A 227,434-nucleotide genomic window follows, 5' to 3' on the forward strand; every position below is an offset into this window, starting at 1 on the left:
CCGGAAATGAACGGCCAGAAGGTGCCGCACGACCTTTATGTGCACATCGCCGGCATCGACGTGGTGCGCGTGGATTCCGAGACCTTCTACGTGCTGGAGGACAATGCCCGCACGCCCTCCGGCGTCTCCTACATGCTGGAGAACCGCGAGATCATGATGCGGCTCTTCCCGGAGCTGTTCGCGGACAACCGCGTCGCCCCGGTGGAGAACTACACCGACGAATTGCTGGCGACGCTGAAGTCGCTCGCGCCAAGCAGCTCCAACAGCGACCCGGCTGTGGTGGTGCTGACGCCCGGCATCTATAATTCGGCCTATTACGAGCACTCCTTCCTCGCCGACAAGCTGGGCGTGGAACTGGTGGAGGGCCGCGACCTGTTCGTGCGCAACGACGTCGTCTACATGCGTACCACCGAGGGCCCGCGCCGCGTCGACGTCATCTACCGGCGGCTCGACGACGATTTCATCGACCCCCTCACCTTCCGGCCCGACAGCGCGCTCGGCGTGCCGGGGCTGATGAGCGCATATAATGCCGGCAACGTCACGCTGACCAACGCGGTCGGCACCGGCGTCGCCGACGACAAGGCGGTCTACAGCTACATGCCGGACATCATCCGCTTCTATCTCGGCGAAGAGCCGCTGCTGAAGAACGTGCCGACCTGGCGCTGCCGGGAGCCCGACCATCTGAAATACGTGCTCGACCATCTGAATGAGCTGGTGGTGAAGGAGGTGCATGGCTCGGGTGGCTACGGCATGCTGATCGGTCCGCGCGCCGACAAGGCGCAGATCGAGCTGTTCCGCGCCAAGCTGAAGCAGGACCCGAACAATTTCATCGCCCAGCCGACGCTGGCCCTGTCGACCTGCCCGACCTTCGTCGAGGAAGGCATCGCCCCGCGCCATGTCGACCTGCGCCCCTTCGTGCTCACCGGCTCCGACAAGGTGCGCATCGTCCCGGGCGGGCTGACCCGCGTCGCGCTCGAGGCTGGCTCGCTGGTGGTCAACTCCAGCCAGGGCGGCGGAACCAAGGACACCTGGGTGCTGGAGGAAAGCTGAGCGCGGCGCTTTGAGAATGAGTGGAACCACGTCATCCTTCGGTGCCCGGCGCAGCCGGGCCTCGAAGGGCGACCGTCCCAGATGAGCATCCTTCGAGGCTCGCGTCGCTCGCACCTCAGAATGACGGTGCTCTCTGGAATGCATGAGGGGGAGCATCGATGCCGATAGAAACATGGCTGGCCTTCGTCGCCGCCTCGGCGGTCCTGCTGGTCATACCGGGACCGACCATACTGCTCGTCGTCTCCTATGCGCTCGGCCAGGGGCGCAAGGTGGCCTTCCCGGTTGCCCTCGGCGTGGCGCTGGGTGATTTCACCGCCATGACCTTCTCGATGCTCGGCCTCGGCGCCCTGCTCGCCACCTCGGCAACGCTGTTCACCGCGCTGAAATGGGTGGGCGCGGCCTATCTCATCTGGCTTGGCATCAAGCTCTGGCGCGCCGGCGGCAAGGCCAGCTTCGGCGAGGCGCGCCCGGCCGGCTCTGCCTGGTCGATGATGGCGCATGCCTGGGTGGTGACGGCGCTGAACCCCAAGAGCATCACCTTCTTCGTGGCCTTCCTCCCGCAGTTCCTCGATCCGGCACGGGACTTCCTCACCCAGCTCGCGATCTTCGAGGCGACGTTCCTCACTCTCGCCGCCGCCAATGCCTTCGGCTACGCGCTGCTCGCCGGCCGCCTGCGCAGCGCGGTTCAGAGCACGCGCATCGTCGCTATCATCAACCGGGTCGGCGGTTCGCTGCTGATCGCGGCGGGCGTCGCCACGCTCGCCTGGCGCAACGCCAAATAGAACGCGGGTCCCATGCTTTCTCGTACTGCCGACAATCTCTATTGGCTGGCCCGCTACATGGAGCGCGCCGATTGCCTTGCCCGCATCCTCGACGTGACCCAGCGCCTTGCCCAGCTTCCCGCCGCCTATGGCGGCTCGACGAATGAGTGGCGCTCGGCGCTGCTCACCGCCGGCTGCGCCGAGCAGTACAAGGCGGTGCACGGCGACGAGGTCACCGAGCAGAACGTCATCAACTTCCTGGCCTTTGCGCCGGAGAACCCCTCCTCCATCCGCAACTGCTTCGAGATCGCGCGCACCAATGCCCGCTCGGTGCGCACCGCGCTGACCATGGAGATGTGGGAGACCATCAACTCCTCCTGGCTGGAGCTGAAGCGCTATTCCACCAAGAACATGACGCGCGAGGAGCTGGCGCGCTTCATGTCCTTCGTCAAGGAAACCTCGCTGCGCTTCGACGGCGCCGCTTACCGCACCATGTTGCGCAACGACGCTTTCTGGTTCTCGCGGGTGGGCATGTATGTCGAGCGGGCGGACAACACCGCCCGCATTCTCGACGTGAAATACCATGTGCTGCTGCCGGATTCCGAGCATATCGGCGGCCCGCTCGACTACTTCCAGTGGGCCTCCATCCTGCGCTCGGTATCGGCGCTGACCTCGTTCCACTGGGTTTATCGCGAAAGCGTGAAGCCGTGGCTGGTGGCCGACCTGCTGATCCTGAATGCGCAAATGCCGCGCTCGCTGACCAGTTGCTACCAGAACATCACGCGCTATCTCGACGATATCGCCGCCTATTACGGCCGGCAGGGTGGCTCGCAGCGTCTGGCGCGCTCCACCCTCACCCGGCTCGGCAACAGCCGCATGGAGGATATTTTCCAGACCGGACTGCACGAATACATCGATACCTTCGTGACCGAGAACAACCGGCTCGGCTCCACCGTCAACGAGCAGTACCTGCTCTGAACTGGCCTGCGTCATGCGTATCCATGTCAACCACGCGACCATCTACAGCTATGATCCGCCGGCCAATGGCGCGATCCAGACCCTGCGCCTGACGCCGCGCAACCATGACGGCCAGTATGTCGTCTCCTGGCGCATCGACGTCTCGGAGGGGTGCCAGCTGCGCGCCCATCAGGACGCCTTCGGCAACCTCACCCACACTTTCGCGGTGGAGGGGCCGATACGTGAATTGCGGGTTCTGGTGGAGGGCGAGGTCGAGACGCAGGACACCGCCGGCGTCATTCGCGGCATCAGCGAGCGCTTTCCTCCCTCGCTCTTCCTGCGCAACACCGACCTCACAATGCCGGACAACGAGCTCGTCGCCTTCGCGGAGGCCGTCGGCGGCGGCGAGGGCGACCGCATCGCGCGCCTGCACGCGCTGATGGACGCCCTAACCGAGGCGATGGAGTTCGATGCCGACCCCACCCATGTCTCCACCACCGCCACCGAGGCGTTCAAGCTGAAGCGCGGGGTCTGCCAGGACTTCGCGCATATCTTCACCACCTGCGCCCGGCATCTGGGCGTGCCGGCGCGCTATGTCTCCGGCTATCTCGTCGGCGACGGTGCCGTGGCGGAGCAGCGCGCCGGACATCAGGCCGGGCACGCCTGGTCCGAGGCCTATGTCGAAGGGCTGGGCTGGATCGGCTTCGACGCCGCCAACTGCCAGTGCCCGACCGAGGCCTATGTGCGGCTGGCGGTGGGGCTGGACTATCTCGGCGCCGCGCCGGTGCGTGGCAATCGCTATGGCGGCGGCGACGAGAATCTCACCGTGGCCCTCGAAGTCGACCAGTCGAGCCGGCAGGTTCAGGGCTGAGCTTCGGGGCTAAAGGTTGCCCGACAGGAAAGCGCCCCGGTATAAGGGCGCGGGAACGACTGCCGGCCTTCTGGCCCGGCAGGCACAGGGGAAGCGTCTTTCATGACCTATTGTTGCGGTATTCTGGTGCGTGACGGTCTCGTCATGATCGCCGATACGAGGACGAATGCCGGGCTCGACAACGTCTCGACCTTCCGCAAGCTGCATGTATTCGAGGAGCCCGGCCGTCACGTTCTCTCGCTGTCGACAGCCGGCAACCTGTCCATTTCGCAGGCGGTGATCAGCACGCTGCAGGAGGGGCTGGAAAACCCCGAGACCGGACAGAAGGAAACCCTGTCCACCTGCACCAGCATGTTTCGCGCCACCCAGCTTGTCGGGCGGGCGGTGCGGCACGTTTACGATCTCTACGGCGCCGCGTTGAAGGACGCCGATCTGCGCTTCGACGTCTCGTTCCTGTTCGGCGGGCAGGTGAATGGCGGCCGCATGCGGCTCTTCATGATCTATGCCGCCGGCAATTTCATCGAATGCACCAGCGACACGCCCTTCCTGCAGATCGGCGAGCACAAATATGGCAAGCCGGTGCTGGACCGCTCCATCACCTTCGAGACCGATCTCTATGACGCGCTGAAATCCGGGCTGATCTCGATGGATTCGACCATGCGCTCGAATCTCGGCGTCGGCATGCCGATCGACATCCTGGTCGCGCGCCGCGACGCCAGCCCGGCCGAGCTGAACTTCCGCATCGAACCGGGCGAGCCCTATTTCCACGATCTGCGCGAGCGCTGGTCGGCGGCGCTTCGCGCGGCACACACCTCGATTCCTCGCCCGCCCTATGGGCGCTGAGGCGAACCGACCAAAGTAAAACGGGCCGCTCGCGACAGTGCACGAGCAACCCGTTTTATATACCCGGCCCTATGAGCCGAGGACAGGTCTTCACACCTCAAGTGAGAAGCCAGATCAGAAGAATGATCGGAATCGGGATACCGATAAGCCACAAAAGAATGGGCATGAGGATGACCTCCGGTTTCAAAGACGTGGGGTTCGCCTTGACAACGCGGGAAATGCTGCCGGGTTCCTTTCATTAGTGAAAACCGTGGCACGCTAGCCTTCATTATCGGCCACGACATCCACCATCATGCCGGGCCAATAGCGGCCCGCTCGGGCGCCGCAGGGAGAACCACATGAACGCCAACCGCATCGCCCTCGTCACGGGCGCCGGCACCGGCATCGGCAAGGCCGCCGCGCTCGCGCTCGGCGAGGCGGGGTTCACCGTGGTGCTCACCGGCCGCCGGGCCGAGCCGCTGGAGGCCGTTGCCGCCGCCCTGCAGGGCAAGGGGCATGTCGTGACGGCCGACGTGTCGGACCCGTCCTCGGTCGCGGCCCTCTTCGCTGCGGTGGAGCAGCGTTTCGGTCGGCTCGACGTGCTTTTCAACAATGCCGGCGGCTGGTCGCCCGCCACGCCGATCGAGGACATTCCCCTCGCGGATTGGCAGCAGGTGGTGAATGTGAACCTCACCGGCGTGTTCCTGTGCATCCAGCACGCCATGCGGCTGATGAAGGCGCAGGACCCCAAGGGCGGGCGCATCATCAACAATGGCTCCATCTCGGCCCACGCGCCGCGCCCGTTCACCGGGTCCTACACGGCCACGAAGCACGCGGTCACCGGCCTCACCAAGCAGGTTGCGCTGGAAGGGCGGGCCCACAACATCGCCTGCGGCCAGATCGACATCGGCAATGCCGAGACCGACATGACGACGAAGATGAAGACCGGCGTGCTCCAGCCCAGCGGCCAGATGATGGTCGAGCCGACCTTCGACGCCGCCCATGCCGGCCGCGCCGTCGCCCACATGGCCGGCCTGCCGCTCGACGCCAACATTCTCACCATGACCATCATGGCCAGCAGCGCGCCCTTCGTCGGGCGGGGGTGAGGCGCGCCGGGCTTAACGGCGTGCGCCCTGTCCGATCCGCTGCTAGAAGGGCGATTGCGGATCGGGCTCCACCATGCCGCTGGCCCAGCGCTTGGCCAGGAACGCATCGAGCGCCGGATGCATCTGGGCCGGCAGGTGGCCGTAGAAGCTCACCCGGTCTCCTCTCGACGTGTCGGTATTGCGGCCCCACGCGAATGGCTGCCCGCTGAGGTCGACGAAGCCGATCGGCGCGCTGTCGCCGCGCGTCAGCGCTTCCAGCGGCGCGTAGGCATTGGCGGCTATCGGGCGCCCCGCCTTGTCGAACAGCCGCATCAGCACGGTGATGTGCAGATACTCCCCGATCGGGCGCGCGTGCCGGGGCAGGCTGTTCATGCGCTCCCAGCGCGTCGTGGCCGGCCGCTGCTGGGCGATGACACGCAGGCTCGGCTGCAGTTTGTCGCGGAAGAACAGAGGCGTGCGCGACTCATGGATCGGCGCGCGCTGGTCGCACGCCGTAGAGGTGCGGATGTGCTCGGCATCGCGCCGCAGGACGACCTTGATCTGCTTTTCCTCGCCGAGCGTCTGGATGCGCTTCAGCATCCAGTCGAGCACCAGCCGGCCTATGCCGTCCTCCGCGCAGCCCCCACCAATGTCGGAATGCACGCCGGGAAACCAGACCTGCTCGACCACGCCATAGGCCTTGTGCTGCGGCAATTGCCACAGCGCCGGGCCGAAGCTGTGCCGCTTTTCGTCGGCGGCGAGCGCGTGCAGGGCGATCTCCACATTCTGGCCGAGCGTCGCGTCATGGAAGCGGAAGCGGCGTGCCGACATGCCGCGAAAAACGCCCGGAATGCCAAGCGCCCCGACGGTGTCGAAAACCCCGAGCACCGCGATCCGCACCGGGGGAAAACACAGCCCGGCCAGCAACCGCTGCTCCTGCGGAAACCGCTCCTTCGGCGGCGTGCGGTAATGGTCCCACGCCCGCCGCTCATTCGTCTGGTCGCAGTGCTCGGGTCGGAGCAGACCGCTGGCGCCGATATAGCCGGCGAGACTGCGCGCGGTGAAGGCGCCGCGCGAAAAGCCGAAAATGACGATCTGGTCGCCATCCTGATAGTTCGCGGAGAGATAACGATAGGCCTGCCGCACATTCCGGCTCAGGCCGCGCCCTGTCGCGCCGTCCACCAGCTTCTGGAGGAGGCCGCCCGTCCCCACGCCCTCGTCGTAATAGATGTGCTGCTCGATCACCCCGCCGCCATCGAACGGCACCTCACCGGGCTGCACGATGTCGCGCAACCGGACGATGTTGGTGATCTGCTCGCCGTCGGCCGAGTTCCATGTCCCGTCAAGGCAGAGGACAAGACGCCGACGCAGCCGCGCCGGGACTTCTTGGGCCGTCGCCGCCGTCACTGCCTCCGGTGCCATGCCGCTTCCCCCAAACGACGTGAACGGGTCGAGGAGGTAACTTTAGGTTGCGCCCGGTAGAATGCAACCGATCTTCGGGGTTCGGCGCAGCGGGATTTGCGGCGGCTCACATAACCGCCAGCGCGCCCTGGTACAGCATCCAGCTCAGCAGGCCCATGACGCCGAAGCTGATCAGCGTGGCAACGACGCCGGCGAGGATGAACACGCCGTCCCGCTCGACCAGTCCGAGACCGAGGATGACCACGGCGATGCCGGGCGGCAGATTGCCGAAGATCGGAATCGGCAGCAGCAGCAGCAACCCGAGCACCACCACCAATCCGCCGAGCACGAAGCGCGCCGAGGGGGAGGAGAAGTAGGGAAGGCGCGGGCGCGAATAGCCCTCGAAGCGGCGGATCAGCTTCAGCGAGCCATTGACGATTTTTTCCAGCAGCCCGCGCGAGATCGTGCGGTTGGCAAGCCAGCGCGGCAGCCACAACTCGTCGCGCGCCATCACCATCTGCCCGCCGACAAGACAGAGCAGCACGCCGCATATGACCGGCAGTCCCGGCGGCATGGGCAGGCAGTTCGGCAGGCCGAGCAACAGGATCGAAAGGCCGAAGGCGCGATTGCGCAGCGCGTGCACGATTTCGCCCACGCCGATGCGTTCCGCCGAATGGGCGGTGACGATCGCCGAAAGCAATTCGGACGTGCGCGGAGAACGATGATCCAAGGAGCTGACCAGTTGCCTGAATTCCTGCGGGCGCCGGGTCGGCCCCCTGCTGCGCGGACCCTCATAGCACGTCGCACGCGGCAAGAAGAGGGCGGCCGCCTCAAAAGACGGGCAACCTCGCAAGGCTCAGTTCAGATGGAACACGCCCTCGACACTGCGCAGCTCGGCCGGGCCGATCAACCGCGCATGTGCCACCGTCACCGAGTGTAGAGGCCCCTCCAGCTCGCGCTTCCAGAAGGCGAGAAAGCGGTTCAGCTCCGGGAAATGCGGGCAAAGATCGTAATATTGCCAGAGATAGGTCTGGAGAATGCCCGGGTGGTCGGGCATCCGGTAAAGGATATGGGCGGTGGTGAGCCCATAGCCCTCAAGCTGCCTGCGAAAATCCTCCGACACCTGCGGCACCGTGGCGCGCCCTGCCACGCCACGCTTCGATGACCCCTGCTCGCCCATTCGGCACCTCCTCATCGGGACTGAATCAGAGTGTGATGCCGGCTAAGCGCGGCGACAAGGCTAAATTTTCCAATTGATGTTCAATTTCAACGCACTAGCAGCATGTCGAGGCGAGTGCTGACAGAAGCGGGCGGAAACCTCTGGCACTCTCGCGGCGCGACTGCCAATTTTTTGCCACCCACGCCTTGCGCGCCCTTGTCCCGGCGCCTAGATGTCGGTCCGGCAACGCGAATTCCGCCGAGGCCGAAGGCATGGCGGGGCGCGGTTGCAGGATCAGACGATCGTTCACGATTGGAGAGAGCCGATGAAGTTCCGTCCCCTGCATGACCGGGTCGTGGTCAAGCGTATCGATGCGGAAGAGAAGACCGCGGGCGGCATCATCATTCCCGACAGCGCCAAGGAAAAGCCCTCGCAGGGCGAAGTCGTCGCCGTTGGCCCCGGTGCCCGCGACGAGGCCGGCAAGCTCGTCCCGCTCGACGTGAAGGCGGGCGAACGGGTGCTGTTCGGCAAATGGTCGGGCACCGAGGTCAAGATCGACGGCGTCGATTACCTCATCATGAAAGAGTCCGACATTCTCGGCGTGCTGGACGGCGCCTCCGCGGCCAAGAAGGCCGCCTGAGGCAGCCTCACGCTGCTCGCAACGCATCACCGGAGAAATAGATCATGTCAGCCAAAGAAGTTAAGTTCGCTGGCGACGCGCGCGAGAAGATGCTGCGCGGCGTCGACATTCTCGCCAACGCCGTGAAGGTCACGCTCGGCCCCAAGGGCCGCAACGTCGTCATCGAGAAGAGCTTCGGCGCCCCGCGCATCACCAAGGACGGCGTCACCGTCGCCAAGGAAATCGAGCTCGAGGACAAGTTCGAGAACATGGGCGCCCAGATGGTGCGCGAAGTGGCCTCGAAGTCCAATGACCTCGCCGGCGACGGCACCACCACCGCCACCGTGCTCGCCCAGGCCATCGTGAAGGAAGGCGCCAAGTCGGTCGCCGCCGGCATGAACCCGATGGACCTGAAGCGCGGCATCGACCTCGCGGTCGAAGCCATCGTGGCCGATCTCAAGAAGAACGCCCGCAAGGTGACCTCGAACGCCGAGATCGCCCAGGTCGGCACCATCTCCGCCAACGGCGATTCCGATATCGGAAAGTATCTCGCCGAAGCGATGCAGAAGGTCGGCAACGAGGGTGTCATCACCGTCGAGGAAGCCAAGACCGCCGAGACCGAGCTCGACGTGGTCGAGGGCATGCAGTTCGACCGCGGCTATCTCTCGCCCTACTTCATCACCAATGCCGAGAAGATGCGCGTCGAGTTCGAGGACCCCTACATCCTCATCCACGAGAAGAAGCTCTCCGGCCTGCAGGAACTGCTGCCGGTGCTGGAAGCGGTGGTGCAGACCTCCAAGCCGCTGCTCATCATCGCCGAGGACATTGAGGGCGAGGCCCTGGCCACCCTCGTCGTCAACAAGCTGCGCGGCGGCCTCAAGGTCGCGGCCGTCAAGGCGCCGGGCTTCGGTGACCGCCGCAAGGCGATGCTGCAGGACATCGCCATCCTGACCGGCGGCACCGCCATCTCCGACGATCTCGGCATCAAGCTCGACACCGTGACGCTCGCCATGCTCGGCCGCGCCAAGAAGGTCGTGCTCGAGAAGGAGAACACCACGATCGTCGACGGCGCCGGCGCCAAGAAGGACATCGAGGACCGCGTGTCGCAGATCAAGGCGCAGATCGAGGAGACCACCTCGGACTACGACCGCGAGAAGCTGCAGGAGCGTCTGGCCAAGCTCGCCGGCGGCGTCGCGGTCATCCGCGTCGGCGGCGCGACCGAAGTCGAAGTGAAGGAAAAGAAGGACCGCGTCGACGACGCGCTGCACGCGACCCGCGCGGCTGTCGAAGAAGGCATCCTGCCGGGCGGCGGCGTTGCCCTCCTGCGCGCCATCAAGGCGCTGGACGCCGTCGTGACCGCCAATCCCGACCAGAAGACCGGCGTCGACATCGTCCGCAAGGCCGTGCAGTACCCGGCGCGCCAGATCGCCAACAATGCCGGCGAAGACGGCTCGCTGATCGTCGGCCGTATCCTCGAGAAGGATACCTACGCCTACGGCTTCAACGCCCAGACTGGCGAGTATGTCGACATGTACAAGGCGGGCGTCATCGACCCGGCCAAGGTGCTGCGCTCGGCGATCCAGAACGCGGCCTCCGTGGCCTCGCTGCTGATCACCACCGAAGCGATGATCGCCGACATCCCGAAGAAGGGCGGCTCCGCTCCCGCCATGCCGGGCGGCGGCATGGGCGGCATGGGCGGCATGGACTTCTGAGGACGTCCATTCTCCCCTGCGGCTGCTCAGTACCGAAACCGGGCAGTCCCGGTTTCGGTGGCGGCATGGACTTCTGAGGACGTCCATTCGCCCCTGCTTCTCGCTGGGTGCCGAAACCGGGCAGGCCCGGTTTCGGTGGCGACATGGACTTCTGAGGACGTCCATCTCTGCGTTCAGCCGTTCTGGAACCACCATCGAAGGCGCGGCGCGAGCCGCGCCTTTTTTATGGATGCGAAGCCGCAGTCTCCCGGCCGCTACGACCCGCCGCCATCACCCGGCCGAGCCTCGGCGGAAGAAGAGCGGCCAGGCCATGACCCATCATCCACCCGACGGTTTCCATGTTCTGACGCGGGTGCCGAACGCCTGGCTCCTCGTGCAATGCGGCGAAAACGCTAGAAAAGGTATTATGATCCGTTAATTGTTGCATTTCGGCTACACAACCCTGAACATTCATAAGGGTAGCCCGCCACACCCGAACCCTTTCGCGACAATGTCATTATACAGCCAGTGAATTCAGTTGGAGAAACCCCATGAACCGCTCGCTGCTTCTTGGTGCGGCCGCCCTTATCATCAGCGGCTCCGCCAGCCTCGCGGCCGATATGCCCTACCCCGTCAAGGCGCAGGCGACGCAGGTGTTCGTTCCGGCCTTCTCCTGGACCGGCTTCTATCTCGGCGGCAATGCCGGCTACAGCTGGGGCGACTCGAAGGCCACCGACGTGCTGTTCTTCGACAGCACGGGCGGCGTCTTCACCCCCGGCGGCCTCTACTCCGGCAATGACGTGAAGTTCGGCGAGCTTGATGGCTGGGTGGCCGGTGGCCAGATCGGCTACAACTATCAGTTCGAGAACAACGTCGTCGTGGGCGTCGAGGCCGACTTCCAGTGGACCGGCGCGGAACAGGGCCTGGCCTTCTACGCCACCCCGGGCGGCCCGTACTACCAGACCAAGGCCGAGCTCGAATGGTTCGGCACGGTCCGCGCCCGCCTCGGCTACGCCTTCGATCGCCTGCTCGTGTACGGCACCGGCGGTTTCGCCTACGGCAAGGTCAACAACTCCACCACCGTCATGGGCCTCACCGGCGGCGGCGCCCCGGACTTCTCGACGGCGGCCAACGGCTCCTTCGACAATGTCAGCACCGGCTGGACGGTCGGCGGCGGTCTCGAATACGCCCTCACCGACAACTGGATCCTGCGCGGCGAATATCTCTACGTCGACCTCGGCAGCACCGATGTCACGACCTATCTCTCCGGCACGCCGGGCAGCTTCATCAGCTCGAAGGCCGACCTGACCAGCAACATCGTCCGCGCCGCGGTCAGCTACAAGTTCTGATCTCCACCTGAACGACCTAATGAAAAGGCCCGGCGCAAGCCGGGCCTTTTTTCTTGAGCTGCCGTGTCCGAAATGGGCGGGGTTCCTCGTCGCGCCGAAGCGCCGCCAGGCCTCAGAACCGGCTCGACGCCCAGCGCACGATCTGCAGGAAAACCTCGTCCGACGCCCGGTCGAGCGCCTGCGTGGCGTCCGGGCCGCTGGTGGAAGCGGCCGGGGCGCGGGCGGTGAACACCTGCGCCGCCACGATACGCCCCGAGCTCGCGCCGACGATCTTGACCGACACCTCGACCACAGCCTCGGGACCGGCCTGATAGGTGCGCAGGCCGAAGGCGCGCAGGTCCGACAGCAGCGTGTAGTCGGCGCTGAGCCCCTCGCCGGCCCGGCCCACCGAGCGCGCGCGATTGCCGTTCTCGAAGGATTCGATCAGCCGCGCCTGGAACAGCGCCGGCAGGCGGTCGCTCCACTGCGCTTTGTCGAGATAGGTTATCTGCCCGGGCTGTGGTTCGACGACAATCCGCTCGGTGTCGAGCACCGCCAGCGCGGTGGGCGGGCCGACGACGATGAGGCCGGTGCCGCGGCGCGGCGCCGTGAAGTCCGAGGGCGCGCTAAGGTCGAAGGTCGGCACGGCCTTGTCGCCGCCCGACAGCAGCGTGCCGCAGCCGCCGAGCATCAGGGCAAGCGCAACCACGCTCGCCGCGCCGGCGACGCGACGGGTCGCCCGGCCATACCCGGCAAATGAACGCCCGGCAGGCTCAGCCCCCGCAAGCCTGTGGCATGTCTCGTCAAAGGTCACGCGAACGCCCCTGCCCCCGTCGGTTTCCCGAAAACACATCAGATGGCGCCCCATCGCCTAGCGGCCATTGTAGCTGGGAACATTGGACCCGCCAAAGATGAACTGACGCGGATTGCGCTCCAGATTTCGGAAAACGCGCTCGATTTCGGCGAGCGTGCGCCGGCCATCCACCGCCAGCGCCTCGTACTGGCGCAGGCCGGGCCCGGTGAATTTGTTGAGATTGGCCGAGAGTTCCGCCGTGCGGGTGTCGAGATTGGCGGCGAGCTTGCGCACTTCGGCCGCCGCGCTCGAAATCTCGTTGAACATCCCCTTGCCTTCCTCGCTCGTGGTCATCGCGTTGACGTTGTCGAGGATGCCGTCGACCTTGGTCGCCATGGTCCCGAGTTGGGCGGTGAAGGCGCTGATGTCGTTGATCGTGCTGCCGACCTTGGCGGGGTCGATGGCGGTGACCACACGGTCCAGATTGTCGGCGAGCGAGGAGATGCGCTGCGCGGCGCTGCCCATTTCCTTCAGGAAGCTGTCGATGTTGCCGGCATTATCGCCCAGTGCCGCCGTGAACTTGTCGACATTGTCGATCACCGAGGACACCTTGGCATCGTTCGCCTTGATGAGGTCGTCGACGCGGATGGCGATGTCGTTGACGCGTCCCAGCACGTCGCGGGCGGTGCGCATCAGGTCCTGCACGGCCGAGGTATCGGCATTGATGGTCGGCAGTTCCCCCTCGGGCGGTGCGGGCAGCGGCGCCGCCTGCTCCGAGCCACCGACAAGCCCAACCGAGGCGAGGCCGGTGAGAAGCTGCGAGTCGAGCGTGGCCCTCGTGTCCGACTTGACCGGGGTGTTCGGCTGCACCGCGATACGCGCGATCACCTTGCGCGGGTCCTGCGCGTCGATACGCAGCGCCGTCACCTCGCCGACCGGAATGCCGTTGAAGGTGACTGCGGAGCCCGTCTGCAGCCCGCTGACCACGCCGCTGAACACGACGTCATAGGCGGTGCGCGGCCCGCGATTGGCCGAGCCGGTGAACCACCACACAAAGGCGAAGCCCGCCGCGACGATAGCGAGGGTGAAAAGCCCGATGATCGTATAGTTGGCGCGTGTCTCCATGATCTCCTCAGCGCGCCCCTTCAGCCCCGAAGCCGGCGGCGCGCGCCCGCTTCCCGTGGAAATAGGCCGAAACCCAAGGATGTTTCGACGCCAGCATGGTTTCGATCGGCCCGACGGCAATAACCTTGCCATCGGCGAGAGCCGCGATGCGATCGCACACCGTGTGAAGGCTGTCCAGATCGTGGGTTACCATGAATACCGTCAGCCCCAAAGTCTGCTGGAGAGTGGCGATCAATTCGTCGAATTCGCCGGCGCCGATCGGGTCGAGGCCCGAGGTCGGCTCGTCGAGGAACAGGATTTCCGGGTCGAGCGCCAGCGCGCGGGCCAGCGCCACGCGCTTGATCATGCCGCCGGAGAGCTCCGAAGGTGCTTTCTCCGACACATCCGGCGACAGGCCGACCATCTCCAGCTTGGCGATGGTCAATTCGTCCATCAGCCCCTGCGACAAATCGAGATATTCGCGCATCGGGAACTGGATGTTCTGCCGCACGCTGAGCGAGGAGAACAGCGCGCCCTGCTGAAACAGTACGCCCCAGCGCTGCTCTAGTTCCCGACGCCCGGCATAGGTGAGCCCGTCGAGATTCTGGCCGAACACTTCCACCGTGCCGGCGCGCTTGGGCACGAGGCCGAGAATGGTGCGGGTCAGCACCGACTTGCCGCCGCCCGAGGCGCCGACAAAGCCGAGGATTTCGCCGCGCGCGACGTCGAGCGAGAGGCCGTTGAGGATGGTGCGCTCGCCGAACGTCACGACAAGGTCACGCACCTGGATGATCGGCTCGCCGGGCGCCACGTCGGGCACGGCCGGCTTGTTGGTGTGGGGGGCGTCGGTCTCCATATGCACCGGCGCCTCACATATTGATCGCGGCGAAGAACATGGCGAACAGCCCGTCCACCACGATCACCAGGAAGATCGCCTTCACCACCGACGCGGTGGTGTGGGCGCCGAGCGACTCGGCACTGCCGCCGACCCGCATGCCTTCCATGCAGGCGATGAGGCCGATGATCGCCGCCATGAATGGCGCCTTGATCATGCCGACCTCGAAGGTGTTGAGGGCGATCGCCTCCTGCAGCCGGGCAATGAAGATGGTCGGCGAGATGTCGCCATAGAGCCACGCCACCAGCCCGCCGCCGAACAGCGCGCACATATTGCCAATGAAGGTGAGCAGCGGTACGGCGATGATCAGCGCCACCAGGCGCGGCAGCACCAGCACCTCGTTCGGATCAAAGCCCATCACCCGCAGCGCGTCGACTTCCTCGCGCATGCGCATGGAGCCGAGTTCCGCCGTGAAGGCGCTGCCCGAGCGGCCCGCCACCATGATCGAGACGATGAGCACGCCGAGTTCGCGCAGGGTCAGGATGCCGACCATGTCGACGACATAGGTCGTCGCGCCGAACTTGCGGAAATGGAAGATGCCCTGCTGCGCGATGATGCAGCCGATCAGGAAGGTGATCAGCGCGACGATCGGCACCGCCCGCAGGCCCGCCCGCTCCAGATGATAGACCATCGAGGTGAAGCGGAACGTGTGGGGACGCACCAGCACGCGCAGGAACGCCAGCACCAGCGCGCCGATGAAGGACAGCAGCGCCAGCCCGTCCTCCGCCATCGACACCGTCGTCTTGCCGACCAGCTGGACGCCGCCGATGACGGGGTTCACATGGCGCAGGCGCGGCGGATTCTCGTGGCTGCCCTTGACGATATCGTCCAGCAGGGGGCGGAAGCGGCGCTCGAGCCCGACGATCTGGAAGCGGATGCCGGCCTTGTCGAGCGCCTGCAGCAGCCGGTCGAGCACCACGGCGCCGAGCGTGTCGAAGCTGCGCACGCCGGAAAGGTCGATCCGCGCGGTCTCGCCGGCGCCGGCGCCCAGTTCGGCAAGCGCAGCATCCACGCTACCTTCAAGCGCGCGGCCCTGCCCGGCCACCCAGCGGCCATTGCCCACGAACACGAGTTCGCGGCCATTGCGGGCAGTGGCCAGAAGCGGCGCTTCAGCAGCTCCCAAGATGACCTCTCCTGCGGGCACGACCGCCCTCCGGCCGCGACACCGCTACCAAATTCGCAATGTGTTACTTAGCGTCGGGTCCGTTGGCCGTCGAGGGAGCGCCTCTCCGATTCCCGCCCCTGGCCGCCCGCGGACGACGTAATCGCGGCGACTGTGCTTTCGGAGCGACGCCCCTCCGGGAGCGATCGGGATTATGCTTTCGCCTGCGCGACGATTCCCGCCGCCCCGGCCTCTGCCCGATGACCCTTCTGACCGTCACCCCCGAACGCTTTCCGATCCGTGGCAGCTTCACCATTGCCCGTGGTTCGAAGACCGAGGCCGCCGTGGTCACCGTGGAATTGCGCGACGGGGACCACGTAGGGCGCGGCGAATGCGTGCCCTATGGCCGCTATGGCGAGACCGTCGCCGGCGTGGTCGAGCAGCTCACCGCCCTGGAAAAGCTGGTCGCGGAGGGCGTGCGGCGCACGGATCTCATGGCGCTGATGCGGCCGGGGGCGGCGCGCAACGCCCTCGACTGCGCCATGTGGGACCTCGAGGCCCGGCGCGCCCGCATGCGCGTCTATGAGATGGCCGGCCTGCCGGCGCCGCTGCCGGTCGTCACCGCCTATACGCTCAGCCTGGACACGCCGAAGGCGATGGCGGAGGCGGCGCGCCTGTCGGGCCATGAGTTGCTCAAGCTCAAGCTCGGCGCCGAGGGCGATCTGGCGCGGCTGAAGGCCATTCGCGCCGCGGTGCCGCAGGCGCGGCTCATCGTCGATGCCAATGAGGGCTGGTCGCCGGACATTCTGGAGGCCCATCTCGACGCCTGCGCCGCCGCCGGCGTCGAACTGGTCGAGCAGCCCCTGCCGGCGGCAGACGACGCGCTGCTGGCCCGCATCGCACGCCCGGTGCTGGTCTGCGCCGATGAGAGCGCACACGGGCTCGACAGCCTCGACGCGCTGGCCGGGCGCTATGACGCCATCAACATCAAGCTCGACAAGACCGGCGGGCTTACCGAGGCGATCGAGCTGACGCGCGCGGCGCGGGCGGCCGGGCTCGACATCATGGTCGGCTGCATGGTCGGCACCTCGCTCGCCATGGCGCCGGCGCTGCTGCTCGCGCCGCTGGCGCGCTTCGTCGATCTGGACGGGCCGCTGCTGCTGGCCGCCGACCGCACGCCGGCCCTGCGCTATGAGGGAAGCGTGGTCTACCCGCCCGAGCCCGATCTCTGGGGGTGACCGACCTGCCCGGCGGCGAGCGCGAGCAGCGTGCCGAGCGCCGCCAGCCCGGCCGAAGCGACGAAGGCCCCCGGACCGAACGCCTGCCAGAGCGGCCCCGCCGCGAGCGTCGCCACGGCCATGGCGATGGCCGTCGCCCATGCCGCCAGCGCCTGCACGCTGGCCCCGCGCCCCGGCGGTGCGTGCCGGGCGACAAGTTCCACCGTGCCGAGATAGGTGCAGCCGAAGGTGAGCGCATGCAGCGGCTGTAGCAGCAGCAGAAGCAGCAGCGTCGGGTCGAGCGCCATCACGCCGAAGCGCAGCACCCCGGCCAGCCCGCCGATCAGCAGCAGCCGCTCCGGCCCCGCCCATGCCGTCACCCGCGTGGCGTAGCGGAACAGCACCACCTCGGCCAGCACGCCGAGCGCCCACAGCAGGCCGATCACCATGTCGGGCAGGCCTCTGCCGTGCCACATGATAGAGCCGAAGGCGTAGAGCACCGCGTGCGACCCCTGCACCAGCGCCGCCGCCGCCATGCCGACCAGCAGCACCGGCGCGACGCCCGCGAGCACGAAACGACGGCGCTCCACGGTGGCGTGCGGCGCCGGCCGGACGTCGCGCAGCGTCGCCGCCGCCAGAGCCGCCGCCACGCTCGCCCCGGCAATCAGCCAGATCACCGTATCGGCCGGCACCTTGGCGAAGAACACCCCGCCCAGCAGGGCCCCCGCTACCAGATTGCCGCCGATGAAGGCCATCGATCCCCATAGCCGCACGCGGCCATAATCGATCAGACCCTCGCTGCGGCGCGCCACGGCATAGGCGTCGAGCACCGGCAGGCTGGGCTGCCAGAAAATCGCGGCGAGCCCCAGCCCGATCAGGATGAAGGTGGCGTTGGGCGCCATCGCGATGCCGGCAAAACACAGCGCCGTCGCGGCGGCGTAGACGATCAGCGTCGCACGCGGGCGCCCGCTGCGGTCGGCGAGCAGGCCGCCCAGCGGCATGGTGACGAGGCGCACCGTCTGCGGCACGGCGAGCGCCAGCGCGATCATCGCCGCGTCGAAGCCACGCCCTTCCAGCCAGACCGGGAAGAACGGCATGAACACGCCGATGCCGAAGAACAACCCGGCATAGACGGCGGCGATGGCGTGGCGCGGGGCGATGAGGGGCACGAGACGGCTCGCGAGGGATGCCGCCTCGATAGCAGGCCGCGGCGGACGAAGCGAGCCCGCCGCGCCCGGCCCGCTGTCACCACCAGGCGTGGAAGTGGTGCACCGGGCCGTGGCCCTGGCCGATGGCAAGTTCTTCGGAACGCGCCAGCGCCTTGGTGAGATAGTCCTTGGCCGCCGCCACCGACGCGCGCAGGGACAACCCCTTGGCCAGCCCGGCGGCAATGGCGGAGGAGAGCGTGCAGCCGGTGCCGTGGGTGTTCCGGGTGACGATGCGCGGCGCGGAAAGCTCCAGGAATCCGTCCGCGTCGAGCAGCACGTCGACGCTGTCCGGGCCCTCGCCATGCCCACCCTTGATGAGGACGGCGCGCGGCCCCATCGCCAGCAGCCGCTCCGCCTGCGCGCGCACCGTGGCGAGGTCAGCGGCGGGCGCCTCGTCGAGCAGCGCGGCGGCTTCGGGCAGGTTGGGCGTAATGAGCAGCGCGCGCGGCAGCAGGTCGCGGCGCAGCGTTTCGATCGCCTCCGGCACCAGCAGCCTGTCGCCTGAGGCGGCGATCATCACAGGATCGAGCACCACCGCCGACACGCCGTGGCGCTGAAGGCCGGCGGCGACTTCCTGGATCGCCTCGGGACGCGACAGCATGCCGATCTTCACCGCATCCACGGCGAGATCGGACAGCACGGCGTCGATCTGCGCGGCGATGAAGGCGGGCGGCACGTCGTGAATGCCGGTGACGCCCCGCGTGTTCTGTGCGGTCAGCGCGGTGATGACGCTGGCCCCGTAGACGCCGAGCGCCGAGAAGGTTTTGAGATCGGCCTGGATACCGGCACCGCCGCCGGAATCCGAACCCGCCATCGTCACCGCAATCGGTGTGGAGCCTGCCATGCTACGCCTCCCTCGCCGTCGAGAGCCGGAAGCGTCGCCCCTCGGACGAAAGCTCGCCCGAATGCGCGCGATCCGTTCCCTCCGCCGGCATGACCCGGATCAGGTTCGTGGGTTGGCGGCAACCGTGCGGTTCGCCCTGCCTCTCAGCCCGTCGGCTTGTCGCCTGGGGCACCCCAACGTGATCGTCCCTGCGAGATAGGCGAAGCGGAAGGCGGGTGCAAGACGCGCGTCGCCCGGCGGCCGGGGGTTGCGCGCGCAAGCCGCTTCGTTCCATATCCCGCCTCTGTCCCAAGCTCTCGCCACAAGCCGGAATGCCGCCATGGTCCCCTTCTTCATGCAGATCAAATGTCAGCTCGGCCGCGCCTATGAGGTGGCGAACGCCATAGCCGACGCCGAGATCGCGTCGGAAATCTATTCGACCGCCGGCGAGTTCGACCTGCTGGTCAAGTTCTACGTGCCCGAGGGCACCGACATCGGCCATTTCGTGAACGAGAAGGTGCAGCTCTTCCCGGGCATCCAGGACACCCGCACCCTCATCACCTTCAAGGCATTCTGAGACGTCAGGGCGCCGGTGCGGCGGGCGGCGTCGAGGCCGCCTCCTCCTGTGTCCGGTCGATGCCCAGCCGGCGCTCGCGCCAGATGACGGAAAGCCCCGCGCCGATCACGATGGCGCCGCCGAGCAGCACCAGCAGCGGCGGCACCTCGGCGAACAGGATGAAGCCGAGCAGCAGCGACCACAGCATTGCCGAATAAGCGAAGGGCGCCACCACCGAGGCCGGCGCATAGCGGTAGCTCTCAGTGAGCAGGATCTGCCCGACACCACCGATCATACCGATCGTCACCAGCAGCAGCGCCTCGCGCCCGCTCGGCAGCACCCAGCCCCAGCCGGCGGTGGCAAGGCCGGCAATGGCCGCCAGCGCCTGGAAGTAGAACACGATGGCGGCGGTGGTCTCGGTCTGGGTGAGACGGCGCACCTGCACCATCGCGCCGGCGGTGAAGGCTGCGGCCAGCAAGGCGAACAGCGCGCCGTAGAGGTGCCGGGGCGTATCGAAGGAGCCGTGCATGTGCGGCCACAGCATCACCACCACGCCGCCAAGCCCCACCACCACGGCCGCCCAGCGATAGATCTGCACCCGCTCGCGCAGCACCAGCGCCGCCAGCGCCACGGTGAGCAGCGGCGCGGCGAAGCCGATGGCTGTGGCGTCCGCCAACGGGATGCGCGCCAGCGCCCCAAAGCTGAGCCCCATGGCGCAGACGCCGATGGTGCCCCGCGCGATATGCCCGAGCGGATGGGCGGTGCGCACCGCCGCACTGATCTCGCCGCGCCACGCCAGCAGGGCGAGCAGCGGAAACAGCGCGAAGAACGAGCGCGAGAACACCACTTCGCCGGTCGGAACATGATCCGAGACGATACGGACGAGGGCGGACATGATGGTGAAAAGGAACGTCGCGCCGATCTGCAGCGCGATGCCCTTGAGCGCGTTCATGGGGCCGGCATGGAGCATGGTTCGAGAGCGCCCGCAAGGAAATCCGGGACGTTATTTCACGGGAAGGGATTGCCGCCCGCCAGCGCGATGCCACCGAACACCACTAGCGCCGCCAGCACGAGGCAGACCGCCGCCAGGCCGATGGCACCCGGCGTTGCCGGGGCGCGGTCGGCATAGGCCGCCGCCGGCTTGGTGCCGGTGATCATGGCGCGGATCAAATTGTCGCGGCCGAACAGCGAGTAGGCGATGTTGATCGTGACGTGCAGGGCGATCAGCCCCAGCAGGAACGGGTAGATGCGTTGGTGCCAGCCGGAAGCGCTGCGGATCGTCTCGTCGCTGACCACATTGGTCATCGGGCCGTAGACGACGATGTCGTCGCTGGTGAAGAGCCCTGTCAGCCCCTGCGCCGCCACCATCGCCAGCAGCGCGACGATGACCCAGCCGCCCAGCGGATTATGGCCGAGAAAATGCTGCGGGCGGCCCTTGAGCAGGCTCGCGGCATAGCGCACCCCCGCCGCCGGGCCGCGTAGGAAGCCGGCGAAGCGCGCCGTCGAACCGCCCACCACGCCCCACAGCAGCCGGAAGACGATCACCACCAGAATGGCGAGGCCGTTCCACTGGTGCCAGACCAGGCCCACATCGCCGTAATAGCGGCTGACGAAGGCAAGCCCCACCAGCGCGGCGAGGCCCCATTTGGCCAGCCGCGTCGGCAGGTCCCACGCCAGCATGTGCGCCGGCGCGGGAGACGGGGTGAGAAGGCTCGTCACTTTTTCTGGCGGAAGCTGTCGTGGCAGGTGCCGCAGGTGCGGATCACGCCGGGGAAATTGGCCTTGAAGCTCGCCTCGTCGGTGATCGCCACCCGCGCTGCCGCCGCGTCGGTGCCGAGCTTGCCGAACAGGCCGTCGAACTTCGCCTTGTCCTGCCAGATCGCCGGCAGCGCCTCGGTGTCGCCCGTGCCGGAGCCTTCCGGGAACAGGGTCGGCAGCACCTTGGCGTTCTTGGCATAGGCGTCGAGCGCCGCCTGCACGGTGGCAAGGTCGAACGCGGTATTGCCGCGCAGCATGCCCCCGACCGGCTTGGTCACATCGCCGAACTGCTTCAGAAGCGTCTGGCGCTCCTTGATGACATCGGCCTGGGCCACAACCGCCGTCGCGGAAATGGTAGTTATCATGCCGGCTGCAAGCGCAACCGTCAGTCGGCGAACCATGAGATGCTCCCTCATCTACGCGCCGGGTCCGGCACGCACTGCGAGCCTATTGAGCGCCCCTGCGATGGCAATGGTCCGCAGGCCGAGGTCGCGCGCTCGTGATGACGGGAGCGTACCTAAGGTCAGCTCAATCGGTGTTTTTGCTGCGATGGACCGTGTTTTCCCGCATTCTCAGCTGCCCTCAATAACCTTACGTCAGGACAACAGCCGCCAGGAGAAAGCGCCATGTCGATCCGTACCGTTCTGCTTCACGCCGCTCCCGATTCGGGTTTCGGCGACCGTCTCGCCTTCGCGGTGGCCTTTGCGCGCCAGGCCGGCGCCCAGCTACGGGCGGTCTACACGCTGTATCCCGCCGGTGTGCCGCGCGTCGGCCGCGCTCTGTCGATCTATGTGAACGAGCTGGTGCACGAGGCACGGGAGAAGGAAGCCCTTCTCCAGGGCCAGTTCGAGGCCGCCGTCGCGGCGGCCGGCGTCCCCGGCAACTGGCAGACTGTGGAAGGCGAGGTCGCCGCCGCGCTGCGCGACGAGGTCACTTTCGCCGATCTCACCGTCGTCAGCGAGACGCCCTATGGCACGGTCGACGACCAGCTCGCCGCCACCCTGCCGGAACATCTGGCGCTCGCCTGCAATGGCCCGGTGGTGGTGGTGCCAACGGGCAAGCCGGTGCCGAACCGCATCGGCCGCGTGCTGGTGGCATGGAAGCCCTCGCGCGAGGCCGGCCACGCGGTGCGCTTCGCGCTGCCCATCCTCGCCCTTGCGCACCAGGTGGAAGTGCTGACGGTGGAGGAGAGCAAGCAGGACGTCGCTGCCTCCGGCGCCAGGCTCACCGCCTATCTCGGCACTCATGGCGTGAATGCCACGCACCACCACGTGTCCGAAGGTTCGGCCGGAGCGGTGATCGCCCGCGAGGCGCGGACCTACGGCGCGGATCTACTGGTGATGGGCATCTACAGCCGCTCCCGCCTCGCCGAGATGATCCTCGGCGGCGTCACCGCCTCGCTGATGGTCGATCCGCCGGTGCCGCTCTTCGTCGCCCATTGAGCGCCGCAGATCTCCAAGCCCTCGACCCCGAAAGGGCCGGCGGCTTCCGCCTTGCGCGGTCAGCAGCACTTGCGGGTTGCACGTGGGCGGGCGCAGGCCTAGCTCTCGCCCGCCGCCGAAGGCGTGCGGCGCTGCGAGGAGTTGACGGTGCCGCTGTCGTCCCAGTTCCTGCCGATGTTCCTGTTCGCGCTGGCCGGTGCGCTGACGCCGGGGCCGAACAACATGATCTCGGCGGGCTCGGGCGCCGCCTTCGGCTTCCGCCGCACCCTGCCGCAGATCTGGGGCGTGACCTTCGGCTTTGCGCTGATGATCGTCGCCATCGGCATGGGGCTCGGCACGCTGTTCCTTGCCATCCCCTACATGCACCAGACGCTGAAGATCGTCGGGTCGCTCTATCTGCTCTACCTCGCCTGGAAGATCGCCCATGCCGGCACTACGGGGAGCGGCACCGCCGTCGAGCGGCCGATGACGCTGCTGCAATCGGCGCTGTTCCAGTGGGTGAACCCGAAGGCGTGGACCATCGCGCTTTCCATCGTCCCAGCCTTCACCACGGTGGGCGGCGACAATCTGTTCGGCGAGGTGGCGATGATCGCGCTGGTCTCCGGCGCCGTCAGCTTTCCCAGCCTGTGCCTGTGGGCCGGCTTCGGCGCCCTGCTTGCCCGGCTCCTGTCGACGCCGCGCCAGCAGCGCATCGTCAATTATGCGATGGCGGCGCTGGTCGCGGCGAGCGTGGTGATGCTCTTCCTCTGAGCGGGGCCTCGCGATGTGCAGCGCAGCACGCGTCATAAAAACGTGATGCGACTCGGGCTTATGGGCCCTCATGGAGACATTGCGCAGCTCGTTTTCGGGCATGATCGAGGAAGCTGTCGAGATGAACGACGCACCCGAGGCGCGCCGCTACCGCAGCCTGTTCCTCTCCGACGTCCATCTCGGCACCAAGGGCTGTCAGGCCGATCTTCTGCTGGATTTCCTGCGCTACCACGACGCGGACACCATCTATCTCGTCGGCGACATCGTCGATGGCTGGCGGCTGCGTTCGGGCTGGTACTGGCCGCAGTCGCATAATGACGTGGTGCAGAAGCTGCTGCGCAAGGGCCGCAAGGGCAGCCGCATGGTCTATCTGCCGGGGAACCACGATGAATTCCTCCGCGACTATTACGGCAATCATTTCGGCGGCATCGAGGTGGTCGAGACGGCGATCCACGAAGCCGCCGACGGCAAGCGCTACCTCGTCATCCATGGCGACGTGTTCGACGTCGTCGTGCGCCACGCCCGCTGGCTCGCCTTCCTCGGCGACGGCGCCTACACCGCAGCGCTCGGCCTCAATACCTATCTCAACTGGGCCCGTCGCAAGCTCGGCTTTCCCTATTGGTCTCTGAGCCAATGGGCCAAGCTGAAGGTCAAGAACGCGGTCAACTTCATCGGCCGCTTCGAGGAGGCGGTCGCCACCGAGGCGCGCCGCCACAAGGTGGACGGGGTGGTCTGCGGCCATATCCACCACGCCGTCATTCACGACAGCTTCGGCGTCCAGTACATTAATTGCGGCGACTGGGTGGAAAGCTGCACGGCGATCGTCGAACATGCTGACGGGCGCCTGGAGCTGATCGACTGGGCGCGCCAGACCCGGGCGCGGGTGGGCGCGCCGCTGCTGCTAGAGCCGCCGAAAGTCGCCGCCTGATGCACATTCTCATCGCGACGGATGCCTGGCTGCCGCAGGTCAACGGCGTCGTGCGCTCATTGCAGAACACCGCACGTGAAGCCGCCACGCTCGGCGCGCGGATCGACTTCCTCACCCCCGCCGATTTCCGCACCGTGCCGATGCCGACCTACCCGGAAATAAGGCTGGCGCTCGCCACACCCGGGCGGGTGCGCCGCGCGATGGACGAGGTCGGCGCCGGCTATGTGCACATCGCCACCGAAGGCCCGATCGGCATCATGACGCGCCGCGCCTGCCTCGCGCGCGGGCAGAGCTTCACCACCAGCTACCACACGCGCTTTCCCGAATATCTCGCCGCCCGCGCCCCGGTGCCGGAAGTGCTCTCCTATGCCTGGCTGCGGCGCTTCCACAATGCCGGCGCCGGCATCATGGTTTCCACCCCGACACTGGAGGCGGAACTGCACGGGCGCGGCTTCCGCAACATCATGCGCTGGTCGCGGGGAGTGGATTCCGAGCTGTTCCATCCGCGCCCCGAGGCGGAGATGGACGCGCTTGTCGCCACCCTGCCCCGCCCAATCTTCCTTTCGGTCGGCCGCGTGGCGGTGGAGAAGAACATCTCCGCCTTCCTCGACCTCGATCTGCCCGGCTCGAAGGTCGTGGTCGGCGAAGGCCCGGCCCGCGCCGAGCTCCAGGCACGCCACCCCGAGGTGCATTTCCTTGGGCTGAGGGAAGGCGACGCGCTGGCGCGCATCTATGCGGCGGCGGACGTCTTCGTGTTTCCCAGCCTCACCGACACCTTCGGCATCGTGCTGCTGGAAGCGCTGGCGAGCGGGCTACCCGTCGCCGCCTTCCCCGTCACCGGGCCGAAGGACGTGATCGGCGAGGCGGATGTCCGCGTGGGCGTGCTGAATGAGGACCTGCGTCAAGCGGCGCTGGCGGCGCTCGCCATCGACCGGGAGACCGCTCGGGCTTACGCTTTGCGCTATTCCTGGCGCGCCTGCACCGAGCAGTTCCTGCACAACATCGAACTCGCCCACGCCCGTGCCGTACCCGCGAAGGCCGGCTGACATCAGGCCGCCGCGAGGCACCGCGCGAAGGTCGACGCGTCGACATTGCCGCCGGACAGCACAAGAACGGCGACCTTGCCCTTGAGGTCGAGCTTTCCGGCCAGCACCGCCGCGAGCGACACCGCCCCGCCTGGCTCGACGACGATCTTCAGCTCCTCGAAGGCAAAAGCCACCGCCCGTGCCACTTCCTCATCGGTGGCGGAAACGCCCTCACCGACAAGGCGTGAGGAAATCTCGAAGGTCATGCGCCCCGGAGTCGCCGCCAGCAATGCGTCGCAGATCGAGCCGGTGACGCGGTTGTTGCGCTCGCGCCCGCCGGAGCGGAAGGAGCGGGCGTGATCGTCGAAGCCGGCGGGCTCCGCCGTCATCACCCGCGCTTCCGGGAAATGGTGTTTCACCGCCAGCGAGATACCCGATACCAGGCCGCCGCCGGACGCATTCGCCACCACCACATCCGGGGCGAAGCCGCGCGCGAGCATGTCTTCGGCGATTTCCAGACCCACCGTGCCCTGCCCGGCGATGATGTGAAAATCGTCATAGGGCGGCACGAAGATGGCCCCGCGCGCCCGCGCGATCTCGCCGGCGATAGCGTCGCGGTCATCGGTCTCGCGATCATACCCCACCACCTCGCCGCCGAAGGCGATGGTGCGTGCCCGCTTCATGGCCGGGGCGTCGTTCGGCATGACAATCACCGAAGCCATGCCCATCAGCGTCGCCGCCGCCGCCACGCCTTGCGCGTGGTTGCCGGAGGAGCAAGCGACCACGCCGCCTTCCCGCTCGTTCTCGGGGATTCGCGAGATGCGGTTATAGGCGCCGCGAAACTTGAACGAGCCGGTGCGCTGGAGCGGTTCCGGCTTCAGGAAAACGCGACCGCCGGTGATCTCGTCAAGGCGGGCGCAGGCGATCAGCGGCGTGCGCACCGCCACGCCCGAAAGGCGTTCCGCGGCGGAGACGACGTCATCGAAGGTGGGAAGGGCGTTGCTCTGCATCATGCGCCCAGCTTAATGCGGCGGCGGGGGACGCGCATGCAAATTCACCGGCACATACCCGGCCTTTTTCGCCGCCGCCGGCACCACCGGCCGCCCGGCGCTTGCGTGCGCTTGTCGGGCCGACCTAGATACAACTCCCTTGAAGCCGAACAGGAGATGGCATGTCGGGCCGAACGCGCAGTCTGGATCGGGGCGACATGGATGCCGGCGCGCAGGCGATCACCGGGCAATTGGGCCGCACCATCCAGCGCCTGCGCAAGGCCTATAACCTGTCGCTTTCCGAGCTCTCCGAGCAATCCGGCGTCGCCAAGTCGATCATCAGCCAGATCGAGCGTAACGAGACCAACCCGACGCTCGCCACCGTCTGGCGGCTGTCGCAGGCGCTCGACATGTCGATCGACCGCTTCATGGCGGCGACCGATGACGAGCCGTTCGTCGAGCACCTCACCCGCGCCGACACGCCCATCCTCGTCTCCGAGGACGGCAAGTGCCGGCTCACCATCACCGGCTGGATCAAGACGGTGGAATGGCTGCAATGGTTCGACTTCGTCGCCGGGCCGGGCGGCGAGCTGATCTCCGACGGCCACCAGCGTGGTTCGGTGGAGTGCCTCTCCGTGCTGTCCGGCGAGTTGCAGGTGGAGTGCGGCGACGTGATCGAGACCGCCCGCGCCGGCGAGACGCTCCGCTACCGCTGCGACCGCCGCCACGTCATCCGCAACACCGGCCTCGAGCCCGCCCACGCCACCATGGTGTGCCTGCTCAAGGCCGCCGTGCTGGACTGAGACGGCGGGGGAAGCGGGCACGGCCGACCATCCTTCGAGGCTCGCTGCGCTCGCCCCTCAGCATGACGGTGCTCTTTCCCAGCATAAGGCGTCGTCATGCTGAGGTGCGCTGCGCAGCGAGCCTCGAAGCACGCAGCACCTTGCGAGCCCTGGCTCATCGCGCCGCAGCACACGCGCTCCGTCCCCAGGACCGGGCGTGACCCGGCCACCCCGGCTTCAGCCGGCAGGCTGATCCCCGGGTCGCGCCCGGGGATGAAGTGTCAGAGGCCGATGCGCCAGCCGCCTTCCCTCAGTTCATCTTGCCGAGCGGGATGAACTGCGTTTCGCCGGAGGAGCCGTCCACGCCGTCATTGTCGGTGACGATGAAGCCGTTGCCGGCCGCGTCGATGGCGAAGCTCTCGACCTTGTCGAGCACATAGCCGTGCGGCGCCTTCAGCAGCGGCAGCAGGTCCTTTACTTCGCTCTTGGTCACAACAGCCGGCTCCGCCTCGCTGCCGAGCGGCACCGGCGTCACGCCCTTGAGCGAGACATAGACCAGCTTCTTGATGGCGGCGTCCGAACCGACGAGGTTGTCGCGCTCGACAACCATCAGCCCGTCCTTGTAGCGCGTCAGCTCGGACAGGCCGACCCAGCCCTTGGCGGTCTCTTGCAGGGGATAGCGCACATAGGCCCAGCTCTTGGCGGCGGGCTTGTAGGCGATCAGCTTGGCGAAGCCCTTCGGGTCATCCTTCCACGCGCGCTGGACGGCGATCCACACCGTCTCGTCCGCACCCGAACCGACCACGGCGACGCCCTCGAAGCCGAAGCGGCCGGCCTGCGCGGCCACCGCCTCGGGAAGCGCGATTTCCTCGGCGATGGCGCCATCCGCGCCGACACGCAGCAGCAGGTTCTGCGTGGCCTTTTCCTTCTTCTCGGGATTGCCTTCGGATACCGCCCAGAAGCCACCCTCGGCCCGCACCGCGATGCCCTCGAGATCCAGCCCCTTGGCCGGCGTGCCGTCCTTTGTCAGGACCGTCGCGGCAGTGATGCGGGCGGGCAGCGTGCTTGCGTCGATGGTGAGGATTCGCGCCTGCGCATAGGCGCTGTCGGTCACGGCGTAGAGCGTGCCGGGCTGCTTGGCGTCGGCGGCGAAGCCGGAAAGCGCGCCCCACGCGATCGGCAGGCCGTCCGGGCCGTCCACGGACAGGATCGTCGGATAGGCCGGCGTCGCGCCGGGCTGGCGCTGATAGAGCGTGACGACCGAGCCGATCCCGCCATCCTCGCGCAGGTCGGTCTCGGCGGCGGTAACGAACAGGTCGCGCTTGGGCAGGGCGATCAGACCTTCCGGCCCGATGCCGCCCGGTAGCACCTGCAGGAATTCCGGCGCCACGGCGGCCCCCTTGTCGCGATAGACGAAGACCACCGAGCCGCGTTCCGAGGCGACGAAGATCAGGCGCTCGTCGCCGAAGCTTGCGACTTCCGCGCCCTCCATCTCGATGCCCTTCTTGTTGCGCTTCTCGGGGTAATGGCCGAGGCGCACCGCCAGGTGCTCCGGCGCCGTGCCGCTCTCGAACAGCAGCTTTCCGGTCTTGTCGAAGATGGAGAAGCCGCGCGTGCCGCCCTTCCAGTCGCCCTCATTGGCGATGACGAAGCGATCCTCGTCGATCCACTGCACGGTGTCCGGCTCGCGCGGCACCGCCTTCATGGAACCGGAGAGGTCGATGACGCCGTCTTTCTTGGTGTCGATCTTGTCGAGATCGACCGTGCCGGCGGAGAAGTGCGCCGTCACCTTGCCGGTGGGCAGGTCCACCACCACGATGTGGTTGTTCTCCTGCAGGGTGACGACCACCTCGTTGCGGGTGTTGATGTCGACATATTCCGGCTCCGGGTCCTCCGGCGCGATGGCGGCGAGGCCGGTGAGGTCGACCACCCTCTTCGAGGCATCGACCACGCGGCCGTCCTTTACCTCGAAGGTGGTGAGATTGCCGGCCGGCATCTGCGGCAGAGCCCCGTCGTTCAGTTCCTCGTCGCGCTCATTCTCGATGGCGATGGCGAGGTAGCTGCCGTCCGGGCTCTTGGTGATCGAATCCGGCTGGCCGCCGAGATCGATCCTGTCCTCGACCTTGCGGGTGGCGAGATCGACCACCGCGAGATGACCCGAGGGCCTGGCCTTCGATTCGGAGGTGTTCACCCCGACATAGGCCTTGCCGCCGATCACCACCGTCGTCGTCGGCTCGCCGTCGAGGGCGACGACGCCAGCAGCTTTCGGCGCGGCGGGGTCGGTGATGTCGATGAAGCCGATGCGCTGGCCGGGGCTGTCGCTATAGATCAGCGTGTTGCCGTCCTCGGTGAAGGTGATGATCTCCGCAGCCGTCGATTTCGACGCGTCGGCGCCAGCCGGCAGATTGTCGACAACATTGAAGGTGCCGATGCGATTGAACACCGCGTCGGCCGCCAGCGAAGGCGACGACAGGGCGACGAGGGCGAGCACGGCGGCGGAAGCACTGGCGAGCAGCATCGGGCGCATGGCGGGGAACTCCGATCAGGAAGCGGGCCACGCCCGCGCTGATGCGGTTCAAGTCCCTGCCGATGACAGAGGCATGACGGATCGGCAGGCCGGGCTGAACTGCGCTCTCGTCCCGGCCCGACGTTTCGCCCTGTCGCTGAGGAACGTAGCCGTCTTGCCGCAGAGAAACGGCAGACCTCTCCTGCAAGCGGGCGCCGTCATGCAAGCATTCGACTTTCGGACGAGGTGATTACAGTAAAAATCCTCAATTAGGGCTTGCACTCGCTTCTCCGGCATCGTCTCCTTGCGTCATCGGGACAAGGCGATCAATCGCCGCCCGGCGGGCACGACCCGCGAGGAAACGCCATAGGAGGAACCGCCCATGACCGAAACGTCAGGGAAGAGCACGGACGCGCGTCCGGACGTCCGTACCAACCGCCGCCGCTTCATCGCCACGGCCGCTGCAGCCGCCGCCGGTGCCACCATCGCGGCACCCGCCGTGCATGCGCAGGCGCCGATCAAGCTGAAATTCCAGTCGACCTGGCCGAACAAGGACATCTTCCACGAGTTCGCCGGGGACTATGTGAAGCGCGTCAATGCCATGACGGGCGGGCGCGTGGAGCTGGAAATCCTGCCGGCGGGCTCGGTGGTTCCTGCGTTCCAGATGCTTGACGCGGTATCCTCCGGCATTCTCGACGGTGGTCACGGTGTCGCGGCCTATTGGTACGGCAAGAGCAAGGCCTTCTCGCTCTTCGGCACCGCCCCCGCCTTCGGCTGGGACGCGGACGAACTGCTGGGCTGGGTGCGCTATGGCGGCGGACAGGAGCTCTATAACGACCTGGTGCAGAACACGCTGAAGCTGAACGTCGTCGGCATGCTGACCGGGCCGATGCCGGGCCAGCCGCTGGGCTGGTTCAAGAAGGAAATCACCAGCGCCGACGACATGAAGGGCATGAAGTACCGCACCGTCGGGCTCGGCGCCGACCTCTTCAAGGAGTTCGGCGCGGCGGTAACGATCGTGCCGGGCGGCGAAATCGTGCCGGCCATCGACCGCGGCCTGCTCGACGGCGCCGAGTTCAACAACCCGTCCTCCGATCTCATCCTCGGCTTCCCGGACGTCGCCAAGGTCTACATGCTCGGCAGCTACCACCAGGCGCTCGAATGCTTCGAGATCCTGTTCAATAAGACCAAGTTCGACAGCCTGCCGCCGGACGTGCAGGAAATCCTCAAGGGCGCTTCCGACGCCACCTCCTCCACCATGATGTGGAAGGCGCAGGACCGCTATTCCAAGGATCTCGCGGCCATCAAGGCCCGCGGCGTGAAGGTGCTGCGCACGCCGCAGCCGGTGCTGGAAGCCCAGCTCAAGGCCTGGGACACCGTCATCGCCAACCTCTCGGCGGACCCGGTCTTCAAGAAGGTCGTGGACAGCCAGAAGGAATGGGCCAAGCGCATCGTCGGCTTCCGCCTCGAATACGAGCCGGACTCCAAGTTCGCCTACGACCACTTCTTCAAGTCGGCCTGATCTGCCGTCGCGTGCACCCCTCTCCGGCAACGGAGAGGGGTTTTTGGTTTCGGCGGTCGCTGGCGTTGTCCGAACCGTGCCGCAGCCTGCGGTCTTGCGGGATGTCGCCGATGTTCGGCCGCGCGACCGCGCCGGAACCCAAGACCACCCGATGACGTGCCACAAGAGGCCCCTACCCCATGCAATCCATCCTTCTCGGCGTTGACCGACTGAACGGCATCATCGGCAAGATATTCGCCTGGTGCATCGTCATCCTGATGGTGGCCATCTGCTACGAGGTGTTCTGCCGCTACGTTCTGCGCGATCCCACCACCTGGGCCTACGACGTCAGCCTGATGCTGTATGGCGCCCTGTTCATGATGGCCGGCGCCTACACGCTCTCGCGCAACGGCCATGTGCGCGCGGACTTCCTGTACCGGAAATGGCACCCGCGCACCCAGGCCAAGAGCGACCTGGTGCTTTACTTCCTGTTCTATTTCCCCGGCATCCTGGCGCTGATCTATTCAGGCTGGGGCTATTTCCACCTGTCCTACCTGCTGAACGAGCACTCCTCCTTCAGCCCGGACGGACCGGTGATCTGGCCGTTCAAGGCGCTCATTCCCATCACCGGCGTGATGATGCTGCTGCAGGGCATCGTCGAGGTCGTGCGCTGCTGGATCTGCATCCGCGAGGGAGACTGGCCGCAGCGACTGCACGACGTGGAGGAGATGGAGAAGATCATCCTGGATGAAGCGGCCGCCAAGGCCGCCGAGGACGAGGCGAGGCTCAACGCCGTCGAGCGCGAATCCACCACGCGGGGGACCCTGTGATGTTTCTTTCCGATCCCGCGCTCGGCATCCTGATGCTGGTCGTCTTCCTGTTCCTGCTGATGCTCGGCTTTCCCATCGCCTTCACCCTGATGGCGCTCGGCGTGGCCTTCGGCTACCTCTCGATCGGCGACGGCATCTTCCAGCTCTTCGTGCAGCGCACCTATTCGGTGATGGCGAACGACGTGCTGATCTCGATCCCGCTGTTCCTGTTCATGGGCTATGTGATCGAGCGGGCGAACATCCTCGACCGGCTGTTTCGCTCCATCCAGCTGGCGGCCGGCTGGATTCCCGGCTCGCTCGCCGTCGCCACGCTCATCACCTGCGCGCTGTTCGCTACCGCCACCGGCATTGTCGGCGCCGTGGTGACGCTGATGGGCCTGCTGGCCTTCCCGGCCATGCTGCGGGCCGGTTACGACACCAAGATCGCCTCGGGCGTGGTCTGCGCCGGCGGCTGTCTCGGCATCCTCATCCCGCCCAGCGTCATGCTCATCCTCTATGGCGCAACGGCTGGCGTGTCGGTGGTGAAGCTCTATGCCGCCGCGTTCTTCCCCGGTATCGCGCTGGCCGGCATGTACATGGCCTATGTCATTATTCGCGCGATGATTAATCCCTCGCTGGCGCCGAAGCTGCCGCCGGAGGAGCGCAACGTTCCGGTGCTCACCGTGATCTGGGCGCTGGCGACCTCGTTCTTCCCGCTGGTGCTGCTCATCGTATCCGTGCTCGGCTGCATCATCCTCGGCCTTGCGACGCCCTCCGAGGCGGCGGCCATCGGCGCGGCGGGCGCCATCCTGCTGGCGCTGGCCTACCGCACCTTCAGCATCGAGAAGCTCAAGGATTCAGTGTTCCTCACCGCCCGCGCCTCGGCGATGGTGTGCTGGCTGTTCGTCGGCTCGGCGGTGTTTTCCGCCGTCTTCGCCCTGCTCGGCGGCCAGCGGGTGGTCGAAGAGTTCATCATGGGGCTGGACATCGGGCCGATCGGCTTCCTGATCCTCACCCAGGTGATCATCTTCGTGCTGGGCTGGCCGCTGGAGTGGACGGAGATCATCGTGATCTTCCTGCCCATCTTCCTGCCCCTGCTCGACCATTTCGGCATCGACCCGATCTTCTTCGGGGTGCTGGTGGCGCTGAACCTGCAGACCTCGTTCCTGTCGCCGCCGGTCGCCATGGCGCCCTTCTATCTCAAGGGCGTGGCACCCAAGCATGTCACCATCGAAGAGATCTTCTCCGGCGTGATGCCTTTCATCGCGATCGTCATCTTCGCGATGATACTGCTCTACACCTTCCCGGGCTTCGCGCTCTGGCTGCCGAGCTATCTCTACGGCGGCTGAGGCGGAGACGCGCCGCGCCAAACGGAAACGGGCCCGCAGACGGGCCCGTTTTCATGTCGCGACATCGGCACTCAGGCGGTCGGCGCCTTCGGATCGCCCGGCGCGGTCTTCCAGCCGAGCGTGGGAAAGCGCACCACCCGCCGGCCACGGAAATCCGCCTCGCAGACCAGGTGGCCGCGCTCTTCCATATAGGTCAGCAGCCAGCGCCCGCGCGAGGGCGAGCGGCTGCCATAGGCCCGCGCCAGCGCCTCGTCGGCCGGGGACGGCGCCCCGTCCATGCCCGCGCGCGCCAGCAGCAGGAACACGCCCTGCATCTCCTCCGGCAGCCCGGCCGCCTGGTCGATGGCGCGGGCCCAGCCCTCGTCGCCGGTGCGGGAATCGAGCCCGGCGCGCGCAATGGCCAGCCGGCGCGTGAAGGCCGCAAGGTCCGGCACCTTCGAGCCCACCCGCCGCACCCGGCAATGCACGAGAAAATCCGGATAGAGCGCGGCGGCGGAGCGGAACGGCGCCTCGGGATCGGAGACGAACTGGCGCACGATCTCGTCGACCAACGCCTCGTGCTCGGCCGCGAAGGCGGCGGCCGCCTCGGGATCGACCGGCACCGGCTCCGGCGCGGGGGCAACCTCCAGCGTCTCCAGTATCGCCTCGGTGGCCGGCGGCGCGGCGCGGGACGGCGGCGCGGGAAGCGGCTCGGTGCCGAGATCGTCAAAGATCAGGTCCTGCATGTCGGCCACGGCGAGCTCCGGCGGCGGAAGCAGCGCGGGCCGGCCATTGCGGCTGGCGGTCTCGACATGGCCGATCTTCACCGACAGCGGCCGGCGCGACAAAGCCGGGCCAAGCGCCACGAACGAGCCGGTGTTGAGGTCGCGGAAGCTCTCCGCCTGGCGCTTCTCCATGCCCAGAAGGTCGGCAGCCCGCGCCATGTCGATGTCGAGGAAGGTGCGGCCCATCAGGAAATTGGAGGCTTCCGCCGCCACGTTCTTGGCGAGCTTGGCGAGGCGCTGGGTGGCGATGACGCCGGCGAGGCCACGCTTGCGGCCTCGGCACATCAGATTGGTCATTGCCGAAAGCGAGATGCGCCGTGCCTCGTCGGAAATCTCGCCGCCGCCCGAGGGGGCGAAAAGCTGCGCCTCGTCGACCACCACGAGCATGGGGAACCAGTATTCCCGGTCGGCCTCGAACAGCCCGTTGAGGAAGGCGGCGGCCGAGCGCATCTGCGCGTCCGCGTCCAGTCCTTCGAGGTTGAACACCACAGAGGCGCGGTGCCGTCGGATGCGCGCGGCGATGCGCTGGATCTCGCCGGCGGTCCGCTCGGCGTCGATCACCACATGGCCGAAGCGCTCGGCGAGGCCGACAAAGTCGCCTTCCGGGTCGATGATGGCCTGCTGCACATGGCCGGCGCTCTGCTCCAGCAGCCGGCGCAGCAGGTGCGATTTACCGGAGCCGGAATTGCCCTGCACCAGCAGGCGCGTGGACAGCAGCTCTTCCAGATCGAGCCGAACCGGCTGTCCGGCGTTGCTGCTTCCGAGCTCGATACCGATCTTCATCTGCGATGACGCATCCCTGGAACGTTTCACCCCACATGGTGAAGGGCCGCACTCTGCGATGTCCGGCGCCCCTCGGCCGGGACGCCCAACGGGAAGGGCAGGCCTCGGCCGCCCCGCACGGCCCTGCCTTTAGCACGCAGCAGGAGCCAGCGCCGCCGGGCCGGAAGAACTCCACAGATTCGGACCCGCTCGACAAGGCCTTTCATTATGTCCATCCTCGCCGCATGTCGCCTCCGCCCTTCTTCACCATCGGCTATGAGCAAGTGTCCTCCGCCGCCGTGCTCGACACGCTCAGCGGGGCCGGTGTCGAACTGCTGGTCGATGTGCGTGCCGTCGCGGCCTCGCGCCGGGCCGGCTTCTCCAAAAGCCACCTTGCCGCCGGCGTGAGCGAGCGCGGCATGGGCTACCTGCACCTGCGCGGCCTCGGCACCCCGGCGGAAGGGCGGCAGGCGGCGCGCAGCGGGCATTATGACGAGCTGCGGCGCATTTACGACGCCCATCTCGCCACCCCGGCGGCGATCGAGCAACTCGACGAACTCGCGGCGCTGGTGGCGGCCGGGCGGCGCGTGTGCGTGCTGTGCTTCGAGCGCCATCCCGAGCATTGCCACCGTCAGATCGTGGCAGACCTCATCTGCGAGCGGGTGGGGGTCGACGTCGAGCACCTGATGGCATCGCCCATCTGACCCCCTGCGACAAAATGCGCCATACCGGTGCGTGTCTCCACGCACACGCACATTCCACGGTTGATTGATGGTGTCTCGATGCAGTGCTCGGATGAGGGGTACTGCCTGACCCTCTACAACTGTGAGCGCGGCGATGTTCTCTTCGCCGGCGCGAGCTCTCGCGCCTCTCGTCGCGGCGTTGTCCGCCACGTGCCTGGCTCCCGGCGCGGCGGCCGAGGAGGCGGCGGAAGCATCGCTGCGCCGTCGCCTCTATTTCTATACCGGCGTCGATATCGCCCGCGACAATGGCTATGGCTGGGGCGGCATGGCATGGGCGCCCTTCGCGCCGATGGACCGGGAAGGCTTGCGCGTGCGCACCCAGACCGGCGGCGGGCGCTACGAATACCGCACGCAGGCGGTGGCAGGCGGCTGGAACACCGTCAACAAGACGGACGGCGAGGTTCTCCTCGGCTGGCAGTTCCTGCGCGGCGCACACGCGCTGGCCCTTTATGGCGGCGTCAACGTGGTCGACAACGCGCTCGACCAGCCCGACCCCGGCAATCGCGACCAGGGCACGCAGTGGGGCGCCAAATTTGTCGCCGAATGGTTCTACCGCCTCGACGAGCGCTGGACGCTGACCGCCGCCCTCAGTGCCTCCACGGCGGACGGCACATTCAATGCCCGCGCCACCGCCGCATGGCAGGCCTTTGACTGGTTGAATGTCGGCATGGAGACGGGCGCGACAACCGACTGGCTGGATGAGAGCGCCCGGGTCGGGCTGTTCGTCGCTTCCCCGCTGCAAAGCTGGGAGCTGCGGGCCGCCGCCGGCTGGCGCTGGAGCAGCGACAGCGACGACAGCCCCTATGGCACGCTCTCGCTTTTCATGCCGTTCTGACCCCGCGCCTGCGGCGGTCCGCCCCTCAGGCGTCTTCCGCCTTCATCGCCTCCAGCGCCGCGCCCGCATCGACATCCGTCCCGGCCGCGATCGCGTGGATTTCCAGCGCTTCCAGCTCCTCGCGCGTGTCGATGTCGAGGAAGGCGCCCTCACCCTCCACCGGCACCTCGACCACGAAGTCGGGGTTCTGCGCCAGGATCTGCCGCGCGCCGACATCGCCATGGAGCGTCATCAGCGCCGGAAACAGCGGACGCGCCAGCGCCACCGGGTTGCCGTGCCGCCCGCCCGCCACCGGCACCGCCGCCAGCCGGCTGCGCGCGGGATCGAGCGCATCGGCCACGCGGTCGATCAGGGCGGGCTCGACCATCGGCATGTCGCCGAGCAGCACGACCACCCGCTCCACCTCCTTCGGCAGGGCGGCGACACCCGTCCTCAGCGAGGTTGAAAGGCCCTGCGCGAAGTCCTGATTGGTCGCGAAGGTCACGTCGAGCCCCGCAAGCGCCGCGCGCACCGCCTCCCCTTCATGCCCGATCACCACGATAACGGGGCGAGCCCGCGCCGCGAGCGCCGTCTCCACCACGCGGCGCACCAGCGGCACGCCGCCGACGGGCACGGTCAGCTTGTGCGCATGCGGCATGCGCGTGCCCTGCCCGGCCGCCAGCACCAGCGCAGCGGCCGGACGCGCCGGGCGGCGGCGCAGCTCGCCGACGAGTTGGGCCAGGATGGAGACGGCGATCTCCGCCGGGTTGGCGGCACCGATATCCAGCCCGATCGGCGCACGGATACGCGCCAGCGACCCGCGCGGCACGCCCTTCGCCGCCAGCCGCTCCACCCGGCCCGCATGGGATTTGCGCGAGCCGAGCGCGCCCACATAGAAGCAGCCGGCCTCCAGCGCTGCCGTCAGCGCGGGGTCGTCGATCTTCGGGTCATGCGCCAGTACCGCGACGGCGGTGAAGGGATCCAGCGTCAGGCTGGCAAGCGCATCCTGCGGCCACTCCGCCCGCACGTCGAAGCCGGGGAAGCGCTCCGGCGTGGCGAAGGCCGTGCGGGGATCGAGAATCGTCACCTCGAAGCCGATGGCCGCCGCCATGGGCGCCAGCGACTGGGAAATATGCACCGCCCCGGTGATGACCAGCCGCGGGGACGGCAGTTGCACGGTCAGGAACAGCTGCCGCCCCTCGGCCTCCACCCGCCCGCTGCGTCCGCTGCGCAGCGCCTCCGCGAGAGGCTCCGCCAGCGGATCAGCCCCCGCGTCGGCGGCACGCACCAGCCGCTGGGCACCACCGTCGAGATCGGTGACCAGCACGGCGGCACGGCGGGCCGTGCGCTCCGCATTGAGCGCTTCGAGCAACGACAGGTCCATCAGGCGACCTTCTCGACAAAGACGGCGATGCGCCCGCCGCAGGACAGCCCGACCTGCCACGCGGTTTCGTCGGCCACGCCGAATTCCAGCAGCCGCGCGCGGCCATCGGCGATCACCTCCGCCGCCTCGGCCACCACCGCTCCTTCAACGCAGCCGCCGGAGACCGAGCCGAGAAAATTGCCGTCCTCGTCGATCGCCAGATGGCTTCCCACCGGGCGCGGCGCCGAGCCCCAGGTCTCGATCACCGTCGCCACAGCAACGCCCCGGCCGGCCCGCCGCCAGCCAGCGGCAGCCTGCAGCACATCTTCCTCGCGCGTGAGCATCGGCTCCTCCTTCGCGTTCAACCATTGCGTCCACTATAACGCGGCGAAGCGCCTCCGCCTTGCCGGAGCGCGCGGAAACGATCACAAGACCGCGCATGAGTTCCGCCCGCCCCTCGCTCTTTCCCTTGCATCCCTTCCCCGCCCTGCCCGAGCGGACCCTTCGGCGCGTCGGCGAACTTGCCGACGCCGGTCTGGTCGCGGCCGACCCGGCGCTGGAGGCGGTCGCCGCCCGCTACGCCGTCGCGGTGACACCGGCGCTCGCCGGCCTGATCGATCCTGCCGACCCCGCCGACCCCATCGCCCGCCAGTTCCTCCCCGATGCGCGCGAGCTGGAGGCGCACCCGCAGGAGAGCGAAGATCCCATCGGCGACGCCGCGCACAGCCCGGTGCCGGGTATCGTCCACCGCTACCCCGACCGGGTGCTCTTGAAGCTGGTCGGGGTCTGCGCCGTCTATTGCCGCTTCTGCTTCCGCCGCGAAATGGTCGGGCCCGGGGCGGAAACGAGCCTCACCGAGGAAGCGCTGGACGGCGCCCTCGCCTATATCGCCGCGCGCCCGGAGATCTGGGAAGTGGTGCTGACGGGCGGCGACCCGCTGGTGGCGTCGCCGCGCCGGCTGGCGGAGCTGATGGCTCGCCTCGCCGCCATCCCGCATGTGAAGGTCGTGCGCTTCCACACCCGCGTGCCCATTGCCGCGCCGGAGCGCGTGACGGGCGCGCTGGTGGTGGCGCTGCGGGCGCCCGGCGTGACCACCTATGTCGCCATCCACGCCAACCATGCCCGCGAACTCGGGACCGAGGCGCGCGCCGCCCTTGCCCAGCTGGCGGATGCCGGCATCGCGCTGGTCGGCCAGAGCGTGCTGCTCGCCGGCGTCAATGACTCGGCAGAGACGCTGGCCGCCCTGTTCCGCGCGCTCGTCGAGTGCCGGGTGAAGCCCTATTATCTGCACCATCCCGACCTTGCTCCCGGCACCGCGCATTTCCGCCTGACCATACAGCGTGGGCAGGAATTGATGGCGGCGCTGCGTGGGCGGGTCTCCGGCCTTGCCTTGCCGACCTATGTGCTCGACATCCCCGGCGGCCACGGCAAGGTGCCGATCGGGCCGGGCTATCTCGAAGCCGCGCCCGAGGGCTGGCGCGTCACCGATTATTGCGGCGACGTGCATGATTATGGAGAAGGCGTGTGAGCCACCCCGCGCCCGTCGACGTGGTGGTGATCGGCGCCGGCGCCGCCGGGCTGATGTGTGCCATCGAGGCCGGCCGTCGCGGCCGCCGCGTCGTGGTGCTCGACCATGCCCGTGCGCCGGGCGAGAAGATCCGCATTTCCGGCGGCGGCCGCTGCAACTTCACCAATCGCGACGCCGGCCCGCGCCACTATCTCTCGGCCAATCCCGGCTTCGCCATCTCGGCATTGAAGCGCTTCTCGGCGCGGGATTTCATCGCCCGTATCGACCGGCGCGGCATCGCCTGGCACGAGAAGACGCTGGGCCAGCTGTTCTGCGACGGCTCGGCCCGGCAGGTCGTCGACATGCTGACCGACGATCTCCGGGAGGCGGGCGGCGAGTTGCGCCTCTCCACCGCCATCACGGCGGTCAACCGCATCCCGGAGGGCTTCAGCGTGACGACCGCAAACGGCACGTTTGCCTGCGCGTCGCTGGTCGTCGCCTCGGGGGGCAAGTCGATCCCGAAGATGGGCGCCACGGGCTTCGGCTACGAGATCGCCGAGCGCTTCGGCCTTGCGCTCCAGCCCACCCGCCCCGGCCTTGTGCCGCTCACGCTCGATCCCGCACTGCTGGAGCGCCTCGCGCCGCTCGCCGGCATCGCGGTGGAGGGACGGGTGACCCATGGCAAAACCCGGTTCGAGGAAGGGCTGCTGTTCACCCATCGCGGCGTCTCCGGGCCGGCGATCCTGCAGATTTCGTCCTATTGGCGCGAGGGCGACGCGATCACCCTTGCGCTGGCACCCGGCACGGATGTCTTCGCGCGGCTGCGCGAGGCCCGTGCCACGCATGGAAGGCAGTCGCCTGCCACCGCACTGGCGAGCATTCTGCCCAAGCGCCTCGCCCAGCTCATTGCCGAGCGCGAGGCGGGTGCCGTCAATCTCGCCGACCTCTCCGACAAGGCGTTGCGGCGCCTCGACGAGGCGGTGAATGGCTGGCAACTCAAGCCGACCGGCTCTGAGGGCTACCGCACCGCCGAGGTGACGCTGGGCGGCGTCGACACCGCCGGCCTCGATTCGCGGACCCTGCAGGCGCGCGAGGTACCGGGCCTCTATTTCATCGGCGAGGTGGTGGACGTCACCGGCTGGCTCGGCGGCTATAATTTCCAATGGGCATGGTCGTCCGGCTGGGTCGCCGGGCAGTTTGCCTGAGCGACCTCAGACCGACAGGAAACCCCGCCCGAGATAAGCGAGCCTCGCCTTGTCCGGGCCCAGCGTCACCGCCTCGACCCGGCCGACCAGCACGTCATGGGTGGCGATGGTGCGCACCTCCACCATGCGGCACTGGAAGACCGCGATGGCCCCGGTGAGGCAGGGAACGTCCAGCGCGCCGTCATGCCAGTGGCCGACGCCGAATCGGTGCTCGCCCTCCAGCCCGCCGCGTCCGCCGAAACTCTCGGCCACCGCCTGCTGCTCGGCCCCAAGCATGTTCACCGCGAACCGTCCGGACTGCCGGAAGGCAGCGGCGGAACGGATGCGGCGGTTGAGGCAGACCAGCAGGGTCGGCGGGCTGTCGGAAACCGAGGCCACCGCGGTGGCGGTGAAGCCGGCGCGCCCATCCGGACCGCGTGTGGTGATCACGTGCACGGCGGCGACGAGCCGGCTCATTGCCTCCCGATAGAGGCCGGCCTCGACCCCGTGCTCCGCGCCATGCGCCTTATGATCGTCCACGCCGTCTCGCCTCCCGGGGCCGCCCGCGGCGCGAACGGTCCACACCACATGGCAGAGCTGTGCATAACCCTGTCGGCGCCAATTTGAAAATCGCTGTGGCAACGCGCTGTACACATGACATTGCGGCGACGGGATTAATACTTTCGGACACATGCCCGACCAGCCTTCGCCACAATAACCGCTTGAGTTGCAAAGACTTTCGTCATTTAGGTATTATAATACTTAACTATCACGCATTCCGATCGATTGCATTTCGCCTTTCGATCGAATTGTATCGGAGCTCGGCGCGGGCTAAGAGTCAGAGGCGCACATCGTACGGGCACGGTCATAAACTGTGCAAAAGCCCGACGGTCGTGCCTTGCGCGAATGCGGCTGAGGGGAGCCGGCGAAAATCATGGAAATCTTTGTTCAGCAGCTCATCAACGGGCTGACTCTCGGCTCCATCTACGGGCTGATCGCGATCGGCTATACGATGGTGTTCGGCATCATCGGCATGGTGAACTTCGCCCATGGCGACGTGTTCATGGTCTCCGCCTTCATCGCGCTGATCTGCTTCCTTCTGGTCACCACGGTCCTGGGCATCACCTCCATCTTCCTGGCGCTGGCCATCGTGCTGGTGGTGGCGATGGTCTTCACCTCGCTGCTCAACTGGGCCATCGAGCGTGTCGCCTACCGGCCGTTGCGCGGCTCGTTCCGGCTGGCGCCGATGATCTCGGCCATCGGCATGTCGATCTTCCTCGCCAATTTCGTTCAGGTGACGCAGGGCCCGCGCAACAAGCCGATCCCGCCGATGATCACCGACGTGATCGTGCTGATGGATAACGGCTCCTATCAGGTCACGCTCGCCTGGAAGCAGGTCATCATCATGGTGATCACCGCCGCCCTGCTGGGAGGCTTCTGGTATCTCGTGCAGAAGACCTCGCTCGGCCGCGCCCAGCGCGCCTGCGAGCAGGACCGCAAGATGGCGGCGCTGCTCGGCATCAATGTCGACCACACCATCTCGCTGACCTTCGTCATCGGCGCGGCCCTCGCCGCCGTCGCCGGCACGCTGTACCTCATGTATTACGGCGTCGCGAACTTCGCGGATGGCTTCGTGCCGGGCGTGAAGGCCTTCACCGCCGCGGTGCTCGGCGGCATCGGCTCGCTGCCCGGCGCCGTGCTCGGCGGGCTGCTGATCGGCCTGATCGAGACGTTCTGGTCCGCCTATTTCTCCATCGAGTACAAGGATGTGGCGGCGTTCTCCATTCTCGCCATCACGCTGATCTTCATGCCGCAGGGCCTGCTGGGGCGGCCCGAGGTCGAGAAGGTCTGAGGTCGCGCATCATGGCTGTCCAGACCGCCGACACCGCCCCGCCTGCGGCCACGGCCGCCTCCCCGTCCATCCTGGGCCACGCCTTCAAGGATGCGCTGATCACCGGGCTGATCGCCCTCGGCCTGTTCGGCCCGCTGATCGGGTTCCAGACCGTCATCATCGATGGCGCGCTGGGGCTGGCCTACAGGCCCTCGCTGCTGGCCATCATGGTCAGCATCATCTTCGTCGGCCGGCTGCTGCTCAACCTCACCATCTGGTCGCCGAACCGCAAGCCGTCTTCCCATAGCGGGCCGACGCTGTTCGACCGCGCCGGCACGGTGATGGGCCCCGGCGTCAAGCCGGCGCTGCTGGCCTTCGCGGTGCTCTTCCCGTTCCTCGCCACCTTCACCATGGGCGGGCTGAACGAGAGCCGCTATCTGATCGACCTCGGCATCCTCATCCTCACCTATGTGATGCTGGGCTGGGGCCTCAACATCGTGGTCGGCCTCGCCGGCCTGCTGGATCTCGGCTACGTCGCCTTCTATGCGGTGGGTGCCTACACCTATGCGCTGCTGGCCACTTCGGCACCGATCAACGACTTCTTCGCCGGGCTGTTCGGCGCCACCTTCTGGGCCAACTGGGCGTTCTGGATCTGCCTGCCCATGGCCGGCATCTTCGCCGGCGTCTGGGGCATGATCCTCGGCTTCCCGGTGCTGCGGCTGCGTGGCGACTATCTCGCCATCGTGACGCTGGCCTTCGGGGAGATCATCCGCCTGGTGCTCATCAACTGGGTGGACTTCACCAATGGCGGGGCGGGCATCGCCTCCATCCCGCGCGCCACCTTCTTCGGCATCCCCTTCAATGCCGGGCCGGATGGTTTTGCGGCGTTGTTCGGGCTGCCGTTCAACCCGATGCACCGCATCGTCTTCCTGTATTTCGTCATCCTGGCGCTGGCGCTGGTTACGGCCTTCGTCACCGTGCGCCTGCGCCGGCTGCCGGTGGGCCGCGCCTGGGAAGCCCTGCGCGAGGACGAGATCGCCTGCCGCTCGCTCGGCATCAACACCACGACGACAAAGCTCTCCGCCTTCGCCACCGGCGCCATGTTCGGCGGCTTCGCCGGCTGCTTCTTCGCCGTGCGCGCCGGCTTCGTCAGCCCGGAGAGCTTCACCTTCGACGTCTCGGCGATGATCCTCGCCATCGTCGTGCTCGGCGGCATGGGCTCGCAGATCGGCGTCGCGGTGGCGGCGGCGGTGATGATGGGCGGCATGGAGATGCTGCGCAATCTCGGCTTCCTGAAGCAGGTCTTCGGCAATGATTTCGACCCCAGCCTCTACCGCATGCTGATCTTCGGCTTTGCGATGGTCGCCATCATGGTGTGGAAGCCGCGCGGCCTGGTCTCCACCCGCGACCCGACCATCTTCCTGAAGGAGCGCAAGGCGGTTTCCGGCGATCTCGTGAAGGAGGGCCACGGCTGATGTCGACCTCTCCCGCAAACGGCCTCCCGCGCTGGGAAGCCGACACCATCCTCTCGGTCGAACACCTGTTCATGCGCTTCGGCGGCCTGATCGCGGTGAACGACCTCAGCTTCAAGGTCGGGCGCGGCGACATCACCGCCCTCATCGGCCCCAACGGCGCCGGCAAGACCACGGTGTTCAACTGCATCACCGGCTTCTACAAGCCGAGCGAGGGGCGCCTCGTGCTGGCCCATGGCCGGGCGCCGACGCCGGACGAGGTCACCGAGGTGACGCGGATCGGCGAGCGTTCGCTGGTCGGTCGCGACGCTGGCGTGTTCCTGCTGGAACGGATGCCCGACTATCAGGTCTCCGGCGTCGCCAAAGTGGCGCGGACCTTCCAAAACATCCGGCTGTTCACCGGCATGACGGTGCTGGAGAACCTCATGGTTGCCCAGCACAACGCGCTGATGGCCGCCTCGGGCTATTCGCTCAAGGGGCTGTTCGGGCTGCCCGGCTGGGCCCGCGCGCAGCGTGCCGCCACCGAGAAGGCGACGTACTGGCTCGAAAAGGTCGGCCTCACCGACCGCGCCGACGACCCGGCCGGTGACCTGCCCTATGGCGCGCAACGGCGCCTGGAGATCGCCCGCGCCATGTGCTCGGAGCCGATCCTGCTCTGCCTCGACGAGCCTGCAGCCGGCCTCAACCCGCGCGAGAGCCTCGAACTCAACACGCTGCTGCGCGCCATCCGCGCCGAACACGGCACCTCGATCCTGCTGATCGAGCACGATATGAGCGTGGTGATGGAAATCTCCGACCACGTGGTCGTGCTGGATTACGGCACCAAGATTTCCGACGGCTCGCCGGAAGCGGTGAAGAACGACCCGCGCGTCATCGCCGCCTATCTCGGTGTCGACGAGGATGCGGTGGAAGAGGTCGAGGCCGAACTCCACATCGAACATTCCGCGACGGGGGCCCTCTCGTGAGCGATACTCTCACCGCCGCCACGCCGACGCTCGCCACGCCCGGCCGCACGGATGAGCCGATGCTCGCGGTGCGCGGCGTCAAGACCTTCTACGGCAACATCATGGCCCTGCGCGGCGTCGACGTGGACGTCTACAAGGGCGAGATCGTCACGCTGATCGGCTCCAACGGCGCCGGCAAGTCGACGCTGATGATGACCATTTTCGGCCAGCCGCGGCCGCGCGAGGGCACCATCACCTTCGAGGGCCGCGACATCACCAAGGTGCCGACCCACGAAATCGCGCATCTCAAGATCGCCCAGTCTCCCGAAGGGCGGCGCATCTTTCCGCGCATGACCGTGTTCGAAAACCTGCAGATGGGCGCGGCCGTCGACGGCTTCGCCCATTTCGACGCCGACCTCGAAAAGGTCTTCGTGCTGTTCCCGCGCCTGAAGGAGCGCATCAACCAGCGCGGTGGCACGCTGTCGGGCGGCGAGCAGCAGATGCTCGCCATCGGCCGGGCGCTGATGAGCCGGCCGCGCCTGCTGATGCTGGACGAGCCCTCGCTCGGCCTCGCGCCGCTGGTCGTGCGGCAGATCTTCGACGCCATCCGCGAGCTCAACCGCACCGAGGGGCTCACCGTCTTCCTGGTCGAGCAGAACGCCTTCCACGCGCTCCGGCTGGCGCATCGCGGCTATGTCCTCGTCAACGGCAGCATCACCCTTTCGGGCGCCGGACGCGAGCTGCTGGAGCGTCCGGAAGTGCGGGCCGCCTATCTCGAAGGAGGGGCGCACTGATGGCTCCCGTTTCCGGAACGCTCGTCTCCAAGGGCAGCTCGGCCAGCCTGGCCGTCGTACTGCCCGCGCTGATCGTGGCGCTCGTTATCGCCTCGGCCATCATCATGCCGATCCTGGTGGTCGAAGTGTCGCGCGCCGATTTCCTGCTCGTCACGCTGTTTCTCGGCGGCGGCGCGGCCTGGCTCACCGGGCGCTCCATCGCCACCACCTGGCGGCCCTACCGGCAGGCGGTGCTCTATGCGCTGCTGCTGGGTTGCGTGGTGCGCTTCTTCCATTTCGCCCTGTTCGAGGGCACGCTGCTCTCGCTGCAGTACTTCCTCACCGATACGGCCTTCCTGGTCGCCGTTGCAACGCTCGGCTTCCGCGCCGAGCGTGCCAAGCAGATGGCCACCCGCTATGGTTGGATCTATCGCCAGTCCGGGTTTTTCGGCTGGCTCGAAGGCGATGCCGGCAACCGTTCCGGCGAGCCCTGACAGGCACCTTCACCATGTTTCGCATGCTCGTCGACAAGAGCACCGAAAAAGGCATGATATCGGCCCGGGGCGACAGCCGCCGAGCCATAGAGGCCGCGCTTTCCACCTTCCAGAACCAGGAGAGACGTTCATGAAGAAGCTTCTGATTGCCGGCATCGCGCTCGGCGCCATGGCGGCGCTGGCCGCTCCGGCGTCGGCGCAGATCAAGGTCGGCGTGGGCGGTCCGATGACCGGCGCGAACGCCACCTTCGGTGCGCAGCTGAAGAACGGTGCCGAACAGTGGGCCGCCGACGTCAACGCCAAGGGCGGCATCCTCGGCGAGAAGGTCGAGCTGATCATCGGCGACGACGCCTCCAAGCCCGAGCAGGGCGTCTCGGTGGCCAACAAGTTCATCTCGGACGGCGTCAAGGTCGTCCTCGGTCACTTCAACTCGGGCGTCTCGATCCCGGCCTCCGAGCAGTATGCCGAAGCCGGCATCCTGCAGCTCACCCCGGCCTCGACCAACCCGGTCTTCACCGAGCGCGGCCTGACCACCGTGTTCCGCGTCTGCGGCCGTGACGACCAGCAGGGCGCCGTCGCCGGCGACTACATTGCCAAGAACCTGAAGGGCAAGAAGATCGGCATCGTCCACGACAAGACCCCCTACGGTAAGGGTCTGGCGGACGAGACGCAGAAGTCCATGAATGCCGCCGGCATCAAGGAAGTCGTCTATGAAGGCATCAACCCGGGCGAGAAGGATTATTCCGCGCTCGTTTCGAAGCTGAAGGCGGCCAACGTCGACGTGCTCTATTACGGCGGCCTGCACACCGAAGCCGGCCTGCTGGTGCGCCAGATGCGCGACCAAGGCATGCAGACCGTGCTGTTCTCGGGCGACGGCATCACCGACAAGGAGTTCTGGACCATCGCCGGTCCGGGCGCCGCCGGCACCCTGATGACCTTCGGTCCCGATCCGCGCAACAGCCCCTCGGCCACCGAGGTTGTCGCCGAGTTCAAGAAGAAGGGCATCGATCCGGAAGGCTACGTGCTCTACACCTACGCCGCTGGCCAGGTGTTCCAGCAGGCTGCCGAGGCGACCAAGTCGCTCGATAACGCCAAGCTGGCCGAGTACATCCACTCGGGCAAGACCTTCAAGACCGTGCTGGGCGACCTGATCTTCGACAAGAAGGGCGACCGCACCACCCTCGACTACGTGCTGTACGTCTGGAAGGACGGCGGCTACTCGCAGATGTGAGCCGCACCGCCGCGCCTACCCGGCGCGGCCCGGTCACCACCATCGACAAACGAAACCCGCCGGAGCGATCCGGCGGGTTTTGCTTCTGCGGGGCACGAAGCCGCCAACGGTTCAGCCGAAGGCGGACAGCGCCGGAAAGGTTTCCAGCAGCCAGTAGCTCATCTGCGCCATCCAGCCGGAGAGGAAGCCGATGCCGGTGAGCACCAGCAGCGCGCCCATCACCTTCTCGATGATCGGCAGATAGCGCCGCGCGCGGCCGAGCAGCCCGAGCGCCGGCCGCGCCATGGCCGCCACTGCGAGGAAAGGCACGCCGAGCCCGGCCGAATACACCGCCAGCAGGCCAGCGCCATGGGTCAGCGTCTGCTCGCTCGCCGCCACCGCCAGAATCGCCGCCAGCACCGGCCCGATGCAGGGCGTCCAGCCGAAGGCGAAGGCGAGTCCCATCACATAGGCGCCGAAGAAGGTGGTGGGCGCGTCGACATGCACGCGCTTGGTGCGGGTCAGCCAGCTGAAGCGCAGGATGCCGAGAAAATGCAGGCCCATCAGCAGGATGGCGACGCCTGCCACCATGGCGAGTTCCTGCGAATAGAGGCGCAGATAGGCGCCCGCCACCGAAGCCCCGGCCCCCAGCGCCACGAACACCGTCGAAAAGCCGGCCACGAACAGCGCCGCCGCGCCGAGCGTGCGCCGCGCCGCCGCGTCGGTCGGGGCCTTGTGGGTGATCTGGTCGAGGCTGGTGCCGGCGAGATAGCAGAGATAGGGCGGCACCAGCGGCAGAACGCAGGGCGAAGCGAAGCTGGCGATGCCGGCCAGGAACGCGGCCGGAAGAGTGACGTCGGCCATGAAATGAGCAACCCTAGCCTTATCCGAAGCCTCCCAATGCACCGACATACCGGCTTGCGCAATGCGGCGGCTTGGCCTCTACCCGTGATGTGATGCGCCGAGACCTGACGCGCTGTGAAGGAGGATCATATGCGGAGCCTGATCACCGATGTCGCCGGTCTTCGCGTCGGCAACGCCACAGACCTCGCCCTCGCCTCCGGCGTCACCGTCGTGCTGTTCGACGAGCCGACCGTCGCCTCCGTCGACGTGCGCGGCGGCGGACCCGGCACCCGCGAGACCGACCTGTTGGCTCCCGACGAGACGGTCGGCGCCATCCACGCCCTCACCCTTTCCGGCGGCTCCGCCTTCGGCCTCGATGCCGCCGGCGGCGTGGCGGCGGCGCTGGCCGAAAGGGGCATCGGCTTTCCCGTCGGCGATGCGCGCGTGCCGATCGTTCCCGGCGCCGTGCTGTTCGATCTCATCAATGGCGGCGACAAGAACTGGGGCCGCTTTCCGCCCTATCGCGATCTCGGCTATGCCGCCGCCAACGCGGCGGGGCTCGATTTTCCCCTGGGGACGGTGGGGGCCGGAACCGGGGCGACAACGGTGGACGTCAAGGGCGGCCTCGGCTCCGCCTCGATGGTCGCGGCCACCGGCCACACGGTTGGGGCCCTCGTGGCAGTGAACGCCTGCGGCGCCACCAACTTCCCCGGCGGCCCGCATTTCTGGGCGGCGCCCTTCGAGCAGGAGGGCGAATTCGGCGGGCTCGGCCTGCCGCACCCTTTGCCGCCTTTGCCCGCGCGCCCGGCGCTGAAGGGGCTGCCGCCCGGCGCCAACACCACCATCGCCGTGGTGGCCACCGATGCCGTGCTGACCAAGGCGCAGTGCAAGCGGCTGGCGGTGATGGCACATGACGGCTACGCCCATGCGATCTGGCCGGTGCATACCCCGCTGGACGGCGACACCATCTTCGCCGCCGCCACCGGCAAGCGCCCGCTAGAAGACCCGATCTTCGACCTCGCGCTCATCGGCGACGCGGTGGTGCGCACGCTGGCGAGGGCCTGCGCCCGCGCGGTTTTCGAGGCGACGACGCTGCCGCAACCGGGCGCCCTGCCCGCGTGGAAGGACCGTTTCGGGCGCTAGACGGTCCTTGTTGCGCCGTCGGCAATAAGGCAACCCGTCTGTCGGCTTTGCAGCCCCGCTTGTCGCATATGTCCAATCGGCATGGCTGCCATGCGTCTGACACTACCCTCACTAATGAGGGGAGCGCATGAGCGACAAGCAGCCACGCATCCGGGTCCGGGGCCTCACCAAGATTTTCGGCGACGAGGCGGGAACCGCGCTGCCGCTGCTGCGGTCGGGAAGCACCCGTGCCGAGGTGCAGCAGGCCACCGGCGCCGTGATCGGCCTGCAGGACGTCACCTTCGATGTCGACGAGGGCGAGATTCTCGTCGTCATGGGGCTTTCCGGCTCCGGCAAATCCACCTGCCTGCGCTGCATCAACCGGCTGATCGAGCCCACGGCCGGCACCGTGCACATCGACGACACCGACGTCACCGCGCTGGGCGAGCGCGACCTGATGGAACTGCGCCGCACCCGCTTCGGCATGGTGTTCCAGCAATTCGCGCTGTTCCCCCACCGCTCCATCCTGCGCAATGTCGAATATGGTCTCGAAGTGCAGGGCGTGCCCGCCGCCGCCCGTCGCGACAAGGCGATGGCGGCGATCGAGACCGTGGGGCTGAAGGGCTGGGACCAGCACTTTCCCTCGCAGCTTTCCGGCGGCATGCAGCAGCGCGCCGGCCTCGCCCGCGCCTTGGCGCTCGACCCAGACGTGCTGTTGATGGACGAGGCCTTCAGCGCGCTCGACCCGCTGATCCGCCGCGACATGCAGCAGGAACTCGTGGCGCTGCAGAAGCGGCTGAAGAAGACCATCGTCTTCGTCAGCCACGACCTTGACGAGGCCATCGCGCTCGGCGGGCGGATCGTGCTGATGAAGGACGGGCGCGTGGTGCAGCAGGGCACCGCCGCCGACTTCCTCGCCAACCCGGCGGACGAGTATGTGCGCCGCTTCGTCGAGCATATTGACGTGCTCGGCGTCGTCACCGCCGGCGACGCCATGCGCCCGCCAGTGGCGGTCCGCCCCTGGCAGAGCACCGCGGACGAGGCGCTGGCCATCCTCACCCAGTCCGGCGAGCCCGTTGTCACGGTGGTCTGCGAGCAGGGCCGCTTCCAGGGAACGGTGGATGCCGACACGCTCAGCCGCGCCGGCACCACCGAGCTCCGCCTGCTGCTCAGCGACCGCGACGCCTGCGTCGCCCGCACCGCCACGCTCAACGAGGCCGTCGCCCGGCTCGCTTCCGGCCGTGGCGAAATCGCCGTGACCGGCCCGGATGGCGAATTGTTCGGCGTTATCGCCAATGCCGACCTCATCGCCGCCCTGGCGCGGCGGCGGTTCGAGACAGCGCACTGACGGGAGCGAATAATGGCCTTCGAGATCCCGCGCATTCCCCTTGCCGAATGGTGCGACATCGCGCTCGACTGGGCGACGGAGCATTTCTCCGGCGTCACCCGCGCCATGAGCGCGGTGATCGGCACCGCCATCGAGACGACCACCGACTTCCTCGTCGGCCTGCCGCCCTGGCTGGTGATCATCGCCTGCGGGCTGCTGGTGTGGCGGCTGACGACGTGGCGCATCGCCCTCGGCACGGTGATCGGCTTCGCGTTCCTGTGGAACCTCGAATTGTGGCGGGCGACGTTGCAGTCGCTGGTGCTGGTGCTGGTGTCGACGCTGTTCGCGCTCGCCATCGGCATTCCGATCGGCGTATCGGCGGCGCTCAGCAAGCGGTTCTGGCGCATTGTCGGGCCGGCGCTCGACATGATGCAGACCATGCCGAGCTTCGTCTATCTGATCCCCGCCATCCCGTTCTTCGGGCTGGGGGCGGTCTCCGCCTGCTTCGCCACCATCGTCTTCGCCATGCCGCCCACCATCCGGCTCACTGCGCTCGGCATCCTGCAGACCCCGCCGGAACTGGTGGAGGCGGCAGACGCCTTCGGCTCCAGCCGCTGGCAGAAGCTGTTCAAGATCCAGCTGCCGCTCGCTATTCCCACCATCATGGCCGGCGTCAACCAGACCATCATGCTGGCGCTCTCCATGGTCGTCATCGCCGCCATGATCGGCGCCGGCGGGCTTGGCGGCGAGGTGTGGCGGGCGATCCAGCGGCTGGAGGCGGGCCAGGGCTTCCAGGCCGGCATCGCCATCGTGGTGCTGGCCGTCATCCTCGACCGCATCACCCAGCACATCGCCCGGCACATGCGGCGCGACCGCCAGCAGGGCTGAACCCTTTCAACGGAAGCAGCGCAACGACTTCCGATCCCAACAGACCGTTCTCAGTGTGGAGCCTCGCCCAATGTCGATCCTCGGAAACGCCCTCAAGACCGCGGCCCTCGCCGCCACCGCGCTCGGCCTCGCCGTCGGCGCCGCGCAGGCGGAAAAGAAGGACCTCACCCTCGCCTATGTGGAATGGTCCGACACCGTCGTCGCCACCAACATCGTCAAGACGGCGCTGGAATATGCGGGCTACAAGGTCAAGATCATCCCGCTCTCCGGCGCCGCCATGTGGCAGGCCGTGGCAACCGGCGAGGCCGATGCGATGGTCGCCGGCTGGCTGCCGGCCACGCACGAGGCCTATAACGCCAAGCTGAAGGACAAGGTGGTCAATCTCGGCCCCAACCTCTCCGGCGCCAAGATCGGCTGGGCCGTGCCGACCTATGTCGACATCACCTCCATCGAGGACATCAAGAAAGACCCGGCCAAGTTCGGCGGCAAGGTGATCGGCATCGATCCCGGCGCCGGCCTGATGAAGGCATCGGAAAAGGCCGTCAAGGAATACGACCTGCCGGTGAAGCTGGTCGAGGGCTCGGATGCCACGATGGTGGCGGCGCTCAAGGACGCCTACGCCAAGAAGGAGCCGATCGTCATCACCACCTGGACGCCGCACTGGATGTTCGCCGAGTGGGACCTGAAATACCTCGCAGACCCGAAGAACGTGTTCGGCGGCGAGGAGACGGTCAACACCATCGTCTCCACCAAGCTGAAGACGGAAGCGCCCGAGGCTTACAAGATCCTCGACAATTTCAGCCTTTCGCTCGACGACGAGCAGAAGGTGATGGTCGAGAACAACAAGCCCGGCGCCGATCCCGCCGCCACCGCCAAGGCCTGGGTCGCCGCCAACAAGGCCAAGGTCGACGCCTGGAGCAAGTGAGTTCGCCTTCGTCGGTGCGGCCGTCGGGCCGCGCCGACATGAGGGACGGACGTCGGACGGGCGAGCGGGCTTCCGGCCCGCCCTTCCCTGAATGCCTCCCCTTGAGCGGCCGGACGTTCCGGCCGCTCTTTCTTATGTTCAGGGGCACGGCTCCCAGAAGCCCTGCGTGCGCTGCGGGTTGGTGTAGAACCAGCAATAATTCGGCTGCGGCGGCGGGCCGGCAATGTTGGCGGCCGCGACCCCGGTCAGGAAGCCGACCGCCGCGCCCGCGGCCACCGCGCCGCCGGGCGGCCAATAGGGGCGCGGATTCACCACCACCACGCCGCCACCGCGCGGCACCGGGCCGTAATAACGGCCGGGCCCGTAATAATGCCCCGGTCCCGGCCCCCAGGCGGCGGCACAGCCGCGCCCGCCGCAACCGGCGGCGCGCCAGGCGCTCGCGTCCTGCACCGTGCCGATCCACCCGGCGGTCGACAGCACCGCCAGTGCGGCAAGCATGCTCTTTTTGATCATCTGGTCCCCTCCTCGAAATGACGGCTCCGGCCTCGCCTCGCGCGCAGCGGATTCGCTGAGGTAATGGGACGCCTTTTCCGCTTCCGCGGCAACATGCCTCTTCCGCTAGGTCCGCTGCCGGGCGCACGCCCGCAAGCAAGGCGGCGCGCCCGCTGTGCCGGGCCGCTGCTTAGAGTGCGACCAATTCGAAATTACTTTTTATGACAATAGGTTAGAGTCGTTCTTCGTTCTTTCCCGAGCGGAACGATGCTATCGCACGGCCTTGGGTCGAGGTTCGGAAACCCTCCGACACATTTCCCAGGAGAGTGCACATGAGACGCGCCGTATTTCCCATCATGCTCGCGGCGACGGTCAGCCTGCCGGCGATGGCCGGCCCGCGCGGCGTTTCCCCGGCCTCGGTGGAAGCCACGCTGGGCAGCGTCGGGGACGAGGCGTTCGGCAGTTTCGACCTGTTCCTCCCCTTGCTGGGTGACACTGACAGCCTGCTGTTCCTCGACACCCGCGCCAGTTTCGGCAGCGAGCAGGAAATCGAGCAGGGCAGCCTGGGCTTCGGCTACCGGTTCCGGCACGAGAATGGCTGGGTCTACGGCATCAACGGCTATTTCGACTATCTCAACAGCCAGTACGACAACGGCTTCACCCAGCTCGGCCTGGGGGTGGAAGCCCTGAGCCAGGATTGGGAGCTGCGCGCCAATGCCTATCTCCCCGTCGGCGACATCGAGGCCGCGCTGGCGAGCGCCAATGCCGCGCTCATCGAGACCGGCCGCCTGATCTTCCGGGCCGGCGAGGAAACCGTCATGGACGGCTTCGACGCCGAAATCGGCTACCGCCTGCCCTTCCTCACCCCGGATGACCTCACCCAGATCAAGCTGTTCGCCGGCGGCTACTGGTACACGGGCGAGGATGTCGAGGACGTGCCGGGCGTCGCTGCGCGGGTGGAGCTGTCGCGCGCCGGGCTTCCCGCCTTCGGCAATGGCTCGCGGCTGACCCTCATCGCCGGGCTGACCCATGACGAGCAGCGCGACACGCAGGGCGTCTTCCTCGCCCGCCTCCGCGTGCCGCTCGGCGACACCTCGACACAGGCGCCCTATGACCCGCTCTATCGCCGTGTCGAGCGTGCCGATGCGATCCGCACCAATGTCGGCGCCACCGGCAAGGCGGAAGCGGCGGTCTATACGGAAACCGGCCAGGTCGCCGGCAGGGTGGTCGGCATCGGCGCCGGCGACGACGCCGGCACCATCAATGCCAAGCTGGCGACGGCCGGCAATGGCGCGCTCGTGCTCGCCGGCGGCACTATCGAGGTCGATTCGGCGGTCTCGCTGCGCACCGGCCAGTTCCTGCTCGGCGGCGGCGGCGCCCTCACCGTGCGCGGCGCGACAAGCGGCGGCACCGCCGTGTTCCGCAATGCCCGACCGGCGGCGACGCTCTCCGGCACTGATGCGCTGGACGACGTCGTCTCGCTCGAGGGCGATCGCAGCGCCGTGGCGGCCCTGTCCATACGTGGTGGACGTTCCGGCATCGTTGCCGAGGGCGTGAACGGCATCGTGATGCGCGATCTCGACATCTCCGAGACCGACGAGCACGGCATCTCGCTGGCGAATGTAACCGGCGCCACCATCCGCTCGACCCGCATCCACGACCTCGCCACCTGCGAGAACAACACGGAATGCGAATGGTCGATCTTCAACCCCAATGTCGTCCACAATGCCGGCATCGCCGCGCTGGCGGTGGAGGATCTGACCATTCGCAACGTGGCGATGGAAAACGTCACCTATGGCCTGTTCGTCGGCAGCCAGTATGAGGAGATCGACTGGGAGAACGTCGTCACCGGCCAGAGCGGCAACCTCGTCGTCGACAACCTCTCCATCGTCAACAGCCGCCGCGAAGGCATCCTGCTGGTCGGCGTCGATGGCGCCGCGCTGCGCTCCATCAATATCGACAATTCCGCCATGGAACGCTCGATGGACCTGATCGTGCTGCAGAAGACCGCGCACGCGGTGCTCGATGACCTCACCTTGAAGGGCGGCATCAACGGGCTGATGTTCGCCTCGTCGTTCAACCTGCCGGGCGAGACCACCGACATCGCGGTCTCCAACGCCTTCATCGAGGACACCTACCGCGCCGGCATCTTCCTCAACCCGTCGAGCGACATCAGCTTCACCAACGTGACGATCGTCAACCCCGGCAGCTATGGCGTGTATTTCTATGGCGATGCCTATGGCTTCGCCGGCGGCCCGGTCACGGGCGTCAGCTTCACCGATGTGGCGGTGAGCGGCAGCGGCAGCTCCGCCGTCTATGTCTCCGGCCCGATCCAGGACATCTCCGGCAACATCGCAACAACGAACGTGCCCGCCCCGTGCAGCGCCGATGCCGGCGCGTGGTCCGGCACCGAGCTGATCCAGACCGCCGGGCAGGTGTTTGCCATCGGCGGCGCGACGGTGCCGGCGGGCTCGCTCTCCGCCAGTTGCGGGCTCTGAACGGAGAGAACGCCGGGACGGCATTGCCGCCCCGGCGCCTTGATGCTACGCCCCGGCAAACAGCCGGAGCCCCGCGCCATGACCACCCGCCCGCTGATCATTTCCCCCTCCATCCTCGCCTGCGACTTCGCACGCTTCGGCGAGGAAGTACGCGCGGTCGACGCCGCCGGCGCGGACTGGATCCATATCGACGTGATGGACGGGCATTTCGTGCCCAACATCTCCTTCGGCCCGGACGTGGTGAAGGCGGTTCGCCCGTTTTCCGCCAAGCCGTTCGATGTGCACCTGATGATCGCCCCGGCCGATCCTTATCTCGAAGCCTTCGCCAAGGCCGGCGCCGACCACATCACCGTCCATGCCGAGGCCGGCCCGCATCTGCACCGCTCGCTGCAGGCGATCCGCGCGCTGGGCAAGAAGGCGGGCGTCGCCATCAATCCCGGCACGCCGGCCAGCGCGGTGGAGAATGTGCTCGACCTGATCGACGTGATCATCGTCATGACGGTCAACCCCGGCTTCGGCGGCCAGGCCTTCATTCCCTCGGTGATGGAGAAGGTGCGCCAGCTCGTCGCCCTGATCGGCGACCGGCCGATCCATATCGAGATCGATGGCGGAGTCACCAAGGACACGGCGGCCGCCTGCATAAAGGCCGGCGCCAATGCGCTGGTGGCCGGCTCGGCAGTGTTCAAGGGCGGGGCGGAGGCCTATGCCGGCAACATCGACGCCATCCGCGACGCCGCCCTGCGCGAGCGCGGCGAGCTGGTGTGAGCATCGGCGCCGCCCGGTGAGCGGCGTCAGCAGCCCCGCCAGCGCCCCGATCGCCGCCGAACCGAGCGCGATCAGCCCGTCCGGCACCGCAATGGTGATGGTGCCCCGGACCGGCGTGCCCATCAGGGTGAGCTGGTAGAGCGCGAGAATCGCAATGGCCAGCACGACCAACACCAGCGAAGCGCCGACGCAGCCGACCACCATCAAATAGAGCTTTCCGTTGCTCTTGATGATCTCAAGGTCGTACTGGCGAAGGATCGCCGCATCGGCGGTGAGCTTGGCGACATCGGCGAATTCGCGGACCAGTTCGGGCGAGCGCTCCAGCTTGTTTCCCAGTTGCGGATCGCTCGACAGATCGTCGATCAGCCTGTCGGCCATACGGTCGGCCGAACGGCCCCCGGCGCCCTCTTCCGCGTCGCGCGCAATCCGCGACAGGATTTCCGCATTGGTCGGCGACGCCTCCCTCGGCCCCGATGACGCGCTCGCTGACGTGCCCTGATCGGTCACCGTCGCCGCCTCGGTCTCTGGAATGCCGGCTCCCGGCGCGGTCGGCACTTTTTTGTCGTCGTCCTCAGCCATATTCGCCCCCACGAAATACAACCTTAACGTATATACACTACCTTAAATTGTATCGACGTCCAGCGGAATTGCGCGGCTCGGTTTGCGACGTTGTCGCATGCCTGATAGAGCGCTGGGCAAACGATCCTGCACAAAGGTGCCGCTGATGATCCCGCGCTATTCCCGCCCCGAAATGGCTGCCATCTGGGAGCCGCAGACCCGCTTCCGCATCTGGTTCGAGATCGAGGCGCACGCGACCGACGCGCTGGCCGAGCTCGGCGTGGTGCCAAAGGAGGCCGCCGCGAAAATCTGGGAGATGGCCAAGGACGCCACCTTCGATGTCGCGCGGATCGACGAGATCGAGGCCGTCACCAAGCACGACGTCATCGCCTTCCTCACCCATCTCGCGGAGATCGTCGGACCGGAGGCGCGCTTCGTCCATCAGGGCATGACCTCGTCGGACGTGCTGGACACCTGCCTGTCGGTGCAACTGGTGCGTGCCGCCGACATCCTGATTTCCGATGTCGACCGGCTTCTCGCCGCGCTGGAAGCCCGGGCCTTCGAGCACAAGCTCACCCCCACCATTGGCCGCTCGCACGGCATCCATGCTGAGCCGACCACCTTCGGGCTCAAGCTGGCGCAGGCGCATGCCGAGTTCCAGCGCAACCGCGCCCGGCTGGTCGCGGCGCGCGAGGAAGTGGCCACCTGCGCCATCTCCGGGGCTGTGGGCACCTTCGCGCAGATCGACCCGCGCGTGGAGGAATATGTCGCGGCGAAGCTGGGGTTGAAGGTCGAGCCGGTCTCCACGCAGGTCATCCCGCGCGACCGGCATGCCGCCTATTTCGCCGCGCTCGGCGTCGTCGCCTCCTCCATGGAGCGGGTGGCGATCGAGATCCGGCATTTGCAGCGTACCGAGGTGCTGGAAGCGGAAGAGTTCTTCTCCGAAGGGCAGAAGGGTTCCTCGGCCATGCCGCACAAGCGCAACCCGGTGCTGACGGAAAACATCACCGGCCTCGCCCGCCTCGTGCGCGGCATGGTCACGCCGGCGCTGGAGAATGTCGCGCTCTGGCACGAACGCGACATCTCGCACTCCTCGGTAGAACGCATGATCGGGCCGGACGCGACGGTGACGCTCGATTTCGCGCTGAACCGGCTGGCGGGCGTGGTGGAGAAGCTGCTGGTTTATCCCGAGACCATGCAGAAGAACCTCGACCGCCTCGGTGGGCTGGTGCATTCGCAGCGCGTGCTGCTGGCGCTGACCCAGAAGGGCGCCAGCCGCGAGGACGCCTATCGCCTCGTGCAGCGCAACGCCATGCCGGTCTGGCGCGGCGAGGGGGATTTCCAGACGCTGCTGACGGCCGACCCGGATGTGCGGCAGTATCTGTCGGAAGAGGAAATCGCCGAGAAGTTCGATCTCGGCTACCACCTCAAGCATGTTGATACGATCTTCACGCGGGTTTTCGGACGTAGCTGACCGCCCCGAAAGAAAAAGGCCGGAGCGGGGCTCCGGCCTTCAACCCTAAGCGCTAGCGCCAGCCGCCTCGGCCACCGCCGCCGAATCCGCCAAAGCCCCGTCCGCCGCCGCCAAAGCCGCCGCGCACATACATCGGACGCGGGCCCATACCGGGACGACCGCCACCCCAGCCGGGGCGACCGGGGCCACCCCATCCGGGACGACCGGGCCCGCCCCAACCGGGACGACCGGGCCCGCCCCAACCGGGACGACCGGGCCCGCCCCATCCGGGACGACCAGGACCCCAACCGGGACGGCCAGGGCCCCAACCGGGACGGCCGGGACCCCAGCCGGGTCGGCCCCACCAGATGGGACGCGGACCCCAGCCCCAGCCGGGACCGTAATAGCCACCGCCCCAACCCGGGCCCCACGCAGAACCCGCCACCGCGCCAAGCGCGAAGGCGCCGACGCCGAGCGCGACATCGTCCGCGACATAATTGGGATTAACCATCACGGTCTGGTTACCGCCGGCGAGATAGCTGGCGCTCACCCAGCCGCCGGCGACCTGGCACCAATTGCCCTGGCAGCCGCCGACATCCACCCGCGAACCGCCCGGCAGCGCGCCGATGATGCGGAAATTCGTGCCCGGCCCGGCGCGCACGTTGAGGTCGCGCGTCACCACGGCCGCCGAGGCGGCAGCGACGCCGCCGACGAGAAGACTGGCCGCCAGTGCCAGCGTTTTCATCATTTTCATTTGAACCTCCCTGCGGGAGCGCCTTGGGTGCCATTTTCCCGGCGTACCCGAACGTCTGTTTATCCTCGCTACCAATCGAATCGGGCGAAATTGGTTGCATCACGTAGCGTGCGAGAATCGACAACGTGCTCCGGCGCACATGAAATAGCGACAGCCGGCGGGGTTCCGCGTCCGAGAGAAAGCGCTCCGCAAGGCCATTGACGGGCCTGAAGGAGGCTAGGGATGTCCGGCGGCCGACTGTCGCCGCGCCGGCCGGGCGCCGCCCCTTGGGAAGGGCGGCGCGAGGGCATCAGCCCTCGGTCTTCAGCGTCTCGATGGCAGCGGCCAGGAGCTCGTCCATGGTGCGGCGAATGCGGTGCTCGGAGACGTCGATGCCCTTGGCGTCGAAATCCGTCTTCAGCTTGCGGTAGACGTCTTCATCGCCGGCCTCTTCCAGATCCGCCGCGACGACGGAGCCGGCATAGGCGTTTGCCTCTTCGCCAGCCAGGCCGAGCTTCTCGGCCGCCCAGAGGCCGAGCGCCTTGTTGCGGCGGGCCATCGCCTTGAAACGCAGGTTCTGGTCGTGGGCGTACTTGGACTCGAACGCATCTTTGCGTTCGTCGAAGGTGCTCATGTGGTCGCCCCGTGTCTCGAGAAAAGCGCCGGCTTGATTATCGCGCCGCCGCCCCCAAATCAACGCCTCGACGCTCGGCAGGCGGCCCCTACGTCAATGTGACGCTCGTCGGCGCGGCTGCCGATGGATGCCATGAACGCCCGGGGGCCATGCGACGCGATGCTGCGCGGCGACGTTTGTATCCGCCCCCCCAATGCGATAGTGTCGGCGCGTGGGTGCAAGCGCCATGCGAGACGAATCGTTAGAGCGCGGAACGTTCGAGCTGACGTGCAGCGCCCCAGCCGTGAACCCGGAACCGGAGCCCCGGCATCCTAATGGACTTCCTCAACCGACGGTACCCACCCATGAGCCGCCGCCGCCGCATTTATGAAGGTAAGGCGAAGGTCCTCTATGAAGGCCCTGAGCCCGGAACCCTCATCCAGCACTTCAAGGATGACGCCACTGCCTTCAACAACAAGAAGCACGACGTCATTGACGGCAAAGGCGTGCTGAACAACCGAATCTCGGAATTCGTTTTCCAGAAGCTGAACGAGATCGGTGTCCCCACGCATTTCATCAAGCGGCTGAACATGCGCGAGCAGCTCATCCGCGAGGTCGAGATCATCCCGCTCGAAGTCGTCGTGCGCAACGTCGCCGCCGGCTCGCTGTCGACACGCCTCGGCATCGAAGAGGGCACGCAGCTTCCGCGCTCGATCATCGAGTTCTATTACAAGAACGACGCGCTCAACGACCCTCTGGTCTCGGAAGAGCACATCACGGCGTTCGGCTGGGCCACCACCCAGGAAATCGACGACATCATCGCCCTGGCGATCCGCGTCAACGACTTCCTGTCCGGCCTCTTCCTCGGCGTCGGCATCCGTCTTGTGGACTTCAAGATGGAATGCGGTCGGCTGTGGGAAAACGACATGATGCGCATCGTCGTCGCCGACGAAATCAGCCCGGATTCCTGCCGGCTGTGGGACATCAAGTCGAACGACAAGCTCGACAAGGACCGCTTCCGTCGTGACATGGGCGGCCTGGTCGAAGCCTATTCGGAAGTCGCGCGCCGTCTCGGCATCATGTCCGAGAACGAGCGCGTCCAGACCGGCGGGCCGGTTCTGGTGAAGTCCGAACCCGAAGAGTGACGACGCCGGATGCGCAATGCGCTGCCCTCGGGTCAGCCATTCCGCATTCGAGCATTGAGCCGTTCGCGGCCAAATGGTAGGCGGGGGCCTCAAAGCCCCCGTTTCTGTTTTTTCCGCAGCTTCCGTCGCACGAACGTCCCCGAGAGTGATTCCATGAAGGCGCGCGTCCTCGTCACCCTGAAATCCGCCGTGCTCGATCCGCAGGGCAAGGCCATCGAGGGTGCCCTGCGCTCGCTCGGCGTGCCCGGCGTCTCCAGCGTCCGCCAGGGCAAGGTCTTCGACGTCGAGATGGAGACCAGCGATCCGGCCAAGGCCGAGGCGACGCTCAAGGACGCCTGCGAGAAGCTGCTCGCCAATACGGTGATCGAATCCTACCGCATCGAGTTCGTGGGCTGAGACGATGAAATCCGCCGTCCTCGTCTTTCCCGGCTCCAATCGCGAGGGCGACGCCGCGCGCGCGCTCGAAATGGTCTCGGGCGTCAAGCCGGCCATGGTCTGGCACGCCGACACCGCGCTCCCCGCCGGCACCGACCTCGTCGTGCTGCCGGGCGGCTTCTCCTATGGCGACTATCTGCGCTGCGGCGCCATCGCCGCCCGCGCGCCGATCATGGACGCGGTGCGCGCCCATGCCGCGCGCGGCGGGCTGGTGCTCGGCATCTGCAACGGCTTCCAGATCCTCTGCGAGAGCGGCCTGCTGCCTGGCGTGCTGGTGCGCAATGCGCGCCTGCGTTTCATCTGCCGCGAAGCCCTGCTGAAGGTCGAGCGCACCGACACCCCCTTCACCCGCCGCTACGGGCGCGGCGCCATCGTGCGCTTTCCCGTGGCGCATGGCGAGGGCAACTACACCGCCGATGCCGCGACGCTGAAGCGGCTGGAGGATGAAGGCCGCGTGCTGTTCCGCTACGTGATGCCGGACGGGCGCCGCGACGACGCGCAGGTGCTGAACGGCGCCGCCAATTCGATCGCCGGCATCGTCTCGGAAAAGCTGAACGTCCTCGGCCTCATGCCCCACCCCGAGAACCACATCGACCCGCTGGTCGGCCCGACCGACGGACGCGCTTTGTTCGAGAGCATCGTCGGCGCGCTGGAGAAGGCGTGACACCCGCCCTCGCTCGCCCTGCCCGCCCGCGCAACGGAATGACGGCCTTCGCATGACCTCCTCCGAACCCAAGATCACTCCCGAACTCGTCGCCAGCCACGGCCTCAAGCCGGACGAGTATGAGCGCCTGTTGAAGCTGATCGGCCGCGAGCCCAGCTTCACCGAACTGGGCATCTTCTCGGCGATGTGGAACGAGCACTGCTCGTACAAATCCTCGCGACTGCACCTGCGCGGCCTGCCGACCAAGGCGCCGTGGGTCATTCAGGGCCCGGGCGAGAATGCCGGCGTCATCGATATTGGCGACGGCAAGGCGGCCGTCTTCAAGATGGAAAGCCACAACCACCCCTCCTATATCGAACCCCACCAGGGCGCGGCGACCGGCGTCGGCGGCATTCTGCGCGACGTGTTCACCATGGGCGCGCGGCCCATCGCCTCGCTCAACGCGCTGCGCTTCGGCGACCCCAAGCACCCCCGCACCCGGCACCTCGTGGCCGGCGTCGTCGGCGGCATCGGCTCCTATGGCAATTCCTTCGGCGTGCCCACGGTGGGCGGCCAGGTGGGCTTCCACACCCGCTATGACGGCAATTGCCTGGTCAATGCCATGGCGGTCGGCCTCGCCGACGCCGACAAGATCTTCTACGCCAAGGCGACCGGCATCGGCCTGCCGGTGGTCTATCTCGGCTCGAAGACCGGTCGCGATGGCATCCACGGCGCCACCATGGCCTCGGCCTCGTTCGGCGAGGACGCGGAGGAGAAGCGCCCGACCGTGCAGGTCGGCGACCCCTTCGCCGAGAAGCTGCTGCTGGAAGCCTGCCTCGAAATCATGGAAGCCGGCTGCGTCGTCGCGATCCAGGACATGGGGGCCGCCGGCCTCACCTCCTCGGCGGTCGAGATGGGCGCCAAGGGCGGCCTCGGCATCGAGCTCGATCTCGACAATGTGCCCTGCCGCGAAGAAGGCATGAGCGCCTATGAGATGATGCTGTCCGAGAGCCAGGAGCGCATGCTCATGGTGCTCGCGCCCGGCAAGGAAGAGCAGGCCGAGGCGATTTTCCGCAAATGGGGGCTCGACTTCGCCATTGTCGGCCACACCACCGACACGCTGCGCTTCGTCGTCAAGCACAAGGGCGAGATCAAGGCCGACCTGCCGATCAAGGAACTGGGCGACGAGGCCCCGCTCTATGATCGGCCCTGGAACGAGACGCCCAAGCAGGCGCCCATCGATCCCGCCACTCTGGACATCGCCTCCACGCTTCCCGGCGCTCTCGAAAGGCTGATCGGCTCGCCCGATTTCACCTCGAAGCGCTGGGTGTGGGAACAGTACGACCACCTCATCCTCAACAACACCGTGCAGCGCCCCGGCGGCGACGCGGCGGTGGTGCGGGTCGAGAACGGCCCGAAGGGTCTCGCCCTGACCTGCGATGTCACGCCGCGCTATTGCGAGGCGGACCCGTTCGAGGGCGGCAAGCAGGCGGTGGCCGAAGCCTGGCGCAACATCACCGCCGTCGGCGCCCGTCCGCTGGCGCTGACCGACAACCTCAATTTCGGCAATCCCGAGAAGCCCGAGATCATGGGCCAGCTCGTGGGCTGCCTGCGCGGCATCGGCGCGGCCGCTAAGGAGCTGGATTTCCCCGTCGTCTCCGGCAATGTCAGCCTCTACAACGAGACCAACGGGCGCGGCATCCTGCCGACCCCGACCATTGGCGGCGTCGGCGTGCTCGACGACATCGAGAAAATGGCCACGCTCGACTTCAAGGCTGGCGGCGAGACGATCCTCGTGCTCGGGGTGACCACCGGATGGCTTGGCCAGTCGGCCTTCCTGTCGGAAATCCTCGATCGCGAAGAGGGCGCGCCCCCTCCGGTCGACCTCGCTCTGGAGCGCAAGACCGGCGATCTTGTGCGCACCCTGATCACCGACGGCCTCGTTACCGCCGTGCACGACGTGTCGGATGGCGGCCTTCTCGTGGCTCTCGCCGAAATGGCGATGGCGTCCGGCATCGGCGCCAGCCTCGCCGCCCCGCCGCCTGACATGAACCCCTTCGCCTTCTGGTTCGGCGAAGACCAGGCCCGCTACATCGTCACGGTGGAGAGCAGCACCAAGGCGCTGGTGCTGCGCCGGGCGGAACTCGCCGGCGTGAGCATCGCCAAGCTCGGCGCCACGGGTGGCGACCGATTGAATATTCCGGGCGAGCGCCCAATTGTAATCGACGCGCTGCGCGAGCGGCACGAGGCCTGGCTGCCCATCTACATGGGCGCAGGACTGATGTGAGGGAGCCTGTCTGATGGCGATGGAAGCAGCCGAGATCGAGAGGCTGATTAAGGAAGGACTGCCGGACGCATCGGTCGAGATCCGCGATCTCGCCGGCGACGGCAATCACTATGCCGCGACCGTCATTGCCGAGAGCTTCCGCGGCAAGAGCCGGGTGCAGCAGCATCAGATGGTCTATGCGACGCTGAAGGGCCAGATGGGTGGCATATTGCACGCCCTGGCGCTTCAGACCAATGTACCCGACTGAAGGCGGCCGGCCCTGGGCCCTGCGCTGCCACGACCCCTCTCGCGAGGCCCGCAAGGGCGAAAGGCACTGCCATGAGCGTTCATGATTTCATCGACAGCCAGGTCAAGAGCAACGACGTCGTCGTGTTCATGAAGGGCACGCCGCAATTCCCGATGTGCGGCTTCTCCGGCCAGGTGGCGCAGGTCTTCACGCTGCTGGGTGTCGACTACAAGGGCATCAACGTGCTCGATTCCGACGAGATGCGCACCGGCATAAAGGAATACACCAACTGGCCGACCATCCCGCAGATCTTCGTCAAGGGAGAGTTCATCGGCGGCTGCGACATCGTCCGCGAGATGTACCAGTCCGGCGAGTTGCAGACGCTGTTGGAAGAAAAGGGCGTCGTCGTCATGGGCAAGGCAACCGCCTGAGCCTGAGGGTCAGCCCGCGCTTCCCAAGCCGCCCTTCGGGGCGGCTTTTTATTGCCGTGGCGCGAGGCGGCCCGCTAACCTGCGTCGGAACACCCTGGAGACGTTCGACACCTTGAGCATCGACATACTGATTGTCCTGACATGCCTCACCGTTCTCGCCGGCATGTCCCTGTTCGCCAATGGCCGATTGCGCGATCACGCGCGATTGCCAATGCAATGGTCGCTGTCGGGCACGGTCAACTGGTCGGCGCCGCGCCCTTTGGCGCTGGCCATTACGCCCCTGCTCGCGGCGGTGAGCCTTGTCGGGCTGGCGGTACTGCTGCGCGGCAGCGCCGATGCCTCATGGGCGCTCATGGTCGCGGCGCTGTCCTTTGTCGGCGCCCATCTTCTGCATCTTGCCCTGCTGCTGCGCCGCGCGCAGCCTTGAGCACCGGCCCCCTCCCTCAACCCAACAAAAAAGCCGCCCTCCCGGGCGGCTTTTCGTTTCGTGCGATCCCGAGAAGGATCAGCGCGAATAGAACTCGACGACGAGGTTGGGCTCCATCACCACCGGATAGGGCACCTCGTTAAGCTCCGGGATGCGGACGAACTTGGCCGTCATCTTGGAGTGGTCGACTTCGAGATAGTCCGGAGTGTCGCGCTCGCCGGAGGCGACGGCTTCCAGCACCAGAACGAGCTGGCGGGAGGCTTCCTTGACCTCGATCACATCGCCGACCTTCACCTGGTAGGACGGGATGTTGACGCGGCGGCCGTTCACCTTGATGTGGCCGTGGCTCACGAACTGGCGGGCGGCGAACACGGTGGGGACGAACTTGGCGCGGTAGATCACCGCGTCGAGACGGCGCTCGAGCAGGCCGATCAGGTTGGCGCCGGTGTCGCCCTTGAGGCGCGAGGCCTCAACATACACCGAATAGAACTGCTTCTCGCCGATCGAGGCGTAGTAGCCCTTGAGCTTCTGCTTGGCGCGCAGCTGCACGCCGAAGTCGGAGAGCTTGCCCTTGCGGCGCTGGCCATGCTGGCCGGGGCCGTATTCACGCTTGTTGATGGGGCTCTTCGGGCGGCCCCAGATGTTTTCGCCCATACGGCGGTCAAGCTTGTGCTTGGCCGAAACGCGCTTGCTCATGCGCAGGTCCTCTCGCATATCGTTGCGGGTTGGATCGCGCCCCCTCCTCTACCCCCATTTCGAGAGCCGACAGGATCGTCCGAACGCGCCGGACCGACCCACGGGTGCGTGAAACACGACGCGGGACCGTTTCCAGCCCCGCGCTTGGTCGCGTGCATAGGCACAAAAGGCCCGAAGGTCAAGGGCGGCGGCCAGCTTGTCCGCTTGAGCACGACCACTTCCGCCTGTCCGGCGATGAGGTGCTCCTTTTCGCGTAAAGCCCGCGCGAACGTCAGCATGTCACCACCATGGCGCTCATGCCGTTAATACGCATCCCTCAGCGCCAGCCATTTCGGTAAGCCTGAGGCCGAGCGGTGGCGCAGTATGGGGCCAACTTTTGTTGTTGGTCGGGCAGCTGAAATATGGGCACGATCGGCCCTCACCCAACGTTATGTTGTGGCGACGACAGACATCGAGCCAACGCTCTGAGGAGATAAAATGCGCAGTTCTATTGCCGTCGCACTAACAGTCATGGGGTGTGTAATGACCCTTCCGGCCGCCGCCCAAGACGCAACATCGCTGAACGGCACGTGGAAGGGCCCGCGTGACCGGATACACTCCACCCAAGGCAACCGCTCCGACACTATCACCTATGTCATATCCGAACAAAACGGCATGACCTTCCGCGCGAAGGCTATCTACCAGACGGTAGAAGGGGAAAAGTCCGAGACGTTCGTTGGCGCTTTTCCGAGGTCGGGCAGCTTTGGGGTCGGCGCCGGCAAGAACGGCACCCACTTGTTCGAAATCGTGGACGCACAAACAATCAATTTTTGCTATACGGAAGTAGGCGAGCAACACCTCACTTCCTGCGGGACACTGACCAAGCAGCCTTGACCTCTTTATTTCGAGGGCTGTTCGCCGGCCGACGAGACCGGCAAAGCAGGTCTCTCTGGCCAGGCAGCGCTGGGAGGGTTTCTAGGGCGCGGCGCCCGATGGCGTTACAGCTTTCACCGTCCCCCCCGCAGTGCCGCCAGCACGTCGAGGCCGGCATAGCCGTCCGGCTCGACGCCCATCCGGCGCTGGAAATCGGCCACCGCGCGCATCGTCATGTTGCCGACCCGGCCGTCCACGCCGCCCGTGTCGAATCCCGCCTTGGTCAGCCGGCGCTGCACGTCCTGGATCTCCGCCAGGGTGAGCGGGCGCTCGCCGCCGGGAAACGGCGTGATGAAGGGATCGCCGCCCAGTACCCGGTCGCCGAGATGGCAGACGGCCAGCGCGTAGTTCATCGAGGGGTTGTAGCTGCGCACGGCATAGAAGTTCTGCGTCAGCAGGAAGCAAGGCCCTTCCGGCCCCACCGGAGCCCATAGCCGGGTGCGCGCCTTGGGAAAGGCGAAGCGCCCTCCCCCGGCCGGCTTTACGCCGAGCCTGCCCCATTCCTCTACAGTGCGCCATGCCGAGGCGTCGGCAGCTTTGTCCGGGACGCCGTCCATCCGCACCTCGAAGCCCCAGGGCACGCCGCGCTGATATTTGCCGCGCTTGATGAGGTAGAGCGACGAGCCCGCCAGTGCGTCCGCCACGCTGTAGGGCGAGGGCGAGCCATCGCCGTCATAATCGACGCCGAGATTGAGCCAGACCTCCGGCATCCACTGCGTATGCCCCATCGCGCCGGCCCAGGAGCCGAGCATCTCGTCCGGCTCACCCCAACCGCGCTGCACCACAGCCAGTGCGTTGAGGAACTCGGTCTCCCAATAGGTCCGCCGGCGCGGCTCGCCCCAGGCCAGCGCGGCGAGCGAGGGGAAGACCGGCTTCATGTGGTCGGGATCGGTCACCAGTTCGCCGAAGGCGCTCTCCATGCCCCACAGGCCGAGCAGCACGTCCGGCTCGACGCCGAAATCCTTCTGCAGGCGCTTCATCAGCGCGGCGTTCTGCTTCACCGCCGCCCGGCCAGTCATGAGCCGCCAGTCGGAAATGCGGCGGTTGAGATATTGCCAGAGTTGCTCGCGAAATTCCGGCTGTGCGCTGTCCTTCACATAAACCGAGGTGTCGGGCCGCAGCCCGCCGGTCACCCGGTCATAGACGACATCGGAAATTCCCTTGGCACGCGCGCGCCCGCGAAATTCGACGATCCACGCCTCGAATCGCTGCTTGGCCTGCTGGGCCGAGCCCTCGCCTGCGCCGAGAGCGAGCGCGCCAAGGCTCGCCCCGGCCCCGAGCAGAAAGGTTCTGCGGGTTGCGGGCACCGTGCGGGGGATGCCGTCGGAAAGGTCGCGGGACACGTCGATTCTCCTGCCGTAGCGGCATGTTGGGCAGGGATTCACGGCACGGGCAAGGCGTCCCCTCAACGGGAGTGGATCACGCGGGCGCGGGCGCGTCCATCGCCACGATCTCGCTGGCGCGGGTGCGACGCCCGCCGATTCGCTCGATCAAGGCGGGATCGAGCGGCCGTCCGGTGGAGAACAGCCGCATCGGCGCCGGGCTCGCCGCAAAGGCGACGGGGCCGATGAGCGAGGAAAGCCGCCGGGCGATCGCCGGGGCCGGGTCGAGCCAGCGCACCGGCCACGGTGCCACCTTCTGCAGGCGGTCCAGAAGCAGTGGGTAATGCGTGCAGGCGAGCACCACCGTGTCGGTGCGCGCCCGGCCCTCGCGGACGAAAGCCGGCGCGATTTCGGCGGCGATGTCCGCATCGCTGACCTCCTCGCCCCGCATCGCCGCCTCGGCCAGCGGTGCGAGGCGGGTGGAGCCGACCAGCGTAACACGGCAGTCGCCGGCGAAATCCTGGATCAGCTTCTGCGTGTAGTCGCGCTTCACCGTGCCGGGGGTGGCCAGCACGCTCACCTGCCGCGTCAGCGAACTCTCGCAGGCCGGCTTGATGGCCGGCACCGTACCGACAAAGGGAATCGGAAAGCGCGCCCGCAGCGGCGGCAGCACCAGCGTCGAGGCGGTGTTGCAGGAAATGACCACGGCATCCGGCGCGGTGCGGGCGATCAGGTGCTCCATCACCGCCATCACCCGGGCGACGAGAGCCTCCTCGCTGAGCGCGCCATAGGGAAAGGCGGCGTCGTCGGCGGCGTAGATGAAGCGTGCATCCGGCCGGGCGCGCGCCAGTTCCCGGAACACGGAGAGCCCGCCGAGGCCGGAATCGAACACCAATATGGTCGGCGCACGCAGGGCGGTGGCAGGCGGCAGAGACGACACGGCGACAGCCCCGGTGGACGAAGCAGGTGGCGACACGCCGCGCAGGCCGGCAGCGGTTACGGGAGAAGCCTCGATACGCATCTGATGTCCTCCATCCCCGGCATCATTGTGGCGCATCTTGGTGAACGCTTCGTTGCAGTCGAATTAATCGCCCGTCTCGCCGGTTTCCGGGTCGTTGCGGCCTTCCAGCCGGGCGGCGGTTCGTGCCTCGCGCAGGCGACGGCCCTCGACCAGCGCCGTCACCATGCCGTGCAGGGTGGCGATGTCCTGTCGGGTGAGGCCGACGCGGTGGAAGATGTTGCGGATGTTGCGGATGGTGACCGGCTTCTTCTGCGGCGAGCGGAAGAACAGCGCGTCTTCGAGCTCGTGCTCGACATGGTCGAAAAAAGCCAGGAGGTCCGCCTTGTCGGCGATGGGGTAGCGGTCCGGCTGCTGGAAGGGCAGCGCGCCGCCCGAGGCGAGCTTGAACCATTCATAGGCGACGACCGCCACCGCCATGCCGAGATTGAGCGAGGCAAAGCCAGGGTTCACCGGCAAGGTGAGGATGACATCGGCGAGCGACACTTCTTCCGTGTAGAGCCCCGTGCGCTCGCGCCCGAACACCAGGCCCACATTCTCGCCCGCCCCGATGCGCGCGACTGCCTCGACGGCGACGGCGTCCGCGCCCATCACCGATTTCTGCATGCCGCGTTCGCGCGCGGTGGCGGCGGCAACGAAATTGAGGTCGGCCAGCGCCGCCCGCAGATCGGGAAAGATCTCGGCATTGTCGAGAATGATGTCGGCACCGGAGGCGAAGGTCACCGCCTTCGGGTTCGGCCAGCCCTCGCGCGGATTGACGATGCGCAGGCGCGACAGGCCGAAATTGCCCATGGCGCGCACCGCCGAGCCGATGTTCTCGCCGAGCTGCGGCTCGACCAGAATCACCACCGGTCCACCGGTCGGCCAGGGTTTTGTGCTGTCGGTGCCGGCACCGGACATCGCGCTTCCTCGTTCAATCGCTTCTCGGGGATGGCGCTTCTATACAAGGGCAGACGGGACTTGCGAAGCGGCGGCGTGACTCCGCCTCGGCGTATCCGCCCCACGGCATACCAAATGCCAACGCCGGATTGGTGGAGAATTGGCTCGCGCGCCCGCTTTCGCCGAAAATTGGCCTGCTATCTGCTTTCCCTGTGCGGCACAGCGCGGTATCACCCGCGCATCCGGCGTCTGCCCGCGCGGACATGCGCTGCGACCCCTCCGAAAACGATTTCCGTGCGAGGTGACATTTCATGGCGAAGATCAAGGTTGCGAACCCGGTCGTCGAGCTCGACGGCGACGAGATGACCCGGATCATCTGGCAGTACATCAAGGACAAGCTGATCCATCCCTATCTCGACGTGCCGCTCGAGTATTACGACCTCGGCGTCGAGAACCGTGACGCGACCGCCGACCAGGTCACCATCGACGCCGCCGAGGCCATCAAGCGCGTGGGCGTCGGCGTGAAATGCGCCACCATCACCCCCGATGCCGGCCGCATGACCGAATACAACCTCAAGAAGATGTGGCGCTCGCCCAACGGCACGATCCGCAACATCCTCGGCGGCGTCATCTTCCGCGAGCCGATCATCTGCAAGAACGTGCCGCGCCTCGTGCCGGGCTGGACCCAGCCGATCATCGTCGGCCGCCACGCCTTTGGCGACCAGTACCGCGCCACCGATTTCCTGGTCCCCGGCAAGGGCACGCTCACCATCAAGTTCGTCGGCGACGACGGCCAGGTGATCGAGCACGAAGTCTACAAATACCCCGGCGCCGGCGTGGCGCTGTCGATGTACAATATCGACGAGTCGATCGCCGAGTTCGCCCGCGCCTCGCTGAATTACGGCCTGATGCGCAAATACCCGGTCTACCTCTCCACCAAGGACACCATCCTCAAGCAGTACGATGGCCGCTTCCGCCAGATCTTCCAGGAGATCTACGAAGCCGAGTTCAAGGCCGAATTTGAGAAGAACAAAATCTGGTACGAGCACCGGCTGATCGACGACATGGTGGCCTCGGCGCTGAAATGGTCCGGCGGCTATGTCTGGGCCTGCAAGAACTATGATGGCGACGTGCAGTCCGACATCGTGGCGCAGGGCTTCGGCTCGCTCGGCCTGATGACCTCGGTGCTGATGACGCCGGACGGCAAGACCGTGGAGGCCGAAGCCGCCCATGGTACGGTGACGCGCCATTATCGCGAGCACCAGAAGGGCAAGGAGACCTCGACCAACTCCATCGCCTCGATCTTCGCCTGGACTCGCGGCCTCGCCCATCGCGCCAAGCTGGACGACAATGCCGAGCTCGCCGCCTTCTGCGCCACGCTGGAAAAGGTGTGCGTCGACACCGTCGAGAGCGGCTACATGACCAAGGACCTCGCCCTGCTCGTCGGCGCCGACCAGAAGTGGCTCTCCACAACCGGCTTCCTCGACAAGGTGTCGGAGAACCTCAGCAAAGCGCTGGCCTGATCGGTCCGGCCTCTTAACGCCAAAAATGCTTCGGGGCGCGTCCGCGCGCCCCGAACGCCGGCTTCTTCTCGATCCAATTCGCGCGCCGGAGGCAAGCCTTCCTGCCCGGCGGCTCTACGCCCCACGCCTTTCCGCCTGCCCTGCACGGCTGCCGTAGCTACGACGCGGCGTCGTCCGGCTTGCTACGCAGCTCGTCCCCGGCAATGTCACCGCTGCGCCGCATGGCCTGCGGCCCCTCCTCGTCAGGCGCCATGGCGCGCACGCGCTCGCCTATCGACGGGTGGCGCCGGATCACGTCCGCCAGGTCGTCGGCCGCCAGCATCAGCAGCATGCAGCGCGTGCGCGCCCGCGCCGTCGCCGCCCGGCGGGCCGACTGCAGCAGCGCCATTTCGCCGAAGAACTGCCCCTCGCCCAGCATATGCAGGCCGTCGGCGAATTCGAGCTCGACCTCGCCCGAGGCGATGAAATACATCGAACGCGCCACGTCGCCGCGACGGGTGATCACGTCGCCGGCCTGCGCCGTATGGGCCGACAGCATCTTGTGGATCTCGCCGATACCGGTCGCGTCAAGGTCCGCAAAAAGCGGCACGCGCGCCACCATGCCCCAGGTGATGACGAAATCACGCCGCTTGATCACGTCGACAAAGGAGGTGGCGATGATGCCCACCGGCAGCGCGATCATCACGATGCCGGTGATCATGGTCAGGCTGGCGATCACCCGCCCGGCCACCGTCAGGGGATAGACGTCGCCGTAGCCGACCGTGGTGATCGTCGCCATGGCCCACCACATGGCGGCGGGTATCGAGCCGAGATGCTCGGGCTGGATGTGCCCTTCCGCGACATACATCGCCGAGGCGGCAATCAAAACCGCGGCGGCCAGCAGCCAGAAGCAGGCCATGAGCGACTGCTGCTCGCGGTGCAGCACTTCGATCAGCGACTGCATCCCCGGCGAGTACCGCACCAGCTTGATGAAACGCAGCAGCCGCAGGATCGCCAGCGTTACCAGATTGACGCCGAACAGCGCCGATATCACGAAGGGCAGCCAGGCGATGAGGTCGATGATCGCCACCGGCGTGCGGGCATAGCGCAGCCGCGCCCTTAAAGGCGACAGGCCGCGATAGCGCGGATTTTCCCGCGCGACCCAGACACGCAGCGCGTATTCCACGGCGAAGACGACGAGCGACAGCCTCTCGAAGGCAAGGAAGGCGACGTAGTCGCGCAGATAGAGGCTGGGCACCGTCTCCAGTACGGCGGCGATCACATTGAGCACGATCAGAACGATCAGGGCGAGATCGACCCGTTCGGAGATCCGATCATGCGCCGCGTCACGCTCTAATATCTCATAGCAGCGCCGACGCCGGCGACGCCATGCGGACGCCGCCAGCCAGCTGATCTCGCGCTTGTGCGCTGCCATGCGCGGCCACTCCCTCGTCCCTCGGGACGTTCAGCCGGCCAGCGCGCTCTCAATGGCCGCCAGCGCCTCGCCCGCCCGCGACCCGTCCGGGCCGCCGGCCTGCGCCATGTCCGGCCGGCCGCCGCCGCCCTTGCCGCCGAGCGCCTCCGCCCCACGCCGCACCAGCGCCACCGCGTCGAAGCGCCCGGTGAGATCCTCGGTCACCCCGACGACGAGCCCCGCGCGCCCTTCCTCGGTGACGCCGACAATGGCGACCACGCCCGAGACGATGCGCTTCTTGCCCTCGTCGACCAGGCTCTTGAGGTCCTTGAGGTCGATGCCCGCCACTTCGCGTGCCAGCAGCTTCACGTCACCGACCGTACGGGTGGGCTCCTCGACCCCGGCACCGCCGCCAATCGCCAGCTTGCGCCTGGCGTCGCCGAGTTCGCGCTCCAGCTTGCGCCGCTCCTCGACAAGCTGGGCGATGCGCGTCTCCACCTCGCCAACCGGTGCCTTGAGCAGACCGGCCGCCGCCTGCAAGGCGTGGCGATCCGCGGTCAGCGCGTGGCGGGCCACATCGCCCGTCATCGCCTCGAGTCGACGCACACCCGCGCCGACCGCGCTCTCGCCGACCAGGCTGATCAGCCCGATGTCGCCCGTGCGCTCCACATGCGTGCCGCCGCACAGCTCGACCGAATAGGGCGCGCAATTGCCGGGGTCGGTGCCCATGGTGACGACGCGAACCTCCTCGCCGTATTTCTCGCCGAACAGGGCGCGCGCGCCCGAAGCAATCGCGTCGTCCACCGCCATCAGCCGGGTGACGACCGGCTCGTTGCGCAGCACGATGCGGTTGGCAAGGTCCTCCACCTCACGCAGTTCCGCCTCGGACACCGGCTTGGGGTGGGAGAAGTCGAAGCGCAGGCGGTCGGGCGCGACCAGCGAGCCCTTCTGCGCGACATGGTCGCCGAGCACGCGGCGCAGCGCCTCGTGCAAAAGGTGCGTGGCCGAATGATTGGCGCCGATCGCCTGGCGCCGGTCGGCATCCACGGTCAGCGCAAGCGCCGTGCCGACGGAAAGCGTGCCGCTCTCGACCTCCACTTCATGCACAAGCAGATCGCCGAGCTTCTTCTGCGTGCCGATGACACGGGCGCGCAGGCCGTCCTCCCCCGTCAGCACGCCGGTATCGCCGACCTGGCCGCCGGATTCGCCATAGAACGGCGTCTGGTTGAGCACCACCAGACCGGTGGCGCCGGCGGGCAATGCGGAAATCCGCCGGCCATCGGCCACCAGCGCGGTCACTGTGCCTTCGGCGCTCTGCGTCCCGTAGCCGAGGAACTCGCTCGCCCCGGCCTCTTCGCGCACCGAAAACCACACCGCATCCGTCGCGGCCTCGCCGGAGCCCGACCAGGAGGCGCGGGCGTCTGCGCGCTGGCGCTCCATTGCCGTGTTGAACGCATCGACATCGACGCCGACGCCGCGCGCCCGCAGCGCGTCCTCGGTGAGGTCGAGCGGAAAGCCATAGGTGTCGTAGAGCTTGAAGGCGGTCTCGCCGGAGAATTTGGAGCCCGCGCCGAGGCCCTCGCTCTCGGTCTCGAGGATGGATAGCCCCCGCTCCAGCGTCTTGCGGAACCGGCTCTCTTCCAGCCGCAGCGTCTCCGACACCAGCGCCTCGGCGCGCACGATCTCGGGATAGGCGCGGCCCATCTCCCGCACCAGGATCGGCACGAGGCGGTGCATCAGCGGGTCGCGGGCACCGAGCAGCTGAGCATGGCGCATCGCGCGGCGCATGATGCGGCGCAGCACATAGCCCCGCCCCTCATTCGACGGCAGCACGCCGTCCGCCACAAGGAAGGTGGCGGCGCGCAAATGGTCGGCAATGACCCGATGGCTCGCCTTCTGCGGACCGTTGGCCGGGACGTCGGTGAGTTCCTCGACGGCGCCGGTCAGCGCCCGCATGAGGTCAATTTCGTAATTGTCGTGCGTGCCCTGGAGCACGGCGGAAATGCGCTCGAGGCCCATGCCGGTGTCGATGGACGGGCGCGGCAGGTGAACGCGCTCGCCGCCTGGCAGCTGCTCGAACTGCATGAAGACGAGATTCCAGATCTCGATGAAGCGGTCGCCATCCTCGTCGGCGGAACCGGGGGGGCCGCCGGCGATGTGCGGACCGTGGTCGAAGAAGATTTCCGAGCAGGGGCCGCAGGGGCCGGTATCGCCCATCTGCCAGAAATTGTCGGAGGTCGCGATGCGGATGATCCGGGAATCATGCAGCCCGGCGATGCGCTTCCACAGCCCGAAGGCCTCGTCATCCTCGTGGTAGACAGTGACCAGCAGCTTGTCGACCGGCAACTCGAACTCGCGGGTAATCAGATTCCACGCGAACTCGATGGCGTTCTCCTTGAAATAGTCGCCGAAGGAGAAATTGCCGAGCATCTCGAAGAAGGTGTGATGCCGCGCCGTGTAGCCGACATTGTCGAGATCATTGTGCTTCCCGCCGGCGCGCACGCACTTCTGCGAGGTGGCCGCCCGCGAATAGGGCCGCTTCTCGATTCCGGTGAAGACGTTCTTGAACTGCACCATCCCGGCATTGGTAAACATCAATGTCGGGTCATTGCGCGGGACGAGCGGGGAGGATTCGACCACCTGATGCCCGTTGCGGGCAAAATAGTCGAGGAAAGTCGCACGTATCTCGTTAACGCCGCTCATGAACCCGGATCCGCCGATGAAGATGCCGGCGCCACAGGAGCGCCGGCCCGCACCATCCGGCGCGGGCGCAACGGTTCTAACGACGCGTCAACACCTTGTCCAGAAAGCACCCGGATGCCGTCTTCACCGACACACGCCCCGCAGGGCAGAGTCTTCGCCGCGCCGCCCGGCACAGCGCGCCAGCGCCTCCACCCGAGCGAAGACGGCTCGGCGAACGCCGGTCCTTGCGGGGACCGGCGGACCTAGAACGAAGAACGAAGAACGACCGGCGCTCACTCCTCGCCGTCGCCGTCTTCGCCGCCATCGCCGCCGGCGAGGATCTGCTCGGCGATGAGACCGGCATTCTGGCGGATCGTCGCCTCGATGCGGCCGGCGATCTCCGGATGCTGGCGCAGGAACGACTTGGCGTTCTCGCGTCCCTGCCCGAGCCGCTGGCTGTCATAGGAGAACCAGGCGCCCGACTTCTCCACCACGCCGGCCTTCACGCCGAGGTCGATGAGCTCGCCTATCTTGGAGACGCCCTCGCCATACATGATGTCGAACTCGACCTGCTTGAAGGGCGGTGCCAGCTTGTTCTTCACCACCTTCACGCGGGTCTGGTTGCCCACGACCTCTTCGCGCTCCTTGATGGCGCCGATGCGGCGGATGTCGAGCCGGACCGACGCATAGAACTTCAGCGCGTTGCCGCCCGTCGTGGTTTCGGGGCTGCCATACATCACGCCGATCTTCATGCGGATCTGGTTGATGAAGATCACCATGGTGTGCGAGCGGTTGATCGAGGCGGTGAGCTTGCGCAGCGCCTGGCTCATCAGGCGCGCCTGCATGCCGGGCTGGTTGTCGCCCATCTCGCCATCGAGTTCGGCGCGCGGCGTGAGGGCCGCCACCGAATCCACCACCAGCACGTCCACCGCGCCGGAACGCACCAGCGTGTCGGCAATCTCCAGCGCCTGCTCGCCGGCATCCGGCTGAGAGATGAGGAGATTGTCGAGGTCGACGCCCAGCTTGCGGGCATAGATCGGGTCCAGCGCGTGCTCGGCGTCGATGAAGGCGCACACGCCGCCCTTCTTCTGCGCCTCGGCGATGGTGTGCAGGGCCAGGGTGGTCTTGCCCGAGGATTCCGGCCCGAAGATTTCCACCACGCGGCCGCGCGGCAGGCCGCCGATGCCGAGCGCGATATCGAGCCCGAGCGAGCCCGTGGAGACCGTCTCGATCTCCATGATCTTGTCGTTCTTACCCAGGCGCATGATCGAGCCCTTGCCGAAATGGCGCTCGATCTGGGTAAGGGCGGCGTCAAGCGCCTTGGACTTGTCCATGGAAGATCCTTCAACGAGTCGCAGTGTCGACTGAGTCATTGCCGGGCTCCGGGCTGTACGCAAGGGAAAAGGGGGATGTGGCTAAGGTTGCCGCACTTGTACCCCGTTTGTTCGATGTTCGCAATATGTTCTCATCGCTTCAACCCCGAATTACGTGGGTTTCGCTGCGTTCTCGGGCGGCTCCTGCAGGGTCGGACCCTCCGTGGCGCGCAATGGCGGCCCGAGGAACTCAACCTGCCACTTTTGTCCGAAGGCATTCAGCGCGGCCGTGTCGGGAAGGCCGCCCTGCATCACGCCAGCGAGCTCGGTGAAGAAGGCCACCGCGTCCAGCGCCGGGGACATGAGGATGTACTGGCGCGCCGGCGCGTCGGTGACGTTGACGAAGCCATGCGCCGCGCCGCCGGGAATGCTCACCACGTCGCCGGCCTGCGCGTAGAAGCGTCGCCCGTCCACTTCGTAGAGGTAGCGCCCCTCGATCACGCGAAAAATCTCCGCCTCGCGGTGGCGGTGGCGCGGCGGGCCGGCGCCGGGGGCGTTGATCGTCTCGATGAAGCAGAACGCCCCGCCACTCGCGGACGGCGGCAGGCGGACCATGAGCTCGAGGCCGATGGCGGGAATGCCGATTGGCGGCTCATCGCCACGCGAATGCAGGAAAGACACGCTCATCGGATCCCCCGTGATCACGCGGCTACAAGGCGCCTGAGATAGTCGGCGATGCGCTCCCACTCTCCCCCGGCCACCGCCATGGCGAGATAGCCGTCCGGCCGGATCAGCTCGATGCCGCCCGCCACCTTGTTGGGCCGCACCACCGCATCGACCAGCCTGCCCGGCAGGTCCGCCGGCGGCGGGCCGGCCGTGGCACCCGCGCGCAGCGTGAAGCGCGGCGTGTCGCCCGCGCCATAGGCGGGCTCGCCCTCAACCGGCAGCATGCGCGCGCCGGCCCGTGGACCGGCCTCCCAGGAGACGCCGTTGAGCGGGCTGTCGGCATAATGGATCGCCGTCTCGGTCAGCGCTCCTTCCAGCGCATGCTGCACCGGCGCGAGCCCGAGCACGAAATGCATCACGGCGTTGCGGATGTGCCGGGCGACCGGGTTTTTCAACGTGGCCATGCGGGTCAGTCGCCCGGAGGTGGCGATCACCTCCGCCCCCACGGCCCGGCGCTCCCGGTCGTAGCTGTCGAGCAGAAACGGCGAGGTCGCCAGACCGCGCAGCACCAGAGTGAGCTTCCAGGCGAGGTTGATCGCGTCCTGCATGCCGGTGTTCATGCCCTGCCCGCCCGCCGGGCTGTGGACATGGGCGGCATCGCCGGCGAGGAAGACGCGCCCCACCCGGTAGCGCTCCACCTGCCGTTCATTGATGCGGAACGAGGTGGTCCAGATCGTGTCCTGCAGCACGATGCCGCCGGGGCCGCGCCGGTCCAGCAGCGCCTGGAACTCCGCCATGGTGGGCACAGAGGGCGCCTCGGCGGTGGAGGGCCCAAGGCCGACGATGACGCGGTAGCGCCCCGGGGCGAGCGGAAACAGCACGGCCGGGCCGTCCTCGTGCAGGCAGGTGGCGAACTCGTTCACCGGAAACGGCATGCCGGAGAGGTGAAAGTCACCCTGCGCCCAGTCGCTGGCCAGCGTGTCGCCTTCGAAGGAAAGGCCGAGCCGGTGGCGCACCGGGCTGTGGGCGCCGTCGCAGGCCACCAGTGCGCCATAGCGCGCCGTCTCCTCGCGGCCGTCGGCATGGCGCAGCGTGACGGCGACGTCCTCGCCGTCCTCCACGAAATCATCCAGCGCCACGCCCAGTTCCGGGCGGACGCCACGTGCGTCCAGGTGCTCCAGAAGGACCGTTTCGGTCTCGCTTTGCGGCAGCATGAGCACGAAGGGATAAGGCGTTTCGACATCGCTCAGCGCAACCCGCGCCAGCGGCGAGCGGCCGGCGAGGATATTGCCGAACGTCACCTTATTGCCGCGGGAGACGAGTTCGGCGGAAAGCCCGCCGCCGGCGCGCTCCAGCAGTTCCAGCGTGCGCGGCCAGATTGCCACCGCGCGCGACGTGGTCGCCCGCTCGGTCATCGCGTCGACCACCCGCACCGGCACCCCGTAGCGGGAAAGTTCGAGAGCCGCCGTCAGCCCGACCGGGCCGGCCCCGACAACAAGCACAGGATCCGTCATGCGCGTGCCCCCTGATGGGGACGCGGACGCCAGGCGCGGCCGTCCCCTCCCAAGGGTTTAGAGCCCGCGACGGATTAGGCAACGGGCTTGTCACGGTGCCGCAAATACGAAAACGCCCCGCCACCTTTCGGCAGCGGGGCGCTTGGATGTGGATATCGGCCTCAGTCGACGAGGTCGAAGCGGTCGGCGTTCATCACCTTGGTCCAGGCGGCGACGAAATCGCGGAGGAACTTCTCCTGCGCGTCGTCCTGGGCATAGACCTCGGCATAGGCGCGCAGCACCGAGTTGGAGCCGAAGACGAGGTCGGCGCGGGTGGCGGTCCACTTCGCCACGCCGGTCTTGCGGTCGCGCAGCTCGTAGACCCCCTCACCCACCGACTTCCAGCTATTGGCCATGTCGGTCAGGTTGACGAAGAAGTCATTGGTCAGCGCGCCTTCGCGGGCGGTGAACACGCCATGCTTGCTGCCACCATGATTGGTGCCCAACACGCGCAGGCCGCCGACCAGCACGGTCATCTCCGGCGCGGTGAGGCCCATGAGCTGGGTGCGATCGAGCAGCATCTCCTCGGGGGTGACGACATAGTCCTTCTTCACCCAGTTGCGGTAGCCGTCATGCAGCGGCTCCAGCACGCCGAACGAATCCGCGTCGGTCTGCGCGTCGGTGGCATCGCCCCGGCCCGGCGCAAACGGCACGGTCACATCATGGCCGGCCGCCTTGGCCGCCAGTTCGATGCCGACATTGCCACCAAGCACGATGACATCGGCGAGGCTGGCGCCAGTCTGGGCGGCGATGCCCTCCAGCACGCCCAGCACCTTGGCGAGACGGGCCGGCTCATTGCCTTCCCAGTCCTTCTGCGGGGCAAGGCGAATGCGCGCGCCATTGGCGCCGCCGCGCATGTCGGAGCCGCGATAGGTGCGGGCGCTGTCCCAGGCGGTGCTGACCAGCTCGCTGATGGTGAGGCCGCTGTTGATGAGCTTGGCCTTCACCGCCGTCACGTCGTAATCGGTGGCGCCGGCGGGCACCGGGTCCTGCCAGATCAGGTCCTCGGCCGGCACGTCCGGGCCGATGTAGCGAACCTTCGGGCCCATGTCGCGGTGGGTCAGCTTGAACCAGGCGCGGGCGAAGGTGTCCTTGAAGTACTCGGGATCGGCCATGAACTTCTGGCAGATCGCGTTGTAGATCGGGTCCACCTTCATCGCCATGTCGGCGTCGGTCATCATCGGGTTGTGGCGGACAGAGGGGTCGCTGGCGTCGAGCGGCTTGTCCTCTTCCTTGATGTCGATCGGCTCCCACTGGAAGGCGCCGGCCGGGCTCTTGCGCAGTTCCCATTCATGGCCGAACAGCATGTCGAAGAAGCCCATGTCGAACTGCGTCGGATGGGTGGTCCAGGCGCCCTCGAGCCCGGAGGTGACGGCTCGGCTGGCGAGGCCATTCTGGTTCGGGTTGGACCAGCCCATGCCCTGGTCTTCCAGCGCGGCGGCTTCGGGGTTGGGGCCCAGCGCCTTGGCGTCGCCATTGCCGTGGGTCTTGCCCACCGTGTGGCCGCCGGCGGTCAGCGCCGCCGTCTCTTCATCGTTCATCGCCATGCGGGCGAAGGTCTCGCGCACCTGCGCGGCTGTCTTCAGCGGGTCCGGGTGGCCGTTCACGCCTTCCGGGTTGACATAGATGAGGCCCATCTGCACGGCGGCGAGCGGGTTTTCCATCGTCGAGGGCACGTTGACGTCGGTGTAGCGGTTGTCGCTCGGCGCCAGCCACTCGCGCTCGGAACCCCAATAGGTGTCCTTTGACGGGTGCCACACATCCGCGCGGCCGAAGCCGAAGCCGAAGGTCTTCAGGCCCATCGTCTCATAGGCGATGGTGCCGGCGAGCACGATGAGATCGGCCCAGCTGACCTTGTTGCCGTACTTCTTCTTGATCGGCCACAACAGGCGGCGGGCCTTGTCGAGGCTCACATTGTCCGGCCAGGAATTGAGCGGGGCGAAGCGCTGGTCGCCGGTGCCGCCGCCGCCGCGCCCGTCAGCCAAGCGGTAGGAGCCGGCCGCGTGCCAGGACAGGCGGATCATCAGCCCGCCATAGTGACCCCAGTCCGCCGGCCACCACTCCTGGCTCTCGGTCATCAGGGCCCGCATGTCGGCCTTGAGCGCCTCGAAATCCAGCGTCTTCACCTGCTCGCGATAGCTGAAATCCTCGCCGAGCGGGTTGGTCTTGGTATCGTGCTGGCTGAGAATGTCGAGATTGAGGGCCTTCGGCCACCAATCCATGTTCGACGTCCCGACTTCCGTGATGGCGCCATGCATGACCGGGCATTTGCCGGCCGGCCTGTTCGTGATGTCGTCCATTGCAGTCTCCAATCGTGATGGCATGCCGGCAGTGAAGATTCGCCGGCGCTCCCCCCGGGCACTGGCCGGCACGAGAGGCGTTTGGAATTGGAAGAGGTCTTATCGTACGCTAGGCATAATGAAAATTTGCATTTTCTAATTGGTCCGATATGAAATTCTAATGATAAGCATCTCCATGCGGCATCTGCGCTATTTCGAGGCGCTCGCGCATCACGGACATTTCGGCCGGGCCGCCGAGGCCTGTTCGATCTCCCAGCCTGCCCTCTCGCTCCAGATCAAGGAGCTGGAGGAAACGCTTGGCGCCCCACTGGTGGAGCGCGGCACGCGGCAGATCCGGCTCACCCGGCTCGGCGAGGAATTCGCCGCAAGGGCGCGCGGCATCCTGCAGGCGGTCGATGAACTGGAAGACCTCGCCCGGGCATCGCACAGCCCCCTCGCCGGCCGGCTGCGCATCGGCGTCATCCCCACCGTCGCGCCCTATCTGCTGCCCGCGGTGATGCAGCGTCTGGTCGAGCGCTTTCCGGATCTCGACCTGCGCCCACGCGAGGCGGTGACGCAACGGCTGGTGGACGACCTGGTCGAGGGTCGGCTCGACACCGCCATTGTCGCCCTGCCGGTGTCGGAACCCTCGCTGACCGAGCATGCCCTGTTCGAGGAGGAGTTCGTCCTGGTGCGTCCGCTGCACGAGGCGGCGCTGCCGGTGCCCAATTCGGAGACACTGCGCACCATGCGGCTGCTTCTGCTGCAGGAAGGCCACTGCTTTCGCGAACAGGCCCTCTCCTTCTGCAATCTCTCGCTGCCCCTGTCGCGCGACATGATGGAGGGCAGTTCGCTGACCACGCTGGTGCAGATGGTCGGCGCCGGCATCGGCGTCACGCTCATCCCGCAGATGGCGGTGGCCATCGAGACCCGCTCCGCCGCCGTCTCGGTGGCGCGGCTGGCGGCGCCGCGCCCCTCGCGAACCATCGGCATGGTCTGGCGCCGAACCAACCCGCTCGCCGGCTCCTTCGAGCAGATGGCGATCATCGTGGGCGCGGTGGGGCTTGCGGGCGCCGTGGCCGGCGCCAGCGCTGTTCCGCCCGATTGGCACCTCAGCTAGAAGAGGCTGGAGAGCGGCACCGCCGTCACCCGCCGGAGACTTCCCATGTCCGCCTATGCCTCCCTCGCCGCCCATTTCGGCCGCATCGCCGCGATGTCCAACGCCATCGGCATCCTGCAATGGGACAGCGACACGATGATGCCCAAGGGCGCCGCCGCCAGTCGTGCCGAGAGCCTCGCGCTGCTGCGGGTGCTGCAGCATGAGATGGCAGCCGATGCGCGCATCGGCGACTGGCTGGATTCCTCCGACGCCGATGCCACCCTCGGCATGTGGGAGCGGGCGAATCTGCGAGAGATCAGAAGGGTCTGGACCGCCCAGACCGCCCTGCCCGCCGATCTGGTCGAAGCCTCCAGCAAGGCCGTCTCCGCCTGCGAGATGGCATGGCGGCAGGCGCGGGAAGATTCAGATTTTCGCGGCCTGCAGCCTTATCTTGCCGAGGTGCTGCATCTGCAGCGCGAGGCCGGCACCGCCAAGGGCGAGCGGCTCGGCCTCTCGCCCTATGACGCGCTGCTGAACGACTATGAGCCCGGCGGCCGCTCGGCGCGGATCGACGCGCTGTTCGACGACCTCGCCGCCTTCCTGCCCGGCTTCACCGAAGAGGCGCTGGCCGCGCAAGCCCGCCGCCCCGCCCCCGAGTCGCTGCAAGGACCTTTCCCTATCGAGGCCCAGCGCCGGCTCGGCCAGACCATCATGGGCGCGCTCGGCTATGATTTTTCGCGCGGGCGGCTCGATGTCTCCACCCACCCTTTCTGCGGCGGGGCCGACAACGACGTGCGCATCACCACCCGCTATGACGAGGCGGATTTCGGCAAGGCGCTGATGGGGGTGATCCACGAGACCGGCCACGCCCTCTACGAACAGGGACGCCCCGCCGCCTATATGAACCAGCCGGTGGGGCAGGCGCGCGGCATGGTGCTGCACGAAAGCCAATCGCTGCTGATGGAGATGCAGGCCTGCCGCTCGCGCGAATTCCTCAGCTATGCGGCGCCGCTGATGCGCGAGACCTTCGGCGCCGACGGCCCGGACTGGGAGGCGCAGGCGCTGTGGCGCCGCTACACCCGCGTCGAGCGCGGCTTCATCCGCGTCGATGCCGACGAGGTGACCTATCCCGCCCACGTCATCCTGCGCTACCGGCTGGAAAAGGCGCTCATCGCCGACACGATGCCGCTGGGCGAACTCCCCGCCGCGTGGAATGCCGGCATGAAGGAGCTTCTCGGCACCATGCCGCCCAATGACCGGCTGGGCTGCCTGCAGGACATTCACTGGCCGAGCGGCGGCTGGGGTTATTTCCCCACCTACACGCTCGGCGCCATCGCCGCCGCCCAGCTCTTCGACGCCGCCTGCCGGGCCGAACCGGACACCCTGCCCGGCATCGCGCGCGGGGATTTCGCGCCGCTGGTCGGCTGGCTGCGGCTGCATGTGCATGGGCAGGGCGCGCTGCTCGACACGGACGAGCTGCTGACCCGCGCCACCGGCCGCCCGCTCGACGCCGGCGTGTTCAAGGCCCATCTCGCCCGGCGCTATCTCGGCTGAGCCGAGCTAGCGAGCGGAGAAGCGGTAGACCGAGACGTGCCGGTAGGTCTCCCCGGGATCGAGCCGGGCGGAGGGATAATCCGGCCGGTGCGGCGCGTCCGGCCAAGTCTGCGGTTCGAGGCAGAACGCGTCGGACTGCCGGTAGAGCCGGCCATGTTTGCCGACCGCCGTGCCGTCGAGAAAATTACCGGAATAGAATTGCAGCCCCGGCTGGTCGGTGAGCAGCTCCATCACCCGGCCGGAGCGCGGGTGCTCGACGCGCGCGGCAAGGCGTGGACGCGCGGTGCGGCCGCCGTCGAGACAGTAATTATGGTCGTAGCCGCGCCCGCGCCGAAGCTGCTCATGCGCCTGCCGGATGCGGGCGCCGATGGCGCGGGGCGTGCAGAAATCGAACGGCGTGCCATCGACGCTCGCGGGCCCGCCAAGCGGAATCGCCTGCGCGTTCACCGGCAGATAGTCGTCGGCGTGGATGGTCAGCAGATGGTCCAGCACGTCGCCGCCCTGCTCAACCCCGCCGAGGTTGAAATAGCCGTGATGCGTCAGGTTGACGAGCGTCGCCCGGTCGGTCGTGGCCTCGAAGGCGATGGCGAGCTCGCTCTCTCCGCTCACGGTGTAGGTCACGCGCGCGGAAAGCGTACCAGGGAAGCCCTGGTCGCCGTCCGGGCTGACGAGGGCGAGCTGCAGCGAGGGCGCCACGCCGTCCGTCGCCTCCACTACGCTCCACACCCGCCGGTCGAAGCCCTCCGGCCCGCCATGCAAGGCGTGGTCGCCATCATTGGCAGGCACGCGATACGTGACGCCGTCGAGCACGAACTCCCCGCCCGCGATGCGGTTGGCGTAGCGCCCGACCGTCGCGCCGAAGAAGCGCGGCTCGCTCACATAGGGGGCCGGCGTGTCGTGGCCCAGCACGATGTCGGCGGCATGCCCGTGGCGGTCCGGCACGCGCAGCGTCTGCACCGTCGCGCCGAGGGTGAGCACCGCCACCTCGAAGCCTCCCCCGCCCAGCAGCCGGAACCGTTCGATCGTCGTTCCGTCGGCCAGCCGGCCGAAAGGCTCGCGCAGGAGGCGGGGGGCGGAGGGGCTATGATTCATGCTGGTCACTCGACGTTCGGCCGGCCGTGCGCGGTTGGGCCGTGCGGAAGCACGGCCGTGGAGGTTGCGACATTGTCGGCCTGTCCGCTGCCGAATTCCAGCCCGGGGGCACCGAAGGCGAGGTGCGGCGGCGAACCGTGTTGACGCCTCGCCCGCCGCCGGTCGAATGTCCCCGCACGCTTTGCCCAGCCGAGGAGACCAGACCCATGGCACAGTTCCACATGATCACCGGCGCCCCGACGCCGGTTGCCCCGTTCAGCCATGCGGTGGAGGCGGATGGCTGGGTGTTCATCACCGGCCAGATGCCGACCTGGCCGGACGATGATTCGCGCCCGCTTCCCGAGGGCGTGGAGGCGCAGACGCGCCGCGTCATGGACAATCTCGTGCTGGTGCTGCGCGGCATCGGCCTTGATCTGTCGCATGTGGTGCAGGCGCGGGTGTACCTCACCGACTTCAAGGGCGACTACCCCGCGATGAACGCGGTCTATGCCTCCTATTTCCCCGCCGAGAAGCGCCCGGCCCGCACCTGTGTCGGTGTCACCGGGCTCGCCCGCGAGGCATTGGTGGAAATCGACCTCGTCGCCCACCGTCCGGGCTAGGGGTCGACGCCGAACGCGGCGACGCTTTCCGGCCACCGCCAGTGGCGGTGGCCCCATTGTTCGGGTTGCATCGTTGTGCCGTCACAGCGACGGTGACACGTCGCGACAGACCGCCGAGGCTGCGGCGAAGGGAGTGTCGAGCAGATGGACACGGCTACCCAGCCCAGCCCACTTCGTGGCCACGGCAATTACGAGCATCTGATGCTCCTTGCCAGCGGGCTCGCGCCCATGGCAACCGCCGTGGCCCACCCCTGCGACGCCGCCTCGCTTGCCGGCGCGCTCGACGCGGCGAAGGCGGGGTTCATCGTTCCGCTGCTGGTCGGGCCCCGTCCCCGCATCCTCGCCGTAGCGCAGGCCGAGGGGCTGGACCTCTCGGGCATCGAGATCGTCGACACGCCGCACAGCGTCGCCTCGGCCGCACGGGCGGTGGAACTCGTGCGGGAGGGCCGTGCCGCCCTGCTGATGAAGGGCAGCCTGCACAGCGACGAAGTGCTCGCTGCCATCACCGCCCGCGACACCGGCCTGCGCACCGGGCGGCGCGTCAGCCATGTCTTCATCATGGACGTGCCGCGCTATGCCGAGCCGCTCTTCATCACCGACGCCGCCGTGAACATCTTTCCCGACCTCGATGCCAAGCGCGATATCGTCCAGAACGCCATCGACCTGCATGTCGGCCTCGGGCTGGGGCGGCCGCGCGTTGCCATCCTCTCGGCGGTCGAGACGGTCACCACCTCGATTCCCAGCACCATCGAGGCTGCCGCCCTGTGCAAGATGGCCGATCGCGGCCAGATCACCGGCGGTGACCTCGACGGGCCGCTGGCGCTGGACAACGCCATTTCGCCGGAAGCCGCGCGCATCAAGGGCATCGTCTCGCCCGTCGCCGGCCGGGCGCAGATCCTGGTGGCGCCGGACCTTGAGGCCGGCAACATGCTGGCCAAGAACCTCACCTTCATGGCCGGTGCCGATGCGGCCGGCATCGTGCTGGGGGCGCGCGTGCCGGTCATCCTGACCAGCCGCGCCGACACGCTGAAAACCCGCCTCGCCTCCTGTGCGGTGGCGGTGCTCTACGCGCAGGCGCGCCTGCGCCAGCCGGGATTGGGAGGCTGATCGAATGACCGAGGCGATCTTCGTCATCAATGCCGGCTCGTCCAGCATCAAGTTCAAGCTGTACCGGCTGGCCGGGCGGGACGTCGCCCTGCTGCTCGGCGGCGCGGTGGACGGCATCGGCACGCGCCCGCGCCTCCACGCCACGGACGAGGCCGGCGCGGTGCTTGTCGACCGCAGCTTCCCGCCGGACGAGATCGCCAGGCCCTCGCAGGCCCAGCATGCGATCAGCGAATGGGTGGCCCCGCATATGGCCGATGTCGAGCTGATCGGCGTCGGCCACCGGGTCGTGCATGGAGGACCGCATTACGACCACCCCGAGCGGGTCACCGACGAGGTGCTGCGCACGCTGGAGAGCTTCATTCCGCTGGCGCCCCTGCACCAGCTCACCAATCTCGACCCGATCCGCGTGATACGCGAACGCCGGCCGGACCTGCCGCAGGTCGCCTGCTTCGACACTGCCTTCCATCGCGGCCACCCGGAGGTGGCCGACCGCTTCGCCCTGCCGAATGCCCTCTATGATGACGGCGTGCGCCGCTACGGCTTTCACGGCCTGTCCTATGAATATGTCTCGGGCGCGCTACGCGAATTGGCGCCGAAACTGGCGCGCGGGCGCGTGGTCATCTGCCATCTCGGCTCGGGGGCCTCGGCCTGCGGCCTGCTGGACGGGCGCAGCCTGGATTCGACCATGAGCTTCACCGCGCTGGACGGGCTGCCCATGGGCACGCGCTGCGGCGCGCTCGACCCCGGCGTGGTGCTGCATCTCATCGAGCAGAAGGGCATGAGCGCGGCCGAGGTCGGCCGGATGCTCTACCATGACAGCGGGCTCAAGGGGCTTTCCGGCCTCAGCAGCGACATGCGCGAATTGCTGGCGAGCGACCAACCCGCGGCCGCGCTGGCGGTGGACTATTTCGCCCTGCATGTCGCGCAGGAAGTCGCCCGGCTGGCGGTGACGCTGGGCGGGCTCGACGCGCTCGTCTTCACCGCCGGCATAGGCGAGCATGCGCCGGAAATCCGCGCCCGCATCTGCGCGCGCCTCGGTTTGTTGGGAGTGACGCTCGACGCGGCCGCCAATGACGCCAGCGAGACCTGGATCGACGCCGACGGCCCCGGCCCGCACGTTCTGGTCATTCCGACCGATGAGGAGCGGATGATCGCCCTCGCCACGCTGAACCTGCTGCGCCCGGCGGCGTGACGCGGCGGGTCAGTCCGCCAGCAGGGTGAAGAAACGCGCGGCGGCCTCGAAGTCGCGGTAGCGCGTCACCCGGCGCTCCAGCGCTTCGCCGTCGATGCCCCAGAGGTGCTCCTGCACCTCCTCGTCCGCATGCGCCGCGCGCCACGCCTCTTCCGGCGACAGGCGGCCATGCGCCACGGCGAGCGCGAGAAGGGCGGAACCGCTGAGCGTGGTCATGAGGTTCAGCGCCGCCATGCGCAGCGGATCGTCCGGCAAGGCAGCGGCGATGAGTTCCAGCGTGCGGGGCGGCTGTGCCACATGCACCACGCCTTCGCTCAGCATGAAGGTGGCACCGAAGCGCCCGCGCGCCCATTCCAGCAACGGGTCCCAGAGTTCCGCATGCAGGGCCACGAGTTGGGCGGGCGTATCGACCCGGTAGCAGAGCAGATCGCTGCCGGCGTAGCGCACGATCTCGTCGCCGACCTCGGCCATGGCCGGCGCCACGCCGTCGATGGCGGAATTGGCGAGGCGGGTCATCGGCATCGCCATGGGATCGATGAAGTCGGCCTGTGCGCGCCACTCCTGCGCCAGCGCCTCGGCCAGCGTGGCGCTCGCCACGGCGACGAGGTTGCGCCCGGGCGTGCGCACCGGGCGTCCGTCCAACTCGATGCGGAACAGGCCGCCCTCGCCCGGCGCGGCGGCGGCCTCCTTGTAGAAGCGCTTGGGCAGCGGCTTGCGCTCGGTGAAGCCGGGCCGCAGGGGCGGCGCGGGCGGGGTCTCGGGTGTCGGGTCACTCACGATACCTGCTCCCACATCGCGTCGATCGCCCGCAGCAAATCGTCCGCATCCGATACCAATCGTTCGGCGCCGGACTGCTGCAGCAGGTCCCGCGCATGGTAGCCCCAGGTCACGCCAATGGCGCGGGCGCCGGCGGCGCGGGCCATCACCATGTCGAAGCTGGTGTCGCCGATGAGGACCGTGTCCATCGGTTCGGCGCCGGTCGCCGCCATGGCCTGCAGCACCATCGCCGGGTGCGGCTTGGAGGGCGCGTCGTCCGCCGTCTGGATGGTGGCGAAGCGCCCTTGCAGCCCGTGATGGCCGAGCACCGCCGCCACGCCGCGCTGCGACTTGCCGGTGGCGATGCCGAGCAGCACGTCGTCGCGCGCAGAAAGCGTGTCGATCAGCGGACGCATGCCGGGATACATCGGCTCATGGAAGTCCGGCTCGGTGCGCAGCTCGCGGAACGCCTCGCGATAGAGATCGGCCAGCCGCTCCGCCGGAAAGCCCGGCGCGCCCTCGCCGAGCTGCTGCATCGCCTCGACCAGCGACAGGCCGACGATGCCCAACACCGCCTCGCGCGGCGGCATGGGAAGAGCCGCGCGGGCAAAGGCGCGGCCCATGGCGGCGACGATGACGTGCTGGCTGTCCACCAGCGTGCCGTCACAATCGAAAAGGATGAGTTTCACAGGCAGATGCCCTCGCCACATGCCCGACCCCAGCCTTTGCCGGCCGTTGGCTGCGGCGCGACGGCGGGTGCGTAATCCAGTGGGCTGCCGCTGGTGGGCGGTGACGGGCTCGAACCGCCGACCCTCTCGGTGTAAACGAGATGCTCTACCAACTGAGCTAACCGCCCGCCCGGCATCCACGCCGGCCGCTTTTAAGCATTGACGGCACGCAGCGGCAAGGTCCGGCGACTGCGTTTCTTGCCCACCGCCGCGTCGTCCCGAGGTTTCGGTTCTGCCGGCTGGGCGGTGCGGGTGCCGCAGCACCCGACAAGACCGGAACGCGTATCTGCCGAAGGCGGCAGCGCGGCACGGCATCCGAAAGTCCCGGGCGCCCTGCCCCCGGGACTGCAGCGGTTCGCCGGTCGCGATGACCGGCGAACCCGCACTGCTGGCGCCGCGCCACATCCCGTACCCTTGGGCACGAGGGCGCGGCGACACAGCACGAAGGATCAACCGTTGACGGTTTCCTTCAGGCCCTTGCCGGGCGTGAACTTCGGGGCCTTGGAGGCCTCGATCTTGACCGGATTGCCGGTGCGCGGGTTGCGGCCTTCGCGCGCGGCGCGGGTCACGACGGAGAAGCTGCCGAAGCCGATCAGCTTCACTTCCTCGCCGGCCTTCAGCGAAGCGGCAATGGCGTCGAAGGTCGCGTCGACCGCGGCCGCAGCAGCGGCCTTCGTCAGCTTGGCCTGCTCGGCCACGGCGGCGACGAGTTCGTTCTTCGTGGTCATTTGACCGGTCCTTCCCTTGATTGCACAAGAATCGTCGGTCGCATGCACCGACGACGGGCGGGCACACTTTCCCCAAAATGCGGCGATTGCAAGCGCTAGCACCCCAAACCCCGCACAAATACACGATTTCGACAAGATTGCAGGTAACAAAATACCTCAAAACGAGGCAAGATTACCAGCCTTGAATTTGGGCGGTTGCGGTCTTTTCACCCGCCCGCGCGCGCCCCATGAGCGGCATGCGCGGGGCCAGACATGAAAACGGCGGCACCCGGGGGGTGCCGCCGTTTCGATCCGTATCGACGAAGGTCGCTCAGTGCGCGGCGAGGCCGCCCACTTCGTCGCGCGCGATCACCGGTTCGACTTCGGTGGTCGGCGCCAGCACCTTCTCTTCCCAGACGATCGCCTCCGGCTGGCGGATGAGGGCGTGCTGCAGCACTTCGTCCATCCGCGACACCGGCACGATTTCCAGCGCGTTCTTCACATTGTCGGGGATTTCCGCCAGATCCTTGGCGTTCTCCTCGGGGATCAGAACCTTCTTGATGCCGGCCCGCAGGGCCGCCAGCAGCTTCTCCTTTAGGCCGCCGATCGGCAGCACCCGGCCGCGCAGCGTGATCTCGCCGGTCATGGCGACATCACGACGGATCGGGATGCCGGTCAGCACCGAGGTCAGCACCGTGGCCATGGCGACGCCGGCGGACGGTCCGTCCTTGGGGGTCGCCCCCTCGGGAACATGGACGTGGATGTCGCGGCGGTCGAACAGCGGCGGCTCGATGCCGAAATCGAGCGCGCGCGAGCGGACATAGGACGCCGCCGCCGAGATCGATTCCTTCATCACGTCGCGCAGGTTGCCGGTGACCGTCATCTTGCCCTTGCCGGGCATCATGACGCCTTCGATCGTCAGGATCTCGCCGCCGACCTCGGTCCAGGCAAGGCCTGTCACGACGCCGACCTGGTCCTCGCTCTCGGCCTCGCCATAACGGTATTTCGGCGCGCCGAGATAGTCCTCCAGCTGCTTGAGCGTGACCTTGACCGTCTTCTTCTTGGTCAGCATCAGATCCTTCACCGCCTTGCGGGCGAGGTTGGAAATCTCACGCTCCAGGTTACGCACGCCGGCTTCCCGCGTGTAGCGGCGCACCAGCGTCAGCAGAGCCTCATCGTCGATCGACCATTCCTTAGGCTGCAGGCCATGCTTGGTCAGCGCCTGGGGAATGAGGTGGCGGCGGGCGATCTCGACCTTCTCGTCTTCGGTGTAGCCGGCGATGCGGATCACCTCCATCCGGTCCAGAAGGGCCGGCGGGATGTTCAGCGTGTTCGCCGTCGTCACGAACATCACACTCGAGAGGTCATAGTCGACCTCCAGATAGTGATCGGCGAAGGTGTGGTTCTGCTCGGGGTCGAGAACCTCGAGCAGCGCCGAGGACGGGTCGCCGCGGAAATCCGCGCCCATCTTGTCGATCTCGTCCAGCAGGAACAGCGGGTTGGCCTTCTTGGCCTTGCGCATGGACTGGATGATCTTGCCCGGCATGGAGCCGATATAGGTCCGGCGGTGGCCGCGGATCTCCGCCTCGTCACGCACGCCGCCCAACGCGACGCGCACATATTCGCGCCCCGTCGCCTTGGCGATGGACTTGGCGAGCGAGGTCTTGCCGACGCCCGGCGGACCGACGAGGCACAGGATCGGACCCGTCAGCTTGTTCTGCCGGCTCTGCACGGCCAGATACTCGACGATGCGGTCCTTGACCTTGTCGAGGCCGAAATGATCGGTGTCGAGCACGTTCTGGGCGAAGGGCAGATCCTTCTTCACCTTGGTGCGGTTGCCCCATGGGATCGACAGCAGCCAGTCGAGATAGTTGCGCACCACCGTCGCCTCGGCCGACATCGGCGACATCTGCCGCAGCTTCTTCAGCTCGTGCGTCGCCTTTTCGCGGGCTTCCTTGCTGAGCTTGACGGTCTTGATGCGCTCTTCCAGCTCGGCCAGCTCGTCACGCCCGTCCTCGCCGTCGCCCAGCTCCTTCTGGATCGCCTTCATCTGCTCGTTGAGATAGTACTCGCGTTGCGTCTTCTCCATCTGGCGCTTGACGCGCGTGCGGATGCGCTTCTCGACCTGAAGGACCGAGATTTCGCTTTCCATCAGCGACAGCACCTTCTCAAGGCGCGTGGTGACCTTGAGGATCTCCAGAACCGCCTGCTTCTCGGGGATCTTCACCGCGAGATGCGACGCGACGGTATCGGCCAGCTTCGAGTGATCCTCGATCTGGGTGACGACGCCGACGACTTCCGGGGACACCTTCTTGTTCAGCTTCACATAGCTGTCGAACTCGGCCAGCACGGAACGGCCGAGCGCCTCGGCCTCCACCTTGGCACCGAGGTCTTCCTCCAGCGCCGACGCTTCGGCCTCATAGAGATCGGTGCGGTCGGTGTAGTGGTTGACCTTGGCGCGCGAAATCCCCTCCACCAGCACCTTCACCGTGCCGTCCGGCAGCTTCAGCAGCTGCAGCACCGAGGCCAGCGTGCCGATCTTGTAGATGGCGCTGGTCTCCGGATCGTCGTCGGAGGCGTTCTCCTGGGTCGCCAGCAGGATGAAGGTGTCGTTGCGCATCACCTCTTCGAGGGCGCGGATCGACTTCTCGCGGCCGACGAACAGCGGCACGATCATGTGCGGGAAGACGACGATGTCGCGCAGCGGCAGAACCGGGAAGGTCTGCGGGACGCCCGGGGTGAGCGCGGTGCGAGGCTTGGGGCTCGTCATGGCTCTTTCCTTTCTGTGAAGGGCAGGCGCCTTGTCCCGACGAAGGGCATCGTCGGGCGGTACCGTGCCGCAATGCGGCCGGAACGCGAACGTTTATCTCTGTGCGGGGATCGCGTGGAACGCGCGGAGCACGTCGATGTGGTCGAGGACCGGTGGTTGAGGCTGAGATGGCGACGCCCCCGCTCCCCGTCAAGGGAGCGGGCCGTGCCGCTGGCCGGGCATGGCTGCCCGGCCCTGCCCACCACCGGTTCCTCAGGCACTCGCACCCGCATCGCCGGCGGCACGGTCCGCATAGATGTAGAGCGGGCGTGCATTCTGCTCGACGACCTCCTTGCTGATGACGACCTCCTCGACCCCTTCGAGGCCGGGCAGATCGAACATCGTGTCGAGCAGGATGCCTTCCATGATCGAGCGCAGGCCGCGGGCGCCGGTCTTGCGCTCGATGGCCTTGCGGGCGATGGCGCCCAGCGCTTCCTCGTGGATCGACAGCTCGACATTCTCCATCTCGAACAGGCGCTGGTACTGCTTGACCAGCGCGTTCTTCGGTTCGGAGAGGATCTGCTTCAACGCCACCTCATCGAGATCGCCCAGCGTGGCGATGACCGGCAGACGGCCGATGAATTCCGGGATCAGCCCGTATTTCAGCAGATCTTCCGGCTCGACCTCGCGGAACACCTCGCCCGGCTTGCGGTCCTCAGGGGCGGAGACGACGGCGCCGAAGCCGATCGAGGTGCCCTTGCCGCGCGAGGAGATGATCTTGTCCAGCCCGGCGAAGGCGCCGCCGCAGATGAACAGGATGTTGGTCGTGTCCACCTGCAGGAATTCCTGCTGGGGATGCTTGCGCCCGCCCTGCGGCGGCACGGAAGCGACCGTGCCTTCCATGATCTTAAGCAGCGCCTGCTGCACGCCCTCGCCCGACACGTCGCGGGTGATGGAGGGGTTGTCGGACTTGCGGCTGATCTTGTCGATCTCGTCGATGTAGACGATGCCGCGCTGCGCCCGCTCGACATTGTAGTCGGCCGACTGCAGCAGCTTGAGGATGATGTTCTCGACATCCTCGCCGACATAGCCCGCTTCGGTCAGCGTGGTCGCGTCCGCCATGGTGAAGGGCACGTCGAGGATGCGGGCGAGCGTCTGCGCGAGCAGCGTCTTGCCCGAGCCCGTCGGCCCGATCAGCATGATGTTGGACTTGGCCAGCTCGACGTCGCCGGCATGCTTCGTTGCGTGGTTCAGGCGCTTGTAGTGGTTATGCACCGCCACCGAGAGGACGCGCTTGGCATGGAACTGGCCGATGACATAATCGTCCAGGACCTTGCAGATTTCCTTCGGGGTCGGGATGCCGTCGCGTGACTTCACCAGCGAGGATTTGTTCTCCTCTCGGATGATGTCCATGCACAGCTCGACGCATTCATCGCAGATGAACACGGTAGGTCCCGCAATCAGCTTGCGGACCTCGTGCTGGCTCTTGCCGCAGAACGAGCAGTAAAGAGTATTCTTGCTGTCGCCGCCGCCAACCTTGCTCATGCGTCTCTCCGTCCGCTCGGCGGTCCAGGCATTGCCCGGAGCCGCCCCAGTCCCGCGGCCGCCGCGGGCCTCCAAGGGGGGAGAAACGCGACGGCTCGAAAAGGCCGTCTAAAGGAAGCGACTTAAGGGTCCCTGTTCGATGTCACAGCCAAGCACGCTAGCAGCGACACGATCAAGAAGGCATTCGAACCATCCCCGACTTCGCGGATGGGGCGCCTGCCCCTTCGTACCCCGTCACACCTCCCGGCGACACTTCATGCTGATGTCATGCAAGCGCGATACCGCGATGCATGCAAGTCCGCGCTTCATATCGGCGCGGACCCGCATCTAATATAGGAAGCCGGCGTGGCTTCGGAAACACGGCGCAAACGCCCGTCAGGGCTTCGCCGGCGCCTCGTCGGGACGCTTGTCGATCACATTGTCGATAAGCCCGAAGGACTTGGCCACCTCGGAGGTCATGAAGTTGTCGCGCTCCAGCGCATCCTCCACCGCCTTGAGGTCCTGACCGGTGTGCTTCACGTAGATTTCGTTGAGCCTCTGCTTGAGGCTCATGATTTCCTTGGCGTGCAGCATGATGTCGGTCACCTGGCCCTGGAAACCGCCGGAGGGCTGGTGCACCATGATTCGGGCGTTGGGCAGGGCAAAGCGCATGCCCTTCTCGCCGGCGGTCAGCAGCAGCGAGCCCATCGAGGCGGCCTGGCCGATGCACAGCGTCGACACGGCCGGCTTGATGAACTGCATCGTGTCGTAGATGGCGAGGCCCGACGTCACCACTCCCCCGGGGGAGTTGATGTACATCGAGATCTCTTTTTTCGGGTTCTCGGCTTCCAGGAACAGCAGCTGCGCGACCATGAGGGTCGCCATGCCGTCCTCGACACCACCGGTCAGGAAGATGATGCGCTCCTTCAGGAGGCGGGAATAAATGTCGTAGGACCGCTCGCCCCGGTTGGTCTGTTCGACCACCATCGGGACCAGGTAATTCATGTAAGTATCAATCGGGTCACGCATATTTCGATCCTCGGCGGTCCGGCGCGCCCGCGCCGCCCGCGAATCCAACTACCCCACAATAAAGGGAAAGCGCGTCCCTACCAGCCCGCCGGCCATTAAGCCGCGGGCGGCGGAGCCGCGCGTGAAGCACGACTCCGCGATCGCCGTCGGCCTCAGGCCGCCTTGTCGTCCTCGTCCTCGGCGTAGAGTTCCTCGCGGGTGACGGGGACTTCATTGACCTTGGCGAGTTCGAGCAGGAAGTCGACGACCTTCTCCTCGAAGATCGGCGCGCGAAGGCTCGCGAGCGCCTGGGCGTTCTTGCTATAGAACTCCCAAACCTGCTGCTCCTGCCCGGGGAACTGGCGGGCACGCTCGACGACGGCGCGGGTCACTTCGTCGTCGGTGACCTGAATGTTGTTCTTCTCACCGATTTCCGCAAGCACCAGCCCGAGGCGCACGCGACGCTCGGCGATCTTCTGGTAATCGGCGCGGGCCGCCTCTTCCGTGGTGTCCTCGTCGGCGAAGGTCTTCTTCTGGGCGTCCATCTCGGACGTCACCGAGCCCCAGATGCCGTCGAATTCCTGCTGGGCGAGGGTCGGGGGCACGTCGAACTGGTGCAGCTTGTCGAGCGCGTCGAGCAGCCGGCGCTTTGCCTTGTTGCGGCTCTGCGCGTTGTGCTCCTGGGCGATGCGGGTCTTCACCTGCTCCTTGAGCGCCTCGAGGCTGTCCATGCCGAGCGTCTTGGCGAAGTCGTCGCCGATTTCCATCTCGGTGGGCGATTCGATCATCTTCGCCGTCACCTCGAACGAGGCTTCCTTGCCGGCGAGATGGGCGGCCTGGTAGGCCTCCGGGAAGGTGACGGTGACCGTGCGGCTCTCGTCTTCCTTGATGCCGACAAGCTGTTCCTCGAAGCCGGGGATGAAGCTGTTGGAGCCGAGCACCAGCGGAACGTCCTCGCCCGCGCCGCCCTCGAACTTCTCGCCGTCGATCGAGCCGACGAAGGAGATGGTGACGCGGTCGCCGTTCTCGGCAGTGCCGTCCGGCTTGGCGGCATAGGGACGGTTGGCGTCGGCGATCCGCTTGACGGTCTCCTCGACCTCTTCGTCGCCCACCGCCAGCACCGGCTTGTCGAGCGCGATGCTCTTGAAATCGCCGAGTTCGATCGCCGGCAGCACTTCGAGGTTCACGGTGAAGGACAGGTCGGCCTTGCCCTCGATCACCTCGTTGACCGCCGCCTCGTCCTGCGGCAGGTCGACCTTCGGCTGCATGGCGAGCTTGAAGCCGTTATCCTCGATGATCTTGGTGTTGGCCTCGTTCACGGCCTGGTCGATCACCTCGGCCAGCACGGACTTGCCGTACATGCGCTTGAGATGGGCGACCGGCACCTTGCCGGGACGGAAGCCGTTGAGACGGACCTTGTCCTTGAGCTCGCTGAGGCGCGCATTGGCCTTGGCGTCAAGTTCGGCGGCCGGCAGCACCACGCGATATTCGCGCTTGAGACCTTCGGCGAGGAGTTCGGTGACCTGCATTTTCAATCGGCCTTCGTCTTGTTTGCCGCTTGCGCGAGCTCTCGAATGTCTGTGTGCGAGCACGCCGCGTAAACGCCGTGAGCCTCGCTCGGTGCAAATGGGTCGGAAGGCGGCACCGGACAAGGCAGGCGCTGGTGCGGGCGGAGGGACTCGAACCCCCACGACTCTCGCCACTGGAACCTAAATCCAGCGCGTCTACCAGTTCCGCCACGCCCGCGGTTACGCCTGCCACCCGCCGCATCGTCCCGAAGGACGCGCAAGGGCACACGGGCGCGCACCCGAGAAGGTGCCGCCAGCCGGGTGCGGGCTTATAACACGGCCATGACGCTGCGCCAGCGCAAAATGCGCCCGGGCGTCGGCCCGGCGGAAATCGGCATGCCCCTCCAAATCAAGCGCGAAAGGGCGTGCGGACAGCTCCGCAGACGCTGCCCTAGACGCGCGCAATGAAGATTCTCTCGCCCAGAACAAGACCATAGGTGGCGGCGACATCGCCGTCCGTCACGAACTCGGAGAGAGAGAGAAGAAATGTTTTCTTCGCAAGCCCCCCTGATCCTCGCAATAAATAGTTTCCCCGCGACGATGAGTATTCATCGATACGATGATCATCTTCGCTTTTCATGCCGTGTAAATAGACACTGATCGCACCATCGGCCCCGTTCCGCTCTTTACCTTGCGGCCAGCCGGTCGAACAGCTGCCGATAGACCGGCCGCAGCGCGTCGATAAGGTCGTCCGCCACCAGCCCCGGCCCGGCCTGCCGCGCCGCCTCGCCATGCAGCCAGACGGCAGCCGCCGCAGCCTCGAAGGGCGGCATGCCCTGGGCCAGCAGGCCACCGATGATGCCTGCCAGCACATCACCGGCCCCCGCCGTCGCCAGCCAGGGCGGCGCGTTGGCGGCGATGGCGGCGCGGCCGTCCGGGCTGGCCACCACCGTGTCGGGGCCCTTGAGCAGCAACGTCGCGCCCAGCCGCACAGCCCCTGCCCGCGCACGCTCCAGCCGCGAGGGCGCCTCCAGGACCTCGGCATCCCCCTCGAACAGCCGCGCGAACTCCCCGTCATGCGGCGTCGCGACGGCGGCGGGCGACGCGGCGATAAGCCGTGCCAGCGTCCCGGCATCGGCCTTGAACGAGGTGAGGAGATCAGCGTCGAGCACCAGCCGGCGGTCGCGGCACACCTCCAGCCGGTCGCGGGCCCCCTGCCCCACGCCGAGCCCCGGCCCGAGCACCAGCGTCGCCAATCGGCGGTCGTCCAGCAGATGCGCGAGCCCGGCCGCATCCTCCACCGGGCGCACCATGACGGCCGAGAGATTCGCGGCGTGGATCGGCAAGGCCTGCGCCGGGCACGCCACCGTCACCAGCCCTGCCCCGGCGCGCAGGGCGGCGCGGGCCGCCAGACGGGTGGCGCCGGTCGCCTGCGCCGGGCCGGAGACAGCGACGAGATGGCCGCGCGTATATTTATGCCCGTCCACCGCCGGCACCGGAAAAAGCCCGGCCCACAACGCCGGCACGTTCTCGCAGGTTTGCGGGCGGATTTCGGCGAGCACCTCGGCGCGAATGCCGATATCGGCCACGCTCACCTCGCCGGCGTGAAGCCGGCCGGGCAGCAGCACATGGCCGGGCTTGGGCCGGAAGAAGGTAACGCTCCAGCGCGCCGTGATCGCGGCCCCGCGCACCGCGCCGGTGGCGCCGTCGATGCCGGAGGGCAGGTCGACGGCCAGCACCGGCAGGCGAGCGGCGTTGACCCGCTCTACCAACGCCTGTGCCGCGCCATCGAGATCACGCGCCAGTCCGGCACCGAACAGGGCATCGATGATGAGATCGACCCCCTCCAGAGACGCATCGATCCCCTCAACCGCCCCGGACCACCGGCCGGCCATGAGCGCGGCGTCGCCGCGCAGGGCGTCCCGCCCGCCGAGCCGCGCCAGCCGCACGCGGTAGCCGGCGGCGGCCAACAGCCGCGCCGCGACGAAGCCATCGCCGCCATTATTGCCCGGCCCGCACAGCACCAGCAGGCGTCCGCCGGCGATCGTCACCCGCGCCGCCGCCCGCGCGACCGCTTCTCCCGCCCTTTCCATGAGCACCGCCCCCGGCACGCCGGCGGCAATGGTGAGGGCGTCGGCGCGCGTCATCTCGGCAGGGGTGAGAAGCTCCATGAGACGGTTCCTGCGAGGCCCCGGCGGGCCGGATGGCAAGGGTAGCAAAGGTCGGCGGGGTTGGCCTCGAAATCGGCATGTCGGGCGCACATTCACCGGTGTCGCAGAAAACGGCGGCATCTGCCCAACTTCCGCGCAGCGACTGACAGTGCAGCGCCGCGTTGACCGCTTATTTTCTCATCAATCTGCACATAAATTCGACATTACTGACACCAAAGCGCGTTTGGCCCGGCCGGTGGCCTCGTGCGATGATGCGATATTAACGGATTTGGGCGACGCTGAATTGCTTGGCATGGGTTCTGCTTCTTCGCGACCCGACTCGGCCGGGCGTCGCGGATCGACGGGTCAGGGAGACGAGGTCATATGAAGAAGATTGAGGCCATCATTAAGCCCTTCAAGCTGGACGAGGTGAAGGAGGCGCTGCAGGAAGTCGGATTGCAGGGCATCACCGTCACGGAAGCCAAGGGCTTCGGCCGGCAGAAGGGTCACACCGAACTCTATCGCGGCGCGGAATACGTCGTCGATTTCCTTCCCAAGGTGAAGATCGAGATCGTGGTCGCCGACGAGACGGTGGAAACCGCGATCGACGCGATCCGCCGCGCCGCCCAGACGGGCCGGATCGGCGACGGCAAGATCTTCGTGTCCAACATCGAAGAGGCCATTCGCATCCGTACCGGCGAGTCGGGCGTCGACGCCATCTGAGAGCCAGCGTAGTATGGTCGCGCCTATCGAGCGCGCCGTACCCTGACGGGTGCGGCGCGTATCGTCGTTGACCATCCGCTTGGGACTCATCTGCCCCGCAAAAGACGGCAGTATCAGAAGAGGTACGAAGAATATGACGACGGCCAAGGATGTACTGAAGCTAATAAAGGACAACGACGTCAAATACGTCGACCTGCGCTTCACCGATCCGCGCGGCAAGTGGCAGCATGTAACCTTCGACATCTCGATGGTCGACGAAGATTTCTTCGCCGAAGGTCAGGCGTTCGACGGTTCGTCCATTGCGGGCTGGAAGGCCATCAACGAGTCGGACATGCATTTGCAGCCCGATCTCGATTCCGTTTCCATCGACCCGTTCTTCGCCGAAACCACCATGGTCGTGGTGTGCGACGTGCTCGAGCCGACGACGGGCGAGCCCTATGGCCGCGACCCGCGCGGCATGGCGAAGAAGGCCGAGGCCTATCTCAAGTCCACCGGCATCGGCGACACCATCTATATCGGCCCCGAGGCCGAATTCTTCATCTTCGACGACGTGCGCTTCAAGGCCGACCCCTACAATACCGGCTTCAAGCTGGATTCGGTCGAGCTGCCGACCAATGGCGACACCGATTATGAAGGCGGCAATCTCGGCCACCGCGTGCGCACCAAGGGCGGCTACTTCCCGGTTCCCCCGGTGGACAGCTGCCAGGACCTGCGCGGCGAGATGCTCGCGGCCATGGCCCGCATGGGCGCCAAGGTCGAGAAGCACCATCACGAAGTGGCGTCTGCCCAGCACGAACTCGGCCTGAAGTTCGACACGCTGGTGACGATGGCCGACCAGCTGCAGATCTACAAGTACTGCATCCACCAAGTCGCCAATGTCTACGGCAAGACGGCCACCTTCATGCCGAAGCCGATCTTCGGCGACAACGGCTCGGGAATGCATGTGCACCAGTCGATCTGGAAGGGCGGCAAGCCGCTGTTCGCCGGCAACAAATATGCCGACCTCAGCCAGGAATGCCTCTGGTACATTGGCGGCATCATCAAGCACGCCAAGGCGCTGAACGCCTTCACCAACCCGCTGACCAACTCCTACAAGCGTCTGGTCCCCGGCTATGAGGCCCCCGTTCTGCTCGCCTATTCCGCGCGCAACCGCTCGGCGTCCTGCCGCATCCCCTACACCACCTCGCCCAAGGCCAAGCGCGTCGAGACCCGCTTCCCGGACCCCGGCGCGAACCCCTATCTCGCCTTCGCCGCACTGCTGATGGCAGGCCTCGATGGCATCCTGAACAAGATCGATCCGGGTCCGGCCATGGACAAGGACCTCTACGATCTGCCGCCGAAGGAACTGAAGAAGATCCCGACCGTCTGCGGCTCGCTGCGCGAGGCGCTGTCCTCGCTCGACAAGGATCGTGAGTTCCTCAAGAAGGGCGGCGTGTTCGAGGACGACTTCATCAACGCCTATATCGAGCTGAAGATGGCCGAAGTGATGCGGTTCGAAATGACCCCGCACCCGGTCGAGTTCGAGATGTACTACTCGGTCTGACCGGCACGCCGGTCTGCCAACGAAAAGGGGCGCCCCACGGCGCCCCTTTTTTGTGCCCGTGCCGGCATGTCACGGTGGCCATGCCGGCAAACAAAAAGGGCGGGTCCAAGACCCGCCCTTTCGTCTGTAGACCAAGGCGCCGATCAGCGCTTCGAGAACTGGAAGCTGCGGCGGGCCTTCGCCTTGCCGTACTTCTTGCGCTCGACGACGCGCGAGTCGCGGGTCAGGAAGCCGCCCTTCTTCAGCGGGCCACGCAGCTCGGGCTCGTAATAGGTGAGCGCGCGGGAAATGCCGTGGCGCAGCGCGCCGGCCTGGCCGGAAAGGCCGCCGCCGGAAACCGTGCACACCACGTCATACTGGCCGGTACGGGCCGCCGTGGTGAAAGGCTGCTGGATGATCAGGCGGAGCACCGGACGGGCGAAGTAGACTTCGATGTCGCGCTCGTTGATCAGGATCTTGCCGGTGCCGGGGCGAACCCAGACGCGGGCGACCGCGTTCTTGCGCTTGCCGGTGGCATAGGCACGGCCCTGGCGGTCCAGCTTCTGGACGCGCACGGGGGCCTCGGGGGCCTGGGACTTGAGGGCTTCGAGCCCGTCGAGCGACTGGATGAGCTCAGCCATGATCAGTTCCCCACATTCTTGCGGTTGAGCGCGGCGACATCGAGCGTCTCCGGCTGCTGGGCTTCATGCGGATGGGTGCCGCCCTTGTAGACGCGCAGATTGCCCATCAACTTGCGGCCCAGCGGACCGCGCGCCAGCATGCGCTCAACAGCCTTCTCGACGATGCGTTCGGGGAAACGGCCTTCGAGGATGAACTTGGCCGTCCGCTCCTTGATGCCGCCGGGGAAGCCCGTGTGGTGGTAGTACACCTTGTCGTCGCGCTTGCGGCCGGTCAGCACCACCTTGTCGGCATTGATGACGACGATGTTGTCGCCGCAATCGACATGCGGGGTATAGATCGGCTTGTGCTTGCCCTTCAGGCGGGTAGCGATGATGGTCGCGAGACGACCGACCACGAGGCCGGAAGCGTCGATCACGACCCACTTCTTCTGAATATCGGCGGGTTTTGCCGAAAAGGTCTTCATGGGAAAATCCATATGCAAGGGTGCGGAGTGCCCGCGCCTCTCTCGTGGCGGGTTTCTAGACGAGCCCTCGCACAACGTCAATGTGACGAGAGCTGAAATTACCCATGTGTATCAGGGGTTTAGAATTTAGGTATTTTATTACCTCGTTCTAAGCCCTTGAAATCGGCGTTTCGCGTCGCTGCGAAAGTCCCTGGACGCGCAACGCCGGCGGCCGTGCACGAAAAACCTCGCGCCACGCCGCGCAGAGCCCCATATCTGCAACCCGTACCCTTTGCCGAATCCTTCCACGCGTCGGGCCCGCCCGCAGGCCCCCAGGAATCTCCATGAATCACGACAGCTATGACGACGCCTTCCTGGCCGACTGGCTCGGCGGCATCCGCACCATCGCCGTCGTCGGCGCCAGCCCGAAGCCCGATCGCCCCAGCCACGGCGTCGCCCGTTTCCTCGCCCAGCGCGGCTACAAGGTGTTCGCCATCAATCCCGGCCATGCCGGGCGCGACATTGCCGGCCTGCCGACCTACGCCCACCTCGCCGACGTGCCGGAGCCGATCGACATGGTCGACGTGTTCCGGGCCCCGGAGCATCTCGAATCCGTCGTGGGCGAATCGCTCGCCCTGTCGCCCCGGCCCAAGCTCATCTGGGGCCAGCTCGGCGTGCGCGACGATGCGGCGGCGGCGCGTGCCGAGGCGGGCGGCATCGCGGTCGTCATGGATCGCTGCCCGGCAATCGAGATCCCGCGCCTGCGCCTCGCGCCTGTACGCTGAGCCGCGTCAGAACCTGTAGCCGACCAGCAGCATCACCGAGGGCTGGAACGCCTCCTGCACCACCGGGCTGTCGGCGACATCGCCCAGCAGGTAGCCAAGGCCGAGTTCGCCGCGCACCAGCCAGTGCTCGGTGAACGCATAGGTGGCCGCCAGTTCGAGGTCGACGCGCTTGAAGCCGGCGCCGATGTCGTAGCGCCGCAGCCCCGACAGGGCGGACTGCACCGCCGTCACGCCGAAATAGGCCTGCATGTAGTCCTCATCCGCCCAGGTCGTCGACACGCCAAGCGAAAAGCGGAACTGGTCCACATTGTGGGCGAGCTTGAATCCGAGCGTTGCCTGCGTGCCGTCGCTGCCGCCGATGATCCGCTCGAGCGAGCCGTAGATTTCAGCCCCGCCCCGCTCATAGGTCAGCGTGGCGCCGACCACGCCGCCCATGTCGATGTCGCCCAGGCCCCTGAGATGATCGGAATCACTCTGCTTGCGGCCGGTGTCGTAGCCGAACTGGCCGCTGAGGGTGAGATCGCCCAGGCTGTGGATGTTCACCGACACCCCGCGTGGGTCGATCGTCACATGCTCGCCCAGGCTGGCGGTGATGAAGGGAACGGGCTGGAAATCGACCTCGTCCGATCCCTCATATTTCGGCGCGACCAGCACCCCGCCTCCCAGCACGACGTTCCACTCCGCCAGCTTCTGCGCCACGAAGAACAGGCTGTCGGAGCCGGGCGTGGCGGCGGGCGCCCTCTGGCTGTCATCGGCGGGCTGGGTCTGGTCGGCGCCGAAGGCGCAGGCCGGCAGAAGCGAAAGGGCGACGGGCAGTCCAAGGCGGAGGGTGGTGCAAAGGCTCATCTAACGTCTCTTGGGTGAGCGGGAGAATGTTCGCGGGAACATCCTCGGATGGCTCACCCAATCGGCGACGGTGCCGGCCAGGGCCATGGCGCTTTCGCCGTTGCGCCGAACGTTTCGCAAGCGTGTTGCGGCGCACTCGCGAAAAGCGACGATCCTGCGTGAATTCGCGAACGGGATTTGCGTGCCCGATGAGGGAACGGTTCACGATCCACCGGAAGACGAAGGCGCCTCGCCTTCAGCTTCCGGTGTAGCCGAGCCAGGGCTCCAGCCGCTCGAAGGTTTCATCCATCGCGTAGAACGGCGCGAAGGGCAGGCCGATATGGCCGAACAGCGGCGAGAGCTGCAGCTCGGCGCTCATCTCGCTCGCCTTCTTGATGCCCGCGAGATACAGCGCGGCGGCAAGGCCCGTCCGGTCGGCGCCGGAGAGGCAGTGGATGAGGATCGGGCGCGGCGCGTTCTCCAGCGCCTTGAAAAAGGTCGCGACTTCCTCGTCGGTCAGTTCGCGCCGGGCCGACCAGCGCAGATCGATCAGCTGCACCTTCGCCTCGCCGGCGATCCGCACTTCGTCGCGATACCAGCCGCTGTTCTCCGCACGTCCCCGCAAATTTATGATGGTGCGGATGCCCCGGCTGTCGATCACGTCCTTCAGCCGCCCCGGCGACAGGGTGGCGGAGCGGTAGAGTTCGCCCTCCACGACCGTGTGCACATTGCCGGTCGCATAGGCCCAGCCGGCATAGCTACCCGCGAGAAGCAGCAGCGCGCCGCAGGCACCCAGGCTCCAGCGCACCCATGCCGCCCAGCCTCGCTGCGGTTGGTGCCGCGCCCCGTTTTCGTCCACACCCGCCCCCGCCAGAAAATCCTCGGCAGGATGAAGCTAGACGCGCAAGCTGACAGGGCGCTGACAGCAACCCGCTACAGTTCAACAGAAATTAACTGCTGATTATTTCTTTTGCCAATCCGGTTGCGTTTTTTAGCCGAGGCGCGAAACTGCCCACCAAGACGCCCGCAGTGCCCGCCCACCGCACGGACCCTCAGCGCGTCGACAGGAGAACGCCCATGACCGACGCCCCCCCGCCCTCCCCGGGCTTTGCCACCCTCGCCGTCCATGCCGGCGCGCAGCCGGACCCGACCACGAAGGCCCGCGCCACGCCGATTTACCAGACCACGTCCTTCGTGTTCGACGATGTCGACCACGCGGCCTCGCTGTTCGGGCTCAAGGCGTTCGGCAATATCTATACCCGCATCGGCAACCCGACCAACGCCGTGCTGGAAGAGCGCGTGGCCGCGCTGGAAGGCGGCACCGCCGCCCTCGCCGTCGCCTCCGGCCACGCCGCGCAGTTGCTGACGTTCCAGACGCTGCTCACCCCCGGCGACGAGTTCATCGCCGCCCGCAAGCTCTATGGCGGGTCGATCAACCAGTTCAACCACGCCTTCAAGAGCTTCGGCTGGAACGTCGTCTGGGCGGATTCGGACGACGTCGCCTCCTTCGAGCGCGCCATCTCGCCCCGTACCAAGGCCATTTTCGTCGAGTCGATCGCCAATCCCGGCGGAATCGTCACCGACATCGCCGCCATTTCGAAGATCGCCAAGCGCGCCGGCGTGCCGTTGATCGTCGACAACACGCTCGCCACCCCCTACCTCATCCGCCCCTTCGAGCACGGCGCCGACATCATCATCCATTCGGCCACCAAGTTCCTCGGCGGCCATGGCAATTCCATCGGCGGGGTGATTGTCGATGGCGGCTCGTTTGATTGGCTGCGCGAGGGGCGCTATCCCTTCCTGTCGCAGCCGCGCCCGGAATATGAGGGCATCGTCATCGGCGAGGCCTTCGGCAATTTCGCCTTCGCCATCGCCGCCCGCGTGCTCGGCCTGCGCGATCTCGGCCCGGCGCTGTCGCCCTTCAACGCCTTTCTTCTCCTCACCGGTATCGAGACGCTGCCGCTGCGCATCCAGCGGCACTGCGACAACGCGCTGGCTGTGGCCACCTTCCTCGCCGACCACCCCAAAGTGTCCTGGGTCAGCTATCCCGGCCTGCCGGGCGACCGCTATTACAACCTCGCCCAGCAATACTCCCCAAAGGGCGCCGGCGCGGTGTTCACCTTCGGGCTGAAGGGCGGTTTCGAGGCGGGCGTGGCATTGGTGTCGGGGGTCAAGCTGTTCTCGCATCTCGCTAATATCGGCGACACCCGCTCGCTCATCATCCACCCCGCCTCCACCACCCACCGCCAGCTCGCCGACGACCAGAAGACCCTGGCCGGCGCAGGACCGGACGTGGTGCGGCTGTCGGTCGGCATAGAGGACGCGGCCGACATTATCGCCGACCTCGATCAGGCGCTCAAAGGCGCCTGATTCTGCCCACATTCCGGTCATGCTTACAGATCGTGAATGAATTATGAGCCTGTCATGCGCGGCCCGCAGGTCTGGGATGCGGTATAATTCCTACCAAATGTGCAGGGTGTCGAATATATAGGCATCGGAATGATTAACGGACGTGCAGCTCCCGGGGATGCCTGGAGGCCGCGATCCGGTTAACCGCAACCGATGGAGACTGACATGCTGCTTTGGGGCCTCGTTGCCAAGCAGATCCGCCGCTGGCAGGCGTATCGCCGCACTCTGGTTGAGCTTTCGCAGCTCGACGACCGGACTCTCGCCGACATCAACGTGTCGCGCGGCGAGATCACCAACGTCGCTCGGCGGGCCGCTGCTGCGGCCTGACGCGCGACCGGACCCTGCGTCCAACGCATAGCTTTACAAGAACGGCTCCGGATATCTCCGGGGCCGTTCTTTTTTGGCCCGGTTCCGTGCTAAGCCGCGCACGGGTTTGACGAGCAGCGGCAGGATATGAGCATCACCGATACGCGCCCCGTCCACATCATCGGCGGCGGCCTCGCCGGCTGCGAAGCCTCCTGGCAGCTTGCCCGTCGCGGCGTGCCGGTCGTGTTGCACGAGATGCGCCCGACACGCGGCACCGACGCCCACAAGACCGACAGCCTGGCCGAGCTCGTCTGCTCCAACTCCTTCCGCTCCGACGATTCGCAGAACAATGCCGTCGGCGTGCTGCACGCCGAGATGCGCCGGCTCGGCTCGCTCATCATGGCCTGCGCCGACAGCCATCAGATTCCGGCCGGCGGCGCGCTGGCGGTGGACCGCGAGGGCTTTGCACAGGCCGTCACCGCCGCCATCGCCGGCCATCCCGGCATCACGGTGGCGCGCGGCGAGGTCGAGGGCCTGCCGCCGGAAGACTGGGATTCGGTGATTGTCGCTACCGGCCCCCTCACCTCGCCCTCCCTCGCCGAGGCGATCCGCGCGCGCGCCGACGAGCAGGCGCTGGCCTTCTTCGACGCCATCGCGCCCATCGTGCATTTCGATTCCATCGACATGAACGTGTGCTGGTTCCAGTCGCGCTACGACAAGGTCGGCCCCGGTGGCACCGGCGCCGACTACATCAACTGCCCGATGGACAAGGAGCAATACGAGGCCTTCGTCGCCGCCCTCGTCGCGTCCGACACCGTGCCGTTCCGCGAATTCGAGAATACGCCCTATTTCGACGGCTGCCTGCCCATCGAGGTGATGGCCGTGCGCGGTCCCGAGACGCTGCGCCACGGGCCGATGAAGCCGATGGGGCTCACCAACGCGCACAACCCGACGGTGAAGGCCTATGCCGTCGTCCAGCTGCGGCAGGACAATGCGCTGGGCACGCTCTACAACATGGTCGGTTTCCAGACCAAGGCGCGCCATGCCGAGCAGGTGCGCCTGTTCCGCATGATTCCCGGGCTGCAAAACGCCGAGTTCGCCCGGCTCGGCGGCCTCCACCGCAACACCTATCTCAATTCGCCCCGCGTGCTCGACCCCAGTTTGCGGCTGAAGGCGGAGCCCCGCCTGCGCTTTGCCGGGCAGATCACCGGCTGCGAGGGCTATGTGGAAAGTTCCGCCATGGGGCTGCTGGCCGGGCTATTCGTCGCCGCCGAACGGCGCGGGCTGGAGCCGGTTCTGCCGCCGCCGACCACCGCGCATGGCGCGCTGCTCAACCACATCACCGGCGGCCACATCGAGAGCGTCGAGCCCGGCCCGCGCTCCTTCCAGCCGATGAACATCAATTTCGGCCTGTTCCCGCCGCTCGACGCCGCCCCGACGCGCGACGCCGACGGCAACCGCCTGCGCGGCACGCAGAAGACCGTCGCCAAGAAGCAGGTCCTCGCCGCCCGTGCCCTCGCCGACATGGACGCCTGGGCGAAGACCCATGCCGACGAAACCGACGAGGCGGCGGCGTGAGGCTCGATCTTCCCGCCAGAGGCGGCGTCTTCGAGCTCGACACGGTGCTCAAGCGCGACACCTTCTCCACCATCGAGCGCGGCTTCTGGCGCGATGCCGCCGGCAACCGCTTCCCGGCGGTACGACGCAACTATGCCGGGGTGAAGTGGTGGGTGAAACCGCTCGCCCGCCACTTCGCCCGGCGCGAGGCGCGCGCGCTGGTCCGCGCCGAGGGCAGCGGCCACACCGTGCCGGTCTATGCGCTGGAGGAAGGCCATCTGGTGCGTGGCTTCGTCGACGGCATCCCGCTGCAGATCGCCAAGCCGCGCGGCGACCTCGCCTATTTCGCCTCGGCCCGCAAGGGCCTGCGCGAGGTGCACCGGCGCAACATCGCCCATAACGACCTCGCCAAGCCGCAGAACTGGCTCTACGCCGCCGATGGCCGCGCGGTGCTGATGGATTTCCAACTCGCCATGGTGTTCACCCGGCGCAGCAAGGCGTTCCGCGTCGCCGCCTATGAGGATATCCGCCACTTCCTCAAGCAGAAGCGCAGCTACTGCCCGGAGGCGCTGACCGCGCGGGAAAAGAAGATACTCGCCCGCAAGAGCCTGTTCACCCGCGTGTGGATGAAGACCGGCAAGAGGGTCTATAATTTCGTCACCCGCCGCCTGCTGAACTACCACGACACCGAAGGACGCGGGCCGCGCGCCATGGAGCAGGGCCCCCGCATCGCCAGCACCCTTTCCGAAGTGGCTGGTGTGCGCGCGGTGCACATTTGCGACTTCCCCACCGCCGGCCACAGCTTCGGCCTCTATGCCTTCGTCGAGGCCCGGGAGGGGGTGAGCGAGGACGCCATGCGCGCCCATCTCGCCGCCCATCTGCCGGACGTCCTGCCGCCGGAGCATTTGCAGGCGGTCCGCATGCTGCCGCGCGATGGCACCGGCGCGGTGCGTGATGACTTGCTGCGCCTCGTCGCCCTCAACCAGCTCGACCAACTGTCGCTACTGCCGCGCGGCCCGCAGGAGGAAGAGGCGCTGGCGGCGATCGTCCGCGACCGCCGCAACCTCAGCGATCGGGTGCGCGGCGGCATCTAGCCGGGCTCGGCGGCACCGGAGTGGACCTGCGCCTGCGCCTTCAGCTCGCGCACGAAGGCATCGACCAGCGGCTGCTCTCCCTTCAGCCGGCGGGTGGCGGCGAAATGGGTGGTCTCGAAGCCATAGGCCTCCGGCTTCAGCACCCGCATCTGGCCGCGCCCGACCCAATCCTCGCCGATATGGCGGGGGAGATAGCCGATGAAGCGCCCGGAAAGGATCATCATCACCTGCGCCTCCATCTGCACGATGGCGCCGCTCGCGCGGGGATGGTTGACCCGGTAGAGGTCGTCGAGGTGGCGATAACGCCGCACCGAGAACAACGCTTCCTCGATCCGCGCATGGGTGATCTCCACCCCGGCAACGTCGAACAGCGCATGCCCGCGCCCGCAATAGAGCGCCTGCGCTTCCCGGTTCAGCGGCACATAGGTGATGCCCGGCACCTTCTGCGAGAACGGCCCGACGACGAGATCGCGCGCGCCGTCCATCAGCGCCCGCTCCAGCACCAGCGGCGTGCCCAGCTCCAGATCGACGAACACCTCGGCGGCATAGGCCATGTAGCGCGACAGCGCGGTCTGCAGGCCCAGCTGCGGGTTGGTGACGACGCCGTCGACGATGCCGACCCGCAGCCGCCCGACAAGGCGCTGCTGGTCGCGGCCGATGCGGCCATGGAAGGCGTCGATATCCTCGAACAGCCGCTTGGCGGCGGCGAGCGTCGCCTCGCCGAAGGGAGTCAGCCGGAAGCCCGCCCGGCCGCGCTCGCACAGCTGCCCGCCGAGCTTGCGCTCCAGCGCCGCCAGATGGGTGGAGAGCGTCGACTGCGACAGGTTGAGCGCGATCTGCGCGTCCTGAAACCCGCCCTCCTGCGCCAGCACGAGGAACACCCGCAGCAGCCGCAGGTCGATATTGTCGAGGCGGCGCATGCAGCGCTCCGGTTCACATCGGCATTTGTCGATACATCCTTCCACTAAATCCACTTCTTCCTGAAGTGAAGATGGCGGACGATGGCTCTCCCGCATGGAGATACCCGTGTCCCGCCCTCGCCTCCTCTCCGCCCTGCCCCGCCCATGACGCTCGACGGCATCTCCGGCCGCACCGTGCTGGTCACCGGCGCCAGCCGTGGCATCGGCCTCGGCATCGCCCGGGCCTTCGCCGCCGCCGGGGCGGAACTGCACATGCTGGCGGATGACGAGGCGATCCATGAGGCCGCCGGGCGGCTCGGCGCGCGCGGCCACCGCGCCGACATCACCTCGGCCGCCGAGATGGCCGCCGTGGCGAGCGCCATCCCCCATCTCGACGTGCTGGTGAACAATGCCGGGCTGGAGCGCGTCACCCCGCTCGACGATGCCGGCGCCGAAAACGAGGCGATCTTCCGCCGCGTGGTCGAGATCAACGTGGTCGGCACGTTCCTGGTCACCCGCGCCCTGCTGCCGCGCCTGCGCCATGGCGGGCGCGTCATCAACACCGCCTCCATCTGGTCGCGCAGCGCCGAATCGCTGTTCGGCGCCTATGTCGCCTCCAAGCATGCGGTGATCGGGCTCACCAAGACCTGGGCCAAGGAACTTGGCCCGCGCGGCATCACCGTGAACGCCGTCTGCCCCGGCTGGGTGCGCACGGAAGCCTCGCTGCGCTCGCTCCACGCCATGGCGGAGCGCACCGGCATCGCGCCGGAAGTGCTGCTGGAAGAGATCGTGGCGGCGCAGATCCTGCCCGGCTTCATGGACCCGGAGGACGTTGCGGGCACTTATCTCTTCCTCGCCTCCGATCTTGCCGCCAACATCACCGGCCAGAGCCTCGGAGTCGATCGCGGAGAACTGCCATGGTAGCCCCCCACAAGGATGTGCGCGTCATTGTCACCGGCGCGGCGAGCGGCATAGGGCGGGCGAGCGCCGATGCCCTGAGCGCCGCCGGTGCCAAGGTCATCGGCTTCGACCTGCACCCGCCGCCGGATGAGACGCGCTGGCCCACCATCCTCGTCAACGTGTCTGATGAGACCTCGGTCATCGGCGGCATGGAGGCGGCAGAGGCGGAACTGCGCGGGCTCGACGTCATCATCAACTGCGCCGGCATCTGCGAGGAGACGCCGCTGGCGAGCTTCGATGTCGCCACCTATGAGCGCATGGCGGCGGTGAATGTGCGCGGGCCCATCCTCATGGCGCGCGAGGCGCTCAAGCGCTTCAGCGGCGAGGGACCGGTGCGCGGGCGCATCATCAACATCGCCTCGGAGCTTGCCTATCTCGGCCGCGCCGGCTTCTCCGGCTATGCCGGCACCAAGGGCGCCATCCTCAGCCTCACCCGCTCCTGGGCGCGCGAGCTGGGGCCGGACATCCTGGTCAATGCCATAGCGCCGGGGCCGGTGGATACGCCGCTGCTCGGCTTCGACACGCTCAGCGACGAACTGAAGCGGCTGGAGACGGGCAACCCCTTCGGCCGCGTCGGACGCCCGGAGGAAGTGGCGCAGGCCGTGCTGTTCCTGGCGAGCCGCTCGACGAGTTTCATCACCGGCCAGTGCATCAGCGTCGATGGCGGCGCGGCGATGCACTGAACGGATCAGCATCAGCACACTCAGGGGGACCGGATGGTCGACAGCGTACGTCTCGACGAACTCAGCTGGCCGGAATTCGCGGCGAAGATCGCCGCCGGCGCGCCGGTCCTGCTGCCGCTCGGCTCCACCGAGCAGCACGGGCCGCATCTGCCGCTCAATGTCGACGTGGTGCTGCCCACCGGCGTGTGCGAGCGCATCGCCCGCGAGGTCGGCGGCATCGTCGCCCCCACCGTGGCCTATGGCTGCAAGTCCATGCCGCGCTCGGGCGGCGGCGAGCAGTTTCCCGGCACGCTGAGCGTCGACGCCCACACGTTCGCGCTGGTGCTGCGCGACATCATCCGCAACCTCGCCCGGCAGGGCGTGCGCCGCCTCGTGCTGGTGAACGGCCATTACGAGAACTGCTGGCCGTCGGTGGAGGGCCTCGACCTCGCCCGCCGCGAGATCGCGCGCGACGGCATCACCGACTTCACCGTCATGCGCCTGGAATATTGGGACTTCGCCCAGCGCCCGACGCTCGACAGCATCTTCCCGGACGGCTTCCCCGGCATCGAGCTGGAACATGCCAGCCTGCTGGAAACCTCGCTGATGCTGGTGCTGCGGCCGGACCTCGTGGAGATGGACAAGGTGCCGAGCGACGGCCCGGCGACCTTCCCGCCCTATGACCGTTTCCCGGTGCCGGACGATTTCGGCCTGCCGCCTTCGGGCGTGCTGGCGGTGGCCACCGGCTCGACGGTGGAGAAGGGCGAGGTGCTGATGGCCGATTACGTCACCCACATCTCCGCCGCCATCCGCAAGGAATTCGGGTTGTGAGGACCCTGTTTCCCGGCCCAGCGACGCCGCAGGCGGAGCGCCGAGCCGGGACCCGGGGAAAATGCGCGAAGCGCTGCTTTGCTTCTGCCTTTGCCGCCTATGGCGACGTCTTGCGCTGGGTCCCGGATCGGCGCGGCTTGTCCGGGAAACAGGGAAAACCGGGCAGCATCCCAATGAGGTTTATATGACCGCCCCCTTCGAACCGCTCGATTCCGGCACCGTCCCGCGCTTTGCCGGGCTGCCCACCTTCATGCGGCTGCCGGTGGCCACGCCGGCCGACGTCGACATCGCCATCATCGGCGTGCCGTTCGATCTCGGCACCACCAACCGTGCCGGCACCCGCCACGGCCCGCGCGAACTGCGCAACCAGTCCAGCCTGATGCGGCGCGTGCATCACGTCACCGGTCTGTCGCCCTATGACCGCGCTCGCGTCGCCGATTGCGGCGATGTCATCATCGACCCGTTCGACCTGATGCGCTCGCTCGACATCATCGCCGCGCACTATGAAGGCGTCCGCGCGGCCGGCGCCCTGCCGCTCACCGCCGGCGGCGACCATCTCATCAGCCTGCCGATCCTGCGCGGTCTGGCGAAGGGCGGCCCGGTCGGGCTGATCCAGTTCGACGCCCATTCCGACACCTACGACACCTTCTTCAACGGCTCGAAATACACCCATGGCACGCCCTTCCGCCGCGCCATCGAGGAAGGGCTGGTCGACCCGAAGCGCTTCGTGCAGATCGGCCTGCGCGGCGCCATCTCCGATGCCGGCAATTACGACTATGCCCGCGACATGGGCGTGCGCATCATCTTCATCGAGGAGTTCATGGCGCGTGGCGTCGCCGACGTGATGGCGGAAGCGCGCGCCATTGTCGGCGAGGCGCCGACCTATGTGACCTTCGACATTGACGGCATCGACCCCTCGCAGGCGCCGGGCACCGGAACGCCGGAAATCGGCGGCTTTTCCACCCGCGAGGCTCAAGCAATGGTGCGCCTGCTCGACGGGCTCGACATCATCGGCGCCGACCTCGTCGAGGTCGCCCCGCCCTTCGACCCGTCCGGCCTCACCGCACTGACCGGCGCGACAATCATGTTCGAACTGCTCTGCATTCTCGCAGGCGCCGTGGAAAAGAAGGGGGCACGCTGATGGCGCATGGTTATGAGGGCGGCAGGCTCGATCTTCCCTTCGTCGGCATCTGCACCTTCGGCAAATACCCGCTCCAGCTCGACTGGGACAGGATCGACGCCGATGTCGCCATCGTCGGCGCGCCGTTCGATCTCGGGACGCAGTGGCGCTCGGGCGCCCGCTCCGGCCCGCGCGCCATACGCGAGGCCTCGACGCTGTTCTCCTTCGGCCATGCCGGCGCCTATGACCATGAGGACGACGTCACCTATCTGGCGGCCGGCAAGACGCGCATCGTCGATATCGGCGATGCCGACATGATCCACACCGACACCAACGGCAGCCACGCCAACATCGAATTCGCTGTCCGCAAGATCCTCGCGGCCGGCGCGCTCCCCGTCGTGCTCGGCGGCGACCATTCCATCAACATCCCCTGCATCGAGGCGTTCTCCGAGCAGGAGCCGATCCATATCGTGCAGTTCGATGCCCATCTCGATTTCGTCGACGAGCGCCACGGCGTACGGCGCGGCCATGGCAACCCGCTGCGCCGTGCGGCGGAGAAGCCCTATGTCGCCGGCCTCACCCAGCTCGGCATCCGCAACGTCTCCTCCACCGCGCGCGAGGGCTATGAAGCCGCCCGCGCCATGGGATCGGACATCCTGTCGGTGCGCCAGATCCGCAAGCTCGGCACTGAGGCGGTGCTGGCACGCATCCCGGAGGGCAAGCGCTACTACGTCACCATCGACATTGACGGGTTCGACCCCTCCATCGCCCCGGGCACCGGCACGCCCAGCCATGGCGGCTTCACGTATTACGAGGTGCTGGAACTGCTCGACGGCCTGACCAAACGCGGCACGGTGGTGGGTATCGATCTCGTGGAAGTGGCGCGGGAGTATGATCCTTCGGGCGTCACGTCCATCCTCGCCGCCCAGGTGCTGCTCAATTTCATCGGCCGCATTCTCCACAACCGCAGCTCTTGAATACCGTCATGTGCGGCCAATCTTTTCGGCGTCGGCGCGAATCCGCTCCCCGCGGCCGCCCGGAAGGCCTAATGCTGGGCCGTCACAGGAAGAGGACCTGCCATGCCCGCCCACAAGACTGCCAATGACGTGCCCTCCAACGCCAAGAAGGTCGCCATCGAGCTGCTCAACGCCAATCTCGCCTCGGGCCTCGATCTGTCGCTGGCGATCAAGCAGGCGCACTGGAACCTGAAGGGACCGCAGTTCATCGCGGTGCATGAGATGCTCGACGGCTTCCGCGCCGAGATGGACGGCCACACCGACACCATGGCCGAGCGCGTCGTGCAGCTGGGCGGCACCGCCCTGGGCACCACCCAGACCGTAGCCGAGGGCACCACGCTGGCGCCCTATCCCACCGACATCTACGCGATTCCGGACCACCTCAAGGCGCTGGTCGAACGATTCGGCGTGGTCGCCAACAGCGTGCGCAAGGCGATCAACGAATCCGACGACGCCGGCGATCCGACCACGGCGGATATCTTCACCGCCGCCTCGCGTTCTCTCGATAAGGCGTTGTGGTTTCTCGAATCCCACCTCGAAGATCCGCGCTGACCTCGTCCGGCGGCACGCCCTTTAAATATCCCGGCATGGCCGGCATGCTTCTTCTTAACTAAGAAGCACTTGGCCATGCCTTTTACGTGGAGGGACGTACGTTTCTCATAAATCCATTGGCCATTGCCTAATTTTCTCAATATTCTCCTGCCATAGCGTCACAACCCGTTCTGGCGAGGACATGCCACAGCAGAATCGGGCGCCGTCGGATTGGCTGTGGGTGTCGTTATTGGGATGGAAAGGGCAGGAATGGGGTCAATGGCAAACCACACCGCCAACGGTATTCCGCTGGATGGGCTCCCCGAGGGGGAACGGGCCTCCTACGTGTCGACCTTCACCGATTCGTCGGGGATCGAGACGCCGATCACCCATCTGGAGATCGCGCGGCTCATCGAGCGGACGCAGCGTCGGTTCCTGGACCTGCTGCGGGTCGAACTGGCCCGTCTGGGCACCGACGACATCAGCCCGTCCCAGGTGATGGTGCTGTTCACCATTGGCAATGACGAGCTATCGGTTCGGGATCTCCTTGAACGCGGCCACTATCTCGGTTCCAACGCCTCCTACAATCTCAAGCAATTGGTCGACGCCGGCTATGTGCATCGCACGGCTTCGCAGCGCGACCGCCGTTCCGCACGCCTGCGCCTCACCGAAAAGGCGCACGCCCTGTGCGAAGGCATCCGATCGATGCATGACAGCCGGCAGAGCGGCAATGACGACGCCGAGGCGCATGAGCTCTGCATCGCCCATGGCGTGCTGCTGCGCCTCGAGCTGCTCTGGACCGGCTCGTTGCGCTGAAGGCGCCGGTGGGACCGGCTCGTTGCGCTAAAGGCCACGGTGCGCGGCCGGTTGCCAGGCCCCGATCCGGGGCCCGGCGCCGGCAAGGCGCGCCCGACGCTCAGGTAATGACGGTCGGCTCGGCCCGGCCGGTGCGGCCCTCGATATCGGGAAGGGTGCGGGCGATCGCGATGAGGTCCGCCAGCGCCTCCTGCGTATCGAGGTCGTGGCGGGCAGGATCGGGCTCATAGCGTTCGAGATAAATGCGCAGGGTCGCTCCCGCCGTGCCGGTGCCGGACAGGCGATAGACGATGCGGGAGCCATCGGTGAAGAACACGCGGATTCCCTGCTTCGACGTCACGGAGCCGTCGACCGGGTCGTGATAGGCGAAGTCGTCCGCCTTCTCCACGGTCAGCCCGCTGAGGACGGCGCCCGGCAGGTCGGCGAGCCGCGCGCGCAGCTCCGCGACCAGCGCATCGGCGGCGGCGCTGTCGACCTCTTCATAATCGTGCCGGGTGTAGTAGTTGCGCCCGTAGGTCTTCCAGTGCTCGGCGACGATCTCCGCCACGCTCTGGCGGCGAACGGCGACGATGTTGAGCCACATCAGCACGGCCCAGAGCCCGTCCTTCTCGCGCACATGATTCGAGCCGGTGCCGAAGCTCTCCTCGCCGCACACCGTGGCGAGCCCGGCATCGAGCAGATTGCCGAAGAACTTCCATCCCGTCGGGGTCTCGAAGCACGGAACGCCGAGCTTCTCCGCCACCCGGTCGGCCGCGCCGCTGGTCGGCATGGAGCGGGCGATGCCGGTGATCCCCGCCTTGTAGCCCGGCGCCAGCTTGGCGTTGGCGGCGATGATCGCCAGCGAATCCGACGGCGTGACGAAGCGCCCGCGGCCGATGATCATGTTGCGGTCGCCGTCGCCATCGGAGGCGGCGCCGATGTCGGGGCCATCCTCCGACATCAACAGGTCGTTCAGTTCCTTGGCGTGGACGAGGTTCGGATCGGGATGGTGGCCGCCGAAATCCGGCAGCGGCGCGCCATTCATCACCGTGCCGGGCGCCGCGCCCAGCGTCTCCTCCAGAATCGCCGCGGCATAGGGGCCGGTCACCGCGCTCATCGCGTCGAAGCGCATGGTGAAGCCGGAGGCGAACAGATCGCGGATCGCGTCGAAGTCGAACAGCGCGCCCATCAGCTCGGCATAGTCTTCCACCGGGTCGATGACATCGACCACCATGTCGCCGATCCGACTGATGCCGAGCGCGTCGAGATCGATGTCGTCGGCATCCATGATGCGGTATTCGCGGATCGTCCTGGTCCGCTCGAAGATCGCGTCGGTCACATGCTCGGGCGCCGGCCCACCATTGCCGATATTGTACTTGATACCGAAATCGCCGTCCGCGCCACCGGGATTGTGGCTTGCGGAGAGAATGATGCCGCCGAACGCCTCATGCTTGCGGATGACGCAGGAGGCGGCCGGCGTCGAGAGGATGCCGCCCTTGCCGACCAGCACCCGGCCGAAGCCGGCGGCGGCAGCCATCTTGAGCACCGTCTGGATCGCCTCGCGATTGTAGAAGCGCCCATCGCCGCCGATCACGAGGGTTTCGCCCTCGAAGGCCTCCAGGCTGTCGAACAGGGCCTGGACGAAATTCGCGACGTAATGCGGCTGCTGGAAGACCGTGACCTTCTTGCGCAGGCCGGACGTTCCCGGCTTCTGGCCCTCGAACGGCGTGGTGGCGACGACGCGGATCATGTTTCCCCTCGAACTTCGTGGATCGCCACGGGCGGGCGCAGGCCCCGCTCGAGGCGGCGCTGCGGCCGGCGATGACGGCGTGGGACTATTTCTTCACGAGATGATGTAGGAGCCCGGCCGCCGAGGTCGAGAGCGATTCCGGGGCGACACCGCTTTCCACCGCCGGAAGCAGCGTGTTGGCCAGCTCCTTGCCGAGCTCCACGCCCCACTGGTCGAAGCTGTTGATGTTCCAGATCGCCCCTTCGACGAACACCCGGTGCTCGTACAGCGCGATGATGCGCCCGAGCGTATAGGGGTCGAGCGTCTCATAGGCGATGGTCACCGAGGGCCGGCTGCCGGTGAAGACGCGGTGCGGGGCGATCCTGTCGGCGGTAACCTCGTCGCGGCCGGCGGCCAGCAACTGCGCCTTGGCCTCCTCCAGCGTGCGCCCGCGCATCAGCGCCTCGGACTGGGCGAGGCAATTGGCGATCAGCATGGCGTGCTGGCGCTTCAGGCCGGGCTCCTTCTCTTCCGCATGGCCCCGGGCGGCGATGAGGAACTCGACCGGGATCGGGCTGGTGCCTTGGTGGATGAGCTGGAAAAAGGCGTGCTGCCCGTTGGTGCCGGGCTCACCCCACACCACCGGCCCGGTGTCATGCGCCACCGTCTTGCCGTCGAGCGTCACGTGCTTGCCGTTGCTCTCCATGTCGAGCTGCTGGAGATAGGCCGGCAGCCGCGCCAGATGCTGGTCATAGGGAATGACCGCACGGGTGGCGTAGCCGCACACGTCGCGATGCCAGATGCCGACGAGAGCGAGCAGCACCGGCAGGCTCTTTTCCAGCGGCGCGGTGCGGAAATGCGCGTCCATCGCGTGGCCGCCGGCGAGGAAGCGGCGGAAATGCGCCTCGCCCACCGCGATCATGACCGGCAGGCCGATGGCCGACCACACGGAATAGCGCCCGCCGACCCAGTCCCAGAAGCCGAACACCCGGTCCGGCGCGATGCCGAAAGCGGCGACCTTGTCCAGCGCGGTGGAAACCGCGGCGAAGTGGTTCGCCACCGCCGCCTCGCCCAGCGCCTCGACGATCCAGTGCCGCGCGCTGGCGGCGTTCGACATCGTCTCCTGGGTGGTGAAGGTCTTGGACGCCACGATGAACAAGGTGGAGGCCGGATCGAGGTCCTTCACCGTGTCGTAGAGATGCGCGCCGTCGACATTGGAGACGTAATGGGCGCGCGGGCCGTCGTGATAGGGCGTGAGGGCGATGGTCGCCATGACAGGACCGAGATCCGAACCGCCGATGCCGATATTCACCACATCGGTGATCGGCTTGCCGGTCCAGCCCTTCAGCGCGCCGGAGCGGATGCCCTCGGCGAAGGTCGCCATGGCGGCAAGCACGGTGGCGACATCCGCCCGCACATCCTGTCCGTCGACGGTCAGCGGGGTGTCGCCGGGGTCGCGCAGTGCCGTGTGCAGCACGGCGCGGTCCTCGGTGAGGTTGATGTGCTGGCCCTCGAACATCGCCGCGCGCTTGGCCTCGACGCCCGCCGCGCGGGTGAGGTCCAGCAGCAAAGCGAGCGTGTTCGCGGTGAGCGAGCATTTGGAAAAGTCGAGCAGCATGTCCTCGAAGGAGGCGGAGAAATGGCCGAAGCGCGCGCTGTCGGCGGCGAACAGGCTCGCCACCTTCTCGTCGGCGCGCGACGCGTGGTCGGCGGCAAGAGCCTTGAAGACGTCCTCGGTCGCTGCGGTCATCTTGTCCTCCAGACGGTCCCCGTGCGGGACATTACTCACTGCGGCCAGGCTCGCCACCGCCGCGCGGGCTGCGGTCCTGTTCGCTCCGGCCCATGCTCGCCTTCACCGCCTCGATCAGCTGCTTGAGCGTGAAAGGCTTCGGCAGGAAGCCGAAATCCGCGCCCTCCGGCAGGTTCTTGGCGAAGGCCTCCTCGGCATAACCCGACATGAATATCACCTTGATGTCGGGATGGGTCGGGCGCAACTCCTTCAACAGGGTCGGGCCGTCCATTTCCGGCATCACCACGTCGGAGAGGATCAGGTCGACCTCGCCGGGGTGCTCGGCCATGACCTCCAGCGCCTCGACACCGGAGCCGGCCTCCAGCACCTGGTAACCGCGCGAGATCAGCGCGCGTGCGGCGAAGGCGCGTACCGCCTCCTCGTCCTCGACCAGCAGCAGCGTGCCGCGGCCGGTGAGATCGGTGGCCTTGGCCGGCACCTCCGGCTCCGGCGCGCGCGGCGCCAGCTCCGCCGCATCAGGCACATGGCGCGGCAGGAACACCCGGAACACCGAGCCCTGCCCCATCTCGCTGTCCACCTGCAGCGTGCCGCCGGTCTGCTTGACGATGCCGTAGACGGTGGAAAGCCCCAGCCCGGTGCCCTTGCCCACCTCCTTGGTAGAGAAGAACGGCTCGAAGATCTTGTCGAGGATATCGGGCGGAATGCCGGTGCCGGTATCGGCCACCTCCACCAGCACGTGGTCCGCCTCCGGCAGCCCGGCCTCGGCATAGGCCGCGCTCTGCGCCGCGTTCACATTGGCGGTGCGGATGGAGAGCGTGCCGCCCGCCGGCATGGCGTCGCGTGCGTTCACGGCGAGATTGACGATCACCTGCTCGAACTGGTTGAGGTCCGCCTTCACCGGCCACAGGTCGCGCTCTTCCTTGACCTCGAGCTTGACGGTCTCGCCCAGCAGCCGGCGCAGCAGCATGGTGAGGTCGCTCATCACGTCGCCCAGCCGCAGCACCTGCGGGCGCAGCGTCTGGCGGCGCGAGAAGGCGAGAAGCTGGCGCACCAGCCCCGCCGCGCGGTTGGCGTTCTGCTTGATCTGCATCACGTCCTGGAAGGACGGATCGGTCGGGCGGGCATTGGCCAGCAATAGGTCGGAATAGCCGATGATGGCGGTCAGCACATTGTTGAAATCATGCGCCACGCCGCCGGCGAGCTGGCCCACCGCCTGCATCTTCTGCGACTGCGCGAACTGCGCTTCCAGCGCCCGCTGCTCGGTGGTCTCGATGACATAGACGATCGCCGCTTCGCGCGCGGCAACGCCGTCCTCGACCGAGGCGAAATAGAACCGCGCCGAGCGCCCGCCCTCGCGTTCCAGCACGATGTCCACCGGCGCCGCAGGCGCCTGCCCGTGCACCGCCGCCGCCAGCGCCAGCTGCAGCGGGTTGCGGGCGGCCTCCGGCACGATGTCGACAAGGCGCCGCCGCTCGTTCTCATGGCCGCCGAACAGCCGGGCGAACATCGCATTGGCGCGCACCACCCGGCCTTCCGCGTCGGCCTCGGCGATAGCGATTGGTGAATTGTGGAAGAAGCGGGCAAACCGCACCTCGGCCGCGCGGGCCGGGTCGGCGGCATTGTCCTCGCGCGAGCGGTTGACGACGAGCGTGCGGGAGGCGCCCGGCGTACCGTCCGAGGCGAAGGCGACGCGGTGCCAGATGCGCACCGGCAGCTTCTGGCCGTTCTTGCGCTTCAGGTCGAGGTCGAGCACCTCGGTGCGCACGCCGCCGGGCAGCGGCGCCATGCCGGTGAGCAGCGCCGCCGCCGCGCCCGGCACGATGTCGCCCACCGTCAGGCCGCCCGGGCCGAATTCCGCGAGATCGTAGCCCAGCCAGTCGACCAGCGTGGCGTTGATGTAGTGGATGGCGCCGCCGGCGGCCGAGAAGAACCCGGCGGGCGCGTGGTCGAGATAGTCGATGGCGTGCTGCAGTTCCAGAAAGGCGCTTTCCTGACGCTCGCGTTCGCGCGTCAGGTCACTCACCGTCCACACGGTGGTGCGCACGCCCTTGCTGGACAGAATCGCCGGCCGGGCGCCGAGGCGGAGCCAGCGCACCGGCTGGCCGGGGCCCGCGAGGCGCACCTCCTCGATGGCGGCCCGCCCCTCGCGCACCCCTTGCGCCAGGCGGTACACCGCCTCCGAGGCGTCGGGATCGCTGGTGAACAGGCGCTCCACCGGCCGCGCCTCCTGCGGCGTCGCGGCGCCGGTTATGTCGCAATAGCGGGGATTGGCGTAGAGCACCCGCCCCAGCGTGTCGACGATGCTTACCCCCTCCGGAGCGCTGTCGACGATCCGGCGGGCGAGTTCGTCGCGCTGGTCGGGCGCGCCGAAGCGCAGCAGGCCGGCCGCATAGGCAAACAGCGCGAAGACCCCGATGACGGCCAGAACGGTCAGCAGGCCGATGATCCAAGGGTCGGCCCGATCACGCCCCAGCAGCAGCAGCGAGACGACCGCGCCCACGAGCGCCAGCGCGACCAGCAGCACCAGCCGGATGCTTCCGCCCATCTCGGTCCGGTCGATGGTGGGATCGTCGCGTCCGCCGTCCGCCATGTTCAAGCCAGAAGCCTTCCGCTACCGCCGCCGACGCAGCTCAGCGAGGCGATTCAACCTGTCCTTCTTGGTGCCCGACCCGCCCCCCCGGGGCAAGGCCCGATTCGGCTTATCCGCCGCCGGCATCCACGCCAGGGGTCCCGGTGCCAGCTGGGCATGCCGGCACCCCATACCGTCACCGGCGCCAAATCGGGGCAGGACTTGCCCGCCGCGCCCTTACACGACACAAAGGCACACTGTAATCGGCCTCGCGTAAACCGGCCGGCGTTTCGGGAGAGATGGCTCATGATGGATGTCCTGTCCGATTTCGGATCGTTGGCCGTGCCGATCCTGGTGTTTCTTGGTCTCATCGTGCTGGCGGGCATCGTCGTCTGGCTCGGCCGCCGGGCGCGGCGCCATCGCAGCCACGGGCTTGTTGCCGGGCACCGGCTGGCGGTCGTCGACCAGGTGCAGATCGACGAGCACCGCCGCCTCGTGCTGATCCAGCGCGACGATGTCCAGCATCTCGTCGTTCTCGGCGGCGGCAGCGATTTTCTGGTGGAAAGCGGCATCGGCGACGTGCGCGCCCGCGATGCCCAGCATTCGCCCGCCATGGCCCACGCGGTGGAACCGCCCCGCGTGCCCGAAGCGCCCCGCCCGGCGGCGCCCGCGCCCGCCCCGGACAGCTTCCGCGCGGCCGAGCCTCCCCGGGAGCCGATGCGCAGCGCCCGCGACCTCGTTCCGCCCGCTCCCGCCGTCCCGCCCCGGCCGGCGCGTCCCATCCCTCTGCCGTCGGAAGCGCGCGTGCCAGTCGATCCCCGGCCGACCACCTACTCCCGTGGCCCCGCGCGCGATCTCACCGTGGAGCCGATGCCGATTGCGCCCGGGGCGGCCGGCCCCTTCCCGACCCGTCGTTCGGCCGAGGCCCGCCCGGCCGAGCCCGAGTCGCCGGTGCGGCCCGCGCCCACCCCACCCGCGGTGGCGCATAGGGCCGAGCCGGTAATCGAGGCTCCCATGACGCCGGACACCGGCGCGCGGGTGAGCGTGAAGGTCGACCCGCTCTTCGCCGACATGGCGGACCAGCTGGAAGAAACCCTGCGCCGCCCGACGACGCCCGAAAGCGACCCGGCACGCCGCCCGGTGCCGGCCGCCCCCCAGAGCTTCGAGCGGCCGGTTGAGCGGCCAGCTGCGACCCCGCTCCGTGGCGGGGAAGGCTGGGCGGCCGACGAGCCCCGGGTCGCGCCCGCTGCGCCCATCATGCCCGTCCCACCCGTTGCCGCTCCGGTCGTATCGGCGCCGGCATCCATCCTTCCCGCTGCCGGGCCCGCCGCCGTCGCGCCGGCCTCGCGCGCGCCCATCCGGGAGACCGATCGTCCGGACATGCGGGCGGCAGACCTGCCGGTGCTGGACATCCGGCCGGAGCCACGCCCGACTGAAACCCGCATCGCCGAGACCCCGGCGCCGGAAATTCGCGCCATCGACCTGTTCGCGCCGAGCATTCGCGCCCCCGAAGCCCGCGCGCCGGAGATCGACATCACCGAGGAGCGCCCATCGGCCAGCGCGGAGCCGGGTGACCCCTTCGAGGAAGAGATGGCCAGCCTGCTGGGCCGTTCGCGCCGTCCCTGACGACGGCCCGATCGACCAATAACGAAAAGGGCGGCCCGTCATCCGGGCCGCCCTTTTGTATGTTCCTGCCTCTGCGCCGGAAATCAGCCGCGATACAGCGTCCTAGTCGTCGCGATACACGCGCTCGCGGCGCTCATGGCGCTCCTGCGCCTCGATCGACAGCGTGGCGATCGGCCGGGCTTCCAGGCGCTTGAGCGAGATGGGCTCGCCCGTCTCTTCGCAATAGCCGTAGGAACCATCGTCGATTCGGTCGAGCGCGGCGTCGATCTTGGCGATCAGCTTGCGCTGGCGGTCGCGCGCCCTGAGTTCGATCGCGCGATCCGTCTCCGAAGACGCCCGGTCGGCGATGTCAGGGTGATTCTGGTTTTCGTCCTGAAGGTGCTGCAGCGTCTCTTTCGCCTCGCGCAGGATGTCGTCCTTCCACTGCAGCAGCTTCAGGCGGAAATACTCCCGCTGCCGCTCGTTCATGAAAGGCTCGTCCTCGCGGGGACGGTACTCTTGGTCGATCTCAACCGACATCGGCCTTCGTCCTCGTTTTCCGGGGGCACCCCTATCGGGCGCAGCTTATATCGCCACGTTCGCGCCCGCACAACACCTCACAGCGTCATGGGAACGACACGAAATGCCGGATTTTTCAGCAGCTTGCGCGCCGAAACAAGGCATCGTGAAAATTTGCGTGGGAGCGATGGAAAAGCCGCGACGGCGCCGGCTGCAGTGCCGGCGCGCGAACCCGCGAAACTATTCGAAACCGAGGAAGAAGGTGTAGGAGAGCGAGACGCCGGCCTGGAACTGGTTGCGGTCGCCGTTCTGCACAACGAGCGGGCTGTCCGCGGCGTCGTCCATCAGATATTTGTATTCGGCGAACACCGAGCCGGTGATGTTTTCGGTGAACCGCTTGACCACTTGGCCGCCGAAGCCGACCGAATAGATGCCGCCGCCGGCCTGGTAGGGCGTCAGCGGGTTGCCGAGGGCCTGGGCGAAGGCGGCCTCGGCCGGCGAGATGCCATAATAGGTGTCGATATAGCCCGAGCTCGCCAGCGTCATGCGCGGACCGGCCGACAGCGTGACGCCCCACAGTTCCGGGCTGAAATGGATCGCGTCGACCGCGAGGTCCGCCACGACGCCATCAAAGCCGCCGAAGCCGTAGCGCAGTTCGCCGCGCAGGCGCAGCCACTCGGCCGGGAACCACTGGGCGTAGCCGCCGACCTCGAAGGCATAGTCGATGTTCGACATGCCGCGCAGAGCGTTGGAACTGGAGGCATCGCGCTTCCAGTCCAGCTTGCCGACGATACCGACCTCGAACACGCCATTGTCGAACAGCGCGAGGTTGGGGTTGTCGTTGAAGCTGGTGAAGCGGCTGAGCTGGTCGGCGCGGGTGATGCTGATGATCGGCTTGAAGCCGAACTGGTAATCGTCCGAACCCGCCCAGACGGGCTCCGCCATCACATAGCCGCCGAGGGTCAGCGTCCACTGGCGATCCGTGGCTTCCGCCTTGGCGTAGGTGGGATCACCCTTATAGGCCATGTCGGCGGCCTGGGCCATCGAGGCCGAGAGACCGATCGTCCCCGCGACAACCACTACACTAGCGAAGCCGACTGACCGCATTGCAAACATCCTGTGAAACGTACCCTGCCTTCATTACAGCAGCTTGGCACGGTTGTGGTTGCCGAAAAGTCACTTAACGCGCGTCAATCATTTGCCCCTTTGTCAGCCGGGGTGCTCGCACCGGGCGCGGGCATGCCTATATGGACGCTGCGCCCCTTCCCTTTTGGTTAAGACGGACGTCATGCTGCGCCTCATCCTGCTTCGTCACGCCAAGTCCGCCTGGCCGGACGGCGTCGCCGATATCGACCGGCCGCTCGCCGGACGCGGCGAGCGCGCCGCCGCCGCCATCGGCACCTATATGGCGCAGGAGGCGCTTCTGCCCGTGCGGGCTCTGGTCTCGCCGGCCCGGCGCACCATCGAGACATGGGAGATCGTCACCAGGGCCTGGCCGCCTCACCCGCTCCCCGCCTATGAGCGCGGCATCTACGAGGCGCCCGCCGCCGGCCTGACGCGGCTGGTGCAGGCCCAGGACCACGCGTCTCCCCTCATGCTGGTCGGGCACAATCCCGGCATGGAGGATTTCACCACCCTGCTGCTGAAACGCGCACCGCGCGCCAAGGTGCTGCCGAAATTCCCGACCGGCGCGCTGGCGGTGATCGACGTACCGGTGGCGCGCTGGGAAGACCTTGCGCCCGGCATCGGCACGCTGGAGCGCTTCGTCACCCCGCGTGCGCTGGGCGTCCAGAAAGAGACCGGCGTGCAGAAGGACAAGGAGTAGCCGTGCCCTCCCGCTTCGAATGGCTGCTCGACGAGGCGCGCCTCACCGCGCAGACCCTCATCGACCGCGCCGAAGACCTGACGAGCCCGACCCTCCGCCTCGGCATCACCGGCCTTTCCCGTGCGGGCAAGACGGTTTTCACCACCGCGCTCATCCACTCTCTGGTGCGCGGCGGACGGTTGCCGGTGTTCCGCGCCATGCATGAAGGGCGCATCGCCACCGCCCGGCTGGAGCCGCAGCCCGACGATGGCGTGCCGCGCTTCGACTATGAGGGGCATCTGGCGACCCTGGTGGATGAGCGTCGCTGGCCCGAATCGACCCGGCGCATCAGCGAATTGCGGCTCGCCATCGACTACGCCCCGGCGCGCGGCGGCCGGCGCACCCTCACGCTCGACATTGTCGACTATCCCGGCGAGTGGCTGCTCGACCTGCCGCTGCTCGACCAGTCCTTCGCCCAATTCTCCGCCAACAGCCTGGCGCTCGCCCGCGCCCCGGCCCGGCGGCCCCTCGCCGCCCCCTTCCTTGCCGCTCTGGAGGCGGTGGACCCTGGCGCCGCCGCCGAGGAGAGCGACGCGCGCAGGCTTGCCGCGCTGTTCACCGATTATCTCGCCGCCTGCCGCGCCGAAACGGTGTCGATGAGCCTGCTGCCGCCCGGCCGCTTCCTCATGCCCGGCGATCTCGAAGGCTCGCCCGCCCTCACCTTCGCGCCGCTCGACCTCGCGGAAGGCGCCGAGGCCGGCGCCGGCTCGCTCCACGCCATGATGGAGCGCCGCTTCGAGGCGTATAAGGAGCGAATCGTCCGCCCGTTCTTCCGCGACCACTTCGCCCGGCTCGACCGGCAGATCGTGCTGATCGACGTGCTGTCCGCCCTCAATGCCGGCCCGGCGGCGCTCGCCGATCTCGAATCGGCGCTGGACGGCATTCTCACCGCCTTCCGCATCGGCCGGAATTCGTGGCTGTCCTCGCTGTTCCGCCACCGCATCGGCAAGGTACTGTTCGCCGCGACCAAGGCCGACCACCTCCACCACACGAGCCATGATCCGCTGGAGGCGATCCTGCGCCGCCTGGTCGAGCGTGCGCTGGCGCGGGCAGAGGGCGCGGGTGCCGACATCGACGTGGTGGCGATCGCCGCGGTGCGGGCGACCCGCGAGGCGATGGTGAAGCGCGGGCGCGCGCATCTGCCGGCGATTGTCGGCGTGCCGGAGGCCGGCCAGCACGGTGCCGATGACTTTGACGGGCTGGCGGAGGCGGCGGTCTTTCCCGGCGATCTGCCGGAAAGCCCGTCGGCCCTGTTCGACCCCGCCCTCGGCTTCAACGGCCTGTCCGACGCGGCGGGCGGCGATTTCCGCTTCCTGCGCTTCCGGCCGCCGCCGGTGGAGCGCAATGCGGAGGGGCTCGCACTCCCGCTGCCGCACATACGGCTCGATCGCGCGCTGGAATTCCTCCTCGGCGACAGATTGAAATAGAACCGGCTGAACGCACCATGAGCGACCGAATCCCGCGCCGCCCGCAGGCTTTCCGGCTGGACGACCCCGGCGTCGTCCTCGGCGAAGAGGGCCGCGCCGCCCCGCGCGGCGCCGTCGTCGTGACCCCCGGACCGGTGGAAATCGTGCAGGAGGTCGCCCCGCTCCCCCTGCCGCCGGCGAAGACGTCGCGCTGGGGCAAGCTGTTCTGGACCGGGCTCGGCGGCCTCGTCAGCCTCGGCATCGGCCTCGCGGTGACCAAGCTGATCGAGGACCTGTTCGCCCGCGCCGACTGGCTCGGCTATGTCGGGCTCGGCTTCGCGGCGGCGCTGCTGCTCGCTACCTTCGCCATCATCGGGCGCGAGGCGTTCGGGCTGATGCGGCTGCGCACTCTGAACCATCTGCGGGAGCAGGCTGCGGAAGCGCTGGCGAAGGACGACCGGCGCCTCGCCGAATCGGTGACGTCGGAGCTGCTGGTCCTCGCCGCCGCCTCGCCACGCCTGTTCCGCGCCCGCACCGAACTCTCCGGCCATCTCGGGGCGATCATCGACGGTGCCGACCTCATCCGGCTGACGGAGCGCCAGCTGATGGCCCCGCTCGATGCCGAAGCCACCCGTCTGGTCTCGAATGCTGCCAAGCGCGTCTCGGTCGTCACCGCCGTCTCGCCGCGCGCGGCGGTGGACCTCATTTTCGTGCTGCTGACGGCGGTGGGTCTGGTGCGCCAGCTCGCGCTGCTCTATGGCGGCCGGCCCGGCGCGCTCGGCATGCTGCGGCTGTTCCGGCAGGTCGTTGCGCATCTTGCCGTCACCGGCGGCATGGCGGCGGGTGATTCGCTGATCCAGCAGGTGGTCGGCCACGGCATCGCGGCGAAGCTGTCCGCCAGACTGGGGGAAGGCGTGGTCAACGGCCTGCTCACCGCCCGGCTCGGCATCGCGGCGATCGAGGTGACGCGCCCGCTGCCCTTCGCCGCCCTGCCGGCGCCGGCGCTCAAGGATGTCGCCGCAGGCCTTATCAGCCGCGACGAGGCGAAGGAGAGCGCCCGGGACAGCCTTAAGGCGCCGCCGGCAGAGCCTCAGCCCTGATTTTCAGGCGTGCGTACCACCAACCCGTCCAGCGCGTCCGTGACCTTGATCTGGCAGGAAAGCCGCGAGGTAGGCCGCACGTCGGAGGCGAAGTCGAGCATGTCCTCCTCCATCGGCCCCGGCTCGCCCGTGGCCGCCTGCCACGCTTCGTCCACATAGACGTGACACGTCGCACAGGCACAGGCGCCGCCGCATTCAGCGTCGATTCCCGGGACGCCGTTGCGGATCGCCGCCTCCATCACGGTGGCGCCGATCGCGGCTTCCACGGTGCGCTCTGTGCCGGCGGTGTCGATGAAGGTGATTTTGGGCATGGGGCAGCGCTTCAGCGATTTTCGAATGACTACAGGAAAGCCCGCCCTAGATAGCTGTCGGAGCCGGCGAATGCCAGTCGGTCACGCGCCCTCGTTGAGATTGGACGGAGTCCGTGCGATTCGTTTGCCCGCCTTGCCGAAGGGGCTTTTTTCGGCGAGCGTGAATCAGAGGTTTCGGAACGTGGTGAACAGGCCGTTAACGATAACTGAAATCGCCTTGTTAACCCCCGTTCCATTTCTGATGGTCAAGAGCGTAAGATAAAGGTGCGGGGGACTGGAATTCCTCTCGTCAAGTGCGGAACTTCTGCAGATGACGGGAATACCACAACTCCGCAGAACCCCGGCCCGACGGCGCAAGCCGGTCGGAGTAGCGTACGGACCGGAGGCAGGCGCCGATGTCGACGAATACGAAGAAGATTCAGCAGGACCCCGCAGAGGCCGCCTTGTCGGCCATTGAAGAGGCGCTGAGTCTCGACCTTGCGTCCGATGACGGGTCCCACCCGTCGCAGGCGCATGACGACTTCGAGCTTCCCCCTGCCCGCGAGCCGGAAGGCCCACGCATCGAGACGCGCGGCGGATCGGAGGACGAAGCCAGTTCGTCCAGCTTCCTCGACGATATCGACCTGTTCGGCGACACCCCGGCGCCGCAGGAGTTCGAAGCCTCGTCGCTCGGCGAGGACGAATTTGCGTTTTCCCACGAGGATCTCGCCGATACCGGCGATTTCGATCGCGCCAACGAGCCCAATTTCGATTTCGACGCCAATGGCGAGGCGCCTCAGCTGGCATCGGTCGCTCCGGCCGTTGCCGCCGGCGCCGCGCTTGCCGGTGCGGCGGCGGCCCTGCCGCGCGGCGAAGCCCGTACCGAGAGCGAGCCTGCCGACGCCGCACGCTCCACCTCGCAGGGACGTCGCGCCGCCAATGACGACCGCGAGAGCATCGGCCAGCTTCTGTCCTCGCTGCAGCGCCGCCCCTCCTCCGCGCCCTATATTCTGGCCGCTGTCGCCTCGCTTGCGTGGCTCGGGGCCGGCGGCGCCCTGCTCTACACGCAGTTCGGCGGGATTTCCGGCACGCTGACCTCGATGGTGAACGCCCCCGGCTTCCTGGCCGGCGTGGCGGCGACCATCGTTCCGCCGATCTTCTTCTTCGTGCTCGCCGCCATGGTGCGGCGCATGCAGGAGATGCGGATCGTCGCCTATTCCATGGCCCAGGTCGCCATCCGCCTGGCCGAGCCCGCCCGGACTCCGGCCCCCGCGATCGCTCCCGCCGCGACCGCCATCAGCCTGCCGCCCATCGCGATGCCGGCCGGTGTCTCGGAAGAGACGCTCGCCCAATATGCCGGGCTGGAGCAGTCCGTCACCCGCGCCAGCGAGGCGGAAGCCTTCGTGCGCGGCGAAGTCGCCGCCCTGGCCCAGGCCTATGACGACAATAACCGCCGCATGCACCAGCTGGTCGAGCGCCTGCAGCTCGAACGCGACGCCATCCTGACGCAGACCGAGCACATCCGCGAAACCATCGCCTCGTCGCACTACGCCTTCGTCGAGGAAGTCGGCACCGTCAGCGAGCGCATCAACGACACGGTGATGCTGGCCGCCGACCGGGTGGCCAACACGCTGTCCGACCGTGGCGAGCACATCACCCTGGCCCTCGGCCGGGTCGGCGACACCATCATCGAGGCGCTGTCCGACAAGGGCGGCGACCTCATCGACCGCCTGCAGGCGACCGGCTCGGAGGTCAACACCAACCTGTCGGACGCCAGCGAGCACCTCATCTCCACGCTCGCGGCGCAAAGCGACGAGATCAGCACCCGCCTCGCCGGCGTCACTACCCACCTCACCGATACGCTGGCGACCCGCACCGACGACATGAGCCGCCAGCTTTCCGGTGCCACCGACAGCCTGTCGAAAACCCTCACCGCCCGCTCCGACGAAATCGGCCTCCGCCTCACCGGCGTCGCCGAGAATCTCACCGAGACGCTCGCCGCGCGTACCGAGGCGATCAGCCGCCAGCTTTCCGGCGTCACCGAGAACCTCACCGACACGCTGGCCAACCGCACCGACGAGATCAGCCGCCAGCTCTCCGGCGTTACCGAAAACCTCACCGACACGCTGGCCAACCGCACCGACGAGATCGGCGACCGTCTGCTGCGCACCGCGTCCGAGCTTTCGCACGTGGTGAACCTGCGCACGGAGGAAATGGGCGACAAGCTGGCCGCCACCACCCTCAAGCTCACCAGCACGCTCTCCAGCCGCTCCGACGAGATCACCGACGCGCTGGTCAGCACCGGCACCCGCCTCGCTGATGAGATCGCCATCCGCGCCAACGAGGTCAACCACACTCTTAAGAGCACCGGCGACGCGCTGGTGCTCGACCTCTCGGTGCGCGGCGGCGAAGTCGTCCGCAAGCTGGAGGAGACCGGCAACCGCGTCGCCGACACCATCACCGTGCGCGGCGACGACCTCGCCGACCGGATCGCCGATACCGGCAACCGCATCTATGACGCCGTCGCCGTGCGTGGCGCCGAGCTGGAGCGGCTGCTGGGCGAGACCGGGCAGCGTGTGGTGCATCAGCTCTCGCAGGCCGGCACCGGCATCCACGACGCTCTTGCCGAGGCCGCGAGCCGCGTCTCGCAGGACATCGACTATCGCGGCCAGGCGCTGACCCAGCAGCTGGCCCATGTCGGCGCCGAGGCGGCGCAGACCCTCGCCGACAACGGTGCCCGCGTGACCGACCAGTTCCGCGAGGCCGCCGACTATCTCGCCTCTGACCTCACCACGCGCAGCGACAACATGCGCGACCATCTGGAGCAGCAGTTCCGCAACATCGAGGATCTGGTGAGCGTGCGCGGCGGCGAGATCGCCGAGCGCATTTCCTCCGACACCTCGACCCTCGGCCGCCAGATCGTCGACGGCCTGCGCGACTTCGACACCGTGCTGCACACCCATGGCGGCGACATGGTCCAGCGTATTTCGGACCGCGTCGAAGCCGTGACCCGCGCCATCGACGTCAACCTGTCCGGCTTCGACAACCAGGTCTCCAGCAAGGCCGAACAGGTCGCGGCGGCGCTCGACATGCGCATCGCCAACATCGAAAGCGTGCTCGACCGTGGCGTGGAAGGCCTCAACCAGACCCTCAGCAGCCGCACGGTGGAATTCGCGCAGACGCTCTCCGAGGGCACCCGCCAGGCCAATGAGGCGATGAGCGGCTCGCTTGATATGCTCAGCGGCTTCTTCGACGAGCGCGCCAGCGCCATCACCGACCAGCTCTCCCAGCACATTGATCAGGCTGACCGCACCCTGGCCGCCCGCGCCCAGGACATCGCCACCTCGCTCGATGACCGTGTCGGCCGTTTCGAGGAGACGGTGGTCAGCCGCATCGACAATGTCGCCACCTCGGTCGAGGTTCGCGGCGCCGCCATGGCCGATCTGCTCGGGCAGCGCATCGGGGCGGTCGCCGGCCAGCTCCGCAGCCAGGCCAGCGAAATCGAGAACAGCCTCACCTCCCTGGTCGACAATGTCGGCCGCACGCTGGTCGACCGCGCCGGCGAGGTGACCACGCTGTTCGATTCCCGTACGGACGAGATCGCCCGCATCGTCGAGGAGCGCGGCAACGGCCTGCTTACGGCGCTGGAAGATCGCAGCATCTCGATCACCAGCGAGATCGCCCGCGCCAGCACCGAGCTGCTGACGGCCATCGACGACCATCGCGAGAGCCTCGTCGCGGCGCTCGACACCACCCGCAGCGGCGCGGTGTCGGACATCATGCGCGCCAGCGACGAATTGCTGACCACGCTTGAGACGCGCTCCGACGCCATCATCTCCGCCTTCGAGACGGCGACGTCCGGCCGCGCCGATCAGCTGATGCAGATCAGCGGCGATGTCGTCTCCTCGCTGCAGCAGATCACCGGCGAAGTGGCCGCCTCGCTCCAGGCCGCCGGCGGCGAGGTCACCACCTCGCTGCAGTCGGTCGGCAGCGACGTCAACAACTCGCTCCAGCAGATCACCGGCGAGGTCTCGAACTCGCTGCAGCAGATCGGCGGCCAGGTCACCCAGGAAATCGCCCGCGCCGGCGATTCGCTTCTCAGCGAATTCGACGGCCGCGGCGCGCAATTGGTCGAGAGCGCCCGTCAGGCCACCGAGATCGCTTCCGGCGAGTTCTCCCGCCTCGTCGACGAATTCGACGGCCGCGGTGCCCAGCTCGTCGAAAGCGTGCGTGAAGCCAGCGGCGGCGCCTCAAACGAATTCTCCCGCCTCATCGAGGAGTTCGGCGGACACGGTTCGCAGTTCGTCGACAGCGCCCGCCAGGCGACCAGCGTCGCCTCCGAGGAATTCGCCCGGCTTGCCGAGGAATTCGCGGCGTCTCTCGAAGGTCGCGGCAGCGGCCTGATCGCGGCGATCGCCGCCAGCGGCCGCTCGGCCGTCGCCGAGATCTCGGCGACCAACGAGGCGCTTCAGGGCGATGTCACCGGCCTGCTGGAGCGGCTCGGCGACGTCAATGTCCAGTTGCAGGACGTGCTCGCCAACTCGGTCGGCAGCCTCGCGGACATCGAGAAGACCATCACCGGCCGCCTCGAGGATTTCCGCGCCACGGTCACCAATGTCGAGGAAGCGAGCACCCTCGCCTCCTCCCGCATGGACGAGCAGATCCGCGACCTGCGCACTGTCTCCACCGACGTGCTCAAGGACGTCGCCCGGCTCAGCCACTCCTTCGGCGAGCAGGCCAGCCTCATCACAAGCGTGGCCAACGCGCTGGGCAGCGCGCATGAGAATCTCGACGATACGCTTGGCGGCCGGCACGAGGCACTTCTCTCGCTTGCCGAGCAGCTCTCCGAGCGTACCGCCGAGCTCGACGGGCGTCTCTCGACCTACACCAGCACGCTGGAGACCACCTTCGGCCGCGCTGAGGAGCGCGTGACCGCCATCTCCAAGTCCATCCTCTCTGCCGCCAGCGCTTCGACCGATACGCTGGTGCGGCAGCAGCAGGAGGCACGCGAGGCCACCGAGGCCGAGCGTGAGCGCACGGTTGCCTCGCTGCACGAGACCTATGAGCAGACGGTCCGCGAGGTCGACACGCTGATGCGCCAGGCCAACCAGGGCTTCTCGGGCGCCGCCCAGGCCCTGCGCGCTTCGGTGCTCGACATTCAGCGCCTGCTTGAGACCACCCGCGAGGAACTCAAGCGCGGCATCCTCGAACTGCCGGAAGAGACGGAAGCCAACGCTTCGGCGATGCGTCGCACCGTTGCCGAGCAGATCAAGGCACTGGCGGAACTCAACGAGATCGTCTCGCGGCATGGCCGCACGCTCGATGTCGATGCCGGGCCGCGCACGCGCCTTCCCGGCCCGCTCGCGCCATCCGCATCGGCTCCCGCCACGCCGATCGCCGCGCCTTCCCGCGCGCCGATCTCCCGCGCTCAGCCGCCGGCGCCGCGCACCGAGCCCGCCCGTCCCGAGACGCCGTCTTATTTCGAGCCGCCTCGCGTCAACGGCCTCGGCGGGACCACGCCGCCACGCCGAGCCAATATCGGCCCGCAGCCGCTGGAGCGTAGCGGCCCGGACAAGGGCGGCTGGCTGTCCGAACTCCTGGCACGCGCCTCGGATGGCGAAGGCCCGGCCCCTGTCGGCCCCGCGCCGCGCAGCGCTCCCCCGCTCCCCCCGCGCAATTTCGACCCGCGCCAGGGGCAGCCGGAGAGGCCCGTCCATCACACCATCGAGTCGCTCGACTCGCTCTCGGTGGACATCGCTCGGATGATAGACCACGAAGCCGCAGTCGATTTGTGGGAGCGCTACAAGAAGGGCGAGCGGAACGTCTTCACCCGCCGGCTCTACACCATGCAGGGCCAGCAGACCTTCGAGGAAATCCGTCGCAAGTACCGCCGCGAGGTCGAGTTCCGCGACACGGTCGACCGCTATATCGGCGAGTTCGAGCGGCTGCTGGAGCAGGTCTCGCGCGACGAGCGCGGGCAGGAGCTGACGAAGACCTATCTCACCTCCGATACGGGCAAGGTCTACACGCTGCTGGCCCACGCCGCCGGCCGCTTCGACTGAACCACCGGCGCCTAGGGCGCCGGCCGATCCAACGCCTAAGAGAACCCCCGCCTTCGCGCGGGGGTTTTTGTTTGGGCCGGTGCCTGCGTGGGAATCATCTGTCGGGCCGTGACCGCGCTCGGTGCACGGCGCAGCGCCGACAGGGCACCAGTCCGTCACCGGACATGGCGGCTCGCTTCGAGGACAGCCCCTTCGACATGCTGTCGGGACATCGGGGTGAGACGCGGCGTGGAAATACGGCGCGAGCATTACCTGATAGGTGGGATCCAGACCTGATAGGTGGGATCCAGCGGCCAGCCAGGGTGACGCCTCGCCAGAGGTGACGGGCACCTCCACCAGCGACCGCTACGCCTGACCGCCCCTCGCCGCGACAGCGCGCATCTGCTTCCGGGCAAAGGTCGAAGACCCCGCGCCGGCAGCGCCCACATCCCGCGTGACTGTGCCACTCCCCGCGTCTGCCGCCAGCCACGCAACGAAAAACCCCGCCGCTCGGGAGAGCGGCGGGGTTGATTTCTATCCCTGGACCTGTCCGAAGGCGGCGGCGCGGCCGGTCAGTGCGGAGCGGCGGCGGCTTCCTGCTTGCGGGCGCGGCGGCGTTCGCCGAAGCCGGCGAGCCAGCGGGCGACCACGTAGAAGGTCGGGGTGAACAGCAGCCCGAAGATGGTCACGCCGATCATCCCCGAGAACACCGCCGTGCCCAGCGCCTGCCGCAGCTCGGCGCCGGCGCCGGTGGCGATGACCAGCGGCACCACGCCGAAGATGAAGGCCAGCGAAGTCATGATGATCGGCCGCAGGCGCAGCTGGGCGGCATGCGTCGCCGCCGCGAAGCGGTCCTCGCCACGATCCTCCAGCTGCTTGGCAAATTCCACGATCAGGATCGCGTTCTTCGCCGCCAAGCCTATGAGCACGATGAAGCCGACCTGACTGAGGATGTTGTTGTCCTGCCCTCGTATTAGGATGCCCACCACCGCGGCGATCAGGCACATGGGCACGATGAGAATGACCGCCAGTGGCAATGTCAGGCTCTCATACTGCGCCGCCAGCACCAGGAACACGAACACCACGCCGAGCCCGAAGGCGAAGATGGCGGTGTTGCCCGCCCTCACCTGCTGGTAGGCGAGCGTCGTCCACTCGAAGGCGAAGCCTTCCGGCAGCGTCTGCGCCGCGATGGCCTGCATCTTCTGGATCGCCTGTCCCTGCGAGGTTCCCGGCATGACGTCGCCGTCGAGTTCCGCCGCCGGGTACAGGTTGTAGCGCGGCACGCGATAGGGGCCGGAAATGTCCCGCACGGTGGTGAAGGAGCCGAGCGGCACCAGCTGCCCCGAGGCATTCTTGACCCTGAGCCGCAGAAGGTCGTCGGGCGTCAGGCGGAAGGGGGCATCCGCCTGCGCCTGCACCCGGTAGGTACGGCCGAACAGGTTGAAGTCGTTCACATAGGACGAGCCGATATAGGTCTGCAGCGTCGAGAACACGTCGGCGATGTTGACGCCCAGCAACTGCGCCTTGGTGCGGTCGATGTCGAGGAAGAGCTGCGGCGTCGAGGTCTCGAACAGCGAATAGACCTGCTTCAGCCCGGGCGTCTGGTTGGCCGCGCCCATCATGGCATAGACCGCGCCCTGCAGCGCCTCATAGCCACGCCCGCCGCGATCCTCGATCATCATGCGGTAGCCGCCGGCATTGCCGATGCCCGACACGGGCGGCGGCATGACGACGATCATCTGCGCTTCCTCCACCGAGGCGAGCTTGCCGAACAGCGTGCCCTGGATGGCGGCGGCGGATTGCCCGGCATGCTGCGCACGCTCGGCCGCCGGGCCGAGGATGACGAACATGGCGCCGGCATTGGGGGCGTTGGTGAAGGTGGCGCCGGAGAAGCCGACAATGTTCACGACGTGCGCGACACCGGGCGTCGCCAGCACTTCCTTGGCAGCCTCGGTCATCACCTCATTGGTACGCGAGAGCGCCGCGCCGCCCGGAAGCTGGGCGGCCACGATGAGATAGCCGCGGTCCTGCGCGGGGATGAACCCTTGCGGTGTCGAGCGGAAGAGCTGGAAGCCGCCGGCGAGGATGGCCACGTAGACCAGCAGCACCACCACGGCGAAGCGCACGAGCTTGCCGGTGAGCCAGCCATAACCGCGCGAGACGCCGTCGAAGCCCTTGTTGAAATAGTGGAAGAAGCCGGTAAGCGGCCGCATGTACCAGGCCGGCTTGTGGTCGCTTCCCTTGTGTGCCTTCAACAGCAGCGCGCACATGGCCGGCGACAGCGTCAGCGACACCATCAACGAGATCAGCGTCGAGCCGGCGATGGTGAGCGCGAACTGGCGGTAGAATTCACCGGAGATACCGGTGATGAAGGCCGAGGGGATGAACACCGAGGCCAGCACCAGCGAGATCGCCACCAGCGCGCCGCCCACCTCGTCCATGGTCTTGTAGGCGGCGTCGCGCGGGCTGAGGCCGGTGGAGATGTTGTGCTCGACGCTTTCCACCACCACGATCGCGTCGTCCACCACGATGCCGATCGCCAGCACGAGGCCGAACAGCGACAAATTGTTCAGCGAGAAGCCGAACAGGCTCATGATGAAGAAGGTACCGATCAGCGAGACCGGAATGGCGAGGATCGGAATGATCGCCGCCCGCCAGCTCTGCAGGAACAGCACCACCACAATCACCACCAGGACGATGGCTTCCATGATGGTGTGTTCGACCGCGCTAACGGATTCGGCGATGAACTGCGTCGGGTTGTAGGCGGTGGAATAGGCCACGCCGGGCGGGAAGCCCTTGGCGATCTCGGCGATGGCGGCCTCGATCGCCTTGCCCGTCGCCAGTGCGTTGGAGCCCGGCAGCTGGAAAATGCCGAGCGCGACGGAAGGCTTTGAATCGAAGTACGAGATCGAGGAATTGTCCTGCGCCTCGATGCCGATCCGCGCCACGTCGCGCAGCCGCACCACGGCCTTGCCGGTCTCGCGCACGACGATGTTGCCGAACTCCTCCGGCGTCGACAGGCGCCCGAGCGTGCGCACCGCCACCTGGAAGCCCATCTGGTTGGGCACCGGCGGGGCGTTCAGCACGCCGGAGGCAACTTGCAGATTCTGCGCCTGCAGCGCCGCCGTCACGTCGCCGGCGGTCAGGTTGAGCGCCTGCAGCTTCAGCGGGTCGAGCCAAACCTGCATCGCATAGTCGCGCGAGCCGAACACGGTGATCGAGCCGACGCCCGTCACGCGCTGGAGCTGATCCTTGATCTGCAGGTTGGCGTAGTTGGAGATGAACAGCGAGTCGCGCGAATCGTCGGGCGAGTACAGGCTCACCACCATCAGGATGTCCGGCGAAGACTTGGCCACCGTCACGCCGATCTGCTGCACGTCCTGCGGCAGGCGCGGGGTGGCGGTCGCCACGCGGTTCTGCACCTGCACCTGCGCGATATCGAGATCCGTGCCGATGTCGAACGTCACCGCGATGGAAAAACGGCCATCCGCCGTCGAGTTGGAGGAGATGTAGAGCATCCCCTCGACACCGTTGATCTGCTGCTCGATAGGCGCGACCACCGTGTCGGCCACGGTCTCGGCGCTGGCGCCGGGGTATTGGCCGGTCACGTTGACGACCGGCGGCGCGATGTCGGGATATTGCGCCACGGGAAGCGAGACATAGGCGACGACGCCCAGGATCATCACGACGATGGAGACCACCGAGGCGAAGATCGGGCGATCGATGAAGAAGTGAGAGAAACGCATGGGACCGCCTCCGCGCTCAGTTCGCGGGCGGGGCGGTGGGGGACTTGGCGTCGCCGCCCGTTCCCGCGCCGGCAGCCGGCGTCGCCGCCGGGGCAGCCGATGGCGTGGCGGCAGCCGGCGTGGCGGGCGATGCCGCCGGCGTGGCCGGGCTAGCCGCCGCGGCTGCGGGCGCAGCCTCCATCTTGCCGACCACCTTGGCGCCGGGACGGATGCGCATCAGCCCGTTGACCACGACGAGGTCGTCCTTGCCGAGCCCGCTATTGATGACGCGGTGGCCCTCATAGGCGCGGCCCAGCGTGACGTATTTCATCTGCGGCGCCTGCGGCTCGTCGCCGGGCTGCATCACATAGACGAATTTGCGCGTCTGCTCGGTGCCGATGGCGACGTCCGGCACCAGCAGCGTCTCGTGCGGTGCCGAAGACGGCACCTCGATGCGGCCGAACATGCCCGGGGTGAAGGTGACATCCGGGTTAGCGAAGGTGGCGCGGCCACGGATCGTGCCGGTCTCTTCGCTGATCTGGTTGTCGACGAAGTCGAGCGTACCCTGGTGGGTGAAGTCCTTCTCGTCGATCAGCGCCAGTTTGACCGGGATCGACTGCCCCGCATCGCCGAGCTGCTTCGACATGCGCTGGTAGCGCAGATAGGAGGCCTCGTCATAGGTGAACTCGAAATAGATCGGGTCCATCGAGACGATGGTGGCGAGCAGCGTGTTGGTATTGGTGCCGCCGGAGCCGCCGGTAACGAGGTTGCCGACGGACACCTTGCGGTCGCCGATCCGGCCGGTCACTGGCGAGCTGAGATCGGTGAAGTCGACATCGAGCTGCGCCGCCTGCATCGCGGCCGTGGCGGCCGCCACGTCGGCGCGGGCCGTGCGCTCGCTCTGCTGGCGCTGGTCGTAGGCCTGCTTGGAAATGGCATTCGAGGTCTTGTCGTCGATCAGCGTCTGGGCGCGCTGCAGGTCGGACTGCGCGAAATCCAGCTGCGCCTGCGAGCGCTGGAGGTTCGCCTTCGCCTGGTCGAGCGCCACCTGGAAGGGCCGCTTGTCGATGGTGAAGAGCAGGTCGCCCTGCTTCACCAGCTGACCATCGGTGAAGGCGACCTTTTCGAGATAGCCGGAGACGCGCGCATAGACGTTGACCAGATCGATGGCGGCGAAGCGGCCGACATATTCGTCATAGTCGGTGATGGTGCGCGTGGTCGGCTTGGCGACCGTGACGGTCGGGGGCGGCGGTGCCGCCTGCTGGCCCTGATTCTGCTCGGAGCACCCCGCCAGAGCGAGGCCTGCGAGGGTGAGGGCAGCCAGGGAAAGACGCGGCAGCGCGGTCATCATATCCGTCTCCGAGAACGCTCTTCGGGCATTTCGGGACAAAATCCCGAGCTGGCATGTCATGGGCCAACCCCGCCCGGAACCCCATGATGCCGCTGCGAACTACCACAATTATGCTGCACTGCGTAAGCAATAAATCGTCAGGCATGCCCCGCCGTCGGGCGTCCCCGCAGAAGGCCGATCAGGTAGCGGCGGCCGAACAAGGCGAGCACCAATAGAACATAAACCACGCCGCCCGCGGCAACGCACAGGGCCAGGCGGGCTTCATCGCGGCCATGGTCCAGACCCGCCAGCCAGGGGCCGGCGACATACGCCGTGCCGAAGAGCGTCGCAGCCAGCGCCACGCCGATCAGCACGAGGCGCGGAAGACTGCGCAGCAATTGCGCGTCGCCGCATTCATACCCCCGCCAGCGGGCGAGAACCGCCAGCGCCAGCACGGTAATCCAGCCGCCGACGGAGGTGGCAAAGGCCAGCCCGACCTGCGCCAGGCTGCCCATCAGCAGGATCTTCAGTCCGATATTGACCACCGCCGCGCCGAGCGTCGCCAGAACCGGGGTCCGTGTGTCACCCCGTGCATAGAAGGGCGACATGAAGGCGCGGACCACCACGAAGGGCGCAAGACCGACGCCATAGGCGGCGAGCGTCGCCCCGGCCTCGGCCGCCGCCTCGGCGGTGAATGCCCCGCGCATGAACAGCCCGCGCATGATGATTTCGGGAATGGTCAGAGCTGCAGCTAGGAATGGCAGCACCAGCAGCAGCGTCAGCTCGATGGCGCGCGACTGGGCGAAGCGCGCGCCGGCGAGGTCGTCGGCGGCAATCCGCCGGGACATTTCCGGCAGCAGCACGATGCCCGCCGCAATGCCGACCACGCCGATCGGCAGTTGGTTGATGCGGTCGGCATAGAACAGCGCGGCAACGGCCCCCTCCGGCAGGAATGAGGCGATGATGGTGTCGGCGAACAAGGCGAGTTGCACGCCGGCCGAGCCGATGATCGCCGGCCCCAGCGCGATCAGGAAGGCGCGCATGTCGGCATCGAGCCGCGGCCGGCCGAAACGAAGGCCGAGGCCGTGGCGCTCGCCGTCGAACACCAGCAGACCGAGTTGCAGGAAGCCGGAGATCAGCACGCCCCAGGCCGCCGCGTGACCGGCGGTGGGAAACCACCCGGCCACGCTCAGCGTGCCGACCATCGCGACGTTGAGCAGGATCGAGGCGGCTGCAGCGGCCCAGAACCGGTCATTGGCATTCAGCACCCCGCCGACCAGCGTCACCACCGCAATCAGCCCGAGATAGGGAAAGGTAATGCGGGTGAAGTCGACCGTCAGCGCGAAGCGAGCGGGATCGTCGGAAAGGCCAGGCGCCAGCAGCGCCACCACCCAGTCCGTCGCCAGCAGCGCGACGGCAAGGAGCGCCAGTTGCACCAGAACGACGCCCGTCAGTATGCCGTCGGCGAATCGGCGCGCCTTCGCTTCGCCCTCCACCGTCTTCACCCGGGCATAAGCGGGGATGAAGGCGGTGTTGAACGCCCCCTCGGCGAAGATGGAGCGGAAATGGTTCGGCAGCCGGAAGGCGATGTAGAAGGCATCCGCCAGCGGGCCGGCGCCGAGCACCGCTGCCATCATGATGTCGCGCACGAACCCCGTCAGCCGCGAGAGAAGCGTCCAGCCGCCGACGGTGAAGATGCTGCGGATCATGGGATGCCGATGGAACGGGGCTGCCGGAAGCCGGAATCGGGCGAGGACGGAAAGCTAGCCTTCCCGCCCTCACCTTGCCAGTCGTCGCCCCTCGGCGTCAGGCGAGGAGCGCGCGGCGCACCGCCGTGATGACGCGGTCTTGCGCGGCTTCGTCGAGATAGGGGTGCATCGGCAGGCTGATCACCTCGCCGGCGAGCTTTTCGCACACAGGCAGGCCGTTGCCCGCCGCAGGGTACTGGGCATAGGCCGGCTGGCGGTGCATCGGGAGACGATAATAGACGGCGGTCGGCACGCCTTCCTTCTGCAGTGCCGCCGCGAGCCCGTCGCGCACGCCGTGCGGCAGCCGGATCGTGTACTGCGCCCAGATCGAGGTGGCGCGCGGGTCCACCGCCGGCACCACGCACACATCCGCGAGCGCCGCGTTGTAGCGCGCCGCCACGCGCTGGCGCGCCGCGATCTCATCCTCGAAAATGGCGAGCTTCTCCAGCAGGATCGCCGCCTGGATCGTGTCGAGCCGGCCGGTCATGCCGAGACGGACGTTCTCGTATTTGTCGACGCCCTGCCCGTGCTCGCGCACGCTCCTCAGCACCGGCACGAGGTCGTCGTCGTCGGTGAACACCGCACCGCCGTCGCCATAGCAGCCAAGCGGCTTGGCGGGGAAGAAGCTGGTGGCCGTGGCATCGCCGAAGGAGCCCGTGCGGCGGCCGTTCCAGGTGGCGCCGAAGCCCTGCGCCGTGTCGCACAGAACCTTCAGTCCATGCGCCTTGGCGACGGCCTCGATGGCATCCATGTCGGCGGGTTGGCCGAACAGGTCGACCGGCACCACGACCTTCGGCGTCAGCCCCTTCTGCTTCGCGACGAGAATCGCGGCTTCAAGGCTCGCCGGGTCCATGTTGAACGTGTCTTCGAGGATATCGACGAAGACCGGCGTCGCCCCGACCCACGGCACCACTTCGGCCGTGGCGCAGAAGGTGAAGGCCGGGCAGAACACCGCATCGCCCGGCTTCACACCCCACGCCATCAGGATCATGGCCAGCGCGTCGGTGCCGCTGGAGCAGGCCACCGCATGTTTGGCACCGGCGAAGGCAGCGAGCTGCTGTTCAAGCTCGGTGACTTCCGGCCCGTTGATGAACCTGCAATGGGTCAGCACCCGCGCCACGGCGTCATCCACGCGGGAGCCGAGCCGTGCCCGCTGCGCCGCGATGTCGACGAAAGGAATTGGCGCCAGATCGGTCTTCACATGCGAATTCATCGGTCTTCCTCTCAGCCGGCCGCGCGCGCACGCAGCAGCACCGGGTCGGCAGGCGGCTCAAGGGGTTCGAGGCAGCGCATGGCGGTGGCGATGGCGGCCACGCCATCCTCCCCCGTCACCGCAGGCGCGCGCTCGCCGCGCACCGCTTCGAGGAACCGCTGCAATTCAAGCCGCAAGGGCTCGGCATACGCCACTGGCAGGTGCCGCATGGAGTAGCTGCCGTCCGGCTTGTAGTCGAAATACTCGGTGACCTGGCGGGTGAGCAGGTCGCCGATCACATACTTCTTGCGGGTGGCCACATGCACGGTGCGCGCCTTGAAAGGCGTCAGCCAGTTGGTGTTTATGTGCGCCAGCACGCCGTTGGCGGTGCGGAACTGCAGCAGAGCGATGTCCTCGCGCTCGGCCACCGCCGCCTTCACCTGCGGCTGCACGTCGACGATATGCGAGCCGGTAAAGTGGCAAATCAGGTCGATGTCGTGCACAGCGAGATCGATGACCACGCCGACATTCGACATGCGCGGCGGAAACGGCCCGACGCGGGTAATGCCGATGGAGAGGATTTCCTCATCGCGAATGGCGTTCTTCACCGCCTCGACGGCCGGATTGAAACGCTCGACGTGGCCGACCACCAGCGCCACATCCCGGGCCTTGGCGGCGGCGACGATCGCTTCGGCCTCGGCGACGGTCGGCGCGATGGGCTTCTCCACCAGCACATGCATGCCAGCATTGATGGCGGCGAGCGCGATGTCGTGGTGCAGATGTGTGGGGGCGGCGATGACTAGCGCGTCGGCGCCCTCGGCCACGAGTTCCTCAAGGCTGGCAAAAGCGCGGCAGCCGAGCAGCGCCGCCACCTTCTCGCGCTGGCCCGCATCCGGGTCGGCAATGCCCACCATCTCGGCGCCGGGAAGGTCGATCAGCACGCGGGCATGGTTGTAACCCATGATGCCGACGCCGACGACGCCGACGCGAACGGGCATCGAAGCCCCGCCCGGGTCCTTCACCATTCGCGATCTTCCTTCCGTATGAATATGTCGTCGGCGGTCTAACACGCGCCTCGGGGTGTGGCGAGAGAGGCCGAATCCCAAAGCAGGGTCAAAGGCTTCACTATTTGCTTCAGCCTGTTACCGACAAGATCACTGGGGAGTGGCGGCCTCGGACGCCTCTTCGCCGGCCGTGGCGGCCTGCGCGTTCGCCACGCCGGTGGTGTCGACGAAGCTCTTGTAGACGAAGGCGCGCTTGCCCTCGACGATGATTTCGCACCATTGCTGGCAGGTCACGAACTGCACCTTTTGCCCACCCGGCAGATTGCCGATGGCGGCAGCGCCCTTCCGAGGTGCGGCGCGCATGGTGACGGCGCGGCGTGTCACTGCCGTGCCCACGGGCTCGCCCCCGTAGCCGGCAGGCAGGCCGGCCTCGTCGGCGCCCTCGCCCGCCGCCTCCTCAGGTTCGGCAGGTGCCACGGCGGTCGGTGTGCGCTCGGCAAGGCGCTCCGGCGCCCGCGCGGGCGGCAGCGGAGCCGCCTTCGGCAGCGACGCCTGTGTGGGCGCCGGCGCCGCCCGCGGAATTTCCGCCGAAACGGCACCCGGCTCGTCGATGTCGCCCCCCTCTTCGGTCATGTCCGCCAGGGCGCCCGCAGGCTCCGGCGCGGCGAAGGCCGTTACGGCGACCGGGGCGGCAAGCGATTCACCGGCCATGTCGGACGGCGTGGAGGTGTTGCGCAGGGCCGGCGGCAGGCTGTTCGACGACGGACTGTTGGCGAGCACGGACGAGGCCGCCGGTGTCGGCCCAGAGGATGCGACAGCTGACGCGGCAGTGTCCGTCTCAGCCACGGCGACGCTGCGCGCTTCCGGCATGGGGGCCGAGGGAGCGACGCTTGCCACGGCTGCGTTGCCGATGACCTCGGGCGCTACCTTTGCCTCCTCCCGCGCGGCGAGCGATTGCAGGAAGACCGCGCCGCCGCCCACCACAACCATGAACACAGCAAGCGCGCCGAGCCGCTGCCAGGTGATGATGTCCTTGGAGGCGTTGCGCTTGCGCCGTGCCTCGGCCTCGCCCGGCTGACGCGCCGAGCTACCGAAGCTGCGCCGGCGGGCTCCCTGGCACGTATCGGCTTGCGGTACGGCCGCCGGCTTGGTCTCTGTGGGCGCGGCGGCGCGGCTTTTCAGGAGGTCGCTCACATCCCCCAGCGCCGCGATCCGGCTGCGCACGTCCCCGAGGGTGCGCGGCGAGGGAGCCCCGGCCGGACGTGCGGCCCAGGCGGCGGAGGAAGAAAGGGCCGCGATCGAGGCGGCTGCGGCAATGGGGGTGGCAGAGGGCGGTGCCTCACCCTCCGCAGCGTCCGGGCGGCCGGACTTTTCCTGCTCAAGGGAACTGAGGATCGTCCGAAAATCGGTGACGAGCGAAGAGGAGAGCCCGGTTCCGCGCGGCTCGTGCGATGAGGTCGGCATGGCGCGGGAACTCTACGCTACGGGAAAAAGGCGGGGGGACGCGGAGGGGTCGGCCAGAACGCAGATAGCAGCGCTGCGGCGCAGGTGCCGACAGCATTCCCGGACGTGGATAGCCAGGTCGTTAGCGCGGCGCTGACCACTTCGCATGCGTTCTTCCAGTCCGTTCGGGCCGGCGCCCGAGGGCCCCCGACCGAGTTCCGTAAGCCGTCTTCGAATGCGACGGGTGACAACTTACCGGCATTTGGCATCTTGATGCAAGAATGTCACATGCCGGAAATTTCCTTATGAACAAAGATTGCGGCAACTCTTGGCCTCCGCCGGGAGCGAGGCGTCAAATTATGCCAATGACCGCAACAAGTTGTGGGAAATTTGTCGCAGCCCTACACCAGCACCGCGCGCGAAGGCTCATTGATCGCACCGAAGATTCGCTGGTAGCGCGCGATCTCGTCCGGCGGCCCCATCGCCTTGGTAGGATTGTCTGAGAGCTTCACCGTCGGGCGCCCGTCGGCCGAGATAACCTTGCAGACGATGGAAATGGGATCGAGTCGGCCGTCGGGGGCAAAGCCGCGGAAATCGTTGGTCAGCAACGTTCCCCAGCCGAAACCCATGCGCATGCGGCCGCGGAAATGCCGGTAGATCCGCTCGATGTCGCCTATATCCAGCGCGTCGGAGAAGATGGCCAGCTTCTGCGCCGGGTCCTGTCCGCGCGCGCGCCACCAGCGCAGCGCCTCTTCGCCGCCCTCGATCGGGTCCTTGCTGTCGATTCGGATTCCGGTCCACTCCGCCACCCAATCCGGGGCGCCTTCCAGGAAATGGCTGGTGCCGAACGTATCGGGCAGGATGACCAGCAGGTTGCCCTCATAGTCCTGCTGCCAGTCGGCCAGTACCTTGTAGGGGGCCTGCGCGAGTTCGGCGTCCGTCTCGGCCAGCGCGGCGTAGACCATGGGAAGTTCATGCGCGTTGGTGCCGGTGGCCTCCACTTCGCGGCGAAGCGCGATCAGGCAGTTCGACGTGCCGAGAAAGCGCTCGCCCAACCCCTCCAGCATCGCCTGTACGCACCAGTCCTGCCACAGGAAGCCGTGCCGGCGGCGGGTGCCGAAATCCGCGACGCCGGCGCCCCCCAGCGCCTGGATCCGCTCCACTTTCTCCCACACCCGCGTCATGGCGCGGGCATAGAGCACCTGCAGCTCGAAGCGCCCCATGCTGCGCAGCACCGCGCGCGAGCGCAACTCGTTGATGATGGCCAGCGCCGGGATTTCCCACATGGTGGTCTCGATCCACGGGCCTTCGAAGGTCAGCTCGAACTGTCCGTCGCGCTTTTCCAGGTGATAGGCGGGAAAGCGGAACGTCTCCAGCCAGGCGATGAAGTCCGGCGAGAACATCTGCCGCTTGCCGTAGAACATGTTGCCCCGCAGCCAGGTGGATTCCCCGCGCGTCAGCGACAGGGTCCGCACATGGTCGAGTTGTTCGCGCAGTTCGGTCTCGTCGACGAAATCGGCGATCCGGACCGTCTTGGTGCGGTTGATGATGCCGAACGTGACCCGCGTGTGGAAATGCCGCCGGTAGATCGTCTGCGCCATCAGCAGCTTGTAGAAATCCGTGTCGAGCACGGAGCGGACGATCGGATCGATCTTCCAGGTGTGGTTATAGACGCGAGACGCGATGTCGATCATGCGGAAGGCCCCGTTTGCCCGGCCATCCCTTCTAGAGCATGCCGCTCGAAATTGCAGGCCGGGAAGGAGCGCGGGCGTCGGCGCGGCGAACATCGTGCGTTCCCGCTCTTGGATCTAACGCCCCAATGCTTAAGTGCGCACCAACGCCCGTACTCGCATACGGGATCCCCTTGGACAGGAGCACACCGTGGCTGCCACGAAGTCCCTTTTCGACACCTATCGCCTCGGCGACGTCATCCTCGCCAACCGCGTCGTCATGGCGCCGCTGACGCGCAACCGCGCCGGCGAGGGCCTCGTACCCTCCCCGATCGCGGTCGAATATTATCGCCAGCGCGCGACCGCCGGCCTCATCATTACCGAGGCGACGCAGATCTCCGCCACCGCCCAGGGCTATCAGGACACGCCCGGCCTGTTTACCGAGGCGCAGATCGAGGGCTGGAAGAAGATCACCGATGCCGTCCATGCCGGCGGCGGCCACATCTTCGTCCAGCTCTGGCACGTCGGCCGCGTTTCACACCGGTCGCTGCAGCCGGGCGGCGGCGCGCCCCTCGCCCCCTCCGCAGTGCGCGCCGAGACCAAGACCTATGTGAACAACGGCTTTGCCGAGGTCGACGAGCCCCGCGCCCTGACGCTGGAGGAGATTCCCGGCATCGTCGACGATTTCCGCACGGCATCGGCCAATGCCATCCGTGCCGGCTTCGACGGCGTCGAGATTCACGGCGCCAATGGCTACCTCGTCGACCAGTTCCTTCGCGACGGCGCCAACAAGCGCACGGACGCCTATGGCGGCTCGATCGAGAACCGCACCCGCTTCCTCAAGGAGGTTCTGGAGGCGGTGATCGGTGAGATCGGCGCCGCGCGCACCGGGCTGCGCCTCTCGCCGGTCACACCGGCCAACGGCATGACGGACAGCGACCCGCAGGCGCTGTTCAACCACGTTCTCGACGTGGTCGAGAGCCTGCACCCGGTCTATGTCCACATGATCGAAGGCGCCACGGGCGGGCCACGCGACATCGTGCCGGACTTCGACTTCGACGCCCTGCGCGCCCGGTTCACCGGCACCTGGATGGTGAATAACGGCTACGACAAGCAGCTGGCCGAGGAGGCGGTGGCGAGCGGCAAGGCGGACCTCGTGGCGTTCGGCAAGCCGTTCGTCTCCTCGCCCGATGCGGTGGAGCGCCTGCGGCTGGGCGCCGCCTTCAACGAGGTCGACCGCGACCATCTCTATGGCGGCGGCGCGAAGGGCTACACCGACTATCCGACCCTGGAAGCGGCCAGCGCCTGAGCCATCGCGCGCACGTTGAAACAAAAAGGCCCGCCGATCGGCGGGCCTTTCCTATTCCTTGCCGAACAGGCTCACGCGGCCAGGGGCTCCTCCGGACGCACGGAGCGCACCGCAACCTCCACGTTCATGCCGAGATAATCGCCGGTCAGGCCGGTGAAGCCGCCCGCCACCGGCACCGCCTGGCTGGGGTCCCGCGTCACCGCCACGCGGATGAGGTTGTCGGCCGCGATGGTACCATTTGTGGGATCGAATTCCACCCATCCCGCCCCCGGCAAATAGATGTCCGCCCACGCATGGGTGGCGCCAGCGCCGACCACCGCGGAATCATCCCCGTCCAGCGCCGGATCGTAGAGATAGCCCGTCACGAAGCGTGCCCCGAAGCCGAGCGCGCGGGCGGTCTCTATCAGCAGCAGCGCGAAGTCGCGGCAGGAGCCTGTGCCGAGCCGGAGCGTTTCGAGGGGCGGTTGCGTGCCCTCCTCGATCCGCAGATTATAGCTGAAGTTCTGATGGATGCTGTTGTTGATGTCGGTCAGCAGCGCCATCGTGTCGGTCGAGCGCGCGGCGATGAAGCCCTTCGCCCAGTTCGCGAGTTCGCCGTTCGGGTCGGGATAGTGCGGGTCCAGCATGCGACCGAGGTCGATGCGGTCATCCGGCGAATAGACGAATGGATAGGTCTTCGCCCCGTCGTCGATATCGAACACGAGTCCGCCGAGACCGTAGCGCTCCAGCTTGAGCACGCTCTCGATCTTCAGCTCGTTCGACGGCTCCAGAAAATCGACGATCGCGACGGAATTGCCGAACACGTCGTGGATCCAGCGCATGGTGCCATGCGGCGACAAGGTTATCTCCGCGCCCACCAGCCGCAAATCGTGGCTGTCGCGCGGGCGCAGCATCAACCGGTGCGAATGGAAGATGACGGAGTTGGCGTAATGATAGTGCGTGACGTGTCGTACGGTCAGGGTCTGCATGACAAGGTCCAAAGAAGTACGGTGGGCAGCGCGTCCACCGCTGGCATGACGCCGAAGGCGATAGGGCTCACCGGGAGAAGAGACGACCGACCGTGAAGCCGAGCAGTCCGACGGCGACCAGCGCGCGGAACGAATAAAGCTGTTCCGGCTGCACGCTAGCCGAAGGCTCGGCAGACAGGCGGGATCCGCCGCGGTCGCGGTTGCCGGAGAACGTCGACGCCCCCGGCGTGCCCGGCGCAGCGCCGCCGCCGAGCGGCCGCGAAGAGGCGTGGTCGCCGGACCCCTGGCCAGCGGAACCGCTGACGCCGGACTGTCCAGTGGACCCGTATTGATTGTTCGAATTTTCCATCACGATGCCTCGCCAGCTGTGCCTGTTGCGAGGCATAACGCGCGAGTTGCGGTTTCGTTCGCCTATACGGACGCGGCGTGGCGGGTATCGCGCGGACGGTTCACATCCGTCCGTTGAGGAACGCCAGCATCTCAACCGGACCGCTGGCGTTGAACAGCTTTACCTGCCGCCCCCCGCACATGTCGCATCGCAGGCGCGGCGGGGCCTCTCCATTGGCCGGCGCAGCCAGGGCCGACGCATCGGCACGCCCCAGCGCCGAACGGCGCCCGCAACGCTGGCAATGGGCGCAGAGCACAGATGTGTTGTCGATGATGTCGCCCTCCCGAGATTGTCCGGTGCCGCAGCTTACCAGTTCGGGGCACCCGGTGTCGCATCACTTACAGAGCACCGGGAAGGCGCGCCACGGGCCTAATCCTCCGGGCCGTAGCCGAACGCTTCCATCAGCTCCCGGGCGCGCCCGGTGCTGAACACTTCCAGCTCCTTGTCGGAGAGCTTTCCGACCCACTTGCGGCGGCCATCGAAAATCGGCTGGTTGACCTGCCAGCTGCGGAGCGCCGCATGCTCGGCGCCCTGTTCGCCACTGCCTTTCTCCAAGGCGGTCTTGCCGAACCAGCCGCGCGGCGATTCATGGTAGCGCAGCATCGCCTCGTCGAAGGGAAGCCCGGCAAAAGCACATACTTCCTCAAGCTTCTGCTGCGGCGCCGCGATCAGGTCCTCGTAGCGCAGGACAATGACGTCGGGACGGTCGGCTTGCGAGAGAATGATCTCGCCGGCCTCGATCCACCGGCTTATCCCCTCGTCGGAGCTGCCGAACCTCTTGATGAAGGACGCGGCGACGTCCCGGCCACAGCGCACCATCAGAACGAATCTGGGCGCGCGCATCATCGCGCGGATGCGGTCGAGATTGGCAATGTGGCGTGGGGTCTTCTCGGCGAGAAACTCTTTCCCGGAAAGGCGGAACTCCGCGAGAAGCTCACGGCGCCGACGCCTCGCTTCTCTTTCCCAGCGGAACGCGTCGGTCTCACGCAGAGGAATAAACACCTCGGGATGCGCGGCAAACATATTGGCCATCAGCGTGGTTCCGCTGTGGCCGCAACCGCAGATGAAAACCGAGGCGCTTGGGCGTGTCCACGCCACAGGCACCACCCAATTGAGGTGTTTTGATACGTTATTGAGCAATTTGAACCTCGGAAAGCGTCATGTCGACACTTGAACAACATTCGATCACATATCGCCTGCTGCGGTCGAGGTCGGTTCACATATTTTTCCGGTGTGGAGCGGGATTCTTCCGCCACGGCAGGCCAAGCCATGGCAAGCGAACCCCGACGCGGTATCGTGGTGTATTGAGATAGCGAATGGCCAGAAGCCTGGCCGACCGTGACGCGGAAAAACGGCTATCGGCGATTCACCGCCGGAAAGGGCAAGGACAACCCTGCTCCCCTTTCCACCAAACTCCGAACTTCTGGAGTTTGGTGGGCGCACTAGGGCTCGAACCTAGGACCCGCTGATTAAGAGTCAGCTGCTCTACCAACTGAGCTATGCGCCCCCGCCGAAGGCCAAGGCCTTGCGGACGGGGGTCGTGTAGCAGAGGCCTATGGGCCTGTCCATAGTGTCAGCCCTGCTACCTGATCTTTCCCCAGCCCATCGCTGTACGGGCGGCATTTTACTCCTGGAACGCCTCTTCGCGCTTCTTGCGCACCGAGGGCAGCAGCACGACCAGCAGCGCCAGCGCCGCCAGCCCCAGCATGGTGGCGGAGATCGGCCGGGTGAAGAACACGGTGGGGTCGCCGCGCGAGATCAGCATGGCGCGGCGCAGATATTCCTCCAGCATCGGCCCGATGATGAAGCCCAGCAGCAGCGGCGCCGGCTCGCAGTCCAGCTTCACCAGCACGTAGCCGACCACTCCGAACAGCGCCATGGTGAACACGTCGATGGCGTTGTTGTTCACGCTGTAGACGCCGATGCAGCAGAAGCCGACGATGAGCGGGAAAAGGATGTGGTAGGGCACGGTGAGCAGCCGCACCCAGATGCCGATCAGCGGCAGGTTCAGCACCACCAGCATCAGGTTGCCGATCCACATCGAGGCGATGATGCCCCAGAACAGGTTCGGCTGTTCGTTCACCACATTCGGCCCGGGTACGATGCCCTGAATGATCAGCGCGCCGATCATCAGCGCCATGACCGGGTTGGACGGGATGCCCAGGGTCAGCATCGGGATGAACGAGGTCTGCGCGCCGGCATTATTGGCGCTCTCCGGCCCCGCCACGCCCTCGATGGCGCCCTTGCCGAACTCTTCCGGGTGGCGTGAGATCTTCTTCTCAATCGAATAGGCGGCGAAGGAGGAGAGAATCGCGCCGCCGCCCGGCAGGATGCCGAGGAACGAGCCGAGGAAGGTGCCGCGCAGGATGGGGCCGATGATGCGCTTGATGTCGTTCTTCGAGAGCAGCAGGCCCTTCACCTTCTGCACCGTGACCGTGCGGGTGTGCTCGTCTTCAAGGTTGCGGACGATCTCGCCGATGCCGAACACGCCCATGGCCAGCGCCACGAACTCGATGCCGTCGGCCAGTTCCAGCATGTCGAAGGTGAAGCGGGGGGTGCCGGTGTAGACGTCCTGGCCGGAGAGGCCGAGCAGGATGCCCAGCACCACCATCGCCAGCGCCTTGACCACCGAGCCGGAGGCCAGCGCCACCGACGCGACGAGGCCCAGCACCATCAGGGCGAAATATTCCGGCGGGCCGAATTTCAGTGCCAGGTCCGCCAGCGGCGGGGCGAAGACGGCGAGCAGGAAAGTCGCCACCGAGCCAGCGAAGAACGAGCCGAGCGCTGCGGTGGCGAGCGCCGCGCCGGCCCGTCCCTTGCGCGCCATCTGGTAGCCGTCGATGGCGGTGACGACCGAGGAACTCTCGCCCGGCAGGTTGATCAGGATGGCGGTGGTCGAGCCACCATATTGCGCGCCGTAATAGATGCCCGACAGCATGATGAGCGCGGAAACCGGCGGCAGGCCGAAGGTGATCGGCAGCAGCATGGCGATGGTCGGCACGGGGCCAAGCCCAGGCAGCACACCGATCAGCGTGCCCAGCAGCACGCCGATGAAGCAGTAGAAGATGTTCTGGAAAGTGACGGCGACGGAGAAGCCGAGGGCGAGATTGTCAAAGATTTCCATGTGGCCCGCTCCCGCTCAATAACCGCCGAGCCACGGGCCCAGCATGGGCAGCGGCAGGCCGAGGCCCTTGATGAATACGGCCCAGGAGAACGCGACCATGATGAAGGAGGAGAGCAGCGCCGTCGTCAGCTTGAAACGCCGGCTCGCCAGCGTGGAAAGGAACACCGCCAGCCCCATGGACGGGCCCAGCCCCAGCGGGCGTATGCCGAGGCCGAACACCACCACCGCCAGCGTGACCAGCCCCAGCGGCACCCACGGCCACTGCGCGAAGCCGATCTTTTGCGTCTCGTCTTCCTCCTCGACCTTGTGGAGGGTGAGTCCAGTGAGAAGGACGATGAGACCGAGGAGACCGAGGAGACCGGCGAGGATCATCGGGAAATAGCCCGGCCCCATGCGGATGGCGCGCCCCATGGGCAGCCCCATGGCCTGCCATGCGAAGAACGCCGCAAGGAAAACGAGCAGGAGGCCGCTCGCGACCTCCTTCGGACTTTTGACGTAGCGCGTCATGGGATCTTCCCGCCGGCGGGTAAATTGGTCGCCGGCCCGCCGCACCACGGCGGCAGGCCGGCGGGAAAAGGTCGCGTCAGTCGGCGAAGACGCCGGCCTGCTCGATCACCGGCTTCCACTTGGCGACTTCCGCCTCGAGGAATTTCTGGTGCACGTCCGGCGTGGCACGCTCCAGCGCCACCGGCTCGGTGCCGAGGTCGGCGAAGCGGGAAATCACCTTCGGGTCCTGCAGCGCGGTGACGAGGGCGGCGTTGAGCTTGTCAATCTCGGCCTTCGGCGTGCCCTTTGGCGCGTACATGCCGTGCCACACCGCGATCTCGAAGCCGGGCAGCCCGGCGGAATCGAGCGTGGGAACGTCGGGCAGTGACTTCACCTTCTGCTTGGTGGTGACGCCATAGGCCTTCACCTTGCCGGCCTTGATCTGCCCGGTGGTGTTGGTGGTCTGGTCGCACATGAGGTCGATCTGGCCGCCGACGAGGTCGTTCATCGCCGGGCCGGTGCCCTGATACGGAACGGTGGTCACCTGGGTGCCGAGCGCCGACATGAACAGCATGCCGCACAGATGCGAGGCCGAGCCGACGCCGGCATTGCCATAGATCACCGCGTCCTTGTTCGCCTTGACGTAGGCGATGAGCTCGGCCGCGTCCTTAGGCTCGAGCGTCGACTTGCCGATCATCGTCATCGGCACGTCGGTCACGAGGCCCACCTCTTCAAAGTCGGTCAGCACATTGTAGGGCAGCTTGCGATACAGGGTGGCGGAGGTCGCCTGGCCGATATGGTGCAGCAGCACCGTGTAGCCATCCGGCGTGGCCTTCGCCACCTGCCCGGCGCCGCGCGTGCCGCCGGCACCGCCGACATTCTCGACCACGACCTGCTGGCCCAGCGAGCGCGACATCGATTCGGCGATCAGCCGCGCCACCGTGTCCGTCGGGCCGCCGGCCGCGAACGGCACGACCATGGTCACCGGCCGGTTCGGGAAATCCTGGGCCTCCGCCGCCGTGAAGGGCAAAGCCGCGAGCGTCAGCGCCGCCAGACCGGCAGCGACCCCCATCAATTTTGTCATGCGTCCCTCCCGAGACTTTGTTCAGATCTGTCGTCAGGGGCGCCCAGTACCGGACGCCCGATTTTCTTGGGACGTAAGGCCATCACCCGCGCCCCGCAGCGTCAAGTCTGTCTTTGGGCTATGAGGCACGGCAAATGGCCGATTTTCGCTACGGCACATGCTCGCATGGTTACCGCTCTAGGAAGCCGCGCCGCGACGTTCCATATTCCGTGCATGATTCAACAGCCGCCCCCCCTCGTCGTCGAAATTGCCTGGCAAGACCCGTGGCAGGCCGCGCGCCGCCTCGGCCGCCGCGACGACGGGTCCATTGCCGGCCTCACCTTCCTCGACAGCGCGATGCGCCACCCGCTCCTCGGGCGCTGGTCCTACGCCATGGCCGAGCCCTTCGGCCGCTTCCGCGTCGAGGCCGGCGTCGCCCGCTGGAACGGCGAGCGCGAGGACGGCGCCCCGCTGGAGGCGCTGCGCGGGCGCCTTGCCGCCTATGCCCAGCCGCGCCTGCCGGGCGAGGCCGCCTTCCAGGCCGGGGCAGCGGGCTATTTCGCCTATGAGGCGGGCCGCCTGTTTGATCGTTTCCCGACCCTTCAGCCGGAGCCCGGCGAGGGGCCGGAGGTGGATCTCGGTTTCTACGACGTCGTCGCCGCCTTCGATGTCGTCGCCGAGCGCGCTTTCCTCATCTCCACCGGCTGGCCCGAGCGCGACCCCACCCGCCGCGCCCGCCGGGCCCGCGAGCGTCTGGCGCAAGCGAGCGAGCGCCTCGCCGTCCCCGCCGCCTCGCTCGGCCCGCCGGCGGCGGTGGAGGGATGGCGCTCCAATTTCGACGCCGAAGACTACCGCAGCGCCGTGGCGCGCGTGATCGACTACATCCGCGCCGGCGACATCTTCCAGGCCAATTTCACCCAGCGTTTCGAGGCCGAAGTCGGAAAAATCGACCCGCTGGCCCTCTACCACCAGCTCCGCCGCGCCAACCCGGCGACCTTCGCCGCGCTGATCGTCAACGAGGACCGCACCATCGCCTCTTCCTCGCCGGAGCGCTTCGTGAAGCTCGACGGCGGCGAGGTCGAAACCCGCCCGATCAAGGGCACCGTGCCGCGCTCGGTGGAACCGACGCTGGACGCCTTCCGCGGCCGCGAACTCACCGCCAGCGAGAAGGACCGCGCCGAGAACGTGATGATCGTCGACCTGCTGCGCAACGATCTCTCGCGGGTGTGCCGCCCCGGCACGGTGAAGGTGCCGCGCCTGTGCGGGCTGGAGACCTATGCCAATGTCCACCACCTCGTCTCGGTGGTGACGGGGACGCTCGCCGAGGGCCGCGACGGGCTCGACCTCATGGCCGCGTCTTTCCCCGGTGGCTCGATCACCGGGGCGCCGAAGATCCGCGCCATGGAGATCATCCGCGAGCTGGAGGGCCGCCCGCGCGGCGTCTATTGCGGCTCCATCGGCTATATCGGCTTCGACGGAACGATGGATTTCAACATCGCCATCCGCACCGTGACGGTGGAAGACGGACGGGCCAGCTTCGGTGTCGGCGGCGGCATCACCACCCTCTCCGACCCGGCCGCCGAGCATGCCGAAAGCCTGACCAAGGCCGAGCGGCTCTTTCGCGCCTTCACGCCGGAGGCGCTGCCGTGATCCTGCTGATCGACAATTACGACAGCTTCGTCTTCAACGTAGCGCGCTATCTCGTCGAACTCGGCGAGGAGGTCGAGGTCGCCCGCAACGACGCGCTCGATATCGACGCCATCACACGGCTGGCGCCCGAGGCGCTGGTGATCTCGCCCGGCCCCTGCTCGCCCAATGAGGCCGGCATTTCGCTGGAGGCGGTGCGCGCCCTCTCGGGACGTCTGCCCATTCTCGGCATATGCCTCGGCCACCAGTGCATCGGACAGGCCTTTGGCGGGCGCGTGGTGCGGGCAAAGGAGCCGATGCACGGGCGAGCCTCGCAGGTGCGCCATACGGGCTCGGACGTGTTCGCCGGCCTGCCCTCGCCCTTTCCCGCCGGGCGTTACCATTCGCTGGCCGTGGAACTCGACGAGGGCGCCCCGCTCCACGCCACGGCCTGGAGCGGCGATGGCGAGATCATGGGCCTCGCCCATCGCGACCACCCGACCTATGGCGTGCAGTTCCATCCCGAATCCGTGCTGACGGGCCATGGCTATGACCTGATGGCGAACTTCCTGAAGCTCGCACGCCGACGGGAGAGCGCTGCGTGAGCCCAACGATCAGCATCGATGACCGGGGATTCACCCTTGGCGACGGCGTTTTCGACACCGCGCTGGCGCTGGGCGGCGAGGTCTTCGCCCGCGCCCGCCATGTCGCCCGGCTGGTCGCTGCCGCCCAGCGGATCGGCATCGCGATCGAGGCCGCCGCCATCGAGGCGGCGCTGGACGCCGCGCTCACGCCCGCGCCGACGATCCTGCGCACCACGCTGACCCGCGGCACGGCGGCGCGCGGCCTGTGGCCGGCCAGCGCAGGGGCGCCGACGCTTGTCGTCTCCGCCACGCCCTGGAGCCCTGCCCTGCTCGGCCAGCCGGCGCGGCTGGTCACGGCCAATGGCCGGCGCAATGAATTCTCGCCCACCGCCAACCTGAAGACGCTCGGCTATCTCGACCACATTCTCGCCGCGCGCGAGGCGGCGCTGGCGGGGGTGGATGACGCGCTCATCCTGAACACGCAGGGCCGGATCGCCTGCACCACCATCGCCAATCTGTTCGCGCTCATCGGCGGGCGGCTCATCACCCCCTCGCTCAAGGAGGGCTGCCTGCCCGGCATCATGCGGGCGCTGGTGATCGAGGCGGCGCCGGCCCTCGGCCTCAGCGTCGAGGAGCGCCCGCTGGCACCGCAGGCGCTGGCCGGGGCGGATGCGGTGTTCCTCACCAATTCGGTGCGTTTCGTGCGGCCGGTGCGCTCGCTGGACGGCGCGTTGCTGGGCGACGGCGCCGCACTCGTCAACATGTTGCAGGACAACCTGCTGCGCCACGCCAAATTAGACAGGTAATTCCAACGCTTGACTTGCGTTCGACATGACTTCGGGAAAGTAAGCCCGGCCCTGTTGCCATCATATTTTTGACGCGATTGACGGGCCCCCGAGTTCCCGCCGAAAAAAGCGCCGGGTCGACCCACGAATAGTTGAACCATCGCGCATCGACGGCGTTATAGAGCACTGCAAAGCCGCCAGAGGTGCCCCATGCTTCGCTTGAAACGCCCCATCCTCGTTGCCGGACTCGGAGCGAGCCTTCTTGCCGGCGTCGCGACGATCCCCGCCTATGCCCAGAACGCGCCCTTCCAGCTCGCCCAGGCCGGGCCGCAGGGCGGCGGCGCCACGATGGACGTCAACCTGTTCTACGACCAGCTCGGCCAGTACGGCACCTGGGTGCAGCACCCCGACTATCAGTATGTGTTCATCCCGTCCGATGTCGGCGCGGGCTGGCGGCCTTATCAGGAAGGGCGCTGGGTCTGGACCGATGCCTATGGCTGGTATTGGGAATCCTATGAGCCATTCGGCTGGGCGACCTATCATTACGGGCGCTGGGGCTATGATCCCGCCTATGGCTGGTTCTGGGTTCCGGGCGACACCTGGGCGCCGGCCTGGGTGACCTGGCGGCGCGGCGGCGGGAAGACCGGCTGGGCGCCGGTCGCGCCGGACCGCCCCGGCTATGCCGTCGGCCGCCCCGCCCATTATGCCCCGCCGGTGGCGGAGAGCTGGGTGTTCGTCGAGGACCGCTACATCGCCGAGGAGAACCTCGCCGTCCACGTGGCGCCGATCCCGCAGATCAACATCTTCCTGCAGGCCGCGCCGGACTATTACGAGCCGAGCTGGGACGACGGATTCTATGTGAATCGCGGCTTCGGCTACAGCGTCTATGACGCGCCGATCCGCGAGCGGCTGGTGAGCCGCGAGGTGTACTATGTCGACCGCCGCGACGACGTCTTCTACGACGGCCGCAGCAACAGCCTCGGCATCTTCGCCCCGCGCCTCGACTTCGGCGACCGCCGCGGCCCGCCGCCGCGCTATGTGCGCGAGGTCGAGCCGGACCGGCGCGCGCTGATCCGCCAATATGTGCGCGAGGATCGCGACGTGCCGGGCGTCTTCGCCCCCTCCGTCGCCCTCCTGAACCTGCTCCAGCCCGATCGCCGCCGCGAACTTCGCGACCAGCGCTTCAACGATCCCGACCGCTACCGCCGCGAGGTCCGCGACCTCCAGCGCGAGCGCGCGGATGGCTTGCGCGACGAGCGCCGCCAGGCCGATGCCCGTGCCGACGCCATGCAGCGCGCCCAGCGCGAGGCACTGGAAAAGCGCCGGGCGACCTTCGAACGCATGCAGGTCGAGCAGCGCGCCCGCGCCGAACGGGCGATCAAGGCACGTCCCGCCGGCCTGCCGCCGGGTGGTACCGGCGCGGGACGTCCCGGCGGACCCGATCCGCGCCCCGGCGCACCGAACGGACGGCCGGGAATGCCCGACCAGCGGCCCGCAGGCCCGGATGGCCGTCCCGGCATGACCGATCAGCGCCCCGGCACGCCCGGCCAGCGCCCGGATGCACCGGCCAACACGCCGGCGCGGCCGGGCCCGGCGCAGGGTCAGGCGGGTGATGGTCCCGCCGGGCCGGGCGCTCCCGACGCCGCCCGCCCCAGCGCGAAGGAGCGCGAGCGGGCGCAGCAGGAGCAGCGGCAGCAGGAGCGTGCCCAGCAGCGCGACCTCAAGCTTCAGCAGAATCAGCAGAAGCAGGAAGCGCAGAAGGAACAGCAGCGCGCCCGCCAGCAGCAGAACCAGCAGAAGCAGGAAGAGGTTCAGAAGCAGCGCGAGGTTCAGCGCCAGCAGAATCTTGAAAAGCAGGGTGCGCAGCAGGAGCAGCAGCGCGCCAAACAGCAGGAACGCCAGCAGCAGAACCAGCAGAAGCGGGACGCTCAGGAGCAGCAGCAGCGTGCCCGGCAGCAGGAGCGCCAGCAGAAGCAGGGCGCCCAGCAGGAGCAGCAGCGCGCCCGCCAGCAGCAGCGCCAAGAACAGCGCCAAGAGCAGGTTCAGCAGCAGCGCCAGCAGAAGCCTGCGGCCGAACCGCGCCAGCAGCGTCCTCCCCAGCAGGGCAATCCGCAGCAGCGGCCTCCCCGTCCTCAGGGCGGCGCCCCTGGCCAGCCCCCGCTTCCGCCCGGCGCCGAGTGACACGACGACAAAAGCCCCGGCCATTGGCCGGGGCTTTCTTTTTTTGGTGGCGACCGGATTTTGAGGCGCTACGCGCCCCGCGGCATCAATGCAGGGTCGGAAGATTGTAGGACGCCCAATCGTCGCGCGGGATCGCCGCGCCAACACGGAAGGCGAAACCGACCACCTTGCGCAACGCTTCATCGAGTTCGCATCGGTACGACACGTCGTACCATGTGCGCTGGCTGCGAAATGCGCCGCCCTTCGCGATGAAAACCGACCCTTCCAGAGCCGCATCGCCGGAGGCGTAATCGACCAGTCGGTCGGGCTGGAACTCCTGATGCCAGGCGTGGATCTGCTCCATCGCCTCCAGATTGCAGAGCTGGGCGAGGCGATCCTCCTCGCCAAGGCGGCCAAGTTCGCGGCGCAGGCCCCGGCTGCGGGGATTGCCGAGCGCCTGCTCGGAGAGCATCCGCGACGGGCGCACCATCTCCGGCAAGCCGGCCGGCTTTGCCGGAATTACGCGTGAGAGAGACGGCGCAGCTGCGGTGCCGGCGGGCCGCAATGCCTCCACCGACGGTGACGGCGGCTGCGGTGGAGGCGCCGCGCGCAGGGCGGCGAAGTCACGGGAGCTGATGATCTCCGTTTCCAGCGCCGGCACCTCGGCCGGTTCCGGAAAGCTCCGGGCAGACGCCAGAAAGATCGCCGCCAATACACCGAGATGCAGCAGCGCCGACCCGGCCAGCCGCGCCGCATAAGCCCCCGACCGCCGGCAAGGCGGCCGGTGCTGCCTCATCCCGCCTTCGGCGTACGGCGTGGACGGGACGAGCGTCATACAGGACAGGCCGGCATGGGAAGCCTCCGGTGGCCCCATAGCCATCCGCGACGGTCCCGGCAGCATTATGGCCGCCGCCACGTGACGCAGGCTTCAGCGGAAAGCGACGCCGCCGCGCCGGGAACCGACGCGGCGGATGTTTATGATCGGCCGAGCGATGCGGTCAGCGCCTTCCGGCGCCCATCACTCCGCCGCCGGCTGCGCCTGCGCATTCATGCTGCCGCGCTTGGTCGCCAGCTTGTTGAGCGCGATGATGTAGGCCTGCGCCGAGGCGACCAGCGTGTCGGGGTCGGAACCGCGCCCGGTCACCGCCTTGTCGCCATCCTCCAGCCGCACCGACACCTCGGCCTGCGCATCGGTGCCCTCGGTCACGGCGTGTACCTGGTAGAGCGCCAGCTTGGCGGCATGGGGGACGATGGCCTGGATGCAGTTGAACACCGCATCCACCGGCCCGTTGCCCTCGCACTCCTCGGTGGCGACGACGCCGTCGACCGCCATCTTCATGGTGGCGCGCTGCGGGCCATGGCTGCCCGCGATGACGCTGAGCGAGACCAGCTTCATGCGGTCATGCGCGGCGGCGATCTCGTGATCGACCAGCGCCTCGATGTCCTCGTCATAGACCACCTTCTTGCGGTCGGCGAGTTCCTTGAAGCGGCTGAACGCATCGTTCAGCGCGTTCTCGCCCAGCTCGTAGCCCAGCGCCTTCAGCTTGTCGCGGAAGGCGGCGCGGCCGGAATGCTTGCCCATCACCAGCGAGGTCTTCGACACGCCGACGCTGTCGGGGGTCATGATCTCGTAGGTGGTGTTGTTCTTCAGCATGCCGTCCTGGTGGATGCCGCTCTCATGGGCGAAGGCGTTCCGGCCGACGATGGCCTTGTTGTACTGCACCGGGAAGGAGGTGACCGCCGAGACCAGCTTGGAGGCGCGGGTCAGCATGGTCGCCTCGATGCCGGTGGCGAAGGGCAGCACGTCGCCGCGTGTCTTGATCGCCATCACCACCTCTTCCAGTGCAGCGTTACCCGCGCGCTCGCCGAGTCCGTTGATGGTGCATTCGATCTGCCGCGCGCCGCCGGCCAGCGCCGCCAGCGAATTGGCGACCGCGAGGCCCAGATCGTCGTGGCAATGGGCCGAGAACACGATCTGCTCGCCGTTGGGCACCCGGTCGAGGATATAGGCGCGCACCTGGCGGAACATCGCCTCATATTCGGACGGGGTGGCATAGCCCACCGTGTCGGGCAGGTTGATTGTGGTGGCGCCGGCCTTCACCGCCGTTTCCACGCAGCGCTGGAGATAGTCGATCGGCGTGCGGGTGGCGTCCATCGCCGACCATTCGACATTGTCGACCAGGTTGCGCGCCTGCGCCACCGTGCCGGCGATGATGTCGATCACCTGGTCCTGCGTCTTGCGCATCTGGTGTTCCAGATGGATCGGCGAGGTCGAGACGAAGGTGTGGATGCGCGGACGGCGGGCAGATTTCACCGCCTCGCCGGCGCGGGCGATATCGACCGGAATGGCGCGGGCGAGGCCGGCGACGACGGCGTTGCGGGTGCGGCGGGCAATCTCGGCGACGCTCTCGAAATCGCCGTTAGAAGCGATGGGAAAGCCGGCCTCGATGACGTCGACACCCATCGTGTCGAGCAGATCGGCAACCTGCAGCTTCTCTTCCAGCGTCATCGAGGCGCCGGGGCACTGCTCGCCGTCGCGCAGGGTGGTGTCGAAGATGACGACGCGATCAGCGGAGGCGTGATCCTGGGTGCGACCCTGGGCGGGATCTTGAGCGTTCGACATGGGCGGCTTCCTTCTTACTTCCGGCGCCGGGAGCCATGGGGACCTTGGTCCCTCGCGGCATCGTCCGGCGTATATGGGGCGGTTGGGCGGATGTGGGAGGCGTCATCCCCTGAGCGCCCAGGCGCGAAGCCCGGCCGGCCCTCAGGGGCGGCTAAGAAGAAGGAGCCCGGACGCAATGAGAGCCGTCCCCGGAAACCGCTGGGCGGTCGGGGTCGCGGAAGAACGGCGGGCGGACGAATTCGTCACGGCTCGGCTCTCGCGAGGTTGCTCTGGAGGACGGTCATAGCCGAGAGCCGGTAAAACGGCAAGGGCGGGGCTAAACCCGCACGCGTGAGGGCACCCGCGAACGGGCTCGCGCGGAGCCCGGAGGGCCGTCATGCCCGGGCCTGGGCCCGGGCATCCACGCTTTCGGGTCGGGGGGGCAACCTCCCCGAAGGCGTGGATGGCCGGGACATGCCCGGCCATGACGTTCCTCCCGGCCACGCCCGGCCATGGCGGTTTTACCGACCCGGCCCGGATGTGGCGGGAGAGAGAAATTCAGTGCCCGCCTTCCACCTTGTGCGTCGGGCGGCGCAGCAGCGGGGCGGCGAAGAACAGCGCCACGAACAGCACGGTGAGCACGAGGAAGACGTCGGAGAACGCCATCACCTCCGCCTGGATGCGCACCTGCGCCGCCAGCCGCTTGAGCGCCGCCGTGCCGGCATCCGAACCCAGGCCGGACAGCGCCCGCGTCATCGCGTCGAGCCGCTCGACCGCCGCCTCGTTGGCCCATTGCACATTCTCGTGCAGCCGCGCGAGATGCAGGTCCCAGCGGTTGTTGAGCACGGTGTTGATCAAAGCGAGCCCCACCGCGCCGCCGAGATTGCGCATCAGGTTGAACAGGCCCGAGGCGTTCTTCAGCTGGTCCGGCGGCAGGGTGCCGAGCGAGATGTTGTTGATCGGGATCATCGCCATCATGATGCCGACGCCGCGCAGAATCTGCGGCACCAGCAGCTCCCAGAAATCCCAGTCCTTGGTCAGCCCGGTGACCTGCCAGGTGCCGACGGCGAAGGCGCCGAAGCCGAAGGCGATCATCAGGCGCGGGTCGACCTTGCCCATCAGCCGTCCGGCAATGGGCGCGCAGAGGAACATGGCGAGGCCGGAGACGAACATGGTCTCGCCGATCATCAGCGCCGAATAGCCCCGCACCCGCGCCAGATAGAGCGGGTAGAGATAGGTCAGCCCGTAGAGGCCGATGCCGACCACGAAGCTGAAGGCGGAGCCGACGGCGAAGTTGCGGTTGGCGAAGGCGCGCAGGTCCACCACCGGCTCGCGGGCCATGAACACGCGGGCGAAGAACGCCACCGCCGACACGCCGCACAGCAGGGCGAAGAGGACGATCCACCGATCCTCGAACCAGTCATTGGTCGGCCCCTCCTCCAGCACGAATTCGAGGCTGCCGAGGAAGCCGGCCATGAACAGCAGGCCCCACCAGTCGAAGCGGTCGAGCAGCGCGAGGTCGGGCTCGTCGAAATCCACCAGCGTCACCGTGGTGACGACGACGAAGATGCCGGGGATGATGTTGACGAGAAACAGCCAGTGCCAGGAGAACAGGTCGGTGAGGTAGCCGCCGATGGTCGGGCCGATGGTCGGCGCCAGCGTCGCCACCAGGCCGATCAGCGGCGCCACGACGCCCTGCTTCTCGCGCGGGAACACCGAATAGGCCGCCGCGAACACGGTGGGGATCATGCCGCCGCCGAGAAAGCCCTGCAGCGCGCGATAAACGATCATCTGGTTGATCGAGGTCGCCGTCGCGCACATGAAGCTCATCACGGTGAAGCCCACCGCCGAGGCGGCGAACAGCCAGCGCGTCGACAGCGCCCGCGACAGGAAGCCGGAGAGCGGGATCATCACCACTTCGGCGATGAGATAGCTGGTCTGCACCCAGGAAATCTCGTCCGACGAGGCGGCAAGGCCCGCCTGGATCTCCGAGAGCGAGGCCGAGACGATCTGGATGTCCAGGATCGCCATGAACATGCCGAAGACCATGCACAGGAAGGCGAACATCCGCCTTCCCTCGGAAGACGCCGCGCGCGGTGCGGCGCCCGATGGGGCCGTTATGTCCGCCATGGATGCCTCCCGGGGCTCAGCTGCGCGTGTCGACGGTGGCGACCACCGACATGCCCGGGCGCAGCTCCGCCTTGTCGCGGGCGGCTTCGTCGAGCTCGATACGCACCGGCACGCGCTGCACGATCTTGGTGAAATTGCCGGTGGCGTTCTCCGGCGGCAGCATGCTGAACACCGAACCGGACGCCGGCGCGACGCTCACCACCCGGCCATGGAAGGTCTCGTCGGGAAAGGCGTCGACCTCGACATCGACCTTCTGGCCGGTATGAAGCTCGCCGAGCTGGGTCTCCTTGAAGTTCGCGTCGATATAGACCTGTGAGATCGGGACCAGGGCGGCGATCCGCGTGCCCGACTGCACCAGCTGCCCCACCTGCACCGCGCGATTGCCGATGACGCCGTCAAAGGGCGCCCGCACGAGGGTGAAATCGAGATCGCGCTGCGCCTGGTCGCGCGCCGTCTTCAGCTCGTCGAGGGTGCGCGTCGCCTCGGTCCGCTGCGCGCCGAGGACGGTGATGCTCGCCTCGGCCGAGGTCACGGAGGCCTTGGCGGCATCCACCGCCGCCTTCGCCTTGTCGCGGTCGGCGCGGGCGTTCTCCATCGTGGCACGGCTGGAGAACTGGTCTTTCATGAGTTCAGTCTGGCGGGAGAGCTCCAGTTCGGCCCGGTTGAGCTCCGCCTCGCCGGAGACGAGCTGCGCCTTCGCCTGGTCGACCTCCGCCCGCCCGGCAGCCATCTGCTCGCCATAGCGCTCGATGGTGGCCTGCTGGGTGGCGATCTTGTCCTCGGCGGCCTGCACGGCGAGCCGATAGTCGCCATCGTCGATGCGGGCGATGACGTCACCGGCCTTCACACTCTGGTTGGTGTCGGCATCGAGGGCGATGATATGCCCGCCCACCCGGGCGGCGAGTATGGAGGTGTCGGCGCCCACATAGGCGTCGTCCGTGGAGACGAGGAACCGCCCCACCTGCCACCAGCCGAGCCCGTAATAGGCGCCACCCGCCAGCGCGGCGACGAGGATCGCGGCGAAGACCAGCTTCTTGCGCGAGCGCGGCGGCTTCTGTGCCACCCCCACCTCAGCAGCGGGCGCCGGCTCCTGCGCGGGCTTGCGCGCCTTCAGGGGAATAGGCTCGTTGCCCGTCGGGCGCTCGGCCCCGGCGCTCGGCAACGCCTTACTATCTGCTTGAGCCATGACGGCCTCCGACCCACAACTAAACCGTTCAGTTCACCTTGTGCTTTACATATCAAACTAAACAGTTTAGTCAAGGGCTTTGACAAGCCCGTCCCGCGCGCCCTATCAGGAAGCCGAGGGTAGCCATGACCATGATCGACACAGAGAATCCCGCCACGACGCCGCGCACCGAGCCGGAATCGTCCAAGCGCCGCGACATCATCGATGGCGCGCGGAAGGTCTTTTTCGAAAAGGGCTTCGACGGCGCCAGCATGGACGAGGTGGCCAAGGCCGCCGGCGTCTCCAAGGCGACGATCTATGTCTACTTCTCCAGCAAGGACGAACTGTTCGAGGCGCTGGTGCTCAATGATCGCGCCCGCTCGGCCGAGCACCTCTTCGTCGTCGATCCGTCGATCGAGGATGTGGCGAGCCTGCTCCATCGCATCGGCATCTCCTTCATGACGATGATGGTCCAGCCCGACCATATTCGGCTGGTCCGCATGGTCATCGCCATCGCCGAGAAGTTTCCGCGCGTCGGTCGCGCCTTCTTCGACGCCGGCCCCTGTCACGGTGGCCAGCGTCTGGCCGACCTGCTGCGCCAGCAGGCGGAACTTGGCCGGCTCCGCATCGATGACGATCTCGCCGCCGCCTTTGAATTCCTGAACCTTTGCCAGAGCAACAGCGTCAAGGGCCTGCTGTTTGGTGTCGGCGGCCAGCCGACCGCAGCGCAGATCGAGGAGACCGTCGATCGCGCCGTGCGGGTGTTCCTGTCCTATTACGGCACGCAGCCCGCGCAGGGAGCGCCGGCAGTCTAGCGCGTGCCCCCTGCCCGCGCTTCCAGAAGCTCGCGCAGCGCCTTGAGCAGCGGTTCGCTCTCATAGGGCTTGGGCAGAACCGGCACGCCCTCGCAGCCCTTGGGGATCATCGAGCGGTCGCCATAGCCGGTCGCGAAGATGAATGGCACGCCGAGCCGTTGAAGTTCCTCGGCCACCGGCGCCGAGGTGCCCGCGCCCAGATTGACGTCGAGCACTGCGAGGTCCGGCGTGAATTCCTGCAGCCGGCGCATCGCCTCGGCCACGGAAGGCGCCGTCACCACATTCTCGATGCCCGCATCGTTAAGCATCATCTCGACATCCATCGCGATGAGCATCTGGTCCTCGACCAGCAGCACGCCGAATTCGGCGAGCGAGGGCGGCGTCGAATCGTTGCCGCCGAGGAAATCGACGTCCGCCCCCTGCGCTTCGTCCGCGGCGGAGGTCGAGACATGGCGCGCAGGCAGGCGGAAATGCGCCAACAGTCCGCCGGCGGCGAATTCCATCCGGCTGCTGCCGCCGAGGTCATAGGGCACGCTGCGCTCGATGAGCGCCATGCCGAAGCCGCGCCGGCCGGTGGAAATGACCTCCGGTCCGCCAAGCTCGCGCCACACCACCTCGCAGTCGCCGCCCGGAAGCACGGACCATTTCACCTCGAGCCTCCCGTCCGGACGCGAGAGCGCGCCGTATTTGGCCGCGTTGGTGGAGAGTTCGTGCAGCACCAGCGCCATCACCGAGAAGGCGCGGGCATCGAGCGAGACCATCGGCCCGGTCAATGTCAGGCGCTTGGCATCGCCGCCATAGGGCGAGAGTTCGGCGCGCAGCAGGTCACTGAGCGAGCCGCCCCCCGCGCCGCGCACCACCTGGTCATGGGCGATGGCCAGCGCCTGCACGCGGCCGCGCAGGCTGTCCACATAGTCCTGCGTGCTGCGCCCGTCCTGCAGCGAGTGCTCCACCAGCGACTTGATCACCGCGAGGATGTTCTTGACCCGGTGATTGAGCTCCTCATTGAGAAGGCGCTGGCGCGTATCGGCCTTGTCGCGCTCGTCCGCCATCAGCTCGTTGTGGCGCAGCACGATCTCGACCAGCGTGGAGCGGGCCGCCTCGGCGATCTCCCGGTCGGCGTCGGTCCACGGGCTGGCCTTGCCGCGCACCGTCTCCTTCCAGATCGCGAAGCTCTTGCGCGGCGTCAGGCGGTCACCGAGCGGGCCGGTCTCGTAGACCTTCTCCGGCCGACCCGCCCAGTCGAGCGTGTGAACGATCTCCTTGCGGAAGAAGAACAGATAGTCGCGCGGCAGCTGCGACAGCGGCAGTGCCAGCACGCCCGAGGCGGCCGCGCTGAAGTCGGCGGCGCGCGGCCACTCTTCGGAGAGTTCGCCGGTCGCCCATACCTTGCCGCTGGCCCGTTCGCCGACGAAATTGGCGAGCCCGGGAATCTCCGCCGCCGGCGGCACCGAGCCTTCAAAGCTCCATTGTCCCGCGAGCCACAAGCCGATGCCGTCGCAGGGCATCAGCTTGGCGAATTCGGCAAGATTGCCGCGCAGCAGGTCGCCGACCTCCTCATCCTGCGAAGCGAGCCGAAGCACCCGGTCGAGCGCCCGGCGGGCATTGGTCGCCAGTTCCAGCGAGCGCTTCTGCTTCAGCGCCTGCAGATGCAGCGCGAAAAACGCGCCGAACATCTCCGCCGCCACGCGCTCGGCCATGGGCAGGACGCGCGGCGCGTAATGATGGCAGGCAACCAGACCCCAGAGCTGGCCGTCGGCAATCACCGAGATCGACATGGACGCCGCGACCCCCATGTTGCGGAGGTACTCCAGATGGATCGGCGATACCGAGCGCAGATGCGCATAGGACAGGTCCAGCGGGTCGCCGAGCGGGCTCTCCTCCGGCACCAGCGGGCAGCGCTCGCCATCCACGTCGCCGATCACCCGGACGATGTTGCGCACATAGAGCTCGCGCGCCTGATGGGGAATGTCGCTGGCGGGAAACCACTGGTGCAGGAAGCTCTCCAGATCCTCCCGCTTGTCCTCGCTGACCACCTGCCCGGCGCCGTCCTGCGCGAACTGGTAGATCATCACCCGGTCATAGCCGAGCAGATTGCGCATCAGCCGCGCGGAATGATGCAGGAGCTTGTCGAGATCCCGCTCGCCGCGCACCCGCGCGAACATGGACCGCGCCAGATCCAGCGCCGGCCCGTCCTCGGCCGAGGCGATCTCGAACTCCACTATGCCGACGCCCTTGAAGACATGCACAGACACGTCGAAACGCTTGCCGGACGCCAGCTCGATGCCGAACAGCAGCGCTGGCGACGACGGCTCGGAGCCGCGCGCGAGCGACTCGCGGATACGCAGGGCGGCCTCAGCGCCGAGAATCGCGGCGAGGTCCCGGCCGATCAACGAGCCGGACACTTCCAGCATGGAAGCGGCATTGCTGGAATGGCGCTGCACCACCTCGCCCTGCGGATCGCAGGCAATCAGGCAGCCATGGCACTGCACGCTGCCCGGCACATGGATCGGTTCGCGATCGCAATTGCTGAGGTCGACGCGTTCAGCCGGCGACATGGGCGCCCCCGCCAATTGCCGGCGGGTTACAGCACGGGCCGTAAGGCTGGGACAGGGCTACGAGCCGGGCGGAACCCGACGGTCTGCAGTCGCGCATGCGGAGAACTTCTGGACCAGGTGCAAAAACTCGTTGAAAAACCGAACGCCCGAGCCTTGGGAAGGTTCCGCCTCTCACCCGCGCGCCGCCAGCGCCCTTTCCTCGTCGACGATGAAATCGCGAATCACCGGCACGTCGTCGCGCTGGTTGGACAGCAGCAGCTGGAAAACCATGTTCGAGCCGTTGAGAAATCCGAGCTCGACGGCGACAAGGTAGAACTCCCACATGCGGGCGAAGCGCTCGCCCATCATCGCCACCACCTCGGGCCGCTTGGCCTCGAAGTTCAGCCGCCAATGGCGGATGGTCCAGTAATAGTGCAGTCGCAGGATCTCGCAGTCGGCCGTCCACAGCCCGACGCGCTCCAGCGAGGTGAACACCTCCGACATCGCCGGCACATAGCCGCCGGGGAAGATGTATTTGCGGATGAACGGCGCCGTGGTGCCGGGCGGCGACATGCGGCCGATGGCGTGGATCATGGCGAAGCCGCCCGGCGCCAGCAACCGCTTGATGGTGTTGAAATAATCGTCAAAATGATTGACGCCGACATGCTCCATCATGCCCACCGAGACGATGCGGTCATAGCTGCCGGTGAGCTCGCGATAGTCGCGCTCGAAGAAGGTGATGCGATCCGCCACGCCCGCCGCCTCGGCGCGCTTCTTCGATTCCGCCAGCTGCTCGGTGGCGACGTTGATGGCGGTGACGTGCACGCCGAGCTTGGCGAGATAGATGGCGAGCGCCCCCCATCCAGAACCGATCTCCGCCACCCGCATGCCGGGCTCCAGCTTCAGCTTGGCGGCGATGTGGCGCAGCTTGGCTTCCTGCGCCTCTTCCAGCGAGGCGTCGGGCGTGGGGAAATAGGCGCAGGAATAGATCATCCGCGAATCCAGCCAGAGCCGGTAGAAGTCGGGCGGATGGTCGTAATGGCTCTGCGCGTTGGACGCCGCCTTGCCGAGCGGGTTGGACTGGTGCCAGCGCTTCAGCGCCCGCCAGCTGCGGCGCAGCGCCTGCTGCACCGGGTGGGAGGCGAGGCCGCCCCGGTTCACCGAGAAGAGCGAGAGGAAATCATAGACGGTCGAGCCGTCCTCGAAGGTCAGGCGGCCATCCATATAGGCCTCGGCCGAGACCAGCTCCGGGTTGAAGAACAGCTCGCGGTCGAGCTTGTCGTCGTGGAGGCGGATGACGACGTCGGGCCCATCCTGGCCGGTGCCGAACACGGTGCGCGTGCCGTTCGGCTCGATAACGGTCAACCGGCCCTTATGGATGAACCGCTTGAGAAGATGGGGTAGAAACCGCATGGAACGCTCCGCCTGCCCGCGAGACACTGCCGGGCATCGGGCATAAGCCCGCCTGCACTGTCAAGCACGGGCGCCCGCCCGGCGGGGCCGCCCTACCCCGCCGCCTCCTGCAGCGCCGGCAGCTTGGCATGCTCGTCGACCCGCGCGAGCTTGCGCACCTGCGAGCTCGCCACGATGGTGCCGCGATCGAAGAACGCCTCGTGGTTCTTCTCGATCTCGTCGATCATGTAGCGGTAGTTCACCATCAGCCCGCATGCCTGCGCCATGCCGCGCGCCGAGAGATCGCCGAACGGGTTGATTCGCTCCAACCTCGCGCCATTGCCGAGGTGGAAGCGCGCCACGGGGTCGATCGGCTTGCCCTTCTTTGTGCGTGCGATCAGGAAATAATGCGCGGCCAGCGCCGCGATGACAGGCCGGAGCGAGGCCTGCGTCGCCTCGTCCGGGGCGCCGTCGCCGGACAGCGCCGCCAGCGCCGCGCGGTCGGCTTGCGTCAGGGCGGCGGAGGCCGGGTCGGCCCGCTCCCCCTCCAGCCAGGCGCGGAACCCCGGCACCGGCGAGAGCGTCACGAACTCCCGCAGATTGGGGAATTCACGCGAGATTTCCGCCACCACCTGCTTGATCAGGAAATTGCCGAAGCTGACCCCGCCGAGCCCGGTCTGGCAGTTGGAGATGGAATAGAACACGGCGGTGCGCGCCGCCTCCGGCGCCAGGGGGGTGCGCGCGGTATCGAGGATAGGGGCGATGGCCGCCGGCGCCTCGCGGGTGAGTGCCACCTCCACGAAGATCAGCGGCTCATCCACCAGCGCCGGGTGGAAGAAGGCGTAGCAGCGCCGGTCCGGGCTATCGACCCGCGCGCGCAGGTCGTTCCAGTCGCGGATTTCATGCACCGCCTCGTAGCGGATGATCTTTTCCAGCACGTTGGCGGGGGTCGACCAGTCGATCCGGCGCAGCACGAGGAACCCCCGATTGAACCAGGAAGCAAAGAGATGGGTGAAGTCGCGATCGACATCGGCGAGATCGCGGCGGCGCGGCAGGAATTTGAGCAGGTCCGCCCGCATCGCCACCAGTTGCGCGGTGGCGCCGGGCGCGAGGTTGAAGCGGCGGATCAGCTCCTGCCGGCGCGGCTCGCTGGCGGCATGGATCTCCGCGACGCTGCGTCCGCTCGGGGCGGCTTCATGGGCAGCCAGCGCCCTTTCCAGCCGCCCGGCATCCGGCCCGAAGGAGGTTGCCAGCGTCTCGAAAAAGGCGATGCGCTCGCCACTGCGCAGCCCGGCATAGGCGGCAAGGATGTCCTGCGCCAGCGCGACGCCCGAGGCCTCGCCCTGCCCGGAAAGCAGGCGCTCGCAGAGCTGCGTCACACTCGCCGCCCGTGCCTCGCCGGCGGGGCGCCGCTCCCGCCCGATATCGAGCAGCGCGCGGCCGCGCTCGGCAATGGAGCCGAGCAGGTCGCCGAAGAAGCTCGTGCCGCCGTCCATTCCGCCCCTCCGCTCGCTCCGGCCGTTCGCCGCGTCATCTGACGCCGGGGCGACGATACACGCAAGACGCCGCGCGGCGGAACCGGCCCGACGCCGCTCACGCACCGGTGACCACCGGGCGCCGCCGGCGGACACGTTTTCGCGCGCAGCCGGGCCCGGCCCTTTAAATGCAAGGCGCGCATAGGCATGTTGGCGCTCACATGCACTATTCCCTCCGCCTGATGCTCCTCGCATTCCTGCTGCTCTTTGCCCTGCCGCTCGGCGCCCATGCGCTCGTGCAGTGGCGCACGTCCGACTGGAGCCGTAGCTGGAACACCGCCGACTGGTCGAGCACCGGCACGCTGCCGGCGGCGGCCAGCCATCCCGCGGCGATGGTGCGGATCTACGCCGCCCGTGTCGGGCGCTGGCGCGGCATTTTCGCCGTGCATAGCTGGATCGTGTTCAAGCCGCCGGGCGCCGGCGCTTATGAGCGCTATGACAAGGTCGGCTGGGGCCGCCCCATCCGCCACAACAGTTATGCGCCGGACGGGCGCTGGTACGGCAACGACCCGGAGATCGTTTTCGAGGCGACCGGGGCCGAGGCCGAGCGGCTGATCCCGAAGCTGCGCGCCGCCATCGCTTCCTATCCCTATGGCGAGGCCGGCGACTATCATGTGTGGCCGGGGCCGAACTCGAACAGCTTCGTCGCCCATGTCATCGGCCAGGTTCCCGAGATGAGCGTCACCCTGCCGCCCACCGCTATCGGCAAGGATTACCCGGTGGATGGCGGCTGGTTCGGCTATGCCCCCTCGCGCACCGGGCTGCGGCTCTCGCTGGACGGCTATGCCGGCCTCACCATCGCCTGGGTGGAGGGAATCGAGTTCAACCTGCTCGGCGCCGTCGCCGGTCTCGATCTGCGCCGGCCGGGCATCAAGCTGCCGGGCTTCGGGCGGATCGGCATCTGAAACTCGGCCGTTGACGCGAAGGTGAAACCGCCCGTTCATCTGCCTCCGTCATGCTAGTCCTAACGACAGCGCAGGGGGCGAAGATGATCGCAGGCACATTCAGGCACATTCGCGGGCTTATCCGGCGCAGCGGCATCGCCGTCGCCTGCCTGCTTCCATTGACGCTGACGCCCGCGCTCGCCGCGACCTGCGGCAACGATGCCTCGGGCTTTGCCGCCTGGCTGCCGTCCTTCAAGCGCGAGGCGCAGGCGCAGGGCATTTCGCCCTCGGCTCTGCGGGCGCTGGACGGCGTGACCTATGACACGACGGTGATCCGGCTCGACCGCAACCAGAAGCACTTCAAGATGAGCTTCGAGCAGTTCGCGGCCAACCGCATCAGCGGCGGGCGCATCGCCCAGGGAAAGCAGAAGCTCAAGCAATATGCCTCGACGCTGGCCCGCATCGAGCAGCGCTACGGCGTGCCGGGCGAGGTGCTGGTCGCGATCTGGGGGCTGGAGACCGATTACGGCGCCAACCAGGGCAAGATGCCGATCATGCGCTCGCTCGCGACGCTGTCCTATGATTGCCGGCGCACCGGCTTCTTTACCGCGCAGCTGCTCGACGCGCTGCGCATCTACCAGCATGGCGACCTCACCCTTGCCGAAATGCGTGGCGCCTGGGCGGGCGAGATCGGCCAGACCCAGTTCATGGCCTCGTCCTATGTGAAGTTCGCCGTCGATTTCGATGGCGACGGCCGCGCCGACCTCGTGCGCAGCGCACCGGACGTGCTGGCTTCCACCGCCAATTATCTGCGCGGCTATGGCTGGCGCGCCGGCGCCGGCTGGGGACCGGGCGAGCCGAACTACCAGGCGCTGCTGGGCTGGAACAAGGCCGAGGTCTACGCCAAGACCATCGGCGTGTTCGCCAGCAAGCTGCGGCAGTAGCTGCGTTAAGGGGGCGTCGTGCCGGCGCGGGAGGGGCGCACTACCGCCCATAAGCGAACAGCCCTTGCGCGGGATTTCGGCTTGCCGCGCGGGAAGGCCGGCGGCTTTATCGCACTCCCGTGACGACCCGCAGGTGCCTGACGTGACCGAAGCCCCGACCGATTCCGCCGAGACCTATGACTACATCGTGGTCGGCGCCGGGTCGGCCGGCTGCGTGCTGGCGAACCGGCTGTCGGCCGACCCGAAGAACCGGGTTCTGGTGCTGGAGGCCGGCGGGCGCGACAACTGGATCTGGTTCCACATCCCGGTCGGCTACCTCTTCGCCATCGGCAATCCCCGCGCCGACTGGTGCTTCAAGACGCAGGCGGAAGCGGGGCTCAACGGGCGGGCGCTGAACTATCCGCGCGGCAAGACCATTGGCGGCTCCTCCGCCATCAACGCCATGATCTACATGCGCGGACAGGCCGCCGATTACGACCATTGGCGCCAGCTCGGGCTTGAAGGCTGGGGCTGGGACGACGTGCTGCCGGTGTTCAAGCGCCATGAGGACCATTATCTCGGCAGCGGCGAATTCCACGGGGGCGGCGGTGAATGGCGGGTCGAGGCGCCGCGCCTCACCTGGAAGCTGCTGGACACCGTGCGCGAGGCCGCAAGGCAGGCCGGCATCCCGCCAATTCCCGATTTCAACACCGGCGACAATGAGGGCTCGTCCTATTTCCAGGTGAACCAGAAGCGCGGCTTTCGCTGGAGCGCCGCGCGGGGCTTCCTCAAGCCGGTGCTGTCGCGGCAAAACCTCCGGCTCGAGACCTCCTGCCATACCCAGCGCGTGCTGATCGAGGATGGCCGCGCCACCGGCGTCGTCTACCGGCAGAATGGCGTGACGCGCACCGCCCGGGCACGGGCTGAGGTCATCCTCGCCGCCGGCGCCATCGGCTCGCCGCACCTGCTGAAGCTCTCGGGCATCGGCCCGGGCGAGGAACTGGCGCGGCACGGCCTCAAGGTGACGCTGGACCGCCCCGGCGTCGGCGCCAATCTGCAGGACCATCTGCAATTGCGGATGATCTACAAGGTCGCCGGCGTGCCGACGCTGAACGAGCAGTACCATTCGCTGTTCGGCCGGGCGAAGATGGGACTCGACTTCGCGCTGTTCCAGCGTGGGCCGCTAACCATGGCGCCCTCGCAGGTCGGCATCTTCACCCGCTCGCGCGCGGAGATCGAGCGGGCCGACCTCGAATTCCACGTCCAGCCGCTCTCGCTCGGCAAGTTCGGCGAGCCGCTGCACGCCTTCCCCGCCTTCACGATGAGCGTGTGCAATCTGCGCCCGACCAGCCGTGGCCATGTGGCGCTGGCGAGTGCCGACAGCGCCGCCGCGCCGCTCATCAAGCCTAACTATATCGCCACCGACGAGGACCGCCGCGTCGCCGCCGACAGCATCCGCGTCGCCCGCCGCATCGTCGGCCAGCCGGCGCTGGCGCCCTTCGCGCCGGACGAGTTCCTGCCCGGCAAGGGGGTCGACGACAGCGAGGAGGCGTTGGCCCGCGCCGCCGGCGATATCGGCACGACGATCTTCCACCCGGTCGGCACGGCGAAGATGGGCCTGCCCTCGGACCCGATGGCGGTGGTCGATCAGCGGTTGCGGGTGCTCGGCATTCGCGGCCTGCGCGTGGCGGACGCCTCGATCATGCCGAGCATCGTCTCGGGCAACACCAACTCGCCGACCATCATGATCGCCGAGAAGGCGGCCGGGATGATTCTGGAGGACGGGCGGGGTTAGCCGAGGCGTGCGCCCGACTCTAGGCCCCGGATCGGCGCCGCGCAGGCGCGACTCCTCCGGGGAACGGGTCGCTGAGCGTGTCCCGGTCCAGCGCAGCCGAAGGCGGAGCGCCGCACCGGGACCCAGGGGCAAGCGACGCGCCGTCGGCGCCCCGCCCTCTCACGGCGCCAGCACCACCTGGCGGCAGGCCTCGGGCAGGTCCTTCACCAGCATGGGCGGCTTGGGCTTGGGCGGCACGGCGGGCGGCCTGGGGTTGATGTTGCCCTCCGAGAACCACCAGTCCAGCTCCTTGCCGCAGCCCTCGCCCGGCGTCACCGGGTCCTGCGGGCGGCAGTCCCTCGCCCCGGCGGGACAGGAGAGCCTGACATGCATGTGGTAGTCGTGGCCCCAATAGGGCCGTACCTTCTGCAGCCAGGCGCGGTCGCCCTTCGCGTCGCGGCACAGCGCCTTCTTGATGGCGGCGTTGACCAGCACGCGCTCGACCTCGGGGTCCTGCGCGGCGGCCTTGATCACCGCGATATGCGACGGCGTCCACACGGCGGCGTCGACGTCGAGCCGGTCCTTGCGCACGATCACGGTCGCGGAAATCTTCTCGCGCTCCTCGGCGGAGAATTCGCGGCGCGGCATGGGGGTCAGCCAGATGTCGGCGTCGAGGCCGATCTGGTGCGAGGCGTGGCCGGTGAGCATCGGCCCGCCGCGCGGCTGCGAGAGATCGCCGACCAGTATGCCCGGCCATTGCGAAATGCGCGGTACAGTGGCGGAAAAACGTTCGAGGAAGGCGATAAGCTCGGGATGGCCCCAATTGCGGTTGCGCGACAGGCGCATCGCCTGCCACGTCGCCCCGTTCACCGGCAGCGCCTGCGCCCCGGCGAGGCATCCCTTGGAATAGAAGCCGATCGAGCGGGCCTCCAGCGGCGCCGGCCGCTTCTGCTCGCCGAACACCTGCTTGGCCGGCAGGCTGCCCAGCCGGTCGGCCGCCGCCGTCTGGGCGGAGGCGGCACCGGCCGCCATCAGCATCAATCCCGCAAGGCCGGCGAGGCTCCACATCCGGCGCATCATCGCCCTCTCCTCAACTCGTCGCCTGCGACAGGATGACGAAGTCCTTTTCCGAGCGCGTGTCCGGCTTGGCGGAAAGCTCGGTGACGAACAGTGTCGAGCCCGGCACCAGCAGCTTGGAGAGCTGCTGGTTGGCGCTCGCCGCCACCGTAACGCGGTCAATGGCGCCGGCCGCCTTGCCGGCCGTCGCGCCATAGCCCTCGAAGGAAAGCGCGGTCCACGACACCTCGCCGCCCACGCTTTTCAGCACATAGACCACATTGCCGATCGGCGTCTGCGGGTCGCGGATCGTCACCGGCGCGGTGAACGCCACCGCACCGTCCTTGATGACGGTGAGCGCCATGTCGGCCTGGCTGACGATCATCGCCACCGCATCCGCCGCCGGGTCGGGCGCGGCCGCCTTGTCGGGCGTGCCATTGGCGTTCTTCGGGTCGTCCTTGGCGATCGCCACCGTGGCGTCCGCCGGTAGCACGAGGCCGGGATGCAGCACGTCCACCGGCTGGGAATGCGCGTCGGCGATGATGACGGGCGTGCCGTAATGGGTGACGGCAAACAGCAGCTTGGAAAATTCCAGCGGAAGGTGAACGCAGCCATGCGAGGAAGGGTAGCCCGGCAGGCCGCCCGCATGCAGCGCCACGCCCGACCAGGTGAGCATCTCCGTATAGGGCATGGAGGCGTCGTTATAGAGCGAGGAATGGTGGTCGACATCCTTCTGCAGGATAACGAACACGCCGGTCGGCGTCTGGTGCCCGGCCTTGCCTGTGGAGACCGTCGAGGCACCGATGCGCACCCCGTTGCGGTAGACATAGCAGCGCTGGTCGGGCAGCGAGACGATGACGGCGACGAAGCCTTCCGGCGCGCGGTCGGGATACCAGACATACTGGCCCGGCTTCAGCGCCTCCGCATCCACGGGCACCGGCTGCGCCCGCGCCGGCAGCAACCCGCCGGCCGCCAGCGCCAGTGCGGTTCCGCCCGCGCGCAGCAGCGTACGCCGATCCGCACGAAATCCGCTCGCCCTGTCCGGCATGTGGTGATTCTCCTCTGGCCGCCCGGCGCGACGATATCGGGACGCGGCAGCCCTCGCCAGCCGCCGCCTTGCGGCCGGATCGATCGGCGGCCGGCACGCGCAGGTGACGTTTCGGGAACCCCCGCCGGCTCAGCACGTTGCCTGTGTGAAGTTGTCAGAAACGGGAGGCCAGAATGCAGACGACGCAACAGAATGTCGACGCGCGCGAAACCCGCACGCTGATCGGAAGCGACAAGGTTGAAGGCACGGCGGTCTATCGCCCGGATGGCGAGCGTATCGGTGGCATCGAACGGGTGATGATCGACAAGCTCACCGGACAGACCGCCTATGCGGTAATGAGCTTCGGCGGCTTCCTCGGCTTCGGCGAGGACTATTACCCCCTCCCCTGGTCGCTCCTGAAGTACGACGAGACGCTCGACGGCTATGTCGTCGACATCACCGAGGAGCAGCTCCAGGGCGCGCCCCACCACGCAAGTTCGGATGACCGGGCGTGGAAGGACCGCGACTGGGACCGCAAGGTGAACGACTATTATCACGTGCCCCCTTACGTGATCTGACGCGGCGGGCATGAAACGCAACGGCCGGGCGTGAGCCCGGCCGTTCTCATGTGTGCGGCGGGCAAAGCGGCCCGTTCAGGTTTCGGCATCTTTCGTCGTGTCGACGATGTCCGCGCCAGGGGCGTTCTTCTTGATGGATTCGATCGCGCCAAGCGCCGACGCTTTGGCCTTGTAGCCTTCCGACGAGACCATCGCCTCGCCGTTAGAGGCCCGGAAGCGGAAGCGGAACTCGCCCGCCTTGTCCTTGTAGACTTCGAATTTATACATGGCCCAACCTCCCATTCAGTGACGCAGGGAGGCAGATGTCACCACGAAACGCCCGGCTTGGGTAGCCGGCGCCTCAGTCGTCGACTTTCAGGGCAGCGATGAAGGCTTCCTGGGGGATTTCGACGCGGCCGAACTGGCGCATCTTCTTCTTGCCCTCTTTCTGCTTGTCCAGCAGCTTGCGCTTGCGGGAGATGTCGCCGCCATAGCATTTGGCGGTCACGTCCTTGCGCAGGGCCTTGATGGTTTCGCGGGCAATGATCTTGGCGCCTATCGAGGCCTGGATCGGGATCTGGAACAGATGCTGCGGAATGAGGTCCTTCAGCTTCTCGCACATCGCCCGGCCGCGATATTCGGCGCGGGTGCGGTGCACCAGCATGGACAGCGCGTCCACCGGCTCGGCATTGACCAGGATCGACATCTTCACGAGGTCGCCCGGCCGGTAGTCGGTGATCTGGTAGTCGAAGGAGGCGTAGCCCTTCGAGATCGACTTCAGCCGGTCGTAGAAATCGAACACCACCTCGTTGAGCGGCAGGTCATAGGTGAGCATGGCGCGCGCGCCGACATAGGTCAGCTCGATCTGGCTGCCGCGCCGGTCCTGGCACAGCTTGATCACCGAGCCGAGATACTCGTCCGGCGTCAGGATGGTGGCGCGGATCCACGGCTCGCGGATTTCCTTGATCTTGATGACGTCCGGCATGTCGGCCGGGTTATGCATGTCGATCACGCTGCCATCGTTCATCTCGATCTCGTAGATGACCGAGGGAGCGGTGGCGATGAGGTCGAGGTTGAACTCGCGCTCCAGCCGCTCCTGGATGATTTCCAGATGCAGCAGGCCGAGGAACCCGCAGCGGAAGCCGAAGCCGAGCGCGGCGCTCGTCTCCATCTCGAAGGAGAAGCTGGCATCGTTGAGGCGCAGCTTGCCCATGGCGGCCCGCAGGTCCTCGAAATCGGCCGCGTCGACCGGGAACAGGCCGCAGAACACCACCGGCTGCGCCGGCTTGAAGCCGGGCAGCGCTTCGGACGTGGGACGCTTCTCGTCGGTAATGGTGTCGCCGACGCGGGTATCGGCGACTTCCTTGATCGAGCCGGTGAGGAAGCCGATCTCGCCGGTGCCGAGTTCCGCCATCACGGTGAGCTTGGGCGTGAACACGCCGACCCGGTCCACCTCATAGACGGCGCCGGTCTGCATCATCTTGATGCGCATGCCCTTCTTCATCGTGCCGTCGACGATGCGCACCAGCACGACGACGCCGAGATAGACGTCGTACCAGCTGTCGACCAGCAGCGCCTTCAGCGGCGCGGTGCGGTCTCCCCTGGGCGGCGGCAGGCGGGTGACGATGGCTTCCAGCACATCCGGGATGCCGATGCCGGTCTTGGCCGAGATGAGGATGGCCTGCGAGGCATCGAGCCCGATCACGTCCTCGATCTGCGCCTTCACCTTTTCCGGCTCGGCGGCCGGCAGGTCGACCTTGTTGAGGACCGGGACGATCTCGTGATTATTGTCGATGGCCTGGTAGACATTGGCCAGCGTCTGAGCCTCGACGCCCTGGCTGGCGTCGACCACCAGCAGCGAGCCCTCGACGGCGGCGAGGGAGCGGTTCACCTCATAGGCGAAGTCGACATGGCCGGGCGTGTCGATGAGGTTGAGGACATAGTCCTTGCCGTCCTTGGCCGTGTAGGACAGCCGCACGGTCTGCGCCTTGATGGTGATGCCGCGCTCGCGCTCGATATCCATGCTGTCGAGCACCTGCTCGGACATCTCGCGCTCCGACAGCCCGCCGGTGATCTGGATCAGGCGGTCGGCGAGGGTCGACTTCCCATGGTCGATATGGGCGACGATGGAGAAGTTGCGGATGTTGTCGATCGGCTCGGTGCTCATGCCGGGCGGGATAGCATTGGCGCCGTTACGCCACAAGGCGGCGCCTTGCGCACTGGCATGTGTTCGACCACATTCCGGCGGCTTGTTTCCAAGGAGCCCCCATGCCCGAACTCAAGGTCGCCCTCGTTCCCGTCACCCCGTTCCAGCAGAACTGCTCGATCGTCTGGGACGAAACCACCAAGCGGGGCGCGGTGATCGACCCGGGCGGCGACCTGCCCCGCATCCTTGCGGCGCTGGAGGAACTGGAGGTCACGGCCGAGAAGATCGTGCTCACCCACGGCCATGTCGACCATGCGGCGGGCGCGGCGGAACTGGCGGAAACGCTGAAGATTCCGGTGGAAGGCCCGCATCTCGGCGACAAGTTCCTGCTCGACAACCTGCCCGCCGACGGCGAGCGCACCGGCATTCCGGGCCGCGCGGTCACCCCGGGCCGCTGGCTGGACGAGGGCGACACGGTCGATATTGGCGGCCTCTCCTTCGACGTGCTGCACGTGCCCGGCCACACCCCGGGCCATATCGTGCTGGTAAACCGCGACAACCGGCTCGCCATCGTTGGCGACACGCTGTTCCAGCGCTCGGTCGGGCGCACCGATTTTCCCTATGGCGACGGGCCGCTGCTCATCAAGGGCATCAAGGAGAAGATTCTCCCGCTCGGCGACGCCTTCACCGTGCTGCCGGGCCATGGCAACGCCACCAATATCGCGCTGGAGAAGCGCACCAACCCGTTCCTGCGCTGAGTGGGGGACTGCGGGGCAAGACCGTCCGGGCCGCCCCCCTGTCGTCATCCCGGCCGGAGCTTAGCGGAGAGCCGGGATCGATCGCCGGCCCGCTCGACACCGGTACGCGATCCCGGATCGGCCGGGGGCCGTCCGGGATGACGGGCCAGGCGCAGGGGTGACGGCCGGCGCGGAAACGCCGCCCCCGCCACGAAACTGTTACTCGCGCTGACGCAAGGGAGCGCGGATGATGCCGGGAACGCCAGCCCGGAGCCTCGCCCATGCAGTGCCCCCTGCCGCGCATCGCCCAACCCTGGTTGCCCCGATTCTGGTCCGCCCTCCTCCTCGGCCTCATGCTGGTCTCGGGCGCCACGCCCGCCGCCGCCCAGGCGGAGCGCTGCCCGAAGCTGGTGGCGGAGAACCCGTTCCTCAAGCATCTGGGGTCCCGCGCCCTGCCCGCCGCCTATGTGGCGCCGCGCCAGGTGGGGCTTACCTATATCGGCCACTCGACCTTCCTGATCGAGACCGCCGGCGGCGTCACCGTGGCGACCGACTATAATGACTATGTCCGCCCCTCTGTGGTGCCGCGCGTCGCCACCATGAACCGGGCGCATTCGACGCATTATTCGCTCAACCCCGATCCGGGCATCGAGCATGTGCTGAAGGGCTGGCGCGAGGACCGCGACCCGGTTCACTACAACCTCGACATCGACGATCTGTGGGTCGGCAATCTGCAGACAAATATCCGCGACTGGCGCGGCGACACGATCCGCAACGGCAATTCGATCTTCGTCTTTCGCGCCGCCGACCTCTGCATCGGCCATCTCGGCCACCTGCACCACACGCTGACCCATGACGATATCGGCGCGCTGGGGCGGCTCGACGTGGTGCTGGCGCCGGTGGATGGCAGCTATACGCTGGACATGGACGGCATGATCGAGGTGCTGAAAGCCCTGGAGGCCCCCGTCATCATCCCGATGCACTATTTCAACGAGAGCACGCTGGAGAACTTCCTCACCCGCTTCGCCGGCCAGGACTATGTGATCGAGCGGCGCGAGAGCCCCGAACTTGTCCTCTCGCGCGAGACCCTGCCGACGAAACCCACGGTCATCGTGCTGCCGGGCAGCCAGTACTGAAGCGGCGCCGCAACCCGCACGACGTCATCCCCGGGCTTGACCCGGGGATCCACGCCTTAGCATCAACGCCTTGGCGTCCGCCTTCCCCAAGACGTGGATGGCCGGGTCAAGCCCGGCCATGACGCGGGCATGGATGTCTGTCAGCTACCAGCCCCCGGCGCGTAGGCCGACGGGTCGACCAGCCCCGGCCGGCCGGGCAAATCCAGCACCGAGACGCGCGGCGCGCCCTCGGCGACAACCCGTCCGCGCCGCACCACAAAGAGCCTTGCGGCCTTCAGCCGGATCGCCTCGATCGGGTCCGCCGCCTGCAGCACCACGAAATCGGCGTTGCAGCCGGGCGCCACGCCATAGCCTTCCAGCCCCATGATCTTGGCGGGATTGGCGGTCACCGCCTCGAAGCACCAGCCCATGGCCTCGCGCGAGGTCATCTGGCCGACATGCAGCGCCATATGCGCCACCTCCAGCATGTCGCCGGAGCCGAGCGAGTACCAGGGGTCCATCACGCAGTCATGGCCGAAGGCGACATTGACGCCCGCCGCCCGCAGTTCCGGCACCCGCGTCATGCCGCGCCGCTTGGGGTAGCTGTCGTGCCGGCCCTGCAGGGTGATGTTGATCAGCGGGTTGGCGATGGCGTGCACGCCGGCTTCCGCGATCAGCGGGATGAGCTTGGAGACGTAGTAGCTGTCCATGGAGTGCATGGAGGTGAGGTGCGAGCCGGTCACCCGCCCCTGCAGGCCGAGCCGCTGCGTCTCATAGGCCAGCGCCTCGATATGGCGCGAAAGCGGATCGTCGCTCTCGTCGCAATGGATGTCGACGCGCAGGCCGCGTGCCGCCGCGATCTCGCACAGGGCTTTCAGCGAGGCGGCGCCGTCCGCCATGGTCCGCTCGAAATGCGGGATGCCGCCGACCACGTCGAGGCCCATGTCGAGCGCGCGCGTCAGGTTCGCCGCCGCATGGGGCGAGCGGTAAAAGCCATCCTGCGGGAAAGCGACGAGCTGGAGGTCGATATAGTCCTTCACCTTCTCGCGCACATCGAGCAGCGCCTCTGCCGCCAGCAGGCGGTCGTCGCAAATGTCGACATGGCTGCGGATGGCGAGCAGGCCCTGGCTCACCGCGAGGTCGCAATAGCGCAGCGCGCGCTCGATCACCGCCTCATGCGTCAGCGTCGGCTTCAGCTCGCCCCACAGCGCGATGCCTTCCAGCAGCGTGCCGGATTCGTTCAGGCGCGGCAGGCCGAGCGAGAGCGTCGCGTCCATGTGGAAATGCGCGTCGACGAAGGGTGGCGCCACCAGCTTGCCATCCGCCTCGATGACGCGCCCGGCCTCCAGCTCGATGCCCGGCTCGACGGCGAGGATGCGTCCGCCCTCGCAGGCAATGTCCATTCCCGTGCGCCCGTCGGGCAGGCGCGCATTCTTCACCAGAAGTTCGACACTCATCGCGGATCCAGACTTACCGTTGGCCCTTGAAGTAAGGCTTCATCAAAGCGCGGGGATAGTCCGCGCGGCGGGCGACCAGCACAAGCGCGGCAATGGAGAAGATATAGGGCAGCATCAGGAAAATCTGGCTCGGCACCACACCGCCGGCAATGGTCTGGATGCGCAGCTGGTAGGCGTCGAGCGCGCCGAACAGCAGCGCCCCGAGCAGCGCCTTGCCCGGCCGCCACGAGGCGAAGACGGTGAGCGCGATACACACCCAGCCGCGCCCGTTGATCATGCCGAAATAGAAGGCGTTGAACGCCGAGAGGGTGAGGAACGCCCCGCCCAGCGCCATCAGCGCCGAGCCGGCCATGACCGCGCCGATGCGCAGCGCCACCACGGAGAGCCCCTGCGCCTCCACCGCCTCCGGGTTATCGCCCACCGCCCGTAGCGCGAGGCCCAGCGGCGTGCGCCCCAGCACGAAGGCGAGAACCCCGACACAGGCGAAGGCCAGCACGGTGAAGCCGGTCTGCTGGGCGAGGATCGGCCCGATGAAGGGCAGGTCTCCCAGCAGCGGCACGTCGAGCGGCGGGAACGCCTCGATGCGCGGCGGCGTCGCCACGTTGGGGAAGGCCACGCGGTAGCCGAAATAGGCCACCGAGGTCGCCAGCAGCGTCACCCCGATGCCGGTGACATGCTGCGACAGGCCGAGCGGCACGGTGAGCACGCCGTGAATGAGGCCGAACAGCGCTCCCACCATTGCCGCCACCAGCACCCCGCCCCACAGCGGCAGGCCGAGATAGACCGCCAGCCAGCCGGACATGGCGCCGGCGACGAAAATGCCCTCGATGCCGAGATTGAGCACCCCGGCCCGCTCGCACAGGAGCGCGCCGAGCACGCCGAAGATCAGCGGCGTGGCGATGCGGATGGTTGCCGCCCAGAAGTTCGCCTGGGTGAGGATGTCGAGCGCCTCCCACATCAGGCGGTCCCCCGGCGCACGAAGACGATGCGGAAGCGTGTCAGCAGGCCGCCGACCAGCACGCTGAGCAGAGCGAACGCGACGACGAGGTCGGCGAGATAGTTCGAGACGCCGATGGCCCGGCTCATCGAATCCGCCCCGACAAACACGCCCGCGACGAAAATCGCGGCGGGGATAACGCCGAGCGGCGAGAGGTTCGCCAGCGTCGCCACCACGATGCCGGCATAGCCGAAGCCGGGCGAGAGATCGGCGGTGAGATAGCCCTTCAGCCCCGCCACCTCGCTCGCTCCGGCGAGCCCGGCGAGCCCGCCGGAAAGGATGCCGACCAGCGCCATCGCCTTGCCCACCGGCAGCCCGGCATAGCGGGCGGCGCGGGCATTCTCGCCGACGGCGCGGATGCGGAAGCCCCAGACGGTGCGGGTGATGAAGACGTGCAGCACCACGGCGGCGAGAATGGCGAGCACCAGCCCCCCGTGCAGCCGCCACCCCGCCACCAGCTTGGGCAGCGTCGCCTCGTCCAGCATCGGCGCCGATTGCGGCCAGCCCAGCGCCATCTCGTCCTTCATCGGCCCTTCCAGCATCATCTGCACGAAGAGCAGGACGATGAAGTTCAGCAGCAGCGTGACCACCACCTCGTCGGCGCCGAAGCGGGTCTTGAACAGCACCGGCACCAGCAACAGCGCCGCCCCTGCCGCTGCCGCGCCCACCAGAACCAGCGGCACCAGCACATAGGACGGCGCCTCGATCATTCCCGCGCCCAGCGCCACGGCGGCGAGCGCACCGGCATAGAGCTGCCCCTCGGCGCCGATGTTCCAGAGCTTGGCACGGAAGGCGACGGCGGCGGCGAGGCCGGTGAAGATCAGCGGCGTCGCCCGCGTCAGCGTCTCGGCCAGCGCGAAACCGTTGCCGGCCGCCCCCTGCGCCATCAGCGCAAGGGCGGTGAAGACAGGCGCACCGGCCAGCGCCAGCGGAATGGCGGTGAGCGCCAGCGCCACCAGCCCGGCGCCGATCGACACGGCGAGCGTGAGCCAGACTGGCGTGCGCTCGCGGGGCACGAAGCGGATCATGCGCGGTCTCCGGTCACGGCGCCGGTTAGATCGGTCGTCATCCCCGGGCCTGGCCCGGGGATCCATGCCTGTTGCCGGGAAGACGTGGATGACCGGGCCACGCCCGGCCATGACGGGGGAAAGCATGCCATCACGCCGCCTCCCCCGCGCCATGGCCGGCCATCATCAGGCCGACGGTGCGCACATCGAGGCCCTCGGCCTGCATCGCCGGCGACAAATGCCCGGCATGCACCACGGCGATGCGGTCGGAGAGGGCGAACAGCTCGTCGAGGTCCTCGGAGATCAGCAGCACCGCCGCCCCGCGGCCGCGCGCGGCGATCAGCCGCCGGTGCACATCGGTGGTGGCGCCGATGTCGAGCCCGCGCGTCGGCTGGTGCGCCAGCACCAGCCTTGGCTCGCGCTCCAGCACCCGGGCCAGCACCACCTTCTGCATATTGCCGCCCGACAGCGCGCGGATGGCCGCGTCCGGGCCGGGGCAGCGCACGTCATAGGCCTTGATCGCTGCCGCCGCGCGGGCGCGGATGGCGGCCCGGCGGATCATGCCGCCGCGCTGGTTGGCCGGCTCGGAAATGGTCTCCAGCACGAAATTCTCCGCCACGCTCAGCGCGCCGATGGTGCCGTCGCGGTGGCGGTCCTCCGGGATGCGGCCGACATGGGCGGCGACGCGCGCCGCCGGGTTGGCGCCGGCCAGGCGCACGCCCTCCAGCAGCGCCTCGCCGGCGCGGGCACTGGCGAGGCCGGCCACCAGCGCGGCAAGCGCTCCCTGCCCATTGCCGGAAACCCCGGCGATGCCGACGATCTCGCCGGCGCGCACCTCGAGGTCGGCACCCTCCAGCCGGTCGCGCTGGCCGGGCATGCCGACGCTCACCCCCTTCAGGCTCAGCACCGGCGCGCCGGGCGTGGCGGACGGGCGATCGCGGGCGGGAATGGCCCGGCCCACCATCAACTCGGCGAGCATGGCGCGGTCGGCGCCTGCGGTGGGCCGGTCGGCGACCTTGGCGCCGCCGCGCAGCACCACGACCCGCTCGCACAGCGCCAGCACCTCGTGCAGCTTGTGGCTGATGAAGATCACCGCCAGCCCCTTGGCCGCCAGCGCGCGCACCGTGGCGGCGAGGCCGTCCGCCTCCTGCGGGGTGAGCACGGCGGTGGGCTCGTCGAGGATGAGCACCCGCACGTCGCGGTAGAGAGCTTTCAGGATTTCGATGCGCTGCTGCTCGCCCACCGAAAGCCGCGCCACCGGCACGTCGAGATCGACGCCGAGGCCGCTCTCGGCAATGAGCCGCTCGATCTTGGCTCGCGCCGCGCGCTGCTTCAGCTTGAGGCCCCACAGCGACTGCGTGCCGAGCACGATGTTCTCGAAGCCGGTGAGGTTCTCGGCAAGGGCGAAATGCTGGTGCACCATGCCGATGCCGGCCGCCAGCGCCGCCTCGGCCGAACCGCCCGGAAGCGGGCTGAGCTGCCCCTGCGCATCGGCGATGAAGACGCTGCCCTCGTCGGCGACGTAATGGCCGAACAGGATGCTCATCAGCGTCGTCTTGCCGGCACCGTTCTCGCCCAGCAGCGCCACGATCTCGCCGGCCCGAACGTCGAGATCGATGGCGTCGTTCGCCGTCAGCGGCCCGAACCGCTTGGTGATGCCGGCGAGCGAAAGGACGAGCGGGCGGGGGTCGGGGTGCATGGGTGCCTGTCCATGAAGGCGTGATCGCGGGAGAGACGTCATCCCGGATGCCCCTGCACGGCGATCCGGATCAACGCGGATGGGGCGTCACGGCCGGACTTGGCCCGGCCATCCACGACGTGACGGCGCGACGAAGGCTATGGATCCCCGGGTCAAGCCCGGGGATGACAACCGTCGGGCGAGGCCTCACAGCGTCGATTTGGGCTCGGCGTCGTTCACGTTGACCCGGAACAGGCCGTCCTTGATCTCCTTCTCCTTCGCCAGCACCATCTCGATCACCTCGGGCGGCACCAGCTTGGGGTCGAGCGGGGCGAGGCCGGCGCCGCCTTCGGCCATGTAGCTGTAGGGGCCGTAATCGGCGGCGGTGAAGGTGCCGTCCATGACTTCCTTGATCGCCTTGTCGATGGTCGGCTCCATCTGCCACAGGGCGGAGGCGATGATCGTGCCGGGGTACTGGCCGGAGGTGTCGATCACGTTGCCGATCGCCTTCACGCCGCGCTCCTTGGCGGCGTCCGAGACGCCGAAGCGCTCGGCGTAGAGCACGTCCGCGCCCTTGTCGATCTGGGCGAAGGCGGCTTCCTTGGCCTTGGGCGGGTCGTACCAGGAGTTGATGAAGGTGACGATGAACTTGACGTTCGGGTTCACCGACAGCGCGCCTTCCATGAAGGCCTGCATCAGCCGGTTGACCTCGGGAATGGCATAGCCGCCGACAAGGCCGATGACGTTCGACTTGGTGGCCTTGCCCGCCACCATGCCGGTGAGGAACGAGGGCTCATGGATGAAATTGTCGAACACCGAGAAGTTCGGCTTGGTGGGGCCGAAGGACGAGCCCATGAGATAGGCCGTTTTCGGGTAGTCGGCGGCGACCTTGCGGGCGGGGCGCTCCACGGCGAACACCTCGCCGACGACGAGGTCTGCCCCCTCCTCCGAATATTGGCGCATCACGCGCTCATAATCGGTGTTGGCGACGTTCTCGGAGAATTTGTAGGTGATGTCGCCGCGCGCCTCGGCGGCCTTCAGCGCCTTGTGGATGCGCGACACCCATTGCTGCTCCACCGGAACGGTGTAGATGGCGGCCACCTTGATCGGCTTGGCCTTGCCCGCCGCAAAGGCATCGCGACCCGCCACGGTCAGGGCGAGAGCGCCCGCGCCGAGGGCAAGCAACTGCCGCCGATCAAGCACGCCTGACGAAAAAAGCGGCAGGCTCCCAGACGACTTGCGCAGCATTTTCTGAACTCCTCGAAAAAGGACCCGTCGTCCGCCCCATCGCGGCGCCGCGACCCGCCCGGCTCATGCGAGCGTCATGCCATTTTCGAACTGTCCGGTCCGAAAAGTCACGGCCCCAGTGTAGCCTGTCCCCAACCCTCTTCCCACGCCTTGGCGAGATAGAGGCGAACGAGCGGCGGCATCTCCGCGCGGATGTCCTGCGGGCCGCGCACCACCAGCACCTCGTCGAACTCCGGCCGCACCTCCCCGGCAGCGAACCGGCGCAGCCGCGCGGCGACCGCCCCGGCCTCTTCGCCGATGCGCACCTCGCGCATCAGCGCGACCCGCCGCGTATCGTGGATGGCGGTCCAGCCCGGCGCGAGGGTGAGTTCACCGGCGGCAATTCCGGTTTCCTCGCCGATTTCGCGCAGCACGCTGCCTTCGAGATCGACCCGCCCATCGGCGGCGACATCGGAGAGGTCGGGCGTGCCGGCGGCGAAATAGATGCGCCCGGCATTGGCGGTCCATGCCGCCATGCGGATCAGCACGAAGCCGCCATCCGCCCCGCGCAACGCGCCCATGGCGAAGGAGGCGCGGATCCGGGGGTGGGCCCCCTCCTGCGCCAGCAGCCACAGCAGCGAGGCATAATCGCTCTCGCCATAGCGCGCGGTGAGCGTGCGCCCCTCGAAGCGATGCTCCGCCAGAAGCAGCACGCGGCCGTTCCACAGTGCCGGATTGGCCGCGAGGCGCGCGGCGAAATGCGCATCGATCGCCACGCGCTCCTCGGCGGAGAACGCGCGGGGCGCCGGCGCCAGCCGCGCGTCCACATGGTCGAGAGCGACAAGCCGCAGCGGGTCTGCCGGCGCGGACATCACCGGCCCGCCGGGCGCTCAGACATGGAGCACGCCTTCCGAGACGATGACCGCGCCGCCGCCGATGGTGACGGCGATCAGCTCGCCGCCCTCCACCTTGAGGCCCAGCCGCACCAGGCTCGGCCGCCCCATCTCGACGCCCTGCAGGATGTCGAAGGCGTGGAAGCCATCGCCCGGCCGCTCGCCGGCCATGAGCACCGCCGCCAGCGACGCGGCGGCCGAGCCGGTCGCCGGGTCTTCGTCGATGCCCATATTGGCGGCGAACATGCGGGCGCGGAAATCGCCCTCGCCGTCCTCGTCGCGGCAGAAGACATAGACCGAATCGGCGCCGCCGCCGAAGGTGGAGATCAGCCGAGCCGCGCTGGGGCTGATGCGCGCCAGCGCCGAGCGCGAGGCCAGCGGCACGCAGACGAAGGGCACGCCGGCCGAGGCGATCACCGGGCCATAGGCGTCGAAGCCGATATCGGACGTGTCGAGGCCCAGCGCCTGCGCGCAGGCTTCCCGGCTCATCGGCGCAGCGTCGACGATCTCGGGAATGCGCGGAACGGTGAAGGTGGCGCTGCCGGAATGCTCGCCCCGCACGTTCACATGGCAGGCGACCGGGCCGACATTCTCCTCCAGCACGAAATCGGTGGAGGTCGTCACCCCGTCGCGCAGGGCGAGCAGCACCGCCGCCCCCACCGTCGGATGCCCGGCGAAGGGCAGTTCATGGCTGTTGGTGAAGATGCGCAGCCGCGCCCGATTCTCGTCTTCCTGCGGCGGCAGGATGAACACCGTCTCCGACAGGTTGAACTCGCGGGTGATGGCCTGCATGTGGTTGCCGTCGAGCCCTTCCGTATCGAGCACGACAGCCAGCGGGTTGCCGGACAGGGTCCGGTCGGTGAAGACGTCGAGCACAACGAAGCGGCGGGCCATGGCGGTCAGATCTTCTCCGGCGTGAAGAGGCGGGACGGGGTGACGAACTCATCCTGGGCGGCAACGGTGAGAATCTCGCGCGAGCCCGCCGCCGCCGTGCGGGCGAGCAGGCCATAGGCCGAGGATGCGGCCTTCGCGAGCGCCTCGGCGGTCGAATGCGTCGCCTTCCAGTGAACGAAGAACAGCGCCGCGATGGCGTCGCCCGCCCCGTTCACGGAGATGTCGAGCTTGGGCGTGCGCAGCCGGAAGCGCCCGTCCGGGCCGGACGCCATCAGGTCGATGGAATCGTCCGGCGTGTCTTCCGTGTGCAGGCTGGTGACCATGATGACGCGCGGCCCGGTGGCGTGCACCGCATCGCAGGCGGCGATCGCCCCGCTCAGCGTCGAGGAGGTGCGCCCGGAGAGATAATCCAGCTCGAACTGGTTCGGCGTGATGAGGTCTGCCGCCGGCACCGCCCGCTCGCGCATGAATTCGGGAATGCCCGGCCGCACGAAGACGCCGCGCCCGACATCGCCGATCACCGGGTCGCAGCAATAATGCGCCTCGGCATTGGCGGCCTTCACCCGGCCGACCGTGTCGAGGATGGCGTCACCAATCTCGGCCGCGCCCATATAGCCGGACAGCACGCCGTCGCAGCGCGGCAGCACGTTGCGGTCTTCCAGGCCCCCGACCAGTTCGCGGATCAGCTCGGCGCCGAACACCTCGCCGCGCCAGGCGCCGTAGCCGGTGTGGTTGGAGAACTGCACCGTGTGCAGGCCCCACACCTCGTGGCCGAGGCGCTGCATCGGGAACATGGCCGAGGCATTGCCGACATGCCCATAGGCCACCCAGGACTGGATCGACAGAATATTCATGCGTGCATGCGCCCCGACCGTTTGCAGACGATCCGCGCTTACCGCCCTAAACGCAAGCGTTCAAACGAAATTCCGTGCGGCACACATGAGCGGAATCGATGCAGCGTCACCCGAATGCCACCTGCGCGGCACGCCAGGCGCGCAGCCCTGCGGCGCACCGGCGAACCTTCGCCCCGCGAGCACTCGGCGGCGGCGCCGGGGCCGCGTCTCAGATATCGTGCTCGATCAGCCCGCAGCGCCACTTCATCACCCGCCAGGCAGGATGCTGGGTTGCCCATTCGGCCATGGCAGCGGTGCATTCGAGGGGGAGCGCGGCGCGGGCCTGCGTCGCCACGCGCTCCTCGCGACAGGCTCCGGGATTGGCGAGGAGACAGATGGTGAGAACGAGATGGCTCATTTCGCGCCCCCCAGGCTCGGGCCGTCCGTCCTGTGGCGCGGACCGGGAGCGCCCATCCCGGTCATCTCGTCGGTCTCGGCCACGCGCGGCCAGTGATAGACGCCGGCGGCGGGGTCATGGGCCTTGATCAGGATGGCGTGGAGACTGCCCCAGTAGCTGGGACGCGGCGATGTCATCAGCTTGCGGGCGAGGTCGGCGGAGCAGTTGAGAACGATCGGCATGATGCAAACCCCTCAAAAGAGCGACAGGCCGAGTTTATTGCATACTGCATGCCAAGTTTTTCGATCCCCACGTCCCTGTCGCGTCCGCACGCACCGAACCCGCCGCCCTGCCCTCCCGTCCCTCCGTCATCGTTGAAAAAGCCGGTCGCGCCGGGCGGCCATCCCCTTGCCGGGCGACGTGCCGCGTGCGAGAGGCATTGACCCATGACAGAGATGCTTTCCGCCGCTGCCCTCGCCCAGGCTGTCCATGCCGGACGCCTCACCCCGGTCGATGTCGCCGAACGCTGCGCCGAGGCGATCCGCGCGCAGGAGGACGAGGTGCGGGCCTTCGCCAGCCTCGATCTCGACGCGCTGCTGGCGGCCGCCGCCGCGCCGGGACTCGCGGCGACGCCGCTCGCCGGCCTGCCGGTGGGCGTGAAGGATATTCTCGACACGGTCGACTTCCCGACCGAGCGCGGTTCCAAGCTCTTCGCCGGCTACCGCCCGACCACGGATGCGGCCATCGTGCGCATGGCGGCGCGGGCGGGCGGGCTCATCGCCGGCAAGCTGGTGACGACGGAATTCGCCTTCATGCAGCCGAGCGTGACGCGCAACCCGCGCCGGCTCACCCATTCGCCAGGCGGGTCCTCCGCCGGTTCCGCCGCGGCGGTGGCCGCCGGCATGCTGCCGATCACGCTCGGCACCCAGACCGGCGGGTCGGTCATCCGGCCCGCCTCCTTCTGCGGCGTCACCGGCTACAAGCCGTCCTTCAAGCTGCTGCCGGTGCTCGGGCTGAAGCCCTTCGCCTGGTCGCTCGACACGATCGGCCTGTTCGGCGCCCATGTCGCCGACGTCGCCTTCGCGACGGGAGCGCTGACCGGCCGCGACTTCTCCTTCGATGACGACATGCCCACCCCGCGCATCGCCGTGGTGAAGACGGCCCGCGCTCATCTCGCCGCCGCCGATGCCCATGCCGCGCTCGATGCCGCCGCCCGGGCCGCCGACAAGGCCGGCGCGCGGGTCACGGCGCTCGATCTGCCCGACGCCGTCGAGGCCGCCGACGAGGCCACCGGCGCGGTGCAGGGCTTCGAGGCCAGCCTCGCCTTCGCCGATGAATGGGACCGCCACCGCGAGGCGCTCTCGCCGACGCTGGCGACCTATCTCGACACCGCGTCTTCCATCACGCCCGAGCAGTATGACGCGGCGCGCCGCACCGCCCGGCGCGCCCGCCATGCGCTCTCCGACCTGTTCGCCGACCATGACGTGCTGCTGAGCTTCTCGGTCGCCGGCGAGGCGCCGGAAGGCTTTGCCACCACCGGCTCGCCGGCCTTCAACCGCCTGTGGACGCTCACCGGCGGCCCGTGCCTCAACATCACCGGCCTCACCGGCGCCACCGGCCTGCCGATCGGCGTCCAACTGATCGGCCGCTTCGGCCGCGACCGGGAACTGATGCAGGTCGGGCGGTATCTGGAGCGGGCCATCACCGCCGCCTGACGCGCCCGGATCGCGCCAAGCGTCTCCCCGCTTACGAAAATTTTCTGCCCGTTGCGCCCCAGAAGCGATTTGTTAAGCACGCCGGATGAGGGTTTGTTAAATACGCGGCGCTAGGTTGGCCTCCTTCCATTTTCCTTCGGGGGCGTATCATGCGTATCAAGTCTCTTCTCCTCGGCAGCCTTGCCGGCGCGGCTCTTGCCGTTCCCGCCTTCGCGGCTGACATGGCCTACCCGGTCAAGGCGGCACCCATCGCCTATGTTCCGGTCTTCACCTGGACCGGCGTCTATATCGGCGGCAATGTCGGCTATGGCTGGGGTGAGGGTTCGGCCCCCTGGGGCAACTACCTCGCCTATTACTATGGCGGCTGGGACTCGGCGGCCGCCACCGGCGGTTCGGATCCCACCGGCTGGTTCGGCGGCGCGCAGATCGGCTACAACTACCAGTTCAGCAACAATGTCGTTCTCGGCGCCGAAGCCGACTTCAACTTTGGCGCGCTGGAAGACAAGCTGAGCTACTCGGCCTTCGACTTCGGCGACCCGACGCTGCAGGATATCGGCAGCATCACCACCAAGATCGAATCGTTCGGCACGGTCCGCGCTCGCCTCGGCTACGCGATGGACCGCTTCCTTCCCTACGTCACCGGCGGTCTCGCCTGGGGCAATGTGAAGGTTGACGAGAGCTGGGCCTCTTATGTCGACGGCGCCTATTCTCCCGGCCTGTCCGGCACCGCCTCCCGCAGCGACACGCTGTGGGGCTGGACGCTGGGCGGCGGCGTCGAATACGCCGTCACCGACAACTGGACCGTCAAGGCCGAGTACCTCTATGCCGATCTCGGCGACATCAACTGGGATGGCGCTTCGAACACCAAGGTCGACGTTACCCTGCAGACCATCAAGGCCGGCGTGAACTACAAGTTCTGATCGCCGCCTCGCTTCGGCACAGTTTAAGAGAAACCCCGGGCGGCAACGCCCGGGGTTTTTTGCGTGTGACAACCGCTCCGCCAGCCGCCACGGCTAGACGCGCGCTCTATTATTATATTAAATCGATATACTAATGGAGAAATCGCAATGGCCACCGTCTCACGTCGAACCCTCATCCGCGCCGCCGGCGGCGCGGCCGCTGCCGCCGCGCTGCTGGGCAGCCTCCCCCTGCGCGCCCAGTCTCCCGATACCGTCCGGATCGGCTATCAGCGCTCATCCACCCTCACGGCACTGCTCAAGGTGGATGGCGAGCTCGAGAAGGCGCTGGCGCCGCTCGGCATCAAGGTAAGCTGGCACGAATTCACCAGCGGCCTGCCGCTCTTGGAGGCGCTGAACCTCGGCAAGATCGACGTTACCGCCGACGTCGCCGATACCGTGCCTGTGTTCGCCCAGGCGGCGGGTGCCAAGCTGGTGTTCTACGCCGAGGAAGCGCCCTCCCCGTCCGCGCAGGCGATCCTCGTGCCGGACGGCTCGCCGGTCGCCACCGTGGCGGAGCTGAAGGGCAAGAAGGTCGCCGTCACCAAAGGGGCGGGCAGCCACTATCTGCTCCTCGCCGCCCTCGCCAAGGCCGGCCTCGCCTTCAAGGACATCGATCCCGCCTATCTAACCCCGGCCGATGGCCGTGCGGCCTTCGTCGGCGGCAATGTCGACGCGTGGGTGGCGTGGGACCCCTTCCTCGCGACGACGCAGGCGCAGTCCAAGGCCCGCATCCTCATCGACGGCAGCGACGGTCTGACCAGCTACAAGCGCTATTACCTCGCCTCGGAAGAGTTCGTCGGCACAGGCGGCAAGGTGGTCGCCATCCTGTTCGACCAGCTCAAGGCCAAGGGCGACTGGGTGAAGGCCAACCCGAAGGAAGCCGCCGCTGCGCTTGCCACTTTGTGGAACATCGATGCGGCGGCCATCGAGGTGGCCAATGGACGGCGCAGCTACAAGGTCGGCGCCGTGACGCGGGGCGGTCTTTCCGAGCAGCAGAAGATCGCCGACGCGTTCTTTGCCGAGAAGCTGCTGCCGCGCGCGGTGGACGCCGGTGCCGTCAGCCTCTGGCAGCCGGACAGCCAGTAAGCTCCGGGCGGGCGGCCTTGCGCCGCCGGCCCTTCAGTTCACCCCAAGCAGCGACGCCGCCGCGCTCCACACCGCATCCTTCACCCCCACCGCTGGCGGCGAGGCGACGATGGTCGGGGGGTTGGGGTTCTTCGCGCCATTGGTCGTGAGTTTGGCGAAGCCGATCTCGCCATCGGTGTAGTAGCGGTCGCCGCCGCCATTGCGGCCGAACAGGGTCGGGCCGAGGCCGGTCACCTGATAGACCATCTGCACCATGCCGGCGGTCTTGAGATCGCCGATCAGCAGGTCGCGCACCTTGTCGACATTGGCGTCGATGTGATGGGTGACGGCGCCGGTATAGTGGCTGAGCCCGACGCCTCGGTCATAGGTTGCCGAGCCGAGCCAGACCGGCCCGCCATCCTTGCCATTGTCGAGCACCCTCCACAAACGCACATGGTCGCGCTTGTCGGCACTGCGCCCGACCTCCTTCTCGAAGGCGAGATCCTCCACCCGGCCGTCATAAAAGAGCGGGCTCACCGGCGCCTGCGGGTCCGGCCGGCGCAGCAGCACCGAGCCGACAATGGCGATGCTGGACTTCAGCGTCACCGGGTTGGCCGGCATCCAGCCCGCCGCGTTCATGGCGTGGATGATGTCGTCCTGGCTGCCGACCAGCCCGACATTGATCGGGTCGCCGGGAATGCCCTGCTTGGTCTGGGTCACCATCGGCATGCGCTTGATGCCGGGCTGGTGCTCGTGATGCGTCCACAGGCGCGGCAGCATCACATAGGCCGCCGCGGCCCACACCACGAACGCCACCAGCGCCCAGAACAGCACCCGGCGCGTATCGTCGTCGATCGCGCTCATCTTCGTTACTCGGCCGCGAGGGAAGCGGCGCTCACCGGGTTGTAATTGAGCACCGGCGCCAGCCAGCGCTCGGCCTCCTCGACGCTCATTCCCTTGCGGGCGGCATAATCCTCGACCTGGTCGCGCTCAATGCGGCCAACGCCGAAATAGGACGCCTCGGGATGGGCGAAGTACAGCCCCGACACCGCCGCTCCCGGCCACATGGCGAAGCTCTCGGTCAACTCGACTCCGATCTTAGAAGTGGCGTCGAGCAGCTTGAAAAGAATCGCTTTTTCCGTGTGGTCCGGCTGCGCCGGATAGCCCGGCGCCGGGCGAATGCCGCGATAGGCCTCTTGAATCAGATTCTCATTCTTAAGTTCTTCATCCGGCGCATAAGCCCAGAATTCCTTGCGCACCCGCTCATGCATGCGTTCCGCAAACGCTTCTGCAAGACGATCCGCCAAGGCCTTGAGAAGAATCGAGGAATAGTCGTCATTCCCCGCCTTGAAGGCGTCCGAGCGCTCGGGCTCGCCGAACCCCGTCGTCACGCAGAATCCGCCGATATAATCGGGCACGCCGGTGGAGGTCGGGGCGATGAAGTCGGCTAGAGCGAGGTTGGTGCGCCCTTCGCGCTTGGCCATTTGCTGGCGCAGCGTGTGGAGCGTGGCGAGTTCCCGCGCCCGGCTGTCATCCTCGAACAGCACGATGTCGTCGCCCACCGCGCCGGCCGGCCAGAAACCGACCACCGCGCGGGCTGTGAGCCATTTCTCGGCGACAATGCGGTCCAGCATCTTGCGGGCATCGTCATAGAGGGCGCGCGCCGCCACCCCGACCTTCTCGTCGTCGAGAATGCGCGGGTACTGGCCGATCAGTTCCCAGGACTGGAAGAACGGCGTCCAGTCGATATAGGGCACCAGCTCGCCGAGATCGTAATCGTCGAACACCCGCGTGCCGAGAAAGGTCGGCACCGGCGCCGCATAGGCGTCGAAGTCCAGCGCCAGCCTGTTGGCGCGGGCATCCTCGAGCTTCACCCGCACCTTGTTGCGGTCGGACTTGGCGTGAGCGTCGGCGACCTTGGCGTATTCGGCGCGCAGGCTGGCGACATAGTCCGCCCGCGTATTGTCGTTCAGCAGGTTGGAGACCACGCCCACCGCCCGGCTGGCATCGGTGACATAGACGGCCTGCCCCCGCACATATTGCGGGGCGATCTTCACCGCCGTGTGGACGCGCGAGGTCGTCGCCCCGCCGATCAGCAGCGGCACGGTGAAGCCTTCGCGCTCCATCTCGGCGGCGACATGCACCATCTCGTCGAGCGAGGGGGTGATGAGGCCGGACAGGCCGATCACATCCACCTTGTGCGTGCGCGCCGCCTCCAGGATCTTCGCCGTCGGCACCATCACGCCGAGGTCGATCACCTCGTAATTGTTGCACTGGAGCACGACGCCGACGATGTTCTTGCCGATGTCGTGCACATCGCCCTTCACGGTTGCCATCAGCACCTTACCGGCCGAGGAATCCTCTGTAGACCCGTTGTCCAGCTTCTCCTGTTCCATGAAGGGCATGAGATAGGCCACCGCCTGCTTCATCACCCGGGCGGACTTCACCACCTGCGGCAGGAACATCTTGCCGGCGCCGAACAGGTCGCCGACCACGTTCATGCCGGCCATCAGCGGCCCCTCGATGACGTGGAGCGGCCGGGCGACCGACTGGCGCGCTTCCTCGGTGTCGACCTCGACAAAATCGGTGATGCCGTTGACCAGCGCGTGGGCGATGCGCTTCTCCACCGGCCAGGTGCGCCAAGTAAGGTCAGCCTCCTTCTTCTCGCGACCGCCCCCTCGGAAACGCTCCGCCAGCGCCAGCAGGCGCTCGGTGGCATCGTCGCGGCGGTTGAGCACCACGTCCTCGCAGGCCTCCCGCAGTTCCGGCTCGATCTCGCTATAGGGCGCGAGCTGGCCGGCATTGACGATGCCCATGTCCATGCCCGCCGAGATGGCGTGATACAGGAACACCGCGTGCATCGCCTCGCGCACCTGTTCGTTGCCGCGGAACGAGAAGGACAGGTTCGACACGCCGCCGGAGATATGGGCGTGCGGCAGCTGCTGGCGGATGGCACGGGTCGCCTCGATGAAGGCAACGCCATAGCCGGCATGCTCCTCGATGCCCGTCGCCACTGCGAAGACATTGGGGTCGAAGATGATGTCCTCGGGCGGGAAGCCGACCTCGTCCACGAGGATGCGGTAGGCCCGCGCACAGATTTCCACCTTGCGCTCATAGGTGTCGGCCTGGCCCTGCTCGTCGAAGGCCATCACCACCACGGCGGCGCCATAGGCACGCACCAGCCGGGCATGGTGGCGGAACGCCTCCTCGCCTTCCTTCATAGAGATGGAGTTGACGATGCCCTTGCCCTGGATGCACTTCAGCCCGGCCTCGATGACGCTCCACTTGGAGCTGTCGACCATGACGGGCACGCGGGCGATGTCCGGCTCAGCGGCGAGCAGGTTGAGGAAGGTCACCATCGCCTTCTCGGAATCGAGCAGGCCCTCATCCATGTTGATGTCGATGATCTGCGCGCCGTTCTCCACCTGGTCGCGTGCCACCGCCAGCGCGGCGGTGTAGTCGCCATTGGTGATGAGCTTGCGGAAGCGCGCCGAGCCGGTGACGTTGGTGCGCTCGCCCACATTGACGAAGGGGATGATGGGGGTGAGCTCGAACGGCTCCAGCCCCGACAGCCGCAGGCGCGGCTCGATCTCGGGAATGACGCGCGGCGCGTGCGGCGCCACCGCCTCGGCAATGGCGCGGATATGGTCCGGCGTCGTGCCGCAGCAGCCGCCGACGACGTTCACCAGGCCCGAGGCGGCGAATTCCCCGACGAGGCGCGCCATCGCCTCCGGGCTCTCGTCATACAGGCCGAACTCGTTGGGCAGGCCGGCATTGGGATAGGCGCAGACCAGCGTGTCGGCGAGGCGCGAAAGCTCGTCGATATGGGCGCGCATCTCCTTGGCACCCAGCGCGCAGTTCAGCCCGATGGAGAAGGGCTGGGCGTGGCGCAGCGAATTCCAGAACGCCGCCGGGGTCTGGCCCGACAAGGTGCGGCCGGAAAGGTCGGTGATGGTGCCGGAGATCATCACCGGCACGCGGATGCCGCGCTCTTCGAACAGCCGCTCGATGGCGAACACCGCCGCCTTGGCGTTCAGCGTGTCGAAGATGGTCTCGATCAGCAGCAGGTCGGCACCGCCATCCAGCAGCGCCGCCGCCTGCGCGCCATAGGCGGTGGCCAGCTCGTCGAAGGAGGTGGCGCGGAAGCCGGGGTCGTTCACATCGGGCGAGATCGACGCGGTGCGGTTGGTTGGCCCGATGGCGCCCGCGACGAAGCGGCGGCGGCCGTCCTTGGCCTCGGCGAGCTTCGCAGCTTCCTTGGCGAGGCGGGCGCCCTCGAAATTGATCTCGCGGACCAGGCTCTCCATGCCGTAATCGGCCATGGCGATGGTGGTGCCGGAAAAGGTGTTGGTCTCGACGATGTCCGCCCCCGCCAGGAAATAGGCGAGGTGGATGTCGCGCACGGCGTCCGGCGCGGTGATGTTGAGCAGGTCGTTATTGCCCTTCACGTCCTGCGGCCAGTCGGTGAACCGCGTGCCGCGATAGCCGGCCTCGTCCAGCTTCAGCTGCTGGATCATCGTGCCCATGGCCCCGTCGAGCACAAGGATGCGCTCGCGCGCGGCCTGATGCAGGGCGGAAAGGGTGTCGGAGGCGGCCAGGGTCATGAGAGTCACCGTCGCTCTTGCTCCCTCTCCCCGTCGGGGAGAGGGTTGGGGTGAGGGGCCGCTGCACGCAAGGCTTCGAGAATGCGCACAAGAACCCCGTCCATGTTCATCAGCACGTCGTTATTCCAGAAACGGATGACCAGATAGCCACAAGCTTCGATCGTCCGCGTCCTTTGCATGTCTCGCTCGACGGCGTGCTGCCCGCCGTCGAGCTCAACGACCAGCCTTGCATCGACGCAGAGGAAATCGACGATGTATCTATCGACCGGCGCCTGCCGGCGAAACTTCCATCCGTCGAGGCGGCGGTCGCGCAACCGCGACCAGAGGAAAGCTTCGGCGTCCGTCTGATCGGTCTCAGCCGCCGCGCTCGCTCGATTCGACCGTCATATCCCCTCACCCGGCGCTCCGCGCCGACCTCTCCCCCACGGGGAGAGGTTAAGTGGCATCAATTGCGCGGGCCTTTCGAAACGTATCTTGACGCTTCTTGGCGTCAGCGATCGCTGCGTCAAGTTTCTGAGCGAGCCCATCAAGGCGAGCCTCTGAGGCGTCAAATCTGCGTTCAAGCGCCATGAAGCCAGCCTGAATGTCGTGCAGGATTTCCGTCAATTCGGCGACGATCTCGTCCTCCGGCTCGCTCATCGACCGTCTCCGTGGAACGCCCCTACTATATGGCATCCCACCGCGAAATTCTCATGCCGCCGCCTGTCCCTTGCCTTCGCCCTGCCCTGCCTCCAGCGGCGGGCGGATGCCCAGCAGGTGGCACACCGCATAGACGAGGTCGGCGCGGTTGAGCGTGTAGAAGTGGAACTCGGTGACCCCGCGATCCACGAGGTCGAACACCTGCTCGGCGGCCACGGCGGCGGCGATCAGCTTGCGGGTCTCGGGGTCATTGTCCAATCCCTCGAAGCGCGCGGCCAGCCAGTCCGGCATGTAGGTGCCGGTCTTGGTCGAGAAGTTCTTCGCCTGCTTGAAGTTGGACACCGGCAGGATGCCCGGCACGATGGGCACATCGATGCCGCGCGCCCGCGCCTTGTCGAGAAACGCGAAATACAGGTCGTTGTCGAAGAAGCACTGGGTGATGGCGCGCGTCGCCCCGGCATCGACCTTGGCGGCGAGGATATCGAGATCGGTGTCGAAGCTCGGGCTCTCCGGGTGCTTCTCGGGATAGGCCGAGACCGACACCTCGAAATTGGCGATGCGGCGAATGCCGGCAACGAGGTCGGCCGTCGTGCGGTAGCCGTCGGCATGCGGCTCATACGCCTGGCCGACACCGCCCGGCGGATCGCCGCGCAGCGCCACGATGTGGCGGACCCCGGCGTCCCAATAGCCGCGCACCACCTCGTCCACCTCGTCCCGGGTAGCGGAGACGCAGGTGAGATGCGCGGCGGGCGCGAGCCGCGTTTCCTTCACGATGCGCTCCACCGTCGCGTGGGTGCGCTCGCGGGTGGAGCCGCCGGCGCCATAGGTCACCGAGACGAATTTCGGCGCCAGCGGCGCGAGGCGGGTGATGGAGTTCCACAGCGTGGCTTCCATCTCCGGCGTCTTCGGCGGGAAGAACTCGAACGAGACCGAAATGGGCCGCCCGCCGGCGCGGCGGCTGCGGCGCTCGACATCCGACGACATCAGGCGACCTCCTGCTTTTGTGGGGCATCGGCCATCACGACACGCGGGTCGCTGGCGAGCCAGAGCGAAACGGTGAGCCGTCCCTCCCCGGACCTTCCATGGTCCTTGGGGGCGAGCAGGCGGTGGGACTGCGGCACGAGGCCGGCCTGGGCGAGCCAGCTCTCCATGATTTCGGGCGCGAAGCCGAGCCGGCGATGGGCGTGCTGCTCGCGCAGGAATTCGAGGTCGTGCGGATCGAAATCCACCACCAGCAGCCGCCCGCCGGGGCGCAGCACACGCGCCGCCTCCTTCAGGGCACGCGGCGCGTCTTCGAGGAAGTGCAGCACCTGGTGGACGATGACGACATCGAAGGCATCGCGCGGCAGCGCGAGATTATAGATGTCGCCCTGCCGCACCGTGGCGTTGCGCACGCCGGCGCGGTCGAGATTGGCACGGGCGACCGCCAGCATCTCGGCCGAGAGGTCGATGCCGACGCCGCGCTCCATCTCGTCGGCGAACAGCTCCAATATGCGGCCGGTGCCGGTGCCGAGATCCAGCAGGCTGCCGACACGCGCCCCGGACAGCGCCTGCCGGATCGCCGCCTCCACCTGCTCCTCGGGCGCGTGCAGGCGGCGCAGCGCGTCCCATTCATGAGCGTGGGTGCGGAAATAGGCCTGTGCGTGGGCGGCGCGGGCGGCGCGCACCGCTTCCAGCCGCTCGCGGTCGCGCAGGAGCGTGTCGTCCTCCGGCGCGACCAGCTCCAGCAGCGCGTCGGTCAGCGCGGCGCCGGGCGCGTCGACGGCGCGGCGGTAGAACACCCAGCTCGCCTCGCGGAACCGTTCCACCAGCCCCGCCTCGGCCAGCAGCTTGAGATGACGCGAGATTCGCGGCTGCGACTGGCCCAGAATCTCGGTAAGCTCGGAAACGGTCAGCTCGCCCTCGCCGATCAGCGCCAGCAGGCGCAGCCGCGTGTCCTCGCCGGCCGCCTTGAGGCCTTCGAGCAGCAACGCGAAACCGAGCGGGGAACCGGACAACGAGGCCTCCAAGAAAGATATAAAGATATGTTTATGTCTTATTTCGACAAGACGCAAGAGGCTGCGTTCAGCCCTCTCCACACCACCGTTGATGGAGGTCGCCGGTGAGCGGCCGCGAGGACGCACCGGATGACGACGGCAGTCGGGAAGCCGGCCATGGCGATTTCGGCGTGCGGCCCGGCGAGATCACCGTGGACCTGCCCGAGACACCGGACGCCGGGCTCTATTTCATCGGCCGCATCCGCACGCCGTGGACCCGCCGGGCCGACTGCCCGAAGAACGCCCATGAGGCGAAGGAGGTCTGCACGGTGGAGATCGACCTGCCCTTCCGGCCGGCGCTGCAGGGGCTGGAAGGTACCACCCATCTCTGGCTGCTCTATTTCATGGACCGGGCACCGCGGAACCTCGTCGTGCAGGTCCCCCGGCGCTATGGCAGCGGGCGCGGCACCTTCGCCCTGCGCAGCCCGGCCCGGCCCAACCCCATCGCCATGAGCGCGGTGCGGCTGCTGGGCATCGAGGACGGGCGGCTGTCGGTTATCGGCGCCGACTGCCTCGACGGCACGCCGCTGCTCGACATCAAGCCCTATTTCGCGTCCACCGACTGCCACGCCGATGCGGTGGTCGGCTGGCACCGGGATCGGGCGCGTGGCGATGAACCGCTGCCGCAGGGTGAACTGTGACATGAAAACATCGGCGCCGCGTTGCGCGCATGCCCTGCGGGAACGCTCTATTTCGTGACGGGTTATGGTCTTGAACCTGCCTTGATCCTGCGTCATTCCCCACGGCAGAAAATATTCGCGCATTTCCGCGCCAACAGATTCGAATAAGGCTTGATGATGGTCGTTCGCCTCGGTTTCGTTCCCGCTGTCGCCTTCACGGTACTGGCATCGGTCGGCACCGCCGGAGCCCAGTACTATCCGGCCGAGCAGCAGGACCCTGCGGCTCAAGAAGGTTCGGCCTATGAGGCCGCAACCGGCAGTCGTGCGGTTGAAAATGTCCAGGTCCCCGCCGCCTATGATCCCTATGGCGCACCGGCCGGCGCGGCTCCCGCACAGGTCTACCAGCAGCCGCAGGCCGCCTATGGCGCGCCCCCTCCGGGCGTGAATGATCCCTATGCGGCGCAGCAGGCACCTGTGGCCAACGCCCCCTATTCCGACCCCTCGCGCCAGCCCACCGGCTACCCGCCGGGCGCCTTTTCCGGCCAGCAGCCGGCCGGCATGGCCTCGCCCTATGGTAACAACGCTGCGGCGCCGCAGCAGACCTATGCGCAGCCCGCCTATGGCCAGCCGCCAGCCGCCGTGAACAACGGCGCCAACACCAATGGTGCCAACGGCACCAGCGTCGCCATGCTGCCGCCCGAGGACCAGCCGGAGACCGGCCCGGCCAAGGAACTGCCGGCCAATCTGAAGCGCCAGATCGTCGACTACGTGACCAAGGAATCCCCGGGCACGCTCGTCATCGACACGCCCAACACCTACCTCTATTACGTGCTGCCCGGCGGCAAGGCTGAGCGCTACGGCATCGGCGTCGGCCGCGAAGGATTCACCTGGGCCGGCACGGAAAAGATCAGCCGCAAAGCGGAATGGGCCGATTGGCGCCCGCCGGCGGAAATGATCGAGCGCCAGCCCTATCTGCCGCGCTTCATGGCCGGTGGCCCGGGCAACCCGCTCGGCGCCCGCACCATGTATCTGGGTGGCACCATCTACCGCATTCACGGCACCAACCAGCCCTCCACCATCGGCCAGTTCATGTCGTCGGGCTGCATCCGCATGCTGAACGAGGATGTCGAGAACCTGTACGAGCGCGTCAAGGTCGGGACCAAGGTCGTGGTTCTCCCCGGCAACGCGCCGGTCGCCGCGGACGCCTCCGGCTCGGTGTCGCCGACCGCGGCCATGCCGGTAGCCGATACGGGCTTCGCCGTCCGCTGAGCCTGCGGGGAGGCACGCCTTCCCCCTCATACCTGTTCCAGCCGGCCGGATCGCTCTGCGCTCCGGCCGGTTTTGTTTCAGGGGGTCCAGATCGTCTGTTCCGGCACCCGCACCTCCAGCTTGGAGCCGGCGGTGAGCGTGCCGGCCCGTTCGACCCAGGCGACCAGTCCGCGCAAGCCTTTCGCCACCTTGGCAAAGCCGAGTTCGGCGCTCGCCTGCCCGGTCTGTGCCGCGACCGACGCGCCGGCATGGCGGCAGGGCGCGTTCGGACCCTCCACGACAAGCGCCGCGCCGTCCGGAAAATGCAGCCTCGTGCCCGGCGGCAGGCCCGTCAGGCGCGCCACGCCCTCGATCACGAGATTGGCGCCGATCCACTCCGGCCGTATCTGCGCCAGCCCCAGCCGCCGCGCGATTTCGGCAAGCTCGTCCGGCGCGACGAGCGAGACCTGCCGCGCATTGCGTATCGGCGTGCCGCGCGGATACCACGGCACGCGTGAATCCGCCGCGCGGGCGAAACCCGCATGGCGGTCGCCCGGCAGCCCCTCCAGCGTGACCGCGAGTTCAACCACCTCGCGGGTGACGAATCCCTCGCCATCGGCGATGAGCGTATGCGCCAGCTTGGCAGTGAAGCGCCGCGCCGGCACCGGCACCGGCTCGCCGAACAGATCGCGTGCGGGAGGAACCTCACCGGCGGTCATCGGCCACCTCCATATCGGTTGGACATCCGTCTATTCCATGACTACAGGTCCGGCGACCCTGTCTGTACGATGGGACGCTCGTCTCGGGACGAGTCGCTGGAACTCCGGAGGCGGGACGTCGTTACCGCGCAGCCGGCGTGGCGAGCAAGGATGAGGATCGACCACATGTCTTTGCAAACGGATTCGATGACGCCGACGCCGGGCGGCATGGTTGCCGGGCATCTTACCGAACTGCGCGCCAAATGGGGCTGGTTTGTCGCTCTCGGCCTGCTCATGGTCATCGCCGGGGCGATCGCGCTGGGCAACCTCGTGCTGAGCACGGTGGTGTCGGTGCTCTATATCGGCGTCATGATGGCGGTCTCCGGCGGCGCGCAGGTCATCCACGCCTTCCAGGTCAAGACATGGGGCGCCTTCGCCTTCTGGATGCTCGACGGCCTGCTCTTCCTTGCCGCCGGCTTGGTCTGCATCTTCGTGCCGATGGTCGCCGCCGAATTCCTGACGCTGTTCCTCGGCGTCTCGCTCATCGTCGGCGGCGCGTTCCGCCTGATGGCGGCGCTGAAGCTGCGCCCGGCCGAAGGCTGGGGCTGGATCGCCTTCTCGGCCGCCATCGCCATCCTGCTCGGCATCGAGATCATCGCCGGTTGGCCGGTCAGCGGCCTGTGGGTGCTCGGCCTGCTGCTCGGCATCGACCTGATCTTCAATGGCATCGCCGTGCTGTTCCTCGGCTTCGGCCTGAAGAAATAGCGCCGGCCGGTGGCAGCGCCCCTCGCCGCAACGGCGGAAACTCCCGCGGAGCCGGTCGAAAGGCCGGCCCCGCAAGCCGCCTCGGGGCGCGACCTGCGGCTCGACCTGTTTCGCGGGCTGGCGCTGTGGTTCATCTTCCTGAACCACGTGCCCAACAATGTCGCGAACTGGATCACCAACCGCAATTTCGGCTTCTCGGACGCCACCGAGATCTTCGTCTTCATCTCCGGCTACACCGCCGCCATGGTCTATGGGCGCCAGCTCGATTCCAGCGGCGTGATGGTGACCTCGGCCCGCATCCTGCGCCGGGCCTGGCAGCTCTATGTCGCCTTCATCTTCCTGTTCGTCATCTATCTCGCCGAAATCTCCTATGTCGTCGGCAGCTTCTCCAACCCGCTCTATGCGGAGGAGATGGGCGCGCTGCAGTTTCTCGCCGAGCCCGACGTGGCGCTGGTTCAGGCGCTGCTGCTGAAGTTCCGCCCCGCCAACATGGACGTGCTGCCGCTCTACATCGTGCTGCTGGCGACCTTCCCACCGATATTGTGGGCGCTGAAGCGGAAGGCGGACGCGACGCTCGCCGCCTCCTTCCTGCTCTGGCTCGCCGTGCAGGTGTGGGGCTTCAACCTGCCGGGCTATCCCGATGACAGGATGTGGTTCTTCAACCCCTTCGCCTGGCAGTTCATGTTCGTGTTCGGCGGCTGGTGCGGCCTTGGCGGCAGCGACCGGCTGGCCGGGCTGGTGCATTCGCGGTTCATCCTGGCGCTGTCCGTGATCTATCTCCTCGTGTCGCTCGCCGTGGTGACGAGCTGGTACTGGCCGCCGATGGAAGGGCTGGTGCCGGAGGCGGTCGGCAACATCATCTACCCGATCAGCAAGACCGACCTCTCGGTGCTGCGCTTCATCCATTTCCTGGCGCTCGGCGTGGTGGTGGTACGATCGATACCGGTGGACGCGCCGTTCCTGCGCTGGCGATTGCTGAAGCCGATGATTTTGTGCGGCCAGCACTCGCTGGAAGTGTTTTGCTTCGGCGTCTTCCTTTCTTTCGCCGCACATTTCGTGCTGAACGAGGTCTCCGGCACGCTGTTCATGCAGTTGAGCATGAGCGTGACCGGCATCGCCTTAATGGTAGGTCTCTCGGCATTGCTGTCGTGGTATGCTCGCGCCGAGCGCGACAGAACGGCGCGCAAGATGGCTGGTCAACGCGGTTCGACGTGAAACGCTGGGTCTTGGGTATTCTTTTCGCAGGTCTTCTCTCCTTGGGCGGCGCACACAGTGCCGGCGCCGAGGCGGCGAAGGTGTGCGCGGCGCCCTCCGCCCTCACCAAGGCCGGCTTCGCCCTGCCGCGCCTGGCGCGTTCGCTGGACAAGAAGGAGCCGACGACCATTCTCGTCGTGAACAGTTCCGCCTCGACCAAGCGTCTCGCGGCCGGCGAAAAAGCCGGCGACGGCAAGGCCGACGGCAAGCCTGCCGGCCCGCGCAATTTCCCGAGCTATATCGAGGAAACGCTGCGCGCCCGCTACCCCGATGGCGGCATCGTGGTGACCACCCGCCACGAGCCCCGCGCCACCGCCGAGAGCATTCTCGAGCAGTTGCCCGCCATGCTGGACGAAACACGTCCGGCGCTGATGATCTGGCAGACCGGCACCTATGACGCCATCCTCGGCGCCGACACCTCGGCATTCTCGGACGCCGTCGACACCGGCATCGGCTACGCCCACCGGGCCGGCGCCGATGTCCTGTTGGTGAGCCCGCAATACAGCCCGCGCACTGCCTTCGCGTTTGACGCCGCCGCCTACAACACGTCGCTGCGCTGGGCGGCTCGCCTCGGCGGGGTGCCGTTCTTCGACCGCTACAGCGTCATGCGGTTCTGGGAAGACGAAGGCATCTTCGACTTCGACACCGCCCGCCCCTCCCCCTCGCTGTTCGACGATGTGCATAGCTGCATCGGCCGCCTTCTGGTCGGCATGATCGTCGACGGCGTCGAACTGCGAACACTCGGTTCCCGCTAGATGCACCTGCGCCTTCTCGCCCCCCTCGCCCTGTCCGCCGTGCTCCTCGCCGCCGCCGCGCCGCCGGTGCTTGGCCAGACGGTGATCCCGGCCGGCTGCCCGGCCTCGAAGACGCTGGCCAAGCTCAACGCGCCGCTCGCCCGCACCGCCGCGAAGCTGCGTGCCGGGGAGCCCGTGGTGATCGTCGCCATCGGCTCGTCCTCCACCGCCGGGGCCGGCGCCAGCGTGCCGGGCGCCGCCTATCCCAGCCGCCTGGAGGCCATGCTGCGCGAGCGTTTTCCCGCTGCCGACATCACCGTGGTCAATCGCGGCGTGAACGGCCAGGACGCGCCGGAGATGCTGGCGCGCTTCGACACCGATGTCGCCGCGCTCAAGCCGACGCTGGTGATTTGGCAGTCGGGCGTCAACGCCCTGTTCCGCGACAACGGCCTCGCCGCCGCCGCCGGCCTGCTGCACGAGGCGATCGCGCGGGTGAAGGCGATCAATGCGGATCTGGTGCTGGTCGATCCGCAATACGCCCCGCGCGTACTGGCCGACGCCGATAGCGGGCCGATGGTGAACCTCATTGCCAGCATCGGCGCCGAGGAAGGCGTCGCCGTCTATCACCGCTTCGCGCTGATGCGCGACTGGCACGAGACCTCCGCCATGGGCTTCGATTCCTTCCTCTGGAAGGACAAGTTCCACATGAACGACTGGGGCTATAACTGCTTCGCCCGCGATCTCGGGCGGGCGGTGGTCGCCAATGTCGAATCGCTGCAGCGTTCCGCCGATGTGAGCCCGGCCGCGACCGCCGCGAAGCCGGGCCTGGCGCCGGCCAGTGCCGCGGTTCGGCCCGCCGCCACGGCGGTGTCGGCCAGCGTCACCCCCTGACGGCGTTTCGTCCGGGTCTCAGTCGCCGCCCTTGCCCGAGAACGCCCCGCCGAAGCGCTTCATCACGGCGTCGCGGGCCTTGAGCACGCGGCGCTCGTAATCCTCGGCCATCGGCTCGGTAAGGACGCTTTCCAGGCCGGCGAGCAGCGCCCACAGGGCGGGAACCTCCGCCTCGTCCTCGATGAAGTCGGCCATCGCCTCGCCATCGGCATCGTCCACCGTGCGCGACAGGAACTCGAACAGCACGACGGCAACCGAGCGGTCGATGACAAGCGTGATTTCGTCGTCCGGCGCGTCGGCCATGAAGCTACCCCGTGCAAAAGATGCTCCCCATCCTATCGTCCGGCCACGGCCGCCTGACAAGCCCGGCTTTGGCGACAGGCGCGGCGGGACGGGACGGGGTCCGGCTTGCATTCGCCGCCCCTTCATGCTGACGGTGGGCAAAACGGGAGAGCCATGATGACGGCAGCGGACGATCTGGTAACGGTCAGGGATTTCGTGCGCCACGCGGTGAGCCGCTTCACCGAGGCGCGGCTGGCCTTCGGCCACGGCACCACGGAAGCGCTGGATGAAGCCGCCTTCATGGTGCTGGAGGCGCTGCACCTGCCGGTGGACGACCTCTCGCCCTGGCTTGATGCCCGGCTGACTCGCGAGGAGCGCACGCGCCTCGCCGACCTCATCGAGCAGCGCTGCACCACCCGCCAGCCGGCCGCCTATCTGCTGGGCAAGACCTACATTGGCGGCGTGCCGTTCCGTTCCGATGCGCGCGCCATCGTGCCACGCTCCTTCATCGGCGAGTTGATGGCGGGCGACCTGTTCGTCGGTGGCGACTTCTCGCTGGTGCCGCAGCCGGAAACCGTGGGGCGCGTGCTCGATTTGTGCACCGGCTCGGGCTGCCTCGCCATCCTCGCCGCCATGACCTTCGAGAACGCACAGGTCGACGCCGTGGACCTCTGCCCCGACGCGCTCTCCCTGGCAACCGAGAACGTCGCCGAGCACGATCTGGGTGATCGCGTGCGGCTGGTGCAGGGCGACCTGTTCGGCCCGCTCAAGGGCGAGGTCTATGACCTGATCATCACCAACCCGCCTTATGTCGACGCGCCGACCATGGCGGCCCTGCCTGCCGAATACCGCCATGAGCCGAGCCTCGCCTTCGACGGCGGGCCGGACGGTCTCGACATCGTGCGCCGCATCCTCGCCGCCGCCCCGGCACATCTGTCGTCCGGCGGCGGCATGATCTGCGAGATCGGCACCGGCAAGGAGATACTGGAGGCGGAATATCCCAACCTGCCCTTCCTGTGGCTCGACACCGAGGACAGCGAGGGCGAGGTGTTCTGGCTCTCCGCAGCCGATCTCTCGGTAACCACCGACCTGCGCGTCATCAACCGCATGCCGCGCTGATCAGGCGCCCTCACCCGCCGCGCTTCATGTGCTCCAGCACGGCGGCGTCCGGCCAGCAGTCCAGCGGCAGGCCGTTGGCCTTCTGGTAGGCGCCGAGCGCGGCGCGGGTCTTCATGCCGGCCTTGCCGTCGACCTTGTCGGCGTAGAAACCTTTGCTCCTCAGAACCTTCTGCATGAATTCGAGGTCACGCGTCTTCACCAGCGCGATGTTTGACCAGTCGCGGGCGAAGGGCCGATCGTCCTCGATGCGGTCGGCGAGATGGCCGACATAGAGCACGTAGAGGTCGGCGAAATTGTAGCTCTTCAGCACGAAATAATTGGCCGGCGTCAGGAACGCCGGCCCATAGGGCCCGGCCGGCATGATGATCGAGGCCGCATCCTTCAGCGCCGCCGGCGACACGCGGCGCCCATCTGCGATCTTCACCCCGCGCTTCAGCCATTCGCCGATGGTGAGCGTCGTCTCGGGCTCCGCCAGCGTGCAGTCCAAGCCGGCCGGCACCGTGATCTCATAGGCCCAGCTTTTGCCGCTCTGCCAGCCCTTCTCCTTCAGCAGGCTGGCGGTGGTGGCCAGCGCCTCCGGCACCGAACTCCAGATGTTGGCGGTGCCGTCGCCATCGAGGTCGACGCCATAGGCGAGGTAGCCGGTGGGCAGGAACTGGGTCAGCCCCATCGCCCCGGCCCAGGAGCTCTTCATCCCGGCGCGGGTGACGTGCCCCTCGTCGAGGATCTTCAGCGCGGCCAGAAACTCGGCGCGGAACTCCTCCTTGCGGCGACCGACATAGGCCTGCGTCGCCAGCACGCGCAGCGCGTCATGGCTGAGCTTGGCGCCGCCATAGGAGGTCTCGCGGGCCCAGATCGCCAGCAGAACAGGCCCCGGCACGCCGAAGCGCCGCTCGATCGCCTTGAGGTCGGCGTCATATTGCCGGGCGAGCTTGCGCCCCTGAATGGCGAGATTGCCGATCGCCTTGTCGGAGAGATAGGCGGCCGGGGTCTGCACGAATTCCGCCTGCCGGTCCGGCGCCTTCGGCTTGCCCGGAAGCGCGAGGTCGGGCAGCGAGAAGTCCGGTTCCAGCCCGGCGGTCTCGCGCTCGAAGGTGGCGCGGGAGATGCCCATCGCCTGCGCCGCCGGCCATTGCGCGGCGAGCCAGCGCTCAAAGCCGGCATCGGCGAAGGCGGGGAGCGGGGCGAGAAGGGAAAAAGCGAGGATGGCAAGGCGGATCATGGAGCGCATACGCCCTATGTAGCGCGGCAGAGCGCGATGGGAAAATCACGCCGCTCCGGAACGGTGCCTGTCGGATTGGCGGCGCCCCGCACGTCCTTGGATTGCCGGCGCGCAGGCCGGCGGCAGCAGGAGGCCCGACATGGGACTGAGGCAGAGCATCACCCCCTATCTCTGGTTCGACGGCACGGCGAAGGAGGCAGCCGATTTCTACGTCTCGGTATTCCCGAATTCGCGCATCGTGACTGTCGGCACCAACAGCGAGGAGACACCGGGCCCGACGGGCAGCGTGCTGGTGGTCCTGTTCGAACTCGACGGCGTGCGGTTCGGCGCCATCAATGGCGGCAGCACCTACACGCTGAGCGAGGCGACGTCGTTCATGATCGACTGCGCCACGCAGGAGGAGATCGACTACTACTGGGAAAGGCTCGGCGCCGGCGGCCAGTACCAGGCCTGCGGCTGGCTGAAGGACCGCTTCGGCCTTTCCTGGCAGGTGAACAGCAGCGCGCTGGTGGAACAGGCGCATGCCGACCCCGCAGCTGGCGCGCGGGTGATGAAGGCGATGATGGACATGGTCAAGATCGACCTTGCCCGGCTCCGGCAGGCGCTCGACGGGGCGTGAGCCTCACCGCACCGCGACGATGAACAGCCGGGGAAAGCGCAGCAGCACCCGGCCGTCGACGCGGGCCGGATAGGCCTGCGCGAGCCGCGCCGTATAGTCCTCAAGGAACGCCGCGCGCTCAGCCTCGTCCAGCGGGGCGAGAAAGCGCCGCAGGCCGGTGGAGCGGAACCAGTCGGCGATGGCCGATGGCCCTTCCAGCGGATGGTTGTAGAGCGTGTGCCACACGTCGACATGGCGGGCCAGCGGCGCCAGCCGGTCGTAATAGGCGCCGACGCCGAGCAGCGCCTCGCGCCCCGCCCCCGCTACGCGCCCGGCCCACGGGCCGGCGGCGGCCGTCTCTTCCATCAGCAGGTGCGAGGGCTCGCCCACATTGTCCGGCATCTGCACCGCGAGCACGCCGCCCTCGGGCAGCCCCTCCACCAGCCGCGCCAGCACGTCGAGATGGTCCGGCACCCACTGCATCACCGCATTGGCGAAGAGGAGATCGGTTGCCTCGGGAAGCTCCCAGGTCGAGATGTCGCCGATGTCGAAACGCGCGCCCGGCACGCGCAGGCGCGCCTGCTCGATCATCGCCGGCGAGGTGTCGATACCCGTCACCTCGGCCTGCGGCCAGCGCTGCGCCAGCAGTTCGGTGGAATTGCCCGGCCCGCAGCCGAGATCGACGATACGGCGCGGCTGGCTGAGCGGCACCCGCGCCAGCAGGTCGCGCGGCGGCCGGGTGCGCTCGTCCTCGAAGGAGAGATAGAGGGCGGGGTTCCAGTCTTCAGCCATCGCCCTCACCCTTCTGCCGCCGGCCGTCATGGCAGGCGGACCGTCCCACCTCATCCGCCCGGCATCACCCCGGAAGGGCCGTCCGGCCCTGTCCGGCATCGTATGCCGCATCATACGGCGCGCGATCCCGGCCCCCGCTGCCGCCGGCCAGGATGGCGCAGCCGCTCAGCGCGTCAGCTTCTTGTGCTTCATGCGGTGCGGGACGATCTCGTCCACGCCGAGGCGGCGCTTCTTGTCTTCCTCGTAATCGTGGAAGTTGCCCTCGAACCACTCGACATGGCCATCGCCCTCAAAGGCCAGCATGTGGGTGGCGATACGGTCGAGGAAGAAGCGGTCATGCGAGATGATGACCGCGCAGCCGGCGAAGTCCTCCAGCGCCTCTTCCAGCGCGCGCAGCGTCTCGACGTCGAGATCGTTGGTCGGCTCGTCCAGCAGCAGGACGTTGGCGCCCTGCTGGAGAATACGGGCGAGATGCACGCGGTTGCGCTCGCCGCCCGAGAGCATGCCGACCTTCTTCTGCTGGTCGCCGCCCTTGAAGTTGAAGGCGCCGCAATAGGCGCGCGAGTTGATCTCGCGCTTGCCGAGATAGAGGATCTCGTTGCCGCCGGAGATTTCCTCCCACACGGTCTTCTTGTCGTTCAACGCGTCGCGGTTCTGGTCGACATAGCCGAGCTGCACGCTCTCGCCGATGGTGATCGAGCCGGAATCGGGCTTTTCCAGCTCGTTGATCATGCGGAACAGCGTGGTCTTGCCGGCGCCGTTCGGGCCGATGACGCCGACAATGCCGCCCGGCGGCAGCTTGAAGGAGAGGTCGTCGATCAGCAGCTTGTCGCCGAAGGATTTGGTGAGGCCATTGAACTCGATGACGTTGTTGCCGAGCCGCTCGGACACCGGGATGACGATCTGCGCGGTGGTCGGGCCCTTCTCGGACGCCTTCTTCACCAGGTCGTCATAGCGCTGGATACGCGCCTTGTTCTTGGCCTGGCGGGCCTTCGGGGAGGCCCCCATCCACTCCGCCTCGGAGGCGATCGCGCGCTGGCGGGCCTCGTCCTCGCGATTTTCCTGCGCCATGCGCTTGGCCTTCTGCGACAGCCACGAGGAATAGTTGCCCTCATAGGGAATGCCGCGGCCGCGATCGAGCTCGAGGATCCAGCCGGTCACGTTGTCGAGGAAGTAGCGGTCATGGGTGACGATCAGGATCGCGCCCGGATAGGCGCGCAGATGGCCTTCCAGCCAGTTGGTGGTCTCGGCGTCGAGATGGTTGGTCGGCTCGTCCAGCAGCAGCAGTTCCGGCTGCGAGAGCAGCAGCTGGCACAGCGCCACGCGGCGCCGCTCGCCGCCGGAGAGCTTGGCGACGTCCGAGCCCTCCTCCGGGCAGCCGAGCGCGTCCATCGCCTGGTCGACCTTGCTGTCGAGGTCCCACAGGCCCTGGCCTTCGATCTCGTCCTGCAGCGCGGTCATCTCGTCCGCGGTCTCGTCGGAATAGTTCATGGCGAGTTCGTTGTAGCGGTCGAGGATCGCCTTCTGCTTGGCCACGCCGAGCATGACGTTCTCGCGCACCGACAAGGCGGGATCGAGCAGCGGCTCCTGCGGCAGGTAGCCGACGCGCGCGCCTTCCGCGACCCAGGCCTCGCCGGAGAAATCCTTGTCGAGGCCGGCCATGATCTTCAGCAGCGTCGACTTGCCCGAGCCGTTGGCGCCGAGAATGCCGATCTTGGCCGTCGGGTAGAAGGAGAGGTGCACATTGTCGAGCACCTTCTTGCCGCCCGGATAGGCCTTGGACATGCCATGCATGTGGTAGACATACTGATACGAAGCCATGTGCCAAATCCTGCGCGTTCGGGCCGGACCGAGACCGGGCCGCGTTTCCACGGCGTGAACGGGTGTGGGGTCGGGCGCTATGTAAACCGCTCCCCCGTGAGCGGCAAGGCCGGAGGCGAATCCCGGCGGCACCCCAGCACGGCTTTTCGCTCCGCTGACCACCGCTCCGACCCGGCCCGGAGGGCCCAATCTGCCGGGCGACGGCATTTTACGCGCGGGTATCGGAACGCCTCCGCACCTTGGACGTTGTCAGCAGGCCGGCGAGAGGCCGCGCGCACGGACTATCTCGCTACCTCACTGACCCCGAACCGGGCGGGTATACCGACAGCATGGCGATAGCACGAACCGCATCCGACGACGTCACACAGCTGCTGCCCCAACCCGACTGGGCCCTTTTCCTCGACATTGACGGCACGCTCATCGAGCATGCCGACCATCCCGAGGGCGTGAGCATTCCCGACGACCTGCCCGACCTTCTCGCGCGCCTCCAGGTCGCGCTCGACGGCGCGGTGGCGCTGGTCTCGGGCCGTACCATCGAATGGATGGACCGCCGTTTCGCACCCACCCGGCTCGCCGCCTCCGGCCAGCATGGCGCCGAGGTGCGCCTTGCGCCCGACGCCCCTTCCGTGCCGATCCCGCTGCCGAAATGGCGCAAGCCGCTGGAGCAGGCGCTGGGCGCCGTGCTCGCGACCTGGCCGGGCGTCTATATCGAACACAAGCCGCTGTCGCTGGCGGTGCATTTCCGCGCCGTCCCGCACTTTGGCGAGGCGATCATGGACGAGGTGATCGCGCTCGGCACCGGCATCGATGGCGGCGTCGAATTCCTCAAGGGCAAATACGTCATCGAGGTGCGCCAGGCCGGCCGCAACAAGGGCACGGCAGTGGCGGAGCTGATGAACTCGGCGCTGTTCGTCGGCCGCCGCCCGCTCTTCGTGGGCGACGACGTGACCGATGAGGACGGCTTCCGCGCCGTCCGCGCCGCCGGCGGCCTTGCCCTCGCGGTCGGCGCCCGGCCGACCGAGCAGGCCGACTTCAAGCTGGCCTCGCCTGGCGATGTCCGGCGCTGGCTGACCGACCTTCCCACCGCACTGGAGCGCGTGAATTCGTGAGCACCAATCTCGATCTGGCCGCTATCGGCAACGGCACCATCGCGGCGTTGATCGACCCCAATGGCCGCATCGCTTGGTGTTGCTGGCCGCGCATCGACGGCGACCCGATCTTCTCCTCGCTGCTCGGCGGCACGGAGCCGGAGGCCGGCTTCTGCGACGTCGTGCTGGAGGGGCAGGTCAAGGCGACGCGGCGCTACCAGACCAACACGGCGATCATCGAGACCATCCTGGAGAACGATCAGGGTGCCAAGCTGCGGATCACCGACTTCGCCCCGCGCTTCAAGCTCTATGACCGCATCTATCGCCCGGCGACGCTGGTGCGCCGCATCGAGCCGATCAACGGCATGTGCCGCGTCACGCTGCGCCTGCGCCCGCATTTCAACTGGGGCGAGGAGCGCCCGACGCCGGTGCGCGGCTCCAACCATCTGCGCTTTTCCGGCGACCACGTCACCCTGCGCGCCACCACCGACCTGCCCATCGTCTATGTGATGGAGGAGCGCCCCTTCGTGCTCAGCCGGCCGGCGACGCTGGTGCTGGGGCCGGACGAGCCCTTCCCCGCCAGCATCGCCGACACCACCCGCGGCTTCGAGGAAAAGACGCGCGAGTACTGGCACGAGTGGGTGCGCTACCTCTCCATTCCGTATGAATGGCAGGACGCCGTCATCCGTGCGGCCATCTCCCTCAAGCTCTGCGCCTTCGAGGAAACCGGCGGCATCGTCGCCGCGCTGACCACCTCGATTCCCGAGGCGCCGCACTCCATCCGCAACTGGGACTACCGCCACTGCTGGCTGCGCGATTCCTACTTCACCGTGCGGGCGCTGAACCTTCTCGGCGCCACCCGCACGATGGAAGACTATATCCGCTACCTCACCACGGTGATCGCCTCCGAGCCGTCAGGACGGCTGGCCCCGGTCTATTCCATCGTGCCGGGCACGCCGCTGGAGGAGCGCTTCGCCTCCGCCCTTCCCGGCTTCCAGGGCATGGGCCCGGTGCGGGTGGGCAACCAGGCCGGCGAACAGGTTCAGAACGATGGCTACGGCCATGTCGTGCTGGCGGCGGCGCAGATGTTCTTCGACGAGCGCCTGCCCAATCGCGGCGACAAGGCGCTGTTCGAGCTGCTGGAAAAGGTCGGCGCCCGCGCCGTGGAATTCGCCTTCGAGCCGGATGCCGGCCTGTGGGAGCTGCGCGGCAGGCGCCGCGTCCACACCTTCTCGGCGGTGATGAGCTGGGCGGCCTGCGACCGGCTGGGGCGCATCGCCCGGGTGCTGGAACTGCCCGATCGCGCGCAGTTCTGGTCGGAGCACGCCAATGAGATCCGCACCCGCATCATGGCCTTCGCCTGGGACGAGACGCGCGGCAGCTTCGTCGACGCGCAGGAAGACGGCCAGCTCGACGCCAGCCTGCTGCTGCTCGCCGAACTCGGCTTCGTGCGGCCCGACGACCCGCGCTACGTCGCCACCGTCGAGACCATCGGCCGCGAGCTCAAGCGCAATGGCTACCTCATGCGCTATGCCGGCGAAGATGATTTCGGCCTGCCCGAGACATCCTTCACCATCTGCTCGTTCTGGTACGCCGGCGCGCTCGACCTGATCGGCCGCCGCGACGAGGCGCGCGAGATGTTCACCAGCCTGCTGGCGCGGCGCAACCCGGCGGGGCTGCTGTCGGAGGACATCGACAACCAGACGCTGGAGCTGTGGGGCAACATCCCGCAGACCTATTCCATGGTGGGCCTGATCGACACCGCCATGCGGCTGTCGAAGACATGGGAGGAAGCCTTTTGGCGCGGCTCGTAATCGTCTCGAACCGGGTCGCGTCTCCCAAGGAGCGCGCGGCGAAGGCGGGCGGATTGGCGGTCGCACTGCGCGAGGCCCTCGGCCAGCGGGGCGGGCTGTGGTTCGGCTGGAGCGGCGAGACGCAGGTCGACCCGCCCGACGAGCCGAAGATCTTCCGCTCCGGGCGCGTCACCTACGCGCTGCTCGACCTCGATCCCGAGGACCAACGCGCCCATTATGCCGGCTACGCCAATGGCACGCTGTGGCCGCTGTGCCATTACCGGCTCGGCCTGCTCACCTTCCGCAAGGCGGACTGGGAGGGCTATCGGCGGGTGAACGAGCATTTTGCCCGGGCGCTGCTGCCGCTTCTCAAGCCCGACGACATCATCTGGGTGCACGACTACCACTTCATCCCGCTCGCCGCCGAACTGCGCAAGCTCGGCTTCGAGGGGCGGATCGGCTATTTCCATCACATTCCGTGGCCGACGCCGGAGGTCTATCTCAGCCTGCCCTCGCACGCCGCCCTCGTGCAGGACCTGTCGCATTACGACCTCGTCGGCCTGCAGACCGAGAACGACGTGCGGGCGCTGCTGACCTATATCTCGTCCGAGGTGCGCGGCTGGATCGCGCCGGGCGGCACGGTGGGCCTGAAGGACCGGCGCTTCCGCGTCGCCGCCTACCCGATCGGCATCGATGCCGAGGCTTTCGTCAAGGATGCGAAAAAATCGGTCGGCAGCGAGGAGGAGCGGCGGCTCAACGAGAGCCTTGCCGGCCGCACCCTTGCAGTGGGCGTCGACCGGCTGGACTATTCCAAGGGCCTGCCCGGCAAGTTCGCCGCCTTCGGTGAGTTGCTGCGCGGCTACCCCGAGCACCGCTCCAAGGTGACGATGATGCAGGTGGCGCCGCTCTCGCGCAGCGAGGTGGCCGAATATCAGGCGCTGCGCCGCGAGCTGGAGGAGCTTGCCGGCGCGATCAATGGCGAGTTCGCCGAGTTCGACTGGGTGCCGCTGCGCTATCTCAACCGCCCCTTCCAGCGCGCCACGCTGGCCGCCATCTACCGGCGCTCGCGCATCGGCGTGGTGACTCCGCTGCGCGACGGCATGAACCTCGTCGCCAAGGAATATGTTGCGGCGCAGAACCCGGAGGATCCCGGCGTGCTCGTGCTCTCCCGCTTTGCCGGGGCGGCGGATGAGCTCAAAGGCTCGCTGCTGGTCAACCCTTACGACATCGAGGGCATGGCGGACGCGATGAACCGCGCGCTGACCATGCCCATCAATGAGCGGCGGGAGCGCTGGCGCGCCAATATGGACAAGGTGGAAAACAACACCATCCACCATTGGTGCCAGCGCTTCATCGACGAACTGACCCACGTCACGGAGCATTTCGGCCCGCCCCCGGAGCCGCGCGCCGGCGCAAGGCCGCTCTAGGTCACAGACCCATAAACGGGATTCCCTTTTGGGTCGGAGGCTGATTCATTTCTCCTGATGGAGGATGAGATGGCCCGCTTTGATCTAACGGATTTCGAGTGGTCGGTGATCCAGCCGCTTTTGCCGAACAAGCCGAGGGGCGTGCCTCGGGTGGACGACCGGCGCGTGCTGAACGGGATTTTCTGGCGACTTCGGACCGGGGCGCCGTGGGCCGACATTCCCGAGCGCTACGGCCCGCACACGACCTGCGTGAACCGCTTCAACCGCTGGCGCAAGGCGGGGGTCTGGGATCGGCTTCTGGAAGCGGTGTCAAAGGCTTACGATGGCGACATCCAGATGATCGATTCCTCCAGCATCCGCGTGCACCAGCACGCCGCCAACGCCCAAAAAAAGACGACCGATCCGGTTGCATGGTCGCTCGCGGGGCGGCCTGACAACGAAGATCCATGCTCTGGTGGATGCCGAAGGCCTGCCGATCGCCCTGAAATTGACCGAGGGCCAGGCTCATGACGGACGCAGCGCCCGCGACATGCTCGGCGCGCTTGTCGATGGCCAGACCCTCCTGGCCGACCGCGCCTATGACAGCGACGAACTCCGGCAAAGCCTGCGCGAGCGAGGCGCATGGGCCAACATCAAGCCCATGCCGAACCGCAAGAACGTGCCAGCCTTCAGCCCCTTCTTGTATCGCTATCGCAACCTCGTCGAGCGCTTCTTCAACAAGATCAAGCACTACCGCGCCGTTGCGACCCGATACGACAAGCGACCTGACAATTTCCTCGCCGGCGTAAAACTCGCATCACTCAGAATATGGATGCGGTTTAATGAGTCGGTCGCCTAGGCGCCCTTCCACATCCGTTGGCCATCGTCATCCCGGCCACCGCCGTAGGCGGAGAGCCGGGATCGCCTACGTTATCCGTGTCGATCCCAATGGGGCCTGCGGTCCGTCCGGGATGACGCCGGTGGAACCGCCGCCCGACCGGCTTCAGCTGCGGCCGGCAGGCCTCCCCGGTGTTAAACGGCCGCCTCGTGCGGCCCGATCAGCCGTCCGACATCGGGCAGCCAGCGGATCGCCATGGCGAAGCGCTTGGCGGCGCCGGGGGCGATCAGCGACAGGCCGGGCTTCTCCGTGAATTCGGACGGGCCGCCTTCGGGCGAGGCGTAACCGGCCCACGGCTCGATGCACAGGAACGGCGCGCCGGGCTTCGACCACAGCCCGAGATCCGGCATGTCGGGGAAGGCGATCTCCAGCCCTGGCTCTCCGGGCACGCCGAAGCGCACATGGTGCGAGCGCAGGCCGAGGAAGATCAGCGCGTCGCGCTCGAACAGCGCGTCGCTCGGCTCCAGGATCGCGTCGATCGCCGGATTGGCCTCGGTCTCGCGCGAGAGCAGCCCGCCGATCGGCCGATGGATCGCCTCCACCTCGGCCTTCTCGAACACCAGCCGGTGGTCGGCCCGGGTGCCGCCATACGGCAGCGGCCAGCGGACGGCCGGGTGGAAGCCGACGCTCGCTGGCAGTTCCACATCCCCGGTGTTGGCGACCTCGACCGCGACCGTGAGGGTCGCCTCCACCAGCGTGTAGGTGACGGTGAGCGAGAACTGGAACGGGTACTGCTTCAGCGTCTCATCGTCCGCATGCAGCGCCAATCGCGCCTCGCGCTCCGTCGCCTCCTCGATGGTGAAGGCGCGGCGGCGGGCAAAGCCGTGCTGCGCCATGGGGTAGACCGCGCCTTCATGCAGAAGCTGGTCGTTCGGCAGCCGGCCGACGATGGGGAACAGCAGCGGCGCGCGGCCGGTCCAGAAGGCCGGGTCGCCGTTCCACAGAAGGTCCCGCCCCTCGCGATCCCGCAGGGCGACCATCTCCGCCCCCTGCGCGGAAATCTCCACGTCCAGAAAATCCGATTTCAGCTTCACCGGCCCGTCGCCCATACCAATCCCCGTCTCGACATCGCCAAAGATCAGGTCTAACCGGACCTTGCGGAATAACGATTCCGCGCGCCCGTCACCCTCATCGTCCGGTTTCCATCATGGCCCAGACTCTCGGCCCTGTCGCCGCGCTCCTGCTCGGCGTGTTCTTTCTGGTAACCGGAAGCGGCCTGCAGAATACCCTGCTGCCTCTGCGCGGTGCCTTCGAGGGTTTCAGCGCCATCAATCTCGGCATATTGGGGTCGAGCTATTATCTCGGTTTCGTGGTCGGCTGCCTTGCCGTGCCGCATCTGGTGCGCCGCACCGGCCACATCCGCGCCTTCGCCGCCCTCACCTCCGGGGTTGTGGCGATGATGATGGCGCACCCGCTGTTCGTCGATCCGCTGTTCTGGTTCGTGCTGCGCGCCATCACCGGCTTCTGCTTCGCCGGGCTCTATCTGGTGATCGAGAGCTGGCTGAACGATCGCGCCACCAACCAGACGCGCGGCTTCGTCATGAGCGCCTATGTCATCGTCGACTATGCCGCGCTCACCGCCGGCCAGATGATGATCACGCTGTACCCGGTGCGCAGCTTCGACCTGTTCGCCATCGCCGCCATCCTGTTCTCGCTCGCCACGCTGCCCGTGGCCATTGCCTCCAGCAGCCAGCCGGCGCCCATCGAAACGGCGCGCATCCGCCTGCCAAGGCTTTTCAAGGCAGCGCCGGTGGCGATGGTGGGCTGCTTCGTCATCGGCCTCACCAACGGCTCGCTCTGGTCGCTGGGGCCGATCTTCGGCATTGGCCGCGGCATGACCGCCGACGGCGCGGCGACCTTCATGAGTGCGGTAGTGGTGGCCGGCGCGCTGGCGCAATGGCCGATCGGCTATTTCTCCGACCGCATGGACCGGCGGCGCATTCTCGCCGCGCTACTGGTGGGTGCCATGCTGGCGGGGCTGGCGCTGGGCGCCCTGCCCTTCGGCCTGCTCGGTCTTGCCGTGATCGGCATGTTCTACGGCGCCCTGTCGCTGCCGGCGTATTCGCTGGCCGCCGCCCACGCCTATGACCGCACCGCCCCTTCGGAGGCGGTGGAGACGGCGGCAGGGCTGCTGCTGCTCTACGGCATCGGGTCGGTGATCGGCCCGGCGCTCGCCTCGCTGGGCATGCAGCACTACGGGCCGGGCGCGCTGTTCTTCTTTACGGCGGGCGCCTACCTGCTGCTGCTGGTGTTCGTGCTGTGGCGCATCTTCGTGCGCGAGAGGCGCCGGCAGATCGACATCAAGAGCGAGCCGATCGCCTCGGCCGCGACCGGCACCGTGCCGCGCCCGGAGAAGGAGCGCCGGGACAAGGCCCGGCCCGAGCCGACGCTCTCGCGGCTGCGCCGCTGGCGCCGCGCCTCCACGCCCGCCGCCCCGGCAGCCCCGGCGCGGCCCGCCGCTTCCTCGCCAGCATCGCCCGCGCTGCAGTCGGGTGATGCCAAGCCTGCTGATGAAAGGCCGGCTGATGAAAAGCTGGACGATGCAAAACCCCGCGACAGCTTCCCCACCGCGCAGGACGGACGTTCCGACGGCGCGTAAGTACCCTGGAACCTAGGGCCACATCGCCCGTTAAAGCCGCGCATAGGGGCAGCGCCGCATGATCAAATACGCCGTCATCTTCCTCGTGATCTCCATCATCGCCGGCGCCATCGGCTTCACCGGCGTGTCGGCGCTGGCCCGCAAGATCTCGCTGCTGCTGTTCGGGCTGTTCTTCATCGGCTTCCTGCTGCTGATCGGCTTCGCGGTTCTGGTCGACCATGCGGTAACGCCCTGAGAACAGGCGCGCCGCGCCGAGAGGACGGCACCCGATTGATATAGCGCAAGGCGCCGCCCCCTCGCGACGCTAGCCTCCGGGATAACAACGGAGGATGCCATGCCAATCGAAACTGTGCCGCTCGCGACCATCATCTTTGTCGCCGGAATCGTGATCGCCTTCGGCGGCTTCGCCGTCACCCTCGCCTGGGTGGAAGCCTCCACCCGGTCGGTGCGCCGCAGCCATCATCCGATTCCGGGCGAATGACCGGCGACGCGGCGGGCGTCAGGCCGCCAGCCGTTGCGTGCCGGCCATGCCGAGCGCGAGTTGCTCGACCTTGTTGGCGCGGTTGATCCAGCCCTTCTCGAAGCGCGCCTTGTCCAGCCCTTCGTAGAAATCGCGCCGCGCCTGCGAGAAGCGCCGGACGATCTCCGCCGCCTCGCGCCGGCGCGTCGCCTCCAGCGTCACCGGGCCGATGGAGCCATCGGGGGCGGTGCCGACGATGGACTGCAGCATCTTCACCGCGCGGGCCGGGCCGGCATTGACGCCGTGGTCGAACACCACGAGATCGACCCCCGGCGGAAGCTGCTCGCATTTCATCACGTTCCAGTACAGCGAGCGGTAAATGTCCTTGGCCTCGTCCTTCGTGAGCTTGGCGACATCATCGACGGAGGCCTCGTCGCCGCGATAGGCCGAGAGGGTGCGGATGGTGATGCCGAACTTGGTCGCCCCGCCGGGATCGAACTTGTCGTTTGAAAAGCCGCCCTCGCCGCCGAACACGATTTCAAGGCAGGCTTGGAACCGCGCGGCGGCCGCGTCAGTCCGCTCCGCCTCGCTCGCAGGGGTCGGGCCGGCCTTGCGCCCGGCGATCTCCTCCGCCTGACGCGTCTGGGCGCGGATCACGGTGCTGGTCTGGTCGGCAAAACGCTCCTGAAGCTGGAAGGACGCGGTGTCCTTGGCGCGCGAGGAGGCGGACGAGCCGAGGTGGTAGCTCACCACGGTGGCGAAGGCCGAGACCAGCCCGCCGATCACGATGTTGATGAGCTGGAGCAGCGGCGCATTGTCGGTGAAGGGCGACTTGTTCTCGGGCGTGACGGGCTGGAGCAGCACCCAGAGGATCCAGAAAAAGCCCACCACGATGATGATCGAGATGACGATCGGCGCCCAGGCGAGCGGGTTGCGCGCGCTGGCCAGTGCCAGGAACGTGCCGCGGGCGTCGTGACGGTCCTGGTCGTCGCGCTCGCGATGCGCCAGGTTGTTCGCTGCGGCGCGGCTTTCGCGCTCGATGAGAAGGCGCAGTTCCTCCAGATCGGCCTGCCGCTGCGCGGCCTCGCCCTCGGCGGCGATGCGGGCCAGTTCCAGCTTCAGTTCATTGGCGAGCTTGGGATCGGCGGCGATCTTGTCCTCGGCCTTCTGGGCGTCCTTCGTGCCGGTGGCTTTCTCGATCGCCTTGGTGACGGCATCGATGACCGACGCCGATTTCGGCCCCAGGGCCAGCTTGAGAATCTCGGGAAGTATCGAGCCGGCAAGCACGACAAACGGGTTCATGGACGCCTCCCCCTGCACAATCTAAGATTGAATTAGGCGGAGGTATAATGTCAAGGTTGTCATCACTGCGCGGCGGCCGCGCCGGCATGGCGGCAGGCTTGTGTCCCCGGCGGCAACGTTCATCGGCGCCTCTGGCGCGTCGGCGGCCGGTCGGCTATAAGCGGAGCCGCTGGCGTTCGCGCCGGCCGTAAGCGTCCGACGTCAGGCAACGCATCCAACCCGGTTCCGGCCGGCCGGATGCGCATGGCGGTCCGGGCCTGCCGGGACCATCCGAACGAGGATGGCCCATGCCAACTCCTGCCTTCCCTTCCCGCAAGCTGCCGGCGCGTTACGCCGCCATTCTGCTGCCGCTCGTGCTGTCGGTGCTGATGACCTTCGTGGTCTCGGCGATTGCAACGTTGCGCAGCCTCGGGGCCGGCCCCGACTTCCTCGCCACCTGGCCGGTCGCCTGGGGCCTGTCGTGGCTGGTCGCCTTTCCCACGCTGCTGCTGGTGCTGCCGGTGGTCCGGCGCATCGTCGCGCTGCTGGTGGAGCCGCCCGGACGCTAGGCCCTTCTCCGATCAAGCGAAAACCTGGTCGGCGCCGTCTGCGGCCGGGCGAGTTCTAGCTTTTGCCGCCATCATCCATCACGTGGAACACATGCAGCACGTGGTGGATGATCGGCGCCAGCACGACGCCGGTCGCCAGCACGATGATGAGGCCGCAGAAGATGGCATAGGTGCCGGCAAAGGCCTTGCCGGCGGCGCTGTGCAACTCGCTTACCGGCCCCATGCCCGACAGGATCATCGCAGCGTTCACATAGGCATCGATGAGGCTCATGCCCTCGAAGCCCATATAGCCGAGAATGCCGATGGCCAGCCCGAACAGCATGATGGCCAGCCACACGCAGACCGACAACGCCATGCGGGTGATGAAGACGCGCCGCGTGGCCAGGGGCTGGCCGAGGCGCTCGAAGAACGCGCGCGCACGTCCGGAACGGCCCGGCGGGGATTGCCGCGCCGGGCCTGTCGTCGGGGATGTGCGGCCGGTCATGTCCTTGCGCGCGGCAACCTTGCGCGCCATGACCGCCGGCGCCTCAATTGTCGAGGAAGCTGCGCAGCTTGCGCGAGCGGCTCGGGTGCTTGAGCTTGCGCAGCGCCTTCGCCTCGATCTGGCGGATACGCTCGCGCGTCACCGAGAACTGCTGGCCGACCTCTTCCAGCGTGTGGTCGGTGTTCATGCCGATGCCGAAGCGCATGCGCAGCACCCGCTCCTCACGCGGCGTAAGCGAGGCCAGAACGCGGGTGGTGGTTTCGCGCAGATTGCTCTGGATCGCCGCGTCGATCGGCAGGATGGCATTCTTGTCCTCGATGAAGTCGCCGAGATGGCTGTCTTCCTCGTCGCCGATCGGCGTCTCCAGCGAGATCGGCTCCTTGGCGATCTTGAGGACCTTGCGCACCTTCTCCAGCGGCATGCCGAGCTTCTCGGCCAGCTCTTCCGGGGTCGGCTCGCGGCCGATTTCGTGCAGCATCTGGCGCGAGGTGCGCACGATCTTGTTGATCGTCTCGATCATGTGAACCGGGATGCGGATGGTGCGGGCCTGGTCGGCGATCGAACGGGTGATCGCCTGCCGGATCCACCATGTAGCGTACGTCGAAAACTTGTAACCCCGCCGGTACTCGAACTTGTCGACCGCCTTCATCAGGCCGATATTGCCTTCCTGGATCAGGTCGAGGAACTGCAGGCCGCGGTTGGTGTATTTCTTGGCGATGGAGATGACGAGGCGCAGGTTGGCCTCCACCATTTCCTTCTTGGCTTGCCGGGCTTCCTTCTCGCCCTTCTGCACCATCTGGACGATCTTGCGGAATTCCAGGATTTCCAGCCCGGTCTCGGTGGCGAGGGCGTGGATTTCCGAGCGCAGATCCTTGATGCCGTCGAGCTCCTGCCCGACAAAGCCCTTCCAGCCGCGCGAGGTCAGGTTCTTCACCCGGGCGACCCATTTCGGGTCGAGCTCGGAACCCTGGTACTGGCGCAGGAAGTCCTCGCGCGAGACGCCGAAGCTCTCGGCCAGGCGCATCAGCCGGCCTTCCAGCGAGACGAGGCGCTTGTTGATGTCGTAGAGCTGCTCGACGAGGTTGTCGATGCGCGCCTGGTTCAGCGACAGCGACTTCACGTCGATGATCAGCGCGTCCTTCAGGGTCTTGTACTTGCGGTCCTGGGACGGCGAAAGGCTCTCGTTCTTGAGCTTGGACTCGACGTTCTGGTCCTGCAGGCGGCGCAGCTTCTTGTAGGCGTCGGCGATACGGTCGAAGGTTTCCAGCACCTTCGGCTTGATCTCGGCTTCCATCGCCGCCAGCGACAGGGAGTTCTCCATGTCGTCGTCGTCATCGCCGGCGATAGTCTCGCCGATGGTGGGCTCGCGCTCCTCCTCGGCCTCGGGCGCCAGCGTGCCGCCCTCGACGATGGGGGCATTCTTGGCCTCGGGGCCGGCATAGGTCGCTTCAAGGTCGATGATGTCGCGGAGGAGTACCTTGCCCTCCACCAGTTCATCGCGCCAGATGATGATGGCCTGGAAGGTCAGCGGGCTCTCGCACAGCCCGGCGATCATCGCCTCGCGGCCGGCCTCGATGCGCTTGGCGATGGCGATTTCGCCCTCGCGGGAAAGCAGCTCGACCGAGCCCATTTCGCGCAGATACATGCGCACGGGATCGTCGGTGCGCTCGCCCGGCTCGGACTTGGTCTCGGAGCGGATGACGGTACGCGAGCCGGTCTCGGCCAGCTCGCCGCCACTACCCTCTTCCTCTTCCTCGGCCGCTTCGGCGGGGGCTTCCTCGCCTTCCGCCTCGGCCTCGGCTTCCTCCGCCTCGACGACATTGATGCCCATCTCGTTGAGCATCGCGTAGATGTCCTCGATCTGGTCGGAGGTGTTCTGTTCGGAGGGGAGAACCTCGTTCAGCTCGTCATACGTCACATAGCCGCGCTTCTTGGCGAGCTTGATCATCTTCCGGACGCCAGCATCCGAAAGGTCCAGCAACGGGCTGTCCGGGGTGTCGCCGTCCTTCTCGGGGGCTTCCGTAGCTTCCGCTGCCTGCTTCGCCATGCGTTTGTGCTCCTCAAGCGCCGGCGGCCTGCGCCCCGGCGTGCGACGGCGGCCCTTGCGGCGCCGCCCTTCGATCGTTCAACTCGGCGCCCCGCGCACTGGCTGGCGAGAGACGCAAACAGGGCTACACGCACCACGCGGCTGGAGACGCGCAGGCGAGCAGCCCGGAGGGATCCTACATCGTCCGCGCCGGTCGACCCGATGCGGCGCCGAACCCCTCTACCAAAGCCTCGGTTCCGTCAAGTGCCGCGAGCTGACTTTGTACGTCGAGAAAACGCGCCCAGTTGATATCGGTGGGCTCTTCCGCAAGGCGTTTCTCGGCTTCTTTCAGCTCCTTAGATAGGGCGTGGCCCCGCCGGTGCAAGACCAGCCTCTGGTTCCACCACAGTTCGACATCGACCCGCCCGGCA

General features: G+C 67.4%; 202 protein-coding genes and 3 tRNA genes (2 of these 205 cut by a window edge). 100 read left to right on the plus strand and 105 right to left on the minus strand.

What is annotated here, in order from left to right:
- From ACQY76_RS20105 to ACQY76_RS20130, 6 genes are all read left to right on the plus strand, one after another.
- Positions 1-1,050 carry the 3' portion of a circularly permuted type 2 ATP-grasp protein gene (locus tag ACQY76_RS20105; RefSeq protein WP_428030456.1) on the plus strand. 372 nt of this gene lie to the left of the window's left edge, so only the last 1,050 of its 1,422 coding nucleotides appear in the window; its start codon lies off the left edge, out of view; its stop codon occupies positions 1,048-1,050.
- A gap of 158 nt (positions 1,051-1,208) precedes the next feature.
- The gene (locus ACQY76_RS20110; protein WP_428030457.1) at positions 1,209-1,832 is read left to right on the plus strand and encodes a LysE family translocator; all 624 of its coding nucleotides are present in this window, start codon (positions 1,209-1,211) and stop codon (positions 1,830-1,832) included.
- 12 nt (positions 1,833-1,844) lie between these two features.
- On the plus strand, positions 1,845-2,789 hold the full coding sequence (locus ACQY76_RS20115; RefSeq protein WP_428030458.1) for an alpha-E domain-containing protein: 945 nt from the start codon (positions 1,845-1,847) through the stop codon (positions 2,787-2,789).
- A gap of 13 nt (positions 2,790-2,802) precedes the next feature.
- The gene (locus ACQY76_RS20120; protein WP_428030459.1) at positions 2,803-3,639 is read left to right on the plus strand and encodes a transglutaminase family protein; all 837 of its coding nucleotides are present in this window, start codon (positions 2,803-2,805) and stop codon (positions 3,637-3,639) included.
- Positions 3,640-3,741: 102 nt separating this feature from the next.
- Complete coding sequence (locus ACQY76_RS20125) at positions 3,742-4,482, plus strand: peptidase (RefSeq protein ID WP_428030460.1); 741 nt, start codon at positions 3,742-3,744, stop codon at positions 4,480-4,482.
- A 338-nt stretch (positions 4,483-4,820) separates the two neighbouring features.
- Positions 4,821-5,567: an SDR family oxidoreductase gene (locus tag ACQY76_RS20130; protein WP_428030461.1), complete on the plus strand. Its 747-nt coding sequence runs from the start codon at positions 4,821-4,823 to the stop codon at positions 5,565-5,567.
- Positions 5,568-5,609: 42 nt separating this feature from the next.
- Here ACQY76_RS20130 and ACQY76_RS20135 read toward each other — a convergent pair whose 3' ends face one another.
- From ACQY76_RS20135 to ACQY76_RS20145, 3 genes are all read right to left on the minus strand, one after another.
- Positions 5,610-6,968, minus strand: coding sequence for a DUF2235 domain-containing protein (locus ACQY76_RS20135; protein ID WP_428030462.1), 1,359 nt, complete (start codon positions 6,966-6,968; stop codon positions 5,610-5,612).
- Between the two features lie 106 nt (positions 6,969-7,074).
- Positions 7,075-7,677, minus strand: a complete 603-nt coding sequence (locus tag ACQY76_RS20140; RefSeq protein WP_428030463.1) for an exopolysaccharide biosynthesis protein — start codon at positions 7,675-7,677, stop codon at positions 7,075-7,077.
- A gap of 126 nt (positions 7,678-7,803) precedes the next feature.
- On the minus strand, positions 7,804-8,127 hold the full coding sequence (locus ACQY76_RS20145; RefSeq protein ID WP_428030464.1) for an usg protein: 324 nt from the start codon (positions 8,125-8,127) through the stop codon (positions 7,804-7,806).
- Positions 8,128-8,431: 304 nt separating this feature from the next.
- Between ACQY76_RS20145 and groES the strand changes: the two genes are divergently transcribed.
- From groES to ACQY76_RS20160, 3 genes are all read left to right on the plus strand, one after another.
- Complete coding sequence (groES, locus tag ACQY76_RS20150) at positions 8,432-8,746, plus strand: co-chaperone GroES (RefSeq protein ID WP_428030465.1); 315 nt, start codon at positions 8,432-8,434, stop codon at positions 8,744-8,746.
- Between the two features lie 44 nt (positions 8,747-8,790).
- Positions 8,791-10,437, plus strand: a complete 1,647-nt coding sequence (gene groL / locus ACQY76_RS20155) for a chaperonin GroEL (protein WP_428030466.1) — start codon at positions 8,791-8,793, stop codon at positions 10,435-10,437.
- A 530-nt stretch (positions 10,438-10,967) separates the two neighbouring features.
- Complete coding sequence (locus tag ACQY76_RS20160) at positions 10,968-11,765, plus strand: outer membrane protein (protein ID WP_428030467.1); 798 nt, start codon at positions 10,968-10,970, stop codon at positions 11,763-11,765.
- Positions 11,766-11,877: 112 nt separating this feature from the next.
- Here the strand turns inward: ACQY76_RS20160 and ACQY76_RS20165 are convergent, their stop codons facing one another.
- The 4 genes from ACQY76_RS20165 to ACQY76_RS20180 all read right to left on the minus strand — a co-directional run bounded on the left by ACQY76_RS20165 (position 11,878) and on the right by ACQY76_RS20180 (position 15,659).
- A complete protein-coding gene (locus ACQY76_RS20165) occupies positions 11,878-12,453 on the minus strand; it encodes an ABC-type transport auxiliary lipoprotein family protein (protein WP_428030468.1) in 576 nt (191 codons plus the stop codon).
- Between the two features lie 162 nt (positions 12,454-12,615).
- A complete protein-coding gene (locus ACQY76_RS20170; RefSeq protein WP_428030469.1) occupies positions 12,616-13,662 on the minus strand; it encodes an MlaD family protein in 1,047 nt (348 codons plus the stop codon).
- Positions 13,663-13,669: 7 nt separating this feature from the next.
- Positions 13,670-14,497 carry an ABC transporter ATP-binding protein gene (locus ACQY76_RS20175; protein ID WP_428030470.1) on the minus strand — a complete coding sequence of 276 codons (828 nt, stop codon included), beginning with the start codon at positions 14,495-14,497 and terminating at the stop codon, positions 13,670-13,672.
- 13 nt (positions 14,498-14,510) lie between these two features.
- Positions 14,511-15,659, minus strand: coding sequence for an ABC transporter permease (locus ACQY76_RS20180; protein ID WP_428030471.1), 1,149 nt, complete (start codon positions 15,657-15,659; stop codon positions 14,511-14,513).
- A 239-nt stretch (positions 15,660-15,898) separates the two neighbouring features.
- Here ACQY76_RS20180 and dgcA point away from each other — a divergent pair, with 239 nt between their 5' ends.
- Positions 15,899-16,876, plus strand: a complete 978-nt coding sequence (gene dgcA / locus ACQY76_RS20185; protein ID WP_428030472.1) for an N-acetyl-D-Glu racemase DgcA — start codon at positions 15,899-15,901, stop codon at positions 16,874-16,876.
- Here the strand turns inward: dgcA and ACQY76_RS20190 are convergent.
- Both ACQY76_RS20190 and thiD read right to left on the minus strand, forming a co-directional pair.
- Complete coding sequence (locus tag ACQY76_RS20190; RefSeq protein WP_428030473.1) at positions 16,846-18,024, minus strand: MFS transporter; 1,179 nt, start codon at positions 18,022-18,024, stop codon at positions 16,846-16,848. The genes dgcA and ACQY76_RS20190 overlap by 31 nt on opposite strands.
- A 76-nt stretch (positions 18,025-18,100) precedes the next feature.
- On the minus strand, positions 18,101-18,907 hold the full coding sequence (thiD, locus tag ACQY76_RS20195) for a bifunctional hydroxymethylpyrimidine kinase/phosphomethylpyrimidine kinase (RefSeq protein WP_428030474.1): 807 nt from the start codon (positions 18,905-18,907) through the stop codon (positions 18,101-18,103).
- 319 nt (positions 18,908-19,226) lie between these two features.
- Between thiD and ACQY76_RS20200 the strand changes: the two genes are divergently transcribed.
- The gene (locus ACQY76_RS20200; RefSeq protein ID WP_018391378.1) at positions 19,227-19,463 is read left to right on the plus strand and encodes an Lrp/AsnC ligand binding domain-containing protein; all 237 of its coding nucleotides are present in this window, start codon (positions 19,227-19,229) and stop codon (positions 19,461-19,463) included.
- 4 nt (positions 19,464-19,467) lie between these two features.
- Here the strand turns inward: ACQY76_RS20200 and ACQY76_RS20205 are convergent, their stop codons facing one another.
- From ACQY76_RS20205 to ACQY76_RS20215, 3 genes are read right to left on the minus strand one after another with little or no spacing between them, the layout of a single operon-like run.
- Positions 19,468-20,394 carry a DMT family transporter gene (locus ACQY76_RS20205; RefSeq protein WP_428030475.1) on the minus strand — a complete coding sequence of 309 codons (927 nt, stop codon included), beginning with the start codon at positions 20,392-20,394 and terminating at the stop codon, positions 19,468-19,470.
- A gap of 56 nt (positions 20,395-20,450) precedes the next feature.
- On the minus strand, positions 20,451-21,161 hold the full coding sequence (locus ACQY76_RS20210) for a cytochrome b/b6 domain-containing protein (protein WP_428030476.1): 711 nt from the start codon (positions 21,159-21,161) through the stop codon (positions 20,451-20,453).
- A complete protein-coding gene (locus tag ACQY76_RS20215) occupies positions 21,158-21,601 on the minus strand; it encodes a c-type cytochrome (protein ID WP_428030477.1) in 444 nt (147 codons plus the stop codon). Before ACQY76_RS20215 ends, ACQY76_RS20210 begins: the two co-directional genes overlap by 4 nt.
- A gap of 225 nt (positions 21,602-21,826) precedes the next feature.
- Here ACQY76_RS20215 and ACQY76_RS20220 point away from each other — a divergent pair, with 225 nt between their 5' ends.
- From ACQY76_RS20220 to ACQY76_RS20235, 4 genes are all read left to right on the plus strand, one after another.
- A complete protein-coding gene (locus ACQY76_RS20220) occupies positions 21,827-22,642 on the plus strand; it encodes a universal stress protein (RefSeq protein WP_428030478.1) in 816 nt (271 codons plus the stop codon).
- Positions 22,643-22,789: 147 nt separating this feature from the next.
- Positions 22,790-23,392 (plus strand): LysE family translocator, encoded by a 603-nt coding sequence (locus ACQY76_RS20225; protein ID WP_428030479.1) that lies wholly within the window; start codon positions 22,790-22,792, stop codon positions 23,390-23,392.
- Positions 23,393-23,513: 121 nt separating this feature from the next.
- The gene (locus ACQY76_RS20230; protein ID WP_428030480.1) at positions 23,514-24,320 is read left to right on the plus strand and encodes a UDP-2,3-diacylglucosamine diphosphatase; all 807 of its coding nucleotides are present in this window, start codon (positions 23,514-23,516) and stop codon (positions 24,318-24,320) included.
- Entirely contained in the window at positions 24,320-25,366 is a 1,047-nt protein-coding gene (locus ACQY76_RS20235; RefSeq protein WP_428030481.1) for a glycosyltransferase family 4 protein, read from the plus strand. Before ACQY76_RS20230 ends, ACQY76_RS20235 begins: the two co-directional genes overlap by 1 nt.
- A gap of 2 nt (positions 25,367-25,368) precedes the next feature.
- Here the strand turns inward: ACQY76_RS20235 and ACQY76_RS20240 are convergent, their stop codons facing one another.
- Positions 25,369-26,358, minus strand: a complete 990-nt coding sequence (locus ACQY76_RS20240; RefSeq protein WP_428030482.1) for a threonine ammonia-lyase — start codon at positions 26,356-26,358, stop codon at positions 25,369-25,371.
- Between the two features lie 158 nt (positions 26,359-26,516).
- Here ACQY76_RS20240 and ACQY76_RS20245 point away from each other — a divergent pair, with 158 nt between their 5' ends.
- Positions 26,517-27,137 (plus strand): helix-turn-helix domain-containing protein, encoded by a 621-nt coding sequence (locus ACQY76_RS20245; RefSeq protein ID WP_428030483.1) that lies wholly within the window; start codon positions 26,517-26,519, stop codon positions 27,135-27,137.
- 289 nt (positions 27,138-27,426) lie between these two features.
- Here the strand turns inward: ACQY76_RS20245 and ACQY76_RS20250 are convergent, their stop codons facing one another.
- Positions 27,427-29,643 carry an esterase-like activity of phytase family protein gene (locus ACQY76_RS20250; protein ID WP_428030484.1) on the minus strand — a complete coding sequence of 739 codons (2,217 nt, stop codon included), beginning with the start codon at positions 29,641-29,643 and terminating at the stop codon, positions 27,427-27,429.
- 361 nt (positions 29,644-30,004) lie between these two features.
- Here ACQY76_RS20250 and ACQY76_RS20255 point away from each other — a divergent pair, with 361 nt between their 5' ends.
- The 3 genes from ACQY76_RS20255 (at position 30,005) to ACQY76_RS20265 (ending at position 33,281) form a co-directional block, all read left to right on the plus strand.
- Positions 30,005-31,144, plus strand: coding sequence for a TRAP transporter substrate-binding protein (locus ACQY76_RS20255; RefSeq protein ID WP_428030485.1), 1,140 nt, complete (start codon positions 30,005-30,007; stop codon positions 31,142-31,144).
- Positions 31,145-31,323: 179 nt separating this feature from the next.
- A complete protein-coding gene (locus ACQY76_RS20260) occupies positions 31,324-31,953 on the plus strand; it encodes a TRAP transporter small permease subunit (protein ID WP_428030486.1) in 630 nt (209 codons plus the stop codon).
- Positions 31,953-33,281: a TRAP transporter large permease gene (locus tag ACQY76_RS20265; protein ID WP_428030487.1), complete on the plus strand. Its 1,329-nt coding sequence runs from the start codon at positions 31,953-31,955 to the stop codon at positions 33,279-33,281. The genes ACQY76_RS20260 and ACQY76_RS20265 overlap by 1 nt, the downstream gene beginning before the upstream one ends.
- Positions 33,282-33,352: 71 nt before the next feature.
- Here ACQY76_RS20265 and ACQY76_RS20270 read toward each other — a convergent pair whose 3' ends face one another.
- On the minus strand, positions 33,353-34,828 hold the full coding sequence (locus tag ACQY76_RS20270) for a helicase HerA domain-containing protein (protein ID WP_428030488.1): 1,476 nt from the start codon (positions 34,826-34,828) through the stop codon (positions 33,353-33,355).
- A gap of 224 nt (positions 34,829-35,052) precedes the next feature.
- Between ACQY76_RS20270 and ACQY76_RS20275 the strand changes: the two genes are divergently transcribed.
- Positions 35,053-35,511 (plus strand): DUF488 family protein, encoded by a 459-nt coding sequence (locus tag ACQY76_RS20275; RefSeq protein WP_428030489.1) that lies wholly within the window; start codon positions 35,053-35,055, stop codon positions 35,509-35,511.
- Between the two features lie 133 nt (positions 35,512-35,644).
- Positions 35,645-36,385 carry a cellulose biosynthesis protein BcsS gene (bcsS, locus tag ACQY76_RS20280; RefSeq protein ID WP_428030490.1) on the plus strand — a complete coding sequence of 247 codons (741 nt, stop codon included), beginning with the start codon at positions 35,645-35,647 and terminating at the stop codon, positions 36,383-36,385.
- 25 nt (positions 36,386-36,410) lie between these two features.
- On the opposite strand, the gene ACQY76_RS20285 is transcribed toward bcsS, so the two are convergent.
- Positions 36,411-37,748, minus strand: coding sequence for an XdhC family protein (locus ACQY76_RS20285; protein WP_428030491.1), 1,338 nt, complete (start codon positions 37,746-37,748; stop codon positions 36,411-36,413).
- Positions 37,748-38,071, minus strand: coding sequence for an XdhC family protein (locus tag ACQY76_RS20290; protein WP_428030492.1), 324 nt, complete (start codon positions 38,069-38,071; stop codon positions 37,748-37,750). The genes ACQY76_RS20285 and ACQY76_RS20290 overlap by 1 nt, the downstream gene beginning before the upstream one ends.
- Before the next feature lie 95 nt (positions 38,072-38,166).
- Between ACQY76_RS20290 and ACQY76_RS20295 the strand changes: the two genes are divergently transcribed.
- A complete protein-coding gene (locus tag ACQY76_RS20295) occupies positions 38,167-39,255 on the plus strand; it encodes a lysine-2,3-aminomutase-like protein (protein WP_428030493.1) in 1,089 nt (362 codons plus the stop codon).
- Complete coding sequence (locus tag ACQY76_RS20300; RefSeq protein WP_428030494.1) at positions 39,252-40,439, plus strand: NAD(P)/FAD-dependent oxidoreductase; 1,188 nt, start codon at positions 39,252-39,254, stop codon at positions 40,437-40,439. The genes ACQY76_RS20295 and ACQY76_RS20300 overlap by 4 nt, the downstream gene beginning before the upstream one ends.
- Before the next feature lie 6 nt (positions 40,440-40,445).
- On the opposite strand, the gene ACQY76_RS20305 is transcribed toward ACQY76_RS20300, so the two are convergent.
- The gene (locus tag ACQY76_RS20305) at positions 40,446-40,958 is read right to left on the minus strand and encodes a flavin reductase (RefSeq protein ID WP_428030495.1); all 513 of its coding nucleotides are present in this window, start codon (positions 40,956-40,958) and stop codon (positions 40,446-40,448) included.
- A gap of 394 nt (positions 40,959-41,352) precedes the next feature.
- Here ACQY76_RS20305 and ACQY76_RS20310 point away from each other — a divergent pair, with 394 nt between their 5' ends.
- The 6 genes from ACQY76_RS20310 to ACQY76_RS20335 all read left to right on the plus strand — a co-directional run bounded on the left by ACQY76_RS20310 (position 41,353) and on the right by ACQY76_RS20335 (position 47,163).
- Positions 41,353-42,270 carry a branched-chain amino acid ABC transporter permease gene (locus ACQY76_RS20310; protein ID WP_428030496.1) on the plus strand — a complete coding sequence of 306 codons (918 nt, stop codon included), beginning with the start codon at positions 41,353-41,355 and terminating at the stop codon, positions 42,268-42,270.
- A gap of 11 nt (positions 42,271-42,281) precedes the next feature.
- A complete protein-coding gene (gene livM, locus ACQY76_RS20315; RefSeq protein WP_428030497.1) occupies positions 42,282-43,724 on the plus strand; it encodes a high-affinity branched-chain amino acid ABC transporter permease LivM in 1,443 nt (480 codons plus the stop codon).
- Complete coding sequence (locus tag ACQY76_RS20320) at positions 43,724-44,686, plus strand: ABC transporter ATP-binding protein (RefSeq protein ID WP_428030498.1); 963 nt, start codon at positions 43,724-43,726, stop codon at positions 44,684-44,686. Before livM ends, ACQY76_RS20320 begins: the two co-directional genes overlap by 1 nt.
- Positions 44,687-44,745: 59 nt before the next feature.
- Positions 44,746-45,459 carry an ABC transporter ATP-binding protein gene (locus ACQY76_RS20325; protein ID WP_428033069.1) on the plus strand — a complete coding sequence of 238 codons (714 nt, stop codon included), beginning with the start codon at positions 44,746-44,748 and terminating at the stop codon, positions 45,457-45,459.
- A 104-nt stretch (positions 45,460-45,563) separates the two neighbouring features.
- On the plus strand, positions 45,564-45,932 hold the full coding sequence (locus ACQY76_RS20330; RefSeq protein WP_428033070.1) for a DUF6867 family protein: 369 nt from the start codon (positions 45,564-45,566) through the stop codon (positions 45,930-45,932).
- A gap of 130 nt (positions 45,933-46,062) precedes the next feature.
- On the plus strand, positions 46,063-47,163 hold the full coding sequence (locus tag ACQY76_RS20335) for a branched-chain amino acid ABC transporter substrate-binding protein (protein WP_428030499.1): 1,101 nt from the start codon (positions 46,063-46,065) through the stop codon (positions 47,161-47,163).
- 111 nt (positions 47,164-47,274) lie between these two features.
- Here ACQY76_RS20335 and ACQY76_RS20340 read toward each other — a convergent pair whose 3' ends face one another.
- Positions 47,275-48,006: a cytochrome c biogenesis CcdA family protein gene (locus ACQY76_RS20340; protein ID WP_428030500.1), complete on the minus strand. Its 732-nt coding sequence runs from the start codon at positions 48,004-48,006 to the stop codon at positions 47,275-47,277.
- A 129-nt stretch (positions 48,007-48,135) separates the two neighbouring features.
- On the opposite strand from ACQY76_RS20340, the gene ACQY76_RS20345 reads away from it, so the two are divergent.
- The 4 genes from ACQY76_RS20345 (at position 48,136) to ACQY76_RS20360 (ending at position 52,247) form a co-directional block, all read left to right on the plus strand.
- Complete coding sequence (locus ACQY76_RS20345; RefSeq protein ID WP_428030501.1) at positions 48,136-49,128, plus strand: P1 family peptidase; 993 nt, start codon at positions 48,136-48,138, stop codon at positions 49,126-49,128.
- A 127-nt stretch (positions 49,129-49,255) separates the two neighbouring features.
- Complete coding sequence (locus tag ACQY76_RS20350) at positions 49,256-50,455, plus strand: quaternary amine ABC transporter ATP-binding protein (protein WP_428030502.1); 1,200 nt, start codon at positions 49,256-49,258, stop codon at positions 50,453-50,455.
- 12 nt (positions 50,456-50,467) lie between these two features.
- Entirely contained in the window at positions 50,468-51,322 is an 855-nt protein-coding gene (locus ACQY76_RS20355) for an ABC transporter permease (protein WP_428030503.1), read from the plus strand.
- A 70-nt stretch (positions 51,323-51,392) separates the two neighbouring features.
- Positions 51,393-52,247 carry a glycine betaine ABC transporter substrate-binding protein gene (locus ACQY76_RS20360; RefSeq protein ID WP_428030504.1) on the plus strand — a complete coding sequence of 285 codons (855 nt, stop codon included), beginning with the start codon at positions 51,393-51,395 and terminating at the stop codon, positions 52,245-52,247.
- Positions 52,248-52,385: 138 nt separating this feature from the next.
- Here the strand turns inward: ACQY76_RS20360 and ACQY76_RS20365 are convergent, their stop codons facing one another.
- Positions 52,386-52,760, minus strand: a complete 375-nt coding sequence (locus ACQY76_RS20365; protein ID WP_428030505.1) for a hypothetical protein — start codon at positions 52,758-52,760, stop codon at positions 52,386-52,388.
- Positions 52,761-53,071: 311 nt separating this feature from the next.
- On the opposite strand from ACQY76_RS20365, the gene ACQY76_RS20370 reads away from it, so the two are divergent.
- From ACQY76_RS20370 to purB, 3 genes are all read left to right on the plus strand, one after another.
- Complete coding sequence (locus tag ACQY76_RS20370; protein WP_428030506.1) at positions 53,072-55,237, plus strand: inverse autotransporter beta domain-containing protein; 2,166 nt, start codon at positions 53,072-53,074, stop codon at positions 55,235-55,237.
- 78 nt (positions 55,238-55,315) lie between these two features.
- Complete coding sequence (gene rpe / locus ACQY76_RS20375) at positions 55,316-56,002, plus strand: ribulose-phosphate 3-epimerase (protein ID WP_428030507.1); 687 nt, start codon at positions 55,316-55,318, stop codon at positions 56,000-56,002.
- A 724-nt stretch (positions 56,003-56,726) separates the two neighbouring features.
- Positions 56,727-58,034, plus strand: a complete 1,308-nt coding sequence (gene purB / locus ACQY76_RS20380; protein WP_428030508.1) for an adenylosuccinate lyase — start codon at positions 56,727-56,729, stop codon at positions 58,032-58,034.
- A gap of 52 nt (positions 58,035-58,086) precedes the next feature.
- Here purB and ACQY76_RS20385 read toward each other — a convergent pair whose 3' ends face one another.
- Positions 58,087-58,767: an SH3 domain-containing protein gene (locus ACQY76_RS20385; protein ID WP_428030509.1), complete on the minus strand. Its 681-nt coding sequence runs from the start codon at positions 58,765-58,767 to the stop codon at positions 58,087-58,089.
- A gap of 289 nt (positions 58,768-59,056) precedes the next feature.
- Positions 59,057-59,380 carry a DUF1476 domain-containing protein gene (locus ACQY76_RS20390; protein ID WP_428030510.1) on the minus strand — a complete coding sequence of 108 codons (324 nt, stop codon included), beginning with the start codon at positions 59,378-59,380 and terminating at the stop codon, positions 59,057-59,059.
- Between the two features lie 314 nt (positions 59,381-59,694).
- On the opposite strand from ACQY76_RS20390, the gene purC reads away from it, so the two are divergent.
- From purC to ACQY76_RS20425, 7 genes are all read left to right on the plus strand, one after another.
- Positions 59,695-60,504: a phosphoribosylaminoimidazolesuccinocarboxamide synthase gene (gene purC, locus ACQY76_RS20395; RefSeq protein ID WP_428030511.1), complete on the plus strand. Its 810-nt coding sequence runs from the start codon at positions 59,695-59,697 to the stop codon at positions 60,502-60,504.
- A gap of 153 nt (positions 60,505-60,657) precedes the next feature.
- Positions 60,658-60,900: a phosphoribosylformylglycinamidine synthase subunit PurS gene (gene purS, locus ACQY76_RS20400; protein ID WP_428030512.1), complete on the plus strand. Its 243-nt coding sequence runs from the start codon at positions 60,658-60,660 to the stop codon at positions 60,898-60,900.
- Between the two features lie 4 nt (positions 60,901-60,904).
- The gene (gene purQ, locus ACQY76_RS20405; protein ID WP_428030513.1) at positions 60,905-61,603 is read left to right on the plus strand and encodes a phosphoribosylformylglycinamidine synthase subunit PurQ; all 699 of its coding nucleotides are present in this window, start codon (positions 60,905-60,907) and stop codon (positions 61,601-61,603) included.
- A 52-nt stretch (positions 61,604-61,655) separates the two neighbouring features.
- The gene (gene purL, locus ACQY76_RS20410) at positions 61,656-63,869 is read left to right on the plus strand and encodes a phosphoribosylformylglycinamidine synthase subunit PurL (protein ID WP_428030514.1); all 2,214 of its coding nucleotides are present in this window, start codon (positions 61,656-61,658) and stop codon (positions 63,867-63,869) included.
- A gap of 13 nt (positions 63,870-63,882) precedes the next feature.
- Positions 63,883-64,116 carry a BolA family protein gene (locus ACQY76_RS20415; RefSeq protein WP_428030515.1) on the plus strand — a complete coding sequence of 78 codons (234 nt, stop codon included), beginning with the start codon at positions 63,883-63,885 and terminating at the stop codon, positions 64,114-64,116.
- A 71-nt stretch (positions 64,117-64,187) separates the two neighbouring features.
- Positions 64,188-64,526 (plus strand): Grx4 family monothiol glutaredoxin, encoded by a 339-nt coding sequence (gene grxD, locus ACQY76_RS20420; RefSeq protein WP_428030516.1) that lies wholly within the window; start codon positions 64,188-64,190, stop codon positions 64,524-64,526.
- A gap of 112 nt (positions 64,527-64,638) precedes the next feature.
- The gene (locus ACQY76_RS20425) at positions 64,639-64,953 is read left to right on the plus strand and encodes a hypothetical protein (RefSeq protein WP_428030517.1); all 315 of its coding nucleotides are present in this window, start codon (positions 64,639-64,641) and stop codon (positions 64,951-64,953) included.
- 78 nt (positions 64,954-65,031) lie between these two features.
- Here ACQY76_RS20425 and rpsD read toward each other — a convergent pair whose 3' ends face one another.
- Entirely contained in the window at positions 65,032-65,649 is a 618-nt protein-coding gene (rpsD, locus tag ACQY76_RS20430; protein WP_428030518.1) for a 30S ribosomal protein S4, read from the minus strand.
- Positions 65,650-66,126: 477 nt separating this feature from the next.
- On the opposite strand from rpsD, the gene ACQY76_RS20435 reads away from it, so the two are divergent.
- The gene (locus ACQY76_RS20435; RefSeq protein ID WP_428030519.1) at positions 66,127-66,522 is read left to right on the plus strand and encodes a hypothetical protein; all 396 of its coding nucleotides are present in this window, start codon (positions 66,127-66,129) and stop codon (positions 66,520-66,522) included.
- A 113-nt stretch (positions 66,523-66,635) separates the two neighbouring features.
- Here the strand turns inward: ACQY76_RS20435 and ACQY76_RS20440 are convergent, their stop codons facing one another.
- The 3 genes from ACQY76_RS20440 to ACQY76_RS20450 form a co-directional block, all read right to left on the minus strand.
- The gene (locus tag ACQY76_RS20440; RefSeq protein ID WP_428030520.1) at positions 66,636-67,904 is read right to left on the minus strand and encodes a lytic murein transglycosylase; all 1,269 of its coding nucleotides are present in this window, start codon (positions 67,902-67,904) and stop codon (positions 66,636-66,638) included.
- 76 nt (positions 67,905-67,980) lie between these two features.
- Positions 67,981-68,823 carry a glutamate racemase gene (gene murI / locus ACQY76_RS20445; RefSeq protein ID WP_428033071.1) on the minus strand — a complete coding sequence of 281 codons (843 nt, stop codon included), beginning with the start codon at positions 68,821-68,823 and terminating at the stop codon, positions 67,981-67,983.
- A gap of 144 nt (positions 68,824-68,967) precedes the next feature.
- The gene (locus tag ACQY76_RS20450) at positions 68,968-69,801 is read right to left on the minus strand and encodes an RNA methyltransferase (RefSeq protein ID WP_428030521.1); all 834 of its coding nucleotides are present in this window, start codon (positions 69,799-69,801) and stop codon (positions 68,968-68,970) included.
- A gap of 290 nt (positions 69,802-70,091) precedes the next feature.
- Here ACQY76_RS20450 and ACQY76_RS20455 point away from each other — a divergent pair, with 290 nt between their 5' ends.
- Entirely contained in the window at positions 70,092-71,303 is a 1,212-nt protein-coding gene (locus tag ACQY76_RS20455; protein ID WP_428030522.1) for an NADP-dependent isocitrate dehydrogenase, read from the plus strand.
- Between the two features lie 157 nt (positions 71,304-71,460).
- On the opposite strand, the gene ACQY76_RS20460 is transcribed toward ACQY76_RS20455, so the two are convergent.
- The 6 genes from ACQY76_RS20460 to katG all read right to left on the minus strand — a co-directional run bounded on the left by ACQY76_RS20460 (position 71,461) and on the right by katG (position 81,210).
- A complete protein-coding gene (locus ACQY76_RS20460) occupies positions 71,461-72,717 on the minus strand; it encodes a cyclic nucleotide-gated ion channel (protein ID WP_428030523.1) in 1,257 nt (418 codons plus the stop codon).
- 30 nt (positions 72,718-72,747) lie between these two features.
- The gene (gene alaS / locus ACQY76_RS20465) at positions 72,748-75,399 is read right to left on the minus strand and encodes an alanine--tRNA ligase (RefSeq protein ID WP_428030524.1); all 2,652 of its coding nucleotides are present in this window, start codon (positions 75,397-75,399) and stop codon (positions 72,748-72,750) included.
- 272 nt (positions 75,400-75,671) lie between these two features.
- Positions 75,672-76,751 carry a recombinase RecA gene (recA, locus tag ACQY76_RS20470; RefSeq protein ID WP_428030525.1) on the minus strand — a complete coding sequence of 360 codons (1,080 nt, stop codon included), beginning with the start codon at positions 76,749-76,751 and terminating at the stop codon, positions 75,672-75,674.
- Between the two features lie 111 nt (positions 76,752-76,862).
- Positions 76,863-77,378 carry a cupin domain-containing protein gene (locus ACQY76_RS20475; RefSeq protein WP_428030526.1) on the minus strand — a complete coding sequence of 172 codons (516 nt, stop codon included), beginning with the start codon at positions 77,376-77,378 and terminating at the stop codon, positions 76,863-76,865.
- A 14-nt stretch (positions 77,379-77,392) separates the two neighbouring features.
- A complete protein-coding gene (locus ACQY76_RS20480; RefSeq protein ID WP_428030527.1) occupies positions 77,393-78,871 on the minus strand; it encodes an FAD-dependent monooxygenase in 1,479 nt (492 codons plus the stop codon).
- A gap of 161 nt (positions 78,872-79,032) precedes the next feature.
- A complete protein-coding gene (gene katG, locus ACQY76_RS20485) occupies positions 79,033-81,210 on the minus strand; it encodes a catalase/peroxidase HPI (RefSeq protein ID WP_428030528.1) in 2,178 nt (725 codons plus the stop codon).
- Between the two features lie 160 nt (positions 81,211-81,370).
- Here katG and ACQY76_RS20490 point away from each other — a divergent pair, with 160 nt between their 5' ends.
- Complete coding sequence (locus ACQY76_RS20490; RefSeq protein WP_428030529.1) at positions 81,371-82,309, plus strand: hydrogen peroxide-inducible genes activator; 939 nt, start codon at positions 81,371-81,373, stop codon at positions 82,307-82,309.
- Positions 82,310-82,354: 45 nt separating this feature from the next.
- A complete protein-coding gene (locus tag ACQY76_RS20495) occupies positions 82,355-83,842 on the plus strand; it encodes a carboxypeptidase M32 (RefSeq protein ID WP_428030530.1) in 1,488 nt (495 codons plus the stop codon).
- Between the two features lie 6 nt (positions 83,843-83,848).
- On the opposite strand, the gene ACQY76_RS20500 is transcribed toward ACQY76_RS20495, so the two are convergent.
- Positions 83,849-84,934 carry an aldose epimerase family protein gene (locus tag ACQY76_RS20500; RefSeq protein ID WP_428030531.1) on the minus strand — a complete coding sequence of 362 codons (1,086 nt, stop codon included), beginning with the start codon at positions 84,932-84,934 and terminating at the stop codon, positions 83,849-83,851.
- Positions 84,935-85,155: 221 nt separating this feature from the next.
- On the opposite strand from ACQY76_RS20500, the gene ACQY76_RS20505 reads away from it, so the two are divergent.
- The 3 genes from ACQY76_RS20505 (at position 85,156) to ACQY76_RS20515 (ending at position 87,832) form a co-directional block, all read left to right on the plus strand.
- A complete protein-coding gene (locus tag ACQY76_RS20505) occupies positions 85,156-85,533 on the plus strand; it encodes a RidA family protein (protein ID WP_428033072.1) in 378 nt (125 codons plus the stop codon).
- Positions 85,534-85,677: 144 nt separating this feature from the next.
- Entirely contained in the window at positions 85,678-86,640 is a 963-nt protein-coding gene (locus ACQY76_RS20510; RefSeq protein ID WP_428030532.1) for a phosphate acetyltransferase, read from the plus strand.
- Positions 86,641-86,644: 4 nt separating this feature from the next.
- Positions 86,645-87,832, plus strand: coding sequence for an acetate/propionate family kinase (locus ACQY76_RS20515; RefSeq protein ID WP_428030533.1), 1,188 nt, complete (start codon positions 86,645-86,647; stop codon positions 87,830-87,832).
- 9 nt (positions 87,833-87,841) lie between these two features.
- Here the strand turns inward: ACQY76_RS20515 and ACQY76_RS20520 are convergent, their stop codons facing one another.
- From ACQY76_RS20520 to ACQY76_RS20565, 10 genes are all read right to left on the minus strand, one after another.
- Positions 87,842-88,609 (minus strand): ATP12 family chaperone protein, encoded by a 768-nt coding sequence (locus ACQY76_RS20520; RefSeq protein ID WP_428030534.1) that lies wholly within the window; start codon positions 88,607-88,609, stop codon positions 87,842-87,844.
- On the minus strand, positions 88,606-89,277 hold the full coding sequence (locus ACQY76_RS20525; RefSeq protein WP_428030535.1) for an HAD-IA family hydrolase: 672 nt from the start codon (positions 89,275-89,277) through the stop codon (positions 88,606-88,608). Before ACQY76_RS20525 ends, ACQY76_RS20520 begins: the two co-directional genes overlap by 4 nt.
- A gap of 91 nt (positions 89,278-89,368) precedes the next feature.
- Positions 89,369-89,444 (minus strand) — tRNA-Val (locus ACQY76_RS20530).
- 321 nt (positions 89,445-89,765) lie between these two features.
- Entirely contained in the window at positions 89,766-90,044 is a 279-nt protein-coding gene (locus tag ACQY76_RS20535) for an HU family DNA-binding protein (RefSeq protein ID WP_018386927.1), read from the minus strand.
- 310 nt (positions 90,045-90,354) lie between these two features.
- Complete coding sequence (gene lon, locus ACQY76_RS20540) at positions 90,355-92,793, minus strand: endopeptidase La (protein WP_428030536.1); 2,439 nt, start codon at positions 92,791-92,793, stop codon at positions 90,355-90,357.
- Between the two features lie 252 nt (positions 92,794-93,045).
- A complete protein-coding gene (clpX, locus tag ACQY76_RS20545) occupies positions 93,046-94,317 on the minus strand; it encodes an ATP-dependent Clp protease ATP-binding subunit ClpX (RefSeq protein WP_428030537.1) in 1,272 nt (423 codons plus the stop codon).
- A 375-nt stretch (positions 94,318-94,692) separates the two neighbouring features.
- Positions 94,693-95,325 carry an ATP-dependent Clp endopeptidase proteolytic subunit ClpP gene (clpP, locus tag ACQY76_RS20550; protein ID WP_428030538.1) on the minus strand — a complete coding sequence of 211 codons (633 nt, stop codon included), beginning with the start codon at positions 95,323-95,325 and terminating at the stop codon, positions 94,693-94,695.
- A gap of 152 nt (positions 95,326-95,477) precedes the next feature.
- Positions 95,478-96,833, minus strand: a complete 1,356-nt coding sequence (gene tig, locus ACQY76_RS20555) for a trigger factor (RefSeq protein WP_428033073.1) — start codon at positions 96,831-96,833, stop codon at positions 95,478-95,480.
- Between the two features lie 132 nt (positions 96,834-96,965).
- Positions 96,966-97,050 (minus strand) — tRNA-Leu (locus ACQY76_RS20560).
- A gap of 448 nt (positions 97,051-97,498) precedes the next feature.
- Positions 97,499-98,983 carry an NAD(P)H-hydrate dehydratase gene (locus ACQY76_RS20565; protein WP_428030539.1) on the minus strand — a complete coding sequence of 495 codons (1,485 nt, stop codon included), beginning with the start codon at positions 98,981-98,983 and terminating at the stop codon, positions 97,499-97,501.
- A 363-nt stretch (positions 98,984-99,346) separates the two neighbouring features.
- Between ACQY76_RS20565 and ACQY76_RS20570 the strand changes: the two genes are divergently transcribed.
- Positions 99,347-99,685, plus strand: a complete 339-nt coding sequence (locus ACQY76_RS20570; RefSeq protein WP_213372002.1) for a P-II family nitrogen regulator — start codon at positions 99,347-99,349, stop codon at positions 99,683-99,685.
- 133 nt (positions 99,686-99,818) lie between these two features.
- Positions 99,819-101,228 (plus strand): type I glutamate--ammonia ligase, encoded by a 1,410-nt coding sequence (gene glnA, locus ACQY76_RS20575; protein WP_428030540.1) that lies wholly within the window; start codon positions 99,819-99,821, stop codon positions 101,226-101,228.
- Positions 101,229-101,371: 143 nt separating this feature from the next.
- On the opposite strand, the gene rpsI is transcribed toward glnA, so the two are convergent.
- Both rpsI and rplM read right to left on the minus strand, forming a co-directional pair.
- Positions 101,372-101,848 carry a 30S ribosomal protein S9 gene (gene rpsI, locus ACQY76_RS20580; RefSeq protein WP_428030541.1) on the minus strand — a complete coding sequence of 159 codons (477 nt, stop codon included), beginning with the start codon at positions 101,846-101,848 and terminating at the stop codon, positions 101,372-101,374.
- A gap of 2 nt (positions 101,849-101,850) precedes the next feature.
- Positions 101,851-102,312: a 50S ribosomal protein L13 gene (rplM, locus tag ACQY76_RS20585; protein ID WP_428030542.1), complete on the minus strand. Its 462-nt coding sequence runs from the start codon at positions 102,310-102,312 to the stop codon at positions 101,851-101,853.
- Positions 102,313-102,635: 323 nt separating this feature from the next.
- Here rplM and ACQY76_RS20590 point away from each other — a divergent pair, with 323 nt between their 5' ends.
- On the plus strand, positions 102,636-103,076 hold the full coding sequence (locus tag ACQY76_RS20590) for a CoA-binding protein (protein WP_428030543.1): 441 nt from the start codon (positions 102,636-102,638) through the stop codon (positions 103,074-103,076).
- Positions 103,077-103,082: 6 nt separating this feature from the next.
- Here the strand turns inward: ACQY76_RS20590 and ACQY76_RS20595 are convergent, their stop codons facing one another.
- Together ACQY76_RS20595 and ACQY76_RS20600 are read right to left on the minus strand one after the other, a co-directional pair.
- A complete protein-coding gene (locus tag ACQY76_RS20595; RefSeq protein WP_428030544.1) occupies positions 103,083-103,922 on the minus strand; it encodes a MipA/OmpV family protein in 840 nt (279 codons plus the stop codon).
- Between the two features lie 235 nt (positions 103,923-104,157).
- Positions 104,158-104,709: a tyrosine-protein phosphatase gene (locus ACQY76_RS20600; protein ID WP_428030545.1), complete on the minus strand. Its 552-nt coding sequence runs from the start codon at positions 104,707-104,709 to the stop codon at positions 104,158-104,160.
- Between the two features lie 269 nt (positions 104,710-104,978).
- On the opposite strand from ACQY76_RS20600, the gene ACQY76_RS20605 reads away from it, so the two are divergent.
- The 4 genes from ACQY76_RS20605 to ACQY76_RS20620 all read left to right on the plus strand — a co-directional run bounded on the left by ACQY76_RS20605 (position 104,979) and on the right by ACQY76_RS20620 (position 109,267).
- On the plus strand, positions 104,979-106,271 hold the full coding sequence (locus ACQY76_RS20605) for an O-acetylhomoserine aminocarboxypropyltransferase (RefSeq protein WP_428030546.1): 1,293 nt from the start codon (positions 104,979-104,981) through the stop codon (positions 106,269-106,271).
- Between the two features lie 204 nt (positions 106,272-106,475).
- Positions 106,476-106,637, plus strand: coding sequence for a DUF1127 domain-containing protein (locus ACQY76_RS20610; protein WP_423291369.1), 162 nt, complete (start codon positions 106,476-106,478; stop codon positions 106,635-106,637).
- A 126-nt stretch (positions 106,638-106,763) separates the two neighbouring features.
- Positions 106,764-108,194 (plus strand): methylenetetrahydrofolate--tRNA-(uracil(54)-C(5))-methyltransferase (FADH(2)-oxidizing) TrmFO, encoded by a 1,431-nt coding sequence (gene trmFO / locus ACQY76_RS20615; RefSeq protein ID WP_428030547.1) that lies wholly within the window; start codon positions 106,764-106,766, stop codon positions 108,192-108,194.
- Positions 108,191-109,267 carry a serine/threonine protein kinase gene (locus ACQY76_RS20620; protein WP_428030548.1) on the plus strand — a complete coding sequence of 359 codons (1,077 nt, stop codon included), beginning with the start codon at positions 108,191-108,193 and terminating at the stop codon, positions 109,265-109,267. The genes trmFO and ACQY76_RS20620 overlap by 4 nt, the downstream gene beginning before the upstream one ends.
- On the opposite strand, the gene ACQY76_RS20625 is transcribed toward ACQY76_RS20620, so the two are convergent.
- The gene (locus ACQY76_RS20625) at positions 109,264-110,187 is read right to left on the minus strand and encodes a LysR family transcriptional regulator (protein ID WP_428030549.1); all 924 of its coding nucleotides are present in this window, start codon (positions 110,185-110,187) and stop codon (positions 109,264-109,266) included. The genes ACQY76_RS20620 and ACQY76_RS20625 overlap by 4 nt on opposite strands.
- Positions 110,188-110,331: 144 nt before the next feature.
- Here ACQY76_RS20625 and ACQY76_RS20630 point away from each other — a divergent pair, with 144 nt between their 5' ends.
- The 7 genes from ACQY76_RS20630 (at position 110,332) to ACQY76_RS20660 (ending at position 116,102) form a co-directional block, all read left to right on the plus strand.
- Complete coding sequence (locus ACQY76_RS20630) at positions 110,332-111,090, plus strand: SDR family NAD(P)-dependent oxidoreductase (protein WP_428030550.1); 759 nt, start codon at positions 110,332-110,334, stop codon at positions 111,088-111,090.
- Complete coding sequence (locus ACQY76_RS20635; protein WP_428030551.1) at positions 111,084-111,809, plus strand: SDR family NAD(P)-dependent oxidoreductase; 726 nt, start codon at positions 111,084-111,086, stop codon at positions 111,807-111,809. The genes ACQY76_RS20630 and ACQY76_RS20635 overlap by 7 nt, the downstream gene beginning before the upstream one ends.
- 33 nt (positions 111,810-111,842) lie before the next feature.
- Positions 111,843-112,619, plus strand: a complete 777-nt coding sequence (locus ACQY76_RS20640; RefSeq protein ID WP_428030552.1) for a creatininase — start codon at positions 111,843-111,845, stop codon at positions 112,617-112,619.
- 184 nt (positions 112,620-112,803) lie between these two features.
- On the plus strand, positions 112,804-113,760 hold the full coding sequence (gene speB, locus ACQY76_RS20645; RefSeq protein WP_428030553.1) for an agmatinase: 957 nt from the start codon (positions 112,804-112,806) through the stop codon (positions 113,758-113,760).
- Positions 113,760-114,716 carry an agmatinase gene (gene speB, locus ACQY76_RS20650; RefSeq protein ID WP_428030554.1) on the plus strand — a complete coding sequence of 319 codons (957 nt, stop codon included), beginning with the start codon at positions 113,760-113,762 and terminating at the stop codon, positions 114,714-114,716. Before speB (ACQY76_RS20645) ends, speB (ACQY76_RS20650) begins: the two co-directional genes overlap by 1 nt.
- A 102-nt stretch (positions 114,717-114,818) precedes the next feature.
- Positions 114,819-115,307 (plus strand): DNA starvation/stationary phase protection protein Dps, encoded by a 489-nt coding sequence (dps, locus tag ACQY76_RS20655; protein WP_428030555.1) that lies wholly within the window; start codon positions 114,819-114,821, stop codon positions 115,305-115,307.
- Between the two features lie 258 nt (positions 115,308-115,565).
- Positions 115,566-116,102, plus strand: a complete 537-nt coding sequence (locus tag ACQY76_RS20660) for a MarR family transcriptional regulator (RefSeq protein WP_428030556.1) — start codon at positions 115,566-115,568, stop codon at positions 116,100-116,102.
- Positions 116,103-116,202: 100 nt separating this feature from the next.
- Here ACQY76_RS20660 and ACQY76_RS20665 read toward each other — a convergent pair whose 3' ends face one another.
- The 3 genes from ACQY76_RS20665 to cckA form a co-directional block, all read right to left on the minus strand.
- Entirely contained in the window at positions 116,203-117,831 is a 1,629-nt protein-coding gene (locus tag ACQY76_RS20665) for an alpha-D-glucose phosphate-specific phosphoglucomutase (protein ID WP_428030557.1), read from the minus strand.
- A gap of 85 nt (positions 117,832-117,916) precedes the next feature.
- Entirely contained in the window at positions 117,917-119,560 is a 1,644-nt protein-coding gene (gene pgi / locus ACQY76_RS20670) for a glucose-6-phosphate isomerase (protein WP_428030558.1), read from the minus strand.
- Between the two features lie 31 nt (positions 119,561-119,591).
- The gene (gene cckA / locus ACQY76_RS20675) at positions 119,592-122,150 is read right to left on the minus strand and encodes a cell cycle histidine kinase CckA (RefSeq protein ID WP_428033074.1); all 2,559 of its coding nucleotides are present in this window, start codon (positions 122,148-122,150) and stop codon (positions 119,592-119,594) included.
- A gap of 285 nt (positions 122,151-122,435) precedes the next feature.
- On the opposite strand from cckA, the gene ACQY76_RS20680 reads away from it, so the two are divergent.
- Entirely contained in the window at positions 122,436-123,755 is a 1,320-nt protein-coding gene (locus ACQY76_RS20680) for a hypothetical protein (protein WP_428030559.1), read from the plus strand.
- A gap of 102 nt (positions 123,756-123,857) precedes the next feature.
- Here ACQY76_RS20680 and dksA read toward each other — a convergent pair whose 3' ends face one another.
- The gene (dksA, locus tag ACQY76_RS20685) at positions 123,858-124,274 is read right to left on the minus strand and encodes an RNA polymerase-binding protein DksA (RefSeq protein ID WP_213371956.1); all 417 of its coding nucleotides are present in this window, start codon (positions 124,272-124,274) and stop codon (positions 123,858-123,860) included.
- Positions 124,275-124,493: 219 nt separating this feature from the next.
- Positions 124,494-125,360, minus strand: a complete 867-nt coding sequence (locus ACQY76_RS20690) for a MipA/OmpV family protein (protein ID WP_428030560.1) — start codon at positions 125,358-125,360, stop codon at positions 124,494-124,496.
- A 181-nt stretch (positions 125,361-125,541) separates the two neighbouring features.
- On the opposite strand from ACQY76_RS20690, the gene ACQY76_RS20695 reads away from it, so the two are divergent.
- The 3 genes from ACQY76_RS20695 to ACQY76_RS20705 are packed head-to-tail and all read left to right on the plus strand — an operon-like array spanning position 125,542 to position 128,623.
- Positions 125,542-126,078, plus strand: coding sequence for a SixA phosphatase family protein (locus ACQY76_RS20695; RefSeq protein WP_428030561.1), 537 nt, complete (start codon positions 125,542-125,544; stop codon positions 126,076-126,078).
- A gap of 2 nt (positions 126,079-126,080) precedes the next feature.
- The gene (locus ACQY76_RS20700; protein WP_428030562.1) at positions 126,081-127,544 is read left to right on the plus strand and encodes a YcjX family protein; all 1,464 of its coding nucleotides are present in this window, start codon (positions 126,081-126,083) and stop codon (positions 127,542-127,544) included.
- A gap of 17 nt (positions 127,545-127,561) precedes the next feature.
- Positions 127,562-128,623 carry a YcjF family protein gene (locus tag ACQY76_RS20705; protein WP_428030563.1) on the plus strand — a complete coding sequence of 354 codons (1,062 nt, stop codon included), beginning with the start codon at positions 127,562-127,564 and terminating at the stop codon, positions 128,621-128,623.
- Here the strand turns inward: ACQY76_RS20705 and ACQY76_RS20710 are convergent.
- Entirely contained in the window at positions 128,614-128,934 is a 321-nt protein-coding gene (locus ACQY76_RS20710) for a 2Fe-2S iron-sulfur cluster-binding protein (RefSeq protein ID WP_428030564.1), read from the minus strand. The genes ACQY76_RS20705 and ACQY76_RS20710 overlap by 10 nt on opposite strands.
- A 395-nt stretch (positions 128,935-129,329) precedes the next feature.
- Here ACQY76_RS20710 and ACQY76_RS20715 point away from each other — a divergent pair, with 395 nt between their 5' ends.
- Entirely contained in the window at positions 129,330-134,975 is a 5,646-nt protein-coding gene (locus ACQY76_RS20715; RefSeq protein ID WP_428030565.1) for an apolipoprotein acyltransferase, read from the plus strand.
- Between the two features lie 551 nt (positions 134,976-135,526).
- Here the strand turns inward: ACQY76_RS20715 and ACQY76_RS20720 are convergent.
- The 7 genes from ACQY76_RS20720 to pncB all read right to left on the minus strand — a co-directional run bounded on the left by ACQY76_RS20720 (position 135,527) and on the right by pncB (position 147,090).
- Positions 135,527-138,700, minus strand: a complete 3,174-nt coding sequence (locus ACQY76_RS20720; protein WP_428030566.1) for an efflux RND transporter permease subunit — start codon at positions 138,698-138,700, stop codon at positions 135,527-135,529.
- 16 nt (positions 138,701-138,716) lie between these two features.
- Positions 138,717-140,030: an efflux RND transporter periplasmic adaptor subunit gene (locus ACQY76_RS20725; RefSeq protein ID WP_428030567.1), complete on the minus strand. Its 1,314-nt coding sequence runs from the start codon at positions 140,028-140,030 to the stop codon at positions 138,717-138,719.
- 137 nt (positions 140,031-140,167) lie between these two features.
- On the minus strand, positions 140,168-141,718 hold the full coding sequence (gene murJ / locus ACQY76_RS20730; RefSeq protein WP_428030568.1) for a murein biosynthesis integral membrane protein MurJ: 1,551 nt from the start codon (positions 141,716-141,718) through the stop codon (positions 140,168-140,170).
- Between the two features lie 97 nt (positions 141,719-141,815).
- A complete protein-coding gene (locus ACQY76_RS20735; protein WP_428030569.1) occupies positions 141,816-142,970 on the minus strand; it encodes a DegT/DnrJ/EryC1/StrS family aminotransferase in 1,155 nt (384 codons plus the stop codon).
- An 11-nt stretch (positions 142,971-142,981) separates the two neighbouring features.
- The gene (locus tag ACQY76_RS20740) at positions 142,982-143,974 is read right to left on the minus strand and encodes a Gfo/Idh/MocA family oxidoreductase (RefSeq protein WP_428030570.1); all 993 of its coding nucleotides are present in this window, start codon (positions 143,972-143,974) and stop codon (positions 142,982-142,984) included.
- A gap of 129 nt (positions 143,975-144,103) precedes the next feature.
- Positions 144,104-145,417, minus strand: a complete 1,314-nt coding sequence (locus ACQY76_RS20745; protein WP_428030571.1) for an SH3 domain-containing protein — start codon at positions 145,415-145,417, stop codon at positions 144,104-144,106.
- Positions 145,418-145,797: 380 nt separating this feature from the next.
- On the minus strand, positions 145,798-147,090 hold the full coding sequence (gene pncB / locus ACQY76_RS20750; protein ID WP_428030572.1) for a nicotinate phosphoribosyltransferase: 1,293 nt from the start codon (positions 147,088-147,090) through the stop codon (positions 145,798-145,800).
- A 187-nt stretch (positions 147,091-147,277) separates the two neighbouring features.
- On the opposite strand from pncB, the gene ACQY76_RS20755 reads away from it, so the two are divergent.
- Positions 147,278-148,375, plus strand: coding sequence for an alkene reductase (locus ACQY76_RS20755; protein ID WP_428030573.1), 1,098 nt, complete (start codon positions 147,278-147,280; stop codon positions 148,373-148,375).
- A 71-nt stretch (positions 148,376-148,446) separates the two neighbouring features.
- Here the strand turns inward: ACQY76_RS20755 and ACQY76_RS20760 are convergent, their stop codons facing one another.
- The 7 genes from ACQY76_RS20760 to ACQY76_RS20790 all read right to left on the minus strand — a co-directional run bounded on the left by ACQY76_RS20760 (position 148,447) and on the right by ACQY76_RS20790 (position 154,425).
- Positions 148,447-149,343, minus strand: coding sequence for a transglutaminase family protein (locus ACQY76_RS20760; RefSeq protein ID WP_428030574.1), 897 nt, complete (start codon positions 149,341-149,343; stop codon positions 148,447-148,449).
- Between the two features lie 67 nt (positions 149,344-149,410).
- Positions 149,411-149,692 carry a hypothetical protein gene (locus ACQY76_RS20765; protein ID WP_428030575.1) on the minus strand — a complete coding sequence of 94 codons (282 nt, stop codon included), beginning with the start codon at positions 149,690-149,692 and terminating at the stop codon, positions 149,411-149,413.
- 408 nt (positions 149,693-150,100) lie between these two features.
- Positions 150,101-150,763, minus strand: a complete 663-nt coding sequence (locus tag ACQY76_RS20770; RefSeq protein ID WP_428030576.1) for a sulfotransferase family protein — start codon at positions 150,761-150,763, stop codon at positions 150,101-150,103.
- Between the two features lie 399 nt (positions 150,764-151,162).
- Positions 151,163-151,238 (minus strand) — tRNA-Lys (locus tag ACQY76_RS20775).
- Between the two features lie 117 nt (positions 151,239-151,355).
- Positions 151,356-152,855: a tripartite tricarboxylate transporter permease gene (locus ACQY76_RS20780; RefSeq protein WP_428030577.1), complete on the minus strand. Its 1,500-nt coding sequence runs from the start codon at positions 152,853-152,855 to the stop codon at positions 151,356-151,358.
- Positions 152,856-152,870: 15 nt separating this feature from the next.
- Entirely contained in the window at positions 152,871-153,362 is a 492-nt protein-coding gene (locus tag ACQY76_RS20785) for a tripartite tricarboxylate transporter TctB family protein (protein WP_428030578.1), read from the minus strand.
- A gap of 76 nt (positions 153,363-153,438) precedes the next feature.
- Positions 153,439-154,425, minus strand: coding sequence for a tripartite tricarboxylate transporter substrate binding protein BugD (locus ACQY76_RS20790; RefSeq protein WP_428030579.1), 987 nt, complete (start codon positions 154,423-154,425; stop codon positions 153,439-153,441).
- 213 nt (positions 154,426-154,638) lie between these two features.
- On the opposite strand from ACQY76_RS20790, the gene pabB reads away from it, so the two are divergent.
- From pabB to ACQY76_RS20810, 4 genes are all read left to right on the plus strand, one after another.
- Positions 154,639-156,054 carry an aminodeoxychorismate synthase component I gene (pabB, locus tag ACQY76_RS20795; RefSeq protein WP_428030580.1) on the plus strand — a complete coding sequence of 472 codons (1,416 nt, stop codon included), beginning with the start codon at positions 154,639-154,641 and terminating at the stop codon, positions 156,052-156,054.
- A complete protein-coding gene (locus ACQY76_RS20800) occupies positions 156,051-156,635 on the plus strand; it encodes an anthranilate synthase component II (protein ID WP_428030581.1) in 585 nt (194 codons plus the stop codon). Before pabB ends, ACQY76_RS20800 begins: the two co-directional genes overlap by 4 nt.
- On the plus strand, positions 156,632-157,420 hold the full coding sequence (locus tag ACQY76_RS20805; protein ID WP_428030582.1) for an aminotransferase class IV: 789 nt from the start codon (positions 156,632-156,634) through the stop codon (positions 157,418-157,420). Before ACQY76_RS20800 ends, ACQY76_RS20805 begins: the two co-directional genes overlap by 4 nt.
- A gap of 189 nt (positions 157,421-157,609) precedes the next feature.
- A complete protein-coding gene (locus ACQY76_RS20810; RefSeq protein WP_428030583.1) occupies positions 157,610-159,580 on the plus strand; it encodes a DUF6600 domain-containing protein in 1,971 nt (656 codons plus the stop codon).
- An 85-nt stretch (positions 159,581-159,665) separates the two neighbouring features.
- Here ACQY76_RS20810 and ACQY76_RS20815 read toward each other — a convergent pair whose 3' ends face one another.
- From ACQY76_RS20815 to ACQY76_RS20830, 4 genes are all read right to left on the minus strand, one after another.
- Complete coding sequence (locus ACQY76_RS20815; RefSeq protein ID WP_428030584.1) at positions 159,666-160,394, minus strand: DUF930 domain-containing protein; 729 nt, start codon at positions 160,392-160,394, stop codon at positions 159,666-159,668.
- Positions 160,395-160,577: 183 nt separating this feature from the next.
- Positions 160,578-162,182, minus strand: a complete 1,605-nt coding sequence (locus ACQY76_RS20820) for a 2-isopropylmalate synthase (protein WP_428030585.1) — start codon at positions 162,180-162,182, stop codon at positions 160,578-160,580.
- Positions 162,183-162,719: 537 nt separating this feature from the next.
- Positions 162,720-164,291 (minus strand): DHA2 family efflux MFS transporter permease subunit, encoded by a 1,572-nt coding sequence (locus ACQY76_RS20825; protein ID WP_428030586.1) that lies wholly within the window; start codon positions 164,289-164,291, stop codon positions 162,720-162,722.
- A gap of 16 nt (positions 164,292-164,307) precedes the next feature.
- Entirely contained in the window at positions 164,308-165,477 is a 1,170-nt protein-coding gene (locus ACQY76_RS20830) for an HlyD family secretion protein (protein WP_428030587.1), read from the minus strand.
- 125 nt (positions 165,478-165,602) lie between these two features.
- On the opposite strand from ACQY76_RS20830, the gene ACQY76_RS20835 reads away from it, so the two are divergent.
- Complete coding sequence (locus tag ACQY76_RS20835) at positions 165,603-166,271, plus strand: TetR/AcrR family transcriptional regulator (protein ID WP_428030588.1); 669 nt, start codon at positions 165,603-165,605, stop codon at positions 166,269-166,271.
- On the opposite strand, the gene ACQY76_RS20840 is transcribed toward ACQY76_RS20835, so the two are convergent.
- The 3 genes from ACQY76_RS20840 to ACQY76_RS20850 all read right to left on the minus strand — a co-directional run bounded on the left by ACQY76_RS20840 (position 166,268) and on the right by ACQY76_RS20850 (position 171,696).
- Complete coding sequence (locus tag ACQY76_RS20840; RefSeq protein ID WP_428030589.1) at positions 166,268-168,829, minus strand: HWE histidine kinase domain-containing protein; 2,562 nt, start codon at positions 168,827-168,829, stop codon at positions 166,268-166,270. The two genes, ACQY76_RS20835 and ACQY76_RS20840, sit on opposite strands and share 4 nt — an antisense overlap.
- Before the next feature lie 171 nt (positions 168,830-169,000).
- Positions 169,001-170,221, minus strand: coding sequence for a class I SAM-dependent methyltransferase (locus ACQY76_RS20845; protein ID WP_428030590.1), 1,221 nt, complete (start codon positions 170,219-170,221; stop codon positions 169,001-169,003).
- Between the two features lie 92 nt (positions 170,222-170,313).
- Positions 170,314-171,696, minus strand: coding sequence for a malonyl-CoA decarboxylase (locus ACQY76_RS20850; RefSeq protein WP_428030591.1), 1,383 nt, complete (start codon positions 171,694-171,696; stop codon positions 170,314-170,316).
- Positions 171,697-171,896: 200 nt separating this feature from the next.
- Here ACQY76_RS20850 and ACQY76_RS20855 point away from each other — a divergent pair, with 200 nt between their 5' ends.
- From ACQY76_RS20855 to ACQY76_RS20865, 3 genes are all read left to right on the plus strand, one after another.
- The gene (locus ACQY76_RS20855) at positions 171,897-172,640 is read left to right on the plus strand and encodes a DUF3750 domain-containing protein (protein WP_428030592.1); all 744 of its coding nucleotides are present in this window, start codon (positions 171,897-171,899) and stop codon (positions 172,638-172,640) included.
- A gap of 83 nt (positions 172,641-172,723) precedes the next feature.
- Positions 172,724-173,563: a lytic murein transglycosylase gene (locus ACQY76_RS20860; RefSeq protein ID WP_428030593.1), complete on the plus strand. Its 840-nt coding sequence runs from the start codon at positions 172,724-172,726 to the stop codon at positions 173,561-173,563.
- A 133-nt stretch (positions 173,564-173,696) separates the two neighbouring features.
- Entirely contained in the window at positions 173,697-175,337 is a 1,641-nt protein-coding gene (locus ACQY76_RS20865) for a GMC family oxidoreductase (protein ID WP_428030594.1), read from the plus strand.
- Between the two features lie 159 nt (positions 175,338-175,496).
- On the opposite strand, the gene mepA is transcribed toward ACQY76_RS20865, so the two are convergent.
- Positions 175,497-176,393 carry a penicillin-insensitive murein endopeptidase gene (gene mepA / locus ACQY76_RS20870; protein ID WP_428033075.1) on the minus strand — a complete coding sequence of 299 codons (897 nt, stop codon included), beginning with the start codon at positions 176,391-176,393 and terminating at the stop codon, positions 175,497-175,499.
- A gap of 13 nt (positions 176,394-176,406) precedes the next feature.
- Positions 176,407-177,420 carry a L,D-transpeptidase gene (locus tag ACQY76_RS20875; RefSeq protein WP_428030595.1) on the minus strand — a complete coding sequence of 338 codons (1,014 nt, stop codon included), beginning with the start codon at positions 177,418-177,420 and terminating at the stop codon, positions 176,407-176,409.
- A 173-nt stretch (positions 177,421-177,593) separates the two neighbouring features.
- Here ACQY76_RS20875 and ACQY76_RS20880 point away from each other — a divergent pair, with 173 nt between their 5' ends.
- Positions 177,594-177,977, plus strand: a complete 384-nt coding sequence (locus tag ACQY76_RS20880) for a PRC-barrel domain-containing protein (RefSeq protein WP_428030596.1) — start codon at positions 177,594-177,596, stop codon at positions 177,975-177,977.
- Between the two features lie 75 nt (positions 177,978-178,052).
- Here ACQY76_RS20880 and ACQY76_RS20885 read toward each other — a convergent pair whose 3' ends face one another.
- Positions 178,053-178,244: a YegP family protein gene (locus ACQY76_RS20885; RefSeq protein ID WP_428030597.1), complete on the minus strand. Its 192-nt coding sequence runs from the start codon at positions 178,242-178,244 to the stop codon at positions 178,053-178,055.
- A 73-nt stretch (positions 178,245-178,317) separates the two neighbouring features.
- Complete coding sequence (lepA, locus tag ACQY76_RS20890) at positions 178,318-180,123, minus strand: translation elongation factor 4 (protein WP_428030598.1); 1,806 nt, start codon at positions 180,121-180,123, stop codon at positions 178,318-178,320.
- Positions 180,124-180,224: 101 nt separating this feature from the next.
- Here lepA and ACQY76_RS20895 point away from each other — a divergent pair, with 101 nt between their 5' ends.
- Positions 180,225-180,860 carry an MBL fold metallo-hydrolase gene (locus tag ACQY76_RS20895; protein ID WP_428030599.1) on the plus strand — a complete coding sequence of 212 codons (636 nt, stop codon included), beginning with the start codon at positions 180,225-180,227 and terminating at the stop codon, positions 180,858-180,860.
- Positions 180,861-181,120: 260 nt separating this feature from the next.
- The gene (locus ACQY76_RS20900; RefSeq protein ID WP_428030600.1) at positions 181,121-181,975 is read left to right on the plus strand and encodes an MBL fold metallo-hydrolase; all 855 of its coding nucleotides are present in this window, start codon (positions 181,121-181,123) and stop codon (positions 181,973-181,975) included.
- Between the two features lie 140 nt (positions 181,976-182,115).
- Here the strand turns inward: ACQY76_RS20900 and ACQY76_RS20905 are convergent, their stop codons facing one another.
- From ACQY76_RS20905 to ACQY76_RS20950, 10 genes are all read right to left on the minus strand, one after another.
- Positions 182,116-183,411: an amidohydrolase family protein gene (locus ACQY76_RS20905; RefSeq protein WP_428030601.1), complete on the minus strand. Its 1,296-nt coding sequence runs from the start codon at positions 183,409-183,411 to the stop codon at positions 182,116-182,118.
- Between the two features lie 13 nt (positions 183,412-183,424).
- Complete coding sequence (locus ACQY76_RS20910) at positions 183,425-184,369, minus strand: ABC transporter permease (protein WP_428030602.1); 945 nt, start codon at positions 184,367-184,369, stop codon at positions 183,425-183,427.
- Positions 184,369-185,436 carry an ABC transporter permease gene (locus tag ACQY76_RS20915; protein WP_428030603.1) on the minus strand — a complete coding sequence of 356 codons (1,068 nt, stop codon included), beginning with the start codon at positions 185,434-185,436 and terminating at the stop codon, positions 184,369-184,371. The genes ACQY76_RS20910 and ACQY76_RS20915 overlap by 1 nt, the downstream gene beginning before the upstream one ends.
- A gap of 130 nt (positions 185,437-185,566) precedes the next feature.
- On the minus strand, positions 185,567-187,114 hold the full coding sequence (locus tag ACQY76_RS20920) for an ABC transporter ATP-binding protein (RefSeq protein WP_428030604.1): 1,548 nt from the start codon (positions 187,112-187,114) through the stop codon (positions 185,567-185,569).
- A gap of 186 nt (positions 187,115-187,300) precedes the next feature.
- A complete protein-coding gene (locus ACQY76_RS20925; protein ID WP_428030605.1) occupies positions 187,301-188,341 on the minus strand; it encodes a BMP family protein in 1,041 nt (346 codons plus the stop codon).
- A gap of 107 nt (positions 188,342-188,448) precedes the next feature.
- Positions 188,449-189,192: an NUDIX hydrolase gene (locus ACQY76_RS20930; RefSeq protein WP_428030606.1), complete on the minus strand. Its 744-nt coding sequence runs from the start codon at positions 189,190-189,192 to the stop codon at positions 188,449-188,451.
- An 18-nt stretch (positions 189,193-189,210) separates the two neighbouring features.
- Entirely contained in the window at positions 189,211-190,107 is an 897-nt protein-coding gene (locus ACQY76_RS20935; protein WP_428030607.1) for a PhzF family phenazine biosynthesis protein, read from the minus strand.
- A gap of 5 nt (positions 190,108-190,112) precedes the next feature.
- Positions 190,113-190,961, minus strand: a complete 849-nt coding sequence (gene pdxY, locus ACQY76_RS20940) for a pyridoxal kinase PdxY (protein WP_428030608.1) — start codon at positions 190,959-190,961, stop codon at positions 190,113-190,115.
- Positions 190,962-191,169: 208 nt separating this feature from the next.
- Positions 191,170-191,358, minus strand: a complete 189-nt coding sequence (locus ACQY76_RS20945) for a hypothetical protein (RefSeq protein ID WP_428030609.1) — start codon at positions 191,356-191,358, stop codon at positions 191,170-191,172.
- A complete protein-coding gene (locus ACQY76_RS20950) occupies positions 191,355-191,579 on the minus strand; it encodes a hypothetical protein (RefSeq protein WP_428030610.1) in 225 nt (74 codons plus the stop codon). The genes ACQY76_RS20945 and ACQY76_RS20950 overlap by 4 nt, the downstream gene beginning before the upstream one ends.
- A 204-nt stretch (positions 191,580-191,783) precedes the next feature.
- On the opposite strand from ACQY76_RS20950, the gene ACQY76_RS20955 reads away from it, so the two are divergent.
- The 3 genes from ACQY76_RS20955 (at position 191,784) to ACQY76_RS20965 (ending at position 195,097) form a co-directional block, all read left to right on the plus strand.
- Positions 191,784-193,052 carry an amidase gene (locus ACQY76_RS20955; RefSeq protein WP_428030611.1) on the plus strand — a complete coding sequence of 423 codons (1,269 nt, stop codon included), beginning with the start codon at positions 191,784-191,786 and terminating at the stop codon, positions 193,050-193,052.
- A gap of 149 nt (positions 193,053-193,201) precedes the next feature.
- Positions 193,202-193,972, plus strand: coding sequence for an outer membrane protein (locus ACQY76_RS20960; RefSeq protein WP_428030612.1), 771 nt, complete (start codon positions 193,202-193,204; stop codon positions 193,970-193,972).
- A 147-nt stretch (positions 193,973-194,119) separates the two neighbouring features.
- A complete protein-coding gene (locus ACQY76_RS20965; protein ID WP_428030613.1) occupies positions 194,120-195,097 on the plus strand; it encodes an aliphatic sulfonate ABC transporter substrate-binding protein in 978 nt (325 codons plus the stop codon).
- 33 nt (positions 195,098-195,130) lie between these two features.
- On the opposite strand, the gene ACQY76_RS20970 is transcribed toward ACQY76_RS20965, so the two are convergent.
- The 6 genes from ACQY76_RS20970 to ACQY76_RS20995 all read right to left on the minus strand — a co-directional run bounded on the left by ACQY76_RS20970 (position 195,131) and on the right by ACQY76_RS20995 (position 202,316).
- Positions 195,131-195,940, minus strand: a complete 810-nt coding sequence (locus tag ACQY76_RS20970; RefSeq protein WP_428030614.1) for an LssY C-terminal domain-containing protein — start codon at positions 195,938-195,940, stop codon at positions 195,131-195,133.
- Positions 195,941-195,945: 5 nt separating this feature from the next.
- Positions 195,946-199,680 (minus strand): methionine synthase, encoded by a 3,735-nt coding sequence (gene metH, locus ACQY76_RS20975; RefSeq protein WP_428030615.1) that lies wholly within the window; start codon positions 199,678-199,680, stop codon positions 195,946-195,948.
- 5 nt (positions 199,681-199,685) lie between these two features.
- A complete protein-coding gene (locus tag ACQY76_RS20980) occupies positions 199,686-199,994 on the minus strand; it encodes an endonuclease domain-containing protein (RefSeq protein ID WP_428030616.1) in 309 nt (102 codons plus the stop codon).
- A 121-nt stretch (positions 199,995-200,115) separates the two neighbouring features.
- The gene (locus ACQY76_RS20985; protein ID WP_428030617.1) at positions 200,116-200,319 is read right to left on the minus strand and encodes a hypothetical protein; all 204 of its coding nucleotides are present in this window, start codon (positions 200,317-200,319) and stop codon (positions 200,116-200,118) included.
- A 51-nt stretch (positions 200,320-200,370) separates the two neighbouring features.
- Complete coding sequence (metF, locus tag ACQY76_RS20990; protein ID WP_428030618.1) at positions 200,371-201,303, minus strand: methylenetetrahydrofolate reductase [NAD(P)H]; 933 nt, start codon at positions 201,301-201,303, stop codon at positions 200,371-200,373.
- Positions 201,303-202,316: an ArsR/SmtB family transcription factor gene (locus ACQY76_RS20995; RefSeq protein ID WP_428030619.1), complete on the minus strand. Its 1,014-nt coding sequence runs from the start codon at positions 202,314-202,316 to the stop codon at positions 201,303-201,305. The genes metF and ACQY76_RS20995 overlap by 1 nt, the downstream gene beginning before the upstream one ends.
- A gap of 104 nt (positions 202,317-202,420) precedes the next feature.
- Between ACQY76_RS20995 and tsaA the strand changes: the two genes are divergently transcribed.
- Positions 202,421-202,996: a tRNA (N6-threonylcarbamoyladenosine(37)-N6)-methyltransferase TrmO gene (tsaA, locus tag ACQY76_RS21000; RefSeq protein ID WP_428030620.1), complete on the plus strand. Its 576-nt coding sequence runs from the start codon at positions 202,421-202,423 to the stop codon at positions 202,994-202,996.
- Between the two features lie 153 nt (positions 202,997-203,149).
- Positions 203,150-204,244 carry a L,D-transpeptidase family protein gene (locus tag ACQY76_RS21005; protein ID WP_428030621.1) on the plus strand — a complete coding sequence of 365 codons (1,095 nt, stop codon included), beginning with the start codon at positions 203,150-203,152 and terminating at the stop codon, positions 204,242-204,244.
- Between the two features lie 77 nt (positions 204,245-204,321).
- Here ACQY76_RS21005 and ACQY76_RS21010 read toward each other — a convergent pair whose 3' ends face one another.
- Complete coding sequence (locus tag ACQY76_RS21010; protein ID WP_428030622.1) at positions 204,322-204,942, minus strand: MOSC domain-containing protein; 621 nt, start codon at positions 204,940-204,942, stop codon at positions 204,322-204,324.
- Positions 204,943-205,128: 186 nt separating this feature from the next.
- Between ACQY76_RS21010 and ACQY76_RS21015 the strand changes: the two genes are divergently transcribed.
- The 4 genes from ACQY76_RS21015 to ACQY76_RS21030 are packed head-to-tail and all read left to right on the plus strand — an operon-like array spanning position 205,129 to position 208,565.
- A complete protein-coding gene (locus ACQY76_RS21015) occupies positions 205,129-205,686 on the plus strand; it encodes an HdeD family acid-resistance protein (RefSeq protein ID WP_428033076.1) in 558 nt (185 codons plus the stop codon).
- A gap of 9 nt (positions 205,687-205,695) precedes the next feature.
- Positions 205,696-206,901: an OpgC family protein gene (locus ACQY76_RS21020; protein WP_428030623.1), complete on the plus strand. Its 1,206-nt coding sequence runs from the start codon at positions 205,696-205,698 to the stop codon at positions 206,899-206,901.
- Between the two features lie 41 nt (positions 206,902-206,942).
- Complete coding sequence (locus tag ACQY76_RS21025) at positions 206,943-207,695, plus strand: SGNH/GDSL hydrolase family protein (protein WP_428030624.1); 753 nt, start codon at positions 206,943-206,945, stop codon at positions 207,693-207,695.
- Complete coding sequence (locus tag ACQY76_RS21030) at positions 207,696-208,565, plus strand: SGNH/GDSL hydrolase family protein (RefSeq protein ID WP_428030625.1); 870 nt, start codon at positions 207,696-207,698, stop codon at positions 208,563-208,565.
- A gap of 18 nt (positions 208,566-208,583) precedes the next feature.
- On the opposite strand, the gene ACQY76_RS21035 is transcribed toward ACQY76_RS21030, so the two are convergent.
- The gene (locus ACQY76_RS21035) at positions 208,584-208,868 is read right to left on the minus strand and encodes a hypothetical protein (RefSeq protein ID WP_428030626.1); all 285 of its coding nucleotides are present in this window, start codon (positions 208,866-208,868) and stop codon (positions 208,584-208,586) included.
- 156 nt (positions 208,869-209,024) lie between these two features.
- Here ACQY76_RS21035 and prmB point away from each other — a divergent pair, with 156 nt between their 5' ends.
- Positions 209,025-209,966: a 50S ribosomal protein L3 N(5)-glutamine methyltransferase gene (prmB, locus tag ACQY76_RS21040; RefSeq protein WP_428033077.1), complete on the plus strand. Its 942-nt coding sequence runs from the start codon at positions 209,025-209,027 to the stop codon at positions 209,964-209,966.
- Positions 209,967-209,976: 10 nt separating this feature from the next.
- Here prmB and ACQY76_RS21045 read toward each other — a convergent pair whose 3' ends face one another.
- Positions 209,977-211,197 carry a lytic murein transglycosylase gene (locus ACQY76_RS21045; RefSeq protein WP_428030627.1) on the minus strand — a complete coding sequence of 407 codons (1,221 nt, stop codon included), beginning with the start codon at positions 211,195-211,197 and terminating at the stop codon, positions 209,977-209,979.
- 130 nt (positions 211,198-211,327) lie between these two features.
- On the opposite strand from ACQY76_RS21045, the gene ACQY76_RS21050 reads away from it, so the two are divergent.
- The gene (locus ACQY76_RS21050) at positions 211,328-211,807 is read left to right on the plus strand and encodes a VOC family protein (protein ID WP_428030628.1); all 480 of its coding nucleotides are present in this window, start codon (positions 211,328-211,330) and stop codon (positions 211,805-211,807) included.
- A 3-nt stretch (positions 211,808-211,810) separates the two neighbouring features.
- Here ACQY76_RS21050 and tam read toward each other — a convergent pair whose 3' ends face one another.
- Entirely contained in the window at positions 211,811-212,578 is a 768-nt protein-coding gene (gene tam / locus ACQY76_RS21055; protein WP_428030629.1) for a trans-aconitate 2-methyltransferase, read from the minus strand.
- Between the two features lie 165 nt (positions 212,579-212,743).
- A complete protein-coding gene (ettA, locus tag ACQY76_RS21060) occupies positions 212,744-214,399 on the minus strand; it encodes an energy-dependent translational throttle protein EttA (RefSeq protein WP_428030630.1) in 1,656 nt (551 codons plus the stop codon).
- A gap of 329 nt (positions 214,400-214,728) precedes the next feature.
- On the opposite strand from ettA, the gene otsB reads away from it, so the two are divergent.
- From otsB to ACQY76_RS21080, 4 genes are all read left to right on the plus strand, one after another.
- Positions 214,729-215,508 (plus strand): trehalose-phosphatase, encoded by a 780-nt coding sequence (otsB, locus tag ACQY76_RS21065; RefSeq protein ID WP_428030631.1) that lies wholly within the window; start codon positions 214,729-214,731, stop codon positions 215,506-215,508.
- Entirely contained in the window at positions 215,505-217,301 is a 1,797-nt protein-coding gene (locus ACQY76_RS21070; RefSeq protein ID WP_428030632.1) for a glycoside hydrolase family 15 protein, read from the plus strand. The genes otsB and ACQY76_RS21070 overlap by 4 nt, the downstream gene beginning before the upstream one ends.
- Entirely contained in the window at positions 217,286-218,707 is a 1,422-nt protein-coding gene (gene otsA / locus ACQY76_RS21075; protein ID WP_428030633.1) for an alpha,alpha-trehalose-phosphate synthase (UDP-forming), read from the plus strand. The genes ACQY76_RS21070 and otsA overlap by 16 nt, the downstream gene beginning before the upstream one ends.
- A gap of 69 nt (positions 218,708-218,776) precedes the next feature.
- A protein-coding gene (locus ACQY76_RS21080; protein ID WP_428030634.1) for an IS5 family transposase occupies positions 218,777-219,545 on the plus strand; the annotation gives its coding sequence in 2 pieces (ribosomal slippage) (positions 218,777-219,085 and positions 219,087-219,545; 768 coding nt in all).
- A gap of 173 nt (positions 219,546-219,718) precedes the next feature.
- On the opposite strand, the gene ACQY76_RS21085 is transcribed toward ACQY76_RS21080, so the two are convergent.
- Entirely contained in the window at positions 219,719-220,633 is a 915-nt protein-coding gene (locus ACQY76_RS21085; RefSeq protein ID WP_428030635.1) for an aldose 1-epimerase family protein, read from the minus strand.
- Positions 220,634-220,731: 98 nt separating this feature from the next.
- Between ACQY76_RS21085 and ACQY76_RS21090 the strand changes: the two genes are divergently transcribed.
- The 3 genes from ACQY76_RS21090 to ACQY76_RS21100 all read left to right on the plus strand — a co-directional run bounded on the left by ACQY76_RS21090 (position 220,732) and on the right by ACQY76_RS21100 (position 222,664).
- The gene (locus ACQY76_RS21090; protein WP_428030636.1) at positions 220,732-222,183 is read left to right on the plus strand and encodes an MFS transporter; all 1,452 of its coding nucleotides are present in this window, start codon (positions 220,732-220,734) and stop codon (positions 222,181-222,183) included.
- Positions 222,184-222,241: 58 nt separating this feature from the next.
- The gene (locus ACQY76_RS21095; protein ID WP_428030637.1) at positions 222,242-222,418 is read left to right on the plus strand and encodes a DUF1328 domain-containing protein; all 177 of its coding nucleotides are present in this window, start codon (positions 222,242-222,244) and stop codon (positions 222,416-222,418) included.
- Between the two features lie 99 nt (positions 222,419-222,517).
- A complete protein-coding gene (locus ACQY76_RS21100) occupies positions 222,518-222,664 on the plus strand; it encodes a hypothetical protein (protein ID WP_428030638.1) in 147 nt (48 codons plus the stop codon).
- An 18-nt stretch (positions 222,665-222,682) separates the two neighbouring features.
- On the opposite strand, the gene ACQY76_RS21105 is transcribed toward ACQY76_RS21100, so the two are convergent.
- Positions 222,683-223,945, minus strand: coding sequence for a glycoside hydrolase family 108 protein (locus ACQY76_RS21105; protein ID WP_428030639.1), 1,263 nt, complete (start codon positions 223,943-223,945; stop codon positions 222,683-222,685).
- 287 nt (positions 223,946-224,232) lie between these two features.
- Between ACQY76_RS21105 and ACQY76_RS21110 the strand changes: the two genes are divergently transcribed.
- The gene (locus tag ACQY76_RS21110; RefSeq protein ID WP_428030640.1) at positions 224,233-224,493 is read left to right on the plus strand and encodes a DUF2798 domain-containing protein; all 261 of its coding nucleotides are present in this window, start codon (positions 224,233-224,235) and stop codon (positions 224,491-224,493) included.
- A 55-nt stretch (positions 224,494-224,548) separates the two neighbouring features.
- On the opposite strand, the gene ACQY76_RS21115 is transcribed toward ACQY76_RS21110, so the two are convergent.
- The 3 genes from ACQY76_RS21115 to dnaG form a co-directional block, all read right to left on the minus strand.
- Positions 224,549-225,007, minus strand: a complete 459-nt coding sequence (locus ACQY76_RS21115) for a hypothetical protein (RefSeq protein WP_428030641.1) — start codon at positions 225,005-225,007, stop codon at positions 224,549-224,551.
- A 13-nt stretch (positions 225,008-225,020) separates the two neighbouring features.
- Positions 225,021-227,024 carry an RNA polymerase sigma factor RpoD gene (rpoD, locus tag ACQY76_RS21120; RefSeq protein ID WP_428030642.1) on the minus strand — a complete coding sequence of 668 codons (2,004 nt, stop codon included), beginning with the start codon at positions 227,022-227,024 and terminating at the stop codon, positions 225,021-225,023.
- A gap of 175 nt (positions 227,025-227,199) precedes the next feature.
- On the minus strand, positions 227,200-227,434 hold the 3' portion of the coding sequence (gene dnaG, locus ACQY76_RS21125) for a DNA primase (RefSeq protein ID WP_428030643.1). It continues 1,700 nt past the right edge of the window; 235 of the gene's 1,935 nt are visible here — the last part of the coding sequence; the start codon falls outside the window, past its right edge; its stop codon occupies positions 227,200-227,202.

Source organism: Ancylobacter sp., from assembly GCF_965279025.1.
Lineage (GTDB): Bacteria > Pseudomonadota > Alphaproteobacteria > Rhizobiales > Xanthobacteraceae > Ancylobacter.

What these genes read in the sequence shown, in the direction of transcription:
- ACQY76_RS20110 (WP_428030457.1), top strand. Translation starts at nt 1,209, where the DNA reads ATGCCGATAGAAACATGGCTGGCCTTCGTCGCCGCCTCGGCGGTCCTG.
- ACQY76_RS20115 (WP_428030458.1), top strand. Translation starts at nt 1,845, where the DNA reads ATGCTTTCTCGTACTGCCGACAATCTCTATTGGCTGGCCCGCTACATG.
- ACQY76_RS20120 (WP_428030459.1), top strand. Translation starts at nt 2,803, where the DNA reads ATGCGTATCCATGTCAACCACGCGACCATCTACAGCTATGATCCGCCG.
- ACQY76_RS20125 (WP_428030460.1), top strand. Translation starts at nt 3,742, where the DNA reads ATGACCTATTGTTGCGGTATTCTGGTGCGTGACGGTCTCGTCATGATC.
- ACQY76_RS20130 (WP_428030461.1), top strand. Translation starts at nt 4,821, where the DNA reads ATGAACGCCAACCGCATCGCCCTCGTCACGGGCGCCGGCACCGGCATC.
- ACQY76_RS20135 (WP_428030462.1), bottom strand. Translation starts at nt 6,968, where the DNA reads ATGGCACCGGAGGCAGTGACGGCGGCGACGGCCCAAGAAGTCCCGGCG.
- ACQY76_RS20145 (WP_428030464.1), bottom strand. Translation starts at nt 8,127, where the DNA reads ATGGGCGAGCAGGGGTCATCGAAGCGTGGCGTGGCAGGGCGCGCCACG.
- groES (WP_428030465.1), top strand. Translation starts at nt 8,432, where the DNA reads ATGAAGTTCCGTCCCCTGCATGACCGGGTCGTGGTCAAGCGTATCGAT.
- groL (WP_428030466.1), top strand. Translation starts at nt 8,791, where the DNA reads ATGTCAGCCAAAGAAGTTAAGTTCGCTGGCGACGCGCGCGAGAAGATG.
- ACQY76_RS20160 (WP_428030467.1), top strand. Translation starts at nt 10,968, where the DNA reads ATGAACCGCTCGCTGCTTCTTGGTGCGGCCGCCCTTATCATCAGCGGC.
- ACQY76_RS20170 (WP_428030469.1), bottom strand. Translation starts at nt 13,662, where the DNA reads ATGGAGACACGCGCCAACTATACGATCATCGGGCTTTTCACCCTCGCT.
- ACQY76_RS20175 (WP_428030470.1), bottom strand. Translation starts at nt 14,497, where the DNA reads ATGGAGACCGACGCCCCCCACACCAACAAGCCGGCCGTGCCCGACGTG.
- dgcA (WP_428030472.1), top strand. Translation starts at nt 15,899, where the DNA reads ATGACCCTTCTGACCGTCACCCCCGAACGCTTTCCGATCCGTGGCAGC.
- thiD (WP_428030474.1), bottom strand. Translation starts at nt 18,907, where the DNA reads ATGGCAGGCTCCACACCGATTGCGGTGACGATGGCGGGTTCGGATTCC.
- ACQY76_RS20200 (WP_018391378.1), top strand. Translation starts at nt 19,227, where the DNA reads ATGGTCCCCTTCTTCATGCAGATCAAATGTCAGCTCGGCCGCGCCTAT.
- ACQY76_RS20205 (WP_428030475.1), bottom strand. Translation starts at nt 20,394, where the DNA reads ATGAACGCGCTCAAGGGCATCGCGCTGCAGATCGGCGCGACGTTCCTT.
- ACQY76_RS20215 (WP_428030477.1), bottom strand. Translation starts at nt 21,601, where the DNA reads ATGGTTCGCCGACTGACGGTTGCGCTTGCAGCCGGCATGATAACTACC.
- ACQY76_RS20220 (WP_428030478.1), top strand. Translation starts at nt 21,827, where the DNA reads ATGTCGATCCGTACCGTTCTGCTTCACGCCGCTCCCGATTCGGGTTTC.
- ACQY76_RS20230 (WP_428030480.1), top strand. Translation starts at nt 23,514, where the DNA reads ATGAACGACGCACCCGAGGCGCGCCGCTACCGCAGCCTGTTCCTCTCC.
- ACQY76_RS20235 (WP_428030481.1), top strand. Translation starts at nt 24,320, where the DNA reads ATGCACATTCTCATCGCGACGGATGCCTGGCTGCCGCAGGTCAACGGC.
- ACQY76_RS20240 (WP_428030482.1), bottom strand. Translation starts at nt 26,358, where the DNA reads ATGATGCAGAGCAACGCCCTTCCCACCTTCGATGACGTCGTCTCCGCC.
- ACQY76_RS20245 (WP_428030483.1), top strand. Translation starts at nt 26,517, where the DNA reads ATGTCGGGCCGAACGCGCAGTCTGGATCGGGGCGACATGGATGCCGGC.
- ACQY76_RS20250 (WP_428030484.1), bottom strand. Translation starts at nt 29,643, where the DNA reads ATGCGCCCGATGCTGCTCGCCAGTGCTTCCGCCGCCGTGCTCGCCCTC.
- ACQY76_RS20255 (WP_428030485.1), top strand. Translation starts at nt 30,005, where the DNA reads ATGACCGAAACGTCAGGGAAGAGCACGGACGCGCGTCCGGACGTCCGT.
- ACQY76_RS20260 (WP_428030486.1), top strand. Translation starts at nt 31,324, where the DNA reads ATGCAATCCATCCTTCTCGGCGTTGACCGACTGAACGGCATCATCGGC.
- ACQY76_RS20265 (WP_428030487.1), top strand. Translation starts at nt 31,953, where the DNA reads ATGTTTCTTTCCGATCCCGCGCTCGGCATCCTGATGCTGGTCGTCTTC.
- ACQY76_RS20270 (WP_428030488.1), bottom strand. Translation starts at nt 34,828, where the DNA reads ATGAAGATCGGTATCGAGCTCGGAAGCAGCAACGCCGGACAGCCGGTT.
- ACQY76_RS20275 (WP_428030489.1), top strand. Translation starts at nt 35,053, where the DNA reads ATGTCGCCTCCGCCCTTCTTCACCATCGGCTATGAGCAAGTGTCCTCC.
- bcsS (WP_428030490.1), top strand. Translation starts at nt 35,645, where the DNA reads ATGTTCTCTTCGCCGGCGCGAGCTCTCGCGCCTCTCGTCGCGGCGTTG.
- ACQY76_RS20285 (WP_428030491.1), bottom strand. Translation starts at nt 37,748, where the DNA reads ATGGACCTGTCGTTGCTCGAAGCGCTCAATGCGGAGCGCACGGCCCGC.
- ACQY76_RS20290 (WP_428030492.1), bottom strand. Translation starts at nt 38,071, where the DNA reads ATGCTCACGCGCGAGGAAGATGTGCTGCAGGCTGCCGCTGGCTGGCGG.
- ACQY76_RS20295 (WP_428030493.1), top strand. Translation starts at nt 38,167, where the DNA reads ATGAGTTCCGCCCGCCCCTCGCTCTTTCCCTTGCATCCCTTCCCCGCC.
- ACQY76_RS20310 (WP_428030496.1), top strand. Translation starts at nt 41,353, where the DNA reads ATGGAAATCTTTGTTCAGCAGCTCATCAACGGGCTGACTCTCGGCTCC.
- livM (WP_428030497.1), top strand. Translation starts at nt 42,282, where the DNA reads ATGGCTGTCCAGACCGCCGACACCGCCCCGCCTGCGGCCACGGCCGCC.
- ACQY76_RS20320 (WP_428030498.1), top strand. Translation starts at nt 43,724, where the DNA reads ATGTCGACCTCTCCCGCAAACGGCCTCCCGCGCTGGGAAGCCGACACC.
- ACQY76_RS20325 (WP_428033069.1), top strand. Translation starts at nt 44,746, where the DNA reads ATGCTCGCGGTGCGCGGCGTCAAGACCTTCTACGGCAACATCATGGCC.
- ACQY76_RS20330 (WP_428033070.1), top strand. Translation starts at nt 45,564, where the DNA reads ATGCCGATCCTGGTGGTCGAAGTGTCGCGCGCCGATTTCCTGCTCGTC.
- ACQY76_RS20335 (WP_428030499.1), top strand. Translation starts at nt 46,063, where the DNA reads ATGAAGAAGCTTCTGATTGCCGGCATCGCGCTCGGCGCCATGGCGGCG.
- ACQY76_RS20340 (WP_428030500.1), bottom strand. Translation starts at nt 48,006, where the DNA reads ATGGCCGACGTCACTCTTCCGGCCGCGTTCCTGGCCGGCATCGCCAGC.
- ACQY76_RS20345 (WP_428030501.1), top strand. Translation starts at nt 48,136, where the DNA reads ATGCGGAGCCTGATCACCGATGTCGCCGGTCTTCGCGTCGGCAACGCC.
- ACQY76_RS20350 (WP_428030502.1), top strand. Translation starts at nt 49,256, where the DNA reads ATGAGCGACAAGCAGCCACGCATCCGGGTCCGGGGCCTCACCAAGATT.
- ACQY76_RS20355 (WP_428030503.1), top strand. Translation starts at nt 50,468, where the DNA reads ATGGCCTTCGAGATCCCGCGCATTCCCCTTGCCGAATGGTGCGACATC.
- ACQY76_RS20360 (WP_428030504.1), top strand. Translation starts at nt 51,393, where the DNA reads ATGTCGATCCTCGGAAACGCCCTCAAGACCGCGGCCCTCGCCGCCACC.
- ACQY76_RS20365 (WP_428030505.1), bottom strand. Translation starts at nt 52,760, where the DNA reads ATGATCAAAAAGAGCATGCTTGCCGCACTGGCGGTGCTGTCGACCGCC.
- ACQY76_RS20370 (WP_428030506.1), top strand. Translation starts at nt 53,072, where the DNA reads ATGAGACGCGCCGTATTTCCCATCATGCTCGCGGCGACGGTCAGCCTG.
- rpe (WP_428030507.1), top strand. Translation starts at nt 55,316, where the DNA reads ATGACCACCCGCCCGCTGATCATTTCCCCCTCCATCCTCGCCTGCGAC.
- purB (WP_428030508.1), top strand. Translation starts at nt 56,727, where the DNA reads ATGATCCCGCGCTATTCCCGCCCCGAAATGGCTGCCATCTGGGAGCCG.
- ACQY76_RS20385 (WP_428030509.1), bottom strand. Translation starts at nt 58,767, where the DNA reads ATGAAAATGATGAAAACGCTGGCACTGGCGGCCAGTCTTCTCGTCGGC.
- ACQY76_RS20390 (WP_428030510.1), bottom strand. Translation starts at nt 59,380, where the DNA reads ATGAGCACCTTCGACGAACGCAAAGATGCGTTCGAGTCCAAGTACGCC.
- purC (WP_428030511.1), top strand. Translation starts at nt 59,695, where the DNA reads ATGGACTTCCTCAACCGACGGTACCCACCCATGAGCCGCCGCCGCCGC.
- purS (WP_428030512.1), top strand. Translation starts at nt 60,658, where the DNA reads ATGAAGGCGCGCGTCCTCGTCACCCTGAAATCCGCCGTGCTCGATCCG.
- purQ (WP_428030513.1), top strand. Translation starts at nt 60,905, where the DNA reads ATGAAATCCGCCGTCCTCGTCTTTCCCGGCTCCAATCGCGAGGGCGAC.
- purL (WP_428030514.1), top strand. Translation starts at nt 61,656, where the DNA reads ATGACCTCCTCCGAACCCAAGATCACTCCCGAACTCGTCGCCAGCCAC.
- ACQY76_RS20415 (WP_428030515.1), top strand. Translation starts at nt 63,883, where the DNA reads ATGGCGATGGAAGCAGCCGAGATCGAGAGGCTGATTAAGGAAGGACTG.
- grxD (WP_428030516.1), top strand. Translation starts at nt 64,188, where the DNA reads ATGAGCGTTCATGATTTCATCGACAGCCAGGTCAAGAGCAACGACGTC.
- rpsD (WP_428030518.1), bottom strand. Translation starts at nt 65,649, where the DNA reads ATGAGCAAGCGCGTTTCGGCCAAGCACAAGCTTGACCGCCGTATGGGC.
- ACQY76_RS20435 (WP_428030519.1), top strand. Translation starts at nt 66,127, where the DNA reads ATGCGCAGTTCTATTGCCGTCGCACTAACAGTCATGGGGTGTGTAATG.
- ACQY76_RS20450 (WP_428030521.1), bottom strand. Translation starts at nt 69,801, where the DNA reads ATGTCCGGTGCCGGCACCGACAGCACAAAACCCTGGCCGACCGGTGGA.
- ACQY76_RS20455 (WP_428030522.1), top strand. Translation starts at nt 70,092, where the DNA reads ATGGCGAAGATCAAGGTTGCGAACCCGGTCGTCGAGCTCGACGGCGAC.
- ACQY76_RS20460 (WP_428030523.1), bottom strand. Translation starts at nt 72,717, where the DNA reads ATGGCAGCGCACAAGCGCGAGATCAGCTGGCTGGCGGCGTCCGCATGG.
- alaS (WP_428030524.1), bottom strand. Translation starts at nt 75,399, where the DNA reads ATGAGCGGCGTTAACGAGATACGTGCGACTTTCCTCGACTATTTTGCC.
- recA (WP_428030525.1), bottom strand. Translation starts at nt 76,751, where the DNA reads ATGACTCAGTCGACACTGCGACTCGTTGAAGGATCTTCCATGGACAAG.
- ACQY76_RS20475 (WP_428030526.1), bottom strand. Translation starts at nt 77,378, where the DNA reads ATGAGCGTGTCTTTCCTGCATTCGCGTGGCGATGAGCCGCCAATCGGC.
- ACQY76_RS20480 (WP_428030527.1), bottom strand. Translation starts at nt 78,871, where the DNA reads ATGACGGATCCTGTGCTTGTTGTCGGGGCCGGCCCGGTCGGGCTGACG.
- katG (WP_428030528.1), bottom strand. Translation starts at nt 81,210, where the DNA reads ATGGACGACATCACGAACAGGCCGGCCGGCAAATGCCCGGTCATGCAT.
- ACQY76_RS20490 (WP_428030529.1), top strand. Translation starts at nt 81,371, where the DNA reads ATGATAAGCATCTCCATGCGGCATCTGCGCTATTTCGAGGCGCTCGCG.
- ACQY76_RS20495 (WP_428030530.1), top strand. Translation starts at nt 82,355, where the DNA reads ATGTCCGCCTATGCCTCCCTCGCCGCCCATTTCGGCCGCATCGCCGCG.
- ACQY76_RS20500 (WP_428030531.1), bottom strand. Translation starts at nt 84,934, where the DNA reads ATGAATCATAGCCCCTCCGCCCCCCGCCTCCTGCGCGAGCCTTTCGGC.
- ACQY76_RS20505 (WP_428033072.1), top strand. Translation starts at nt 85,156, where the DNA reads ATGATCACCGGCGCCCCGACGCCGGTTGCCCCGTTCAGCCATGCGGTG.
- ACQY76_RS20510 (WP_428030532.1), top strand. Translation starts at nt 85,678, where the DNA reads ATGGACACGGCTACCCAGCCCAGCCCACTTCGTGGCCACGGCAATTAC.
- ACQY76_RS20515 (WP_428030533.1), top strand. Translation starts at nt 86,645, where the DNA reads ATGACCGAGGCGATCTTCGTCATCAATGCCGGCTCGTCCAGCATCAAG.
- ACQY76_RS20535 (WP_018386927.1), bottom strand. Translation starts at nt 90,044, where the DNA reads ATGACCACGAAGAACGAACTCGTCGCCGCCGTGGCCGAGCAGGCCAAG.
- lon (WP_428030536.1), bottom strand. Translation starts at nt 92,793, where the DNA reads ATGACGAGCCCCAAGCCTCGCACCGCGCTCACCCCGGGCGTCCCGCAG.
- clpX (WP_428030537.1), bottom strand. Translation starts at nt 94,317, where the DNA reads ATGAGCAAGGTTGGCGGCGGCGACAGCAAGAATACTCTTTACTGCTCG.
- clpP (WP_428030538.1), bottom strand. Translation starts at nt 95,325, where the DNA reads ATGCGTGACCCGATTGATACTTACATGAATTACCTGGTCCCGATGGTG.
- tig (WP_428033073.1), bottom strand. Translation starts at nt 96,833, where the DNA reads ATGCAGGTCACCGAACTCCTCGCCGAAGGTCTCAAGCGCGAATATCGC.
- ACQY76_RS20565 (WP_428030539.1), bottom strand. Translation starts at nt 98,983, where the DNA reads ATGGAGCTTCTCACCCCTGCCGAGATGACGCGCGCCGACGCCCTCACC.
- ACQY76_RS20570 (WP_213372002.1), top strand. Translation starts at nt 99,347, where the DNA reads ATGAAGAAGATTGAGGCCATCATTAAGCCCTTCAAGCTGGACGAGGTG.
- glnA (WP_428030540.1), top strand. Translation starts at nt 99,819, where the DNA reads ATGACGACGGCCAAGGATGTACTGAAGCTAATAAAGGACAACGACGTC.
- rpsI (WP_428030541.1), bottom strand. Translation starts at nt 101,848, where the DNA reads ATGGCTGAGCTCATCCAGTCGCTCGACGGGCTCGAAGCCCTCAAGTCC.
- rplM (WP_428030542.1), bottom strand. Translation starts at nt 102,312, where the DNA reads ATGAAGACCTTTTCGGCAAAACCCGCCGATATTCAGAAGAAGTGGGTC.
- ACQY76_RS20590 (WP_428030543.1), top strand. Translation starts at nt 102,636, where the DNA reads ATGAATCACGACAGCTATGACGACGCCTTCCTGGCCGACTGGCTCGGC.
- ACQY76_RS20595 (WP_428030544.1), bottom strand. Translation starts at nt 103,922, where the DNA reads ATGAGCCTTTGCACCACCCTCCGCCTTGGACTGCCCGTCGCCCTTTCG.
- ACQY76_RS20605 (WP_428030546.1), top strand. Translation starts at nt 104,979, where the DNA reads ATGACCGACGCCCCCCCGCCCTCCCCGGGCTTTGCCACCCTCGCCGTC.
- ACQY76_RS20610 (WP_423291369.1), top strand. Translation starts at nt 106,476, where the DNA reads ATGCTGCTTTGGGGCCTCGTTGCCAAGCAGATCCGCCGCTGGCAGGCG.
- trmFO (WP_428030547.1), top strand. Translation starts at nt 106,764, where the DNA reads ATGAGCATCACCGATACGCGCCCCGTCCACATCATCGGCGGCGGCCTC.
- ACQY76_RS20625 (WP_428030549.1), bottom strand. Translation starts at nt 110,187, where the DNA reads ATGCGCCGCCTCGACAATATCGACCTGCGGCTGCTGCGGGTGTTCCTC.
- ACQY76_RS20630 (WP_428030550.1), top strand. Translation starts at nt 110,332, where the DNA reads ATGACGCTCGACGGCATCTCCGGCCGCACCGTGCTGGTCACCGGCGCC.
- ACQY76_RS20635 (WP_428030551.1), top strand. Translation starts at nt 111,084, where the DNA reads ATGGTAGCCCCCCACAAGGATGTGCGCGTCATTGTCACCGGCGCGGCG.
- ACQY76_RS20640 (WP_428030552.1), top strand. Translation starts at nt 111,843, where the DNA reads ATGGTCGACAGCGTACGTCTCGACGAACTCAGCTGGCCGGAATTCGCG.
- speB (WP_428030553.1), top strand. Translation starts at nt 112,804, where the DNA reads ATGACCGCCCCCTTCGAACCGCTCGATTCCGGCACCGTCCCGCGCTTT.
- speB (WP_428030554.1), top strand. Translation starts at nt 113,760, where the DNA reads ATGGCGCATGGTTATGAGGGCGGCAGGCTCGATCTTCCCTTCGTCGGC.
- dps (WP_428030555.1), top strand. Translation starts at nt 114,819, where the DNA reads ATGCCCGCCCACAAGACTGCCAATGACGTGCCCTCCAACGCCAAGAAG.
- ACQY76_RS20660 (WP_428030556.1), top strand. Translation starts at nt 115,566, where the DNA reads ATGGCAAACCACACCGCCAACGGTATTCCGCTGGATGGGCTCCCCGAG.
- ACQY76_RS20665 (WP_428030557.1), bottom strand. Translation starts at nt 117,831, where the DNA reads ATGATCCGCGTCGTCGCCACCACGCCGTTCGAGGGCCAGAAGCCGGGA.
- pgi (WP_428030558.1), bottom strand. Translation starts at nt 119,560, where the DNA reads ATGACCGCAGCGACCGAGGACGTCTTCAAGGCTCTTGCCGCCGACCAC.
- cckA (WP_428033074.1), bottom strand. Translation starts at nt 122,150, where the DNA reads ATGGCGGACGGCGGACGCGACGATCCCACCATCGACCGGACCGAGATG.
- ACQY76_RS20680 (WP_428030559.1), top strand. Translation starts at nt 122,436, where the DNA reads ATGATGGATGTCCTGTCCGATTTCGGATCGTTGGCCGTGCCGATCCTG.
- dksA (WP_213371956.1), bottom strand. Translation starts at nt 124,274, where the DNA reads ATGTCGGTTGAGATCGACCAAGAGTACCGTCCCCGCGAGGACGAGCCT.
- ACQY76_RS20690 (WP_428030560.1), bottom strand. Translation starts at nt 125,360, where the DNA reads ATGCGGTCAGTCGGCTTCGCTAGTGTAGTGGTTGTCGCGGGGACGATC.
- ACQY76_RS20695 (WP_428030561.1), top strand. Translation starts at nt 125,542, where the DNA reads ATGCTGCGCCTCATCCTGCTTCGTCACGCCAAGTCCGCCTGGCCGGAC.
- ACQY76_RS20705 (WP_428030563.1), top strand. Translation starts at nt 127,562, where the DNA reads ATGAGCGACCGAATCCCGCGCCGCCCGCAGGCTTTCCGGCTGGACGAC.
- ACQY76_RS20710 (WP_428030564.1), bottom strand. Translation starts at nt 128,934, where the DNA reads ATGCCCAAAATCACCTTCATCGACACCGCCGGCACAGAGCGCACCGTG.
- ACQY76_RS20715 (WP_428030565.1), top strand. Translation starts at nt 129,330, where the DNA reads ATGTCGACGAATACGAAGAAGATTCAGCAGGACCCCGCAGAGGCCGCC.
- ACQY76_RS20720 (WP_428030566.1), bottom strand. Translation starts at nt 138,700, where the DNA reads ATGCGTTTCTCTCACTTCTTCATCGATCGCCCGATCTTCGCCTCGGTG.
- ACQY76_RS20725 (WP_428030567.1), bottom strand. Translation starts at nt 140,030, where the DNA reads ATGATGACCGCGCTGCCGCGTCTTTCCCTGGCTGCCCTCACCCTCGCA.
- murJ (WP_428030568.1), bottom strand. Translation starts at nt 141,718, where the DNA reads ATGATCCGCAGCATCTTCACCGTCGGCGGCTGGACGCTTCTCTCGCGG.
- ACQY76_RS20735 (WP_428030569.1), bottom strand. Translation starts at nt 142,970, where the DNA reads ATGAATTCGCATGTGAAGACCGATCTGGCGCCAATTCCTTTCGTCGAC.
- ACQY76_RS20740 (WP_428030570.1), bottom strand. Translation starts at nt 143,974, where the DNA reads ATGGTGAAGGACCCGGGCGGGGCTTCGATGCCCGTTCGCGTCGGCGTC.
- ACQY76_RS20745 (WP_428030571.1), bottom strand. Translation starts at nt 145,417, where the DNA reads ATGCCGACCTCATCGCACGAGCCGCGCGGAACCGGGCTCTCCTCTTCG.
- pncB (WP_428030572.1), bottom strand. Translation starts at nt 147,090, where the DNA reads ATGATCGACATCGCGTCTCGCGTCTATAACCACACCTGGAAGATCGAT.
- ACQY76_RS20760 (WP_428030574.1), bottom strand. Translation starts at nt 149,343, where the DNA reads ATGCAGACCCTGACCGTACGACACGTCACGCACTATCATTACGCCAAC.
- ACQY76_RS20765 (WP_428030575.1), bottom strand. Translation starts at nt 149,692, where the DNA reads ATGGAAAATTCGAACAATCAATACGGGTCCACTGGACAGTCCGGCGTC.
- ACQY76_RS20770 (WP_428030576.1), bottom strand. Translation starts at nt 150,763, where the DNA reads ATGGCCAATATGTTTGCCGCGCATCCCGAGGTGTTTATTCCTCTGCGT.
- ACQY76_RS20780 (WP_428030577.1), bottom strand. Translation starts at nt 152,855, where the DNA reads ATGGAAATCTTTGACAATCTCGCCCTCGGCTTCTCCGTCGCCGTCACT.
- ACQY76_RS20785 (WP_428030578.1), bottom strand. Translation starts at nt 153,362, where the DNA reads ATGACGCGCTACGTCAAAAGTCCGAAGGAGGTCGCGAGCGGCCTCCTG.
- ACQY76_RS20790 (WP_428030579.1), bottom strand. Translation starts at nt 154,425, where the DNA reads ATGACAAAATTGATGGGGGTCGCTGCCGGTCTGGCGGCGCTGACGCTC.
- pabB (WP_428030580.1), top strand. Translation starts at nt 154,639, where the DNA reads ATGATTCAACAGCCGCCCCCCCTCGTCGTCGAAATTGCCTGGCAAGAC.
- ACQY76_RS20810 (WP_428030583.1), top strand. Translation starts at nt 157,610, where the DNA reads ATGCTTCGCTTGAAACGCCCCATCCTCGTTGCCGGACTCGGAGCGAGC.
- ACQY76_RS20815 (WP_428030584.1), bottom strand. Translation starts at nt 160,394, where the DNA reads ATGACGCTCGTCCCGTCCACGCCGTACGCCGAAGGCGGGATGAGGCAG.
- ACQY76_RS20820 (WP_428030585.1), bottom strand. Translation starts at nt 162,182, where the DNA reads ATGTCGAACGCTCAAGATCCCGCCCAGGGTCGCACCCAGGATCACGCC.
- ACQY76_RS20825 (WP_428030586.1), bottom strand. Translation starts at nt 164,291, where the DNA reads ATGGCGGACATAACGGCCCCATCGGGCGCCGCACCGCGCGCGGCGTCT.
- ACQY76_RS20830 (WP_428030587.1), bottom strand. Translation starts at nt 165,477, where the DNA reads ATGGCTCAAGCAGATAGTAAGGCGTTGCCGAGCGCCGGGGCCGAGCGC.
- ACQY76_RS20835 (WP_428030588.1), top strand. Translation starts at nt 165,603, where the DNA reads ATGACCATGATCGACACAGAGAATCCCGCCACGACGCCGCGCACCGAG.
- ACQY76_RS20840 (WP_428030589.1), bottom strand. Translation starts at nt 168,829, where the DNA reads ATGTCGCCGGCTGAACGCGTCGACCTCAGCAATTGCGATCGCGAACCG.
- ACQY76_RS20845 (WP_428030590.1), bottom strand. Translation starts at nt 170,221, where the DNA reads ATGCGGTTTCTACCCCATCTTCTCAAGCGGTTCATCCATAAGGGCCGG.
- ACQY76_RS20850 (WP_428030591.1), bottom strand. Translation starts at nt 171,696, where the DNA reads ATGGACGGCGGCACGAGCTTCTTCGGCGACCTGCTCGGCTCCATTGCC.
- ACQY76_RS20855 (WP_428030592.1), top strand. Translation starts at nt 171,897, where the DNA reads ATGCACTATTCCCTCCGCCTGATGCTCCTCGCATTCCTGCTGCTCTTT.
- ACQY76_RS20860 (WP_428030593.1), top strand. Translation starts at nt 172,724, where the DNA reads ATGATCGCAGGCACATTCAGGCACATTCGCGGGCTTATCCGGCGCAGC.
- mepA (WP_428033075.1), bottom strand. Translation starts at nt 176,393, where the DNA reads ATGCGCCGGATGTGGAGCCTCGCCGGCCTTGCGGGATTGATGCTGATG.
- ACQY76_RS20875 (WP_428030595.1), bottom strand. Translation starts at nt 177,420, where the DNA reads ATGCCGGACAGGGCGAGCGGATTTCGTGCGGATCGGCGTACGCTGCTG.
- ACQY76_RS20880 (WP_428030596.1), top strand. Translation starts at nt 177,594, where the DNA reads ATGCAGACGACGCAACAGAATGTCGACGCGCGCGAAACCCGCACGCTG.
- ACQY76_RS20885 (WP_428030597.1), bottom strand. Translation starts at nt 178,244, where the DNA reads ATGTATAAATTCGAAGTCTACAAGGACAAGGCGGGCGAGTTCCGCTTC.
- lepA (WP_428030598.1), bottom strand. Translation starts at nt 180,123, where the DNA reads ATGAGCACCGAGCCGATCGACAACATCCGCAACTTCTCCATCGTCGCC.
- ACQY76_RS20895 (WP_428030599.1), top strand. Translation starts at nt 180,225, where the DNA reads ATGCCCGAACTCAAGGTCGCCCTCGTTCCCGTCACCCCGTTCCAGCAG.
- ACQY76_RS20900 (WP_428030600.1), top strand. Translation starts at nt 181,121, where the DNA reads ATGCAGTGCCCCCTGCCGCGCATCGCCCAACCCTGGTTGCCCCGATTC.
- ACQY76_RS20905 (WP_428030601.1), bottom strand. Translation starts at nt 183,411, where the DNA reads ATGAGTGTCGAACTTCTGGTGAAGAATGCGCGCCTGCCCGACGGGCGC.
- ACQY76_RS20910 (WP_428030602.1), bottom strand. Translation starts at nt 184,369, where the DNA reads ATGTGGGAGGCGCTCGACATCCTCACCCAGGCGAACTTCTGGGCGGCA.
- ACQY76_RS20915 (WP_428030603.1), bottom strand. Translation starts at nt 185,436, where the DNA reads ATGATCCGCTTCGTGCCCCGCGAGCGCACGCCAGTCTGGCTCACGCTC.
- ACQY76_RS20920 (WP_428030604.1), bottom strand. Translation starts at nt 187,114, where the DNA reads ATGCACCCCGACCCCCGCCCGCTCGTCCTTTCGCTCGCCGGCATCACC.
- ACQY76_RS20925 (WP_428030605.1), bottom strand. Translation starts at nt 188,341, where the DNA reads ATGCTGCGCAAGTCGTCTGGGAGCCTGCCGCTTTTTTCGTCAGGCGTG.
- ACQY76_RS20930 (WP_428030606.1), bottom strand. Translation starts at nt 189,192, where the DNA reads ATGTCCGCGCCGGCAGACCCGCTGCGGCTTGTCGCTCTCGACCATGTG.
- ACQY76_RS20935 (WP_428030607.1), bottom strand. Translation starts at nt 190,107, where the DNA reads ATGGCCCGCCGCTTCGTTGTGCTCGACGTCTTCACCGACCGGACCCTG.
- pdxY (WP_428030608.1), bottom strand. Translation starts at nt 190,961, where the DNA reads ATGAATATTCTGTCGATCCAGTCCTGGGTGGCCTATGGGCATGTCGGC.
- ACQY76_RS20945 (WP_428030609.1), bottom strand. Translation starts at nt 191,358, where the DNA reads ATGAGCCATCTCGTTCTCACCATCTGTCTCCTCGCCAATCCCGGAGCC.
- ACQY76_RS20950 (WP_428030610.1), bottom strand. Translation starts at nt 191,579, where the DNA reads ATGCCGATCGTTCTCAACTGCTCCGCCGACCTCGCCCGCAAGCTGATG.
- ACQY76_RS20955 (WP_428030611.1), top strand. Translation starts at nt 191,784, where the DNA reads ATGACAGAGATGCTTTCCGCCGCTGCCCTCGCCCAGGCTGTCCATGCC.
- ACQY76_RS20960 (WP_428030612.1), top strand. Translation starts at nt 193,202, where the DNA reads ATGCGTATCAAGTCTCTTCTCCTCGGCAGCCTTGCCGGCGCGGCTCTT.
- ACQY76_RS20965 (WP_428030613.1), top strand. Translation starts at nt 194,120, where the DNA reads ATGGCCACCGTCTCACGTCGAACCCTCATCCGCGCCGCCGGCGGCGCG.
- ACQY76_RS20970 (WP_428030614.1), bottom strand. Translation starts at nt 195,940, where the DNA reads ATGAGCGCGATCGACGACGATACGCGCCGGGTGCTGTTCTGGGCGCTG.
- metH (WP_428030615.1), bottom strand. Translation starts at nt 199,680, where the DNA reads ATGACCCTGGCCGCCTCCGACACCCTTTCCGCCCTGCATCAGGCCGCG.
- ACQY76_RS20985 (WP_428030617.1), bottom strand. Translation starts at nt 200,319, where the DNA reads ATGAGCGAGCCGGAGGACGAGATCGTCGCCGAATTGACGGAAATCCTG.
- metF (WP_428030618.1), bottom strand. Translation starts at nt 201,303, where the DNA reads ATGTCGTCGGATGTCGAGCGCCGCAGCCGCCGCGCCGGCGGGCGGCCC.
- ACQY76_RS21005 (WP_428030621.1), top strand. Translation starts at nt 203,150, where the DNA reads ATGATGGTCGTTCGCCTCGGTTTCGTTCCCGCTGTCGCCTTCACGGTA.
- ACQY76_RS21010 (WP_428030622.1), bottom strand. Translation starts at nt 204,942, where the DNA reads ATGACCGCCGGTGAGGTTCCTCCCGCACGCGATCTGTTCGGCGAGCCG.
- ACQY76_RS21015 (WP_428033076.1), top strand. Translation starts at nt 205,129, where the DNA reads ATGACGCCGACGCCGGGCGGCATGGTTGCCGGGCATCTTACCGAACTG.
- ACQY76_RS21030 (WP_428030625.1), top strand. Translation starts at nt 207,696, where the DNA reads ATGCACCTGCGCCTTCTCGCCCCCCTCGCCCTGTCCGCCGTGCTCCTC.
- ACQY76_RS21035 (WP_428030626.1), bottom strand. Translation starts at nt 208,868, where the DNA reads ATGGCCGACGCGCCGGACGACGAAATCACGCTTGTCATCGACCGCTCG.
- prmB (WP_428033077.1), top strand. Translation starts at nt 209,025, where the DNA reads ATGACGGCAGCGGACGATCTGGTAACGGTCAGGGATTTCGTGCGCCAC.
- ACQY76_RS21045 (WP_428030627.1), bottom strand. Translation starts at nt 211,197, where the DNA reads ATGCGCTCCATGATCCGCCTTGCCATCCTCGCTTTTTCCCTTCTCGCC.
- ACQY76_RS21050 (WP_428030628.1), top strand. Translation starts at nt 211,328, where the DNA reads ATGGGACTGAGGCAGAGCATCACCCCCTATCTCTGGTTCGACGGCACG.
- tam (WP_428030629.1), bottom strand. Translation starts at nt 212,578, where the DNA reads ATGGCTGAAGACTGGAACCCCGCCCTCTATCTCTCCTTCGAGGACGAG.
- ettA (WP_428030630.1), bottom strand. Translation starts at nt 214,399, where the DNA reads ATGGCTTCGTATCAGTATGTCTACCACATGCATGGCATGTCCAAGGCC.
- otsB (WP_428030631.1), top strand. Translation starts at nt 214,729, where the DNA reads ATGGCGATAGCACGAACCGCATCCGACGACGTCACACAGCTGCTGCCC.
- ACQY76_RS21085 (WP_428030635.1), bottom strand. Translation starts at nt 220,633, where the DNA reads ATGGGCGACGGGCCGGTGAAGCTGAAATCGGATTTTCTGGACGTGGAG.
- ACQY76_RS21090 (WP_428030636.1), top strand. Translation starts at nt 220,732, where the DNA reads ATGGCCCAGACTCTCGGCCCTGTCGCCGCGCTCCTGCTCGGCGTGTTC.
- ACQY76_RS21095 (WP_428030637.1), top strand. Translation starts at nt 222,242, where the DNA reads ATGATCAAATACGCCGTCATCTTCCTCGTGATCTCCATCATCGCCGGC.
- ACQY76_RS21100 (WP_428030638.1), top strand. Translation starts at nt 222,518, where the DNA reads ATGCCAATCGAAACTGTGCCGCTCGCGACCATCATCTTTGTCGCCGGA.
- ACQY76_RS21105 (WP_428030639.1), bottom strand. Translation starts at nt 223,945, where the DNA reads ATGAACCCGTTTGTCGTGCTTGCCGGCTCGATACTTCCCGAGATTCTC.
- ACQY76_RS21110 (WP_428030640.1), top strand. Translation starts at nt 224,233, where the DNA reads ATGCCAACTCCTGCCTTCCCTTCCCGCAAGCTGCCGGCGCGTTACGCC.
- ACQY76_RS21115 (WP_428030641.1), bottom strand. Translation starts at nt 225,007, where the DNA reads ATGGCGCGCAAGGTTGCCGCGCGCAAGGACATGACCGGCCGCACATCC.
- rpoD (WP_428030642.1), bottom strand. Translation starts at nt 227,024, where the DNA reads ATGGCGAAGCAGGCAGCGGAAGCTACGGAAGCCCCCGAGAAGGACGGC.